The organism is Streptococcus sp. 27098_8_82 (assembly GCF_041431615.1).
Lineage (GTDB): Bacteria > Bacillota > Bacilli > Lactobacillales > Streptococcaceae > Streptococcus > Streptococcus sanguinis_K.
In genome coordinates this window covers 401,824-632,509 of the sequence record NZ_JAPVYB010000001.1, presented here as the reverse complement: position 1 = coordinate 632,509, position 230,686 = coordinate 401,824, and the positions used below count along the sequence as shown (strand labels likewise).

Annotated in this window: 216 protein-coding genes, 4 tRNA genes, 6 pseudogenes and 2 CRISPR repeat arrays (2 of these 228 running past the window's edge); of the genes and pseudogenes, 38 read left to right on the top strand and 188 right to left on the bottom strand. The window is 42.2% G+C overall.

Going from position 1 to position 230,686, the window contains the following annotated elements; all coding sequences use genetic code 11:
- The 3 genes and pseudogenes from O3627_RS03115 to xerS form a co-directional block, all read left to right on the top strand.
- Positions 1–523 carry the 3' portion of an alpha/beta hydrolase gene (locus O3627_RS03115; RefSeq protein WP_002904481.1) on the top strand. The gene continues 278 nt to the left of window position 1, outside the view, so the window shows 523 of its 801 coding nt (coding positions 279–801); its start codon lies off the left edge, out of view; the stop codon is at positions 521–523.
- 50 nt (positions 524–573) lie between these two features.
- Positions 574–947: pseudogene (locus O3627_RS03110) on the top strand (MepB family protein).
- 185 nt (positions 948–1,132) lie between these two features.
- A complete protein-coding gene (gene xerS / locus O3627_RS03105) occupies positions 1,133–2,203 on the top strand; it encodes a tyrosine recombinase XerS (protein ID WP_371621282.1) in 1,071 nt (356 codons plus the stop codon).
- Between the two features lie 86 nt (positions 2,204–2,289).
- Here the strand turns inward: xerS and O3627_RS03100 are convergent, their stop codons facing one another.
- The 28 genes and pseudogenes from O3627_RS03100 to O3627_RS02965 form a co-directional block, all read right to left on the bottom strand.
- Positions 2,290–2,928 carry a hypothetical protein gene (locus tag O3627_RS03100; RefSeq protein WP_002921210.1) on the bottom strand — a complete coding sequence of 213 codons (639 nt, stop codon included), beginning with the start codon at positions 2,926–2,928 and terminating at the stop codon, positions 2,290–2,292.
- Between the two features lie 165 nt (positions 2,929–3,093).
- Complete coding sequence (locus O3627_RS03095; protein ID WP_002921209.1) at positions 3,094–4,083, bottom strand: lipoate--protein ligase; 990 nt, start codon at positions 4,081–4,083, stop codon at positions 3,094–3,096.
- A gap of 66 nt (positions 4,084–4,149) precedes the next feature.
- A complete protein-coding gene (gene lpdA / locus O3627_RS03090) occupies positions 4,150–5,856 on the bottom strand; it encodes a dihydrolipoyl dehydrogenase (RefSeq protein WP_371621281.1) in 1,707 nt (568 codons plus the stop codon).
- A 78-nt stretch (positions 5,857–5,934) separates the two neighbouring features.
- The gene (locus tag O3627_RS03085) at positions 5,935–6,978 is read right to left on the bottom strand and encodes a dihydrolipoamide acetyltransferase (protein ID WP_002906569.1); all 1,044 of its coding nucleotides are present in this window, start codon (positions 6,976–6,978) and stop codon (positions 5,935–5,937) included.
- Positions 6,979–7,548: 570 nt separating this feature from the next.
- Positions 7,549–8,541: an alpha-ketoacid dehydrogenase subunit beta gene (locus tag O3627_RS03080; protein ID WP_371621280.1), complete on the bottom strand. Its 993-nt coding sequence runs from the start codon at positions 8,539–8,541 to the stop codon at positions 7,549–7,551.
- 18 nt (positions 8,542–8,559) lie between these two features.
- Positions 8,560–9,528, bottom strand: coding sequence for a thiamine pyrophosphate-dependent dehydrogenase E1 component subunit alpha (locus O3627_RS03075; RefSeq protein ID WP_002906568.1), 969 nt, complete (start codon positions 9,526–9,528; stop codon positions 8,560–8,562).
- A gap of 222 nt (positions 9,529–9,750) precedes the next feature.
- Positions 9,751–10,917, bottom strand: a complete 1,167-nt coding sequence (locus tag O3627_RS03070; protein ID WP_343091747.1) for an ATP-grasp domain-containing protein — start codon at positions 10,915–10,917, stop codon at positions 9,751–9,753.
- A 12-nt stretch (positions 10,918–10,929) separates the two neighbouring features.
- Positions 10,930–11,670 carry an esterase family protein gene (locus tag O3627_RS03065; protein ID WP_009660368.1) on the bottom strand — a complete coding sequence of 247 codons (741 nt, stop codon included), beginning with the start codon at positions 11,668–11,670 and terminating at the stop codon, positions 10,930–10,932.
- A 32-nt stretch (positions 11,671–11,702) separates the two neighbouring features.
- Positions 11,703–12,527: an alpha/beta hydrolase gene (locus O3627_RS03060; protein WP_343091749.1), complete on the bottom strand. Its 825-nt coding sequence runs from the start codon at positions 12,525–12,527 to the stop codon at positions 11,703–11,705.
- 164 nt (positions 12,528–12,691) lie between these two features.
- Positions 12,692–13,042 carry a DUF1801 domain-containing protein gene (locus O3627_RS03055; RefSeq protein ID WP_002906562.1) on the bottom strand — a complete coding sequence of 117 codons (351 nt, stop codon included), beginning with the start codon at positions 13,040–13,042 and terminating at the stop codon, positions 12,692–12,694.
- Positions 13,043–13,151: 109 nt separating this feature from the next.
- Positions 13,152–14,486 (bottom strand): methylenetetrahydrofolate--tRNA-(uracil(54)-C(5))-methyltransferase (FADH(2)-oxidizing) TrmFO, encoded by a 1,335-nt coding sequence (trmFO, locus tag O3627_RS03050; RefSeq protein WP_125382235.1) that lies wholly within the window; start codon positions 14,484–14,486, stop codon positions 13,152–13,154.
- A gap of 93 nt (positions 14,487–14,579) precedes the next feature.
- Positions 14,580–15,074: a phosphoribosylanthranilate isomerase gene (locus O3627_RS03045; protein ID WP_125382236.1), complete on the bottom strand. Its 495-nt coding sequence runs from the start codon at positions 15,072–15,074 to the stop codon at positions 14,580–14,582.
- 58 nt (positions 15,075–15,132) lie between these two features.
- Positions 15,133–17,226, bottom strand: a complete 2,094-nt coding sequence (topA, locus tag O3627_RS03040) for a type I DNA topoisomerase (RefSeq protein WP_125382238.1) — start codon at positions 17,224–17,226, stop codon at positions 15,133–15,135.
- A gap of 84 nt (positions 17,227–17,310) precedes the next feature.
- The gene (gene dprA / locus O3627_RS03035) at positions 17,311–18,153 is read right to left on the bottom strand and encodes a DNA-processing protein DprA (RefSeq protein WP_371621279.1); all 843 of its coding nucleotides are present in this window, start codon (positions 18,151–18,153) and stop codon (positions 17,311–17,313) included.
- A 131-nt stretch (positions 18,154–18,284) separates the two neighbouring features.
- Complete coding sequence (locus O3627_RS03030; protein ID WP_002906554.1) at positions 18,285–18,848, bottom strand: sugar O-acetyltransferase; 564 nt, start codon at positions 18,846–18,848, stop codon at positions 18,285–18,287.
- A pseudogene (locus tag O3627_RS03025) lies at positions 18,824–19,665 on the bottom strand (PRD domain-containing protein). The gene O3627_RS03030 and the pseudogene O3627_RS03025 overlap by 25 nt, the downstream one beginning before the upstream one ends.
- Positions 19,666–19,682: 17 nt before the next feature.
- On the bottom strand, positions 19,683–20,447 hold the full coding sequence (locus O3627_RS03020) for a ribonuclease HII (protein WP_371621278.1): 765 nt from the start codon (positions 20,445–20,447) through the stop codon (positions 19,683–19,685).
- Positions 20,434–21,285, bottom strand: coding sequence for a ribosome biogenesis GTPase YlqF (ylqF, locus tag O3627_RS03015; protein ID WP_002904508.1), 852 nt, complete (start codon positions 21,283–21,285; stop codon positions 20,434–20,436). The genes O3627_RS03020 and ylqF overlap by 14 nt, the downstream gene beginning before the upstream one ends.
- Before the next feature lie 142 nt (positions 21,286–21,427).
- Positions 21,428–21,766, bottom strand: a complete 339-nt coding sequence (locus O3627_RS03010; RefSeq protein WP_002895476.1) for an ATP cone domain-containing protein — start codon at positions 21,764–21,766, stop codon at positions 21,428–21,430.
- A gap of 245 nt (positions 21,767–22,011) precedes the next feature.
- Positions 22,012–22,611, bottom strand: coding sequence for a hypothetical protein (locus tag O3627_RS03005; RefSeq protein WP_343091750.1), 600 nt, complete (start codon positions 22,609–22,611; stop codon positions 22,012–22,014).
- A gap of 59 nt (positions 22,612–22,670) precedes the next feature.
- Positions 22,671–23,606, bottom strand: a complete 936-nt coding sequence (gene dapA, locus O3627_RS03000; protein ID WP_002897548.1) for a 4-hydroxy-tetrahydrodipicolinate synthase — start codon at positions 23,604–23,606, stop codon at positions 22,671–22,673.
- A gap of 82 nt (positions 23,607–23,688) precedes the next feature.
- Positions 23,689–24,765, bottom strand: a complete 1,077-nt coding sequence (locus O3627_RS02995; RefSeq protein ID WP_125382241.1) for an aspartate-semialdehyde dehydrogenase — start codon at positions 24,763–24,765, stop codon at positions 23,689–23,691.
- Between the two features lie 189 nt (positions 24,766–24,954).
- A complete protein-coding gene (locus O3627_RS02990) occupies positions 24,955–25,080 on the bottom strand; it encodes a hypothetical protein (RefSeq protein WP_260468519.1) in 126 nt (41 codons plus the stop codon).
- Positions 25,081–25,263: 183 nt separating this feature from the next.
- Positions 25,264–25,788 carry a GNAT family N-acetyltransferase gene (locus O3627_RS02985; RefSeq protein WP_125382243.1) on the bottom strand — a complete coding sequence of 175 codons (525 nt, stop codon included), beginning with the start codon at positions 25,786–25,788 and terminating at the stop codon, positions 25,264–25,266.
- Positions 25,785–26,438: pseudogene (locus O3627_RS02980) on the bottom strand (DNA alkylation repair protein). Before O3627_RS02980 ends, O3627_RS02985 begins: the two are co-directional and overlap by 4 nt.
- 3 nt (positions 26,439–26,441) lie before the next feature.
- Positions 26,442–27,053, bottom strand: a complete 612-nt coding sequence (locus tag O3627_RS02975) for a DUF5052 family protein (RefSeq protein WP_125382244.1) — start codon at positions 27,051–27,053, stop codon at positions 26,442–26,444.
- Entirely contained in the window at positions 27,050–27,583 is a 534-nt protein-coding gene (locus O3627_RS02970) for a GNAT family N-acetyltransferase (RefSeq protein ID WP_221761563.1), read from the bottom strand. The genes O3627_RS02975 and O3627_RS02970 overlap by 4 nt, the downstream gene beginning before the upstream one ends.
- Positions 27,584–27,659: 76 nt before the next feature.
- Positions 27,660–29,330, bottom strand: coding sequence for a formate--tetrahydrofolate ligase (locus O3627_RS02965; RefSeq protein WP_125382248.1), 1,671 nt, complete (start codon positions 29,328–29,330; stop codon positions 27,660–27,662).
- A gap of 213 nt (positions 29,331–29,543) precedes the next feature.
- On the opposite strand from O3627_RS02965, the gene O3627_RS02960 reads away from it, so the two are divergent.
- From O3627_RS02960 to O3627_RS02940, 5 genes are all read left to right on the top strand, one after another.
- Positions 29,544–30,227 carry a phosphopantothenate--cysteine ligase gene (locus tag O3627_RS02960; protein WP_125382249.1) on the top strand — a complete coding sequence of 228 codons (684 nt, stop codon included), beginning with the start codon at positions 29,544–29,546 and terminating at the stop codon, positions 30,225–30,227.
- Between the two features lie 11 nt (positions 30,228–30,238).
- Positions 30,239–30,790 carry a phosphopantothenoylcysteine decarboxylase gene (gene coaC, locus O3627_RS02955; RefSeq protein ID WP_125382251.1) on the top strand — a complete coding sequence of 184 codons (552 nt, stop codon included), beginning with the start codon at positions 30,239–30,241 and terminating at the stop codon, positions 30,788–30,790.
- Positions 30,774–31,337 (top strand): ECF transporter S component, encoded by a 564-nt coding sequence (locus O3627_RS02950; protein ID WP_125382252.1) that lies wholly within the window; start codon positions 30,774–30,776, stop codon positions 31,335–31,337. Before coaC ends, O3627_RS02950 begins: the two co-directional genes overlap by 17 nt.
- Positions 31,338–31,575: 238 nt before the next feature.
- The gene (locus O3627_RS02945; RefSeq protein ID WP_125382254.1) at positions 31,576–33,294 is read left to right on the top strand and encodes a phospho-sugar mutase; all 1,719 of its coding nucleotides are present in this window, start codon (positions 31,576–31,578) and stop codon (positions 33,292–33,294) included.
- Positions 33,295–33,418: 124 nt separating this feature from the next.
- Entirely contained in the window at positions 33,419–33,766 is a 348-nt protein-coding gene (locus O3627_RS02940; protein WP_002906528.1) for a thiol reductase thioredoxin, read from the top strand.
- A gap of 42 nt (positions 33,767–33,808) precedes the next feature.
- Here O3627_RS02940 and mutY read toward each other — a convergent pair whose 3' ends face one another.
- The 5 genes from mutY to O3627_RS02915 form a co-directional block, all read right to left on the bottom strand.
- Positions 33,809–34,969, bottom strand: coding sequence for an A/G-specific adenine glycosylase (mutY, locus tag O3627_RS02935; RefSeq protein ID WP_125382256.1), 1,161 nt, complete (start codon positions 34,967–34,969; stop codon positions 33,809–33,811).
- Between the two features lie 65 nt (positions 34,970–35,034).
- Positions 35,035–36,012 carry a phosphate acetyltransferase gene (gene pta / locus O3627_RS02930; protein ID WP_002909705.1) on the bottom strand — a complete coding sequence of 326 codons (978 nt, stop codon included), beginning with the start codon at positions 36,010–36,012 and terminating at the stop codon, positions 35,035–35,037.
- 23 nt (positions 36,013–36,035) lie between these two features.
- Complete coding sequence (locus O3627_RS02925; protein ID WP_125382257.1) at positions 36,036–36,923, bottom strand: RluA family pseudouridine synthase; 888 nt, start codon at positions 36,921–36,923, stop codon at positions 36,036–36,038.
- Entirely contained in the window at positions 36,920–37,747 is an 828-nt protein-coding gene (locus O3627_RS02920; RefSeq protein ID WP_004191240.1) for an NAD kinase, read from the bottom strand. Before O3627_RS02920 ends, O3627_RS02925 begins: the two co-directional genes overlap by 4 nt.
- A complete protein-coding gene (locus tag O3627_RS02915) occupies positions 37,722–38,393 on the bottom strand; it encodes a GTP pyrophosphokinase family protein (protein ID WP_371621277.1) in 672 nt (223 codons plus the stop codon). The genes O3627_RS02920 and O3627_RS02915 overlap by 26 nt, the downstream gene beginning before the upstream one ends.
- 95 nt (positions 38,394–38,488) lie before the next feature.
- On the opposite strand from O3627_RS02915, the gene O3627_RS02910 reads away from it, so the two are divergent.
- From O3627_RS02910 to O3627_RS02880, 7 genes are all read left to right on the top strand, one after another.
- Positions 38,489–39,052: a CYTH domain-containing protein gene (locus tag O3627_RS02910; RefSeq protein ID WP_371621276.1), complete on the top strand. Its 564-nt coding sequence runs from the start codon at positions 38,489–38,491 to the stop codon at positions 39,050–39,052.
- 136 nt (positions 39,053–39,188) lie between these two features.
- A complete protein-coding gene (locus O3627_RS02905) occupies positions 39,189–40,145 on the top strand; it encodes a ribose-phosphate diphosphokinase (RefSeq protein ID WP_002897526.1) in 957 nt (318 codons plus the stop codon).
- A gap of 10 nt (positions 40,146–40,155) precedes the next feature.
- Positions 40,156–41,268: a cysteine desulfurase family protein gene (locus O3627_RS02900; protein WP_371621275.1), complete on the top strand. Its 1,113-nt coding sequence runs from the start codon at positions 40,156–40,158 to the stop codon at positions 41,266–41,268.
- Between the two features lies 1 nt (position 41,269).
- Positions 41,270–41,617: a DUF1831 domain-containing protein gene (locus tag O3627_RS02895; protein WP_002902952.1), complete on the top strand. Its 348-nt coding sequence runs from the start codon at positions 41,270–41,272 to the stop codon at positions 41,615–41,617.
- Between the two features lie 116 nt (positions 41,618–41,733).
- Positions 41,734–41,955 carry a DUF4649 family protein gene (locus tag O3627_RS02890; RefSeq protein ID WP_049541261.1) on the top strand — a complete coding sequence of 74 codons (222 nt, stop codon included), beginning with the start codon at positions 41,734–41,736 and terminating at the stop codon, positions 41,953–41,955.
- 124 nt (positions 41,956–42,079) lie between these two features.
- A complete protein-coding gene (locus O3627_RS02885; RefSeq protein ID WP_125382264.1) occupies positions 42,080–42,727 on the top strand; it encodes a redox-sensing transcriptional repressor Rex in 648 nt (215 codons plus the stop codon).
- 24 nt (positions 42,728–42,751) lie between these two features.
- Positions 42,752–43,444 (top strand): gamma-glutamyl-gamma-aminobutyrate hydrolase family protein, encoded by a 693-nt coding sequence (locus O3627_RS02880; protein ID WP_125382266.1) that lies wholly within the window; start codon positions 42,752–42,754, stop codon positions 43,442–43,444.
- Between the two features lie 68 nt (positions 43,445–43,512).
- Here the strand turns inward: O3627_RS02880 and radC are convergent, their stop codons facing one another.
- The 3 genes from radC to gyrA all read right to left on the bottom strand — a co-directional run bounded on the left by radC (position 43,513) and on the right by gyrA (position 47,546).
- On the bottom strand, positions 43,513–44,196 hold the full coding sequence (radC, locus tag O3627_RS02875; RefSeq protein WP_343091751.1) for a DNA repair protein RadC: 684 nt from the start codon (positions 44,194–44,196) through the stop codon (positions 43,513–43,515).
- 120 nt (positions 44,197–44,316) lie between these two features.
- Positions 44,317–45,072, bottom strand: coding sequence for a class A sortase (locus O3627_RS02870; protein ID WP_002912535.1), 756 nt, complete (start codon positions 45,070–45,072; stop codon positions 44,317–44,319).
- A 14-nt stretch (positions 45,073–45,086) separates the two neighbouring features.
- A complete protein-coding gene (gene gyrA / locus O3627_RS02865) occupies positions 45,087–47,546 on the bottom strand; it encodes a DNA gyrase subunit A (RefSeq protein WP_032911143.1) in 2,460 nt (819 codons plus the stop codon).
- A 194-nt stretch (positions 47,547–47,740) separates the two neighbouring features.
- On the opposite strand from gyrA, the gene O3627_RS02860 reads away from it, so the two are divergent.
- Entirely contained in the window at positions 47,741–48,727 is a 987-nt protein-coding gene (locus O3627_RS02860; RefSeq protein WP_002895436.1) for an L-lactate dehydrogenase, read from the top strand.
- Between the two features lie 46 nt (positions 48,728–48,773).
- Here the strand turns inward: O3627_RS02860 and O3627_RS02855 are convergent, their stop codons facing one another.
- The 16 genes and pseudogenes from O3627_RS02855 to parE all read right to left on the bottom strand — a co-directional run bounded on the left by O3627_RS02855 (position 48,774) and on the right by parE (position 63,810).
- Positions 48,774–49,190: an NUDIX hydrolase gene (locus O3627_RS02855; RefSeq protein WP_343091753.1), complete on the bottom strand. Its 417-nt coding sequence runs from the start codon at positions 49,188–49,190 to the stop codon at positions 48,774–48,776.
- 57 nt (positions 49,191–49,247) lie between these two features.
- Positions 49,248–49,319 (bottom strand) — tRNA-Arg (locus tag O3627_RS02850).
- Positions 49,320–49,406: 87 nt separating this feature from the next.
- A complete protein-coding gene (gene rpsA / locus O3627_RS02845; RefSeq protein WP_002897515.1) occupies positions 49,407–50,609 on the bottom strand; it encodes a 30S ribosomal protein S1 in 1,203 nt (400 codons plus the stop codon).
- A gap of 163 nt (positions 50,610–50,772) precedes the next feature.
- A tRNA-Gln gene (locus O3627_RS02840) sits at positions 50,773–50,844 on the bottom strand.
- Positions 50,845–50,857: 13 nt separating this feature from the next.
- A tRNA-Tyr gene (locus O3627_RS02835) sits at positions 50,858–50,938 on the bottom strand.
- Between the two features lie 49 nt (positions 50,939–50,987).
- The gene (locus tag O3627_RS02830) at positions 50,988–51,218 is read right to left on the bottom strand and encodes a DUF2969 domain-containing protein (RefSeq protein WP_002895433.1); all 231 of its coding nucleotides are present in this window, start codon (positions 51,216–51,218) and stop codon (positions 50,988–50,990) included.
- A gap of 107 nt (positions 51,219–51,325) precedes the next feature.
- Positions 51,326–52,351: pseudogene (locus O3627_RS02825) on the bottom strand (branched-chain amino acid aminotransferase); the annotation flags it as partial.
- Between the two features lie 168 nt (positions 52,352–52,519).
- Positions 52,520–54,970: a DNA topoisomerase IV subunit A gene (parC, locus tag O3627_RS02820; protein WP_343091754.1), complete on the bottom strand. Its 2,451-nt coding sequence runs from the start codon at positions 54,968–54,970 to the stop codon at positions 52,520–52,522.
- A 267-nt stretch (positions 54,971–55,237) separates the two neighbouring features.
- Positions 55,238–57,241: an AAA family ATPase gene (locus O3627_RS02815; protein WP_125382272.1), complete on the bottom strand. Its 2,004-nt coding sequence runs from the start codon at positions 57,239–57,241 to the stop codon at positions 55,238–55,240.
- Between the two features lie 58 nt (positions 57,242–57,299).
- Positions 57,300–58,112: an aminoglycoside 6-adenylyltransferase gene (locus tag O3627_RS02810; protein WP_125382273.1), complete on the bottom strand. Its 813-nt coding sequence runs from the start codon at positions 58,110–58,112 to the stop codon at positions 57,300–57,302.
- Positions 58,113–58,128: 16 nt separating this feature from the next.
- A complete protein-coding gene (locus tag O3627_RS02805; RefSeq protein WP_125382275.1) occupies positions 58,129–58,665 on the bottom strand; it encodes a GNAT family N-acetyltransferase in 537 nt (178 codons plus the stop codon).
- 29 nt (positions 58,666–58,694) lie between these two features.
- Positions 58,695–59,300 carry a protein adenylyltransferase Fic gene (gene fic / locus O3627_RS02800; protein WP_125382277.1) on the bottom strand — a complete coding sequence of 202 codons (606 nt, stop codon included), beginning with the start codon at positions 59,298–59,300 and terminating at the stop codon, positions 58,695–58,697.
- A 13-nt stretch (positions 59,301–59,313) separates the two neighbouring features.
- A complete protein-coding gene (locus tag O3627_RS02795; RefSeq protein ID WP_125331022.1) occupies positions 59,314–59,688 on the bottom strand; it encodes a GNAT family N-acetyltransferase in 375 nt (124 codons plus the stop codon).
- Between the two features lie 26 nt (positions 59,689–59,714).
- Positions 59,715–60,461 carry a DUF6261 family protein gene (locus O3627_RS02790; RefSeq protein ID WP_125382278.1) on the bottom strand — a complete coding sequence of 249 codons (747 nt, stop codon included), beginning with the start codon at positions 60,459–60,461 and terminating at the stop codon, positions 59,715–59,717.
- Positions 60,462–60,737: 276 nt separating this feature from the next.
- Positions 60,738–61,844 carry a hypothetical protein gene (locus O3627_RS02785; RefSeq protein ID WP_125382280.1) on the bottom strand — a complete coding sequence of 369 codons (1,107 nt, stop codon included), beginning with the start codon at positions 61,842–61,844 and terminating at the stop codon, positions 60,738–60,740.
- 16 nt (positions 61,845–61,860) lie between these two features.
- Positions 61,861–63,810 (bottom strand): DNA topoisomerase IV subunit B, encoded by a 1,950-nt coding sequence (parE, locus tag O3627_RS02780; protein WP_125382282.1) that lies wholly within the window; start codon positions 63,808–63,810, stop codon positions 61,861–61,863.
- 190 nt (positions 63,811–64,000) lie between these two features.
- On the opposite strand from parE, the gene plsY reads away from it, so the two are divergent.
- Entirely contained in the window at positions 64,001–64,651 is a 651-nt protein-coding gene (gene plsY / locus O3627_RS02775) for a glycerol-3-phosphate 1-O-acyltransferase PlsY (RefSeq protein WP_002918952.1), read from the top strand.
- 39 nt (positions 64,652–64,690) lie between these two features.
- On the opposite strand, the gene nt5e is transcribed toward plsY, so the two are convergent.
- The 13 genes and pseudogenes from nt5e to O3627_RS02710 all read right to left on the bottom strand — a co-directional run bounded on the left by nt5e (position 64,691) and on the right by O3627_RS02710 (position 77,975).
- Positions 64,691–66,850, bottom strand: a complete 2,160-nt coding sequence (nt5e, locus tag O3627_RS02770) for a cell surface ecto-5'-nucleotidase Nt5e (protein ID WP_125337504.1) — start codon at positions 66,848–66,850, stop codon at positions 64,691–64,693.
- Between the two features lie 163 nt (positions 66,851–67,013).
- Complete coding sequence (locus tag O3627_RS02765) at positions 67,014–68,282, bottom strand: dihydroorotase (protein ID WP_032905790.1); 1,269 nt, start codon at positions 68,280–68,282, stop codon at positions 67,014–67,016.
- A 12-nt stretch (positions 68,283–68,294) separates the two neighbouring features.
- Positions 68,295–68,759, bottom strand: coding sequence for an 8-oxo-dGTP diphosphatase (locus O3627_RS02760; RefSeq protein WP_002900284.1), 465 nt, complete (start codon positions 68,757–68,759; stop codon positions 68,295–68,297).
- An 8-nt stretch (positions 68,760–68,767) separates the two neighbouring features.
- Complete coding sequence (locus O3627_RS02755) at positions 68,768–69,421, bottom strand: uracil-DNA glycosylase (protein WP_002900283.1); 654 nt, start codon at positions 69,419–69,421, stop codon at positions 68,768–68,770.
- Positions 69,422–69,431: 10 nt separating this feature from the next.
- Positions 69,432–70,049 (bottom strand): hypothetical protein, encoded by a 618-nt coding sequence (locus tag O3627_RS02750; RefSeq protein ID WP_260468523.1) that lies wholly within the window; start codon positions 70,047–70,049, stop codon positions 69,432–69,434.
- Between the two features lie 66 nt (positions 70,050–70,115).
- Positions 70,116–70,868 (bottom strand): DUF4336 domain-containing protein, encoded by a 753-nt coding sequence (locus O3627_RS02745; RefSeq protein WP_125382285.1) that lies wholly within the window; start codon positions 70,866–70,868, stop codon positions 70,116–70,118.
- Positions 70,865–72,403, bottom strand: a complete 1,539-nt coding sequence (locus O3627_RS02740) for a glycosyltransferase family 39 protein (RefSeq protein ID WP_125382287.1) — start codon at positions 72,401–72,403, stop codon at positions 70,865–70,867. Before O3627_RS02740 ends, O3627_RS02745 begins: the two co-directional genes overlap by 4 nt.
- A 111-nt stretch (positions 72,404–72,514) precedes the next feature.
- The gene (gene pyrE, locus O3627_RS02735) at positions 72,515–73,144 is read right to left on the bottom strand and encodes an orotate phosphoribosyltransferase (protein ID WP_125337505.1); all 630 of its coding nucleotides are present in this window, start codon (positions 73,142–73,144) and stop codon (positions 72,515–72,517) included.
- 79 nt (positions 73,145–73,223) lie between these two features.
- A complete protein-coding gene (gene pyrF, locus O3627_RS02730; protein ID WP_125382289.1) occupies positions 73,224–73,916 on the bottom strand; it encodes an orotidine-5'-phosphate decarboxylase in 693 nt (230 codons plus the stop codon).
- A 247-nt stretch (positions 73,917–74,163) separates the two neighbouring features.
- Entirely contained in the window at positions 74,164–75,102 is a 939-nt protein-coding gene (locus tag O3627_RS02725; protein WP_125382290.1) for a dihydroorotate dehydrogenase, read from the bottom strand.
- 11 nt (positions 75,103–75,113) lie between these two features.
- Entirely contained in the window at positions 75,114–76,025 is a 912-nt protein-coding gene (locus tag O3627_RS02720; protein WP_185756110.1) for a dihydroorotate dehydrogenase electron transfer subunit, read from the bottom strand.
- A 103-nt stretch (positions 76,026–76,128) separates the two neighbouring features.
- Positions 76,129–77,099 (bottom strand): annotated as a pseudogene (locus O3627_RS02715) (hypothetical protein).
- 30 nt (positions 77,100–77,129) lie between these two features.
- Complete coding sequence (locus O3627_RS02710) at positions 77,130–77,975, bottom strand: hypothetical protein (RefSeq protein WP_343091761.1); 846 nt, start codon at positions 77,973–77,975, stop codon at positions 77,130–77,132.
- A gap of 246 nt (positions 77,976–78,221) precedes the next feature.
- Here O3627_RS02710 and O3627_RS02705 point away from each other — a divergent pair, with 246 nt between their 5' ends.
- Positions 78,222–79,130 (top strand): LysR family transcriptional regulator, encoded by a 909-nt coding sequence (locus tag O3627_RS02705; RefSeq protein ID WP_002897493.1) that lies wholly within the window; start codon positions 78,222–78,224, stop codon positions 79,128–79,130.
- Positions 79,131–79,209: 79 nt separating this feature from the next.
- On the opposite strand, the gene csm6 is transcribed toward O3627_RS02705, so the two are convergent.
- The 16 genes from csm6 to rpiA form a co-directional block, all read right to left on the bottom strand.
- Positions 79,210–80,490, bottom strand: a complete 1,281-nt coding sequence (csm6, locus tag O3627_RS02700) for a type III-A CRISPR-associated CARF protein Csm6 (RefSeq protein WP_111675767.1) — start codon at positions 80,488–80,490, stop codon at positions 79,210–79,212.
- Positions 80,487–81,656, bottom strand: coding sequence for a type III-A CRISPR-associated protein Csm6 (locus O3627_RS02695; protein ID WP_111675766.1), 1,170 nt, complete (start codon positions 81,654–81,656; stop codon positions 80,487–80,489). The genes csm6 and O3627_RS02695 overlap by 4 nt, the downstream gene beginning before the upstream one ends.
- Entirely contained in the window at positions 81,653–82,732 is a 1,080-nt protein-coding gene (gene csm5, locus O3627_RS02690) for a type III-A CRISPR-associated RAMP protein Csm5 (protein WP_343091762.1), read from the bottom strand. The genes O3627_RS02695 and csm5 overlap by 4 nt, the downstream gene beginning before the upstream one ends.
- Before the next feature lies 1 nt (position 82,733).
- A complete protein-coding gene (gene csm4 / locus O3627_RS02685; RefSeq protein WP_343091763.1) occupies positions 82,734–83,633 on the bottom strand; it encodes a type III-A CRISPR-associated RAMP protein Csm4 in 900 nt (299 codons plus the stop codon).
- Position 83,634: 1 nt separating this feature from the next.
- The gene (gene csm3, locus O3627_RS02680; RefSeq protein WP_343091764.1) at positions 83,635–84,297 is read right to left on the bottom strand and encodes a type III-A CRISPR-associated RAMP protein Csm3; all 663 of its coding nucleotides are present in this window, start codon (positions 84,295–84,297) and stop codon (positions 83,635–83,637) included.
- Positions 84,297–84,686, bottom strand: a complete 390-nt coding sequence (gene csm2, locus O3627_RS02675; protein ID WP_343091765.1) for a type III-A CRISPR-associated protein Csm2 — start codon at positions 84,684–84,686, stop codon at positions 84,297–84,299. Before csm2 ends, csm3 begins: the two co-directional genes overlap by 1 nt.
- A gap of 3 nt (positions 84,687–84,689) precedes the next feature.
- Positions 84,690–86,894 (bottom strand): type III-A CRISPR-associated protein Cas10/Csm1, encoded by a 2,205-nt coding sequence (gene cas10, locus O3627_RS02670; RefSeq protein WP_343091766.1) that lies wholly within the window; start codon positions 86,892–86,894, stop codon positions 84,690–84,692.
- On the bottom strand, positions 86,875–87,609 hold the full coding sequence (gene cas6, locus O3627_RS02665) for a CRISPR-associated endoribonuclease Cas6 (protein WP_002917162.1): 735 nt from the start codon (positions 87,607–87,609) through the stop codon (positions 86,875–86,877). Before cas6 ends, cas10 begins: the two co-directional genes overlap by 20 nt.
- Positions 87,610–89,268: 1,659 nt before the next feature.
- Positions 89,269–91,891: a CRISPR direct-repeat array (repeat unit 37 nt; unit sequence GTTTCCGTCCCCTCTCGAGGAGACTGGGGTTTCTAAC).
- A 103-nt stretch (positions 91,892–91,994) separates the two neighbouring features.
- Positions 91,995–92,327 carry a CRISPR-associated endonuclease Cas2 gene (gene cas2 / locus O3627_RS02660; RefSeq protein WP_125382306.1) on the bottom strand — a complete coding sequence of 111 codons (333 nt, stop codon included), beginning with the start codon at positions 92,325–92,327 and terminating at the stop codon, positions 91,995–91,997.
- A complete protein-coding gene (gene cas1 / locus O3627_RS02655; RefSeq protein WP_268685826.1) occupies positions 92,324–93,325 on the bottom strand; it encodes a CRISPR-associated endonuclease Cas1 in 1,002 nt (333 codons plus the stop codon). The genes cas2 (O3627_RS02660) and cas1 (O3627_RS02655) overlap by 4 nt, the downstream gene beginning before the upstream one ends.
- Positions 93,326–93,437: 112 nt before the next feature.
- Positions 93,438–94,175: an NAD-dependent protein deacylase gene (locus tag O3627_RS02650; RefSeq protein WP_125382309.1), complete on the bottom strand. Its 738-nt coding sequence runs from the start codon at positions 94,173–94,175 to the stop codon at positions 93,438–93,440.
- An 11-nt stretch (positions 94,176–94,186) separates the two neighbouring features.
- Entirely contained in the window at positions 94,187–94,948 is a 762-nt protein-coding gene (locus O3627_RS02645; RefSeq protein ID WP_002917157.1) for a hypothetical protein, read from the bottom strand.
- Positions 94,945–95,658: a purine-nucleoside phosphorylase gene (deoD, locus tag O3627_RS02640; RefSeq protein WP_032908957.1), complete on the bottom strand. Its 714-nt coding sequence runs from the start codon at positions 95,656–95,658 to the stop codon at positions 94,945–94,947. The genes O3627_RS02645 and deoD overlap by 4 nt, the downstream gene beginning before the upstream one ends.
- A gap of 332 nt (positions 95,659–95,990) precedes the next feature.
- A complete protein-coding gene (locus O3627_RS02635; RefSeq protein ID WP_371621274.1) occupies positions 95,991–96,803 on the bottom strand; it encodes a purine-nucleoside phosphorylase in 813 nt (270 codons plus the stop codon).
- 29 nt (positions 96,804–96,832) lie between these two features.
- Positions 96,833–98,044 carry a phosphopentomutase gene (locus O3627_RS02630; RefSeq protein ID WP_371621273.1) on the bottom strand — a complete coding sequence of 404 codons (1,212 nt, stop codon included), beginning with the start codon at positions 98,042–98,044 and terminating at the stop codon, positions 96,833–96,835.
- 13 nt (positions 98,045–98,057) lie between these two features.
- Entirely contained in the window at positions 98,058–98,735 is a 678-nt protein-coding gene (rpiA, locus tag O3627_RS02625) for a ribose-5-phosphate isomerase RpiA (protein ID WP_371621272.1), read from the bottom strand.
- A gap of 176 nt (positions 98,736–98,911) precedes the next feature.
- Here rpiA and mnmE point away from each other — a divergent pair, with 176 nt between their 5' ends.
- Positions 98,912–100,285 carry a tRNA uridine-5-carboxymethylaminomethyl(34) synthesis GTPase MnmE gene (gene mnmE, locus O3627_RS02620; protein ID WP_371621271.1) on the top strand — a complete coding sequence of 458 codons (1,374 nt, stop codon included), beginning with the start codon at positions 98,912–98,914 and terminating at the stop codon, positions 100,283–100,285.
- A 33-nt stretch (positions 100,286–100,318) separates the two neighbouring features.
- A CRISPR array of direct repeats spans positions 100,319–101,940; the repeat unit is 36 nt; unit sequence GTTTTGGAACCATTCGAAACAACACAGCTCTAAAAC.
- Between the two features lie 89 nt (positions 101,941–102,029).
- Here mnmE and csn2 read toward each other — a convergent pair.
- The 11 genes from csn2 to O3627_RS02565 form a co-directional block, all read right to left on the bottom strand.
- The gene (gene csn2, locus O3627_RS02615) at positions 102,030–102,692 is read right to left on the bottom strand and encodes a type II-A CRISPR-associated protein Csn2 (protein WP_002915088.1); all 663 of its coding nucleotides are present in this window, start codon (positions 102,690–102,692) and stop codon (positions 102,030–102,032) included.
- On the bottom strand, positions 102,682–103,026 hold the full coding sequence (gene cas2, locus O3627_RS02610) for a CRISPR-associated endonuclease Cas2 (protein ID WP_002915087.1): 345 nt from the start codon (positions 103,024–103,026) through the stop codon (positions 102,682–102,684). Before cas2 (O3627_RS02610) ends, csn2 begins: the two co-directional genes overlap by 11 nt.
- Positions 103,023–103,889 (bottom strand): type II CRISPR-associated endonuclease Cas1, encoded by an 867-nt coding sequence (gene cas1 / locus O3627_RS02605; protein ID WP_002915085.1) that lies wholly within the window; start codon positions 103,887–103,889, stop codon positions 103,023–103,025. The genes cas2 (O3627_RS02610) and cas1 (O3627_RS02605) overlap by 4 nt, the downstream gene beginning before the upstream one ends.
- Complete coding sequence (cas9, locus tag O3627_RS02600; protein ID WP_371621270.1) at positions 103,889–108,064, bottom strand: type II CRISPR RNA-guided endonuclease Cas9; 4,176 nt, start codon at positions 108,062–108,064, stop codon at positions 103,889–103,891. Before cas9 ends, cas1 (O3627_RS02605) begins: the two co-directional genes overlap by 1 nt.
- A gap of 309 nt (positions 108,065–108,373) precedes the next feature.
- Positions 108,374–108,445: transfer RNA gene (locus O3627_RS02595), tRNA-Arg, on the bottom strand.
- A 40-nt stretch (positions 108,446–108,485) separates the two neighbouring features.
- The gene (rplS, locus tag O3627_RS02590) at positions 108,486–108,833 is read right to left on the bottom strand and encodes a 50S ribosomal protein L19 (protein ID WP_009660455.1); all 348 of its coding nucleotides are present in this window, start codon (positions 108,831–108,833) and stop codon (positions 108,486–108,488) included.
- 118 nt (positions 108,834–108,951) lie between these two features.
- Positions 108,952–109,278, bottom strand: coding sequence for a fluoride efflux transporter CrcB (gene crcB, locus O3627_RS02585; protein ID WP_371621269.1), 327 nt, complete (start codon positions 109,276–109,278; stop codon positions 108,952–108,954).
- Positions 109,275–109,649, bottom strand: a complete 375-nt coding sequence (gene crcB, locus O3627_RS02580) for a fluoride efflux transporter CrcB (RefSeq protein ID WP_371621268.1) — start codon at positions 109,647–109,649, stop codon at positions 109,275–109,277. Before crcB (O3627_RS02580) ends, crcB (O3627_RS02585) begins: the two co-directional genes overlap by 4 nt.
- Positions 109,649–109,912 carry a chorismate mutase gene (locus O3627_RS02575; protein ID WP_002913526.1) on the bottom strand — a complete coding sequence of 88 codons (264 nt, stop codon included), beginning with the start codon at positions 109,910–109,912 and terminating at the stop codon, positions 109,649–109,651. Before O3627_RS02575 ends, crcB (O3627_RS02580) begins: the two co-directional genes overlap by 1 nt.
- A gap of 295 nt (positions 109,913–110,207) precedes the next feature.
- Positions 110,208–111,590: a Fe-S cluster assembly protein SufB gene (gene sufB / locus O3627_RS02570; protein ID WP_371621267.1), complete on the bottom strand. Its 1,383-nt coding sequence runs from the start codon at positions 111,588–111,590 to the stop codon at positions 110,208–110,210.
- Positions 111,591–111,714: 124 nt separating this feature from the next.
- The gene (locus O3627_RS02565) at positions 111,715–112,155 is read right to left on the bottom strand and encodes a flavodoxin (protein ID WP_049541108.1); all 441 of its coding nucleotides are present in this window, start codon (positions 112,153–112,155) and stop codon (positions 111,715–111,717) included.
- Positions 112,156–112,260: 105 nt separating this feature from the next.
- On the opposite strand from O3627_RS02565, the gene O3627_RS02560 reads away from it, so the two are divergent.
- Both O3627_RS02560 and O3627_RS02555 read left to right on the top strand, forming a co-directional pair.
- Positions 112,261–113,196, top strand: a complete 936-nt coding sequence (locus tag O3627_RS02560; RefSeq protein WP_371621266.1) for a bifunctional oligoribonuclease/PAP phosphatase NrnA — start codon at positions 112,261–112,263, stop codon at positions 113,194–113,196.
- 107 nt (positions 113,197–113,303) lie between these two features.
- Complete coding sequence (locus O3627_RS02555; protein WP_002895374.1) at positions 113,304–113,546, top strand: type B 50S ribosomal protein L31; 243 nt, start codon at positions 113,304–113,306, stop codon at positions 113,544–113,546.
- Positions 113,547–113,762: 216 nt separating this feature from the next.
- Here O3627_RS02555 and O3627_RS02550 read toward each other — a convergent pair whose 3' ends face one another.
- The 11 genes from O3627_RS02550 to uvrC form a co-directional block, all read right to left on the bottom strand.
- Positions 113,763–115,700 (bottom strand): CAP domain-containing protein, encoded by a 1,938-nt coding sequence (locus O3627_RS02550; protein ID WP_371621265.1) that lies wholly within the window; start codon positions 115,698–115,700, stop codon positions 113,763–113,765.
- A gap of 704 nt (positions 115,701–116,404) precedes the next feature.
- Complete coding sequence (locus O3627_RS02545; RefSeq protein WP_002895366.1) at positions 116,405–116,695, bottom strand: cupin domain-containing protein; 291 nt, start codon at positions 116,693–116,695, stop codon at positions 116,405–116,407.
- 29 nt (positions 116,696–116,724) lie between these two features.
- Positions 116,725–117,465, bottom strand: a complete 741-nt coding sequence (ldcB, locus tag O3627_RS02540) for an LD-carboxypeptidase LdcB/DacB (protein WP_125382312.1) — start codon at positions 117,463–117,465, stop codon at positions 116,725–116,727.
- Between the two features lie 344 nt (positions 117,466–117,809).
- The gene (locus O3627_RS02535; RefSeq protein WP_125382314.1) at positions 117,810–118,124 is read right to left on the bottom strand and encodes a rhodanese-like domain-containing protein; all 315 of its coding nucleotides are present in this window, start codon (positions 118,122–118,124) and stop codon (positions 117,810–117,812) included.
- Positions 118,117–119,079: a zinc-binding alcohol dehydrogenase family protein gene (locus O3627_RS02530; protein WP_125382315.1), complete on the bottom strand. Its 963-nt coding sequence runs from the start codon at positions 119,077–119,079 to the stop codon at positions 118,117–118,119. The genes O3627_RS02535 and O3627_RS02530 overlap by 8 nt, the downstream gene beginning before the upstream one ends.
- 248 nt (positions 119,080–119,327) lie before the next feature.
- On the bottom strand, positions 119,328–119,816 hold the full coding sequence (locus O3627_RS02525) for a prolyl-tRNA synthetase associated domain-containing protein (protein ID WP_125382317.1): 489 nt from the start codon (positions 119,814–119,816) through the stop codon (positions 119,328–119,330).
- Positions 119,817–119,828: 12 nt separating this feature from the next.
- A complete protein-coding gene (locus O3627_RS02520; RefSeq protein WP_125382318.1) occupies positions 119,829–120,413 on the bottom strand; it encodes a uracil-DNA glycosylase family protein in 585 nt (194 codons plus the stop codon).
- A gap of 50 nt (positions 120,414–120,463) precedes the next feature.
- Complete coding sequence (gene pepV / locus O3627_RS02515; RefSeq protein WP_125382320.1) at positions 120,464–121,870, bottom strand: dipeptidase PepV; 1,407 nt, start codon at positions 121,868–121,870, stop codon at positions 120,464–120,466.
- 69 nt (positions 121,871–121,939) lie between these two features.
- On the bottom strand, positions 121,940–122,545 hold the full coding sequence (locus tag O3627_RS02510; protein ID WP_125382322.1) for a nitroreductase family protein: 606 nt from the start codon (positions 122,543–122,545) through the stop codon (positions 121,940–121,942).
- Between the two features lie 259 nt (positions 122,546–122,804).
- Positions 122,805–123,350 carry a hypothetical protein gene (locus tag O3627_RS02505; protein ID WP_072074056.1) on the bottom strand — a complete coding sequence of 182 codons (546 nt, stop codon included), beginning with the start codon at positions 123,348–123,350 and terminating at the stop codon, positions 122,805–122,807.
- A gap of 153 nt (positions 123,351–123,503) precedes the next feature.
- Complete coding sequence (gene uvrC / locus O3627_RS02500; RefSeq protein ID WP_343091772.1) at positions 123,504–125,333, bottom strand: excinuclease ABC subunit UvrC; 1,830 nt, start codon at positions 125,331–125,333, stop codon at positions 123,504–123,506.
- Between the two features lie 364 nt (positions 125,334–125,697).
- On the opposite strand from uvrC, the gene O3627_RS02495 reads away from it, so the two are divergent.
- From O3627_RS02495 to O3627_RS02485, 3 genes are all read left to right on the top strand, one after another.
- Positions 125,698–126,954 (top strand): extracellular solute-binding protein, encoded by a 1,257-nt coding sequence (locus tag O3627_RS02495; RefSeq protein ID WP_343091773.1) that lies wholly within the window; start codon positions 125,698–125,700, stop codon positions 126,952–126,954.
- Positions 126,955–127,035: 81 nt separating this feature from the next.
- Positions 127,036–128,394, top strand: a complete 1,359-nt coding sequence (locus O3627_RS02490; protein ID WP_002904606.1) for a carbohydrate ABC transporter permease — start codon at positions 127,036–127,038, stop codon at positions 128,392–128,394.
- Positions 128,394–129,230, top strand: coding sequence for a sugar ABC transporter permease (locus tag O3627_RS02485; protein WP_002904608.1), 837 nt, complete (start codon positions 128,394–128,396; stop codon positions 129,228–129,230). Before O3627_RS02490 ends, O3627_RS02485 begins: the two co-directional genes overlap by 1 nt.
- Positions 129,231–129,394: 164 nt before the next feature.
- On the opposite strand, the gene O3627_RS02480 is transcribed toward O3627_RS02485, so the two are convergent.
- The 3 genes from O3627_RS02480 to rimM all read right to left on the bottom strand — a co-directional run bounded on the left by O3627_RS02480 (position 129,395) and on the right by rimM (position 133,377).
- Complete coding sequence (locus O3627_RS02480) at positions 129,395–131,956, bottom strand: CAP domain-containing protein (protein ID WP_343091774.1); 2,562 nt, start codon at positions 131,954–131,956, stop codon at positions 129,395–129,397.
- A 190-nt stretch (positions 131,957–132,146) separates the two neighbouring features.
- Entirely contained in the window at positions 132,147–132,869 is a 723-nt protein-coding gene (gene trmD, locus O3627_RS02475; RefSeq protein WP_111675728.1) for a tRNA (guanosine(37)-N1)-methyltransferase TrmD, read from the bottom strand.
- Positions 132,859–133,377, bottom strand: a complete 519-nt coding sequence (gene rimM / locus O3627_RS02470) for a ribosome maturation factor RimM (protein WP_175859836.1) — start codon at positions 133,375–133,377, stop codon at positions 132,859–132,861. The genes trmD and rimM overlap by 11 nt, the downstream gene beginning before the upstream one ends.
- A 198-nt stretch (positions 133,378–133,575) precedes the next feature.
- On the opposite strand from rimM, the gene O3627_RS02465 reads away from it, so the two are divergent.
- Positions 133,576–134,034 carry a hypothetical protein gene (locus tag O3627_RS02465; RefSeq protein ID WP_002906422.1) on the top strand — a complete coding sequence of 153 codons (459 nt, stop codon included), beginning with the start codon at positions 133,576–133,578 and terminating at the stop codon, positions 134,032–134,034.
- Between the two features lie 106 nt (positions 134,035–134,140).
- Here O3627_RS02465 and O3627_RS02460 read toward each other — a convergent pair whose 3' ends face one another.
- Positions 134,141–134,929, bottom strand: coding sequence for an alpha/beta hydrolase (locus O3627_RS02460; RefSeq protein WP_343091775.1), 789 nt, complete (start codon positions 134,927–134,929; stop codon positions 134,141–134,143).
- A gap of 247 nt (positions 134,930–135,176) precedes the next feature.
- Between O3627_RS02460 and O3627_RS02455 the strand changes: the two genes are divergently transcribed.
- On the top strand, positions 135,177–135,488 hold the full coding sequence (locus O3627_RS02455) for a VOC family protein (RefSeq protein ID WP_343091776.1): 312 nt from the start codon (positions 135,177–135,179) through the stop codon (positions 135,486–135,488).
- Here O3627_RS02455 and O3627_RS02450 read toward each other — a convergent pair.
- The 16 genes from O3627_RS02450 to lepA form a co-directional block, all read right to left on the bottom strand.
- On the bottom strand, positions 135,410–135,931 hold the full coding sequence (locus O3627_RS02450; RefSeq protein ID WP_343091777.1) for a GNAT family N-acetyltransferase: 522 nt from the start codon (positions 135,929–135,931) through the stop codon (positions 135,410–135,412). The genes O3627_RS02455 and O3627_RS02450 overlap by 79 nt on opposite strands.
- Before the next feature lie 172 nt (positions 135,932–136,103).
- Positions 136,104–136,775: a TrkA family potassium uptake protein gene (locus O3627_RS02445; RefSeq protein ID WP_032913402.1), complete on the bottom strand. Its 672-nt coding sequence runs from the start codon at positions 136,773–136,775 to the stop codon at positions 136,104–136,106.
- Positions 136,776–136,785: 10 nt separating this feature from the next.
- On the bottom strand, positions 136,786–138,135 hold the full coding sequence (locus O3627_RS02440; protein WP_343091778.1) for a potassium transporter TrkG: 1,350 nt from the start codon (positions 138,133–138,135) through the stop codon (positions 136,786–136,788).
- Positions 138,132–138,683, bottom strand: coding sequence for a putative immunity protein (locus O3627_RS02435; RefSeq protein ID WP_002895316.1), 552 nt, complete (start codon positions 138,681–138,683; stop codon positions 138,132–138,134). Before O3627_RS02435 ends, O3627_RS02440 begins: the two co-directional genes overlap by 4 nt.
- A gap of 253 nt (positions 138,684–138,936) precedes the next feature.
- Positions 138,937–139,176: an RNA-binding protein KphA gene (gene kphA, locus O3627_RS02430; protein ID WP_002895313.1), complete on the bottom strand. Its 240-nt coding sequence runs from the start codon at positions 139,174–139,176 to the stop codon at positions 138,937–138,939.
- Positions 139,177–139,195: 19 nt separating this feature from the next.
- On the bottom strand, positions 139,196–139,468 hold the full coding sequence (gene rpsP, locus O3627_RS02425) for a 30S ribosomal protein S16 (RefSeq protein ID WP_002895310.1): 273 nt from the start codon (positions 139,466–139,468) through the stop codon (positions 139,196–139,198).
- A gap of 230 nt (positions 139,469–139,698) precedes the next feature.
- Positions 139,699–140,388, bottom strand: a complete 690-nt coding sequence (locus O3627_RS02420) for a YjjG family noncanonical pyrimidine nucleotidase (protein ID WP_125382337.1) — start codon at positions 140,386–140,388, stop codon at positions 139,699–139,701.
- 41 nt (positions 140,389–140,429) lie between these two features.
- On the bottom strand, positions 140,430–142,535 hold the full coding sequence (locus O3627_RS02415; RefSeq protein ID WP_343091779.1) for an AAA family ATPase: 2,106 nt from the start codon (positions 142,533–142,535) through the stop codon (positions 140,430–140,432).
- Position 142,536: 1 nt separating this feature from the next.
- Positions 142,537–143,619: a hypothetical protein gene (locus O3627_RS02410; RefSeq protein ID WP_125382340.1), complete on the bottom strand. Its 1,083-nt coding sequence runs from the start codon at positions 143,617–143,619 to the stop codon at positions 142,537–142,539.
- 239 nt (positions 143,620–143,858) lie between these two features.
- Positions 143,859–144,785, bottom strand: a complete 927-nt coding sequence (locus O3627_RS02405; RefSeq protein WP_343091780.1) for a DNA repair protein RadC — start codon at positions 144,783–144,785, stop codon at positions 143,859–143,861.
- A 53-nt stretch (positions 144,786–144,838) separates the two neighbouring features.
- Complete coding sequence (locus O3627_RS02400) at positions 144,839–145,672, bottom strand: GyrI-like domain-containing protein (RefSeq protein WP_371621264.1); 834 nt, start codon at positions 145,670–145,672, stop codon at positions 144,839–144,841.
- Positions 145,673–145,760: 88 nt separating this feature from the next.
- Positions 145,761–146,255: a YkgJ family cysteine cluster protein gene (locus O3627_RS02395; protein WP_002904626.1), complete on the bottom strand. Its 495-nt coding sequence runs from the start codon at positions 146,253–146,255 to the stop codon at positions 145,761–145,763.
- Positions 146,256–146,422: 167 nt separating this feature from the next.
- Entirely contained in the window at positions 146,423–147,067 is a 645-nt protein-coding gene (locus tag O3627_RS02390) for a hypothetical protein (protein WP_371621263.1), read from the bottom strand.
- A 104-nt stretch (positions 147,068–147,171) separates the two neighbouring features.
- Entirely contained in the window at positions 147,172–147,963 is a 792-nt protein-coding gene (gene pnuC / locus O3627_RS02385; RefSeq protein WP_002895303.1) for a nicotinamide riboside transporter PnuC, read from the bottom strand.
- Between the two features lie 443 nt (positions 147,964–148,406).
- Positions 148,407–148,901: a DUF3592 domain-containing protein gene (locus O3627_RS02380; protein ID WP_371621262.1), complete on the bottom strand. Its 495-nt coding sequence runs from the start codon at positions 148,899–148,901 to the stop codon at positions 148,407–148,409.
- A gap of 103 nt (positions 148,902–149,004) precedes the next feature.
- Entirely contained in the window at positions 149,005–150,828 is a 1,824-nt protein-coding gene (lepA, locus tag O3627_RS02375) for a translation elongation factor 4 (protein WP_371621261.1), read from the bottom strand.
- Between the two features lie 122 nt (positions 150,829–150,950).
- Between lepA and O3627_RS02370 the strand changes: the two genes are divergently transcribed.
- Positions 150,951–151,766, top strand: coding sequence for a Cof-type HAD-IIB family hydrolase (locus tag O3627_RS02370; RefSeq protein WP_371621260.1), 816 nt, complete (start codon positions 150,951–150,953; stop codon positions 151,764–151,766).
- Positions 151,767–151,849: 83 nt separating this feature from the next.
- Here O3627_RS02370 and O3627_RS02365 read toward each other — a convergent pair whose 3' ends face one another.
- The 7 genes from O3627_RS02365 to O3627_RS02335 all read right to left on the bottom strand — a co-directional run bounded on the left by O3627_RS02365 (position 151,850) and on the right by O3627_RS02335 (position 158,307).
- Positions 151,850–152,425, bottom strand: coding sequence for an NADPH-dependent F420 reductase (locus O3627_RS02365; protein WP_371621259.1), 576 nt, complete (start codon positions 152,423–152,425; stop codon positions 151,850–151,852).
- Between the two features lie 367 nt (positions 152,426–152,792).
- Complete coding sequence (locus O3627_RS02360) at positions 152,793–153,158, bottom strand: TIGR02328 family protein (RefSeq protein ID WP_371621258.1); 366 nt, start codon at positions 153,156–153,158, stop codon at positions 152,793–152,795.
- A gap of 51 nt (positions 153,159–153,209) precedes the next feature.
- On the bottom strand, positions 153,210–154,304 hold the full coding sequence (gene hemH, locus O3627_RS02355) for a ferrochelatase (RefSeq protein ID WP_371621286.1): 1,095 nt from the start codon (positions 154,302–154,304) through the stop codon (positions 153,210–153,212).
- 195 nt (positions 154,305–154,499) lie between these two features.
- On the bottom strand, positions 154,500–155,783 hold the full coding sequence (locus tag O3627_RS02350; protein ID WP_371621257.1) for a glycosyltransferase: 1,284 nt from the start codon (positions 155,781–155,783) through the stop codon (positions 154,500–154,502).
- Entirely contained in the window at positions 155,752–156,399 is a 648-nt protein-coding gene (locus O3627_RS02345) for a hypothetical protein (RefSeq protein WP_371621256.1), read from the bottom strand. The genes O3627_RS02350 and O3627_RS02345 overlap by 32 nt, the downstream gene beginning before the upstream one ends.
- Complete coding sequence (locus tag O3627_RS02340; protein WP_185756113.1) at positions 156,392–157,534, bottom strand: glycosyltransferase; 1,143 nt, start codon at positions 157,532–157,534, stop codon at positions 156,392–156,394. Before O3627_RS02340 ends, O3627_RS02345 begins: the two co-directional genes overlap by 8 nt.
- Before the next feature lie 2 nt (positions 157,535–157,536).
- A complete protein-coding gene (locus tag O3627_RS02335; protein ID WP_125382349.1) occupies positions 157,537–158,307 on the bottom strand; it encodes an SDR family oxidoreductase in 771 nt (256 codons plus the stop codon).
- A 138-nt stretch (positions 158,308–158,445) separates the two neighbouring features.
- Here O3627_RS02335 and pepT point away from each other — a divergent pair, with 138 nt between their 5' ends.
- Positions 158,446–159,669: a peptidase T gene (gene pepT / locus O3627_RS02330; protein WP_125382350.1), complete on the top strand. Its 1,224-nt coding sequence runs from the start codon at positions 158,446–158,448 to the stop codon at positions 159,667–159,669.
- A 97-nt stretch (positions 159,670–159,766) separates the two neighbouring features.
- Here the strand turns inward: pepT and O3627_RS02325 are convergent.
- From O3627_RS02325 to O3627_RS02270, 12 genes and pseudogenes are all read right to left on the bottom strand, one after another.
- Positions 159,767–160,529: pseudogene (locus tag O3627_RS02325) on the bottom strand (hypothetical protein).
- Between the two features lie 201 nt (positions 160,530–160,730).
- Complete coding sequence (locus O3627_RS02320) at positions 160,731–164,276, bottom strand: pneumococcal-type histidine triad protein (protein ID WP_125382352.1); 3,546 nt, start codon at positions 164,274–164,276, stop codon at positions 160,731–160,733.
- A 9-nt stretch (positions 164,277–164,285) separates the two neighbouring features.
- Positions 164,286–165,224, bottom strand: a complete 939-nt coding sequence (locus O3627_RS02315; protein WP_371621255.1) for a metal ABC transporter solute-binding protein, Zn/Mn family — start codon at positions 165,222–165,224, stop codon at positions 164,286–164,288.
- Positions 165,225–165,507: 283 nt separating this feature from the next.
- Entirely contained in the window at positions 165,508–168,687 is a 3,180-nt protein-coding gene (gene carB, locus O3627_RS02310) for a carbamoyl-phosphate synthase large subunit (RefSeq protein WP_002917115.1), read from the bottom strand.
- A gap of 23 nt (positions 168,688–168,710) precedes the next feature.
- Positions 168,711–169,787 (bottom strand): carbamoyl phosphate synthase small subunit, encoded by a 1,077-nt coding sequence (locus tag O3627_RS02305; RefSeq protein ID WP_032908782.1) that lies wholly within the window; start codon positions 169,785–169,787, stop codon positions 168,711–168,713.
- Between the two features lie 114 nt (positions 169,788–169,901).
- Entirely contained in the window at positions 169,902–170,819 is a 918-nt protein-coding gene (locus tag O3627_RS02300; protein ID WP_048772785.1) for an aspartate carbamoyltransferase catalytic subunit, read from the bottom strand.
- Between the two features lie 107 nt (positions 170,820–170,926).
- Positions 170,927–172,210 (bottom strand): uracil-xanthine permease family protein, encoded by a 1,284-nt coding sequence (locus O3627_RS02295; RefSeq protein WP_049547679.1) that lies wholly within the window; start codon positions 172,208–172,210, stop codon positions 170,927–170,929.
- 8 nt (positions 172,211–172,218) lie between these two features.
- Entirely contained in the window at positions 172,219–172,737 is a 519-nt protein-coding gene (gene pyrR / locus O3627_RS02290; RefSeq protein ID WP_125356853.1) for a bifunctional pyr operon transcriptional regulator/uracil phosphoribosyltransferase PyrR, read from the bottom strand.
- 234 nt (positions 172,738–172,971) lie between these two features.
- Complete coding sequence (locus O3627_RS02285) at positions 172,972–174,591, bottom strand: leucine-rich repeat domain-containing protein (protein ID WP_185775415.1); 1,620 nt, start codon at positions 174,589–174,591, stop codon at positions 172,972–172,974.
- Entirely contained in the window at positions 174,576–175,481 is a 906-nt protein-coding gene (locus O3627_RS02280; protein ID WP_185775414.1) for a pneumococcal-type histidine triad protein, read from the bottom strand. Before O3627_RS02280 ends, O3627_RS02285 begins: the two co-directional genes overlap by 16 nt.
- Positions 175,482–175,616: 135 nt before the next feature.
- On the bottom strand, positions 175,617–176,249 hold the full coding sequence (locus O3627_RS02275; protein ID WP_125331385.1) for a Pr6Pr family membrane protein: 633 nt from the start codon (positions 176,247–176,249) through the stop codon (positions 175,617–175,619).
- Between the two features lie 7 nt (positions 176,250–176,256).
- Positions 176,257–176,595, bottom strand: a complete 339-nt coding sequence (locus O3627_RS02270) for a zinc ribbon domain-containing protein YjdM (protein ID WP_125356852.1) — start codon at positions 176,593–176,595, stop codon at positions 176,257–176,259.
- A 275-nt stretch (positions 176,596–176,870) separates the two neighbouring features.
- Between O3627_RS02270 and O3627_RS02265 the strand changes: the two genes are divergently transcribed.
- Positions 176,871–177,395 carry a hypothetical protein gene (locus tag O3627_RS02265; protein ID WP_125356851.1) on the top strand — a complete coding sequence of 175 codons (525 nt, stop codon included), beginning with the start codon at positions 176,871–176,873 and terminating at the stop codon, positions 177,393–177,395.
- A 20-nt stretch (positions 177,396–177,415) separates the two neighbouring features.
- A complete protein-coding gene (locus O3627_RS02260; protein WP_185756114.1) occupies positions 177,416–177,949 on the top strand; it encodes a transcription repressor NadR in 534 nt (177 codons plus the stop codon).
- A 120-nt stretch (positions 177,950–178,069) separates the two neighbouring features.
- Here the strand turns inward: O3627_RS02260 and O3627_RS02255 are convergent, their stop codons facing one another.
- From O3627_RS02255 to O3627_RS02205, 11 genes are all read right to left on the bottom strand, one after another.
- Positions 178,070–178,366 carry a hypothetical protein gene (locus tag O3627_RS02255; RefSeq protein WP_125382356.1) on the bottom strand — a complete coding sequence of 99 codons (297 nt, stop codon included), beginning with the start codon at positions 178,364–178,366 and terminating at the stop codon, positions 178,070–178,072.
- A 44-nt stretch (positions 178,367–178,410) separates the two neighbouring features.
- Positions 178,411–178,878 carry an 8-oxo-dGTP diphosphatase gene (locus O3627_RS02250; RefSeq protein ID WP_125382358.1) on the bottom strand — a complete coding sequence of 156 codons (468 nt, stop codon included), beginning with the start codon at positions 178,876–178,878 and terminating at the stop codon, positions 178,411–178,413.
- Positions 178,879–178,900: 22 nt separating this feature from the next.
- On the bottom strand, positions 178,901–179,302 hold the full coding sequence (locus O3627_RS02245; protein ID WP_125356975.1) for a hypothetical protein: 402 nt from the start codon (positions 179,300–179,302) through the stop codon (positions 178,901–178,903).
- 96 nt (positions 179,303–179,398) lie between these two features.
- Positions 179,399–179,842 (bottom strand): hypothetical protein, encoded by a 444-nt coding sequence (locus O3627_RS02240; RefSeq protein WP_002895260.1) that lies wholly within the window; start codon positions 179,840–179,842, stop codon positions 179,399–179,401.
- Positions 179,820–180,356 carry a hypothetical protein gene (locus tag O3627_RS02235; RefSeq protein ID WP_125356850.1) on the bottom strand — a complete coding sequence of 179 codons (537 nt, stop codon included), beginning with the start codon at positions 180,354–180,356 and terminating at the stop codon, positions 179,820–179,822. The genes O3627_RS02240 and O3627_RS02235 overlap by 23 nt, the downstream gene beginning before the upstream one ends.
- Positions 180,346–180,891, bottom strand: a complete 546-nt coding sequence (locus tag O3627_RS02230) for a DUF1697 domain-containing protein (RefSeq protein ID WP_125356849.1) — start codon at positions 180,889–180,891, stop codon at positions 180,346–180,348. The genes O3627_RS02235 and O3627_RS02230 overlap by 11 nt, the downstream gene beginning before the upstream one ends.
- Positions 180,892–180,926: 35 nt before the next feature.
- Positions 180,927–181,424 (bottom strand): GNAT family N-acetyltransferase, encoded by a 498-nt coding sequence (locus O3627_RS02225; RefSeq protein ID WP_125382363.1) that lies wholly within the window; start codon positions 181,422–181,424, stop codon positions 180,927–180,929.
- A 31-nt stretch (positions 181,425–181,455) separates the two neighbouring features.
- A complete protein-coding gene (locus O3627_RS02220; RefSeq protein ID WP_125382364.1) occupies positions 181,456–182,232 on the bottom strand; it encodes a hypothetical protein in 777 nt (258 codons plus the stop codon).
- A 106-nt stretch (positions 182,233–182,338) separates the two neighbouring features.
- On the bottom strand, positions 182,339–184,327 hold the full coding sequence (gene uvrB / locus O3627_RS02215) for an excinuclease ABC subunit UvrB (RefSeq protein WP_125382366.1): 1,989 nt from the start codon (positions 184,325–184,327) through the stop codon (positions 182,339–182,341).
- Between the two features lie 161 nt (positions 184,328–184,488).
- Positions 184,489–185,436: a CPBP family intramembrane glutamic endopeptidase gene (locus O3627_RS02210; protein ID WP_125382367.1), complete on the bottom strand. Its 948-nt coding sequence runs from the start codon at positions 185,434–185,436 to the stop codon at positions 184,489–184,491.
- 76 nt (positions 185,437–185,512) lie between these two features.
- Positions 185,513–186,448, bottom strand: a complete 936-nt coding sequence (locus tag O3627_RS02205; protein ID WP_125382369.1) for a CPBP family intramembrane glutamic endopeptidase — start codon at positions 186,446–186,448, stop codon at positions 185,513–185,515.
- Between the two features lie 195 nt (positions 186,449–186,643).
- On the opposite strand from O3627_RS02205, the gene O3627_RS02200 reads away from it, so the two are divergent.
- Positions 186,644–188,812: an ABC transporter substrate-binding protein/permease gene (locus O3627_RS02200; protein ID WP_125382370.1), complete on the top strand. Its 2,169-nt coding sequence runs from the start codon at positions 186,644–186,646 to the stop codon at positions 188,810–188,812.
- Positions 188,812–189,552, top strand: coding sequence for an amino acid ABC transporter ATP-binding protein (locus tag O3627_RS02195; protein WP_002895249.1), 741 nt, complete (start codon positions 188,812–188,814; stop codon positions 189,550–189,552). The genes O3627_RS02200 and O3627_RS02195 overlap by 1 nt, the downstream gene beginning before the upstream one ends.
- 57 nt (positions 189,553–189,609) lie before the next feature.
- Here O3627_RS02195 and O3627_RS02190 read toward each other — a convergent pair whose 3' ends face one another.
- From O3627_RS02190 to O3627_RS02165, 6 genes are all read right to left on the bottom strand, one after another.
- Positions 189,610–191,388, bottom strand: coding sequence for a serine hydrolase (locus O3627_RS02190; protein WP_125382372.1), 1,779 nt, complete (start codon positions 191,386–191,388; stop codon positions 189,610–189,612).
- A 64-nt stretch (positions 191,389–191,452) separates the two neighbouring features.
- A complete protein-coding gene (locus tag O3627_RS02185; protein WP_125382373.1) occupies positions 191,453–193,249 on the bottom strand; it encodes a serine hydrolase in 1,797 nt (598 codons plus the stop codon).
- 45 nt (positions 193,250–193,294) lie between these two features.
- The gene (locus tag O3627_RS02180) at positions 193,295–195,076 is read right to left on the bottom strand and encodes a serine hydrolase domain-containing protein (RefSeq protein ID WP_343091788.1); all 1,782 of its coding nucleotides are present in this window, start codon (positions 195,074–195,076) and stop codon (positions 193,295–193,297) included.
- Positions 195,077–195,178: 102 nt separating this feature from the next.
- The gene (locus O3627_RS02175; protein WP_343091789.1) at positions 195,179–195,991 is read right to left on the bottom strand and encodes a CPBP family intramembrane glutamic endopeptidase; all 813 of its coding nucleotides are present in this window, start codon (positions 195,989–195,991) and stop codon (positions 195,179–195,181) included.
- Positions 195,992–196,216: 225 nt separating this feature from the next.
- Positions 196,217–197,998, bottom strand: coding sequence for a serine hydrolase domain-containing protein (locus tag O3627_RS02170; RefSeq protein WP_343091790.1), 1,782 nt, complete (start codon positions 197,996–197,998; stop codon positions 196,217–196,219).
- A 113-nt stretch (positions 197,999–198,111) separates the two neighbouring features.
- Positions 198,112–198,303, bottom strand: a complete 192-nt coding sequence (locus O3627_RS02165; protein ID WP_002895243.1) for a hypothetical protein — start codon at positions 198,301–198,303, stop codon at positions 198,112–198,114.
- A gap of 618 nt (positions 198,304–198,921) precedes the next feature.
- On the opposite strand from O3627_RS02165, the gene O3627_RS02160 reads away from it, so the two are divergent.
- Positions 198,922–200,448: an ATP-binding cassette domain-containing protein gene (locus tag O3627_RS02160; RefSeq protein WP_125382378.1), complete on the top strand. Its 1,527-nt coding sequence runs from the start codon at positions 198,922–198,924 to the stop codon at positions 200,446–200,448.
- Positions 200,449–200,523: 75 nt separating this feature from the next.
- On the opposite strand, the gene O3627_RS02155 is transcribed toward O3627_RS02160, so the two are convergent.
- The 11 genes from O3627_RS02155 to O3627_RS02105 form a co-directional block, all read right to left on the bottom strand.
- The gene (locus tag O3627_RS02155; protein WP_343091791.1) at positions 200,524–202,260 is read right to left on the bottom strand and encodes an ABC transporter ATP-binding protein; all 1,737 of its coding nucleotides are present in this window, start codon (positions 202,258–202,260) and stop codon (positions 200,524–200,526) included.
- Positions 202,250–203,992 carry an ABC transporter ATP-binding protein gene (locus O3627_RS02150; protein WP_125382381.1) on the bottom strand — a complete coding sequence of 581 codons (1,743 nt, stop codon included), beginning with the start codon at positions 203,990–203,992 and terminating at the stop codon, positions 202,250–202,252. Before O3627_RS02150 ends, O3627_RS02155 begins: the two co-directional genes overlap by 11 nt.
- Positions 203,993–204,088: 96 nt before the next feature.
- Positions 204,089–205,276 (bottom strand): MFS transporter, encoded by a 1,188-nt coding sequence (locus tag O3627_RS02145; RefSeq protein WP_125382383.1) that lies wholly within the window; start codon positions 205,274–205,276, stop codon positions 204,089–204,091.
- Positions 205,277–205,432: 156 nt separating this feature from the next.
- Positions 205,433–206,779 (bottom strand): asparagine--tRNA ligase, encoded by a 1,347-nt coding sequence (asnS, locus tag O3627_RS02140; RefSeq protein WP_125382385.1) that lies wholly within the window; start codon positions 206,777–206,779, stop codon positions 205,433–205,435.
- Positions 206,780–206,801: 22 nt separating this feature from the next.
- Positions 206,802–207,167 carry a VOC family protein gene (locus O3627_RS02135; RefSeq protein ID WP_125382386.1) on the bottom strand — a complete coding sequence of 122 codons (366 nt, stop codon included), beginning with the start codon at positions 207,165–207,167 and terminating at the stop codon, positions 206,802–206,804.
- A 179-nt stretch (positions 207,168–207,346) separates the two neighbouring features.
- On the bottom strand, positions 207,347–207,697 hold the full coding sequence (locus O3627_RS02130; RefSeq protein ID WP_125382388.1) for a hypothetical protein: 351 nt from the start codon (positions 207,695–207,697) through the stop codon (positions 207,347–207,349).
- A 9-nt stretch (positions 207,698–207,706) separates the two neighbouring features.
- The gene (locus O3627_RS02125; protein ID WP_125382390.1) at positions 207,707–208,300 is read right to left on the bottom strand and encodes a hypothetical protein; all 594 of its coding nucleotides are present in this window, start codon (positions 208,298–208,300) and stop codon (positions 207,707–207,709) included.
- Positions 208,301–208,314: 14 nt separating this feature from the next.
- The gene (locus O3627_RS02120; protein WP_002900142.1) at positions 208,315–208,734 is read right to left on the bottom strand and encodes a hypothetical protein; all 420 of its coding nucleotides are present in this window, start codon (positions 208,732–208,734) and stop codon (positions 208,315–208,317) included.
- Between the two features lie 232 nt (positions 208,735–208,966).
- Positions 208,967–209,440 carry a hypothetical protein gene (locus O3627_RS02115; protein ID WP_125382391.1) on the bottom strand — a complete coding sequence of 158 codons (474 nt, stop codon included), beginning with the start codon at positions 209,438–209,440 and terminating at the stop codon, positions 208,967–208,969.
- Positions 209,441–209,705: 265 nt separating this feature from the next.
- The gene (locus O3627_RS02110; RefSeq protein ID WP_125382393.1) at positions 209,706–210,887 is read right to left on the bottom strand and encodes a pyridoxal phosphate-dependent aminotransferase; all 1,182 of its coding nucleotides are present in this window, start codon (positions 210,885–210,887) and stop codon (positions 209,706–209,708) included.
- Entirely contained in the window at positions 210,884–211,372 is a 489-nt protein-coding gene (locus tag O3627_RS02105; protein WP_125382394.1) for a DUF5590 domain-containing protein, read from the bottom strand. The genes O3627_RS02110 and O3627_RS02105 overlap by 4 nt, the downstream gene beginning before the upstream one ends.
- Positions 211,373–211,486: 114 nt before the next feature.
- On the opposite strand from O3627_RS02105, the gene O3627_RS02100 reads away from it, so the two are divergent.
- A complete protein-coding gene (locus tag O3627_RS02100; RefSeq protein ID WP_002918846.1) occupies positions 211,487–211,933 on the top strand; it encodes a MarR family winged helix-turn-helix transcriptional regulator in 447 nt (148 codons plus the stop codon).
- A gap of 85 nt (positions 211,934–212,018) precedes the next feature.
- A complete protein-coding gene (locus O3627_RS02095) occupies positions 212,019–212,567 on the top strand; it encodes an NADPH-dependent FMN reductase (RefSeq protein WP_002895223.1) in 549 nt (182 codons plus the stop codon).
- A gap of 274 nt (positions 212,568–212,841) precedes the next feature.
- On the opposite strand, the gene O3627_RS02090 is transcribed toward O3627_RS02095, so the two are convergent.
- The 4 genes from O3627_RS02090 to O3627_RS02075 all read right to left on the bottom strand — a co-directional run bounded on the left by O3627_RS02090 (position 212,842) and on the right by O3627_RS02075 (position 215,531).
- Positions 212,842–213,372, bottom strand: coding sequence for a hypothetical protein (locus O3627_RS02090; RefSeq protein WP_002906344.1), 531 nt, complete (start codon positions 213,370–213,372; stop codon positions 212,842–212,844).
- A gap of 12 nt (positions 213,373–213,384) precedes the next feature.
- The gene (locus O3627_RS02085) at positions 213,385–214,059 is read right to left on the bottom strand and encodes a hypothetical protein (protein WP_125382395.1); all 675 of its coding nucleotides are present in this window, start codon (positions 214,057–214,059) and stop codon (positions 213,385–213,387) included.
- Between the two features lie 142 nt (positions 214,060–214,201).
- The gene (yaaA, locus tag O3627_RS02080) at positions 214,202–214,930 is read right to left on the bottom strand and encodes a peroxide stress protein YaaA (protein ID WP_125382397.1); all 729 of its coding nucleotides are present in this window, start codon (positions 214,928–214,930) and stop codon (positions 214,202–214,204) included.
- A 16-nt stretch (positions 214,931–214,946) separates the two neighbouring features.
- Positions 214,947–215,531, bottom strand: a complete 585-nt coding sequence (locus tag O3627_RS02075) for a VanZ family protein (RefSeq protein ID WP_125382399.1) — start codon at positions 215,529–215,531, stop codon at positions 214,947–214,949.
- A 129-nt stretch (positions 215,532–215,660) separates the two neighbouring features.
- Here O3627_RS02075 and O3627_RS02070 point away from each other — a divergent pair, with 129 nt between their 5' ends.
- Both O3627_RS02070 and O3627_RS02065 read left to right on the top strand, forming a co-directional pair.
- Positions 215,661–216,122, top strand: a complete 462-nt coding sequence (locus O3627_RS02070) for a DUF1836 domain-containing protein (protein ID WP_125382401.1) — start codon at positions 215,661–215,663, stop codon at positions 216,120–216,122.
- A complete protein-coding gene (locus tag O3627_RS02065; RefSeq protein ID WP_371621254.1) occupies positions 216,106–216,753 on the top strand; it encodes a hemolysin III family protein in 648 nt (215 codons plus the stop codon). Before O3627_RS02070 ends, O3627_RS02065 begins: the two co-directional genes overlap by 17 nt.
- 64 nt (positions 216,754–216,817) lie before the next feature.
- On the opposite strand, the gene O3627_RS02060 is transcribed toward O3627_RS02065, so the two are convergent.
- Complete coding sequence (locus O3627_RS02060) at positions 216,818–217,384, bottom strand: ECF transporter S component (RefSeq protein WP_125382403.1); 567 nt, start codon at positions 217,382–217,384, stop codon at positions 216,818–216,820.
- Positions 217,365–218,231: a pyridoxamine kinase gene (locus O3627_RS02055; RefSeq protein ID WP_002906338.1), complete on the bottom strand. Its 867-nt coding sequence runs from the start codon at positions 218,229–218,231 to the stop codon at positions 217,365–217,367. The genes O3627_RS02060 and O3627_RS02055 overlap by 20 nt, the downstream gene beginning before the upstream one ends.
- A 39-nt stretch (positions 218,232–218,270) precedes the next feature.
- Here O3627_RS02055 and O3627_RS02050 point away from each other — a divergent pair, with 39 nt between their 5' ends.
- Positions 218,271–219,590, top strand: coding sequence for a PLP-dependent aminotransferase family protein (locus O3627_RS02050; RefSeq protein ID WP_002906337.1), 1,320 nt, complete (start codon positions 218,271–218,273; stop codon positions 219,588–219,590).
- A 49-nt stretch (positions 219,591–219,639) separates the two neighbouring features.
- Here O3627_RS02050 and O3627_RS02045 read toward each other — a convergent pair whose 3' ends face one another.
- The 12 genes from O3627_RS02045 to O3627_RS01990 all read right to left on the bottom strand — a co-directional run.
- The gene (locus O3627_RS02045) at positions 219,640–221,379 is read right to left on the bottom strand and encodes an ABC transporter ATP-binding protein (RefSeq protein WP_125382404.1); all 1,740 of its coding nucleotides are present in this window, start codon (positions 221,377–221,379) and stop codon (positions 219,640–219,642) included.
- A 1-nt stretch (position 221,380) separates the two neighbouring features.
- Positions 221,381–223,123 carry an ABC transporter ATP-binding protein gene (locus O3627_RS02040; RefSeq protein ID WP_125382406.1) on the bottom strand — a complete coding sequence of 581 codons (1,743 nt, stop codon included), beginning with the start codon at positions 223,121–223,123 and terminating at the stop codon, positions 221,381–221,383.
- Positions 223,124–223,210: 87 nt separating this feature from the next.
- The gene (locus O3627_RS02035; protein ID WP_002906334.1) at positions 223,211–223,882 is read right to left on the bottom strand and encodes an MmcQ/YjbR family DNA-binding protein; all 672 of its coding nucleotides are present in this window, start codon (positions 223,880–223,882) and stop codon (positions 223,211–223,213) included.
- Between the two features lie 32 nt (positions 223,883–223,914).
- Complete coding sequence (locus O3627_RS02030) at positions 223,915–224,547, bottom strand: copper homeostasis protein CutC (RefSeq protein ID WP_032915881.1); 633 nt, start codon at positions 224,545–224,547, stop codon at positions 223,915–223,917.
- A gap of 64 nt (positions 224,548–224,611) precedes the next feature.
- Positions 224,612–225,472 (bottom strand): GNAT family N-acetyltransferase, encoded by an 861-nt coding sequence (locus tag O3627_RS02025; RefSeq protein ID WP_343091798.1) that lies wholly within the window; start codon positions 225,470–225,472, stop codon positions 224,612–224,614.
- Between the two features lie 90 nt (positions 225,473–225,562).
- Entirely contained in the window at positions 225,563–226,162 is a 600-nt protein-coding gene (locus O3627_RS02020; RefSeq protein WP_002920904.1) for a hypothetical protein, read from the bottom strand.
- A 203-nt stretch (positions 226,163–226,365) separates the two neighbouring features.
- Entirely contained in the window at positions 226,366–227,412 is a 1,047-nt protein-coding gene (gene rfbB, locus O3627_RS02015; protein ID WP_002906330.1) for a dTDP-glucose 4,6-dehydratase, read from the bottom strand.
- Positions 227,413–227,652: 240 nt separating this feature from the next.
- Positions 227,653–228,246, bottom strand: coding sequence for a dTDP-4-dehydrorhamnose 3,5-epimerase family protein (locus tag O3627_RS02010; RefSeq protein WP_125382411.1), 594 nt, complete (start codon positions 228,244–228,246; stop codon positions 227,653–227,655).
- A gap of 4 nt (positions 228,247–228,250) precedes the next feature.
- The gene (rfbA, locus tag O3627_RS02005; protein WP_002897349.1) at positions 228,251–229,120 is read right to left on the bottom strand and encodes a glucose-1-phosphate thymidylyltransferase RfbA; all 870 of its coding nucleotides are present in this window, start codon (positions 229,118–229,120) and stop codon (positions 228,251–228,253) included.
- Between the two features lie 134 nt (positions 229,121–229,254).
- Positions 229,255–230,079, bottom strand: a complete 825-nt coding sequence (gene tmpA, locus O3627_RS02000; protein WP_125382413.1) for a ZIP family manganese transporter TmpA — start codon at positions 230,077–230,079, stop codon at positions 229,255–229,257.
- 22 nt (positions 230,080–230,101) lie between these two features.
- On the bottom strand, positions 230,102–230,572 hold the full coding sequence (locus tag O3627_RS01995; protein WP_125382414.1) for an 8-oxo-dGTP diphosphatase: 471 nt from the start codon (positions 230,570–230,572) through the stop codon (positions 230,102–230,104).
- 1 nt (position 230,573) lies between these two features.
- Positions 230,574–230,686 carry the end of an FAD-binding oxidoreductase gene (locus O3627_RS01990; RefSeq protein WP_125382416.1) on the bottom strand. The gene runs 982 nt beyond the window's last position, so the window shows 113 of its 1,095 coding nt (coding positions 983–1,095); its start codon lies beyond the right edge, outside the window — the gene reads right to left on this strand; the stop codon is at positions 230,574–230,576.

Below are 230,686 nucleotides of genomic sequence, written 5' to 3'. Positions count from 1 at the left end.
AAATCCCATTTTTGTGGTTGGCTTTCAAAATAATCGCGATGGTTATGAAAACATCAAGCAGCAGGCGGCCATGTTTGATGCTGCCTTAACTGTTTTGCGAGAGAAGTACTCTTTTGACAGCTTTAAGGCGCTGGGGCATTCTAACGGTGGTCTAGTTTATACAATATTCTTGCAGCAATATCTGGCAAACCACTCTGGGTTAGAGATGGAAAAGCTTCTGACTATCGGCAGTCCTTATAATCTAAACAAGAAAAATCTCGATCATCGAGTCCCGATGTTAGATGACTTTATAGCCAATCAAAGAAAACTGCCTAAGAAGCTGCAGCATTTGTCGATTTTGGGAATCTTTTTCCGAGATGGCGACGGAATTGTCCATAAAAGCAGTGTAGAGGCTGGGAGCTTGATTTACAAAGGAAAGATTGCTTCACACAGAGAGGTAATCATTACAGGCAAGGATGCACACCATTCTTCCTTGCCACAAAATGAACAGGTAGTTGATTTGATTAGGGAGTTTTTATTCTAGCAATTTTTACATAATTTTATTTCAGTAAAAAAATAGAAAGACATTAAAAAATGAAAATGACAGACATTCTTCATAGGTATATGGTGACTTTGATCTGATAAATGAAAAACGGAATGAAGACAATGAAGACTATGAAATCATTTTGATTAAGCCAAAGGATAATCAAGAATACAAAAGATGCCGTTTGGCAAAGAAAACACCTAAAAAAGAAGGCTACTTTACAGTCTTTTGGAAAAAAGACCAAGACAACAAGAATATTCCTTATACTGATAAAGACTTGGGTGACGAACTGGTTATTGTCGTGATCGACGGCTGTCATTAAAGGATTGTAAAGGAAAGATGGCTATGCGGTTTTATCCGTCCTGGTGCAGCAATTTAAATAAAACAGCTGGATTATTTTCAAAAAATCGAATTAGAAGAATAAGTTTTAGGAAAAACAAGACAGAGTTTAGTTTCTCAATTCTGTCTTGTTTTTATTATCTGTTATCTGTTTTGTAGTAAAGTTAGATTACTTACCTCCCTCTATCATCTTTCCGAAAAACTATAATTTTCTTGAAAAATATATCTAGATATGCTATACTACTGTTATAGAAAAAACGGAGAAATGTGATGAGACGTGAACTGTTGTTAGAAAGAATTGATAAACTTAAGGCTACCATGCCCTGGTACATTTTGGAATATTACCAGTCTAAGCTGGCAGTACCTTATAGTTTTACAACCTTATACGAATATCTCAAAGAATATGATCGCTTTTTTAACTGGGTGCTGGAATCTGGCATCACAGACGCTTCGCATATTGCTGAGATTCCTCTCTCGGTCTTGGAAAACATGACCAAGAAAGACATGGAAGCCTTTATTCTTTATCTGCGCGAGCGGCCGCTTCTCAATGCTAATACGACCCAAAACGGTGTTTCCCAGACAACCATCAATCGAACTCTTTCGGCTTTGTCAAGCCTCTACAAATATTTGACTGAGGAAGTTGAAAACGAGCAGGGTGAGCCCTACTTCTATCGAAATGTGATGAAAAAGGTTGCTACTAAGAAGAAAAAGGAAACTCTGGCTGCTCGTGCAGAGAATATTAAGCAGAAGCTCTTTTTAGGGGATGAGACGGAAGGATTTCTCCAGTATATTGATAGGGAGTACCCTAAGAAGCTCTCTAATCGCGCCCTGTCCTCTTTTAACAAGAACAAGGAACGAGATTTAGCCATCATTGCCTTGCTGCTAGCCTCTGGTGTTCGTCTGTCTGAAGCTGTTAATCTAGACCTGAAAGACATTAATCTCAAAATGATGGTCATTGAAGTAACAAGAAAAGGCGGAAAAAGGGACTCTGTCAATGTTGCTGCCTTTGCCATGTCCTATTTAGAAGAGTATTTAAGTATTCGGAGCAAGCGATACAAGGCCGAAAAGACTGATACAGCCTTCTTTTTGACTGAATACCGCGGCAATCCTAATCGAATCGATGCTTCCAGTGTCGAAAAAATGGTGGCCAAGTATTCCGAGGACTTCAAAGTGCGAGTGACTCCTCACAAACTCCGCCATACGCTTGCTACACGCTTATATGATGCAACCAAATCTCAAGTTCTCGTAAGTCATCAGCTAGGGCATGCTAGCACTCAGGTAACGGACCTCTACACCCATATTGTCAATGATGAGCAAAAGAATGCTTTGGATAAATTATAATATTACATAATTTAAAATATGTAACAACAGAGACAGCAATAACAACAAAAGAGCGAAAATCTAGTTTAGATGCTTCGCTCTTTCTTTTATAAAAATTCAATCCAATAGTTCCGATGAGGTTCAATAATAAGCGGTCTGCCCCAGAAGTGCTTGAGATGCTCCAGATTTGCTGCTGTGACAGGTCGATTCTTGGAGTTGTACTTTTCAGCGCTTTCTCTAGTTAGGAAACATTTGACTGCTTCGTAGGAGCCTTCTGCTGTCTCTCTATTCAGCCCTTCGAAGCTAACTTCATCGCCTGGCTGAGGATTATCCGTGAAGAGTTTTCCGATAAAATAGACCGTTTTACTCTTCATCAGATCGTAAGCCTTGATATTCTCTATTCGATTATTAGCTGCTGCAAACATGATACAAAAGCTGTCTACAAGATCCTTCAAGGGCATCAGGTCTTCCTTGGGAACGAAAACATCTACCATGTAGAGCCCGCCAATGACTAGGTTTTGGAAAGAAGGTTGCTGAATAACATTATCCAACGCCATGCCAAGCGGTAATTTCACAGCTTGATAGCCTGATTTTTCAAATTCTTCTTTCTTTTTCTCATAATCTTCTGGAGATATGCTAACATAAAAATTGTCTGGATTAGGAGATGGTTTTTTCTTCAGAAAAGCTACAACTGTGCGGTCCAACTGCTCAAACAGACCAAGGCTTTCTACTGGGACTTTCTGCATCAAGGCACCCCTTTCTCTAATTCCCTATCATTTTATCATATCTGGTAGATAAAGCCTAGAGAAAACTAGCTGGTTAAGGAAACGTAAGAATGTTGTTGATTTGAAATATACTGTTTACATGAAAAACCAAACTCTTCGAGAGCTTGGTTTTCTTTATGTCATATTTTAACCGACGATAGCTTCGGCAATTTCTTCTCTGCTGATTCCAGCAAAGTAGCGGCTAATATCAATCCTTTCAAGAGCTTTCAGAACATCTTCACGTTCGTATTTAACACCGCGCAGCACATCCTCTACTGCTGCTACGTCTTCAATACCAAAGAAGTCTCCATAGATTTTAATATCCTGAATCTTAGATTCAACAACATTGGCAAAGATTTCTACCTTACCGCTGGTAAACTTGGTGCCACGGCGCACATTGTATTCAGGTGATTTACCGTAGTTCCAGTCCCAAGTTCCAAACTTGCTATCTCTGATTTGCTTGATTTCTTCCAGTTCTTTCTCAGAGAAGACATACTCTGTCATTTCTGGATATTCTTTCTTCATATAGTCCAGAAGCAGGTCGCGGAATTCTTCGACAGTAATCTTTTCAGGCAATTCATTGACAATATTTGTCACGCGTGCACGGACAGATTTAACTCCTTTTGATTCGAACTTGTCTTTAGAAACTTTAAGCGCATTGGCCAAGACAGACAAATCAACATCAAAGAGCAGGCAACCATGGTGCATGATACGGCCGTTAATATAAGCCTGCGCATTGCCACAGAACTTCTTACCGTCAATTTCCAGGTCGTTACGGCCGGTGAATTCAGCCTTTACCCCAAGCTCTGCCAAGGTGTTGATAACCGGCGTAGAAAAACTCTTGAAGTCAAAGGCACGATCTTCACTTTCCTTGGAGATAATGGTGTAGTTGAGGTTGTTCAGATCATGATAAACAGCTCCGCCGCCGCTGATACGACGCACGACCTCAATGCCATGCTCACGAACGTAGTCACGGTTGATTTCTTCAATGGTATTTTGGTGACGCCCTACGATGATAGAAGGTTTGTTAATCCAGAGCAGGAAAATTTCATCCTCATCTAAGAGGTGTTTGAAAGCATATTCTTCCAGAGCAATATTAAAAGCTGTATCATTTGAGTAGTTAACAATGTATTTCATAAGCTACCTCTTTATACGATAGAGACTGGAACAATGATTTATGCCCAGTCTAATCTATCTTTTTAATTATTTTTTCTTAGGTGAGTGAACTGCCAAGCCCAGTACATCTGCAAAAGCTTCGTACATGACTTCTGAGAAGGTTGGGTGACCGTGAATAGTCTTAAGCATTTCTTCTACAGTGATTTCCATTTCGATGATGGTGGATGCTTCGTTAATCAATTCTGCCGCCGCAGGACCGATGATATGAACACCGAGCACTTCACCGTACTTCTTGTCAGCAATGACTTTAACGAAACCTTGAGCTGCATCTGAAGCAATGGCGCGGCCGTTAGCAGCGAAGTTGAACTTACCAATCGCTACATCATATTTCTCACGAGCTTGCTCTTCTGTCAAACCAACTGCTGCTACTTCTGGCAGTGTGTAGATAGCTGCAGGCGTCAGATTGAGTTTAGCAACATGGTGATTACCTTTCAGAGCATTTTCAGCAGCAACTTCACCCATACGGAAGGCTGCATGAGCCAGCATCTTAGTACCATTGATATCACCTGGTGCGTAAATACCTGGAACAGAAGTTTCCATGTACTCATTAACCTTGATACGGCCACGATCCAGTTCGAACTCAACCTCGCCAATACCTTCTAGGTCTGGCACACGTCCGATAGATAGCAGAGCCTTATCTGCAACAATATCTTCTTTTCCTTCTACCTTGATACGAAGTTTTCCATTTTCTTCGATGATTTCTTCTAACTTAGTTTCAGTCAGGATTGTCATGCCCTTGCGCTCCAAGATGAGGCGAAGGTTTTTAGAAACTTCCGCATCCATAGCGGGTACGATGCGGTCCATCATTTCGATAACAGTGACTTTTGAGCCAAATGTCATGAAGGCTTGTCCAAGCTCAATACCGACAACACCACCACCGATAATTACCAGATTTTCTGGCACTTCGTTCATTTCCAGAATATCATCGCTGGTCATAACTAGAGATGATTCCATTCCTGGGACATTGATCTTGCTGACTTTTGAACCACCAGCAAGGATAATCTTCTTCGTTTCTAGCAGCTCGCTGCCGTTTACAAGAACATTCTTGTCTTTAGTAATGGTACCAATTCCCTTATGAACATCTACGCCATAGCTGCGAAGAAGGCCAGCAACACCGCCAACAAGCGTATTAACAACCTTGTTTTTGGTTTCCAAAACCTTGTCCATGTCCACTGAGAAGCTTGGATTTTCGATAATGATACCGCGGTTAGCAGCGTGGCCAAGGCTTTCAATGATTTCAGCATTGTGCAGGTAAGTCTTAGTAGGGATACAGCCACGGTTCAGGCAGGTTCCGCCGAGCTCAGACTTCTCAACCAAGGCAATCTTGCCACCCAGCTGGGCTGCTTTGATAGCCGCTACATAACCTGCAGGTCCGCCACCGATAACAACGATATCGTAAGCATCATCACTCTTATCATCATCTGTACTTACTGCCGCTGTTGTAGGAGCTGGTGCTTCCGCAGGAGCAGAGCCGCCAGCGGTTGGGATGTTTTCTCCTTCTTCTCCCAAGTAACCGATGACTTCCGTTATTGGAACAGTTTCTCCGTCACCTTTGAGAATAGCAATCAGATAGCCATCTTCTTCGGCTTCCAATTCCATGCTGACCTTGTCAGTCATGATTTCCAGAAGGATTTCCCCTTCTTTGACAAATTCGCCGACTTTCTTATTCCATTGGACAATTTGCCCTTCGGTCATATCCACGCCGGCTTTTGGCATAATTACTTCTAAAGCCATTTTTCTTTCCTTTTCTAATTTAATTTTTCACTTGCTGAGTCTTTCGTTTCTTTACTTTTTAAACTAGCAAAGAAAATCTTATACCAACATTGAAATTGGGTCTTCAATCAAAGCCTTCAAGTCCTTCATAAACTTAGCTCCAGCCATTCCGTCAACTACACGGTGGTCAATGGTCAAGCCAAGACTCATAATTGGACGGATAACAATTTCGCCATTAACAACGACAGGTTTTTCCACTGTTGAGCTCACACCTAAGATAGCAGAGTTAGGCTGGTTGATGATGGGCCCAAAGGACTGAACGCCAAACATACCCAAGTTACTGATTGTGAAAGTTGAGTTTTGCAGCTCGCTTGGAGCTAACTTGCCTTCCAAAGTACGTCCGATAACATCTTTAAAGGCTACCACAAGCTCTGATAAAGTCATTTTCTCTGCATTGTAGACAACTGGTGTCATCAGGCCGTTATCCATACCGACTGCCATTGAAAGGTTGACATAGTTGTGAGTGATAATGGTCTTGCCATCCTCTGTCAAGGTCGAATTGAGATAAGGATGTTTCATCAAAGTCTTCACAACAGCCAGCGAAAGCAGGTCTGTGACAGTTACTTTCTTGCCAGTGGCTTCCATGATTGGATCCAGCACTTTTTTACGCAAGGCCAGCATTTCTGTCATATCAACATCATAGTTGAGGGTGAAAGTTGGCGCAGTTAGGTAAGATTCTACCATCCGCTGAGCAATGACCTTCCGCATTGGTGTCATTGGAATACGCTCAATTTCACCGTAAGGAGTGACATTATCAGGCACTTCTTCTACTTTTTCAATTTGAGCAGGAGATTTGATTGTATCGCTCTCAACATTCTCAGGCAAGAAAGCAAGAACATCTTTCTTCATAATCTTGCCACGATGGCCAGTTCCTTGAATCTCTTGCCAAGCAATATTGTGTTCTTGGGCAATTCGTTTTGCCAGTGGTGAAATACGCACCACGTTTGTATCTTTATAAGTTTCCACGTCTTCTTTGTGGACACGACCGTTTGCGCCTGAGCCAGAAACATCATAGAGGTTGATTCCCAAATCATCCGCTAACTTTCTAGCTGCAGGAGTCGCTCTTAGCTTATCATCAGCCATGACCTCTCCAATTCTAATTATGATACTAAGGGCGTAAAAAGCGACTGAAAAATAGGAAATCGACGCAGGCTTCGATGAAGCCAAGGAGATTTATCTTTTTTCCGAGCTTTTAGCCCGAGTTCGAATATAAGATATTAAGGACGCAGAGGACAATGAAAAAATAGGAGATTGATGCTGTGTTCGATGAACACAAGGAAATCTATCTTTTTTTCGCAGTCCTCCGTCCGAATTCAATTACATGATACTAAGGCGTTAAAAATCATAGCGAAAATAGAAAACTTAACGAAGAAATTTTCGTTTCTAGAAAAGTTTATCTTTTTCACACAGACTTTAGCCCATGTTCAACTCTACAAGGAACTTGGATACAAACGTATCTCAAGTTACTAGGGTTGCCGCTATCGGCAATCAACCTTGTAGGCTTACTAATTCGCTCATCAGATAAAATCGATCCGAATAACGATTGTCTGCAATTAGTAAAATTTTAGCTACTTTGACCCTCTACACAAGATTAGATTACATAAAATAATTTATGTAATCTAATTCATGAGAAAGCCTTTTCTTTATTATACCTTATTCTTTATGATATGTCTTCCGAATAGCGTCTTTGATGCTTTCAACGGTCGGAATCATCGCATTTTCCAAGTTTTGTGCATAAGGCATTGGCACATCTTTACCTGCACAACGGCGGATTGGCGCATCTAGATAGTCAAATGCTTCTGACTCAGAAATAATCGCTGAAATTTCACCAATGAAACCGCTAGTTTTGTGGGCATCATTAACCAAAACGACCTTCCCAGTCTTCTTAACAGAGTTGATGATAATATCCTTATCAAGTGGCACCAATGTACGTGGGTCAACCACTTCTACAGAGATACCTTCTTCTGCTAATTCTTCAGCCGCCTGCATGACACGGCGAAGCATTTTTCCGTAGGTAACAACTGTTACATCGGTACCTTCTTTTTTGATTTCGCCAACACCGAGTGGGATCACATACTCAGGATCTAGTGGCACTTCGCCTTTTTGGTTAAATTCAGACTTATATTCCAGGATAATGACTGGGTTGTTGTCTCGGATAGAAGCCTTAAGGAGCCCCTTCATATCAGCAGGAGTTCCTGGAGCGACTACCTTAAGTCCTGGAATGTGGGTAAACCAAGATTCCAAAGACTGCGAGTGCTGAGCTGCAGAACCAACTCCATTACCTGCCGCACAACGGACAGTCATTGGCACCCGCCCTTTTCCGCCAAACATATAGCGCGTTTTAGCGGCTTGGTTTACAATAGCATCCATGGCAATTACAGAGAAGTCCATAAAGGTCATGTCTACGATTGGACGCAGCCCTGTCATAGCTGCTCCAGCTGCTGCTCCAGAAATAGCTGCTTCCGAAATCGGACAGTCACGTACACGCTCTGGACCGAACTCTTCCAGCATACCAACAGATGTTCCGAAATCTCCACCAAAGACTCCGACATCTTCTCCCATCAAGAGTACATTTTCATCGCGACGCATTTCCTCAGACATAGCGAGGATAATGGTGTCACGAAAAGACATAGTTTTAGTTTCCATTTTCTTTTTCTCCTCTCTTTAGTCTGCGTAAATATCTTCAAAAGCAGATTCAAGCGGTGGGAATGGACTTTCTTCTGCAAACTTCACAGATGCTTCTACTGCTTCTTTGACTCCAGCTTGGATAGCTTCCAGCTCTTCCTCGCTTGCAATCTTGTTTTCCAGCAAGTATTTACGAAGATTTTCGATTGGATCTTTTTTCTTCCATTCTTCTACTTCTTCACGAGTACGGTATTTACCTGGGTCAGAAGAAGAGTGTCCCAACCAACGATAAGTGACGCTCTCAATCAAGACAGGTCCTTTACCGCTGCGAACATGCTCTACAGCTTTTTGGAAGCCTTCATAAACATCCAGAACATTATTTCCATCTTCGATGAACATACCTGGAATGCCATAAGCTGCGCTGCGCTCGTGGATGTGCTCTACATTGGTCATTTTCTTGATGTCGGCAGAAATACCATAGCCGTTATTGATGCAATAGAAAATTACTGGTAGATTCCAGATAGAAGCCATGTTGACTGCTTCGTGGAAGACACCTTCGTTGGTAGCCCCGTCACCAAAAAAGCAGACAACAATCTTACCTGTCTTCTGCATTTGCTGGGTCAGAGCTGCTCCGACAGCAATTCCCATGCCACCACCTACGATACCATTAGCACCAAGATTTCCAGCATCTAGGTCCGCAATGTGCATAGAGCCGCCTTTTCCTTTACAGGTTCCAGTGTATTTACCAAGGATTTCAGCCATCATTTCGTTGAGGTTGATTCCTTTGGCGATAGCTTGACCGTGTCCCCGGTGATTAGAAGTCAGCAAATCATCCTCATTTAAGGCCAGCATAGCACCGACATTGGCTGCTTCCTCACCTACCGAGAAGTGAGTCATCCCAGGAACCTTTCCTTTTTTTACAAGTTGAGCAATTTTTAAGTCCATGCGACGGATTTCTTCCATCTTACGGAACATCTCTAACAAAAGATCTTTATCTAAAGTTGCCATTTTTTTGCCTTTCTAAGCATAATTCTTCTATTTAATTCTATCTAAAGCTGTAAGCACTGTCAAAACTTTTGCTCACTTACATTTCACAAAGAAAAACCAGTCAATCCATTGGATAAACTGGTTTTCGATACCAAAATAGAAATTTCACAAACTTTTTGTGCTAGAGTAGTTTTTACTATTTTGAAACTGTTATACGAAAATAATAGCAGAGCATGCTTTTGATTAGTCCGCCTGTTTAGCAAAATCTGCAATCATCTGCTCCATCTGCTCACGGCTTGGTGTTGTTAGCATATAGAGGTAGTCACCTTGCAGCTCTGCAAAAGCGGCTGGCATGTCTTTTTTAACCTTGAAATTATCTCTGTATTTCTCCAGCAAGTCAGCCTCAGGGTAAGCATAGTTTGTCGATGCACGGCGCGAGGTTGCCAAACAATACAGCGGCTCCATGTGGGCAGCTGGGGAAGGCTCTCCTGCTACAATCGCTGCATAGCCTCTGTAAAGATCGATTGAGTGGGCGAAATTATAGACATCAATGGTAAAGCCACCTGCTGGACGGTTATTGTACTCAATGGCTACATAATCATCACCCTCGCGGAAGAACTCAATATGGAAAAAGCGTTCTTTCATGCCGAAAATTTTAACAATCGCTTCTCCATAAGCACGCAGTTTTGGATCCATATCCTTGAGAACGTAATAGGAATTGTCCATCTTATAGATCATCAAATCCAGTGGTGTATGGGCATAGTCAAAGGTGGTTGAAAAGACGATCTGACCGTCCTTATCTACCAAACCATCAAAGGTACAAATCTCGCCAGACTGGACAAACTTTTCAAAGAAATAAGCTGTCTGGTGATCCCATTCTTGCTTGAATCGTTCGACATCTTCTGCTGTTTCTAGCTTAAAGGTCGCAGCTGCTCCCACTCCGTTATCAGGCTTGGCAATCAAAGGCAGACCGAGTTTCTTGACAGCCAAATCTGCCCCAGCTTCTGTGTTGACAATCTGACCTGGAACGACTGGAACACCTGCTTTTTTAAAGAGTTTTTTCATCTCTGATTTGAACTTGGTCTTTTTCAAGTCTTTTGGTTTTGCTCCAAAGACATTAAATTGCTCGCGCAACTCTGCGTCCAGTTCTAGCCAGTATTCATTATGAGACTCAATCCGATCGATAGGTCCATGCTTGTAGAAGAGAAAGGCAACAGCTCTTTTCACTTCGTCAAGATTTTCAAGATTTTCTACTCTGAAGTATTCAGTCAATGAATCCTTCAAAGGCTGGTCTAGCTGGTCATAAGGCTCCTGACCGATTCCCAGAACAGTGATTCCTTTGTTAACCAGCTCCACTGTAAACTGCTGAAAATTTTGCGGATAGTAGGGAGAAATAACGATATAATTCATAGGAAACCTCCTTTAAAGATTGAGTTCATTAAGGAAATAAGGCATTTGCTTACGCCACCAAATCCAGTCATGGGAAACATCATGGCCCCATTCAGCAAACCAAGCTGGAATATTCTTATGCTCAAAAGCTTCTTTCAGCGTGTAGAAGGAAGGAAGGCCATCCTGCTCCCAGTCGCCCAAGCCAGTACAAACGATAATATCAGCCTGTCGATAGCGGTCAATAAACCAGCCATCATTTTGGTTCCAGATATAGTCAGCTGGTGAGTTTTGATAAATGACTTCGTCATTCAAATTGTCACCGACAAAGAAACGTGCATCATAGACACCACTGAGGGCAATCACTTTATTGAAAACATCCGGATGCTGCAGGAAGAAATTAAGGGCATGATAAGCACCCATAGAGCAGCCTGTCGTCATCATAGGGTCAAACCAACCTGTCTTATGCTTGACGAAAGGAATCGCCTCTTCAATGACATAACGCTCATAGGCACGATGCATTTCTGCTCGGTCGTGTGGGTGCTTCCAGTCCGCCAACCAACTCTCGCTATCAACGCTGCTGAGAGTGAAAAACTGGACTTTACCAGCCTCAATAAAACCTGCACAGGCTTCAATCATGCCAAAATCAGCATACTCATTATGGCTGCCGCCTGATGATGCGAAGACTATAATCGGGAGTCCAGCATGTCCATAGCGATTGACATACATTTCACGGCCTAGATTGCCGCTCCAATGACTTAAAAATTCTACATGCATAGTTTCTACCTCTTTCTCACTGTTTGACTAGATTACCATTTCTCGCTGATAAAACGGAAACAGTCTGGCAAGTGCTCTGCCCAAGCGATTTCATTATGAATAGCTCCAGACTGGATCTTAATCTGAATATTGGACAAATCGACTCCAGATACAAGTAACTGTCGGAAATAGCTGAGCGATGAATCAATATAGGCCTGCTTGATGTTACCAGCCATCAATGTCTTATCTGTATCATCAGCCTCTTCCGTCCCAACATAAATGAAAACTCGCTGGTCAGTTTGAAGCGTCTTTCTCTCAATATAACGGTCAAAGGCTTCCTGATGCAGCCAATTTGCTGATGAAAAGATGCCCAGACAACCAATCTGATCTTGGTATTCAACACCGATAAACTGGCTAATATTTCCCCCAAGAGAGGAACCAATCATAGCTGTATGCAGCCGATCCGACTTGGTCCGATAATGCTGGTCAATGAAAGGCTTGACGACTTCCATGACAAACTCCGCATACTCCGTTCCCTTGCCGCCAAACTGAATACCGGGAATATTGGACTCTTGGAACTTCCAAGCTGAATACTCATTCATCCGCCGTTGGCCATCGTTATCAATAGCCACGACAATCATTTTTTCAATATCAGGATTACGCTTGATTGTCGGAATCACCTTCCACGAATGGCCGCTGAAAGACTCCTTGCTATAGAGAACGTTTTGGCCGTCGTGAAAATAAACGACTGGATACGTCTTATTTGTGTCCTGGCTATAGTTTTTTGGAAGTAAGACGCGGACACGGCGTTTTTGCTTGGTATAAGGAACGACTAACTCATGTGTTTTCATTTCAAGATAAAAATAGGATTTATTCATTTTCAGAAAACTTTCTATTTTCAAAATTTTTATTTATTATATCACAAATTAAGCAAAAAAGTTAGGGATTTCCTAACTTTTTAATGATTTTTATTAGATAATGATAGAAAATAGATTATTTATCCAAATAAGGCTGTAAATCCTGCAAGGCGCGCTCAGCAATTTTATTCTGCTGCTTTTTGAGCCAATCGCAAGTAATCCGTCAAATGCTTGTTTTCTATATCTTCAAGCGTATGTAATTTCAAATGGCGACGGCCTTTACCCTTGCCTTCCAGCAAACCGTATGGGTCTGCCATCTCGGCGCCACGACCAAATTCCACAGTTACATGCTGCTTATAAACAAAAATGCCACAAAACGGTTCGGGGGCGGCAAACAAAATACCGCCATATTTCACTTCTTCGACTACCGTATCTGACAGTTGCCGTATTTTCGTGCGCACACTATTGGCGATTTCATACAAGGCAGGATTATTAATTAGCCAATCATCCAGCAGATTTTTTACTTTTTGGTTCATGGTCTCCTCCTAATTTGAGATTGTAGGTTGGTCATTGATGTCCGATTTCCAAATTTTTTATTTATTAAAGCACAAAATCAAGAAAAATTCAAGAAAATCCTAACTTTTTTTAAATTTCTTGATAAAATTGTAAGTCTTTTAATGCTCGCTCGGCGATTTTTTCGTAACGTTCTTTTTTATCACGAATGCGCGGACCTTCCAATTCTTTGATAATCCCAAAATTGACATTCATGGGTTGGAAATGCTTGCTGTCAGCATGGGTAACATAATGTGGTAGGCTGCCGATAGCTGTTGTTTCTGGAAAAACAAGTGCTTCTTCTCCCTTGAAGAGTCGAGCGGCATTGATACCAGCAACCAGACCAGAAGCTGCAGACTCAACATAGCCTTCGACGCCAGTCATTTGACCTGCAAAGAAAAGATTTGGCTGTTTCTTAGAGCGGAAAGTCTGTTCCAGCAGATTTGGAGAGTCCGTATAGGAGTTTCGATGCATGACGCCATAACGTACAAATTCTGCATTTTCAAGGCCGGGAATCATCTGAAAGACTCGCTTTTGCTCGCCCCACTTGAGATGAGTTTGGAAGCCGACAATGTTGTAAAGACTACCTGCTGCATTGTCCTGACGAAGCTGCACCACAGCGTATGGCGTCTTATATTCACCATCTCGAGGTCCTTGGTAGTCATCTGGATATTCTAAACCAACCGGCTTCATCGGTCCATAAAGCATGGTTTTAATGCCTCGCTTGGCCATAACTTCAATAGGCATGCAGCCTTCAAAGTATTTTTCTTTTTCAAAGGAATTAAGCGGTGCTTCTTCGGCATTGACCAAAGCATCATGGAAATCCATAAATTCTTGCTTGGTCATGGGTGCATTGAGATAGGCTGCTTCTCCCTTATCATAGCGGGATTTGAGATAGACCTTGGTCATATCAATAGTATTGACATCAACAATCGGCGCTGCTGCGTCGTAGAAATAAAAACCGTCACCTCCATTGAGCGCGTGGATTTTTTCTGCTAAAGCATCACTGGTCAAGGGTCCCGTAGCAATGACTGTGATGGCATCCTCTGGAATTTCTGTGATTTCTTCGCGAATGACCTCAATCAATGGATGGTTAGTCACTAGCTCCGTCACCAGCTGCGAAAAGCCTTCTCTATCAACAGCTAGAGCACCACCAGCGGGCACTCGAGTCGCTTCTGCTGACTTTAAAATAACCGAGTCCAACCGTCGCATTTCTTCCTTGAGCAGACCGACTGCATTGGTCAGCGCATCTCCTCGCAAAGAGTTAGAGCAAACCAGTTCTGCAAAGTCCACAGTTTTGTGTTGAGGAGTTGATTTAACACCCCGCATTTCATAGAGTTTGACTGGGATGCCACGCTTGGCAATCTGGTAAGCTGCTTCACTGCCAGCCAAACCAGCACCGATAACATTGATATAGGATGATGACATGATACTCTCCCTTGGATATTTCTAGATTTTCACTCTGACCATTATAACAAAAAGATAGTAAAAAAGACAGACAGGAGAATTCCCGTCTGTCCGTCATTTTGTCATTTTTTCCAAATAAGCAATCTTAGCAAAATCCTTATGATTGTTATTATCATTTCGGTAAGAATCTTGTGAAGAAGCACGGTAGATAGCCAAAAACTGCTCCGCAGTCGGCAGTAGAAATTCAACACCTTCAACTTCTTTTCGAGTTAGCTTCTCTAACGGCACACCTGAAAATGCCTCTAAGGTTTCCATGACCCCAAATTCAATAGATAAGCTTTCTTTTTGAAATTCATGCTCGTGCAGATCGACCAAACGATAGCCCAAACGTTCCATCATTGGCTCAATCTTATCCATATCATAAATACGCTCTTCATCTGGTGCTTCCCAGCCACGCTCATCACCATGAACATGAATATCAATATCCCGCGCCTGCCAGTCCTGACCAGTAACCTGATCCAGCCCCAAGGAGCCCATTAGCAATGGAACAATTCCCATCTTATTAAGTTGAGACGCGATTTTTAGAAATTCTGCAAATTTATCTGTCATAAAACTGCACCTCTTCTTTAGAAAAATATTTTACGTAATATAAATTATGTAAAATTATCTACTTCACTTTTTCTTCTTCGTAATCGCCATTGCTGCAGACCACTTGCTTGCCGCCACCGCGTACTTTCTTTTCAATCAGGTAATGGTCACATTTTGGACAGTTACGTCCAACCGGCTTGTCCCAAGATGTGAAATCACAGTCTGGATAACGATCACATCCATAAAAAATGCGATTTCGCTTAGTCTTACGCTCGATAACTTGACCTTTTTGGCACTGTGGGCAGGTCACGCCAATTTCCTTGACAATAGCCTGAGTGTGACGACAGTCTGGGAAATTGCTGCAGGCATAGAACTTGCCAAATCTACCCAATTTGATGACCATGGGACTGCCACAGACCTCACAGTCAAAACCAGCCGGTTCATCCTTGATTTGGATTTTCTCCATTTCGGTCTCGGCTTTAGCCACTTCTTTCTCGAAAGGTCGATAAAACTCGTCAATGATCTTTTGCCACTGTTCTTTTCCGACTTCTACATCATCCAGTTTTGCTTCCATTTCGGCTGTAAATTTCACATTTACGATGCCTGGGAAGAATTCGACAATCAATGAATTGACAATCTCACCTAATTCCGTCGGCTCAAAGCGCTTGGAAACCAGCTTAACGTAATAACGTTTCTGAATAGTCTCAATGGTCGGAGCATAGGTAGATGGTCGACCAACACCATTTTCTTCTAAAGTCTTGATGAGAGTCGCTTCAGAATAACGTGCAGGTGGCTGGGTAAAGTGCTGTTCTGGATTGGTATTAACACGTTTGACGGTATCACTCTTTTCCATGTCCGGCAGCATTTTATTCTTGTCAGAGTCGTTGTAAATAGCCAGATAGCCATCAAACTTGACCTGACTGCCATTGGCAGCAAATTGGACACCATTTTGCCCCAGCTTGACATTCATAGTATCAAAGACTGCTGCTGTCATTTGGCTGGCTACAAAGCGGTTCCAAATCAGCGTATAGAGCTTAAGTTGATCCTTATCCAGATACTTTGCGATGCTCTCTGGAGTATTGAAAATGCTGGAAGGTCGAATGGCCTCATGAGCATCTTGAGCGCCAGAAGCGTTCTTAGCCTTGCTGCCATGTTTGGAATATTTAGCACCAAATTTATCCGTGATAAAGCTTGCTGCTTCATTCTGCGCTACTGGACTGATACGAGTTGAGTCGGTACGCATATACGTAATCAGACCTTGTACGCCAGAACCGATGTTAATCCCTTCATAGAGCTGCTGAGCCACCATCATGGTCTTACGAGTCCGGAAATTAATCTTATTAGCAGCATCCTGCTGCATAGAGGAAGTCGTGTAGGGCAGCGGAGCATTGCGTCGACGCTCTTTCTTTTCGACACTGTCGACTGTAAAGTCATCACCCTTGAGGTGAGACAGGGCTTCTTTGACCTCATCGTTGTTAGTCAGCTTCATCTTTTTGCCATTCATACCATAGAAGCTGGCCTGGAACTGACGGGTTCCTTTCTTGAAGGTTCCGTTAATTGTCCAGTATTCTTCTGGTTTGAAGGCATTAATTTCATTTTCCCGGTCGATAATCAGCTTGAGAGCGACAGACTGCACCCGACCAGCTGACAGACCTTTCTTGACTTTCTTCCAGAGAATAGGAGAAATGGAATAACCAACCAAGCGGTCCAGAACTCGGCGAGCCTGCTGGGCATCGACCAGATCCATATCAATCTGGCGCGGCTCTTTAAAAGCATTCTTGACTGCATCTTTGGTGATTTCATTAAAGACGACGCGGTTTTTCTCTTTCTCATCCAGATTCAGAATGTGAGCCAGATGCCAAGAAATAGCTTCTCCTTCGCGGTCCGGGTCACTTGCCAGAAAGACTTGCTTAGCTTTCTTCGCTTCTTTTTTCAAGTCATTAATCAAGGGACCCTTACCACGAATATTGATGTATTGCGGCTCATAGTTGTTCTCAAAATCAATAGACATAGTAGACTTTTTCAGGTCACGAATATGCCCGACACTGGCTAGAACCTTATAATTTCGTCCCAGATATTTTTCTATTGTTTTTGCCTTAGCAGGCGACTCTACGATGACAAGATTTTTCTTGGTCGTAGACTTTTTCTTTGCTTTTGTTACCAATTTAGACACCTTCTATAAGAAATAAATCTCATAGAGTTTAAACTATTTTTTGATAGATGTCAACTGCTAACTTTTCTTATAGGAAAACTTGTTTTAAAAATCAAACTCAGAAAGAACGTCAGAGCCTGATGTAATGCACTTTGCCCCCTCTTGAATCAAATGATGGCAACCGTCAGATTTTCCATCTAAAATTGACCCCGGGATAGCAAAGACATCCCGCCCTTCTTCCATTGCTCGCTCACAGGTAATCAGGCTGCCTGAGCGCATCTTAGCTTCTGCCACGATGACGCCTCGACAGAGACCAGCGATGATACGATTCCGCTCTGGAAAATGAAATTTCAAGGGCTGTTCACCTGGACCATACTCTGTCAGCAATAAATGATTTTTGCCAATGTAAGCTTGTAATTTTTTGTTGGCCTTGGGATAAAAAACATCTAATCCAGTACCAATGACAGCAATCGTCTGACCTCCGTTTTGCAGGGCAGCCATATGGGCCGCCGTATCTACTCCACGAGCTAGGCCGCTGACGATAACCAATTCATTATTTAGCTCTTTGATAATCTTTTTTACTGAGGCATTTCCTTGCTTGCTGCTGTCTCTACTGCCAACGACCGCAGCTTTGGGCAATTCTAGTAGATTTAGATTTCCCTGATAAAATAACAAAGTCGGGGCATCGTAAATTTCACATAAATCCCAAGGATAAATATCATCCAAGATAGAAAAGGACGGAAAAAGTTCAAATTCTTCCTTCAAAGCTGGTAAATCAAGCCTCTTGTATTTCTCTATAAAGAGTGCAGGATTGCGGCACTCAGATACGACAGCCTTATCTCGCAGAGAAAGCTTGCCATCTTTACTCTCGGCGTATCTCAAAACATTTAAAACCTGATGATTAGTCAAACCAGCTTTTTTCATTTTATAAATCTCAAAATTATTCATTTTTTCACCTCACTTTCTTATTCGTAAAAAAGTTCAAAAAAAGAACTGCAATACAGTTCCTTCTTTACGATTCTATTAAATTTGATGTTGTCAATAGCTGGTTTCTATGCCTATCGCCTTTAACACATCTTTTATTCTTTATGAACAGGGATTTCCTTAATAATCTTAGCAGGATTGCCAGCCAAGACTACATTATCACCAAAAGACTTGGTCACAACCGCTCCTGCTCCGACTACCACATTATCTCCTAGTGTCACGCCTGGCAGAATTGTCACACCTCCGCCAGCCCAAAAGTTATTACCAATAGTGATTGGGGCTCCGTACTCAATTCCGGAATTTCTTTCCACTGGATCAAGCGGATGAAGAGGTGTCAGAAACTGGCAATTTGGACCGAGCATAGCATTGTCTCCGATGCGAATAGGGCAAACGTCCAGCATAGTTAGGTTCCAGTTAGAACAAAAATTTTCTCCTAAATGAATGTTAATTCCGTAGTCGCAAACCAAATCTGGCTTCATAGCAAGATTCTCCCCTGTACTGCCAAACCATTCTTTGATAATAGCACTTCTCTTGTCGCTGTCTTGCTCTTTGTTAAAACGATATTGAAATTCTTTGGATCGGGCTCTAATTTTTCTTAAATCTTCGTCTTGTGGTCGGTAAATCTCTCCAGCAATCATTTTTTCGTATTCGCTTTGCATGTCATCCTCCTTTTCATGCGTGACAAATGGATGGTCAGGTAAAGTTGTTCATCCTCTGATATTTGGTAATTTCTGGTTTGCTTTAAAAATTCAGCAATCTTCCTAGTGGTTTCATAGGCCAAGGGATACTTACATTTAAGTAAGTCAAACATCTCATTGTCCTCTAGGTCACGGTGGCCTCTATCAGTCAGGACTCGCTCACAGAAAAATTTTAGATGGGTCATGAAGCGCTCGAGGTAGATGTCTTCCTCGTCTAAAGAAATTTCCAAACTGTACTTGACAATGGTCATGATTTCCTCCATCATCATAGTCAAATCACGCGCAGCACCGTCGCCATTTTCCAGCTCTGCATTGACCAAGGTCAGCGCCATAATGCTGCTTCATCATCTGGAAGTTCCTTGCTGACATATGCGCTCAAAAGCTGTTTTGCAAACTGACCAACCTCAAACTCGATAGGAAAAAAGCGTTTAATATCCCATATGAGGAAATTCTTGAGATAAATACCATCTTCCAAGCGCAGCAAGACTCCGTGGATATGATCTGCCATCGCCAGAAAAGCACTGTCTTTGAGCTTCTTCTGCAGTTTCTCCTTTGCGAAAGAAATAATCTTATCTGACATTTCCATGACCTCTGCTGGCAACTCCATCAGAAGCTGTCGTCTATTTTCTGACAAGACATACTTTTTCTCAATCAGCTCATCTGGAATCTCCTGGCCAACTTTTCGACCAAAGGCCAGTCCTCGTCCCATGAGAATAACTTCTTCTTGGTTTTCTTCAGAAATCACCACATTATTGTTTAAGATTTTACTGATAAGCATGCCTCACCTCTTCGTGCCTATTCATACATGGATTTTATTGGTTCAAATGTCTTGCGATGAATAGGAGTTACGCCGTTTCGTTCCAATCCTTGCAAATGACTTTTAGTCCCATAACCGGCATTTTGCGCAAAATCATAGCCAGGAAATTCCTTGTCGTAGTCTGTCATCAGCTTATCCCGAGTAACCTTCGCTACAATACTGGCCGCTGCAATAGACAGAGAGTTAGCATCACCTTTGATGATGGACTCTTGCGGAATCTCAACATCCAGTTTCATGGCATCAATCAGCAGATAATCCGGCTTGAGACTCAATTTAGACAAAGCCTCTTTCATAGCAAGCTTGGTCGCTTCGTAGATATTGACTTGATCAATAATCTCATTGTCCATCAGGCCAATACCGACCGCCAAAGCTTTATCTAGAACTGCCTGATAGATTTCTTGATGTTTTTTCTTGGGAATTTTTTTACTATCGTTGAGCCCTTTAATTTTACATCCTGGAGGTAAGATAACAGCTGCAGCGACAACTGGTCCAGCTAGAGGACCGCGGCCGACTTCATCAATTCCAGCTATTGCTTGGTAGCCGGCTTTATAAAGCTCTTTTTCATACCGTAACATCTGCTCCAGACGCAGTTCCTCGTCTAACTCTGCTTGAATAGCTCTTTTACGCTTTTCAATCGCCTTTTGAACTCCACTGCGCGAATCATTAGCTGCTTCTGCCAGAAAAGGATCAGCCAAATCAGTCACTAACTCTAAACGTTGCTGGATTTCTTTAATCGTTGCCATCTAGTTCACCAACCATATCCAAGCAATAACGGCCTAGCTTGCCATCACGGACTTCTTTGACAAAAAGGCTGTAAAAACGGTCATAGTCGTCGCGGAAGCCAAGTTTTTGGGTCATATCCATAATCATGTCAGGCGATTCCTGGCTTAGATCCAGCTGCTTGAAGCGTGCTGTCAGCTCCTCAGGATAATGCTCCTTAAAATAATTGAGACCAAAAATCGTCACCTCATCCATAGGCAGCAGATTATCCTTAATAGCACCAGTCAGAGCAAGCTTGAGAGCAACCGTCTCATCTTCAAACTTAGGCCAGAGAATCCCTGGTGTATCCAAGATTTCCAAGTCTTTATTTGATTTGAGCCATTGTTGACCCTTGGTCACACCTGGCTTATTCCCTACAACAGCGATTTTCTTACCAGCCAAGCGATTCATGAGGGTCGATTTGCCAGCATTGGGAATACCGATTATCATGGTACGCAAGGTTTCGATGCGAATTCCTCTTTCTTTCTGTCGCGCCAATTTGTCAGCCATAAGCTTTTTAGCTGCGTCTGTCACTTTTTTTACAGCAGATTGCTCTTTGGAATTAATAGATAAGGTCGGAATCCCCTGGCTTTCAAAATAGTTCTGCCATTCCTTGATACGAACAGGATCTGCCAAATCTGCCTTGTTTAAAATCAAAAGCTTGGGCTTATCCCCCACAATCTTAGTCAGCATAGGATTTTGACTGGATAAAGGAAGTCTCGCATCAACCAATATCGTCACAAAATCAACAAACTTAATATTTTCCTGTACCTGTCTCCGTGCCTTGGACATATGCCCCGGAAACCATTGAATCGTTGCCATAATTTATCCTTTCAACGAATATATTGATAAAATTTTATTTCTTTAACTATTTTAACATATTTCTGGGATTTAAGCGGATGAATCCTAAAGTGATACTCTCTACCTCAAGAGCAAAAAAAAAGCCCTAACGGGCTTTCTGATTTTATCTCACTTGCTCAAAATGCAGATGCACAGCTATATGATCTCCATAGCCGTTTCGCTCTAAATCGCGCTGCAAGCGATAAGAAATATAATGCTCTGCAATAGTAATATAACCTGCACCCAAGAGGCGGCTTTCAACCATGGACTGAATCATGCTAATCGTCGCACGCTCAACCTTAGCTTCTTCCAAATCCAGAACCACTTTCTTTGTAACCTGCGCTAAATTCTGACGCAAATCATCTGTCAACACATAGACAGTCTGAGCTGCCTTTAAAACTGCTTGATAGATTTTATCTGGGTCAAATTCTACAACCTCACCGCTCCGTTTAATAACTTGCATAAAAAACTCCTTTTATATTATATATTTCTAATCTAATGTAAGTCTCTAACATGACTGCTGCCAATCCAATTATCTATAAGCCTGCTCAAAAGGAAATCTCAAAGCCAGACCATACCTTGATATTATATAATTTTTTCCAATATTTTTCAAAGGAAGCTCTCTTTTTTATATGCTCTTCAAAAACTATCAGATTCTGAATTCACTTTTCAGTTTAAGTCAATACAACTAAAATAACAAGCCAAACACTATGTATCGGATTTCTCTAATGTTATGTCCTGTCTTTTATAACGATAGTGCATTTTCCAGTGATTTTCAGACAATTCTTCTAAACTCAATGTTTTGTTAATAGCCTTAAAGGACAATTTTTCTTCTTCAACTCTCTTTAAGAGCTCAACTAATAACTCTCCTCCAGCGTTCAGAGAAATTAAACTATCATCTTCACTATCATATTGAAGTAGAATTTTCTTTGTTGGTTTGTGAATGATGTTATAAAGATTGAAAACTTTATCAATTTCAAAATTTTTCTCTTTGTCAGCCACCATTGACAAACTGTGCAGCTCCAACTGACCGATTTTAAAAGCTCCAAAGAGACTGAAAACTATCCCTAACGCAGCAAGTGTTTCCCAGATGAAAGAGAAAAGTTTCAAATCCCAGTCCGTTATCAGTATTAGAAGTAAATAAATAATTCCTAAAACAGATCCAAGTAAAATCAATCCTGAACCATAGCAACCTGCCTTATCACCAGTTCGGATAACTGGCTTATCATAAACTTTTTTTCCCTCAAGTTTTTCCAGTCTATGCTTAGCCTTATACTCCTCAATTCGTTCACTATGTTTTTCTGACACAAATTTCAATTCTTTCTTTATTATTTTTATTATGTCAATCCTAAAACTGCTTCTATAAATCAATAATCCGGTCTCAGGACGCCTTTAACCGTCTCTTTGGTTGCTTGGTAGTCGCCATCAACCACGACCTTGATAATGCGTTTGGCATCTTCTTCAGGTGCAGGCACAAGTGGTAAGCGGGTTGGCCCAGCTGCAAATCCTAAGTAATTAAGGACTGCTTTGACTGGGGCAGGGCTTGGGTATGAGAAAAGGGCATTGACTTTAGGAATGAATTTCCGTTGGATAGCTGCTGCTTTTTTGATGTCATTGTGTTCAATAGCGTCCAACATTTCAAACATTTCATCACCGTTTGTGTGAGAAGCAACTGAAATAACTCCATCAGCCCCCAGATTCATAGCATGAAAGGCATCGCCATCCTCACCAGTGTAAATCAGAAACTCCTCTGGACGATGTTCGATCAGATAGGCCATATTCGCCAGACTGGTACATTCTTTAACACCGATAATGTTTGGATGTTCTGCCAACCTCAGCATGGTATCAGGCGTCATCTCAACCACTACCCGGCCAGGTATATTGTAGATAATGATTGGCAGGTTTGAAGCATCCGCAATGGCTTTAAAATGCTGATACATGCCTTCCTGAGAAGGTTTGTTATAATAGGGTACGATGGCCAAACCAGCTGCAAAACCACCAAATTCATCTACTTCTTTGACGAATTCGATAGAGTCGCGCGTTTCATTGGTACCGACACCGGCTATCAAAGGAACGCGCCCCTTGACAACCTTTTGAACTGCCGCAAATAGCTCCAACTCTTCATCGTGTGTCAGGGTTGGACTTTCAGCAGTCGTTCCAGCCAGCAAAATCCCATCCGTATGATGCGCCAAAAGGTGCTCAATCAAGTCTGGAATAGCTTCAAAATTGATGGAACCATCTTCATGAAAAGGAGTAATAAAAGCTGTGATGATTTTACAGTTTTTCAGATCCGCATACGCCATAAACTTACCTCTCTTTATTATACGAAAAGAGGGTTGAAAGAACGATTATTCAACCCTGTACTGTCAAGTTTCCTTGGTCACTTTATTTTAATTCAAAAACTACTTCTGCTGTCGGACGAACTAAACCACGCTCATGCAGTGTCTCTGCGATTTGAACAGAATTCCAAGCTGCCCCCTTAAGAAGATTGTCTGAAACAACCCACATATGAATTCCTTTTTCTGCATCTAGATCCTTACGAATTCGGCCAACAAAGGTTTCTTTCTTACCAACCGCATTGATTGCTTGCGGATAAATCTGATGAGCTACATCATCCTCCAGAACAGCACCAGGAAAGGCTGCGATTGCTGCTTTTACCTGATCAATAGGTGCTACTTCCTTAGTCTCGATGTAAACAGACTCCGAGTGGGCAGACAAAATTGGAAGACGGACACAAGTCGCAGAAACAGCAATAGAATCATCTTCCATGATTTTCTTAGTTTCCTTGGTCATCTTCATCTCTTCATAAGTGTAGTCGTTATCTGTAAAGACATCAATCTGAGGTAAGGCATTAAAGGCAATAGGATAATGCTTCTTATCACCACTACATGGCAGGATATTGGCTTCTGCGTCCTTAGGATTTACACCATCATTGAGAACAGAGCGCAATTGAGCTTGGGTTTCAAGAATGGCTCCCATACCTGCACCAGAAACAGCTTGATAGGTAGACACGATGATACGCTCCAACCCCCATTGCTGACGAATAGGCTCTAAAGCCACCATCATCTGAATTGTCGAGCAGTTAGGGCAAGCGATAATTCCCTTGTGCTGATCTAAGGCATGGGCGTTGACTTCTGGAACAACCAGAGGAACATCAGGATTTTGACGGAAATAAGAGGTGTTATCGACCACTACTGCTCCAGCTTTGACTGCGTAAGGAGCGAATTTTGCTGAGGTAGAACCACCAGCTGAAAAGAGAGCAATATCTACACCTTCAAAAGCCGTCTCAGTCGTCTCTTCGATGGTAATGTCTTGTCCTTTGAACTGGAGAACTTTACCAGCTGAACGAGCAGACGCCAGATAGCGTATTTTATCAATTGGAAGGCTAGATTCTTCCAGCATTTTAATCATTTGAGATCCAACGGCACCAGTGGCACCTACTACAGCAACTGTATATCCCATGCGATAACCTCTCTAAATTTTCAAAAAATTTTTATTGTTAGTATTATACTATTTTTAAGGAAAAATGCAAATATTTCTGAAGAATATAAGTGCGATATTTTGATAAAACACACTAACACTCATGCCTCTCTATGAGAACTTTCAAGGTTTACAGTTTTTGTTCTCACGAACAAAACTGTATCCACTGCTCTATGACTCAATTTCCTCCTGCGGACTCGTTTCGTCAAGAGCAATAGCACTCACGACGTCGACCGTCTCAGTATCAATGTCTCTAAGCTCGGCTGCGACTAATGGTCTTGCCACTCTAAGAGACATAGAAAAATCCCCAATCCGTAGACTGGGGATAAGGGCACTTTCGTGTGATCAGCAGGTTCACACAACTGATCAAAGTCCGCTCCTGCGTTATGACCTCCCATGCTTCAATTTGCAGAAAAACTGCATATCGACTCATCGCACGAAACATAGTTTACCTTATCTTTTTCCGTTTTGTCAAGGTATTTAATCTAAAATATAAACAAAAACTTGTCTATCCTTCCAATCCTGCCCTTCTTTTTGGAATTGTTTTCGTACTCCTTCAAGATAGAAATCAGCTTGCTCCAGCAATTTTTGTGAAGGGATATTCTGTAGATCAACATGTGCTTCTAAACGATGAAATCCTAGTTCGCGACTGACTTTCTTGAGTTCTTCTAACATAGCTCTGGCGTAGCCCTGACGCCAAAATTGATTATGTATCGTATAACCTATTTCCGCCCATTGGAAATTGTCTCTAGCTAGCACAAATAAATTAACCATACCAACATGTTTTCCGCTTTTTGCGTCATAAATTCCCCAAATATACTGTTGGTCTTTCTCTCGAAAATCACGGTGCTTAGCCACCAAGTCCGAAAACCAACTTTCTGTACAAATTGTCATATCTAAAAGCCCATCATCAAATAGCGATTGGGAAGGTAGTCTATTGGAAAATCCTTCCAGCCAAACCGAGAAATCCTTCTCTTCCAGATATTTTAAATAAATATGTTTCATAAATACTTACTTCCCTCTCGAATACTAAGCGCAGCCATTTCTGCCTGATGCTGCTCGATAAAATCTCTGACCCAGTCTGGATTGGTTTTTGAATAATCTCTCAGCGCCCAGCCAATGGCCTTGTTAATAAAGAATTCTGTTTTGACCAGATTATTCACTAAAATCTTCTCCAAGAGCTTTGTGTCTGTTTTCTCTTTTCGCAACAGCTGATGATCAATAGCCAAGCGCCGTAACCAAATGTCCTCATCACAACTCCAAGCTACAATAATCTCTTTGGTTTCTGGAAATCGAGCAATGATTGATCCGACCAAGCGGTCTAGAAAGTCAATCGTATCCCACCAGGATTTTGTTTGGGCCAGCTTTTTCAAACGTGGCAAGTCAGATGGAGTCAATAGTTTCTTGCGACTTTCCAGATAATCTAGCGCAGCATACTGTAATTCTCGATAAGAATTACTCCAAGCTTCATTTATAAAATCCCAGTCAATAATGGAGTCAGTCTGCCGTTTGAAAAAAGCCTTTGTGAGCTTCCGTCTGGCCGGAGTCTTGACTCATAGAAACTCAAATTTATTTTTCATATAGGCTTTCATAGTCACCGCATCATCTGGGTTAGCTACAGCTTTTAACTCTTTTTCTAATTCCTCTACATCCATAGTTTATTCCAGCAATTCACGGTCATAAATAGTGTAGTCGCAGCGGTAAATCACGAGACGTTTGCCGTCAATCAGTAATTCAGAGGTTTTAGGAGCATCGGATTTATCTAGAGAGACTCGGTCACCAGCATAGGCAGCCAACGGAGTGCCGTTTTGAGAGCGAATCAGAACAACCTTTTTCTTTCCGGTAAAGTCGTTTTTAAAAGCTGAAATCATGCGATTTAAAACAGGGAGAGAATGGCTATTCTCCTCAACATCTGCTGTTTTTTGATACTGGGCAAACACATCTTTCAAGCCTTTTTCTTCTGCAATCAAGGAAGAGCCCACATGGTCAATCTCATACTTACCCAAGGTGATTTTGAGCACAGAAGAATCTTCCTTGGAATTTCCTTCCGCATCAACTGAGTCAAACTCCTCGTTACGCGAGATGGATAGTGACTTGCCCGACATCTGGTCAATAAGCTGAGAATTTTCATCATAGGTGCGAACTGTCATCTCTAAACCAATCCATTCCTCCTTGGCATTTTTAAACCAATTTTCAACGGCCTGACAGCCGCTCAAAGTCAAAAGGGCAATGCTTAGAAGAGTTATTAATAGGTGTTTCTTTTTCATCATTTACACTCCATTTCTTTTAAAAGTTTAATTGGTCCAGCTTGCTTGTCTAAGGATTTTTGTAGCCAAACAATGTCATGCCAACGCTCGAATTTATAGCCAATTTTAGGGAAATGCGCCACCTGCTGGTAGCCCCTTTTTCGATGTAAAGCCAGGCTAGCTTCATTTGGCAGAGAAATACAGGCTAGAAAATGCATATATCCCATCTGATCTAACAAGTCTTCAAGTTCATCATAAAGCTTACTGCCAACTCCTTTTCCTCTAGCATCTTGACTGACATAGACGGACAATTCCACCGCCCAATCATAGGCGGCACGCGCATAATAAGTCGAAGCATAGGCATAACCTAAAATTAAACCGTCTTCTTCTGCTACCAGATAAGGATATTTTTCCAACGTTTTTTCAATCCTATTTGCAAAATCCTCAATGGTTGGAACTTCATATTCAAAAGTGATGGCTGTATTTTCTACATAAGGCGCATAAATAGCAAGCAAGGTTGCAGCGTCTGATGGTCTTGCTAATCTAATGTTCATATTGACTCCATATTCTATTCTCATTATTTTCACCATTATACCAAAAAAGACCCGTAAAGAGCCTTTTAAACCATGATCAAAATAGACCAATCGCTGTGCCGTCTGCCGCCACATCCATATTGAGTGCCGCAGGACGTTTCGGCAATCCTGGCATGGTCATGACATCTCCTGTCAAAGCCACGATAAAGCCCGCTCCAAGTTTTGGTACCAGTTCACGAATGGTAATTTCAAAATTTTCTGGCGCCCCCAGAGCTGCAGGATTGTCAGAGAAGCTATACTGTGTTTTGGCCATACAGATTGGTAGCTTGTCCCAGCCGTTTTTGACAATTTCGCGAATCTGAGTCTGCGCTTTTTTCTCAAAGTTCACCTTCGAACCACGATAGATTTCTCTGACAATCTTCTCGATTTTTTCCTCAATAGATAAATCATTGTCATAGAGGCGAGTGTAATGAGCAGGTTCTTCATTAATGGTTTTGACTACAGTCTCAGCCAGAGACACACCACCTTGAGCGCCATCAGCCCATACACTGGCTAGCTCAACTGGTACCTTAATTTCTGCACAAAGCTCCTTAAGAGCAGCAATTTCAGCTTCCGTGTCAGATACAAATTCATTGATGGCTACTACTGCTGGAATACCGAACTTACGGATATTTTCAACGTGACGTTTGAGATTGGCAAAGCCAGCTCGTACCGCCTCAACATTTTCTCCAGTAAGTGCATCCTTAGCCACACCACCATTCATCTTGAGGGCGCGCAAGGTTGCGACAATCACTACTGCATCTGGAGAAGTTGGTAAGTTCGGAGTTTTAATATTCAAGAATTTTTCCGCTCCAAGGTCCGCACCAAACCCTGCTTCAGTCACCGTATAATCAGCCAAGCGCAGCGCAGTGCTAGTCGCTAAAACAGAGTTACAGCCATGAGCAATATTGGCAAACGGTCCACCATGAACAAAGGCTGGTGTCCCGTAAATAGTCTGAACTAGATTTGGCTTAATCGCATCTTTCAAGACCAAAGCCAAGGCTCCTTCTACCTCAAGGTCACGAACATAGACTGGTGAGCGGTCATAGCGATAACCGATGACAATGTTAGCCAAGCGCTTTTTCAAATCTTCAATATCCGTAGCTAAGCAAAGAATCGCCATGATTTCAGATGCAACCGTAATGTCAAAACCATCTTCGCGCGGAATACCATTGACAGGACTTCCTAAGCCAACGGTCACATGGCGAAGAGCCCGGTCATTTAGGTCAACAACCCGCTTCCAGATAATACGACGCTGATCGATTCCCAGTGCATTTCCCTGATGAAGATGATTATCGATAAGAGCTGACAGGGCATTATTGGCTGTCGTGATGGCATGCATATCACCAGTAAAATGCAAGTTAATGTCTTCCATCGGTAGAACCTGCGCGTGACCGCCACCAGCAGCTCCTCCTTTAATCCCCATTACCGGCCCCAGAGATGGTTCACGAATGGCAATCATAGTCTTCTTGCCAATTTTGTTGAGCGCGTCAGCTAGTCCAATGGTAATGGTAGACTTACCTTCTCCGGCAGGTGTGGGATTGATTGCTGTTACCAAAATCAGTTTGCCAACAGGATTTTTTTCAACCTCACGAATCTTATCAAAGCTGAGCTTGGCCTTATACTTACCATATAGTTCCAAGTCATCATAGTCGATGCCGACTTTTTTCACCACATCAACAATAGGCTGCAATTCAACACTTTGAGCAATTTCAATATCTGTTTTCATCAAGAACTCCTCTATCAATTAATATAAAGATTATAACAAAAAAGAGCAAAATCTACATGATTAAGCTCTAAATAGATTTTAATGTTCGGGAAAAACAAAAAACTTGGAAATTTTTGTCCTCTAAACTATAAGATTTTAGAGTCACTTTTCCGCTGTGACACTCTGCAATTCGAATTATTTTACTAAATTTCTTTTTTCTTGTAAAATAGTGCTATGAACATATTGATTACTTCTGGCGGGACCAGCGAGAAAATCGACCGTGTCCGCTCTATTACAAATCATTCGACGGGCAGGCTAGGGAAAATTATATCTGAAAAATTCCTAGACAAAGGCGATCAGGTGACTCTGGTGACGACTCCCAAGGCTGTCCGCCCGGCAGCTCATCCCAATCTTACCATTGTCCAGATTGAAAATGTTGCAGAACTGCTTGAAAGCTTGAAGCCGCTCGTTCACACACATGATGTACTGATTCATGCAATGGCTGTTTCTGACTATACTCCCGTCTACATGACTGGTTTGGAAGCTGTAGCGGCTAGCCCTGACATGACTGAATTTCTGAATAAAACTAACTCAGAAACCAAGATTTCTTCTCAGGCTGATGTTCAAGTTCTTTTTCTCAAAAAGACACCTAAAATCATCAGTTTAGTAAAAAAATGGAATCCAGCCATTCGCTTGATTGGATTCAAACTCTTGGTCAATGTTACTAAGGAAGAGTTACTCAAGACCGCACGAGCCAGTCTTATAAAAAATCAGGCAGAAATCATTGTCGCCAATGATTTGGCAGAGATTTCTAACCAAGAGCATAGAGCCTATCTTGTCGGAAAAGAGACTGTAACTCAAGCTCAATCCAAAGAAGAAATTGCTCAGCTCCTCTACTTGCATATTCACAGTCTATAAGGAGGGAAAAGATGACACAGATTACCTTGGCTGTCAGTGGAAGTATCTCGGCCTATAAGGCTGCTGACATCACTAGCCGTCTAAAGAAAGAGAACTTTGAAGTAGCTGTCCTCATGACAAATGCAGCAACAGAATTTATCACACCGCTGACCCTGCAAGTCTTGTCGCAAAGACAAGTTGCAATCGATATTATGCAAGAACCTGACCCTAGCAAGGTCAATCACATTGATATCGCTAAAAAGTCTGACCTCTTTTTGCTGGCCCCCGCTACAGCCAATACCATCGCTAAACTAGCCAACGGCTTAGCTGACAATATGGTGACAGCTACTGCCCTGGCTCTGCCGACTCATACTAAGAAAGTTTTGGCTCCGGCTATGAACACCAAGATGTATGAAAATCCACTAACTCAGGAGAATCTAGAACGTCTTCAACGTTTCGGTTGGAAGATTATTCAGCCACGTGAAGCAGTGCTAGCCTGTGGCGACCAGGGGACAGGTGCTCTAGCTGAAGTTGATACAATTATTGATACAGTAAAGGAACTTATTTATGAAAAAACAGTCTAAAATTGCTCAAATTGCTATTTTCTTTGCCATCATGTTGGTACTGCACCTGCTCAGCTCAGTCATTTTCAACTTACTTCCAGTACCGATTAAACCTACGATTATTCACATCCCAGTGATTATCGCCAGTATCCTCTATGGCCCTAAAGTCGGAGCTGTTCTAGGCGGCCTCATGGGGTGTATCAGCGTTATTACCAATACCTTGGTGCTGCTGCCAACCAGCTATCTCTTTAGCCCTTTTGTACCAAATGGAAGCTTTTCTTCGCTTCTTGTTGCCATAGTACCTCGCATTCTCATCGGTATTACTCCTTATTTTGTATATAAAGCAATGAAAAATAAGGCTGGCTTGATTGTAGCAGGTTCCGTCGGTTCTGCTACCAATACCATCTTCGTCTTGGGCGGTATCTTCTTTCTCTTTGCAAATGTTTATCAAGGGGATATTAAAGCACTTCTAGCTGTGATTCTATCAGCGAATTCCATTGCCGAGTTAATCATTTCTGCGATTTTGACAGCAACTATCATTCCTGCGCTTGAGAAAGCCAAAAAATGATGGTGATTTAGTTTTCTGGACCAAGCCTTGCTTTGGTCTTTTTTTAATCCCACAATTCCGCTATACCATTCTGAAATCCTTGAAACAATACCTTGAAAAGTATTTCATCGTTTTCTAGGTAACCTCTTTCAAAATTAATGAAAATATGCTACAATGAAAGCGATTAAGAAAATTTAAGAGCAGGATTTTTTACTAAAATTTCCATCTCTTCATTTCAAAAATAAAGGAGACTCCACCTATGACTTATCAAGATAACTTCAAAAAATGGCTTGATTATGCTGAACTTCCTGACTATCTTCGCCAAGACTTGAACAGTATGGACGAAAAGACTAAGGAAGATGCCTTTTACACCAATCTTGAGTTTGGTACTGCTGGTATGCGTGGTTTAATTGGCGCTGGTACCAACCGTATTAATATTTATGTTGTCCGTCAGGCAACCGAAGGTTTAGCTCGCTTGATTGAAGAAAAAGGTGATGAGTTCAAAAAACGCGGTGTTGCAATTGCTTACGACTCCCGTCATTTCTCACCAGAATTTGCCTTTGAATCTGCTGCTGTTTTAGCTAAACACGGCATCAAGTCCTATGTCTTTGAAAGTCTGCGCCCAACTCCAGAACTTTCATTCGCAGTGCGCCATCTGGGAACTTTCGCTGGTATCATGATTACAGCCAGCCACAACCCTGCTCCATTTAATGGCTACAAGGTATATGGTGAAGACGGCGGACAAATGCCTCCGCATGATGCAGATGCATTGACTGACTACATCCGTGCGATTGAAAATCCTTTCGCTATCGAAGTAGCTGATGTTGAAGCCGAAAAAGCCTCTGGCTTGATTGAAGTGATTGGCGATGCTATTGATGCTGAATACCTCAAGGAAGTTAAAGATGTCAATATCAACCAAAAACTGATTGATGAATACGGTAAGGACATGAAGATTGTCTATACTCCTCTGCATGGTACTGGTGAAATGTTGGCTCGTCGCGCTTTGGCTCAAGCAGGATTTGATTCTGTTGAAGTTGTCGAAGCTCAGGCTGTAGCTGATCCAGACTTCTCTACTGTTAAGTCTCCAAACCCTGAAAGCCAAGCAGCCTTTGCCTTGGCTGAGGAATTAGGCCGTAAAGTTGGTGCAGATGTCTTGGTTGCAACTGACCCAGATGCTGACCGTGTCGGTGTTGAAGTTCTGCAAAAAGACGGCAGCTACCTCAACCTTTCTGGTAACCAAATCGGAGCCATCATGGCTAAGTACATCTTGGAAGCTCATAAGAGTGCTGGAACTCTGCCAGCAAACGCAGCTCTCTGCAAGTCTATCGTTTCTACTGACTTGGTGACTAAGATTGCTGAAAGTTATGGCGCAACCATGTTCAATGTCTTGACTGGTTTCAAATTTATCGCTGAAAAGATTCAAGAATTCGAAGAAAAGCACAACCACACCTACATGATGGGATTTGAAGAAAGCTTCGGCTATCTGATTAAGCCATTTGTACGTGATAAAGACGCTATCCAAGCTGTTTTGGTTGTAGCTGAGCTAGCTGCCTACTACCGTTCACGCGGCTTGACTCTGGCTGATGGTATTGAAGAAATCTACAAAGAGTACGGTTACTTTGCTGAAAAGACTATCTCTGTGACCTTGTCTGGTGTTGATGGAGCTGAGCAAATCAAGGCTATCATGGCTAAGTTCCGTGACAATGCTCCGAAAGAATTCAACGCTACTGCTATTTCTGTTACAGAAGACTTTAAGGCGCAGACTTCTACCGCTGTTGATGGTACTGTTACAGCTCTGACGACTCCTCCAAGCGATGTGCTAAAATACACCTTGGCTGATGCTTCTTGGATTGCTGTTCGCCCATCCGGAACAGAACCAAAAATCAAGTTCTACATTGCCGTTGTCGGTGACAGCAATGAAGACGCTCAAGCAAAAATTGCTGCTATTGAAGCAGAGATTAATGCTTTTATCAAGTAAAATAACACTATCAACCAATCAACCAGAGAATGAATTTCACATTCTCTGGTTTTTCGTTTCCAAATCAAGCATTTTTCTGTTTTTTATGGCATACTAGTTTTATCAAAAGAAATGAGGATTATTTATGGAACAATTTGCTCAAAATATTAAAGACCTTGAAGTCACAACTGTTGACCGCGCTCGTCAAGCGATTGCTGACAAAGAGACAGCAACTTTCTTCGTTGGTCGCAAAACTTGCCCTTACTGCCGTAAATTCGCTGCTACTCTTGCTGGCGTTGTCGCTGATACCAAGGCGCATATTTTCTTTATCAATAGCGAAGAAGCTAGCGAATTAGAGAAATTGCAAGCCTTCCGCTCTGAATACAGCATTCCGACGGTTCCTGGTTTTGTTCATGTTCAAGACGGCCAAGTCTCTGTTCGTTGTGATTCTTCTATGACTGCAGATGAAATTAAAGCTTTTGCAAACTTGTAAAATTGATTCAAAAAAATCTGAGACCAATTAGTCTCAGATTTTTTATTTATTTCTAGCTTCCTGAAAAGCCTCCCACATCTTCTGCTGGGGTTTGGCAAAGGGGTAATTGCCAAAATCTTCTGGATGAAGCCACAAGACCTCTCCATCAGCTGCGTGTTGGCTATCTTTGACTCGTCCATAAGCTAGCTGAATATGCCACTTACGATGACTGAAAACATGCTGTACTTTTGAAAAGGACTGCTGCTGCCAATCAACAATCAGATCATAATCCTGCTCAAAACTTTCTTGAGGAGACAAGTCCAGACTTGACTGATTTTCTGCCACCTCAAAGAGGGACATCTGATTTTCAGTTTGAAATTCCTCAATTTCAATCAAGGGAAAATGCCAAAAACCTGATAACAAGCCAGCAGCCTCATTCTTTTCAAGCAAGAACTGTCCCTGTTCGTTTTCGATAATCAAGCCTTGCAGATAGACTGGAACTGGCTTCTTTTTAGGTGCTTTGATTGGATATTTATCCATAGTTCCGTGCAAATAAGCTGCGCTGAACTCTTTTACAGGACTGTCTTCTGGATGAGGATTAACAGGAGCTTCGATATCTGACCCCAGATCCATCAGTGCTTGATTGAAATCTCCGGGTCTATCTGGATCAATCAGAATCTCCATCATAGCCTGAAATACCTTACGATTGCTAGGTTGGCCAATATCTAAACCAACTTCAAACAAGCGACTCAGCACCCGCATGACATTGCCGTCTACCGCAGGCTCAGCTAGGCCAAAGGCAATACTAGCAATGGCACCAGCTGTATAAGGTCCAATCCCTTTAAGACTAGCAATTCCTTCATAGCTATCAGGAAATTTTCCAGCGAAATCCGTCATTATCTGCTGGGCTGCTTTTTGCATATTTCGCACCCGCGAATAATATCCCAGTCCTTCCCAAGCCTTGAGCAGTCTATCTTCTGGTGCCTGCGCTAAGTCAGCTACAGTCGGAAACCAGTCAAGAAAACGCTCATAATAAGGAATCACCGTATCTACCCGAGTCTGCTGCAGCATAATCTCAGAAACCCAGATATGATAAGGATTATTTGTTCTGCGCCAAGGCAGATCACGTTTGTTTTCATCATACCAAGTTAATAATTTCTCTCTAAAAGAGGCAATTTTATCTGCCTCCCACATCTCAATTCCGTATACTTTCAAATCTAACATAAATCTAGTATAGCATAAGGCAAGAAAAATTGAAGAGCTTATGCCCTCCAATCATTTCCTATCGTTTAATAATGACCTACTGCCTGACTAGCTGTAATCAAAGTCAGCTTATAAACATCATCCGCATTACAGCCTCGAGAAAGGTCATTAACTGGGTGGTTAAGTCCCTGCAGGATAGGTCCTACCGCTGAAAAGCCACCTAAACGCTCTGCCATTTTGTAACTGATATTCCCAGCTTCGATACTTGGGAAGACAAAGACAGTTGCTTGACCGGCCACAGGGCTGCCAGGTGCTTTCAGTTCTGCTGTTGCAGGGACGAAAGCTGCATCAAACTGCAATTCACCATCGATAACCAAGTCTGGACGCATTTCCCGAGCCAGCTTAGTCGCTTCCACTACCTTATCAACCTTTTCACCGAATCCAGAGCCCTTGGTCGAATAGCTGAGCATGGCAACTTTTGGATCGATACCGAAAATTTGTGCTGTTAAAGCTGAGTTAACAGCAATCTCCGCCAAAATATTGGCGTCTGGATCGATATTAATGGCACAGTCACTGAAAATGTAGCGTTCATCATCACGCACCATGAGAAAGGCCCCTGAAGTACGAGACACCCAAGGCAGGGTCTTGATGATTTGAAGAGCCGGCCGAACAGTCGCTGCCGTAGAATGGATTGCTCCTGAAACCATCCCTTGAACCTTACCAAGGTAAACCAACATAACCCCAAAGTAGTTGACATCTTCCTTAAGCAACTGACGTGCTTCATCTGCAGTGATTTTTCCTTTACGACGCTCAACGAATGCTTCTACCAATTCCTCAAAGCAGGAACAGTTTGAAGGATCAATAACCTGATATCCTTCTTTTACTCCCTCAATTTCCAGATAAATACGGATTTTATCAGGATTCCCCAAAAGAACTGGAGTAATATCGGTTTCTTTCACCAAACGTTTAGTTGCTTGCAAAATCCGTGGTTCCTCACCCTCTGGCAAGACAATCTTTACTTCCTTATCCTTCAAGGCTTCACGAATTGAATCAAAAATTTTCATGTTTCTTAAAACTCCTTTATCTCTTATTCTTTTAATTTCTCAATAACTTGTTTAAAATCTTCTGGCAAAGGACTGGCACGCTCAACTTCCTGACCACTAAAAGGATTATAAAATTTCAAAGAATGACAATGTAAAGCCTGACGCTCTATTCCGCACTCCAAACTCCCTCCATAAAGGTCGTCACCCAAAAGCGGAAAGCCAATATGTGAAAAGTGAACGCGGATTTGATGAGTCCGCCCAGTATGAAGATGAATATCCACCAGATAGACATCTCCAAATCGCTCTATGACCCTGTAGCTGGTATGGGCGTACTTGCCATCCTCTGTCACGCGTCTCGTAATGATACTCTCAGGGTTGCGTCCAATCGGAGCAATAATCTCACCTTGCTCTTCTAAGTCACCAGTCCCCCGAACTAGAGCGTAATAGCGCTTTTCTATCAGCTTCTTCTGCAGCTGTTTGTCCAATCTGGCATGAGCATAGCCATGCTTGGCAAAGAGCATGAGCCCACTTGTATCCTTATCCAGACGCGTCACGATATGCACCTGCTGATTTTCATAGCCCTGACGAGTATAGTAAGCCTTAACGAAATTAGCCATAGTGTTGGAATGATTAACACTGGGAATGCTAGCCACCCCTGCCGGCTTATCCAAAACCAAGAAATGCTCATCCTCGTAAACGACATACAAGTCCTTATCAACAGCTTTCAGACTCTCAAATCCCTTTTCAGACGGGATGTCAATCGACACTTTATCGCCAATATCCAAGAGATAAATAGCGTTCTGAGGTTGATGGTTGACAAGAATGTTTCCGCCGGAAAATTTTATCTTAGCCAAGAGGCCTTTGGAAATTTCGTGTCGCTTCAAAAAAGTCTTTACCTTGACATGCTCATCAGTAATAAACTCAAACCTCATTCCTGGCACTCTCCAATAAAGGAGTCTCTGACACGATTCCAAAAGCTGGTATGGCTTGGCGAAGCCACAAAATGTATCTTATGATTGTCAATCTGATACTCAATGCGGACAATGTTTTTAAAAGAGAAAGTCTGATTATCAACTGCGATAGTATGATAGTCACTGCGGGTCGGCACTAACTCAATCTTATCCTTTTTAGGAACAATGACCGACGAGCCCAACGTCCGATAAACCCGATTGTTGAGACTAGCAATTTCTGTCACCTGCAAGGCTTCGATAGTCGGATGCAATACCGCTCCACCTAGAGATTTGTTATAGGCTGTACTGCCTGTCGGAGTAGAAACGGAAATTCCATCTCCTCGGAAACGCTCGAAATGAACCCGATTGATAATGACATCAGCTACCATAGTTCGATCCGAACGCTTGATTGTTGCTTCGTTCAAAGCACGAATGATGCGTGTATCACCATTCTCAAAAGTAATTTTGACATTTAAAATTGGATAAGAAACCTGAGCACCAGTGTCTAATTTGAGATTTTCTACCAACTTATCTAGTTCAAAATCACGGTAGTCCGTATAGAAGCCGAGATGCCCTGTATGTACACCAACAAAGCGGACCCGATCCAACTGTTCTTCATACATATGAAAAGCAGATAGCAGCATGCCGTCACCACCCACCGAAATCACGATGTCGGGATTCTTAGGAGTTAAAATAAAGCCATTCTGTTTCAGCTTCTGCTTTAAATCTTGATAAACTTGTTCGCTCTGTCTTTTCCGATTGCGGATAATCGCTATTTTTTTATCTGTATTCTTCATCTGTATCATCACTATTTCCCACACCGTCATTTAACTTGCGGTGAAGAGGATCAAAGAGAGCCTGCGCCTCCTGGATAGCATCACGGATTTCTCCCATCTCCTCATCCAGCTGATAGGCAAGATTAGCTGTCGTTTCCAAGCGGCATTTGATTTCTTCGGGAAATTCTCCTTTATACTTGTAATTCAAAGAATGCTCAATCGTAGCCCAAAAATTCATCGAAAGGGTGCGAATCTGAATCTCAGCCAGAATAAGCCTATGACCATTAATTGTATCGACCGGATACTCTATAATCACATGATAGCTCCGATAGCCACTGGCTTTCTTGTTTTTGATGTAATCCCGCTCCTGCACAATGCGCATATCAGTCCGATTTCGTAAGACTTCTAAAACTTCATCCACATCATCGACAAACTGGACCATGACCCGTAAGCCAGCAATATCCTGCATCTCCTGCTCAATATTCTCCTCGCGAATACCTCGCAGAATCATCTTTTCTTTAATGCTCTCAATCGGCTTGACACGTTCGGTCACAAACTCAATCGGGGAATGACGCTGCTGCTTGCGGTATTGCTTTCGCACCCCACGAAGCTTAATTTTCAGCTCTCCAACCGCTTGAATATAGGGGTCTAAAAACTCTTCCCATTCTATTGTCATACACTTACCTTGTCATATCATTTTTTTTTGTATAAAATAAACACAACTGTTATTATAACATAAATCGCTTTCAAAAAAAAGAAAAGGATATGAAAATGAATCACTTAGAAATTGAATTCAAAACCATGCTGACAAAAGAAGAGCACGACCGTCTGCTCCAGTTTTTTGCTGATATTTCGCCTATTAGCCAAACCAACCACTACATCGATTCAGATCAGCAAAGTATTCGACACGCCCATATGGCTTTTCGAGTACGAACTTTTAACCATCGCGAAGCTGAGCTGACGCTCAAGATTCCTCAAGAAGTCGGAGCCTTGGAACTTAATCAGAACCTGACACCAGAAGAAACTGAAAATATTTTGCAGAACAATGAATTTCCTACGGGAGAGATTTTAGAAACACTGCTTCAAAAAGAAATTCCTATCCAAGACTTGAAGATTCTTGGCTCTCTAGAGACTATCCGCTATGAAAAAGAAGACGAAATTGGCCTCCTTGCTCTGGATGAGAGTCACTACTTGGACAAAAAAGACTTCGAACTCGAAGTCGAAGTTGAAGATTTCGAAAAAGGAAAAGAAAATTTCCTCAACTTCCTAAAACAGCACTGCATCGACTACAAACCTAGTAAGAGCAAGATAGCAAGATTTTCTGAAAACTTGTAAATCAACGACCACAAAATAGCTGAAATAATCTAATTTTTTTGGTAAAATAAAAGGTAGCAATCTAAAGACTATTGAAATATAAATTTCATGGAGCATTAGATTATAGAAATGACACAAAAAGAGGACGGTCCAACTCATGTCAGATAAAAAAAATATGAAGCTTTTTTCCCTCAACTCCAATCATTCCATAGCTGAAAAAATCGCTGAGGCTGCTGGGGTTCCTTTGGGAAAACTTTCCTCCCGCCAATTCTCGGACGGCGAGATTCAGATTAACATTGAAGAAAGTGTCCGTGGCTATGATATATACATCATTCAGTCTACTAGTTTCCCTGTCAATAATCACTTGATGGAACTCTTGATTATGGTGGATGCCTGCAAGCGTGCAAGTGCCAACACGATTAATGTTGTGATGCCTTATTTTGGTTATGCCCGTCAGGATCGGACTGCTGCCCCTCGCGAGCCAATCACAGCTAAACTGGTTGCCAACATGCTTGTCGGAGCTGGAGTAGATCGTGTGATTTCTCTGGATCTTCATGCCGTGCAGGTCCAAGGATTCTTTGATATCCCAGTTGATAACCTCTTCACTATCCCACTCTTTGCCAAACACTACTGCAACATGGGGCTTACTGGCGATGATGTCGTTGTCGTCAGCCCTAAAAACTCTGGTGTAAAACGCGCCCGCAATCTGGCTGAATATCTGGATGCTCCTATCGCTATCATTGATTATGGCGAAGATGAGGCGGGTCGCTCTGAGGGATATATCATTGGAGATGTCGAGGGCAAGAAAGCTATTCTGATTGACGACATTTTAAATACCGGTCGGACTTTCTCTGAAGCAGCTAAAATTGTCTGTCGCGAAGGCGCAGTCGAAATCTATGCTGTATCCAGTCATGGTCTCTTTGCGGATAAAGCTGCGGAATTGCTAGATAATTCTCCTATCAGGGAAATTCTTGTAACTGACTCTGTTGATACCAAAGAAAAAACACCTAAGAATCTCCACTACATTACAGCAAGTGAACTGATTGGTGATGCCATTGTCCGCATCCAAGAAAGAAAACCAGTCAGCCCACTCTTTGCCTATCAAAAGAAATAAGGTAACCGGAGTGATTTATTTAGATAATGCCGCTACAACTGCTTTGTCGCCCGCTGCAATCCAAGCAATGACCAAGACGATGACTGTCTTCGGGAATCCTTCCAGTACGCATAGTCATGGCCGAGAAGCTAGTAAACTCCTTAGACAGGCGCGTGAGGATATTGCTCAATCTCTGCATACTCAAAGCAATAAGATTATTTTTACTTCAGGCGGCACTGAAAGCAATAATACTGCTATCAAAGGCTATGCCCTTCGTCACCAGAACCGAGGAAAGCATATTGTGACCACTGCTATTGAACACCATGCTGTCTTAGAAGTGGTGGAGTACCTAGTAGATAAATTCTTCTTCGAAGCTACTTTTGTTCAGCCGGTGGATGGTCAGATTCGGGCGGAGGATATTAAGAAGGCTCTTAGGCCTGATACTATTCTTGTGTCCGTCATGGCGGTTAATAACGAGACAGGTGCCATGCTCCCCATTAAGGAAATTGGTGAATTACTGCAAGAACATCCTGCTGTTTTTCACGTTGATGCTGTCCAAGCAATTGGTAAACTTCCCATCTACCCTGAAGAGCTAGGGATTGACTTTCTATCTGCTTCAGCGCATAAATTTCATGGTCCCAAAGGCGTTGGATTCCTTTATGCCAAGAAGATGGATTTTGACAATTTCATGCACGGTGGCGACCAGGAAGAAAAACACCGGGCCGGAACTGAAAATCTAATCTCTATCACAGGTATGGCGGCGGCTCTGTCAGATAGCACGGAACATCTTGAGGAAAATCTAGCGCATGCGCAAGACTTAAAAGACAGCTTACTTGCTGACTTATCGGACATTGAACATTACTTAAATGAAAGTCAGCCAAGCTTGCCATATGTCATCAATTTGGGATTTCCCAATCAAAAGAATGACCTGCTTCTGCTTCAAATGGATTTAAATGGATTTTCCATTTCAACAGGCTCAGCCTGCACAGCCGGAGCTATACAACCCAGTCATGTCTTGCAGGCTATGTATGGCAAGGATTCCAACCGCTTGCATGAGTCTATTCGAATCAGTACTTCGGACCAAACGACCCTGCAAGAGATTCAATCATTTACAAAGAAATTAAAAGAAATTTTAGGAGGATAAGATGGCCTTTCAAACATCTGTTAGCTTAGCAAACTGTGAATATACCTATTCACTTCACCCAAATGTCAAGAAATTCACCTTACGCGACAATACATTCGCTGAAAGCAAGGTTGGCAACTATGAACTCTCTCGTCTGTTGGAATCTGTTCCCAACAGCGGAAATGGTTTTTTGCTTAAAATCATCGTCAATAAAGATTTGAATGGCTTCAAAATCAATATCACTGACAAATCAGGCCTGCGCTTGGTCAATATTTTCAAATCAGAAGATCATCACATTATCCAGCAAAAATTTTATTTCTTGATGGATAGCTTGGTTGAAAGAAATATTTTTGAAAAGACACCACAATAAGCAAGATTCTCGCAATTTTGCTTTTTTGGTTTTGACACTTCAAAATTTAAACGAGCTTGACTTCTACTTAGAACACTTGAAGAAAAGATCAACCGAACCCAAAGAAAGGATTAACAATGGTTGAACTGACCTATTTGGACTCATATAAGGTGAAACGGACACTTACCTATGAAGACTTCGACGAATTTCTTCTCGCCTTCTCTGGCTGCGTCACAGTTCCTGACTCTCTCAAAGTACTTTCCATCACTTATAATGGACACCAGCTGCCATTTACAGGGTTAATCGGCGACTTGTACCGCCAGATGTACCAGTTAGACTTAACTCCCTATCAGGACTAATCTCTTCGCAACTGCAACATAACTTAAACGTTAACTCTTTTCTTTTTTAGTGCATTAAACATCCTTAATTAGTTGATTTTTTCACAAACTTCCTATAAAATAGAATTAGAAAGGTTGTGATTTTGTGAAAACTGAAAAAAATACTACAATTCCTCGAGCAACAGCTAAGAGACTGTCGCTCTACTATCGTATTTTTAAACGGTTTAATGCTGAGAAGATTGAGAAAGCCAACTCCAAGCAAATCGCTGAAGCTATTGGCATTGACTCTGCCACCGTCAGACGAGATTTTTCTTATTTCGGTGAACTTGGCCGCAGAGGATTTGGCTATGACGTCAAGAAATTGATGAACTTTTTTGCTGACCTCTTGAACGACAATGCTATCACCAATGTCATGATTGTTGGTGTCGGTAACATGGGGCGGGCTCTGCTGCACTATCGTTTTCATGAGCGCAATAAAATGAAGGTTGTAATGGCTTTCGACACAGATGACCATCCAGAAGTTGGCAGCACAACCAGCGATGGGATTCCTATCTATGGAATTTCCCAAATCAAAGAAAAAATACAGTCAGGAAATGTGCAAACTGCCATCCTAACTGTACCTAGCGTAAAAGCCCAAGAAGTTGCATCTATCTTAGTTCAAGCAGGTGTGAAAGGTATTCTCTGCTTCTCGCCAGTAAATCTATCCCTACCTAAGGACGTGGTCGTTCAGTACGTTGACCTGACTAGCGAACTGCAGACTCTGCTCTACTTCATGAGAAAAAATGAACATTAATTTGAAAGGGGTATTGAACACTCAATGAGTAAACCAATTATTGGAATAACCGGAAATGAAAGAGAAATCCCAGACGATCACTTCATCTATATGAGCTATACGGCGACAGGATTCGTTGAGGGAGTTAAAGAAGTTGGCGGAATTCCAATGATTTTGCCAATCGGTGATGAAGAAATGGCTAAACAGTATGTTTCCATTGTTGACAAATTAATTATCACAGGTGGTCAGAATGTATGCCCTCAATTCTATGGTGAAGAGAAAACCATTGACAGCGATGATTATCTACTCAAACGGGACATTTTTGAATTAGCTTTAATTAAGGAAGCTCGCCGTCAAAATAAACCAATTTTCACCGTCTGCCGCGGAACCCAACTTTATAATGTAGCTCTAGGCGGTACTCTTCATCAAGATATTGAAGATCATTGGCAAGATAGCTCTGCTGAGTACACAACTCAAAGCATGGTGACCAAGAATGGCTCTATTCTGCATGAAATCTATGGCCCTGCATCTGAAATCAACTCCTTCCACCACCAAAGTATCAAGGATTTAGCGACCGGCCTAGAAGTCATTGCCTATGATCCTCGAGATAAGATTATTGAAGCCATCACTTCTACTGATGGTAGTCCTTTCCTTGGCGTCCAATGGCACCCAGAGTTCTTATTTGGCTCCAGAGAAGGAGACTTAGCTCTGTTTGATTATGTTGTCAATATTCTTTAAAAACCTCTACTCCTAGATAAACTTCTTTTCAACATGAATAGAAGTTTTTTATATTCAAGTAAATCAAATTATATCATATCTGTCTCCTCTCGGTAGCTATAGTAACTGACCTTAGAGACAATCAAATGATCCAAAAGGACCAAGCCCATCATCTCACACGCTTCTTTCATATGCTGGGTCACCTCATCGTCGTTTCTGCTGGGAATGACTGAGCCTGATGGATGATTGTGCACCAGTATGATAGATGTCGCCAGATGCTTAAGAGCGTAGTGGAGAATTTCTCTCGGCTCAGCAATGCTTCTGCTGACTGTCCCCATAAAAATAGTCTGCTGATGCAGAATTTGATTTTGACTATTAAGATAAATAGCAACCAAGCACTCCTGCCTCATATCTCCCAATTCCTGCTGCATCTTCTGGGCTAATTTTTGACTGCCCATAATCTGCTCTTTCTGCAGAACCTCTGCTCGGTTAATCCGACGTCCTAATTCGATAATGGCCTGCAGCTCCACAGCCTTAATCGGACCGATTCCAGAAATAGTCTGCAATTCCTGCAAAGTTAAATACTTAAGATCGTTCAAACTGGAAATCGATGATAAAATTCTTTGAGAAACTTGAAAAACAGTTTCTTTTTTGTTGCCTGTCCTGAGGAAAATTGATAGAAGCTCTTGGTTACTGAGTTTTTCAGCCCCTTCTCTCATCAAACGCTCCCGCGGCATCATGCTAATATCATCTTGAAATGAAATGCTATACATAGAAACCTCCTTACCTTATAATTCGGAAAAAGAGTCAAAATCAGCAAGAATTGATATAAAAAAACTCCAAAAATTAGAGTTCTTCCTAACCTTTGGAGTGAATTTTTTTAGTTTTCGTCTTTAAATCTGCATTTGGTTATAAGACTTACTGAAAGATTCAATAACTTCCTTAGGAGCCTTGTCATACTCGACAGAGCCTTCTAACGTTCCCTTGACAATAGTCCGGTTGGTTGCCGCGGCATCCTCACAAGTAACTAAAGTAATCTCTGTAACGCCTTCAGTATCCTCAATCAGATCCGTTCGATCTGGAGTTACCGTTTCAACACTGGTGATTACATAAGTATAGACTTGCTCTTTATCGGTGATATAGATTTTCATACCAGCCTTAGCACGATCCAGTGGGGAAAAGAGCATGTTACTAGCCCCTGTGATGCCAAAGACGTGGTGGCTAGCCAAGGCGTAATTTCCCTGTCCCATCTGCTGAGTCTCTTTCATCGTACCAGCACCATAATACAATCCAGCATTATCCAGCCCTTTGAAGATCGGCAAATTCATGGATACTTCTGGAATTGAGATACCTCCGATAACAGGCAGCTTCTGGGCTTTCCACTGAGCATTGATAACTGCTTCTGTAGAAAGCGACTCTACCTTATTAAAATCAAAGCTAGTCTCAGCATTTTTATTTTTATTAATAGAGTCTTTGGAAACCTTGCTGACCTGATATTGGTTGGTATGCCAAACCATAATCATGTTTCGGATTTGCGCATTAAAGATTAAGCCTAGGGCCACAAAAATTAATAATGTCGCAACAATATTGATAAAAATATTTCTTTTACTTTTTTGTTTTCTTTTTCGACTTCTTTTTCCTTGTACCATATAGAGGTCCTCTTTTACGATTCGTTTTCTTCCTCTGCTACATCTTCTTTATCGTCTGCTTCGACGCTTGTAAAGGTGACAATTTGTGCATTTTGGTCCAGACGCATGACCTTAACACCCATAGTTGAGCGGCCTGTCTGAGAAATATTAGCCACACTGGTCCGAATGATGACGCCTGTATTAGTGATAATCATCAAATCTTCCTCTCCAGTAACAGTCATCAGACCAGCGAGAGGTCCATTCTTATCAGTGATATTGGCTGTTTTAATCCCTTTACCACCACGGCCCTTGGTTGGATACTCACTAGCAAGAGTTCGCTTACCATAGCCTTTTTCGGTGATGACAAGCACTTCGTCTCCCTCAGCAATCACACCAGCTCCAACGACCTGGTCACCATCTCGAAGATTAACTCCGCGAACACCAGTCGCTATACGGCTCATGCTCCGGACAGCTGTCTCATTGAAGCGGACAGAATAACCAAACTTAGTACCAATGATAACATCTGCAGCGCCGTCCGTCAGAAAGACATTGATTAACTCGTCTTCATCTTTCAAATTCAAAGCCTTAAGACCGTTCTGACGAATATTAGCAAATTCTGTCACACTGGTCCGTTTGACCACCCCATGACGGGTAGTAAAGAAGAGATAGGAATCATCACTTCGGTCTTGCTGAACATTTATGATAGTCTGAATAGTCTCTCCTTCATCAAGCTTCAAGAGATTGACTACTGGCAAGCCCTTGGCTGTCCGACCGTACTCAGGAATTTCATATCCTTTGAGACGATAAACTCGACCTTTATTTGTAAAGAAGAGCAGTCTATCATGGGTGCTTGTTGAAACCAGCTCTTTGACGAAGTCATCATCTTTGACACCAGTTCCTTGAACACCGCGGCCCCCGCGTTTCTGAGCAGTGAATTCAGCCTGATTCAGACGTTTGATATAACCTTTATTAGACAGGGTAATCAAAACATCCGCTTCCTCAATCAAATCTTCATCTTCAAGAGAAAGAACTTCTCCCACCATCAGCTCAGTACGGCGGTCATCCGCAAATTTACGCTTGACCTCATCTAACTCTTCCTTGATAATAGCGATAACGCGCTCTGGCTTAGCCAAAATATCAGCCAGGTCTGCAATCAAGGCAATCAGCTCATCGTATTCTGACTGGATCTTATCACGTTCCAAACCAGTCAGACGGCGCAGACGCATATCGAGGATAGCCTGACTCTGGCGCTCAGACAGCTCAAACTTAGCCATCAATTCAGCCTGTGCTTCTGCGTCTGTCTCGCTATTACGGATAATGCGAATCACTTCATCAATATGATCCAATGCAATCAGCAAACCAGCCAAGATATGAGCTCGAGCTTCTGCCTTTTCTTTATCGAAGACAGTCCGTCGAGTCACCACTTCTTTTTGGTGCTCAATGTAGGCCAACAAAATCTCACGCAGAGACAGAATCTTCGGCACACCATTTTGAATAGCCAGCATATTGAAGCTGAAATTGGTCTGCATCTGAGTCAGCTTGAAAAGGTTATTTAGAATGACATGAGCAGAGGCATCACGACGTACCTCAATGACAAAACGGACCCCTTCACGGTTGGACTCATCACGAACAGCTGTGATACCGTCAATACGTTTTTCCTGCACCAGACGAACAATATGCTCATGGACCTTGGTCTTATTAACCATGTATGGAAACTCGGTTACGACAATTCGCTCTCGGCCATTTTTCATCTCTTCGATTTCAGTGCGAGAGCGAAGAACAATCGAACCCTTCCCTGTTTCATAAGCCCGGTGAATACCAGACTTACCCATAACAAGTGCACCTGTAGGAAAATCTGGTCCAGGAAGGACTTCCATGATATCGCGAGTTGTTGCATCCGGATTGTCCATGACAAGCTTAACTGCATCAATAGACTCACCAAGATTATGAGGTGGGATATTGGTCGCCATCCCAACTGCAATCCCTGTCGCACCATTTACAAGTAAGTTAGGGAAGCGAGCAGGAAGAACTACAGGCTCTCTCTCGCTGGCATCATAGTTGTCAATATAATCAACAGTGTTTTTATTAATATCACGAAGCATCTCAAGAGCAATCTTGCTCATACGTGCTTCTGTATAACGTTGAGCAGCAGCCCCGTCTCCGTCCATAGAACCGAAGTTTCCATGGCCATCTACAAGCATATAGCGATAGCTCCACCATTGAGCCATCCTCACCATCGCTTCATAAATAGAAGAGTCACCATGCGGGTGATACTTACCCATGACATCCCCTGTGATACGAGCTGATTTCTTGTGAGGCTTCTCAGGTGTCACGCCCAGCTCATTCATACCATAGAGAATCCGACGGTGAACTGGCTTTAGACCATCACGAACATCTGGAAGTGCCCGAGCCACGATAACGCTCATCGCGTAATCAATGAAACTAGTCTTCATTTCACTAGTCAGATTAACATTTACTAAGTTTCTGTCTTGCATTAAAAAATGCCTTTCTTTCATATTAAACTACCCTTTATTATACCACATTTTCTTTAATTTTTCAGTATTTTGAACCGTTTGTAAAAACGTTTACATCGCTAGATATACAAGTTGACCGTGACAAAATATGTCAAAAGTGGTAGAATGAATGTGTACGGGAAAACTTCCCTAAAAAAATAAGGAGATGTTTAGAAATGACTGCTACTAAACAACATAAAAAAGTCATCCTTGTCGGTGACGGTGCTGTAGGTTCATCTTACGCATTTGCTCTTGTAAACCAAGGTATTGCTCAAGAACTTGGTATCATTGAAATCCCTCAATTATTTGAAAAGGCTGTCGGTGATGCTGAAGACCTTAGCCACGCCCTCGCTTTCACTTCACCTAAAAAAATCTATGCAGCTACTTATGCAGACTGTGCGGATGCCGACCTCGTTGTTATCACTGCAGGTGCACCTCAAAAACCAGGTGAAACTCGTCTTGACCTTGTTGGTAAAAACTTGGCTATCAACAAATCTATCGTTACTCAAGTCGTAGAATCAGGCTTCAACGGTATCTTCCTCGTTGCTGCTAACCCAGTTGACGTTTTGACTTACTCAACTTGGAAATTTTCTGGTTTCCCTAAAGAGCGTGTTATTGGTTCAGGTACTTCACTTGATTCAGCTCGCTTCCGTCAAGCTCTTGCTGAAAAGATTGGTATCGATGCTCGTTCTGTCCATGCCTACATCATGGGTGAGCACGGTGACTCTGAGTTTGCGGTTTGGTCACATGCTAACGTTGCAGGTGTGAAATTGGAGCAATGGTTGCAAGCTAACCGCGACTTGAACGAACAAGACTTGGTTGATCTTTTCATCTCCGTTCGTGACGCAGCATACTCAATTATCAACAAAAAAGGAGCAACTTACTACGGAATCGCGGTTGCTTTGGCTCGTATCACAAAAGCTATCCTTGACGATGAAAATGCTGTATTGCCATTATCAGTCTTCCAAGAAGGACAATACGGTGTTGAAAATGTCTTCATTGGTCAACCAGCTATCGTTGGTGCTCACGGTATTGTACGTCCAGTAAACATCCCACTTAACGATGCTGAGACTCAAAAAATGCAAGCTTCTGCTAAAGAATTGCAAGCAATTATTGATGAAGCATGGAAGAATCCTGAATTCCAAGAAGCATCTAAAAACTAATTATAAAAAAACATCTCCTGATAAAAGGGGATGTTTTTTAGTTGTTTTATATAGATTTGTCAGCAAAAATATCAGTCAAATAAGGTACGATGAGATTTCCCTCTAGGTCTTTCAAAGAAGTAACCCAGACAAAGTCTGAATGCTCTTCTGGATCTAATATAATATCACGCTGCTCCGTAATCCTACCCGTATAAACCAAGCGTGTGAAAACAGTATCTTTTTCAGAACCAAACTGACTATCTTCGTGGGTAATCCTATCAATCCGAATCTTTTGATTAACCACCTCCATAGCCTCACGTAGAGCCGCCTCTCTAGGCAGTTCATTCTCTTCTACACTACCACCGGGAATATCCCAATAAGATGGATAGACATTAGGGAGGCCACGCTTTATTTTAGAGCGCTTGATAAGTAAATACTTCCCGTCTTTCTCAATTAAGGTATGGGCGATTAATTTTACTGTCATTGCATGTGTTCCTCCAAGAAAGAAAAAAAAGACTCCGAAGAGTCCAATTTTAAGTCATCCACCCTGAGAGAATCGAACTCCCATCTCAAGAACCGGAATCTTACGTGATATCCATTACACTAAGGGTGGCAACTAATTCATTATAACTGATTTTCTCTGAAAATACAAGTGAAAATCAGAAAAAGAAGTTGAGGAAACTCAACTTCTTTTATCTAATTACAATTCAATATCGCCAAACAAATCAGCCATTGAGAATCCAGTTTGAGTTTCTGGAAGTTCAAAGTCACGTTTTTCTTGACGTTTTGGACGACGAGGACGTGATTGACGTTTCTCATCTTTTTGTCCTTCTTCTTGAGCTGGACGCTCTTCAAGAGCCTTGATAGAAAGTGATACACGCTCATCAGCAGCATTCACTTCAAGAACCTTAACAGTTACTTCTTGACCAACTTTAAGGGCATCTTTAGGGCTTTCAACACGTTTGTGTGAAATTTGTGAGATGTGAACCAGTCCATCAATACCTGGCAATACTTCAACGAAAGCACCAAAATCAGTCAAACGTTTTACAGTTCCTTCGATCACATCACCTGCAGCAAGTTTTTGCTCAACGCCATCCCATGGTCCAGGTGTTGTTGCTTTAAGAGAGAGGGATACGCGTCCTTCTTCTTCGTTCAAGTCAAGAACTTTCACTTCAATTTCATCACCAACTGATACAACAGACTTAGGTGATACGTTGCGTTCATGTGACAATTCAGTCAAGTGAACCAATCCATCAACTCCGCCAAGATCAATGAAAGCACCGAAGCTAGTGATGCGAGCAACTTTACCAGTTACAATATCACCAACATTCAATTTACCAAAGACTTCAGCACGTGCTGCTGCAGCTTCAGCTTCTACAACTTCACGACGTGAAAGGATGAAGCGATTTTCTTTTGGATCTACTTCTTTGATCTTAGCATCAAACTCTTGACCTACAAAACGCTCAGTGTTACGAACGAAACGAGTATCAAGCATTGAAGCAGGGATAAATCCACGAAGTCCTTCAAACTCAACTGAAAGTCCACCTTTAACAGCACGAGTGCCCTTAACAGTGACAACTTCTTCTTCACGACCAACCAATTTGTCCCAAGCTTTGCGAGCTTCCAAACGTTTTTTAGATACCAGGTAAGTTACGGTGTCTGTATCTTTACCTACTACTTGACGAAGAACAAGCAATTCAAGTGTTTCACCTGGTTTTACAAGGTCGTTGATATCAGCGTCGCGGTCATTTGTCAACTCACGAAGAGTCAATACACCTTCAACACCAGTTCCAGCGATTGCAACATTAGCTTGGTTAGCGTCAACAGTCAATACTTCAGCAGTAACGACGTCACCTGGCTCAACTTGGCTAACACTGTTTAGCAAATCTTCAAATTCATTCATCTAAAAAAATCCTCCAACAATCAAGCTTTCGCTTGACATACTACTTATTTATTTTCCTAAGCACCCGCAAATGACATTGATCTATCGTTAACGATTTCCATCCTATAAAGAAATAAAACACCTAAAGATATTTTATTATTTTATCAGATCTATTACCTAAGAACTGGGGTAGCTGGATTCGAACCAACGCATGAGGGAGTCAAAGTCCCTTGCCTTACCGCTTGGCTATACCCCATTAATATAAAGAATGGAGAGAGAGGGATTCGAACCCCCGAACCCGAAGGAGCGGATTTACAGTCCGCCGCGTTTAGCCTCTTCGCTATCTCTCCGACAATCAACGCTATCTATTATAACATTGATACAATGAAAATGCAAGCCCTATTTGCTTAAATTATAGGTTTCAATCAAAGTTTCCACAGCTCTTTCAAGTTTTTTATAAAAACTTTCAGCATTTCCATTTTTGATAATTGCAAACTGGCCATCTAGTTCGGCAATCTCCCCGATAACCTTCTTGCCAATAGCAAGACTATAACCGTCAAATTGGTCTGCTCCGACCTTCACTTTGCTGTCTGTGATTTGAATTTCAATTTTTTTATCTTTTTTACTCATAACTTACCTCTTTCAAATTTCTATTGTACACGAAAAAGGCTGACTTCGCAAGCTATCTTAGGCTAGAATTGCAGAAAAAAACTGCCCAATCAAGGACAGTTTTTAGATTATACTTTAACAATCCAACCTTCTGGTGCTTCAACATCGCCGAATTGGATACCAGTCAATTCGTCATATAGCTTGCGAGTAACTGGACCAACTTCAGTCTCGCTATAAAAGACATGGAAATCATCTCCATGCTGGATACCACCGATAGGAGAGATGACTGCAGCTGTTCCACAAGCGCCAGCTTCAGTAAATTTACCCAAGTCTGCCAGAGGAACGTCCCCTTCAATCGGTTTGAGCCCTAGTCTATGCTCTGCCAGATAAAGCAAAGAATACTTGGTGATGGATGGCAAGATAGACGGACTGAGCGGTGTTACAAACTCATTATCCTTGGTGATACCAAAGAAATTGGCAGAACCCACTTCTTCAATCTTGGTATGGGTTGCCGGATCCAGATAAATCACATCTGAAAAATGCTTATCCTTAGCAATCTTTCCTGGTAATAAGCTAGCAGCATAATTGCCTCCCACTTTTGCTGCACCTGTTCCGTGCGGTGCAGCGCGATCATAGTCATCTGACACAATGAAGTTAGTCGGAGTCAGACCGCCTTTGAAGTAATTGCCAACCGGCATTACAAAGATAGTGAAAATGTATTCTTCGGCTGGTTTCACGCCGATAATATCGCCGACTCCAATCAAGAGCGGACGAATATAAAGAGTTCCGCCCGTTCCATAAGGTGGCACATATTCTTCATTAGCTTGGACAACCTGCTTAACTGCATCCACAAACATTTCTGTAGGAACTTGCGGCATGAGCAAGCGATCAGCTGTCCGCTGTAAACGCTCCGCATTTTTATCCGGACGGAAAAGCTGAATACTGCCATCCTTAGTTCGATAAGCCTTCAGACCTTCAAAAGCTTGCTGTCCGTAGTGAAGGCTGGGAGACGACTCAGAGATATGGAGCGTAGCGTCCTCCGTTAACGTTCCTTCTTCCCACTGGCCGTTGCGATAGTATGCTATGTAGCGATAAGGCAGTTTCATATATGAGAATCCTAGATTTTCCCAGTCAAGATTTACAGTCATGGTCTTTCTCCTCTTCTTCCAAACTTCATTTTTAGATACTCCCTATTTTACACCTTTTTGAGATATTTTCAAGTATTATTTTCAATTTTCAGAAAATTTTGTTATCCAGACTTTTTCCTGTTATCAAACTCATAGAAATTTAAAAAAACCAGCTCCTGCGAACTGGTTTGATGATTATTTGATGTAAGCTGAGAAGACTTCTTCGTCTGAAATAGTATCAGAAATGAAGCTGCCGTTGCTAGTTCTCTCAGACAAGCTGAGGTCGGCCAGATTGATTTCATAGGCCGTTCCTTTATTAGAAAGCACCTGCAAAATCTGCTCCTCGCCGGCTTCTGCTTCTGTTGTGAAGAGGTCAAAGTCCACTGCTTCGCCATAGACTGGTCCAGCTGCAAAGACACGATGTGGCTTGGTCTTAAGCTCTCTCAGAACTTGAAGACCGCGATTTGCCCGACTGGTAACAGGAATATCTGCGATTGCCATACGCTTGAGCGAACCACGCTGAGTCAAGAGGTAAAGTGAGTCTGTATTGGCGATAAAGGCTGCTGCTAGGACGTCGTCTTTCTTGAGATTGATGGCTTTAACCCCAGCTGCCTTAGCTCCGATGACAGGAACTTCCTCGATATTAAAGCGAAGGGCATAGCCGTTCTTGGTTACGAGCATAACATCATCCAGCTTAATCGGCGCCAGAGCAATGACCTGGTCGTCTTCATTTTTTAGTTTAGCAAACTTAAGCGACTTAGACTTGTAGGTCCGCCAAGGACTGAACTCCTTGCGCTCTACACGCTTGATTTGGCCCATCTTGGTCGCTGCAAAGTAAGCGCCTTCCTCAAAACTGTCCAGCAATTCTGTATAGATAACCTCTTCCTTGGTATCAAAATTACTGATGGTCTGACTTAGGTGTTCTCCGATTTCTTTCCAGCGGATGTCTGACAGCTCATGAACAGGCCGGTAAATGACATTTCCAAGACTCGTAAAGATCAGCAAATGCTGAGTTGTCTTGGCTGGGCTGACGAAAATCAGTCTGTCATCGTCACGCTTGCCCATCTCTTCTACGGTCGAAGCTGAGAAGGAACGCGGACTGGTCCGCTTGATATAACCAGAACGAGTCACGCTTACATAGGTCTCTTCCTCAACAATCAGACTAGCTGTATCAATCTCAATAGCATTTGCCGTATCCTGCAGCTCACTGAGACGCGGATTACCGAACTTCTTCTTGACGTCGCGGAGCTCACGTTTCATAAGATTATACATGGTGCGCTCATCACCGATAATGGCTGCCAGCATGGCAATCTTCTCGCGCAGCTCTGCTTCTTCCTCTTCCAGAACCACTACGTCTGTATTGGTCAAACGGTAGAGTTGGAGAGTGACGATAGCCTCAGCCTGCTCCTCAGTGAAATCATAGCTGACCTTAAGATTTTCCTTGGCGTCTGCTTTGTTTTCTGAAGCACGAATCAGAGCAATCACCTCGTCTAAGATGGAAAGCACCCGAATCAGTCCTTCCACGATATGAAGCCGTTTCTCAGCCTTGGCCTTGTCAAAACGGCTGCGAGCTAGAATGATCTCCTTGCGGTGGGCAATATAACTGGTCAAGATTGGTACAATCCCCACCAAACGAGGCGTGAAGTTGTCGATTGCCACCATGTTGAAATTGTAATTGACTTGCAGATCAGTGTACTTAAAGAGGTAGTTGAGAATCAGCTCGGTATTAGCATCTTTCTTAAGCTCGATGGCAATGCGAAGACCGTCCCGGTCGGATTCGTCCCGCACCTCAGCAATGCCGGCCACCTTGTTATTGACCCGCACATCGTCAATCTTTTTCACCAAGACTGCTTTATTAATCTCGTAAGGAATCTCAGTGATGACGATTTGCTCTTTTCCGCCCTTTAGCTTTTCAATCTCAGTTCTGGAGCGCACTACAACTCGACCTTTACCAGTCTCGTAAGCTTTCTTGAGCTCATCTCGACCTTGGACAATAGCTCCTGTTGGAAAGTCTGGACCAGGCAGAAACTCCATGAGTTTGTCCACCTTGGCAGACGGGTGGTCAATCATATAGATGACCGCGTCAATGACTTCAGCTAGATTATGAGGTGGAATATCAGTCGCATAACCAGCGGAAATCCCAGTTGCTCCATTGACCAAGAGGTTAGGAAAGGCTGCTGGCAGAACAGTCGGCTCCTTCTCGGTATCGTCAAAGTTCCAAGCAAAAGGAACGGTATCTTTTTCGATATCCTGTAAAAGATAACCAGCCATCTCAGACAGGCGCGCCTCGGTATAACGCATAGCTGCCGGTGGATCACCATCCATAGAACCGTTGTTACCGTGCATCTCAACGAGAATCTCACGGTTTTTCCAATCCTGAGACATGCGGACCATGGCATCGTAAATGGAGCTGTCACCGTGAGGGTGGAAATTCCCCATGATGTTCCCGACAGACTTGGCAGACTTGCGGTAGCCCTTGTCAAAGGTGTTGCCGTCCTTATTCATTGAATAAAGAATACGGCGCTGAACAGGCTTCAAGCCATCGCGAATGTCCGGCAAGGCCCGCTCTTGAATGATGTATTTGGAGTAGCGACCAAAGCGCTCTCCCATGATGTCCTCAAGGGACATGTTTTGAATGTTGGACATAAGATACAAAGGGACGTTTCGGCTTGCCGAAAATTTCTGTAGAAAAATAGGAAATCAATGCAGGGTTCGATGAACCCCAAGCGATTTATCTTTTTTCCTAAGTCTTAGTCCCGTGTTCAGTTACTACAAGTAACCAAACTATCCTTTCTGTAGTTTAATGTGTTATAAATTTGTTTCTTCAGTGAGTAATAAGGAATTTTCACACAGTATTTAGGGCGTATTCAACTCCTTTCTTTAGAAAAAATAGGTGCTTAATGATTTTATTTGCTATTTTATTGAATTTAACCAGAATTCAATACTTGAACCAACTCCATCTTTCAACATTTCTTTTCTTGTTTTACATGCTTCTATACACTCCGACAAGTATTCTATTTTGTGTTGGTTCTTATTGTACTCATCAGTTCGTTCCAGAATTTTTTGTAATTTTTCATCATCTGTATATTGTTTGCTATTTTTTATACCTTCAATGTTATTCTTTTGTGTATTTAGTTTTTTTTCACACTTCTTTTTATAATCACTACACTTATCGATTTTATTTTCATTTTCATCTTTAAGTTGTTTAAAATCAATCATTCTTTCTATATGGACAGGGTCCAATCTATATAGAAATCCTAATAATAATTGAGCAGTTCTTATCTTTTCTTCATCAGAAAACATTTCACTAAAATTAGATGATGATCGTCTGACTCTATCACTTGCGTGGCTATCTGAATTTAGAATTAAACGATACATGTAAGCTTTGAAGAACTCTCTTTCAGTTTCATCTTGAATTTTTGAAAGCAATCCTTGATTAGTAGATATTTCACTGGGGCCTAGATTATAATTGAAAGTTGAATATGCCTCCAAAACTCGTCTCATAGTGTTCCCAATGTATAGGCTGATCTCAGGCACTAAACCAAGAGCATATTTATAAATACTATTAATTTGCTGCTTATAGAAGTTATATTCTGACTTTCTTTTAACAAGACCCTCATAGGTAAGTTCAAGGCATGAGATATTTTTTGGATTTTTTGGATTTTTTTGAGAATAACATTTCAAATCATCAAATATCTTATAAAAATGATAATAGATTTCCTCATCATGTGTGCAGATAATAAATTTAGTTTCACTATACATACTAGAGAGAGATTCGATTTTATTTCTGAAAAAAGTATATAGCCCAACCTTATTTGAATAGTCTATGCTAGAAATAGGATCATCTATAACAACTAATAATGATTCTAGGTCTCTATACTTTATTAGATTTTCTAATTCTAAGAATGAAAACACCAAGTTAATTATATTTTTTTCTGCAGTTGATAACTTTGTAAAAGGAACAGGTCCATATACATCATCCCGAGAGAAGATTTTCCCCTTTTTATCAATCTGCAAACGTTTAGTGTCAAAAAATATTTTAGAAAATTCTTGATTTAAACGTTTAGAATAGTCTTCAGTTATTTGTTCAAGAAGCTCCTTTTTTAGGTTCTCTAAAAATAACAAGATATCCTCAAATTGTGTTATAAAACCATCTAAGGTATTAGAGTTTTCGCTGTTCGTTAATTTATCATTAAGAGAATTCTGCAATTCTTCGGAAAGCTGAAAATTGTTAGATACTTCATCGATAAAATCAGATTGTAACTTGAATTTTTCTGATATTATTATATTTTTAATACCATTCTCCAGCTTATTATGAACAGCCAATTTTTCATCACTCTCTTCTGTAGTGAAAGATTTTAAAAATTTCGATATCTTTCTCAATATTTCTATTGGTGAATCATACAGATTTAGCTTGTTTTTTCCTTTATTAAAACTCCCAATATTCAAACCAAAGAACTGTGGCAACTCTCTTACAAGCATATTATCAGGTGATTTTCTGGAACCTCCACGCCGTAAAAGAAATTCTACACTTGTTTTGAGACCGTCCTCTAACCTATTTATTTCCCTATCTATAATATTTACATTCTCAGCAATATAATCGTCAGAGATAAAAATTGCGTCATCTCCAATACTTGTAAATCTGTCCTCAGAATCAATTCTTATAGTACATACAATATCGTCATTAGTTATTTGATATGATTGATTGTTAGAATCTTGAAAGATTGATTCAACTTCCTCAACATCCCCTTTTTCATCAATTTCATTTGAAATTGTTGTTTTCCCCATGCCATTTCTAGCAAAAATAAGTTGGGGTTTGAAATACTTTTTGCTACTCTTTTCGAATTCTTCAAACTCTATCTCTATTTTTTTACTAGGCAAAAAATTTTTTTTAATGATTATTTTTTTATATTCCATAGCTACAATTCCAATCTATAAATTTATAATAAAAAGATACTAATCCCTTCTCATAGTTCTATCTTAATTTATCCTCAGCATACTCCATCATCTTCTCTGCTGTTTCGTTGTCATAGTGGAAGCCGGTTTTGAGAGAGAAAGCTTGTGCTTCTTTGTGGAAAAAGCGCATGGTAGCTAAGAGAGATTTGGTGATTTTTTTCTGGTCGGAAAAGTCAAGCAAGGCTGTAAATTCTTTCTCTTTCTCAGCAGGCAAATACTGAAAGAGGTACTTGTAGTTCTTGCCAACATCGACCGTTCCCTTATCTGCTGCCACTTGCCAAGCTAAAAGCTTGAGCAATTCTTGCTGGCAGATTCCATACAGATGATCCGTCGCATAGACAAGGTGATTTCGATGAATGCCCTTGACTACATAAGCTGATACCCACCAGAATTCATTGCAGGATTTGTCAAAGTCAGTCGCACTGGCTGCTACCGTCCAATAGCGCTTGGGTGTCGGTGCATAAGGAGCAAACAATCCCTGCGGGTCATCCAGCACCGTGAAATCTGCTTCGCTATCCACCCACTCTTTGATGTGCACCTTAGGACAAAGGGTCAAATCTATCCGATTGCCATCTTCAAAGAGCATGAGATAGAGGCGGCGATGGTCTACTAGGACATGCTGCTCAATTATGCGCTTGCCAAACTGGTCCAACCAAGCAAGGTCAGCCACCAGACCATCCAAATCCTCTACAATGTAGACCACATCATAGTCTTGGAACTCGTCCTTGGGAGCCTTTGGGTTTGTCCGCGAGCCGGACATAGCAACAGCCTCGACCTGTAGCGCTTTTGCGGTTTGCAAAATCACATCAAACATCTCGGTTTCAGTTCTCATAGGAATACCTACCTTATTAGTGAAGACTTTTGATTTTATAGAGGACATGTCTATAAAGCGGACTGTCAGCTGGAACTTTTTCATTATCAAATTCTTTGACAAATTCCATGCCTAGCTTTTGCATGACTTTTTGCGAAGGGAGATTGAGTAAGGATGTAAAAGAGTAAACTTCTGATAAGCCAGCTTGCTGAAAAGCAAAGTCTAGACAGGCTTGGGCAGCCTCTGTCGTATAACCACGATTCCAAAACTCTTTTCGCAGACGCCAGCCGATTTCTACAGCTTCTTTTCCAGCGAAAATCTGTAAATCCGAATGGTGCAGACCTACCAAGCCGATAAACTCCTGACTGGACTTTTCTTCAACAGCCCAAAGACTGTAGCCACAAGCCTTAACTTCATCTTGAATGCCCTGATAAAGACGCAAGGACTCTGCTTGACTATATGGCTTTGGGAAATACTGCATGACCTCTGGATCCTGATTCAGAGCAATCAAAGCTTGCAAATCAGATTCCTGCAAGTCCCGTAAAATGAGACGGTCAGTTTCAAGAATTCTCATCTAATCACTCCTCTGCAATCTTTCTTATCTCACAACTCCTCAGCTTTATATAGGCTATAGCCTTCATAATAGTAACTATGGTCTACACCTTTCATGTAGAGGTCACGGTTATCAACATCATTAGTGAGGGCTTGCTTAAGGACGTGCTTGATTTCTGTGTCTCGAATAGGGCTGCGCTCCATAGCTAGGAGGTAATCTTCCTTGTCCACTTGAGACCAGTCCACGACTTGCCCCAGCTCAGCCTTGAGTAGGTGGTCCAGCCAAAGCCTCATGCTTCTGCCATTTCCCTCACGGAAAGGGTGGGCAATATTGAGCTCCACATACTTTTCGACAATCTGATCAAAGGTCTGCTGAGGCATGCGATCAACATTTTCCAAGGAAGCTGACAGATACATGACAGGAGCAAAGCGAAAATTCCCTTTGGAGAGATTGACTGTCCGAATCTGGCCAGCGAAGTCATAAATTTCTTCAAACAAGAACCCGTGAATAAAGGCCAAAGTGGCATAGGTGCCAGCTGCTTTATCGTCCAGAAGCTGCTCTTCAAAAAGCTCTTTAGCTCGGGTCTTGCTGATTTTTTCTTCCATCTTTGCTAGTTCAAGCGAATCTGTCAGACCCAGTTTATTGTCAAGCGTCATTGGCTGTCTCCTTTCATTCAGATTTTCTAAATCCTGTACCAACAGGCTTAAAACCTATTGCCCGATAAAATCCATCTGCTTCAGATATTAAATCAATCCGTGTCAAAGGATATTTTTTGCGGATCTCCTCAATCAGCTGCTGTCCCAGTCCTTTTCTGCGGTAGGACTTATCAATGATCATTTCAGCTAAAAAGGTCGTTAGTACTTCATCCGTCAGATAACGGGCAAAGCCAAGGATTTTCTGGTCCTCTTCAAGCACCAAGTAATGAGACAGATTTGTTGAAAATAGAGATGTCACTTTTTCCTCTGTAAAAGAAAGCCATTTTTCACTTTGATAAAGGCTATAAATAGCTTGACAATCTTTTCTGCTTGCAGGTCTGATAATCATCTTCTATTCCTCCAAATCTGTTAGACTTAATTAACGCTCCCCACTTCTTCTTTCACCTTCTTAGCTAGTTTGCGTTTTTTGTAGCGGCTGCGGATAGTGTTGAGGTGGTCGCGGAGATTGACCACGTGAGTTCTTTCAGGATAAGCGTAGGCAATGATTGCAGTGAAATCCACTAGAAAATCATAGATTTCTTGCAGCTTGAGGCGGACGTTCTTATTCTGGCTCGGTGTCTTACCCTTAAGCTCAGTCAGGCGCTCCTTGTAGACCTTTTCAAAGGCCTTCTGAGCGGCAGCAAGACTGTCGACATGGGCTTCCAGATGAAGCTTAGCCAGTGCTGTCTGATAGGCCGGCTTTTTCAGCTCTTGGAGTAGGTGGTTAATACCCTCGGTCTCCTTTTCCAAGCTAGTTGCGGCTAGACCAGTGTAGTTTTTCAGGAGCTGAGACAGGGTCTCGTAAGCTTCCTTGGTCGCTGCATCCTTGACCCGTGCAAAGGCCCGAACCAAAGACTGGAGTGTGCCCAAAGCATCATCGCGCTCGCGGTCAGCCTGATCCAAACTAGCCACCAGCTTGCTGGACTTGGTCTGATGAAGCCCGCCCTGCAGCTGTTCCAGAAGTTTGTCCATCTCATCCAGCTTGGTCGTGTAAATGCCATCCACCTTATTTTCCTTGATAAATGCCGCAACCTCGCTCCAACTCTCGGACATGAGCTGGAAAAATTCGTTGTTTTCTAAAGTCTGAACATCTACACTAGTAATTCCATAAAATTTTTTCATTTTTATAATCTCCTAAATTTTTTATTTATTTTAACTTTAATTCCCTTTTTACCTTTTCTGATTTTCAGAAAAGGTTTTTTGCTTTAAAACTGCTCGCCAGAAAAACAAACGTTCGTCTTTTACTCAAAAAATACTCGCCAGATTTTCTGCCAAACAGAATTTGCCAAAAAATGCCTTATCAGAAAATCTGACGGTCTCACTTTAACTCCAGTGAGCTTGACAGAAAATTTGGTGAGGTGTTTGTTGTATGTTATGGCACATTCATCAAAGTGCTTACTATATTTTTGCATTAGCAAAGGTTCTAGCAGCATAATATTTATCATAAATTAACTCACTATTAAAAGTATTGATTAGATCTTTATTATAATCAATATCATCATTTAAAGCATGATTCAATTTAAATAAGAATAAATAAAAATCACCATAAAAAGTCCCCCTTTCCTGTTTATACACGGGAACTCGAATATCTATAGAATATTCTTGTTTATCTTCTATTCTTTTCTTACCACATTTAACAGCTACATTATATTTCAATTCACAACTTCTATCAACTAAAACGGTAAACTTAACATCATTAGAACCATGAGTTAATCGTTGGAAGCAAGTAACAGATTTTTGTTTGGTGTCTTCCAGCAAATTAATCAATGGAACTTCGCCCATTCCAAGACCAGCAAAACCTCGCGGGCTATTGTGAAATCTCTTTTCATTTCTATCGTAAACTACAGTTAACATTAGATCAGGTATTTCTTTTCCAGTATTATCAAAAATTGAAACTTCTAGAAATTGTAATTTGCTATTTTGTTCAAACTCAGAAACAAATTCATCGAATGGAAATATAATTAAACTCTTAATATCTCCAGACTTTAAAATCAGAGGATTTTGTAGAACTTTCTTTGTTTCATAAATTTCCTTAAAAGTATCTTTCTCAAGCCTAGTAAACTTAACAATATACTGGTCTACCATTGACTCTTTAGTTCCATTGTTATATGCTAGCAACACAAATTTCTGATTTCTTTCGTAAAAACCACCATCGTATTGAATATCTTGAAAATCATTATTGTTTTTCCTGATATTATATAATTCAATTTCTGTTACTGATTGAGTAGTACTTCTTTTATTTTCTACAGTTAGAGTGTTTAATATAAAATTTGAATATAATTGCTGTCCAGAAGTTGCTGGTTCAGGAAGTCCATTTCTGTTATTTATGTTTAAAATACTATTTCCAACTATATATATCTTTTTTGCATTGTCAAATCCATTTTTTAAACTATGCACTATAAATGGTCCCAAAATCGTAGTCATTATCAGAGCTAATACTACCCACCACCACTCTTGTGATATTGGTAAATTATTTTGCTGAACATTTTGTATTGCTATAAACATACTTTGCTATATCCCCCTAAAACACCATCTCCCCACTCTCCTCAAGCGTAAACTTGACATTATCCTCAATCCACTTACGGCGTGGTGCTGGTTTATCTCCCATAAGGACTGAGACACGACGTTCAGCACGCGCTAAATCGTCAATAGTCACTCGGATAAGCGTTCTGGTCTCTGGATCCATGGTTGTTTCCCAAAGCTGGTCAGCATTCATTTCACCAAGTCCTTTGTAACGTTGGAGAAGAGCACCTCGACCAAATTTTTGGCGAAGTTCCTCAAGCTCACCATCAGTCCAAGCATATTCGACAACTTCCTTTTTGCCTTTACCTTTAGACATCTTGTAGAGAGGCGGTAGGGCGATATAGACGCGGCCAGCCTCGACCAACGGGCGCATATAGCGATAGAAAAAGGTCAGCAGCAAGGTCTGGATATGGGCACCGTCGGTGTCCGCATCGGTCATAATGATGATCTTGTCATAGTTGGCATCCTCAAGGGTAAAGTCTGTCCCAACACCCGCTCCAATCGTGTAAATCATGGTATTGATTTCTTCATTTTTGAGAATATCTGCCATTTTGGCTTTCTCAGTATTTAGGACCTTACCGCGCAGAGGAAGGATGGCTTGGAACTTACGGTCACGGCCTTGCTTGGCAGAGCCGCCGGCAGAATCTCCCTCGACCAGATAGAGTTCGTTCTTGGCTGGATTCTTGGACTGGGCCGGAGTCAGCTTACCAGACAGCAAGCCCTTGTCTTTCTTATTCTTCTTGCCATTCCGACTTTCGTCACGCGCCTTACGGGCTGCTTCCCTAGCATCTCTGGCCTTGATGGCCTTGCGGATAAGGTTAGATGCCAGCTCACCATTTTCCAAGAGGAAGAAGGTCAGCTTGTCAGAGACGATGGAGTCCACGGCAGGACGAGCCAAAGGACTGCCCAGCTTATCCTTTGTCTGGCCTTCAAACTGCAGGTGCGCTTCAGGGACCAGGATGGACAGGACAGCAGCCAGACCCTCGCGGTAGTCCGAACCTTCCAGATTCTTGTCCTTTTCCTTGAGCAGACCCGTCTTTCTGGCATAGTCGTTCATAGCCTTGGTAATAGCGGTCTTGAGACCCGTCTCATGGGTACCACCGTCTTTGGTGCGGACATTATTGACAAAGGACAGGATATTATCGGCGTAACCGTCGTTGTACTGGAGGGCAACCTGAACTTGGAAGCCGCTCTCCTCACCCTCGAAATAGAGGACAGGAGTCAGGGTTTCCTTGTCTTCATTGAGATAGCTGACAAAGTCTTCAACTCCGTTCTCATAATGGAACTCTACTTCTTCGCCAGTCCGCGCATCGGTCAGCGACAGGCGGACATTCTTGAGCAGGAAGGCTGATTCCTTAAGCCGCTCAGCAATAGTGTTGTACTTGAAGTCTGTCGTTGAAAAAATCGTATCGTCCGGCATGAAGGTCACTTTGGTTCCAGACTTAGACTTAGGTGCAGTGCCGATTTTCTTGAGCGTAGTAACTGGTTTTCCGCCATTTTCAAAGCGCTGCTTGTAAACAGTCCCATCCCGCGTGATTTCCACTTCCAGCCAGCTGGACAGGGCATTGACAACAGAGGAACCTACACCATGGAGACCGCCCGAGGTCTTATAGCCACCTTGGCCGAACTTACCGCCGGCGTGGAGAACGGTGAAGATGACCTCAACCGTGGGAATGCCCATAGCGTGCTTGCCGACTGGCATCCCGCGTCCGTGGTCTGCGACAGTCAGACTGCCGTCTTTGTTTATCGTCACATCAATTCGGTCACCAAAGCCTGACAGGGCCTCATCAACAGCATTGTCCACAATCTCCCAAACCAGATGGTGAAGTCCCGCTCCATCAGTTGATCCGATATACATCCCTGGACGTTTGCGGACCGCATCCAACCCTTCTAATACCTGAATGGCATCGTCATTATAATTGTTAATATTAATTTCCTTTTTTGCCACAAGAACCTCCTAATGATTCATCTTTTCTATCTTACAAGTTTTTGGCAAATATTGCAAAGATTTTTTTGAAAAAACTGCTGATGAGGACTAATTTTACACGAAGAACAATCCAATATCCGAGTAGACATTTCCTGCTATAAATTCTATCCTTTTCTATTGTAAGAAAGCGAAATAATGGTATAATAAAATCATGATGAACACGATAATTGGATTAATACTAGCATACTTACTGGGCTCTATTCCGACTGGACTTTGGATTGGGCAAATTTTCTTTAAGAAGAACCTGCGGGAATACGGCAGCGGCAATACCGGAACGACCAATACTTTCCGCATTTTGGGAAAGACCGCGGGGACGGCTACTTTTGCGATCGACTTTCTCAAAGGAACTGCAGCGACCCTGCTGCCTTTCTTTTTGCATATTGAGGGAGTTTCGCCGCTTGTCTTTGGCCTCTTGGCTGTGATTGGCCATACCTTTCCCATCTTTGCTGGCTTTAAGGGTGGCAAGGCAGTGGCAACCAGTGCAGGGGTTGTTCTGGGCTTCTCACCAGCCTTCTTTGTCTATCTGATTGTCATCTTTACCAGCATCCTCTATCTAGGAAGTATGATTTCTCTGGCAAGCGTGCTCTCAGCAGTCATCGCTATCCTGTCGGCTCTGCTCTTTCCTCTAGTCGGCTTTATACTGCCCGCTTATGACCTCTTCTTTACTCTGATTATCATTGCGCTGGCTTTGATTATTATCCTCCGGCACAAGGACAATATTCAACGTATCAAGCAGAAAAAAGAAAACTTAATCCCTTGGGGCTTGAATATCACACATCAAAATCCTGAGGCTAAAAAATAAAGCGGAAGTGAACAACTTCCGTTTTATTGTGTCTTCTAACTAGTCTTCTTTGTGACTTTTCTTGATTCCTGCCAATCCAAAGAATCCTAAAACAATACCAACTAGGCTCAGGGCAACTGTTGATTCGCTGCCTGTCTGTGGCAGTTCTTTAGCTGCAGGATCCTTAGTGAAGGTCTTGGCAACATGAACAGGTACTTGCTTGGTTTGTTTTGGAGTATTAACCAGCGGTGCTGCCTGTTTTCCAGGATCAGCTGCTTTAGCACCAGCTGGGTAGGAAGCCGCATTAGCCGGATCCGTTCCTTGCTTGATTTCTTCAATATCTGAATAGCCATCACCGTCTGTATCCTTAGTGGATGAAATAGAGATAGCGCGGGAGTTTGGATTGATAACCGCATAGACTGTCAAATCAGCTTTTGCCAGATAGTCTGCAAAGGCCACATCCATAGATGGTCCTTCCTCACGAGGGCCGCCCAGCATGGTATAGCCGTCACCACCAGCAGCTAAGAAGTCATTGGTCGTCAGATAGTAGGTCTTATTAGGATCGAGAGGCTCATAAACACCAGTTTCTTTATTCTTAATCTCGATGTGAAGGACACGCTGATTAGCCGGCAGAGTGGTGTCGTAGTAGACTTTAGCTCCTGAGATTTGCAGGTAACCACCGCTTGGTTCTAGCAAGGGTTGGCCGTTCTCATCCAGCACAGGTTTACCATCTTTCTCCTGGAGAATAGAGCCTAGAGATTTGGCAAACATATCTGCAATATTTTGACCAGTAACCTTGATTTGAGAAATAGTATTCCCAAAAGGCAATACGGCGATAACATCTCCCTTGGTGATTGGCTTGTCTTTGGCAATAGTTTCGCGCAGACCGCCTCCGTTAGTAACAGCTAAGTCTGTTTTATTGGCAAAGCCAGTTTGACCATAATCGTAGAGAGCATCCGCTACGACATTACCCAGATTGGTTTCCCGAACACGGACATTTTCACGGTCACCATTAAGCTCTACTGGGCTGTTTGCCACGATAACCTTGGCATTATCAGCGTCGTACCTGGCTTTAATCTTGCTGACCATGTCTGCTACAACTGGGTCTGGAGCGACTTTTTTAGCTGTTTCAGCAGGAATTTGCTGAGGATTTCCCAGAAGCTGATTGGCCTTGAAAGTCACTTTACCGATATTGTGTAGGTAGCTACCGGTCTGGTTGTAGGTGACATTATCGCCATAAGTCGTAGACTCTACTGTGTGGGAGTGGCCGTCAATAACGGTTACGCGCTTGCCTTTGAGCTTAGGATTTTTAGAAAGAGCTTCAGCCAAGGTTGAACCGCGCCACTCAGTCGGAGTTGTCGTGTCAACACCCAAGTGAGCTAGAACAACGTAGTTTTTGTAGTTCTTTCCTTCTGCTGCTGCGCGTGCTTCAATTTCGTCAATAACTCGATTAACCTCTGTGATTGGATCAGTGAAGGTAACACCTTGGATGTTTTTAGGGTGAGTTTTTGTAGCAGTTTCAGGTGTTGTCACACCGATTACCACAAACTCATCTCCCTCAACCGCTGGATCCTTGTCTACAATAGTAGATGCTTGGAAAACTCGAGCATTATTAGCGTAGGTATTGGAACTTAGGAGTGGGAATTTAAGAATTTCCTTGTATTTCTTTGCCTCATCTAGACCAAAGTCAAACTCATGGTTTCCGACTGCCATAGCATCGTAGCCTATTTCATTGAGGATTTTCGCTCGTTCTTCACCTTTTGAGCTATTGGAAATTGGCAGCCCCTGGAAGGCATCACCCGCATCCACAACTAGCACTTTAGGATTTTTAGCGCGCTCTTCCTTGATAACAGTAGCCAGCTTAGCATCACCGATAACGCCTTTTTCCTCTACAATGCGGCCATGCACATCGTTAGTATGGAGAATCGTAGCCTCTGGTAGATTTTCAGACTGGGCTGGTGCTGCAGCGGCTTCTGTCGCAGCTGGACCAGCCGGAGCAGCTGTATTCTGACTATCTGCTGCTGGCTTTTCTTCTGCTGAAGCTGCTGGAGCAGTTGGTTGCACTTCAGAAGCTGTCTCAGCAGCTGGCTGATTGGTCAACTCAGCCTTTGCTGGCTCTGGACTAGCCTGAGCCTCTTCTGCAGAGACTTGATGGGCCAAAAAAGCAGGTGCCAAAAGCACCGTTGATAGAACAGGTAAGATGAAAAATTTCTTCTTCATATAACGAACACTCCTCTTTAGTATTTTGTTATATTATACATCTTTTTTGCTTAAAAAGGAACTAAACCACTACTATTTTAACAAACATTCGGTTTTTCAGAAAATTACTAGAAAATTTTCTGTGTTAAAAAAGACCCTGAAATTCATCAGAGTCTAATCTGCATTATCCTTTAAAGACAACTTCCCCATCACAGATAGTAAACTTCACTTGGCCTTTAAGCTTTTCACCAACAAAAGGTGAATTGGCTGCCTTGGAGGCAAAGTGGTCAGTCACAAGTCTATCTGCTTCTGGATCAAATATTGTCAAATCAGCAGGACCATCCTGAGCGATGAATCCAGCATCAAAACCATACAACTGAGCTGGATTAAATGTCATTTTCTCCAAAAGCTCCATCAAGCTCAGATGACCAGCCTCTACCAAGTAGGTCAGTCCCAGAGAAAGCGAAGTCTCAAGCCCAGTCATACCAGAAGGCGCCTGAGTGATATCGGCTACATTTTTCTCGTCAGCATGATGTGGAGCATGGTCCGTCGCAATGACAGAAATGATACCTGATTTGAGCCCCTCAATAACCGCCAGACGGTCCGATTCTAAGCGCAGAGGCGGATTCATCTTAGCATTACTACCCTTGGTCAATAGCAAAGCTTCTGTCTTAGAGAAGTGCTGAGGTGCTGCTTCAGCAGTGACTTGAGCGCCTAGCTTCTGAGCGAATTCCACAACCTTTACACTCTCAGCCTTGGACAAATGCTGGATATGCACATGAGCCTTTGCATCATAAGCAATCATGACATCGCGAGCAACCATGCTGTACTCTGCCACACCTGTCGCGCCGCAGATATGAAAATGCTCTTTAGCAATATGCTCGTTAAAACCGAGTATGCCGTTGAGATTGGGATCTTCCTCGTGCAAGCTGATAAAGGTGTCATTTTTACGTGCTTCTACGAGCGCCTGGCGGACAATGCCAGCGTTGGTCAGTGGAATACCGTCATCAGAAAAACCTACTGCACCAGCTGCCAAGAGACCTTGAAAATCTGTCAGATGCTGTCCATCAAAATTCTCTGTAATTGTTGCAACCGACTTGATATGGATATTTTCCCGACTAGCCGACTCCAGTACTTCTTTCAGAGTTTCAACTGTAGAAATGGTCGGATTGGTATTGGCCATCATTACAACGGTCGTAAAACCACCTGCTGCTGCTGCCAAGGCCCCCGTGTGAATATCTTCCTTATGAGTCTGGCCCGGCTCCCGAAAATGAACGTGTATATCCACCAAACCTGGAGCCACAACCAAACCACTCGTGTCAATAACTTTTGCTCCTTCTGCCTGCAAATCTTGACCGATTTTGACAATTTTCTTCCCCTCGACCAAGAGGTCAGTAATTTGGTCAAAACCAGTCTTAGGATCCATAACTCGTCCGTTTTTGATTAATAGCATCATCTTATCTCCTTATTCGTAAAAGTCCACCTGCGTATCCAATAGCTTATCTCCGTCATAAACAAACTTTGCAGAAAAGAAAGGCTTGTCTTCTAAAAGCCACTCAACAAAAGTATGATCGCCTTCCCAGGTTGGTTTAGATAAAACCTGGTCATAGGGCACCCATTCCAAAGTCCCTTCGTTGCATTCAATCAGTTCACCCTCAAACTCAGTCACCTTAAAAACATAGGTGTACCAGTCCAAGTCGGGAGTAAACTCCGGAAAAGTAATAACGCCTTTGAGAACAGGTTTAGCCTTTAGTCCTGTTTCCTCTAGAATCTCGCGTGCAGCGCATTCCTGCGGGGTTTCTCCTCGCTCTAGCTTGCCACCGACACCAATCCACTTCCCAGCATGAACATCATTGGGCTTTTTGTTGCGGTGCAGCATGAGAAACTCCCGGCCATTATCGATATAACAAATCGTTGCTAACTGAACCATACTACCTCCTAAGCTAACCAATCAATAGGTTCCAAGCCCTTAGCCACTAAGAAATCATTGGTACGTGAAAAAGGTTTGCTGCCAAAGAAACCACGGTAAGCTGACAGCGGACTTGGGTGAGCTGACTCGATAATCAAATGTTGGGAATTACTAATCAAGGCTTTTTTCTTACGGGCGTAAGAACCCCATAGGATAAAGACAACTGGATCGCTCTTCTCATTAACTACCTTGATAATAGCATCTGTAAAAGGCTCCCAGATTAAGCCGGCATGCGCATTAGCCTGGCCAGCAGGCACTGTCAGACCAGCATTGAGCAAGAGAACCCCTTGCTTAGCCCATGAAGTCAAATCATGCGACTCCTTCACTCCGATATCGTCTGCCAGTTCTTTAAGAATATTCTGCAAAGAAGGCGGAGCTGGAATGTCATCAGGTACCGAAAAACTCAAGCCCTGTGCCTGTCTAGGTCCGTGGTAGGGGTCCTGCCCCAAAATAACCACCTTAACATCTGCTAAATCTGTCGTCTGAATCGCATTAAATACCTTTTCTCTAGGTGGGTAAATGGTCCCTGAAGCATACACTTCGTCTAAAAAATGATTGATTTTTGCAAAATAACCTTCCGGCAGCTGCTCCTTAATCAAAGCGTGCCAAGCTGAATGCTGCATACATGTCTCCTTACGTCTCAATTTCACGAACTTGTTCATCTAGCTCTATGGCCGGATAATGGTCGGCTAGATAAGAACTAAAGCGACTCCAATTTTTCTCTTTGTACCTAAATGGCATAAACTGTTCCCTATAGTCTTGATTTCTAACAACAAGGAAGAATTTCGGCGGCAAAAGGGACTTGCTTTTCTTGCTCTTGTATCGACTATATTTCTGATATTTATTCAAGAAAATCTGCCAAATTTGAGAATCAATCTTCCTAAAACAGAAATAGTTATGATAAGTAATGAGGCAATTCTTATAAATCAAAATCTTTAATTCTTTATCATGAAAGTCAGCCTCTTCTTCTATTGTTTCAAAATCAGGAGTTGGAGATAATTCCTCCGTCATTAGTTTAAGATATTTTCTATGCCTGCTAATATGCTCAGTTAACTCAAGAAATCGAACAAAAGTGAAACCAGAAATAATAATTCCACCAGCAACCCCTATATAAGAACTTTTTCTCTCACTCTTACTCGCTTCTTCCCGTACATATCCACTTCCATTATGAATCAAATAGGAAAAAGCAAAAACGGTCAGCAAAATCAGAAGCGTAAGAAAAACGATTTTGTATATAAAATTAAAAAACAAACTTCTCTTTATCATAAATTTTTAGAGATAACCTCCTTGGAACAAGGCAATAAGTATTTTCTTTTCCTATTTTATCCACCTAAGCGCTCTTCTGAGTTCTGCTGTACCATTTTCAAAAAAACAAGAACCGTGGGCTAGGATGATTTTTTCAGGTTGCCAAGCCAACATCTGCTCTAGACATTCTTTGGCTTCTTTTTGATGACCGATAAAGGTCATGCGGTAGTCAATAGGTGTCTGGCCATCCGGAGCTGCAACTCGAACTAATTTATAAGCCTTGCCGCGAATCTGATTTGGAAAATGCTCTGTTTCAAAATTCTCAATCAAATCTGTCAAAATCAAGGTTTGACTGTCCCTATGAAAAAAGACAACTTCCTCAATATAAGAACTTCCCTTGAAAACCAACTGATCTATCTGACCTGTCCAAGCTTCAGGAGCCTCATCCGTCAGCTTTTCATCAAAAGAGACTGGGATTTTCTGCTTGGCCGCTCTCTCTTCAACACCTGGGCTAGACCAAGCAATTGCCTCCGGATAACGCTTCTTCCAGTCAGCAATATAAGCATAGTGAATCTTATTAGGTGAAACGAGATGTGCGACTGGTCCCAAAGCATCCAACTGGTCAAACAAGGCTTGATTTGGCTGGATTGGTGAATGGCACCAGAGCTGACCATTTGATAACTTGATAACAGTCATGCGGGTAGAAAAGGGCAGATTTGTCAGCACCGCATCCATCTCAATCAAATCACCATCAACAATCCAGATATTCTCGGCGATGGGCTTCAAGCTATAAAGCGGTTCATAGATAGGAACAGGTCTTTTCATTCTAAAGACTCCTTCTTTCTAGTCCAAAAGATAAATTTTCCTAGAGTTTGTGGATACTGTGATAAGCCCACGGCGGATAGAATTAGAATCTGTGGCAAAAACTGAATCAGATAACGCGTCTTCCCTCCCTCGAAAATCTGCAGAAAGAGCAGGCCACCAAAAACAGCTAGGGTTAGAAAATTCAGCTCATCACTGGAGCGATATTTCCAAAGAGCAAAGACAAGTCCTGCCGCCATGACAATCCAGACCACCTGCTTGGACAGCGAGAAATAGACAAATTCTGACTTGTCAGTATTCAAGAAGAAGTCACGGACAAACTGAGTTAAAGGATTATCCTTCGTATCTTGGTAAAAAGGCGATATATAAGGCGTCTTTTCATTTTCAACACTGCGGTAGAGCCAGCCCAAATCTCCTTCTGCTACAGTCAAAGACTGCTTGTGGAAGAGATGATGAGCTAAAGTCAAAGGATTATATTCACTTAAGCGCCGCTTGATTTCCTTGATAACATTTTCCTTTGCAAACATGCCATTGTTATAATCATACTGCTTATCGGGCTCAATATACTGCAAGAGCCCTTCTTTCATGTCTTCCTGATTGTGGCCATTAAAGGTCAGACCTAGATTGATAAAGAGCAGGGGACCTTTTGCCAATCCCTCTCCCTCCATAATCGGCACTTCCTTCTGATGCTTGGACCAGTAATGCAGCGGGGCATAGCTAATCGCAAAACTGCAAGCAAAAACGACTAGTGTCAGAAAGAACTTCTTCCAATTCTTTTTGAAAAAGAGAACTCCAAAGACAGCTATCAGCAGAATCATTACTGTTGGTCTAAAGAAGAAAGCCAGACTAGTCATCAGTCCAAGCAAGATACTGCGCCAAACCAGCTGTCGGCTGGACTCCTCTCCCTTCAGCAATCCCAGAACTAGGAAAATCTGCAGACTAATGAAAGGCAGGGGCGGAATATCGGTATACATTGAAAAGAAATAAGGAGAAAAGCCCAGTAAAAGCACATAAAGACTAAAGACAGCATCTGCAGCCTTTTGGGAAAAATACTTTTGGCAGCCCTTGTAGAGAATCAAGGCCGTTACGTTAGTATAAACAATATTCAAGGCCTGCATGACCCATAGACCAGATTCCCCAAATACATTAAAGAAAAAACGCTCGTAGAGAAAGAGTGAGACATTGTTAGGGTTGCGGGTCAGATAGCTGGAAATGGAGCTTTCTTTCAGAGTTTTGAAAGCCCCTGTAAAAACTACTGCTGCATCCCGCCTAATCAAAAGCTCTGCTGAAAAGAGCATTATCAGCTGAAAAATAAAGGCAGTTAGCATAACAAGAAGTTTATGCTTCATCAGCCAATGATAAGCTTTTCCTAGCAAATTCCGATAGCGATAGGCCAGATAAGCCAAGCCAGCAAAGGCAATCGTAGCTATACTATTCAGCTCTGAAATATGCCAGATGGCAATCAGAAACCAGTGAACAGCCGTAATCAGCATAACTTTCTGTAATATCGAAAAGGATAGATGATAAATCTTAGACATAGCTCTATTATACCAAATGCCGAGACTTTAAGCTATTTTAAAAGGCAAGACAAGGACGTTTTACTGAAAAATGACCTGAATAAGAGTCAGATCATTTTACTTCTATTCGGTCTAGGCCTGCCAATTTTCTTGGTCATGCTTAAATCGTTTCAACAAGGCTAATCCTTCAGCATTGATATAGCCTTCTTGCTCAGCTAAGTGAATCAACTCTGTATAGTTTGATAAAGTCACCAATTTCACACCCGCATCATTAAAGTTCTTTTCTGCTTTTGGTAGCTCATAGGTAAAGATAGCTGCTGCGCCAATCACATCCGCACCTTCACGTTTAGCGGCAGCGATAGCATCCAAGACCGAACCGCCAGTCGAGATTAAGTCTTCAATGACAACCATCTTCTGCCCAGGTGCTACGCGACCTTCGATTTGATTGCCCGCTCCGTGATCTTTGGGTTTGCTGCGAATATAGGCAAATGGCAGGTTCATCTTATCAGCGATAATAGCTCCGTGAGGAATGCCCGCTGTCGCAGTTCCAGCAATGACTTCTACATCAGGAAATTCCGCCCGAATCTTTTCGACAAAACCATTCTCAATCAAGGTCCGAGTCTCTGGATAAGCCAGGGTCACACGGTTGTCCGTATATATAGGTGACTTGATGCCCGAGGCCCATGTAAAAGGCTCTTCTGGCTTCAAATACACAGCTTTGATTTTCAATAAATCACGCGCAATCTCTTTTGCTAAAGTCATTTTTTGCTCCTTATAAATTTGAATGTTTATGATGCTGTCAATTTCGTATAACGATTTAAATCGTATCTCTTGTTCTTACTTAGCTATTCCACTGCTTCTTGATCTCATGGTAAGCATCCCAAGGATTTTCAGCTTGGATAATCGGACGGCCGACTACAATATAATCACTGCCGATTTGATGGGCTTCCTGTGGAGTCATGACCCGCTTTTGGTCACCGATTTCTGATCCAGCTGGACGAATACCCGGCGTCACACAGAGAAAGTCATTTGCAGTAGCCGCCTTAATCAGTTCAACTTCTTGAGCCGAACAAACGACGCCATCCAAGCCAGCTTCTTTAGCCTTCCGAGCGTAATTGACAACTGACTCTTGAACCGTAGTCTGGATATTTTGGCAATTACGCATATCTTCCTCACTGGTCGAGGTCAGCTGAGTCACCGCAACCAACTTAGCCTTATCTCCCAAGACCTTCTTGGCTTCGCTCATCATCTCTACACCGCCTGCTGCATGGACCGTCACCATGTCGATACCAAAAGTTCCTAAGACAGACATGGCTGAGCGCACCGTATTGGGAATGTCGTGCAGTTTCAGATCCAAGAAAATGCTGTGTCCAAGACCTTTCAGATAATGAACGATTTCTGGACCGATGGCATAGAAGAATTCCATGCCGATTTTGACATAGAGTTTTTCATCTTCCGGAAAATGCTCCAAGAAATCTTTGACATCGTCAAAAGATGGAAAGTCGAGGGCGATAATAGGCCGTTCTTCACGCATGAGGGGAAAATCTCCTTTTAAATTATTATCTTCAAAAAAGTCCATTAGGCATTTATATCTCAAAACCAACCTTCGCATTAGGCTCAGAGCCATAGAAAAACCTTGCCCGAGAGCAAGGTTACACGAAAATGTGGCAGTATCTGCCATTCAAACGTATGTACCTTAGTAGCCTCTCTGGACTTCTTTAAAGGTTATATTTAATTCATTCTATAATTTCACAGCAGTATTGTCAAGTAAAAATGTAACTTTAAAGCAAATTCTCTCGAACTTCTTTACGTAAGCTTTCAAGACTTTCGATGCCGTATTTATCCATAAGCTCAGGCAGATCTTCAATGATGGTCGGACAGGCATAAGGATCCGTGAAATTGGCAGTTCCCACTCCAATAGCTGAAGCGCCCGCTATAAAGATTTCCAGAGCAGCCTCCGCCGAATCAACTCCCCCCATACCAATAATGGGAAGTTTGCTTGTCTGCGCCACTTGACGGATCAGCTTGAGCGCTACCGGAAAGACAGCCGGGCCTGACATACCGCCTGTGCCATTAGCAATAATAGGCTTGCACGTCGTCAAGTCAAATCGCATACCTACCAAGGTGTTAATCATGGTAAAACCAGCAGCACCAGCGTCTTCAACAGCCTTAGCTACCTGAGTGATATCAGCCACACTCGGAGTTAATTTGACATAGACAGGTACTGCAGAAGCATCTACTGCTGCCTTGGTTGCTTCGTAGGCTAATTCTGGAACTTGGCCAATCAAAAGGCCAGCATTTCCATGGTCAACATTAGGGCAGGAGATATTGAGCTCAATAGCCTTGACATTGGGGGCTTGGGAAATTTTCCCAGCCACTGTGGCATATTCTTGATTGGAAAATCCCGCTACATTAGCGATGATTGGAAGGTCGGGATAATGTTTTTCCAACCAGGGCAGTTTTTCAGCTAGAACAACCTCAACACCTGGATTTTGCAAACCAATAGCATTAAGCATACCAGCTGGCGTTTCTGCCACCCGCGGTGTAGGATTACCAAAGCGGGGCTCCAAAGTCGTGGCCTTTATCATGATAGAACCCAGCAAGCCCAAGTCATAATACTTGGCATATTCTTGACCGAAGCCAAAGCAGCCAGAGGCTGGAATAATAGGATTTTTCAGGTCCAAGCCTGGCAAGGAAACTCTTAAACGTTGATCACTCATTCTTACCCCTCCTAAACAATAATCGTGCCCGTCTCAAAGACCGGACCGTCTTCACAAACACGCTTATTGACCGACTCATCCTGACCAGCCACATGAACGACGCAGGCATAGCAGGCACCCATACCACAAGCCATACGAGACTCCATGGAGAGATAAGCATGCGGATGGTCCTGAAACTTTTTGTCCACATACTGGAGCATGGCTGGCGCTCCACAGGAATAGACAGCCGCATAGTCTTGGGACAACTCATCCACAACGGCTGATACATAGCCTTGGCGGCCATAAGAGCCGTTATCCGTCGTGACAATGACCTCGGCGTATTTTTTCATTTCTTCCTCTAAAATAACAGCGGATTTATCAGCGAATCCTAGTACAGCTGTCACTTGAACTCCCTTGGCATGCAATTCTTTAGCAACCTCAAGCAGGGGAGGGACACCAATCCCACCACCGATAATCAAAGCGTGGTCACCTGTCCTTACAGGACTCAAATCAAAGCCATTGCCCTGGGGCCCCATAACATCAAGAAAAGACCCAACTGGAAGTTGAGAAAAAATAGCTGTCCCGCCGCCTTCTATCCGATAAATGATGCGACAAGTCAGATTGCCTCGATCAATCTCTGCGATTGAGATAGGCCGGCGCAAAAGCTTGCTGTCATCTGGTACCCGAATATGTAAAAACTGCCCAGCCTGCATCTGGCTGACCATTTGCCCCTTTAGGAGCATAGAAAAAATATTAGGCGCAATTTCTACTTGCTCCAATAGCTCCATCTGCTCCAGCATAATCTTTCCAAATCTCTTTTTGCAACTGTCACTAACCATGACAACCTCACTTTCTAAAAGAAAAAACCTCGCCGCAGCAAGGTTTCGCAAAAAACAAGGCAGCCAACTGCCTCTTATACCGTTTTTCTCACCTTGCAGCCTCACTGGACTTGATTAAAGGTTAAATTGTAAACATTATATCGTTAGCGATGAGGAATGTCAAGGCATAAAAATATCAGAATTTTCATGTCACTAATGAATCGAAGCATTACCAGCTCTTGTCAAATTCACTTCTTACATCTGCAAGACAAAAGCTGCCATCCTCCTGCCTCTTGAAAATCAAAGACACCCTATCCGATTTTCGTTCAGCAGGTGGACGATGAATATTAAAATAATTCACCTGCAACGATAACGGGCTATAATCTGTATCGCTTCCAGAAAAATTAATATCTGAAGGCAGTCCAAATCGCCCAACAACTTCTTGATATGTCATTCCACCTTTTCCATATTGACTATCACCTACTGTCAATGTATCCGTATCTTCTGGCTTCCACTTAAAAACAAACTCATTTTTGGTAGCTGGTAGGTTATGAATGTCATCCAAGTAAACTGCCGTTTTGGTTATTAAATAGTACTTTTTTCCATTGGAATCGGGGTCATAAAAACCCAAACTGATTTCCTGAGGATGTCCTGATGAGCCATATCTAGGAACATCTACAATTCTTGTCTTATAAGTTAGTGTCAATCCATTTTCGGTAAAACTCACATTTGAACCCTTACCGTATTTCATAATAACCTCTTCCAAAGTCGGATTATTTTTCCACTCCCCAACCTTTCCTATTTTGAGTTCTACAAAATTGTCTAACGTCCAATTAAAAGAAAACTTTTTTTCATCTTCCTCAACAATTTTCTTTTTCAGTTCCTTTTGATCTTGATTTATTTCTGACTCATCATCTTGTTGAGTAGTAGAGCTTTCTCTACTAACCGACGATACTGTCTTGTTATATTTGTACTTAAGGTTGGCTCTAGGAATCTTTTGAGAATAATAATAGAAGCCAAAGAACAAAGCAAATGACAAGGTCAAACAAAGAAGAATAAAGGCCGAATTAATCCTTTTTTCTCCTCCTGTATGGCCATCATGCTAAGTTCTTCTCTTTTTATCTTTTGTTGTTTATAAAGTTCTTTTTTTATGGCTCTAAATGAATTAGCATCATGTTTTTTCTTGCTACTCCTTCTCAAGATTATCTCCTCTGTCTTTTTTATTTTAGTTTACTGGTTTTGTTTAGAAACCAAACGCCATGTTCCATCTTCTTGCTTATAGAATTCTAGATTGACAGACTTCAATTGTTCCGGATTTGTCAAAGAATGAGGATTATGATAAGTAACTCGCATTTGAAGTTGATTGTCCTCTCCCAAAATCGTCTGATACAGCGGCAAACCAACATTTGAAACAATCTCATCATACACCGTACCTTTGTCAGTACCTTCTCTAGCACCAATAACAAGACTATCTATATATTCTTGTGTCCATAAAAAGTTTCTATTAGGATTTTGATCCACCTTAATTTCATCACTTGCAAGGTTAGAATGGTACTTGGAAATGAGCTTATAGACACCATCAAATTCAGCAAAGGTTAAAGAAACATAACCAAGAGCACCATCCTTCTCTTTCCAAAAAAGACGAATATGCTTTTGAATTTCATTATTTGATGAAAAATCAATCCACGAACCAGCTTCAACAGGTCTTCCAAATTCTCTTAAAACATCTTCCAAGGCCGCTCCGCCTTTAGCTTTGTCCATGGGTAGAGAAACTGCCTTGTCAACCGTCCAAAGAAAGGAACCACTTTTTTCTGGAGGAACTGTAAGACTTTCAGCGAATTTTTTTACTTCAGTCTCCTTATCCTCTAATTCTTTTGATGGTGAAATAATCTTACTTGACTGGCTCACTGGTTGCTTAGATTTAGCTTTTTCCGGTATGGAAAGCATTAAAAATACTGCTCCAACGATAGAAAAGCCAATAATGGCTAATAGAACGAATGGTAAGAACTTAGACTTAGAAGTCTCCTTCTCTAACTCAAAAGCAATATCTTCAAAAGAATCCTCTTTTCTCTTCATAACTACTCCTTTTACAGTCTAAAAATCATCATATCACGAATAACTTGAAATTGCAAAACCTGTTTCATTATAAAAGACTTGATAAAATCTCTCTATAATTCCGATAAGAATAAACTTTAAAAATGTCACTATATCCAATAGAATTTCTTTTACCATCTGTCCATTTTAATAAATTCAATTATAAAAACATGCTAGCTTTCATTGATTTATCGGGAAAAAATCCCCAGTTTGTGATAAAATAGTCCTATGAGAATTCAACAGTTACACTATATTATCAAAATCGTCGAGACTGGCAGTATGAACGAAGCTGCAAAGCAGCTTTTCATTACCCAGCCTAGCTTATCCAATGCTGTACGGGATTTGGAAAATGAAATGGGTATCGAGATTTTTATTCGCAATCCCAAAGGAATTACCTTGACCAAGGACGGCATGGAGTTTCTTTCCTATGCCCGGCAGGTAGTTGAGCAGACTCAGCTTCTAGAGGAGCGATACAAAAACCCTGTCGCCCACCGTGAGCTTTTTAGCGTGTCTGCCCAGCACTATGCCTTTGTGGTCAATGCCTTTGTCTCCCTGCTTAAAAAAAGCGATATGGAGAAATACGAGCTCTTTCTGCGGGAAACTCGGACTTGGGAAATTATTGATGACGTAAAAAACTTCCGCAGTGAAATCGGCGTCCTCTTTCTCAATAGCTACAACCGCGATGTCCTATCCAAGATGCTGGATGACAATCACTTGATTGCCACTCATCTCTTCACAGCGCAGCCCCATATCTTTGTCAGCAAGTCCAATCCGCTGGCCAAGAAAAAGCTGGTTCAATTATCTGATTTAGAAAACTTCCCCTACCTCAGCTACGACCAAGGGACTCACAACTCTTTCTACTTTTCTGAGGAAATTCTCTCTCAGGAACACCATAAAAAATCAATCGTCGTCAGTGACCGTGCGACCCTCTTTAACCTTTTGATTGGTCTGGATGGTTATACGATTGCAACCGGTATTCTCAACAGCAACCTCAACGGAGATAATATCGTGTCAATCCCACTGGACATTGATGATCCGATTGAGCTGGTCTACATCCAGCACGAAAAAGCCAGCCTATCCAAAATGGGAGAACGCTTCATTGAGTATCTGATTGAGGAAGTGAAGTTTGATAAATAATAATAGATTAAACCCGTATCGGGATAACCGATGCGGGTTTTTTTACAGTTTAAAGAACCATAATTGATTACAAGCTGGCTTATTTTAACTGATCAAGTAAAAATTCATTTTTCTTATCAAAATAACTAAACCATTCTACATCAAAGGAGTAATTATACTGAAGCATTGCTTGCAAAGCTCTGATTAATTTCAGCATCCTTTTATTATTTACAGTCTGACTATCAATCTCCATCAAACCGTGAGCAAGGTTATTTCGCTCTCCATTGAAACTTTTTACAACCTTGATACTGTCCATCAAATCCTCATCTTCTTTATAAAACTCTAAAATATTATAAAATGACAGCAGATTTAAAACAGAATTGTATTGAAAAATTCTCTCTTCTTTTTCAATACTTCTCTCCTTCTTTAGAATAGAATCAATATAAGTAATAATTTCATCAGAGTCTGAGTGTTCTGGATTTAATCTAGGTAAATTGTCAGTTCTGATAATGAGGTTAGGATGCTCTTTACGAAGAAGCTCTTCTAAAAGAAATTCGGCAAGAGATTTTGATTTTATCAAAACATCAGCAATATGTCCTCGACGATTTAAAATATCAATCATTAAAAAGTAGTTGATCGCTTTAGCCTCTTGAGCACTAAAATCTTGATTTGAAATATCTGCTAGCAGTGATTGTTTTCTAAACACATTAACAAAATTTTCCAGAATAGCACATACTTTCTTTTGCTTTGTTTTAGACAGAATTTTGTTATCTTTTTTCGTCAGAATTGCAAGCGCTGCTGCATAATCATACTGCTTGATAAGTTGTCTCAGGTAGCGTTTCACCAAAGACTGATTAAACTTTTCAGATTTATCTTCTAAGCTACGATTCTCAAAGCTACTACTATTATCTATATTTGTATCAATTAATTCTTCAATGTCAGGCCCGGAAGCTGGATCAAAACGTCGATTAGCTGATTTATCTGGAGTCGCAACTTGCACAGCTCTAGTATTATAATCATAGATTCGATTAGCAGCAAACATCGCAGAAATTATTTGAGGAGTCGCAGAAGAAAGATTTAAGATTAGTTCATCTTCATCATTTTTATAACGCTTAATAATCTGAGTGATTTCTTCATACATCTTATCAAAAATATAGACTTCATCGTTTTTTAAAATAGTCGAATCGACAACAATGATTGGCGAATAGCCTTCAATAGACTGAAGAGCCGTTTCTATCCATTCCTTCTTAGCTAACATCTCCTCGCTATAAATTAAAACAATTTTTTCTGGACGATATATTCGAGTTAGATGCAGCAAAGCTCCATCGTGATTCTTCATAATGGGATCTGTCGTCCCAACTGCAGATATTAAAATTTTCATTTTGCATTCAAACTTTCTAACAATCTATCATTTGTGTTTTCATAGAAATCTAATAAACTTTTATCAAAAGAATAGTAGGTTAAGATTAATTTCTTCAAAGCTTTCAGTGCTCTGCTTAATTTCTTAACATCTTCCGGACTTAAGGAATCCAAAGTATGCGCTATTGCATTTCTAGAGGAAGTCAACTCTCTAATCGGTTTCATTTCCTTCAATATTTCCCACTCTTGATTGTTCTTTAAAATTGTTATATAGTCACCAAAAAGTATATAATTCCTATCAAAATAATTTTCAATATTCCTCAATTCTTGAGGATAATTTTTATTAATATAGTCTTCAGCAATAAATTCTAAAAGCGATCTCATTCGGATAAAACTTTCACCAACATTGCTTCTTTTTTTCTGAATATCAATAATCAGATAAGCATTTAAAACTCGCTTAGTAGTTTCGTCCAGCTTCCGCTTTTTTAGTCTCTGGGGAATATCCTGTCTATCCAGAGCATCCACGAGATTCTTTAATTCTTCTTTAACTTTTCTTAGATTATCATCAGAAATCAAGCTATTCAAAACATCTAAGGCAGCTCTGTAATCATATTTTTCAATCAAATTTTTAGCGGTTCGTTTTAAAAGTGCTTGTCTGAACTTCTCTGATTTATCTTCTATCGTCCTATCCTCAAAATTAGGACTATTATCCTCGTTTGTCTCAATTAATTCATCAATATCTTCTTCATTATCATGTTCTAACCTCTCGTTAGAAGAACCAGTCGGACTAGGAACTTGAACAGCTTTTACATTAATATCATTCAATCTATTAATAATAAATAGAGCAGACTTAATCTGAGGCGTCCCGCTAGATAAATTTAAAATAAATTCATCAGTATTATTAAAGAATGCTGGATTTAGAAACCTCTCAATTTGTTCATACATCTTATCAAAAATAAAAACTTCGGAATTCTTAATGATTGTTGGGTATTGCTCTATTTCAGGACTATAAGATTCTTCAATAGAGTGAAGAGCTGCTACTATCCTATCATGTCGTAGAACAGTTCTTTCTGAATAAATGATAATGATTTTGTCTGGTCTGTATTTCCTAGCTATATGAAGAAGAGCACCATCGCGAAAACCTCGAATAGGATCTGTATCACCCACCGAAGAGATCAAAATTCTCATTTAGAAACCTCCTGAATAATAAAATTCACTTTTCCCATTTCGTAAAACTTATCTGTGTTTCTAACAATAGTTCTAGTATCACCATTGACACAGAACTTTAGATTGGGAGCTTTGGTTAATTTCAATACGCCCTTACGAACCATTTTAGTTTTCATTCTACTATATCGTTTTTGTAGAATTCCGTCAGCCTGCTTAAATACTGTTTTTGTCCAAGCACCACTTCCAGATCCTAAATAAAGAGGATACTGAACATTTTTTTGATAATATTTTTCGTCAAACTCCTCCAAGAAAAAAGCTTTATAGTTATTATAAAATTTAAACGATAAATTACCAAGCTGTTCAATCATCTTCGCCGCTCTATCAGATGTAGTAGTAATAACAAATTCAGCAATCGTAAGAGGGGGAAGAGATTCTCGATATAAAGGAATTGGTTTAGCATTTTTTGTGATAGCAGAATAATCCCATTTCTGTGCTAGTATCAAATCTTGACTTTGAAATTCTCTGTTCTTGATTTTCAACGAGAGACTGTCACTAATCCTGATTTCATTAAAGATGTCATCAAAATTTTCATTCTTCTTTGCTCCCCAAGGAACTACTCTTTTATTTTCTCGTTTTTTTTCTGAAACAAAATTTGTCTTTTCCCACTGAGGATGCGTATTGAGCAAAACAGTTCGAATAGCGCCTTTTAACGAACTACCTGGAATATAAGGCTTTCCAAATCCATCTCGGATGTATTTAGAAACTTCATTTATAGTTCCCTTGGTAGATTTATCTTTTTCAAAACCTGTCTCTTGGATTTTATAACCACCGAAATTTCGCTCCCTGATTCTATTTCCCTCTACAAATGAAATTAATCGATTATTTCTAGATGCTTTACCATGCTCCATCAGAAAAGACTCAAACTTATCTGATAACCCTTTCTCAACCATAGATGAGTAAAACTTTCCCATATCAGGAAAATAGTAAGCTCCATTTTCATAAATAAACTCGCGACTAGTATACTTCTCTCCGCTTCCAATATGTAATGGCGCCATAGTACGAAGAGTCAGCTTAAATGTTCTGTATTCATGTTTCATACTAGACCTCCAATTTATAAAAAAGCGGTTTGGCAAAATTCCAGACCGGATGGGAGAAATTGACCGGCCTTATATCAGCAATCTGCCCTCGAAATGATTTTGAAAAAGTTGAGCCAGCTTTAAATTTATAGAAATCTTGCTTCCTAAAATTACTTTGATAGCTGTTGCTAAAGGCAAAGCCACTTGATTTAGCCAACAAGTACTGTCCATTGCAAATAGCTTCTTCTAAATCATCATCATTTGGCAGTGCTGTTGTTAGTGTCATAACATTTGATACAGCTTCAAAAGCTAAGTGTTTAGACAGTTTCTCTGGTACATCCTTTATTTCAAGATCAAACCTTCCATAGCCAGAACTTCTTTTCCCGCCCAGTCCAGAAAATTGCAGTGCAGTCATAAGTTCATCAAAAAGCTGACTTTGTTTAGCAATAAGGTATAGAGAAACATTCTCTTGATAAGTAATTGTTCTAACCTGAAATAAATGTCCATCCATAAAAGGCTGATTTTTGGTAACGATATTCAGTTTTCCAAATTCCTTGTTATCTAATACTTTTCCATTCAAAAAAGCTTCAAAATCATCTAAACGGATGTAACTTAATTTTTTTGTTTTTTTCGCTTGTTTTCTCTGCTCAACAAGGTCATTCATTTGGGGTAATTTATCCATTTTAGGATAGCCGATTGGTTTTGGTAAAAATGGCATATCAACAAAAGGAAATGCATCTGATAGCACAAAATCATCCTGTCGGACTAAAGATAGAAAATCCTCTTCTTTGCCCATCTTAATAGCTTCAATAAACAGCGCAGAAAATAAACGATCAGCTGTAAAAGTAAAAGCAGTACTATCTAATTTACCAGTACCGAAATGAGCAGTCTGAAAGCTCAAGAGATACATTTTATAGGCCATGTTAGACCTCCGTTTTCAATAACTCATTCAAGTTGCTAGTATCATAAGTTCCGAAGACTGTCTCAAGTTGCAAATCTTCGAAAGAAACTTTTCCATACCCACGGCTTCCAGAACCTCCAAGATAGTCCAACTCTAAAAGTTTTAGTCCATCAATAATAACTTTTAAATCTTCTTCTGCCTGTTCGGCTGACTCATCTGTAATTTCATAAATCAGTTCAAAATTAAAGACACTTTCTCGAATAGCTCTTTCAATTTGACGCGGGTTTGCCTCAGCTGTAATGCGGTCAATAGTATTCTCAAACTTAACCTCAGTATATCCTCTAGCACCCTTTTTATCTAATTCGTCAGCATTTATCAAAAATGCGTCTCGAAAAATTAATCTGCCAATTTTAAATTCTTTTTTGCTATGATTACCAAAGAGTCGACTTAGAACTTCTCCATCATCTTTAGGTGAAGAAGCGAGTTTCTCATTGTAAACCTTAGCTAACAGACTTCTCATTTTTCCTTTAATGCTAGATCCAGGGATAATTGGATAATTAGTAATCGGGTCTTTAATGACAGGAGAATCAGTTGCACCAATAGCTGCAAAAGCATTGCTAGCGCCGATATGTAAACCAGTCTCTAAGTGAATATTAGCTGAAATTTTTACTTTTGCGTATGTCATTAATCTTTACCTCCATAAAACTTGAAATAAGCAACTAAGGCCTCCATATAGCGACAAAAACGTTGCAAGGTCTCCTTATTTTTCATTTGCTGTACCTCTTGTAAAGCTCTTAGAATATCAGCTTCTTCTACTAAATTTTTGACTGAAAACTCTCTTCCAGCCTGATAAACAAACTGCACTCTTAAATAAGCTACCTTATCTTTTAAGCGAGAATAGTCTTTACTGTTGCTCTCATCATAAAGGTTACTTGTTAAGTTCAAGAGATTGCGAATCTTGCTTGTGGTCAGAAGAAAAGCATCAGGATTTCTCTTATCTCTCTCATTACGCTTTAAATTCTTAATAGCCTCTTCTGCCTTATCAACATAATTTTCATCCGTTAAAATTACCATTTCCTAATCCTTTCTAGTTTCATAAAGATAGAGTAAGAGAGCTGCCTCAGCCTCTTTTCGTTCTTTTGCTCCAGCATTGTACCAGCTGAAAAAGAGATTTTTAAACTCTCTAAAAGCTTCTTTGTCTTTGGAACTGTTCTCAAGACGTGCTAAATAATAAGCCAAACGAGCTACATTGATTTTCGTATAGTCTCTCAAAAGTTCAATCAAACGGTAAATAAATACCTTTCCTCGCTCATCTTGACTCTTAAAGAAGGAGCGAATGTTAATCAGCTTACCTTGATAGATTTCAGTGATAAAATCATCAAATTTAAATGTGAATTTCTCCTCAAATAAACTAAGACTATCTTTGTCATTTTCTTTTGCAGCCTCTTCCAAGTCTCCAGTATAAGACGCCATAAGACTGATAGGGGTTTTATCAGCAAACAAGCCAATACCAGCAGAAAGTGTCAACTTCCCATCAGACCATTTTAAGAAGGCTTGCCTCAATTCCACTGTAAAATCAATCACATCTTTCCAAGCACCAATAGCAAAGACATCATCCCCACCAGCATAGATAATCGTCATCTTTTTCCCATCCGCAAACTGCTGAATATAGAACTTAAAAAACAGACTCATATTACGAGAGAAAATCGCTGATCTTGAAAAACTACTGTAGATTCCATCTTTTTGATGAGAAAAACCTGCCATAAAGGCTGCACCTAAATTATCCACATCCAAACGAACAACAGCCAAACGACGAATTCCCAAACCAGTATCTTTGTCCTGAGCCATATCAGCATACTCATGAATCTCTGCATAGCGATAGTCACCCGCAAAAATATGAGTTCCTGACTGATCAAGTGACCACTTATTCTTGACATAGAAGCGGTCTGTTTGCAAGGCTTGATCACCTTCAGCTGTTACCAGTACAGCATCGGGACCGATTGGCAAACCAGCTGCTCCACCTCTGCAAACTCGGAAGGTATCATCTGAAATCCTTTTTGAGAATTTTCTCAGTTCATCACAAATATGGCAGAGAGAATGCTCTTCATCCTCATAAACTTGTTTTCTAAGCTTCTCTACAGAATGGCAGATTTCACACTCTCTTTCAGAATTATTTCCACCTTTGTTTAAGAATTTTAAGGTCTCTGCATCATATCGTGAAAGCTTCTTATCAGAAATCATCCGGCTAGTCTTTTGATAGATAGCTCGATATGCAGCAAGCGAATCTATTGATGTAGACTGGACTTGTCTAGTAATCTCCCCTGCCGCAAATGCTGTCCATCCAAAAGCGACATAGAGTCCTGTCTGGAAGTTCTCTAGTAAGAACTGATTAAAAGAAGCTTCAAACTCCTTTAAAAGAGCGGTTGTTTTCTCCGTATTTGCCAAGATGAAGTAAGCATGACCTCCTCCGACGTAGAGTAGATTTGTTCTTGAAAGCTCTAGTTTTTCCAGCAAGCTATCAACGATATGTTCACTCATCAAATCAAGGTACAAACTTCGGGCTTTCAGCTGTTTAGCTGCTCCGCCACTTGAGATATTATAGATAAAATCCTGAATACCGGATACATCAAAACTCGCAAGTAGAAAGACCTTTTCTTGGCTAAAGGCATCCAGCCAGTCATCTCCATGCTCCTCTAGATAATCCCAGATAGCAGCTGCAAATCCTGCCGTTAAGAGACTATGCTGAGATACATTAATATCTGCAAAATCTTCCAGACCTGGACTTACAGGTACAAATGAACAGAGAGCTTCCAGTACGTGAAGGAGATCCGGTATACTTTCTACGCTGAAAGAATGCTCTTTCAGAATAGCTGCCAATTTATCAAGAATCCTCTTATAGTCCTGCTGAGTAATTGGAAGACCTCCTAAATCAGCTGACTCTGGTAGCCTTTGTTCATCCTCTAACAAAGTCAAAGGCTTATAAAGGTAACTCCTTTTCTCTTTGAAAACATTAAAAATATCAGCAAGTGGCTTAAAATGATCCGATAAAACTTCAGGAGCATCTAGATCTAAGCCACTAGCCATTTGATTGGCTAAGAGAATGATTTTTTCACTGCGTTCTTTCTGTTGACTGTCTATGTCCGACCAGTGCGGAGCGTTTTGCTCAAGCCAGTTCTTAACCAGTTCCTCACTATAGTCTTCCTTGTTTTCAGCTCTTGCTATAAGGCTGCCAAAGTTATAAAACAAGGCCTGGTAAATCAAATCAAGTTTTTCTTTCTTCAATTCTCATCCCTCCCATTCCTAAGCTGCATTTAGCTCCGACTCCAGAATATTCCCCGAATCTCAGAAGCATCTGGGCATAGGCCTTTAAGGTAGATGCTCCCTGGATCCGAATAGTTACCCTGCCCTCAAAGGCGGGGTATTTTCGTCCATGAATCGGGAAATAATGACTCTTCAGACGATAACTAGTGATTTGGCTATGCTCTGCTAAAAACTCCAGCGTTTCCTCCTCTATCTCTGCTTTGCCTTCTACCAGCCGGCTGTACTTCTGCATGAGGCTCTGAAAGATTAGACGTGTATCTGGAAAAAGGACAAACTGTCCCTGACGTTTAAAGGTCGTCGGAGTATAGAAGTTCAGGCTTATCAAGTGCGAAGCCTCATCTCCCTGAAAAATCTCCAGCAAGGACTGGGAAGAAAGGGACTGGATCTCGATATTCTTCACCAGAATCTCCTCAGAATAAGTCTCTAATTTTATCGTTTCAAGACTCAATAGCTGGGGCAATATCTGCTGCTCCGCTTCTTCCGAAAGTAAGTTTACCGTCCAAATAGACTCCTCCCGCTCCGAACGAAGATTCATCGAATAGGGATTGGTCTCTTGCTGATGGAGGAAGGAGGCAAAGTCATCCGACAGCTTCTCCATGAGAAAGCCCTGCAGTTTACAGACTAAGTCATCATCCTTCAAAGATGCCTTTGAAAGATGCAATCGTATTTTCTTCACATTTCCATTCCTTTCTATAATAAGAAAAAGCGCCTAAAAACGGTGAAAGTATTTTTCACCGAATCTAGGGCGCCCTTTTTTATTTATTATCAGTACTGTTTTTACGATTGTTATTATATCAAATTTTGAAAGCGTCGTCAAGGTTTTTTGTAATTTTTTTATAGTTTAATCTGATTTGAAAAATATCTCTTAGCCTTCCCAGTTTGCAGGCCCCTCTCGAGGTGACTGGGGTTTCTAACTTGATGCAATCAGTAAAAAGGTCACAGCTCGTTTGACTGTTTCCGCCCCCTCCCGAGGTGACTGGGGGGCTTACAAACCAATATCGATATTACAGACCGCTTTGTTATCTTTGTTTCCGTCCCCTTTCGAGGTAACTGGGGGTTTTTACTAAACTAAATTGGAAACTATTATTTTCGAACGCAGAGAGTTTCCGTATCCTCTCGAGCTGACTGGGGGTTCTTACATGTATGACCGTCAACATGTAGCAGGTCTTGCTAAAGGGTTTCCGTACCCTCTCGAGGTAAATGGGGGTTATTACTTACCGAACTCCAAATTATTGGTATGCAGTGCGTGAGTTTCCGTACCCTCGCGGGGTGACTGGAGGTTATTACCTATATAGAAAGAGAGGAATATAATATGAAAATCAGTTTCCGTACCCTCCCGAGGTGACTGGGGTTTGTTACCAGATGGAACAGATACTACCAATAATGGCTTGATTGGTTTTCCGTACCTTCCTGAGGTGAATGGGGGTTCTTACGCAATAAAGAGGTATTTCAAATTGCATCAAGCTTGTTTCCCTCCCCTCGCGAGGTAACTGGGGTTTCTTACCGTCTACACAATCGAGCGCTGGCTTGTCAACAAGGTTTCCGTCCCCTCGCGAGGTGAATGGGGGTTATTACTAAAGGTACGGTTGCTAAAAGCATGGCAGAGCCTAGGTTTCCGTACCCTCTCGAGAACGCTAAGGCGCTTACGATGGTTTTGACTGGACAGAAAACGGTATTCCAGTGTTTCCGTCCCCTTGCGGGGTGAATGGGGATTGTTACTGGTTTGGACAATGTTAGATGACAGCTACCATAGACGTTTCCGCCCCCTCCCGAGGTGAATGCGGGTTATTACAGGAACTGGATACAACAGCAATGGGCAAATTGGAAAGAGTTTCCGCCCCTTTTCAAGGTGGTTGGGGGTTTCTTACCCGTAGTACCATTTGAAAACAAAATACCAACACATACGTTCCCGTACCCTCCCGAGGTGGATGTGGTGTCTTACGAAACAAGGAGACAGCTTCTACGACAAGGTAGATGTAACGTTTCCGTCCCCTCCCGAGGTGACTGGGGGGCTTACTATGTGTTGAAAACCTTAAAGAATAAAGGTTTCTAGTTTCCGTCCCCTCTCGAGGTCACTGGGGTTTTTTACGGAGTCTAAGGCTTTAACAGATTACGGTATCACTCTGTTTCCGTCCCCTCTCGAGGTCACTGGGGTTTCTTACGAAATAAAATGGCAGTATTTATTTCAGTGTTGCTGTTTCCGTCCCCTCTCGAGGTGACTGGGGTATCTTACGAGTGTATTTTGTTGTGTAAACAACTGCCCGCAGAAGTTTCCGTCCCCTCGCGAGGTGAATTGTGCAGGAAATTATGTCATTGGTACAGAACAAATTGAAATGTTCCCGTCCCCTTCCGATGTGACTGGGGTGTCTTACCCACATATCTAATAACATTCATGTCCGGATTGAGCTGAGTTTCCGCACCCTCTCGAGCTGACTGGGGGTTCTTACAAGTGGTGCTGAAGTTAATGACCAATACGTAGATAAGTTTCCGTAATCTCTCAAGATGAATGGAGGCTTATAAGACCACACTTGGCACTTGGACGACTACGACAAGGTCTCCGTACCCTCGCGAGGTGATTGGGGGTTCTAACACAACATGGCAGTATGTTATGCAACCATGAAGAACAGGTTTCCGTACCCTTTCGAGGTGACCGAGGGTTGGTTCTTACTTTGAATGATAATGACGTTCGACAAAATTTTATTACGTTTCCGTACCCTCTCGAGACGACGGGGGTTTCTTACTGATAAGACAATCGCAGTCATCAACGAAATGAAAGGCCTGTTTCCGTCCCCTCGCGAGCTGACTGGGGTTTCTTACAAGTCACTGTGGGACGAATACAACAAGCGCATCGAGCGTTTCCGTACCCTTTCGAGGTAACTGGGGGGGCTTACTATCTTGATTACAAAAAGTAGTACAAATCCACTCCTTGAGTTTCCGTACCCTACCGAGGTGAATGGGGGTCTTACTATCCAAGTGTTGAATGAAATTAAAAGGGTTTATCAGTTTCCGTCCCCTCCCGAGGTGAATGGGGTGTCTTACTCGTGGTCATCAAGTGGCTTGGCTGGAGGATGATGAGTTTCCGTACCCTACCGAGGTGAATGAGGGTTCTTACGCCGGTAGCGTATTCGAAAACTTGTCTGAGGAAGAGGTTCCGTCCCCTCTCGAGGAGACTGGGGTTTCTAAATAAGGGGGTGAGATTATAGGTGCATTACTATCAATGTTTCCGTCCCCTCTCGAGGAGACTGGGGTTTCTAAATGTAGTCAACTTTGTAGGAATGGCAGCAGTGCTTAATTTGTTTCCGTCCCCTCTCGAGGTGAATGGGGGGCTTACCCCAGAATGAGATTATTAAAGAGATTACAGTATTTAAGTTTCCGTCCCCTCCCGAGGTAACTGGGGTGTCTTACCTTTTCGCTATTTCACCAAGAGCGCGACGAATTTCTCTGTTTCCGTCCCCTCCCGAGGTGACTGGTGGTTCTTACAGAATTAGTAAATATCCAGAATACAATACATTTTGAGTTTCCGTACCCTTGCGAGGTGAATGGGGGTTATTACCTGAATAATGTACAACTTATCGGTCGAACTACGGCGGTTTTCGTTCCCTCGCGAGGCGAATGGGAATTGTTACTAAATTTAAGGAGGGCATTAATATGTCAAAAGTTAAGTTTCCGCCCCCTCTCGAGGTGACTGGGGTTTCTTACGTTGATATCGAGGAAGCCTTGCCACTGGAATTGACACAGTTTCCGTACCCTCCCGAGGTGAATGGGGGGCTTACAATAACGAGTGCTTCCAGATGTTCTTCCCGTCCATAGCGTTTTCGTCCCCTCTTGAGGTGATTGGGGGGGCTTACATCAACAAATGCTATTAAATATACTAAAGAATTTGAGTTTCCGTCCCCTCTCGAGGCGGCTGGGGGTTATTACGGTGTGCTGAAATCAGATGAAGAGTTTTTCAAACTCTCGTTTCCGTCCCCTCTCGAGGTGATTGGGGTTTCTAACCGGGTTGGTCTTCTTCTAGAGGTGAAGCCAGACCTGTTTCCGTCCCCTCTCGAGGTGATTGGGGTTTCTAACGGACTACAAGTTTACTAAACGTGTAGAGGAAGTTCCGTTTCCGTCCCCTCTCGAGGTGATTGGGGTTTCTAACCCACGCTACAGTCAGAATCCTAATGATACCAAAGGGTTTCCGTCCCCTCTCGAGGTGATTGGGGTTTCTAACAAAAAGAGCGTTTCATTTATGAAACATATATGTCAAGTTTCCGTCCCCTCTCGAGGTGATTGGGGTTTCTAACGCAACTGAAGACAACTCTGGCGTAGACTTCTCTAAGTTTCCGTCCCCTCTCGAGGAGACTGGGGTTTCTAACAAAATTGCCGAGCTCGATACAGAACAAGTTGGTAATGTTTCCGTCCCCTCTCGAGGAGACTGGGGTTTCTAACCGTAAATGATGGTATTGACGACTCTACTGCAAATCAGTTTCCGTCCCCTCTCGAGGAGACTGGGGTTTCTAACTATCCGAAGAACAAATCAAAGAGTTTGACAATACTGTACGAGTTTCCGTCCCCTCTCGAGGAGACTGGGGTTTCTAACTGAAGAAGTAATCCAGAAGCTAAAAGTAAAATTCAGTTTGGTTTCCGTCCCCTCTCGAGGAGACTGGGGTTTCTAACGAATGGTACTGCCATCTATGCTTATGGGAAAGACTTCGAGTTTCCGTCCCCTCTCGAGGAGACTGGGGTTTCTAACGGTTGGAGATAACAAGCGAAAGTGATTTATATGACGTTTCCGTCCCCTCTCGAGGAGACTGGGGTTTCTAACAAATGATGTATCAGCAACAACAATTAATATGGTATCTGGTTTCCGTCCCCTCTCGAGGAGACTGGGGTTTCTAACTAGCTATCTTGCTCATCTTCCTAGCGCCTTTTCTATACGGTTTCCGTCCCCTCTCGAGGAGACTGGGGTTTCTAACCCCATATCTTGTATAGGGTCTTCGCGTCAAACTACTAAATATAGTTTGACATCCCAGTTGAAACTTATCCTTATTATACCATGAAGCCAGCAAATTTTAAAGATTAAAAGAATAATATCTCTTCCAGCAACTCAGCGCCAGCATAGGGATTAAAGACTACAGTTTCTTCTTTATGCCCGACATATACGATGATATTGTCTCCTTCATCGGCTTGATAAAAGTCTCTTATATCTTTTATCAAAAGCTCAAAATTCAGCTTTTCTATATCGACCTCGAAGCAAGAACGCTGAACCCTTCTACCATAGCCTTCTAAAAGCTTGGCTAGTTTTAAACGCCTTTTATCACTTACGATATCATAAATAACCAGACAAAACTTTGTTTTCTTCCTGGCAAATTCCTTGCTGACACTATCAAGATTATAAAAAGTCACCTTCACTCTCCCGTATAACTGCTGATATAGTCGTCAGCATTCCTTGACTTAAAACATCGAATCAAAGACTTGACTTGCTGATCTGCCATGTACAAAAAAGTATAGCGGTTCTTATCCAATTCGACATAATGATGGATTTCTAAGATGCGCTCCCTCATAGCTCGAGAAAATACTTCAATGCCTTCCGAAGTCAAATGCATTTCCTCCCCCATCTTCTCAAAATGCTCCCCCCTAATATCACCATGCTTAATCAGACTCATCACAGTATCATCTACGATGACTGGCCGCCACTCTTCCATTAGGTCGCTGGCTAGTACTGCATGATGGTTATGTGGCTGATGGGTAACTCCAAAGCCTGCACTAAGACCATTTTTCCGAATCAAGCCAATAAAACAGGAATACAAAATCGAATACCCAAAATTTAACAGCGCATTAAAACGATCTAAGGACGGCCTCCTATTGCGACTATAAAACTGAAAATCTTCTTCGACCAGTAGATTTAGATAGTAGAAATAAGATTTTGCAATCCTGCCTTCAATCCCCATAATTTCTGATATGCTTTTGGCAGATTCAAGGCTCTCACAAGCAGATTTAAAACGTTTAAAGTCCTCTTCGTCAAATAGCCCTTGCTCATCGTATGCTTTTAGCAGATTTAATTGATTCATGATTTTTGCTGAAGCTATTCTCTGAGACATCTTCAGACAGAAACTTTTATCAAAAGAAGCTTGGGCCTGCTCTCTCTGCTTTTCATAGTCTGCTTCCTTTAAAGAATCCATCGAAAATAAAAACTCACCCTTGCTAGAAAAATAGAAGACTGGAATCCCATGGCGAGATAAAGATTTCAGTAATTGTGTTGATAACTGAGAATTGCCAAATATAAGAATGTTATCAATTAGACTTAATGAAATAGCCTTGAGCATTGTGCGTTCTTGGTTCTTTATCATTAACTTATGAGCACTAATTGATAAGCTGTATGAAGAGTTCTGAATATACAAATCGGTCATATTAAAACACTTTCTTTTTATTTAATATTTTAATATATCTATTTTAAGTTGTCAATAAAAACCCTTGCAAAATCTACAAGAGTATTTTCTTTCTTATTTTTAGAAATAGATTCTAGCCATCTCTTCTTAATTCCCCCAAGACTTCCCCTATTTTACCCTCAATAACTAAGTCAGCATGACTATCCTGAGGGATGCTGGTCTTGTTGATGACGACCAAATGCTTACCTGCAAAATACTGGATGAGGCTGGCTGCTGGATAGACGACTAAGGATGTGCCACCGATTATCAGTAGGTCAGATTGATGGATAGCTTGGGCCGCCTGACGGAAAACTTCCATATCTAGCGGTTCTTCATAGAGGGTCACATCTGGCTTGACAATACCGCCACAGTCAAGGCAGCGAGGAATGGTACCCTGCAGAGCCAGAAAGTCGTCTAAATCATAGAACCGTTGACAATTCAGACAGTAATTTCTATCTGCACTGCCATGAAGCTTGAGAATCTTTTTCGAACCGGCCATTTCATGCAAACTATCAATATTCTGAGTTACCACAGCCTTGAGCTTGCCTGCCTTCTCCAAGTCTGCCAAGTAGGCATGAGCAGCATTGGGCTTAGCCTCTGGATAGAGTAGGTACTTCTTGTAAAAGTCAAAAAACTCCTGCGGATAGCGCTCAAACATAGTGTGAGAAACCAGCTGCTCCGCTGTAAAATGCCGTCCCAGCTTGACACTGTATACCCCATCTGAACTGCGGAAGTCTGGAATATTGGACTCCGTCGAAACACCCGCCCCACCGAAAAAGACGATATTCTGACTTTGGTCTATCAATTCTTGCAGCCTTGCAATCTTATCCATCCTGCTACTCCTTATAAGAGACTTTCTATGACCGCATTCGCTCGGTCGAAGTAAAAAGGTTCCCTCTGATAAACAATGCCTGTCTCTTGCGCCAAATCAACCAGAAGCTCCATAAAGTGCTGAGATGAGAAACCTGTTGTTCTGTGCAATTCTTCCTCATCAAAAGGCTTGATAAGATGAGCTAGGGGATTGCGGACTGACTTTTCTAACTCTCTTAGCTGTCGTGCTGATTCTTTGACGGATTCGGGCAAATGCAACTGCAAAATCAGCTCCGTCAAACTAGAAGAATTGACTGTGCTTTCCGCATGAAAATTTTGCAGGTCAGGATTATCAGAATTTCGCATCTTTTCAAACTTCCAACGGTCATAACTGGCCCCTCGAGAGTTATGAATATAGCTGTCAATATCTGGTATTTGCATGCGAATCAGCCGCATAAAAATCCGATAAATAGCCGGACTTACAGCTCGGATAAAGTCAATCAGCTGCTCATTTCTCAGCTTGGCTTCAAGGTCATAAAGGTAATTGACCAGCTGCTCATCCGCTTCATTTTCATGGCAAAAAAGCTGAAAATCAGCTAGGTCAGACCCAGTGATTTCCAACTTTAGATTCATCATAGATTGGATGTTGAGCTCTCTTCGCTCCGCTAAAGCCTCAAGAAGAAGGACCAAGTCAGACTGGACACCGCTTCCTGCTCGCTCAGCTAGTTTATGGGCATAAGCATAGTCATAGCGGGAAATAGCAAAGAGAATGGCTTCTTTGACATCTACTTTCATGCTTCTGCAATCAAGGTTTCCAAACCAACCTTCATCATATCGGTGAAAGTATTTTGGCGTTCTTCAGCTGTCGTATCCTCTTCTGGATTGACCAAGCTGTCAGAAATAGTCATGATAGCAAGAGCATCCACATGGTATTGAGCAGCCAAGTAGTAAAGAGCCGCAGCTTCCATTTCCACTGCCTTAACGCCCCACTTACCAAGCTCGATGTTCTTTTCAAAGTAGTTTGAATAAAAGACATCAGACGACAAAACATTTCCAACATGGGTTGTCATACCAAGACCTTTGGCGATATGGTAAGCCTTATCTAACAAATCAAAGCTAGCGATTTGCGGAAAATCATACTGTGGCCAGTCATTACGGATAATGTTGGAGTTAGTTGCAGCTGCCTGCGCCAAAACCAATTCACGAACATGGACATCAGCATTCAGCGAGCCCGCTGTTCCGACACGGATTAGCTTTTTCACACCGTAGTCAACAATCAGCTCACGCGCGTAGATAGAGATTGAGGGCATTCCCATCCCCGTTCCCATAACAGAAACACGCTCGCCTTTGTAAGTACCCGTGTAACCGAACATATTGCGGACTTCATTGAAGCAAACAGCATCCTCAAGGAAATTTTCCGCAATAAACTTAGCCCGAAGCGGATCCCCCGGAAGAAGAATTTTATCAGCAATCTCGCCTTGTTTAGCAGCAATATGAATAGACATAATTAAGATACCAAACCCGTCAAAAGCAAAGGGAAAATAGGAGATGGGCGCAGTGAGCGATGCTCGCAAGACCATCTATCTTTTTCCCACCGCTTTTAGGGTGGGTTCAATTCCTTTCTTTCTTAATTTTAATATTTCATAGAAAGACTAGCCCGAGTTCAATTCAAACTCAGATGCCCTTCCTTTCTGTGTTTATTTGAAAGATAGTTTTTCGCTCGTGTTCAAATCTGAACACACTCTAGCTTTCTTTAGTTTAATGATTTTATCGGCTAGATAGAAAGGCTGTTCCGGGTTTAATTACCAACCCAGACACTACGCCTTTCAACATTTTTTTACAATTCAGCAAGCGTTTCTTTAAGCAGTCGTTTGAAATCACCCTTGACACGTTCTGTTACTTCCACCACTTCCTCATGATTAAGCTCTTCTTGGAAACCAGCAGCAAAGTTTGTAATGCATGAAATTCCAAGGACTTTCAAACCAGAATGTGCTGCTACAATCACTTCAGGAACAGTAGACATGCCTACTGCATCCGCCCCAAGCGTCTTATAAGCACGGATTTCTGCTGGCGTTTCATAAGTTGGTCCAGTTACACCGATATAGACACCCTCATCAAGCTTGATACCAAGCTTATCAGCAACTTTATGAGCGACGGCACGGTATTCTGGAGTGTAAGATTTAGACATATCAGGGAAACGTGGACCAAATTCATCCAAGTTTTCACCAATCAAAGGATTTTGACCAGTCATATTGATGTGGTCAGTGATCGCCATAAGTGTACCAGGACCATAGCCGATACCACCAGCTGCATTTGTCACAATAACACCTGTCGCACCAAGAGCCTTCATCACACGCACTGGGAAAGTAACGATTTCTAAAGGATTTCCTTCATAGAAATGGAAACGGCCTTGCAGTGCCAAGACTTTCCGTCCTGCCAAGTCTCCATAAACTAATTTCCCAGCGTGACCAACAACAGTTGAGCGGCCCCAGTTTGGAATATCCGCATAGTCAAGACTAACGGCATTTTCGATTTCAGAAGCCAATTCTCCCAAACCAGATCCCAAAATCAGACCAAATTCAGGTTCTGTCATACCTTTTTCTTTTAAGAAGTCTGCTGTTTCTTTGATTTTTTCTGATAAGCTTGTCATAAAATATTTCCTTCACTCTCTTATAATGCTTATACCAATTTGTCCAAGAAGCTTTCGCCAATCATCGCCTTGTCCACTCCGAAGTTTTCAGCAACGGTAGCTGAGATATCCGCAAAGTGTCCGACAGGAATATGACCATGACTGCTCAGCGATTTTCCGAAGACCAAGAGCGGAATGTACTCACGAGTGTGGTCGGTTCCGGCATAGGTCGGGTCATTACCATGGTCAGCAGTAATCATGAGCAAATCATCTTCACGCATATTTTCAATGATTTCTGGGATGCGAGCATCAAACTCTTCCAAGCAGTCACGGTAGCCATGTGGATCACGGCGGTGACCATAAAGAGCATCAAAGTCTACTAGGTTAGTAAATGAGAAACCTTCTTTGAAGTTTTCGTCTTTGAGGGCTTTGACCAAAGTATCTACACCATGATTGTTAGACTTATTATGTCCCATGTCATGATTGATTCCAGCGCCGTTGAAGATGTCGTTAATCTTACCAACAGAATAAGTATCAATTCCGGCTTCATTGAGCTTATCAAGTACAGTTGGCTCAAACGGAGAAACTGCATAGTCGTGACGGTTGGCTGTACGAGTGAAGTTGCCTGGCTCACCTACATAAGGACGAGCGATAATACGTCCTAGAAGCGCAGGGCGTTCTAAGGTAATAGAGCGGGCGAATTCACAGATACGATAGAGCTCTTCCAAAGGAATCGCTTCTTCGTGTGCCGCGATTTGTAATACTGGGTCAGCAGAGGTGTAGATAATCAGCTCGCCTGTTTCCATCTGACGAGGGCCAAAGTCATCAATAACTGCTGTACCAGAGTATGGCTTGTTAGCCTCACGAATGACCTTACGACCAGAAAATTCTTCAATCTGAGTCAGGATTTCTTCCGGGAAGCCATTCCAGAAAGTATCAAAAGGCTCAGTAATATTGAGACCCATGATTTCCCAGTGGCCTGTCATCGTGTCTTTTCCAAGCGATACTTCCTCCAGCTTGGTATAGTAGCCGCTAGGATTTTCTTCTTGAGGAACTGTCTTCAAAGGAGCAGGACGCTCAATATTTCCCAGACCAATCTTAGCCATGTTTGGTACATTCAGTCCTACCGTTTTGGAAATATGTCCCAGAGTATCTGAAGCACCATCTGGTACCCCTGCATTGACAAAGTTATTGGCATCTGGTGCAGCACCGATACCAACTGAGTCCATGACTACCAAGTGAATACGATTAAATTTTGGCATAAAATACCTCTTTCTATTTATTGGCCTCTAAAACTTGAAGACCTGATTTTCCAGCAACAATGACCTTGTCTACCATTTGATTAAACAGTCCATGCTCCACTACTCCCACAACATGATCAAGTTCTTGTGCAAACTCAACTGGATTTTCAATCACACCTAAATCTAAGTCAATAATGAAATTCTGCATGTCCGTAACAAAACGCTGACCATCCTTCTGACGAAAGGATGGATTATAGCCCGCACACTCAAAGCGACGAAAGAGCTGCTCAGCACCGTACTGAACAACTTCTACTGGTAGCTTGAAGGCACCTAACTTCTCGACCATCTTGCTCTCATCGACTACCCAGATATAGTGCTTTGTAGGCACCGCTACGACTTTCTCCATGAGAAGTGCGCCGCCACCGCCCTTGATACCGTTAAAAGCTGAATCAACCTCGTCAGCACCATCAACTGTCACATCAACCAAGTCAACTTCATCAATGGATTTGAGCGGAATACCTAAACCTTCCGACTGTTTGCTAGTGACACTGGAAGTCGTAACAGCTGTTATCTGCAATCCTTCTTCCTTAATCCGCCGACCAATTTCTTCGACAAAATAATAAGCGGTTGAACCCGTCCCGAGACCAACAATCATCCCGCTTTGGACAAATTCAGCAGCCTTGATTCCTGCCAGTTTCTTTAGATTTTCCATAGCACCTCCTCGAATCACACTACTTTTATTATATCATGATTCTCACTAACATGAAAGTGTTTTCTTTACCAGGCTTAAATTTCATTTATTCCACTTGGTAATCGAAAGCCTTGCTCCTCCTTGATTTTTGCGTTACAATTAGATTAATTGATTTTAAACACAAGGAAAGATACAGTATGATTACCAGAGAATTTGATACAATCGCTGCGATTTCTACGCCTCTTGGCGAAGGAGCCATCGGTATCGTTAGACTAAGCGGAACTGACAGCTTTACTATTGCCCAAAAAATCTTCAAAGGGAAAAATCTAAGCAAAGTGGAAAGCCACACGCTCAACTACGGCCATATCGTCGACCCACAAAATCAAGAAATTCTGGACGAGGTCATGCTTGGTGCCATGCGCTCTCCCAAGACCTTCACACGCGAGGATATCATCGAGATTAACACTCACGGCGGAATTGCGGTCACGAATGAAATCCTGCAGCTTGCTATCCGAGAGGGTGCTAGAATGGCTGAGCCTGGTGAGTTTACCAAGCGGGCCTTTCTCAATGGGCGCGTTGATTTGACTCAGGCTGAGGCTGTCATGGACATCATCCGCGCCAAGACCGATAAAGCTATGAACAATGCTGTCAAGCAGCTGGATGGCTCCCTCTCCAATCTTATCAACAATACCCGTCAGGAAATCCTCAACACACTGGCTCAGGTCGAGGTCAATATTGACTATCCCGAGTACGACGATGTGGAAGAAATGACAACCCAGCTTATGCGAGAAAAAACGACTGAGTTCGAGGTACTCCTGAGCAATCTCCTCAAGACTGCACGACGAGGAAAGATTTTACGCGAAGGCATTTCCACTGCTATCATCGGCCGACCTAATGTTGGCAAGTCCAGCCTGCTCAACAATCTCCTGCGCGAGGACAAGGCTATTGTGACCGATATTGAGGGGACGACTCGAGATGTGATCGAGGAGTATGTTAATATCAAGGGTGTCCCCCTCAAACTCATCGATACTGCAGGCATTCGGGAAACTGACGACCTTGTTGAGCAAATTGGAGTTGAGCGCTCTAAAAAAGCCCTGCAGGAAGCTGACTTGGTTCTCTTGGTTCTCAATGCCAGCGAGCCTCTGACAGACCAAGACAGACAATTGCTTGAAATCAGCCAAGATAGCAATCGCATCGTCCTGCTTAACAAGACTGACCTTGAGGAAAAGATTGAGCTGGACCAGCTACCAACTGATGTCATTAAGATTTCCGTCCTCCACAATCAAAATATCGATAAAATTGAAGAACGCATCAATCAGCTCTTCTTTGAAAATGCTGGTATCGTAGAGCAAGACGCTACCTACCTGTCCAACGCCCGCCACATTTCCTTGATTGAAAAAGCCCTAGAAAGCCTGCAAGCCGTCAACCAAGGCTTGGAAATGGGTATGCCTGTAGATCTTCTCCAAGTCGATATGACCCGCACCTGGGAAATCCTCGGCGAAATCACTGGTGACGCCGCACCAGACGAACTCATCACCCAACTCTTCAGCCAATTTTGCTTGGGGAAATAGAGAACAAAAGGACTGTTCTATTCAGTCCTTTTTATGATAAATAAAAACGAAACAACACAGCTCTAAAACTCCTGCTGGAATAGTTCCTTGTCGTGGTCTGTTTTGGAACCATTCGAAACAACACAGCTCTAAAACTTATAGTAATAAATCTTGTCCTTATGCCAGGTTTTGGAACCATTCGAAACAACACAGCTCTAAAACCGTGATTATGTTCGACGTCTATGGCAGGCGTTTTGGAACCATTCGAAACAACACAGCTCTAAAACCCATAGGCAGGGTATTTTGCAAAGTCCTTGGTTTTGGAACCATTCGAAACAACACAGCTCTAAAACCCTTTCTAGCTAGTTGCTGATATTTGGCAGGTTTTGGAACCATTCGAAACAACACAGCTCTAAAACAATCGAACTTGGGGATTTGCCAAAAAAGTTGTTTTGGAACCATTCGAAACAACACAGCTCTAAAACTTGATGATAGAACTGTTGCGCTTCTTCTTTGTTTTGGAACCATTCGAAACAACACAGCTCTAAAACAAGTATTTAGGAATTCCGTTTGTTGATGATGTTTTGGAACCATTCGAAACAACACAGCTCTAAAACAGTGAGAGATGCATAAATGGATCCTACTTTAGTTTTGGAACCATTCGAAACAACACAGCTCTAAAACTTTCTAATTAATTACTGATATTAGGCAGCAGTTTTGGAACCATTCGAAACAACACAGCTCTAAAACGCACGAACCACCAACACAGTTGGGAAATAAGTTTTGGAACCATTCGAAACAACACAGCTCTAAAACAGAGATGGTGCTGGCCATGCCTATGATTACGTTTTGGAACCATTCGAAACAACACAGCTCTAAAACTTGGCGAGAATTTGACGGCAAGACTTCGGGTGTTTTGGAACCATTCGAAACAACACAGCTCTAAAACGGTGAGTTGAGGTTAGAATTCTTGAAATATGTTTTGGAACCATTCGAAACAACACAGCTCTAAAACGAGGGGACGAGGGCTTTTGAAGTTGATTCAGTTTTGGAACCATTCGAAACAACACAGCTCTAAAACTCTACTTTAACTTTGCCGCTTGGAAATCGTGTTTTGGAACCATTCGAAACAACACAGCTCTAAAACAAAGTTACAATTTAATATACGACCTCTCAGGTTTTGGAACCATTCGAAACAACACAGCTCTAAAACGAGTTAATTTGGACTTCGTCTGGAATATCAGTTTTGGAACCATTCGAAACAACACAGCTCTAAAACTGATACCACCGGCAGAACCCGCAAGACCAGGTTTTGGAACCATTCGAAACAACACAGCTCTAAAACATGTCCTCCGGACAGAAAGACAAGACATATGTTTTGGAACCATTCGAAACAACACAGCTCTAAAACCTTTCGTCAATAAGTTTCATCGGATCTCCTGTTTTGGAACCATTCGAAACAACACAGCTCTAAAACAGAAGGTCGTATGAACCAACTTACAACGTTAGTTTTGGAACCATTCGAAACAACACAGCTCTAAAACATAAGAAACGAGGAACTCCTCCAGAGAAAGGTTTTGGAACCATTCGAAACAACACAGCTCTAAAACTTTCTTCTACTACATATTCTAACGCTTTATGTTTTGGAACCATTCGAAACAACACAGCTCTAAAACCTCGTAGAAAAATTTTTCTTGCGAAATTTCGTAATCACGCCATTCATCTCAGCTAGACTTCAGTTCGTTTAATTCCATTGTTACTCTTATTATACCATATTTTCAGGGTTCAAGAAATAGTCTTGATCAAGCACATACTGCGGAAAATCATAGACTTTTCGAGGTTCGACAAATAAAACCCTTAGTTGATTTAGTTGGATATACTCTATCAGATTTACTAACTCATCCTCTGATAGATAGGCGGTCGCATTGATGAAAACAAGGAGTTTCTTTTTAGAAAGATATTTAAAAACCTGGACAATTTCTAGCATCTTTTCAAAAAGTGTATCACTTAGAGTTTCGACTTTGACACCAAGTGCATCGATTAACTCTAGAATGGTGATTTCATCATACTCTAGGTCTAACTCGTTTTCCAAACACTCAAATGCCAGCAATTCTGTAATCGTAGCTACCAGCTTTTCAATCATGGACTTGACTTCGGGCTTGTCATTGAGTTGATTTTCTAAATCAGCATGTATCAGCTTGAGCATGGCAGGTGAGTTGAGATTGTATCCTAAGACATCCGTTATCACTAGTAATTCAGTCTCTTTCAGAGATTTTAGATTTCTATCAAACAACTTCAACTCCCCATCATCAGTATATTGGTAGAACTGCTTGACTATAGTTGAAAAGGTAAACTGGTCTTCAAGCACTAAAAAGGTTGCATTTTCAATAGCTAATGGGTCATCCAATAGCGGGAAATTAATCTTCATATCCAGGCTCCTCTCCTAGAAAGACCAAGCGTGTATCCGAGTTTGCTACGCTGGTATTTCGCTCACCATTTAAGTAAATCATGCGAGAAAATTGCTTTTCCGTGACAGTTAAGAGAGTAATGTTTCCCTTTTTAGGATTATGCGTCTTAAGGCGTTCAATCATAGCACTGTTGGCAGAGTTGTTGAGCAAGAGCTTGCTATAGATGGAGAATTGGTGCATGATAAATCCTTCATCTATGAGGAACTTTCGAAATTTCCGATAAGCCTTGCGTTCCTCTGCAGTATCAACAGGCATATCAAACATTAAAATCATACGCATATATCGATAACTCATATCCTAAACTCAGGAACTCCTTTCTCTGGTTGATTGAGAGCTTGGATGACTTTCTTAGTATAGTCACTGACGATATTGGTCAGATACATATCCTTACCATTATAGTGAAAGGTATCCGAGAAAATAGTGAAAAGTTCTCGCTTGATTTTGACAAAAGAACTTTTTCGATTTTCATAGACAATCCTGTCAATAATCGGACGAAAAGGCTCCATAATATCGCTAGCCAGGTTGAATTGATTGAACTGGTTGGCATGTTTCAAGCCAAATTGGGTCATGCAGCCAGACAAAACAATCTCACGCGCAAACATACTCAAAATCAAAGTGTAGCCGTAGTCCAAGGCAGCATTGACATCATTATCCTGCTCACGACTAAAATCATTCCCAAACAAGGTATTAAAATAAATTCGAGCTGCATGCCCCTCACGGTTACTAGGATCAAATAAATTCAACCCATAATAGAGATCGATGACGGACTGAGATTTTTCTAGAAAACCACAACTCCCAAGATAAAAAGCCTGATTGAGAATTTTTTGTGCGATAATGGTGGTCCAAACTTGTGCTTTAACCTCCTCACTCCAAGTGATTTGCCGAGAGAGTTGCAAACTGGAATCGTGCCGACCATAGTAAGGCATTAAGTATGCAGTTGGCAAGCGTTTATCATCACAAAAGATGACTAGAATATTTTCATCAACCAAGCGTTTAATCAGCATAGTGGAGAGAACGATATCTGTTGTCTCCAAAAGTAAGATATCTACCTCGGACAGGTGAATCAATTCTGTCCGAGAGGCATCTTTAAAAATCAAGTGGTTGTTCTTGTAGGAGAGTTTAGAGTGCGTATTGACAATAACCGTTCTCCATCCCATTAGTCTTCTCCTAGTTTGCTCAAGTCAATCCGAGTTTCGTAAAGACCAGTGATGGATTGGTGGATGAGGGTGGCCTTGAGAAGCGATGACGGTGCATAGTCTCTGTATCGTGGAATTTTTACTCCTAAAAACTCAAAATCAGAGGCACTTCCTTGTGAGGTCAACTCGAATAATCCGGCATTTTTACTATTTTCTGGACCAATGAAACTGAAACATAACTTTTCGATATCAACTGTTTCCCAATCAGTAAATGCTTGTCTGATTCTTTCTCCATTTTTTAATGCGCCTACATACTTATCGTTAAAATTAAGTACACACTCTAAAAGTTTAGCAAAATCATTTCGATGTTTCTCAACATACTCTAAGTGCTCTGGTTCAAGTTTTTTATTAATATTCTTAGCATGATACAAAAGTGTAGTATATTTGCCAGGAAGTACTAATTCATTTCCTTTATGAATTTCTCCTCGTTTATTGTTTGTCGATAGAATACTTGCCAGTCTTCTTCTTGTACCATCAGGAAACTCAAACAAACTATATTTAGGTAAAGTAATAGTTGATAGAATCTCTATGTATCTTTTTTTAAGAAGATAGTTTTCTTTGTTATTTTCAAAGTTTATTTTATCTAAAATAGAGATACCTTGAAACTCAAGAATTGTCTTTTGTTGTTTTTTCGCTCCTTTTTCAACAATAGCTTTAACTAAGACCGCGTACGAGTTAGAAATACCAGCGTAACCACCGTATTTCCGTGGATCAAGCCCTTGTTTAATTGGAACAAGATTTTCTTTACTATCTTCTGACGGTTTAGGAGATGGATTAGAATTGAACAAGCCTTTAGGTTTACCTCTATCTAGACCGTGTGTCTGAATTTCTGTTTTCTTAACAATATTCACCTGTGGATAGGAAAGTACTTTTTTGATTGTTGCGAAATCTTTTTCTTTATCCCAAGCTATTTCTCCTGTATCTTTCGAATACTCGATATTTTCTCTTTTTCTGATAGTTCCATCTGCGTAAAGCACCTCTTCTTTGAAGAAATTCAGCAAGTTTGAGTAGAAGAAATATTTTTCAGTTGCTTTTTCGACTTCTTTAGGATCTTTGGATCTGGAGATGTATCTCTTAAGATCGTATTTTTGATAGTCACCATAGACGAATTCAGGCTCTAGTTTAGGATATTTCTTAAGGATAGCTTTAGCAACTACTGCATTTAAATAGGCATCATGTGCGTGATGGTAGTCATTAATTTCCCGCACCTTGTATAACCTAAATTCTTTACGGAAGTTGGAAACCAGGTTGGATTTCAAAGTGATGATTTTGACAGTACGGATTTTCTGGTTCTTTTCATTCACTTCGGTATTGAAACGGGCATCCAAAATCTGCGCAACATGTTTTGTGATTTGCCGTGTTTCAACTAGTTGGCGTCTGATAAAGCCAACTTTATCTCGCTCATCTAGTCCACCTCGTTCAGCTTTGGTTAAATGATTAAATTTACGTTCTGAAATTAACTTAGAATCCAATAATTGTTGCCAAAAGGCTTTTCTTTTTTGAACAACCTCTATACTTGGAACATTATCAGATTTACCACGATTATCCTTTGAACTAGTCAAGACACGGTTATCAAGAGAATCATCCTTTATAAAGGCCTGAGGGATGATGTGGTCAATGTCATAGTTGCTTAGTTGGTTGATATCAATAGTTTTTCCAGTGTACATATCCTTTCCATTTTGAAGATAGTAAAGGAAGAGACGATCATTTTGCAATTGAATATTATCTGTAGGATTTTCTTTTAAAATATTTGAATCAAGTCCAGGTGCTAGATTTTTTAGTGCATTTTCAATGCGTTTATATCTTTGTTGGGAATTCTTTTTCCCTCTGGCAGTAGTTTGATTTTCACGCGCCATTTCAATCACGATGGACTCAGGGGCATGGCCCATAATTTTGACAAGTTCATCAACAATCTTGATACTTTGTAAAATTCCTTTTTTAATAGCAGGACTACCTGGGAGTTCTTGGACAACTTGCTTCACATCATCTGTCTTGCCAACTACTTGTGCTTTTTGGATAATTTCTTTGAAGGAAAGTCCGTCATCGTTGATTAACTGCATAAAGTTACGATTATTATTACCGTCATCAATCAGGTAGTCTAGAATCGTATTCCCTGTTTGTTTATCACTGATGCCGTTAATCAGCTTAGCAGAGAGTTTTCCCCAACCAGTATAATGTCGACGACTCAAGGTCTTCAATACTTTCTCATCAAAGATGGCGCCATATTGAGCCAGACGCTGCTTAATCATCTCGCGATCTTCAAATATAGTTAGAGTATGGACTATATTTTCAAGGATTTCTTCATTATCAGCATTATCCATAAACTCTTTATCCTTGATAATTTTGAGTAAATCATGATAAGTAGAAAGACTTGCGTTAAATTGTTTTTCAATTCCTTTTAGTTCGATTCCATCGTAGCCATCAACATTATGTAGATAATGGATGATGTCTTTTTCAGTTACTTTTCTTTTTTCTTTGAATAATTGATTGACAATTTGCTTCTTCTGCCCACTATCAAGAAATTGATAATCTCTCAATCCTTCTGCAATAAATTTTACTTTTGTTAATTCATTATAGACAGCAAATGTTTCGTATAACAGGCTGTGCTTAGGCAAAACTTTTTCTTCTGGGAGATACAAGTCATAGTTAGTCATCTTATTGATGAAGTCTTCTGCAGAGCTTGCTTTATCTACAACTTCTTCAAAATTCCAAGGTCGGATTGCTTGGTCAGAGTTTCGAGTTAACCAAGCAAAATCACGATTGTCAAGAGCCAACGGGCCAACGTAGTAAGGAATACGGAAGGTTAATATTTTTTTAATCTTTTCTTTGTTTTCCTTCAGAAATGGATAATGTTCTCCTTGTCGACGGAGAATGGCATTCATTTCTTGAAGATGAATTTGATGAGGAATAGAACCATTATCAAAGGTGCGCTGTTTTCTCAAAAAATCTTCACGTTCAATTTTATCAAGGAAATAATCTGCTCCTTCGAATTTAGAGAGAAGATTTTTGATATATTTGTAAAATGCTTCTTGAGTGGTCTTGCCATCGATATACCCAGCATACCCATCTTTAGATTGGTCAGAAAAAACTTCAGCATATTTTTCTGGAAGATTGTTTTTGATGAATTGTTTTAAAGCTGCTAAGTCTTCTTGGTGGTTTTCATAGCGCTCAATCATAGATGCTGACAGTGGAGACTTGGTTGAAGGATCTGTAACAGTTAAGATTCCTGAGAGAAGAATGGCGTCATAGAGTTTTTTAGCAACTAGGAAAAGGTCTGCAAAGTCATCTCCAATTTGTCCGAGCAAGTTTTCAAAATCCTCGTCATAGGTATCCTTAGAGAATTGTAGTGGGGCTTTTTCTTCTAAGTTAAAATGTTTTTTAAAATCAGCTTGATTCCCTACAATCAACTTGAGAAATTCTGAAAAGAGACCAGTGGATTTTTCATCAGGAAATAGTTTTAGAACGCGTTCTCTCTTTGCAGATTTACTAATTTTATCAGTAAAAATTGCTTCGACTTGTGCGTTTTGTCCACTAAGTGAACTTCCTTCAAAGGTGTTGTCGTAAATGCTTATAAATTCATTAAAGATTTTTTGGATATCATTGTTTTTAATATCGAACGATTCTTCATATAAAAAATGTCCACGGTATTTAATCATATGAGCTAATGCCAGATAGATTAAGCGCAAGTCAGTTTTTTCTTTTGAGTCTGCCAGGTGTTTTCTCAAATGATAGATAGTCGGGAATTTCTTATGATATTCTTTTTCTTCTTCCAAGGTAGCAAAAATAGGGTATTTACTTCCTCTCTTATCCTCAGGAACTAAAAAAGAGTCATCTAGACGATGGAAGAAGCTTTCATCTATTTCATTCATTGAATCTGTAAAAATTTCTTGAAGATAAAGGATACGGTTACGTCGGCGAGTATAGCGCCGACGAGCTGTTCGTTTCAGACGTCTACTCTCTGCAGTATTTCCATCGTCAAATAATAACGTGCCTAATAAATTTTTCTTAATATGACTTCTATCTGTATCTCCAAAAACTCTCATTTTCTTAGCAGGAACTTTATAATCATCATTTACTACAGCCCATCCAACGCTATTTGTTCCTATATCAAGTCCTATTGAATATGGTTTCTTCATAAAAAATCCCCTTTTATAAATTTGTTTTTTATGTCAATATTTTAACACAAAAACGTTTACATTTAAAGAAAAATATTATATAATTACTTTGTTGGAACTATTCAAAACAACACAGCAAGTTAAAATAAGGCAGTGGTTCTTAAGCCCAGTCCGTATTCAACTTGAAAAAGTGCGCACCGATTCGGTGCTTTTTTATTTTCTATACTAACCGTATTGTACTCCTATTTCCTAAAAAAACAATTTATTTTATAGATTTTTTATTTAAACATAGAAAAAAACTACGTTTGACAACGTAGTTTTTCATATCCATGTCCCCTGCCGGAATCGAACCAGCAACTACTCCTTAGGAGGGAGTTGTTATATCCATTGAACTAAGGGGACTTAGAGAAAAACTCTGCCCAACGACAGAGTCTTTCTAAAATTAACGGCGAATTTCTTTAATACGCGCTGCCTTACCTTGCAATGCACGAAGGTAGTACAATTTAGCACGACGGACTTTACCGTAACGAACGACTTCAATCTTGTCAACACGTGGAGTGTGGATTGGGAAAGTACGTTCAACACCGATACCGTTAGAGATTTTACGAACGGTGTAAGTTTCTGAGATACCAGCACCTTTACGAGCGATAACCACACCTTCAAAGATCTGGATACGTTCGCGAGTTCCTTCGACAACTTTCGCGTGAACGCGGACAGTGTCACCAGGACGGAATGCAGGGATGTCAGTACGAAGTTGACCTTCAGTCAAGCTTTGGATTAATGGATTCATTTTTTCTACTCCTATCTTACTAATCTTAAGGTTCATGACCGCAGCGGATTAGTCGTTTTTTGTGCTTCCATTAGGCACAAACTATATTATATCAAAATTTCTAAAAATGTAAAGATGTTTAAATGAAAATTCCCAAAAGAATCGCTAAAATTCCTAGAATATAAGTCAAACCCAAGTAGAGAACAAATTTCTTTCGCTCCGAAAAGAGATCTGCCAGCTCAGCATTCAAAGTGGAAAAGGTCGTCAAACCACCACAGAAGCCTGTTGCCAAAATCACATAAAGCTGCTTGTCTTCTATATGATTATAAAAATATCCAATGAGAAAAGCACCTAGCAAGTTTGCAAATAAAGTCCCAATCGGCAGAGATGCTCTGCTATTAACCTTGGAGAAAACATAACGAACGAGAGCACCAGCGCCGCAGCAGATTAACATCGCCCACATCATGACTTCACCTGCTTCCCAGCCCACAGGGCGATTGCAAGGCCACCACCTACACTTAAAACTAGATAGATAAGAAGCTCCGTATAACGCCCTGAATCTGCTAGTTTGATACTGTCTAGCAGAAGACCAGAAAAAGTCGTCAAACCTCCGCAAAAACCGGTCGAAAGCGCTAGAATTAGGCGCTGAGACTTAACTTTACTGCTAAGACACCCCTTGATGATATAGACCAGCAAAAAAGTTCCCAAATAATTGACCAGTAAGGTAGCCAGCGGAAATGAATCATCAAAAACTGATATGAGCGCTACTTGGTAACGTAGCCAACCGCCTGCCATTGCAGATAAAGCCACAGCTATCGAGTTCCGTACTTCTTTCATTAGATATTTTTATTCTGAAATTCACGCGAACGTTTTAAAATGTCAGAAAAGGTCGCAACAACAGTTTCCTTGTAGTCCTTGTTTTCAACCTTATCCGCCACTCTGGCAAAAATCACATCTTCTCTCTTGCTATCCAAGACAGCTGTGCCTGTTAATTTTTTTAAAGCCACAACTTGGCCAACCAGATTCATGCGTTGCTCCAACAGGGCAACGATTGCATCATCAACTTGATCAATTTCCTGTCTGATTTCTTCTAACGTCATCTGCTTCCTCCTTGTATTCTATCTATCATATCAAAATATAGTAAAATTTTCTAGTTCAATTCTAAATAAAAAGTTCCAATGGACCATGATTAAAGTGAACTCGTAAGGGCGAGTCTTTATCTGCAACCTAAAACAGCTCCTATCTATAGATTAAAAAGGTTCCCCGAACCTTATTAAAGAGCACTCGCTTAACCGAGTGCTTATCCGCAACCTAAAACAGTCTCCCGGACATTATTAAAGGGAACTCGCAAAAGCGAATTTTTATCCGCAGATTAAAAAGGTCCACTGGACCTTTTTAACCAACTGAGCCTTCCATACTCATGTTGATGAGTTGGTTGAGTTCGACGGCGTATTCCATTGGAAGTTCTTTGGTAATAGGTTCCATAAATCCATTGATAATCATAGCTGTTGCTTCTTCTTCACTGATGCCTCGGCTCATCAGGTAGTAGAGTTGGTCCTCAGACACTTTGGAAACCTTGGCTTCATGCTCTAGCGCGACATTGGAATTATGGATTTCATTAAAAGGAATGGTGTCAGAACTGGACTCACCATCCATGAGAATGGTATCGCACTCGATATGAGATTTGGAGCCTGCACTATTCTTACCAAAGCGGACCTGACCACGATAGTCTGTCTTTCCACCATCCTTGGCCACTGATTTAGAAATCAGGGTACTGGAGGTCTTGGGTGCATTATGAAAGACCTTGCAGCCCGCATCTAAGTGCTGGCCATAGTTGGCAAAGGACATAGAGAGAACAGAAGTCCTTGCGTTGCGGCCGTTGAGAATACTGCAGGGATATTTCATATTGACCTTGCTGCCTAAGTTCCCATCAATCCACTCTAAGGTGCCGCCTTCATCAACAATCCCCCGCTCCGTTACGAGGTTATAGACATTGTCCGACCAATTTTGAATGGTCGTATATCGGAAAAAGGCATCCTTTTTGACAATGATTTCGACATTTGCCGCATGAAGACTATTGCTTGTGTAAGTCGGTGCTGTACAGCCCTCGATGTACTGGATAGAACCGCCCTCCTCGATAATCATCAAGGAGCGCTCAAACTGGCCGGCATTTTCGCCATTGATTCGAAAATAGGTCTGAACAGGAACTTGGCACTGGACGTTCTTGGGCACATAGATAAAGGTTCCGCCAGACCAAACTGCGCTATTAAGCGCAGAAAATTTATGCTCAGCGTTTGAAATCACAGTACCAAAATACTGCTTGACCAAGTCGGGATATTCCTGAACAGCCGTATCCGTGTCAGTGAAGATAATCCCCAGCTTGGCAAACTCTTCCTTCATATTGTGGTAAACCACTTCAGATTCATACTGAGCCACAGCTCCAGATAGAAAGCTCTTCTCGGCTTCTGGAATTCCCAAGCGGTCAAAGGTTTTCTTAATCTCTTCTGGGACTTCATCCCAACTGCGAGCCCGATCTCCGCTTAGCTTCTGATAGTAGATAACATCATCAAAGCGAATCCCTGACAAATCAGGGCCAAAGTCGGGCATAGGCAGCTTATGAAAGAGTTCCAAGGATCGCAGACGATAGTCCAGCATCCACTGGGGCTCATTCTTGATTTCTGAAATTTCTCGAACCACTTCTTCTGTCAGGCCTTTACCAGTCGAAAAGAGCGGCTTGACATCGTCATGAAAGCCAAAGGCATAGTCGCGTTCTTTCATAGGGACTCCTCCTTTATCTGATGGATAGCGCTTACTTACATTATACTCCTAATCATGAGAATTGTCAGAAAATAACACTTTCGCACAAAAAAAACGGCCGCAGCCGTTTCCTCTATTTATCACTTTAAACTTTATTAACCAAGCCTTCTGCAAAAGCTTCTAAGCGCGCAATATCATCATCTTCTGCAGATAGGTCTACTTTAACGCTTTCTGCACCCTTCACCGCTCCTGTAGCAGCAAAGACAGAATCAAAGTCATCGACAGCCTTGCAGAATTCGTCATAGAAAGTATCGCCCGACCCGACCACTCCGTAGACCTTGTCAGACAAATCCAAACCAGACAAGTCTTCGTAGAAGTCCATCATCTCATCAGGCAGCTCACCATCACCATAGGTATAGGTCGCCACAATCGCAATATCTGCTTCCAAGAAATCTTCTGCATCGACAGTGGTGCACTCGTCCACTTCAACTTCTACATCCAGGTCTCTTAGCTTATCCGCCACAATATCAGCAATTTCCTCGGTGTTTCCAGTCATGCTGGCAAATACAATTTTCGCTAAGGTCATAGTTTCCTCCAAATTCTAATCTGCTCTCATTATATCATATCTTTTTTATTTTAAAAATAAAAACTCTTATGCTACAATGGGTAAAGAAAGTTGACGAGGTTATTTATGACTCTTTATCATGATATTTTAAGTAAGATCAAAGAATACGATACTATTATCATCCACCGCCATATGCGGCCAGATCCTGATGCTCTTGGCAGTCAGGTCGGACTACAAAAGCTGCTTCAGTACCATTTCCCAGAAAAAACAATCAAAGCGACAGGCTACGATGAGCCTAATCTCATGTGGTTGGCGCAAATGAACCAAGTTGCAGACGAAGAATACCAAGAGGCCCTAGTCATCGTCTGTGACACTGCTAATACAGCCCGCATTGACGACCAACGCTACACGACAGGCGACTTCCTCATCAAAATCGATCATCATCCTGATGATGAGGTTTACGGAGATATTTCTCTAGTTGATACAAGCTCTAGCAGTGCCAGTGAGATGATTGCTCTCTTTGCCTTTGAAAATAACTTAGACTTGAGCAAGGAAGCTGCAGAACTCCTCTATGCTGGTATCATTGGCGACACCGGCCGCTTCCTTTATCCTTCTACGAGCGCCCGCACATTCGAAGTAGCTGCCAAGCTTCGCCAGTACGATTTCGACTTATCAACCTTGTCTCGCAAAATGGACTCTATCAGCCGACAAGTAGCTAAACTGCAGGGCTATGTCTATGAGCAGTTGGAAATAGATAAAAATGGGACTGCGCGGGTCATTCTGCCTCAGGAAGTTTTACAAGCCTATCAACTGACCGATGCTGATACAGCAGCCATCGTCGGGGCACCTGGACGAATTGAAGATGTCGGTCTGTGGGCTATCTTTGTTGAGCAGCCAGATGGTCACTACCGTGTCCGCATGCGCAGCAAGGTTATTCCTATCAACGGTATTGCTAAAAATCATCATGGCGGAGGACATCCACTAGCCAGCGGAGCCAATGCATTTTCTAAAGAAGAAATAGAGCAAATCTACACCGAGATGAAAGAATTGGCAAAAAAGTAAGAAATTAGTCTAAAAGTCTTGTCAAATCAATCAGAATTTGATAAACTATCAAAGTAACTAATCTATGGCTCGCAAAGAGACCATGGCAGAAAGGAAATTTTTGTAAAATGAGAAAAGATATTCATCCAGAATACCGCCCAGTTGTCTTCATGGACACTTCTACCGGCTACCAGTTCCTTAGTGGTTCAACTAAGCGTTCAAACGAAACAGTTGAATTCGAAGGGGAAACTTACCCATTGATCCGTGTAGAAATTTCATCAGACTCACACCCATTCTACACTGGACGTCAAAAGTTCACTCAAGCAGATGGACGTGTGGATCGTTTCAACAAAAAATACGGTCTCAAATAATCATAAGCACCAATCGGTGCTTTTTTTGTACTCAAAAATTTCTTTTCGCCTTTTTTGAACTTTAAAATCTGTGCACAACCGCCACTTTTGCTTCCTAGTTAATTCAACAAAAAAACTCCAAAAGTCAGACGATTAAAATCTAACTTTTGGAGTGTGGTTTATATGCAACCAAAGATTAAGAACACAGATGTTTAAGAATAAAATTCCTTATTCTTATTATTTATAGCTGTAAGCCCAGTAGTAAACACCGTTTCCGTCTACAACTGTCGCTACTGCACCTTCAGTTACGTTAGGATCAAGAAGCAATTCTCTCAGACCGCTGTTAGCCCATTTCTTAACGACAACAGATGGATCTTCATCACGACGTCCAACAAAGCCTGAGCTATCGTATTGACGTGAGATTTCATTTACTTTTGGAAGTGCTTGATTTTGATAAATGTCTTCTGACCAAGTCAACTCTTTCAAGCCTTGAGCTTTACGCTCTTCATTGATTTTAGCGAAAGCTTCTTTAGCTTTTGAAACATAGTCATAGTTTGTATCGTTTGTTGCTTCAACACGGTAAACAAACTTAACATAACCAAATTCTACATCACTGTATTTCTTGTCCTCAACACCACTCTTAAGGTTTGCAATCAAGACATAATCCTTAGCATATGGGTCTTCTTTGGTTTTCTCAAAGATTTCTGGATCTTCGATTTCCCACTCAACCTTAGCATCCCATCCTGCGTTATCAAGGAACTTAGGATTCATCTTTTCGATAACGTAGTTTTTGAACTCTTCAACGTTCTTGAATGGCAGCGGTTGACCTGCTTTAGCAGTTGTCACTAGGTTAGTTGAGTACAATTTCACGCTAGAGTCTTTATCACTGTACATGTATTCATCATCTGCAGTGTTTTCGTGAAGTTTAGGATCAAGAGCTGGATCGTTTGGATCAGTCATACCTTGCAGTTTCCATTTGTCACCAAACCATTTCCAATATGGAGAGTATCCATTAGCTTCTGAGTCAGATGGTATACGGTAATAATGGGTAGAACCATCAAAGTAATAGTTAGGATCTGACTCAAGAGCCTTGTCACCTGGTTTTCCAGTTGGGTAGATAATTTTTGGAGCTCGTCCATTCGGTGCCCATGTCAAATGTTCAAGACCTTCTGCTGGTTTTTCAACATATGGCGGGATTTGATCTTCACTTGGTTTATCAGTTGTTACCAAACCAGGAGTCTCTGGTACAGCAGGTCTTGTTGGAGTTTCTGGTTTTGGTTCCGCTGGTTGCTCTGGTTTCGGAGCAAATGGATTGAGGTCGCCTTCTGCACCGTTAATTGGAGGATTTTCTGGCAAATCAACACTTGGTACCTCTGGTTTTGGTTCTGCTGGTGTAGTAGGCTCATCTGGTTTATCAGTAGGAGCTGGAGTTGGTTGTTCTGGTTCCGCTGGAGTCGGAGTTGGAACTTCTGGTTTTGGTTCTTCCGGCTGGCTTGGAGTTGTTGGATTAGTTGAGTTATCAGCAGAATCCTTAACAAATACCCACTTACCATTTTGATAGTAGTAATAGTCGCCATTATCCAATACATAGTAATGATAACCATTTTCATAACGATAATGTGGATCGTTTTCCAGGTTGTTATTGGATGTGCTGTTATTGTTAGTATTTGTCAGTGGCTTCCACTCACCATCACGATAGATACGGTAAGAACCATCTGTCATACGGTAGTAATGGTTACCATTCCAGTAAATATAGTTCTCATCATTTGCCAGATTGTTGTAGTTATTCCAACCATTATATCCGTAGTTGTTGCTATAGTTATAATTCCAGTTGTTATAGCCTGGATAATAGTTATTATAACCATAGTCATAATTATAGCCATTGTAACCGTAGTTATAGTTGTTATAGCCATAATTGTAGTTGTTATAGCCATAATTATAGTTATTGTAACCATAGTTGTAATTGTTGTAACGGTAGTTGCGGTTGTTACGGTAATTATAGTTGTTATAACCATAGTTATAATTGTTGTAACCACCATTCCAGTAATTATAGCCTGGTTGATAGTAGTTATAGCCATAATCTTGAGCCTGAGCATTATTCGCAAGTGCAATTGCTGGAATAATAGCCGCAGCCGCTACAACAGATCTTGATAAGAGTCTGAAACGATTGTTCATATTAATTAAACCTCCAAAGTGACCAACATCACTTTATTTTTTTGTGGGGGGGAATTTATTTTTTGTGCACAACTTCATAAAAAAGAATTTCACGAAAATACTGCCAGCTGACAGTTGACTACTCCATCATTATCAAACGCAAAAAAACGAATCACTAGTTAGTGAATCCACCTGATTAAAGGTTGCACATAAATGTTTTTATAACATTTGATTTAGAAAGAAAGAAGTCAATATGCTTGAAAATACTTTTTTATGCATATCTCACCCTCAAGACGAATTATAGCACAAGAAATTTTTGAATGCAAGCATTTTAGTTAACAAGGTGTAAATTATTTTTATGGGTAATTTTTTATAGTTCGTCTTTTTGTTTATCTTTCTGTTTTTTAGCTTTAAAAATCTATAAAATGTTCTTTTTAACGAACCAAAATAATAGAAAAATGTTTATAATTTGGTTTACATAGTGTAAATTATTTTTGTTATTTATTTATAAAAGCTTCTCACCCTCTCATTTCGATTTTTTATTTAAGTTTATTTTAAGCTTATCTTAAGCCTTTTTTAAGCTTATCTTAAGTTTGTTTTAAGAATCAAAGAATCTGTTTATGAATCCCTTCCTTATGGGTTTTTATTTACAGAAATGAATAGTTCTTAAAAAGTAGTAAAAAATACTAGAAGCATTTATTCCAGCTTCTAGTATTTTGAATTTATTAATATTTGAGTTGTTTGATAACCAAGAGGTGGCTATCTTCCTCTCCGACCAAGCTGTGTGGCTCATTGGGCTCCATCGTCAAAAAGGAACCTGCCACTAGCCGCACAGTTTGTTCTCCAGCAGAAAAGCTTACATCTCCCGACAAACAAACAACTGTTACTAGTGCATCAGCACTGTGCTCTGGTACTTCTTTTCCTTTAGCAAGATGCAGATGATGGATGATTCTGCCTTCTTCTTGCACAGGTGTTTCTGCAAAATCATTATTGGGATTGGTAACAAAAAATTTCATTTTCTTCCTCCTTCTAATGGATGATGTGACTACTGATCTTCATAGCCTCCACCAGTAATGCTGAAATATTCTTCTAAAGATTTGCCTGATTGAGCAATTTCCTTGGCTTCTTGACCAATATAGCGCAGATGCCAGCTTTCAGGCATATAGCCAGTTGAACCTTCCTTGCCCTCTAGATAGCGAACGATAAAACCGTATTTATAGGCATTATCTAGAAGCCATTGACTTGCTCCAGCTTCTTGTACGAGGTTGCCATTCTTGTCAATCAAGTCAAATGCCAAACCAGTCTGGTGCTCGCTGTAGCCTGGCCGAGCCGAATAGCGGTCTGCAGCTGCCTTACCATCCTGATTGACATAGTTTTGATAGAGTTCTGTCTGAGTATCATAGCTACGGAAACCACTGTATTGGTCGCTAATGGCATAGCCTTGTGCCTGCATGTCTGCAATCAGTTTGAGCAATTCTGCTTTAGCAGTCGCATTCTCACCTGGGTTATAGGAAGCTGACAAAGGATAGTGTTTGTTGACAAGAAGAATCTCATCATATTTCCCTTTGACACTGTAGTAGCTGCCGTTATAAGAAACATTTTCGTCAATATTTTTGACTTCTCCTGCCTTGTTTTCTGCTACTTGACTAGAAACCGATTTTTCCTGAGACACAGAAGAATCAGGTTGATTGCCGCCAGTACTGCTGTTATTACTCTTGCTGTTCGTGGAACAAGCTGAAAGGCTGAAAACAGCTACGCTTAGAAGTAATAATTTCTTGTATTTCATAATGATTATAATCACCTTCCAATTGAAAAAAATTAAGACTGATCTGAATTCGCATTACCCACTCAACGACTTTTAGCCAACATGAATTACCAAGTGTTTTGGCCTGAAAAGTCAGAAATTTGAGACTAGTTTGCTTGCTTAATCCCAAATCGTTCTAACCAACTGCGTTTAAACAAATTCTTCTTGCTTTAGTTGGGAAGAACTTTGTTTTTTTTAGAAATATCTAAGCCAATCTTCTTTTGACATAGATATTCTCCTATCCTTAATTTATTATACTACTATAGTATACAAAAAAAGGGCCGGAAATTCAATCTATTCCGGCATCTGCTCTTCTTAATCGCTTGTCATATCGTCAATTTACCAGGAAAAGCTTCTACTCCTCCTTCAACATTGGTTACTTGGTAACCCTTAGCTTCCAAAAATTCGCAGGCGCGCGCTGAACGGCCTCCCTTTTGGCAGATGATATGGTAGGAGATTTGTTTATCTAATTTTCTATAATTTTCAGGCAAGGTGCTGAGAGGCAGATTCTGAACCCCAGAGATATGTCCAGCAGTAAATTCATCCACCTCGCGAACGTCAATCAACTGCAGTTCTTCTGCCTGTAATTTGTCATATAAATCTTTCGCACTAATTTTTTGCATCATTTTTCTCCTATTCATTCATAATCACGATTTTTCCAAAACCTGCCGTCCCTTCGATAAATGCATGAGCTTTGGGCACTTGCTCTAGGGAAAAGACACGCCTTGGTGTAACATTGACCTGGTAGCGGTCAATGTAATCAAATAATTCATCCATCAGGTCTTGGCTCACATGAGTTGAGTGAAAACTTGTCAGAAAACTGTTATTTTTAATTTCCTCAATTGGATTGAAACCATTCAGCTCCCACTGGCCACCCAAGAGTCCAGTCACACAGATAATCCCGCCCTCTGCGATATGGTCAAAAGAATCCTTGACAGTTGCCGGACCGACTAACTCCAGAATTTTATCAAACTTCTCCTCTGTTTCCAGTCGGCCATCCTGGTCTATAATGATATCGTCGTAGGCTTGGTGCTTGAGTAGAAACTGTTTGGAACCGCTATTGACCGAGCCCACGATATGTGTGTCTGGAAACTGTGCCTTGACCAGACGAGCAAAGGCCAAACCAACACCGCTAGTGGCAGCCCGAACCAAAATCTTGTCATTGGGCTCAATGCGCAGATTTTTCATAGAACCTAGGGCAGTATAATAGGTCTCTGGCACTGCAGCCAGCTCTGTCCAGGTCAAATTAGTCTCGACTGTATAAATTTGGTCGTTAGGCAGGAGGACATACTCAGCATAAGAACCATCAAAAGCTCGCCCCATTTCTCCCATGATGGAAACCACTTTCTGGTCAATCTCTAAATCAGACCGAGTCGTCTTGGCCACTTGGCCAACACACTCAATACCTAAAATCCGAGGAAAGGCGACACTAGGCGATAAACCCTCACGAGTAAAAATCTCCGAGCGGTTAATCCCAAACCCTCTGACCTTGACCAAGGTCCAGCCTTCTTGAAGTTCTGGAATCGGTCTTTCTTCCAGCAGAAGCTTTTCTGGCCCACCCGATTCGTAAATGACTATAGCCTTCATCGTTTCCATAGAATCACCTCGCTTTCTACAAAGTTTAGCATTCTAAGCTTAGACTTATCAAAAAGTCAGTCAGCTACTTCTGAAAATCAAACTGAACTTTTACAAAATCCATCAGCCGGCTGTTTGAGAATCTCCTGAGGGAAGCACGTTGCTGGATATGTCCTTCATCCAAGATCAAGATAGAGGGACAAGACGCTAGGTTTGACAATCTGAGAGAGCAGCTGGATAGTACTACTCTATCTCAGCAAAATAGTTAGTTAAAGCTCCAGCACTTGGTAAGAGTAGCCCAAATCTTGCAAAAATTTTAACAAATCCTGTGTAGAGATAAAGATGGTCTTTTCATTGGTATTAGGATGGAAAGTCATGATATCCTCTGATACAATGCCCTTATCAAAATAAACTTGAATATCCTTTTCCTCATTGTTGAGCAGACCAAAAGGGGATACCGTTCCTGGAGGCAGCTGCATTTTTTCAAAGAGAGAAGCCGCTGAAGCCATACGAATACGGTTAGCTGAAACCAGCTCTTTAAACAAATCCATGTCCAGACTCTTCTTGTCATCCATAATTAGAAGATAATACTGAGTTTTCTTCTTATTGGTCAAGAACATGGACTTGGTTCGAACGCCTTCCATACCTTCAATATAACCATCTGCCTGCTCTGTCGTAAATGCAGGTGGGTGCTCTACCACATCAAAGGTAATCCCCAACTCTTGCAACTTATTAGCTACTTGTTGATAAGCATCCATAGTTTTTTTCCTTTATTGATGAATAATCTTTTGTACCAATGCTTGTAAGTCTGGCACAACCTGCTCTGCAAACCAAGGGTTTTTAGCCATCCAGATTTGGTTGCGGGGCGATGGGTGTACCAATGGGAAAAAATCAGGTAGATAGTCTTGATAATGCTGAACTATCTCGGTCAGCTTGATATTTCCTTTTTGATGCAGATAGTATTTCTGTGCATACTGACCAATCAAAATGGTCAGCTCGATATCTGGCAAAAGCTCTAAAATCGGCTGATGCCATTTGTCCGCAAAGTCCTTACGAGGCGGTAAATCACCAGATTTCCCATGTCCTGGAAAATAAAAATCCATGGGCAAAACTGCAAAGTAGCCAGAATGATAAAAAGTCTCTTCATCAACACCCAGCCATTCCCTCAGTCGGTCACCACTCTTATCTTTCCAGTAAAGCCCTGCCTCTTGAGTTTTCAGCCCCGGGGCTTGACCAACAATGTTAATCCGAGCATTCCGAGGTGCCGCAAAAAGCGGCTTGATCCCTTGCTCCGTAAATTCCTTATTTTCTGGATCAGCCATGATGGCCTTTGTAATATCTTCTAAAGTATGCATAGCAGCTCCTTGCAAAGAAACTCATTTGGCAAGACCAAACGAGTTCTTCTTTATTTGATTAATTCGTAGATAGCTTCCGCGTAAATGGCCGCAGCACGAAAAAGGTCTTCTACATCAGTAAATTCGTTGGCTTGGTGCATGGTGTTGACATAGTCTGGGAACATAGCACCAAAAGCCACACCTCGCTTCAAAAGACGGCCAAAGGTTCCACCACCGATGACTTGTTCATGCCCTTTAAGACCTGTTTGTTTTTCGTAAACACTCAAAAGAGTCGCTACCAACTCATCATCTGCTGGGACATAGTGCGGAGTGTGCCCATGATCAGACAGACTTACTGACACAACACCAGCAACTTTTTCAAGACCAGACTGAATCTTTTTCGGATCAGTACCTTGAGGGTAACGGATGTTCAGAGCAATAGTATTGTCAGCCTTGGCGCTGTCAAAATGGAAGACACCAGCATTCACGCTGAGAGCACCCATTTTAGCATCTGTATAAGCAATTCCTAATTTCTCACCAGCAAAGTCCTCGTGCAGAACTTGAGCTGCCACTTGCAGATAAGCCTTGGCATCATCAGCAAAGTCAAATTGGTTGAGGAAGAGAGCTAAATAGGTTGCTCCGTTGATACCCTCCTCCGGCGTAGAACCGTGAGCAGACTTCCCAATGACTGTCACTTCAAGAGCGTCGCCATTTTCTTTCAGACTAGCTGAAACCTTATGAACAGCAGCAAACTCCTGTAATTTGACATCCAAATCCGCTGCATCAACCGGTGCTGTAAAAATGGCTGTCGCTGATTCTGGCACCATATTCTCACGAAGTCCGCCAGTGAAGCACTTGAGTTTAAAGCTGCCATCATTACTGTTTCCAAAGTGGAGGTATTCTGTGATATTTCCTTTTTCACCGTTAATGATTGGGAATTCAGCATCTGGCGAAAAACCAAAGTCTGGCTCAGGCAGACCAACATGCTTGAAATAATAATCCATGTCTTGCCAACCGGATTCCTCGTCTGTCCCCACCACAAAGCGCACGCGCTTAGATACTGGCAATCCCAAGTCTTTGATGATTTTCAAACCATAGTAACAAGCCATAGTTGGACCTTTATCATCAGATGAACCACGCGCATAAAGCTTACCATCAATAATTTCAGGTTTGTAAGGATCTGTATTCCAGCCACTTCCAGCAGGAACCACATCCATGTGGGCAAAAATCCCAAGTTCTTCCTCGCCCTCACCAAAAGTAAAGTGACCAGCATAATTGTCAACGTTCTTGGTTTCATAGCCATCGCGTTCAGCAATTTCTAAAAACTTATGCAGAGCTTGAACAGGACCAGGTCCAAAAGGATGTTCCTTATCTGCCTTGGAATCATCCCGTTCTGAGTTGATTTCCAAAAGACTGAACAGGTCAGCTAAGAGATCTTCTCTGTGTTTTTCAACTTCCGCTTTAAAATCAATTGTCATTATTTCACCCCAACTTCCAATTCGATTTAAATCATTTCAACTATGAATTAAATCATAAACATAACTATATCAACGTTTCTCGATGATTTCATCAACTGGCAAACGATAGCTAGGTTCTAGTTTTTCATTAGTATAACCAACCGTAATCAAGAGTTCTGGACGGAAACGCTCATCAATTTCCAAAACCTCATTAACCTTAGATTTATCGAAACCTAAGATGATGTTAGAGCAGATACCTTGGTCAGTCAGAGCCAGAACAAGATTCATGGCCACCAGACCAGCATTGAGAGATAAATAATCGCTCTTTTGCTGTTCACTATAGCGAGCAAACTCAGCTGGCAGATTTTGCATGTAAAATTGGAGCTGCTCATCAGAGAAATTCTTAACTCCAGCAACACGCGCAATCTTACGAGCCCGCTTGGTCAAATCAGTATCCGTAAAGAGGGCAATAGTCACTGGAGCTTCCTTAATCTGGTCCACATTACCACCGAAAGCTGTCTCAGCTAGAGCCTGATTACGCTCCCGCACCACAACGAACTTCCATGGCTGACTATTGTGGGCACTGGGTGCCAACGTTGCAATTTCAATGGCTGTACGAACATCCTTTGGATCCACAGGTTTGTCATTGAAATGCTTGGTCGCATGACGCTTTTTATTGAGTTCTAGAAATTTCATAAGTCGCATCCTTTTCTAAATATACTAGCTTCATTTTATCATATTTTGTAAGAGTTTGCAGTTTTTTTCCTTTCATAAATTTCACTAAATCATTATTAGAAATGCTTAAATTATGCCTATTTTTATTTATAATTGAGTATAAACAATATTTTATTTAAAAATTTTTTGATTCAATCTTATCTTTTAAGTCACTTAAATTTCCATCTATTTTACATTTTGCTACAAAAAAAGCAGGTGGTTCTTACCTGCTTTGTTAATATTATTGTCCAGATTTAAGCTGACCAAGAGCTTTATAAGCCCCTTCAATAGCCTTCTTCATAGCATCACGTCCTGTTTTCAATTGCTGAGCAAATAGAGCACGATTTTGTTCTGGAATTTCTGTATCATCTGAACCAGCACTTGAGAGCGTTTCATTAAAAGTTTCTCTTGAAGTTTCCATAGATTGAATAGCTGGTTCTACTTGTTGATTGTATGCTTCTTTCCCAGCCTCAGGTACTTTGTTCCCAATTTCATCAATGTACTTTTTATAATTATCAATCAACTTACTAAAGAGAGCTTTCATGTCACCAATTGTTTTAGCATTGTCGATTTCTTCATCTGTCAAGAGAACAATTTCTGGGATTTCTACATCTGAACTAGCTGTTTTTGATGAAGTTTCAGAGCTACTTGATTTACTCTTTGAAGTAGATGTTTTTTCTACAGAACTTGAAGCTTTTTCAGAAGAATCTGATGTTGTTTTTCCAGAACATGCTGCTAAAGTTATAACCGATAAAAGCGCTACACTAGCTGTAATAATTTTTCTCATTACTGTCTCCTATTAATAAAGAATAGACATATTATAATACAAAATTATTTTATTGTCAAACATTATAGGCATTATAATAGTCCATCCATTTCTGTTAATTTTTTCCTAATTATTAAAGAAATCCTGCATACACAGTCCTCATATGAGATTTGTCTATTCTAAATCCACCTGTGGCTCTGCTACTTCTGACAAAGATGTTTTCTGCTGGTCTACTGGATTTAACTTCTCCCGCACCGCTTCTGCCACTGCTCGTGGTACGCCGACTTCGACGATTTGGTCAACACTGGCTTCTTTAATCTTGGTTAGAGATTTAAAGTGTTTCATGAGATTTTGCTTGCGTTTTGGTCCCAAGCCTTCAATGCCATCTAGTTGTGATGAGAAGGAATTCTTCGAACGGAGCTGACGGTGGAAGGTAATAGCGAAGCGGTGAACTTCATCTTGGATACGCTGGAGTAGGAAAAATTCCTGCGAATTTCGGGATAATTCTACAACCTGCAGAGGGTCACCAAAAAGCAATTCATGGGTCTGGTGCTTGTCATTTTTTTGCAGTCCAGCGATGGGAATATCCAATCCCAACTGCTCCTGAATCACTTCTTTAGCAATATTGACTTGGCCCTGTCCACCGTCAATGACAATCAGATCAGGCGGAGTCAGTCCATCCCGAATCACCCGACTATAGCGCCGCTTGATGACCTCTCGCATACTTGCGTAGTCATCAGGTCCTACCACAGTCTTAATCTTATACTTGCGATAGTCCTTCTTGCTTGGTTTACCATTGACAAAGACCACCATAGCTGATACAGGACTGGTCCCCATGATGTTGGAGTTATCAAAAGACTCAATACGAACAGGTGTCGGAATGTTAAGGAGCTGCCCTAGATTCTCAATAGCCCCTTGAGTCTTTTCAATAGATTTCTCCAAAAGGTCAAATTTCTGTTGAAGACTGACTCGGGCGTTTTTGATAGCGAGATTGACCAACTGCTTCTTCTCGCCTCGCTGGGGCTTAAGCACCTTGGTATCCACCATGGCTCGGACAGCTTCTTCGTCAATATCAGCTGGAATCAAAATTTCATTGGGCTTGAGGTGGGACTTTTCCTGGTAGAACTGGCCGATATAGGTCAGAAAATCTTCGTCCGGATCATTATAATAGGGAAAAAGGTTAACATCACGTTCGATTAGCTTACCCTGGCGGACAAAAAAAACCTGTACGCACATCCATCCCTTGTCCACATAGTAGCCAAAGACATCCCGATTCTGCAAATCCTTGGCCATGACTCGCTGTTTGGTTCGCAGGGTACCAATGGACTGAATCAAGTCGCGGTACTCTGCAGCCTTTTCAAACTCCATAGCTTGCGCTGCGCCAGCCATTTTCCCCCGTAAATCCTCAATAATCTGGTCATCCTGACCCTTGAGAAAGGCCGCCACCTCCTGGGCTAGCTCCTTGAAATACTGACTGTCTACCTGACAAATAGTGTGGGCCTTGCACTGCCCCAGATGGTAGTAAAAGCAGACCTTTTCAGGCGGATTTGTACACTTGCGGAAAGGAAAGAGTCGATCCAAAAGACGCTTAATTTCATTGGCCGCACCGACATCCGGATAAGGCCCGAAATAAAGCCCGCCGTCCTTTTTGACTTGGCGCGTGATAATCAGGCGCGGATAGGTTTCGTTGGTAATCTTAATAAAAGGATAGGACTTATCGTCCTTGAGCATGATATTGTACTTGGGCTGGTTTTCCTTAATTAGATTAATCTCGAGAAGCAAAGCCTCAATGTTGGACTCGGTGACAATAAATTCAAAATCCTCAATCTCAGAAACCAGAGCTTCCGTCTTGGTATCATGGCTGCCACGGAAATAAGAACGAACCCGATTGCGAAGATTCTTGGCTTTGCCGACATAGATAATGGTACCGTTTTTGTCTTTGTGAATGTAACAGCCAGGACTGGTCGGCAACAGTTCCAGCTTTGATTGGATTAGCTTGTTCATAGGTCTATTATAGCAGAAAAGGGAAGCATTCAACAGATAGACACTAGATTATTAGAAAATCATAAGTTTGATTCCTTCCATAGGTAATGATGAACTATAACCTGTTTTTAAATCTTCTTTCAAATACCAAAAATCTATTTCAAAAGAAACATGATTCTCTTCATAATAAAGCATTTTCTAAGTAAAAATCAAGCAAGCGATTGCACAGCCATTTTAATAGGCTTTGATTAAATAAACAGAAATAAAATAGAAAAATTTTAGAAAAATTAATATATTTTTAAAAAAATTTCAAAAAAAGACTTGACAAAAATTGCAAACGGTTGCATAATAGAACTGTAAATAAAAATTCCGGGAGGAAATAGGAATGAAAACATGGAAAAAAGTAGTATTGGGCAGTGTCAGCTTGCTGGCTGCAGGAACACTGTTAGCAGCTTGTAGCTCGAATAGTAGCAAGGAGAGCTCTTCTTCTAAAGCCGATAGCAAGACCTTGAAACTTTGGGTGCCAACTGGTTCTAAAGATTCTTACTCTGATACAGTTAGCAAGTTCGAGAAAGAATCAGGCTACAAGGTTGACGTAGTCGAAATGGAAGATCCAAACGCTCAGGAAAATCTGACAAAAGATGCTAGTACTGCTGCCGATGTTTTCTCTCTGCCACACGACCAACTTGGTAAATTAGTTGAAGCTGGAGCTATTCAAGAAGTTCCTTCTAAAATGGCAGAAGAAGTCAAGAAAAACGATACTGAACAAGCAGCAATTGGTGCTCAATACAAAGGCAAAACTTATGCTTTCCCATACGGTATCGAATCACAAGTAACCTACTATAACAAATCAAAACTTTCCGCTGATGATGTTAAGTCTTATGAAACCATCACTTCTAAAGCTAAATTTGGTGGAAACTTGAAAGAGGCTAATGGATACATCACTGCTCCACTCTTCCTTTCTGTTGGCGACACTCTCTTTGGTAAAGATGGTGAGCAAGTAGACGGAACAAACTGGGGTAACGAAGCCGGTGTGAACGTTCTGAAGTTCATCGCAACTCAAAAGAATAACAGCGGTTTTGTAAACGTAGATGCTTCTAACCTTCTTGCTAAATTTGAAGATGGTTCAGTTGACGCTTTCCAATCAGGTCCATGGGACTACGCAGCTGCTGAAAAAGCTGTCGGCAAAGACAACCTTGGTATCTCTGTTTACCCAACTGTTAACATCGGTGGACAAGACGTTCAACAAAAAGCCTTCCTCGGTGTAAAACTTTACGCAGTTAACCAAACACCTTCAAACGGCGACACTGACCGTATCGCAGCAAGCTACAAACTGGCTCAAGTGCTTACTAGCAAAGAAAGCCAAGAAAACCAATTCAAGTTTGAAGGACGTCACATCATCCCAGCTAACAAAGAAGTACAAGAGTCTGAAGATGTGAAGAAAGATGCCTTGGCACAAGCTGTTATCACAATGGGATCTTCTGATACCTACACAACAGTTATGCCTAAACTTAGCCAAATGTCTGTCTTCTGGACTGAAAGTGCTGCAATCCTCAGCGATGCTTACAACGGTAAATTTGGTGAAGATCAATACCTCGCAAAATTACAACAGTTTGATAAAGATTTAGCAGCAGCTAAATAATACTCAAGCAAATTTAAATAAGCATTGAAGTGAGGGGGGCAGCCTCCTCACTTCTTTCTTTGTAAATATAAGGAGAATACTATGACTCAGTCATCCTATGACAATGCATCCATGGTTCAGGTCTTTAAAGAGGGAACCTGGGATGTCAAACTCTCTTTTCTGGTAATGGGACTGAGCAACCTTGTAAACAAACAATTTATCAAGGGGCTGCTCTTCCTCTTCTCAGAAATTGCTTTCCTGATTGCTTTTGCAGTCCAAATCATACCAGCTATTGGCGGCATGATTACATTGGGGACTCAAGAGCAGGGAGAGGCTATCAAAAAAGTTAACGGCTTGGAAATCACAGTTCAAGTAGCCGGTGACAACTCTATGCTGATGCTGATTTTTGGACTTGCTTCTCTCATCTTCTGTGCAGTCTTCGCCTACATCTACTGGTGTAATCTGAAAAGTGCTCGTCACTTGATGGCCCTCAAGCAGTCTGGTCAGAAGATTCCTAACTTCGTTGAGGACTTTAAGACGTTGGCTGACGGCCGCTTTCACATGGGCTTAATGAGCATTCCTCTTATCGGAGTACTGCTTTTTACCATCCTACCTCTGATCTACATGATCTGCTTGGCCTTTACTAACTTTGACCATAAGCATCCAGCTCCTAAGTCACTCTTTGACTGGGTTGGCTTCTCCAGCTTCGGTGATGTCTTCTCAGGTCGTATGGCTAGCACCTTCTTCCCACTTTTAGGCTGGACCTTGATTTGGGCGGTTGCTGCGACAGCTACTACTTTCTTCTTCGGAATCGTTTTAGCTCTCTTGCTCAATACAAAAGGCCTCAAGTACAAGAAAGTTTGGCGCACACTCTTCGTTATCACTATTGCTGTGCCACAATTCGTATCCCTGCTCTTGATGCGTAATTTCCTGAATGACAATGGACCTTTGAACGGATTATTGCAAAGCCTCCATCTCATTCAGCATCCAATTCCATTCTTGAGTGACCCTGTTTGGGCTAAGTTCTCAATCATCCTTGTCAATATGTGGATTGGTATTCCATTTACCATGCTGGTAGCGACTGGAATTATCATGAACCTCCCTAGCGAGCAAATCGAGGCTGCTGAGATTGATGGAGCTAGCAAGCTTCAAATCTTCAAGAGCATTACTTTCCCTCAAATTCTCTTGATTATGGCGCCATCACTCATCCAGCAGTTTATCGGAAACATTAACAACTTCAACGTTATCTACTTCCTGACAGGCGGTGGACCTACTAACTCTTCCTACTATCAGGCAGGATCAACTGACCTCTTGGTTACCTGGCTCTATAAACTGACTGTTTCTGCCAAGGACTATAATCTAGCATCTGTTATCGGTATCCTGATCTTTGCAATCTCTGCAGCCTTCAGTCTCTTAGCTTATACTAGATCCGCATCATTCAAGGAAGGAACTGCTAAATAATGAAAAATAGAAAAAAACTCAGTTTATTAGGGATTTATGTCTTACTGGCTGTTTTAGCACTCATCTGGCTAACGCCGATTATCTGGATTTTTCTGACCAGCTTCCGTGGTGAAGGTTCTAATGCGGTCCCTTACTTCTTCCCTAAGACCTATACTCTTGACAACTATATCAGACTGTTTAATAACAACACATATCCTTTTCTTCAGTGGTTTATGAATACCCTGATTGTTGCCACAGCGACCTGTATCCTGTCTACTTTGATTACCGTGGGTATGGCTTACTCACTCAGCCGTATCAAATTCAAGCATAAAAACCGTTTCCTCAAGCTGGCTCTGGTACTTAACATGTTCCCAGGCTTCATGTCTATGATTGCGGTTTACTATATCTTGAAAGCACTCAATTTGACACAAACCCTGACTTCACTGATTCTGGTTTATTCAGCTGGAGCAGCTCTAGGCTTCTATATAGCTAAAGGTTTCTTTGATACCATCCCATATTCTTTGGACGAATCCGCTATGATCGACGGAGCGACCCGCTTCCAAATCTTCCGGACTATTACATTGCCGCTTTCAAAACCGATTATCGTTTATACAGCGCTTATGGCTTTCATGGGACCTTGGGTTGACTTCATCTTTGCCTCTGTCATCCTAGGCGATGTCAAGGAAAAATACACAGTTGCTTTAGGACTTTTCCAAATGCTTAATAAGGACGCCATCAATAAATGGTTCTTACCTTTCACATCTGGAGCAATTATCATCGCTATCCCAATCACTCTTCTCTTCATCTTCATGCAGAAATACTATGTAGAAGGTGTAACAGGCGGAGCAGTCAAATAGAATCTAATATGGATATTGAAAACTTCCGACAGTTAATATCGGAAGTTTTTATCTTTCTTAGAAAATGTGGAACTTAACTTCTCATCGCTTTTATATGAGATTGCTTATTAGGCTTGAACAAAAAAATGAGTCTGGAAATTATTCCAGACTCATTTTGAATTTCTTTAATTATAATCTTCGTCTCTGCGACGGCGCTTGTTGGTTCCCAAAAAGGCAGCTGCACCAAGTGCCATACCAAAAATTGCTAGGCGTTCTGCTTCTGAACCAGTATTTGGCAGAATAGCAGGAACTGTTGGAGCCTTATCAGCTGTCGTAGCCACACTAGCTAGCTGAGCTGCAGGATTTACAACAAAATCAGTGAATGCACCACCACCTGCCGCTTGAATAGCGCCTGTAGTTGCTCCTTTGACTTCACGAGTGTTTGCATGAACTTCTGCAGTCTTAGCATCTGAATCTTTCTTAGATTCATCCTCTGTACCTGGACCAGCTGCTCCACCTTTTACAGCTGTTAGAGTCTGTTTATCTTCACCTGAGCGATAGTTGCTATTCAGAGCATTTCCATACAGTAGAGATGCTTGATTAAAGATATTCAAGAGAGTTTCATAATTCGCTTGAAGACTGTTGTAGGATTCCTCAAGAACAGCTAAAGTTGCAGTCTCTTGATTTAAGATTGCTTGTTTAGCTTCATAATCAAGCTGCGCTTCTGCCAACTCCCGCTCTGCTTCTGCAAGTAACTGAGGAGCATTTTGAAGGTCAATGACTTTCTTTTTAGCTGCTGCTAATGTTTTTTGAGCAGCTAACAAATCCTCTTGAGCAGTTGTCAAACTAGCTTTCGCAGCTTCTTGAGCTGACTGAAGTTCTGCCAACTTATCCTTAGCTGCTGCTAGAACTGCCTGAGCATTGCTCAAGTTAGTTTGGTAAGGAGCCAAGCTTGCTGCAATCTTAGCTGTTGCTCTGTCAAGAGCTTCTTGCTTGAGAGCAACATTCTGCTTAGTCAAAGCTAGATTATTTTCAGCAGTTGCTACCTTCTGACGAGCTGCTTCAACTGCTGCAATTTGAGCTGCCGCTGTCTTTTGAGCATCAGCTAATTGAGCATTTAGGATATTGATAGCTGATTCCTGACCTACTTTTTGAGCCTTGAGTTCAGCCAATTGATTCTTAAGTGCTGTAACATTAGCGTTAGAACCTGCAGAACGACCACCACCAGCACGCAACAACTGCTCCATAGCTGCAACAGTCAATAGAGTACCGTTATTAACACGTTGGTCAAAGTTGCTAATGTGATGGAAACCAACCTCGGATGTACCATGAGGTGTGCCCCATTGGTTTGGATGTTTATCATAAGCTGCTGAGATAGCATTGGCTTTATTGTCCATCATCTGAACATAGTGGCCAATCTGAGCAAATACACCCGCTCCAACTCTCATATAGATAGCATTAGCATCAATCTGAGTTTCATCAGTAGGCAGTCCATATTGCGCCGCAATCTCTTGATACTTTTCTTTTTCTTTGTGCCAGAAATTGACAGCCCCTTGCGGGTCAAAACTAATCGCCACATTCTCATTACCAATCAGCTTACCCATATGCCAGTTATTGCGCTCAAAGTAGATAGTCTGAATCTGGCTAGCCACATTCGCATATGGATCAACCAACAACTCTTGTAAGCCGGCATTACGACGGTAAGCATTAATAGCCTTGACCAACTCTAAAGCTTGCAGGTTATTTTCCAGATTAGCTGGACTAGTTGGGTCAGAATTAACTGAGATACCAAATTCATTTTGTCCGCGTTGGTAAACAGCAAGTGCATTGTTAGCAGCATCGCGAATTTCTTGATTAGCCGCATTGTTACGAACATTTTCTAAAAATTGGGAATAAGTCGTATTGCGAAGGTCAACAGGAGCTGTTGCTGCTGCTTTCTCTGCAGCAGGAATCTGTCCTTCAAGAGAGCTGATAGCTTGATTGGTTTGGCTCAAAGATGCCTTTGCTTGATTGATTTTATTCTGGATTTCAGCCTGCACTTGTGGAGCAGAAGACGCTGCTTGTTCCGCCTTTGTCAACTCAGTCTTTGCATTGTCTAAAGCGTTCTGTGCTTGACTTTGCTGACTCTTAGCAGTTGCTACAGCTTGCTCCTCTGAGTTAAGTGGTGTTTTAGCTTGTTTCAATTCAGTCTCGGCAATGTCTACCAGAGATTGGCTCGCCTTAATAGTATTCGCTTGATCTTTAACGGCTTGGTCTGCCTTGGCAGCTTTAGCCGCTGCTTCTCGAACAGCAGTGTCTTTTGCGCCAAACTCTTGCTCTGCTGTTTTTGCTTCCGTCTCCGCCTTAGCAACATTTTCTTCTGTTGCTTCTGCCTGCACTTCTTTAGCAGTCTCAACAGCGGCTTCAGCCACTTTCACGCTAGTTTTTGCATCTTCAGCTTCTGTTTTCGCAGTATCTACTATCGATCTTTGCTCATCAAGTTTAGCTTTGGCTGCTTCAGCATTTTCTTGGGCAACAGCTACATCTGCTGCTGTCACTGGTTTCTCAGTTACTTCAGTCGCTTTTGGAGCTGTTACAGTTGATTCAACCAACTCATCCGCGTGCACTTGATGGGTCAGTCCACCAGAAATAATAGTTGTAGCCGCGATACCAGTCGCTACAACAGACTTGCCTATTTTCTTTTCCATAATCAATCTCCTTTTTATAATCTCACATACTATAATTAACCTGGGTATAGCAGCCCACATAGTAATATACTATCACAAAACGCTAGTATTAACTAGTAGCAAACGTATCCTTTTAATAGTTTTTTTATTACATTTTAGTTACAAAAATGTTTTGTTAGAAAAATAAGCTGGTTTTTCCAACAAAAATGAGCATTTCTGTATCAAATAAAGCAAAAACTCCTAGATACTTTCTAAGAGTTAACCTTGCTTGTCAGTCCGAGTGAGGTTGTCGAATTTCCTCTAACATCGCTTCTTCTTCGGCCGTCATTTCATAATGTTTTAGCAAGTCAGGTCGTCTTAGGTAGGTCTTTTTCAGACTTTCATAGAGACGCCACTTGCGGATATTTTCATGATGGCCGCTCATAAGGACTTCAGGAACGACCATGCCCCGATAGTCATAGGGCCGAGTGTACTGAGGATACTCCAAGAGCCCAGACGAAAAACTGTCATCTGTATGACTGGCTTCCTTGCCAATAACCTCTGGAATCAGGCGAACGGTAGCATCAATCATGGTCATGGCCGCCAATTCTCCTCCAGTAAGGACATAGTCCCCAAGCGAGATCTCATCTGTCACTAAAGTCTTGATCCGCTCATCATAGCCTTCATAATGGCCACAGATGAAAATGAGTTCCTCTTCTTTAGCCAGCTCCTCAGCATAGGCTTGGTCAAAAGTCCGGCCAGCAGGGTCCAGCAAAATCACGCGCGGCTGCTTCTTTTCAATGGCATCATAGGCATCAAAAATAGGCTGGGCCCTTAGCAGCATACCCTGACCTCCGCCGTATGGCTCGTCATCTACATGCCGCGATTTTTCAGCCTTCTCTCGGAAATTGTGGTAGTTGATTTCTAAGAGGCCTTTTTCCCGTGCTTTACCAACGATAGAGTGCTCCAAGGGCGCAAACATCTCTGGAAAGAGAGTCAAAATATCAATTTTCATCGTCCAGTCCTTCCGGTATCTCTACATCAACCCGACCTTGCTCAATGTCAATCCCCAGTACCACTGGCGGAATGTATGGTAAAAGCAAATCACGCTTGCCTTTACGTTTGACAACCCAAACATCATTGGCTCCTGGTTGCAGAATTTCCTTAATCCTACCAAGAAGAATATCATTTTCATAGACTTCAAGGCCGATGATTTCATGGTAGTAAAATTCCCCGTCTTCCAAGTCCGTCAAATCTTCCTCTCGGACTTTCAGAGTGAAATCACGAAATTTCTCAATGTCATTGATATGGTACATCCCCTTAAACTTAATAATATCAAAGTTCTTGACCTTACGATGGCTGGCAATCTCCACATCCATGACAAACTGATCCTTCTTGTCAAACAGGGCAAGGGTGTTGCCTTTTTTAAAACGCTCTTCTGCAAAATCTGTCACAGACAAAACCCGCATCTCTCCTTGCAGACCTTGAGTATTGACGATTTTTCCAACATTAAAATAATTCATCTCGACTCCAACATATTATACTCTGCCTAGTATTTTATCATGATATAGGGGAATGTACAAGGGAGATAAGAGGGATTTCCCTTGCCTATATTTATTTGATTAAAATTGCTGTTTAATGTATAATTATACATATAGAGCCACAACACTATAAACACTCAAGTGTGTTTACGCAAAACTAGAAAGAAGTTGGTGACGACTATGGGAAAAAAGTTAAGTAAACTCCTGCTCTCTACTGCTATTCTAGCCACAACAGCCGCCAGTCTGACTGCTTTGACACAGGTCAAAAAAGGCCAAGCAATGGAAAATGAAACGAGGGAAACTAGAAATCTCTCAGCCCTTGATGAAAAAATTGCTCAAATTGACAATCGAACCATCAAGGCTTTTCTAGAATACTATGCTAGTCAGAACATGACCTCCGCATCGTCTCTTCCAATGATAGATGATCTCGAGTCCAATACTCGCATCATAGTTATTGATACTGATGATGCGGATAAAAGTTTGCCACCAGCCATCGGAACATCTGTGGACGGATCCGAAGGGCCTGTAGGTGGAACTGTTGATGCTGATGGCAAATACATTGAGTTTGATACCAGTGACCATAGCAAATCCGCAACCGTTCAGGAAATTCGAGATGCTATTGCTGAGATTCTAGGATAGACTCTCATAAATACGTACAAAATAGCTGAGATTAAAATCTCAGCTATTTTGCATGTATCATCACTCCCACATTCAATATACTATTTAAAGCTTGCATACATCTTGCTCATCCCATTTCTAAAAGAAGCTCAACTATCTTTTCTGACTGACTCCAATGTAAATAATGATGGCTGCCTCCTAAAATAATCTGAGTATTTTGTGAAGCAAATTCGGAATCTTTATATTCTTGTTCTCGATAGGCCTGACTCAGGATAAAAATCGGAAATTGAAAAGAAATATCTAGGTTCTGAAAATCGCTTTTTGCGATACTGCAATAATGTTGAAATCCTTCTTGTACAGATTTTAATCTATCAGAACTCCTTTCTGCCTTAGCCCATAAGATTTTAAAATCAGCTACTGAAAAACTCTCTTGTCCTATTTTTTTCAGATATTCATATCCTCCACCGAGCGTCTGAACTTTCTCCTGTAAGGATAAAAATTCGGGATAAGGATTCTGAGCTAATTCTCCATATAGAACAGAATAAGTGGTTGGTTCAATCAAGATTAGTCCCTGACAAAGCGGCTCTGACTCAACAACTTTAACTGCTACAATACCACTAATACTGTGCGCGCAAACAGCATACTGGATGACTTTAAACTGCGATAAAACCTCCAAAATAGATTGAACCAAATCGTCCAAAACAAAATTTTCTTGATTTTCGAGTGGGCTTTGGCCAGTATTAGGGTAATCTATTGTTAAATAGCCCCAATTTTTAGGTAACTTCCGAATAACTGGCAAAAAATTTTCATAGGTCGGCAGACTCCCTGCGCCGCTTAAAAATACAGCAATCTTTTCTGCAGGTTGATAAGATACAAATAGCTGTCCTACTTTCGTTTTGATTATTTTTTCTTTCATAATGTTTCCAATCAATTCTTACAAATATCATCTGGGCACACACTACTATCTGAGAGCTAGCTATTTTACTAGCAGAATAAGGACACTCCAATACCAAAAATTATAAACCAAAAATTTTTCATATTCAACCAAGATTCGTGTTAGAAGAGGCAGTTGCTTGCACTGTGAATGAAGGCTAATCTCAAGGCTTGTTTTTCCTAAAAATCTATGCTAAGGTAAAGGCAGAATACGAAAAGGAGGGGCTACTATGATAAGAAGCGGCCATCTGATTTACAAGGTAAAAGGCTTACGGCAGGCGGTCAAGGGATGGGAAGAAAAGGGTTTTGTCGTCGAATACGGCAGAAGGAAAAAACCCAACAATGCCTTAATATACTTTAGTCAAGGCCCCTATATTGAGCTACTGGAAAATACGGGCATTCCTGTAATAGCCAAAATCATAGCTAAACTATTTGGCAGACCTAAAAATCTGGAGCGCTTTTTCTACTGGGATGAGTGCGAGGAAGGCTGGCAAGGACTTTGTATCGAAAAAGATTCTTCGTCAAAAGAATCCCCTCGATAAAGAATTTCAAAGCTAAGATCCTCATATTCCAGAAATGCATTCGACGAGTGGAAACCCTTGCTTTTATAAAATTCCCAGCGAGCCTGACGCTGTTCAAGATTATCACACGGCTCATCTAGGCGCTCGATTTCTAAAAGCATGGTTCGCTGATAGAAATTGACCAGCTTTTCGATGATTTCACCGCCATAGCCATGGCTGCGCAAGTGGGGCATAATAGCAAAGAAACTAACATAAAAGGCTTGCGCGTTGGAGATGGCAAAGGCAAAACCAACAAATTCCTTTTCATGATAAAAGGCGAAAAAATTAGCATCCTCCTGTTCCTCATATCGTAAAAATTCACTGAGCGGTATCCTTTCCTCTTCTGGGAAACCTTCATTATTCAAGGCTTCTACCTTATCCAAATCTGGAAAATCTGCTGTAATGATCTGGCTGGTTAAGCTCATAAAATCACTCCTTTTCTAGTGATAGTATAATAAATTTTGCAACTGGTTTCAAAAAAGAGCCCTGAAAGAGCTCCTATGTATCCATTTTTTCTTCATATATTTTTCTTCATATAATAGAAAGGTGCCGAATGCCTAGATAGAATCGGTTGGCCCCCACCGAAGAGGAATTATCCTAGCTGCTACTCACTATTTCACGTAAATTATCCAAATGCTGGTTATCAGTCACAGCCATAATGCTGACGCCTTCTGGCCAAACAAAGTCTGGAGTAAACTTGCTTTCCAAAGGCTGATTTTTTGTCAGACGGTATCCGATAATATTAAGATGATAAAGCCTGCGAGCATCTACTTCACGGACCGTTTTCCCGACCCAGCTAGCAGGCAGTTCAAACTCAGCCACTACTACATCGTCATCCAGCTGGAAGACCTCAATCGAATGGTTCAAGAGAATAGTCTTAGCCAATGAAATACCAGCCTCCACTTCAGGCAGAATAACCAGATCAGCTCCCACCTTTTCCAGCACCTGCTGAGTTACTTCATCTTTGACCTTGGCAATGACATTTTTAACGCCCAATGCCTTGCAGTGCATGACCGCTAGGACGCTGGATTCCAGACTTTCTCCCGTCGCTACGATGACCGTATCACAGGACCCAACGTCTGCCGCCTCTAAAAGCTCCATATCAGTAATGTCCCCGATCACACCAACGGCAATCATGTCTTCATACTGATTGATTGTCTCTTCGTGATTATCAATCGCAATGATTTCTACATCTTGAGAAATCAAAGCCTCAATGATACTCTGTCCAAAAATCCCCAAGCCGAGGATTCCAACTGTTTGATTTGCCATTTCTTTTCTCCTATCCAATCATAATGTCCGCCTTGCTGTAATGCAAGGTTGCAGCCTTCTTCGGTTGATAATGGTTGAAACTGACCATAAGAGTCAGCGGCCCCACCCGTCCAATAAACATTAGCAACATAATCACAATCATACCAGCTGTATTGAGGCTGGTAGTGATATTGGCCGTGACACCAACTGTAGCCAATGCCGACACAGTCTCAAATATCAGGTAAATAAAACGATGACTGCTATCGGTCACTAGCCCAAGAGCCAAAAGACCAAGCAGAAATGTCAGCTGAAAAATCACTGTCACACCAAAAGCCTTCTGCACTAGCTGAGGAGACAGCGTTCTCCGTCCCATATTGGTATGAGGCAAGCCCAGGATTTCCTTTCGAGCAAAAAGCAAAAGAACTAGGAAGGTCGTAATTTTCAGACCGCCCGCTGTACCACCCGGAGCCCCTCCCAGAAACATCTGGAGCAGATAGATAAACAGGGTTACTGGACGAGCAGCTGTATAATCAATGGAAGCAAAGCCAGCTGTCCTCATACTGACTGTCTGAAAAAAGCTGACCAGTAGCTTATCGCCAAAGGAAAGATTGCCAATCGTTCCAGGATTATTGTACTCCGTCCAGAGACTCGTGACCGTCCCAAAAACGAGGAGACCAGCAGTCAGCAGCAAGACTACCTTAGTATGAAAGTGCAGCCCCTTCTGTTTTCCTCCCAATTTAGTCGCCAAGTCAAACCAGACCATAAAGCCCAGTCCTCCAGTAATGATGAGGAGAGCCAAGGTGATATTGACCAAAACATCTGTCTGCAAGCCTAGTAGGCTATCATTGCCAAAATTATCAAAGCCCGCATTACAAAATGCAGAAACGGCTAAAAAGATAGAATTAAAAATCCCTTTTCTCAGACCAAACTTGGGAATGAAGCGAATCATGAGAAGGAGCGCACCCAGTCCTTCGATACTAAAAGTCGTGATAAAAATCGAACGGACAAATTGACCTAAGGTACGATTGTGACCATAACTAAAACTATCCCGCAGAATACGGCGATCCTTGAGGCTGAGCTTTTTCCGACTTTCCATGGTGAAAAAACCGATAAAGGTCAGGATGCCCAAGCCACCAATCTGAATCAGTAACATGCAAAGGAGCTGCCCCCAGACATTGTATGTATCCACAACCGATCGAGTAAAAAGCCCTGTCACACAGACCATCGAGACAGCTGTAAAAAGATGATCCAGATAGCCCGCTTGGGAACTTTCCGTCTGCACCCAAGGCAGACTGAGTAGCAAGGAGCCACAGAATATCACCAGAAGAAAAGACAAGATAATCTTTTGCGCTGGTGACAAGCGTGAAAATAAATGCTTCATAAAGTTTCCTTTCCTGATCTAATAAAAGCAGAGGCTAGCTCTATCTGCCCTTCTCTTTCCTTGACAGCCCGCTGCAAATCATCTGGACTCTGCAAGTTTCTGACTTTGATGGCATAATCCGCTGCGACGATAGCATGGCCCCGCATGTGGCCTGTTGCGACTGCTTGGGCAAAGACACGCGCAGCATATTTACCGATTTGTGATTGGGCTTGCTGCGACAGTTTGTTAGCCAAGAAACCAGCCTGCCTTAGTTCATAGGCAGATGCCCTACCATCAAGTCGAGCCTGAAAAATCGCTCTTACCTGAGTCAAAATCTTCTGCTTTTCAGACTCATCTTCCGCGTCTATCAGAGCTATAAAGCTTGACGCTATTTTCATAGCCCATCGAGCCAGTTTCCCTTGAGGAAGTTCCTCCAAAACAAGCTCCAATTCCAATCTCTTCTCACCATCATCCAGGATTTTCAGCTTGTATGGGCTCGGTAAAATCACTTGGCTATTCTCATAACACTTGCGCTCATGAGCGTTCCAAGCATAATCTTCTGGCTTCATATGCCCTCCAGTTTCAAATTTTTCTAAACTCGCCCCTGCATTTCGTTCTTCTCTTAAATGAAGTGTCTAGTTCTCGCATACGCTCGAACTGCATCAATGCCCCTAAATTCAACTGCGCTTGACGGCTTGTTTTATCTAAGGAACTTGTACCCACGCTTTGCTGGGCATCAATTTCTCTAAGCTCACTTGAGTGCTGTGCACTCAGTTCGCTAAGAGAAATAGAAAAAAACGGGACATACTGGTCCCGTTCTTCTTATTTCTCATCAATGACGATGCGAACTTTTTTGTACTCGGTTGGGACAGAGTAAACAATCGTCCTTATAGCGGATATAGTACGACCTTTACGACCGATTACACGTCCAACATCACTCTGATCAAGATCCAGGTGATATTCTAAAAATTCAGGTGTATCCTCAATCTTGATAGTTAAGGCATCAGGCTGTGAAATCAAAGGTTTCACTATCGCAATAATTAGATTTTCAATCGTGTCCATATGTCAACCTACGCTTCTATTATTTAGAGTATTTTGAATCGTGGAATTTCTTCAATACGCCTTCTTTTGAAAGGATATTGCGTACAGTATCAGAAGGTTGTGCACCATTACCCAACCACTCAAGGATACGGTCTTCCTTCAAAGTCACTTGGTTTTCAGCTACAAGTGGGTTGTAAGTACCAACGGTTTCGATGAAACGTCCGTCACGAGGTGAACGTGAGTCTGCAACATTGATACGGTAGAAAGGTTTTTTCTTAGAACCCATACGAGTCAAACGGATTTTTACTGCCATTATTAAGGTCTCTTTTCTTTATTTTTTCTTTTGGTGAAATAGCAAAGCTATTAAGCACATGTTCTATTATAGCAGATTAAAAACAGCTGTCAAGTTTTTTTCTTGACAGAGTTAAAATTTCTTTAGATTAGTCTTTTTTACTTAAAAGCACAATGCGTTTTTACTAGCTTGCTTGATAAAAATATATTTAAGAGAAAACAAGACAAGGATTTTTTTCATTTGCAGTCTCCTTATGGAACCAATAGTCTGATAATGTCGTCATAAGAATAAGCGGTATAGGTCGGCTGAAAAAGACTTTTATTTTCTAGCTGTTTGGGATTGTACCAGATAGAGTCCAGTCCGGCATTATTAGCGCCAGCAATATCAGCTGTCAAGGAGTCTCCAATCATCAAAGTCTGAGAAAGATCAAAATCTGGTATCTGCTCTGCTATTTTTTCATAGAACAAAGCTTCGGGCTTCTGAGTCCCCATCTTTTCCGAGATAAAAATATGATTAAAATAAGGAGAAATGTCGGAATTGGCCATGCGGCCAGTCTGAATAGCCGTGATGCCATTGGTCGCTCCGTAAATCTCATAATCAGCTTCTGTCAGACTGTCCAAAAGCTCGCTTGCACCAGCGTAAGTTTGTCCTTGCTGAGCAATATGCTGCTGATAAAGGAAGGCTAACTCGGCGCCATCCTTCTCAATGCCAAAATGGGCAAAAAGGCGAGAAAAGCGAGTATTGACCAGCTCTGGCTTGGTAATTTTACCCTGCTCCAGTTCCCGCCAAAGCCCCTTGTTCATGGGAATATAATAGTCTTTGTAGGTCTGGATCTCCGTCACGCCCTGCTCCTCCAAAAAATGAGTCAAGGCGATGTCTTCTGCCGTATCAAAATCCAGCAACGTATGGTCAAGGTCGAAAAGTAGAAATTTGTATGACAAGGTAGGGAATTTCCTTTCTTAGTATCTCTCTATTAAATAACTTATTGATTTATTCTTTTTGATTCTAAGTTTGCTAACTCCAATTTTAGTTGTTCAATTCTATTATCAATTGTACTTTCTTGAAATTTTCTTTCATACATTTCATATAATTTATTTCTTAGTAACGGCTCTGAAATCATATCAATCTCTGATAGTAGGTTTTCCTTAGTTAAATAGGATACAAGACTGTCTGAGTTATGAAGAGGATCAAGTTCTTTTAAAATAGTATTAATTTTAGAAATTGCAAATTCACCATAGATATCCTTTATAAACATATCATCATGCATTATTTCCTGTATATTCTTAGCAAATGTATTCCTCATTAATTTTACTTTTACATCCTCTTCATCTTTTACTAAACAAATAACATTTCCATTCTTGATATCCGATAACATAAAAGGAGAATGTGTTGTAAAAATGAATTGGATTTTTGAATTAACGATTTGTTTAAATTCACTGATTAAAAAGTATATTAGGCGTCTAGACCATTCTAAATGAAGGCCTTCTTCAATTTCATCTACAAGAATTATATAATTACCTTCAAATGATCTAGTTTTTATCAAAGCAACCAAATCAAGTAGATTCTTCTCACCTTTTGAAGTAACCTCCCTAACTTGAAACCAAATTGCTTCCCCACGTTCATTTATTAAATCTATTTTCCTTTTATCTGGGAGGTCAATGGTAGTTCTTAATTCATCTATAAAGTCCTTAACTGATTGATCTTCAAAATCTATTTTTACAATACAGCTTTGAGCATCAATTGATTTGAGATTATCATTAAGCTGATAAAACTCTCTTAAAAATCGAGCAGTAAAATTAATATATTCAATAATATCATTGCTAGGTTCTACACCCAAATCTTTACATTTATCATAAGGTAGGTCTTCTCCAACAAATTTTCCGTCATCTTCCCTCACAAAATCTTTGTCTAAAAGTTGAGTAAAAAAAATAGTTATATCTTCAAAAAGAATTTCCCAATTAGCTACTATATCATCTGCATTAGATACTTTATTATAATTTGGAAAATATAAATCTCGAATATACATATATGTATCAACGAGAACATTTAGAATCTGCAACTCATTGAAAGATAAAGCTAACCCTTTTTCTAAAAATTCTTCAAAAGAAACTCTACCAAAAAATTCCTTAAATATAAATCCAAATCTGTTAAATACTACAAAATGTTTAAATTCTAAGATGAGTCTACTGAATTTTTTTTGAATTTTTTCATCTTCTAGTGCTACATCTATGTTGTTATAATCTTTTTGTTTAGTAGAGTAATCAAACTCTAGCAATTCTTTCTTAATATCTCCTAAAGAAAAGAAAGCCTCAAAATAAATATTATACTCGCTATCAATTATATGAGAACTACCGTCTTCAAATACAAATTCAGAAATAAACTCTTTAAAATTATATTCAGGCATCCAATCCAAGGGAAGTACTTTTCTAAAACAATAATCAGTTAAATCATCTAAAGTCTCTTCGAAAGTATTTATTCTGATTTCCCATTTATAATTGGAACTGTTTGAAATAAATCTTTCATCAACAAGTAGTTTATAAGCATCAAACTTGGATTTTGCATCTTTCAGTGAGAACTGTTTACTATTACCATATCGTCGTTTAAGTTTAATTGAATCATTATAATCTTCGTTACCTCTTAATACTTTTGAAGATTGGAAATAATATATATTGCCTATCTGACCATCCTCTACTGTATCCAATTTATAAATGCCTGTGTATTTAAGTTTGTTTATTTGCTCTATATGGCTATTGATTTCAATACTTTCTATATCAAAATTAAACATCTCCAATAAAACATTGCTATCCCAAAAAATTAAACAGTAAGAAGAATCAAAAGCATGATATTTTCTCTCCTCTTTGGTACAACCAATCAAATCTAAAATAGTTGTCTTACCAACACCATTATTCCCAACTATTGCGGTTATATTACTTATACTGTCTCCATAAAAATTTGGAACTGAATCCTCAACCTTGTTAACTTTTAAATGTTGATTTTTCCACTCTATTGTATAGTTAGAATTGAAAATAATTGGTTCATTCCATGAAATATTGTTGTATTTTTTAACTATCAATCCTATTAACTCCATATTATTCACCTATTAATCCGATATTTCTACTAATATCTGCAACCATCTTAGATAGGGGACGCTTACCATACTCTTTAGAGTCAGTATATACACCAGTAAGAAATCGTTTAATTTCACTTTCTGTAAGTTCCTTCATTCCATTCTCTTGAAATAATGATTTAATTCTTTCTGTATAAGGTTTCGAATAATATTCTTTTTTCCACAACAATTCTTCAATTACATCAGAATGAACTTGGTATAACTCTATTATACCAATATTATCGAGGTCTTTCTTAAGTAAATCAAACTTTTCTGATTTTTGCCTCTCAATAAAAATTCTAGGTTGATGAATAGATTTCAAATCATAATTAAACCTAAAAAGTTCATCCACCTCAATACTTGAATCATAAGGGGAAATACTAATCTCACTAGTCAATTTATTGTAATTACAAGAGGCGCAACTAGGTACCAAATTATAAAAGCAAACTGCTAATAGTGGATAGTCTATTTTTGACCAAAAATGATCTAATTGACACGAATTCAGCAATTCAATATGTTGCTCATTTATTTCATGGCCCTTTGGGCATTTTCTTTCTAAATATATTTCATCAATATTGTACTCAAAACTATTTGCATTATTATCTCGACATGCTTCACACTTGTAAACTTTCATTGTAGAATTGATAAAATTCCTATTACAGTAGGGACAAACAATAAATCTAGAAGCCTTTACTCTAGAAAACCTAAGCTCCTTTGTAATAAGATTATAAGAAGATTTTAAACATGATTCAAATTTTTGGAAGTAACCAAGTCCTTTATATCCGGGATGAAAAATCCGATCTTTTCTATCCATTTTTCTAGCATTCAAAAACCATTTAAATATTTTATATAAATCTTCGTATTCAAGTTGCATCAATTCTAAAAGCACATCATCACCTGTGCTCCAATTAATCCCTTCAATGACTAAATACTCCCGAATCCACTTTGAAATGTCCTTTTTAAAAGTTTCTTCACCTCTATATTTCTGTGGAAAATTCATTTGTTCGTATATAGATTCACACCACTCTCTCACGTAAACTGGATCCAACTTTTCAATCTGTATCATTTAATTTCCTCCGATTCTATTATAACACAAACAACAACTAATCCACCTGAGACTGGATAAAATCATTACAACTACATGTTATATACATACCTAGACATAAAAAACCAGCCGCTCAAAAATAAACGGCTGGTTTCTAATCTATTTCTCTACTGGAATCCAGACTTTCATTTGATAGTTTGGTGGCTCTTGTTTTGATTCTGCTGCATTACCAAACAGCATTTTCGTTTTTCCCACTTCTTCTACTCTTCTTTATAGTGAATACACAAATCTCTAAATTTATTATCTAGCGCTGCAATATCAAACAAGACTTTTGACAGTTTCTGATAATCTTCCTTGATACAAAATAGATGAGCTTGGCCGAACAACTTTGCTAAATTTTCTTTTAGTTCAGATCTGACCGTATCGTGGTCTTTTAAGAAGTTGCTCATGTATAGATTTCTGATAGAAGCTAATTTGAAACTAAAGTATTGATGAAGATGCTTTTGTTCTTCATTCAAGCCATAGTCCGCTACCGACTTAGCATATCTTGCTATCACATTCTCCTCGCCATGTTCATATTGTTGCTTCATCAGCATAGATGTTTTCTGGTAAATCTCTTTGGAAGTAGGAAATTTGATTTTTTTGAAGTTTCCCCACATAGAGAAAGAACCTCTTTTATAGTCGATATTTTTAGCTTCCCAGGCTTTCGAAAATTCTGAGAAACTCATTTTCATACAAGCAAAGCCTGCTGGATCATGGAAATAGATAAACTCATCATCTAGATCATAAACCGAAACAAAATGGTCCACCCCATACAAATGAATATGATTGGGATTATAAGTGAGATAACCCATGTCCAAGGGGCCAAGAACAACAGATCCGGTAAGTAATAACTTACTTAAGATTTCTCTGATAGAGAGAAGATCCACCGCATTTGAATCCTTTATATAGTATTCATCATATGTAAAACCCAGAATGTCTAAAGAATGACTGATAGAACTATCTGGCATCCCATTATCAAAGAAGACTAAGGGGTGTTTTTCATCTTCCTTTACAATACTAGCGCCATTTCCCATCACCATAATGGCTTCCAAAAACTCAGGGCGAACATCATAACCATACGAATACAGCGCCATCGCAAGTGAATATGTATAACAAAGAGAAACGTCCCCAAAATACATCAGCATAGCATCATCCTCCTCTGTAATTGACACCCAAAAAATGACTTACAATCACCATTCTATCTTACCACCGGTATCCAGAGTTCCATTTGATAGTCTGGGGAGGACATATCACCCTCGGTGTAGACTTCAAAATCTGGTGCTCCTGAGTGGCGATAACCAGTTTCTGGGAAAAAGACTTCCAAAACATATTTCCAAGCATGGTGGATGCTGGCTGGTATAGCCCCCTTGACTGGTACGATGGCATATTCAGCTTCTGCGATTTCTTTGATTGACAGACCAAATTCTTCTGCTTTGGCTTTATCCGCCACATCATAAGCTGCCATATAGTTGATGATTTCGCCTTCTTTGACATCCGAGCAGACGCCAAAAGATTGGCCACTGCCCAGACTTTCCAGGCTTTCAAAGCTGTGATTGGCATAGAGCTGCTCCCAGGCAGACGGGCACTGGCTATTGTCAATAGCTTCCAATAGGACGCCTGCCACGGTAAATGCAGGTTTCTTTTGAATCTTGATATCCATGTTCTTTCCTCCTGTAATCTTTAAGGATAATTGAAGTCTAGGAAAGACGCGATAAGGTTTTCCATTTCGAACTTCTGAGGGAGTCGCACCATGGAATTTCTTGAAGGCTGCGCTGAAAGCATCCGAAGACTCATAGCCGTATTTCATCGCTATGTCAATGACTTTCTCAGAGCTTTCCCGCAAGTCTATCACAGCTTCTGACAGCCTGCGATTGCGCAAGTATTCTGCTAAAGTCATATCTGCTAGAATAGAAAAGAGCCTGCTAAAGAGAGCATAAGAATAGCCCGATAGCTGCTGAAATTGCTGCAAGTCCACTTCTGCGTCCAACTTACTTTCCAGATATTCCATGGTTCGATTGAATTGATGCATCATATTCTTTTCTTCCTACCTCCTATCTATAGTCTAGCAGATCTAAGATACTTCTGCCCTAGAATTTTTGTACAAGATTTAGAGGGGGATTCTACAACCTATCCCGTAGCTTCTCCACAAAGAGATAAGCTGCTGGGCAGGTCAGGGTATTTTTGATTGTCAGATGATTAATCTGATGAATCTTCTTGCGGTCTGTATGAGGGAACTCTCGACAAGCCTTTGGACGAACATCGTAGATCGAGCAGAGATTGTCTCCACCTAAAAAAGGACAAGGCATGGCCTTGAAGACCTTGTCACCGTCTTCGTCTACCTGCAGAAATTCCTCTTCAAAAGCCGGCAGCTTCATCTTGAAATACTTGGCAATGCGGACAATATCAGCTTCCTTAAAGTCTGGTCCCAGCGTCTTGCAGCAATTGGCACAGGCTGTACAGTCAATCTCCTCAAAAACCTCATCATGGATTTGCTGGGCAATCTTATCTAGGTTTTTTGGTGGCTTTTTCTTGAGACTGGCTAAAAATTTTCGATGCTCTTTCTGCTTCTGCAAAGCTAGCTGATGGTACTTTTCAAGGTCGATTTCTTGGGTCATATATTTTTCTTTCTGTATTCAAATTGCTTTTATTATATCATAAAATGAGCCCTCTTAAATCTTATCAAACTCAAAGAATATTAGATATCCCATCTAACAAAAAAATCTGAGAACGAGTCCCAGATTTGCTTTTTATGAACTTAGAGAGTAATCATCAAATGCTGTCGCTAAATGCTTTTCCCACCGTCCTTGCTGACGCTCCAAGTATCTTCGATATAGGGGATAAATTCATACAGAGTGTCTTCATCGCCTTCAAAGGACATCATATAGACCTTATCGCCTTGTTTGAAGACCCAAACCGTTAGGTTTTGAGTGGATTTTAAAACAACATTAATCTGAAAGGCTTCATTTCCAGCTACGGTACTCTTTGCTCCCCAAAAATCATCAACTTCCTTATTATCCTTCCAGTGGTAGGCAATACGTTGGGCAATGGTTTCAGCGTTGAATTCTTCACCTTCTCCAATGTTAGCTTTTTCTTTTGTATAAGCGTTCATCGTGACAATGTTATAGCCACTTCCATCCGTATATTGGACACTATCGCCACCATCTACGTCTGTAAACTTAATCCAATTATCAGGAATACTAATATAGCCATAATCATCAGAGCCGACGCGCATAGTACCTGTTGTCTTTGACGAATCTTTTTCTTTACGACTGCTACTGCTTGTATCGCTGTCATCTCTCAGGGAAACCCGACTAGAAGAATCAGATGGTTTCCGACTGCTATAGCTCTTGATAAGGCTACAGGAAGACAGAGAAAGGCCGGCTAAGATTATCAGGGAGAGCAGAAAGTACTTCTTTTTCATGGTCATTCCTTCCTAAATCTAATAAATTTTACTAATACTAGTTTACCATATTTTTAGGACGGAAGGAAAGAGAGACATTGTCGCATCCGATTTCTTTTCCGTTTATAGGACTATGCTTTTTTAGCAGCCTTATTCCACTGGTACCATCCGACCAAGCTGTTGATTAAATAGATCAGATATTTCCCTTGAATTTGAAGGCTTTCACCCCACCAGAGGTAGATAGAAAAAATATTGGTCGCTGCCCAGAAAATCCACTGTTCGCGATAAACAGCCGTCATCAAGATTTGTCCTACACCATTTGTCGCATCTGTGATTGAATCTCTATAAGGACGATTGGCACCCACAGACTGATAAATCAAGCCAAAGACCAACCACCAAAGCACACTAAGCGATAGATATTTTGTCCATCCTTTGGCATCTAGCTTACGAGCAACAAACTCTTGCTTTTCTTTTTTAAACTGACCTTGGTAAATCCACACCAAGAGTCCAATTGGCTGCATGATGGTAAAGTAAAGAGTCGTCAGGACCTCGCCATAGAAGCCTTTCTGCAAGGCCAAAATCAAGTAAATCACAGAATTAATCAAACCAAAGAGATAATTGCTAGCCCGTCCTTCAGAAACGAAGATTACACAGATAATCCCAGTCAGACTGCAAATCATCCCCGTCCAATCCACTATGCGATGTTCATATATCAGCTCCAGCCAGAGCGGAAAACTCCCTAGAATCAAGAGATAAACCCATTGACCTAGACTGCGATGAGCAAACAAATCGTCCCAGATAAGCTTCAAGGTACCAGAAAAGCCGAGCTTCTTCATACTAGTCACCATGCGTTTATAGCCACCAGACATTTCAGAAAGCGTCAGCTTCATGTTTGCGATTTTCTTTTGGATATAAGTATTCATTCTTTCTCCTTTTGTTTTTTAAGAGCCGTGTCAAATTGACTTACGGATGCAACGCTCTATTATTTTCGAACACGCACAAGATTTGTCTTATGCAGTATTCATATTTTATCATATTCCTATTTCAGAAAATGTCAAGTAAAATCAAAAAAAGATTTCTTAACGTTCGGATTTCAAGAAAAGACCTACAGATTTTTGTAAGTCTTTTTGCTTGGATTTGGTAGTAGTCGAACGTTTTTTTCTGATTTATCACTATTTTTTTGTGAAGCATAATAAATGCATCATTAAAATTTGACGATTTATGATTGCGATAATCTTCATTAGACTTATAAGTAACAAGAGATAAAGCTATCAAGACCATTAGGAAGGTTAGAAGTAATTTTTGAGACTAGGACATCTCATAGCTGAAAATGCAGAATAATGAGCAAACTAGCCTCAAATAAGTATCAACTCAAATAGGAAATTCCTAGAACTATTGCGATAAGAACAAAACTAACAATGGAAAAGATTAATATTAGCAACTTAAAAATTTTATCAAGACCTACATAACGTTCTACGAAGGCTTTTTCAGGCTTCTCTGGATTATAATAAACCATCATGGCTGAACCTTTTGGGAATATTTCTCTCAACTGTAAATTCTGTCCATCGCTAAGAATATATTTCCTGTCAAAGACATCTTTTTGCTCTTTCTTCTTAGATGTTTCTATATAATATGCATATTCAAATTTTTTTCTGTATGTTTCCCCATTCACGAGATATTCTACAATAGGCAAAGGGATAGCCATTTCATTACAGCTATCATAATCAACCACTAGACCTGAAATTTTAGAAGTACATTTTTTCTGAATACTCTTCTCCCGTCGATAGAATAGGTATAAAACTAAATTTGTAAGGCCAATAAAGAAACATATGGCTATTATCAAAATAATCGGTTTATCCAAGATTTGATTCACACTCCTATTTCCTAGCTTGGATGAGTAACATCAACTGAAATTTTCTTAGCTTTTATAATTCAGGGTTTAGGCGAATAAAGTCCACCGGACTTTATTCCTCATCCATACTCAGGACACTGAGGAAGGCTTCTTGTGGGACTTCGACAGAGCCGATAGCTTTCATCCGTTTTTTACCGGCTTTTTGTTTTTCAAGGAGTTTCCGCTTCCGAGAAACATCACCACCGTAACACTTGGCTAAGACATTCTTACGCAAGGCCTTGATGTCTGTCCGAGCCACGATTTTCTGTCCGATAGCGGCTTGAATAGGTACTTCAAACTGCTGACGAGGAATGATTTTCTTGAGCTTGTCTACAATCAGCTTACCACGCTCATAAGCAAATTCCTTGTGAACAATGAAGCTAAGAGCATCAACCTTGTCACCATTGAGGAGAATATCCATCTTCACCAGCTTGGACGAGCGATACTCAGAAATTTCGTAGTCAAAGCTAGCATAGCCACGAGTAGAGGACTTGAGCTTGTCAAAGAAGTCAAAGACGATTTCAGCAAGCGGGATCTGATAGATGACATTGACCCGATTATCATCGATGTAGTCCATAGTCACAAAGTCACCGCGCTTGCGCTGAGCCAACTCCATTACCGCTCCGACAAATTCCTGGGGCACCATAATCTGCGCCTTAACATAAGGCTCCTCAATGGAATCAATCTTGGTCGGGTCTGGAAACTCGCTCGGATTGGACACATTAAGCGAGGCACCATCCGTCATATTGACCTTATAGATAACGGACGGAGCCGTCATGATCAAATCAATATTAAACTCACGCTCCAAGCGCTCCTGAATAACATCCATATGCAGCAAGCCTAAGAAACCACAGCGGAAACCAAATCCTAACGCCTGTGATGTTTCCGGTTCAAACTGCAGACTGGCGTCGTTTAGCTGGAGCTTTTCAAGCGCCTCACGCAGGTCATTGTATTTATTAGACTCAATCGGATAGAGACCAGCGAAGACCATAGGATTCATCTGCTTGTAGCCGTGCAGAGGTTCTGCGGCTGGATTATCCGCCAAGGTCACTGTATCCCCGACCCGAGTATCCTGTACCGTCTTGATAGAGGCTGCGATATAACCAACATCCCCTGTCGCTAAGAAATCACGTCCAATAGCCTTGGGCGTAAAGATGCCGACCTCAGTCACGTCAAAGGTCTTGCCATTGCTCATGAGCTGAATGGTATCTCCCGGCTTGACCACGCCGTCCATAACCCGCACTTGTAGGATTACCCCTCGATAGGCATCATAGACCGAGTCAAAAATCAAGGCCTTGAGTGGTGCTTCAACATTTCCAGTCGGAGCTGGAACTTTTTCCACAATCTGCTCTAAAATTTCCTCAATTCCGATGCCAGCCTTGGCAGAAGCCAATACGGCTTCGCTAGCATCCAACCCAATCACATCTTCAATTTCTGCCCGCACCCGCTCTGGATCCGCAGCTGGCAGGTCAATTTTATTAATAACTGGCAGGATTTCCAAGTCATTGTCCAGCGCTAGATAGACATTAGCCAAGGTCTGAGCTTCAATCCCCTGAGCTGCATCCACGACCAAAATAGCCCCTTCACAGGCCGCTAGCGACCGTGATACCTCATAGGTAAAGTCCACGTGTCCCGGCGTGTCAATCAAGTGGAAGATATAGGTTTCACCGTCCTTGGCAGTATAATTGAGCTCGATAGCATTGAGCTTAATGGTGATACCGCGCTCCCGCTCCAAGTCCATGCTGTCCAAGAGTTGGGCCTGCATTTCCCGGCTGGAAACCGTCTCAGTCGCCTCCAAAATCCGGTCAGCCAAGGTTGATTTCCCGTGGTCGATATGGGCAATGATGGAGAAATTGCGGATCTTCTCCTGACGTTTTTTCAAATCTTCTAAATTCATTTTTCTCATCCTTTTAGGGTATTCTATTTATTATAACACAAGACCAGTGATTTTTCCTATAGACTCGGACTTTCTCTATAAATTATGCTATACTAGTCAGAGAATAATTTTGGAGACACTTTATGATTAAAATTCTTGCACTTGATATGGACGGCACCTTGCTCAACAGCAAAAAAGAAATTCCCCAGGCTCACATCGAAGCTCTGCATCGAGCTATTGAAAAAGGAGTAAAATTGGTTCTCTGCACAGGCCGTCCCTTGGTCGGCGTCAAGCCTTATTACAACAAGCTGGGCCTTGCACAAGAAAACGAATATGTCATCGTGGACAATGGCTGCGCTACACATCAGACCAGCGAATGGAGTTTGGTGGACTGGCAAGAGCTTAGCGGTCAGGATATTCGCTATCTCTACAGCCTGTCTGAAAATAGCCCTGTCCAGCTGACTCTCTTTGATAAGGAGCATTATTTCGTCGTCGGAGAAAAAGCCAGTTCCTATGTCGTGAATGATGCTAGCCTAGTATTCACCACTCCAACCGAGATTAGTCTGGAAGAGGCTTGCAGCGGTAAACACAGAATGTTTCAAGCTATGTTTTTAGGCAGCCAAGAGCAGGTAGATGCTTTTGAAGCTGACTTTGGCCAAGAAATCTGCCAGCGTTTCAGCGGTGTTCGCTCCCAGCCGGTCATTTACGAGGCCATGCCATCTGGTGTAACCAAAGCCTTTGCCCTAGAGCGATTGGCTAAACAATTGGACGTCAATCCTCAGGAAATCATGGCAATCGGAGATGCTAACAACGACATCGAAATGCTGGAATATGCTGGCCTCGGTGTAGCCATGGGCAATGCTTCAGACCATGTCAAAAGCCTAGCCGATGCCGTCACAGATAGCTGCGAGGAAAATGGGGTCGCTACAGCTATTGAGAAGTTTATTTTGAACTCATAAAAGTATAAATCCCCAGAAGTGAAACTTCTGAGGATTTTGTTTTCAATCTAAGAATTAGCCCACTTTGAGGCTAATTTTTTTCTTTATTTAATAACAGCAAAACCAGCGGTCCAGTTGATTTTCTCACGTACAGCAAGTGTTATTTGCAAGAAACCCATTGCCTCTAACTCACGGGCACGTTTGAGCTCTCCCGCATCAATCGTATCTAAACCACCTTCTTGGATATATCCAGCAAGAATTTTCTTTGCTTCTTGGTCATCCGATGCCAATTGAACAGTTGTTTTTTCTTTACCAGCGACTTGTTTCGAAGCAATTGTCGCCGCAAAATTTGTGTTAAAAGCTTTGACCACTCGAGCTTCAGGAATTAACTTAGCAATTTCTTCTGCTGCCGAACTCCCAGCTGGTGTAAGCAATTCATCCATATTCTCAAAGTTTACAGGGTTAGAAATATCTACTAAGATTTTTCCAGCGAGCTCTGCTTTATTAGCTTCAAGAATGCTTGCAATTGCAACGTATGGAACAGCCAATACAACAATATCACCCGCACGTTTTGTAAGACCTTCTTTCCCTACAAAATCAACTTCATGTCCACCTGAAGTGAATACACTTGCGATTGCTTGTCCCATATTTCCTTGTCCAAAAATTGTAATGTTTGCCATAATATATTCCTCCTTTTAATTTACAAAATTTTGTTGTAATGTTATTTATTACATCTAAAATTATAACACATCAGATTGTAATGTCAATGATTACAACTCGGAAAACTTAAAAAAATTTCGAGTTCCTAAAATCACTAGTATTTTTTCCAAAATAACATACAAAAAAGCTAGTCATAATATCTAGACTAACTATGTTTAGGGAGCAAACATAGTTTAGAGTTTAGCAGCCCTTGAATTGCTTCCCATTTTTCGAGAATGAAACAGTCACTTACCAAGACATTCGGCAGTTTTGAAAACATGGACTTGAAACAAAAAAGGAAGAGTGCTGTAGCTTCCTTTTTTGTGCTATAGTCTTGGTACTTGGAAATCAGAAAATTTCTATTCCTTTCTCTTTCAAATTTTCCAAGCATTCTTGCAGATAGGTTGCGTCATGCTCCGGATAAATAGGATGTTCTAGCTCCTCAGCTGGCAACTGCTGGTAAGGAGGGCAAGTCTTGCCACGGTAGTCTTTATCCAGCCAAACGGGATCCGGCTGATAGCCCCTTTGTTGCATTTCCTCCATAATCAAGAGGTGATAAGCATAGAGGCAATAAGGACTGTGCTCAAAAACATAGTTGACCGTCGCATGCGGCTTGCCCCAACCTCGTCCACGCAAGGCTGCACACTCTCGATGCTGACCTAAAAGCTGCTGGCGCGGAAGTTTTTCAATTAAATCTTGGTGCCAAAGTCTCACGATTTTCTCCTTCTAGAATAATCTTATAAAATCATCAACGAATATGAACAATCAACTCTTGGGCAGTTTTCCTGCTTTCTCCAGCATTTTCTTGACAAAATACGGCATCTTAACATTCTCGCGCCCCTTTTTCTCAATCAGCTTCTTGACGAAATCTGGCATTTTCAGCTCTGCATCCTCTGCAAGAATCTGGCAGCTCTCCTCCGACGGCTGCAATTCATCGAAGGTTTCTTCTTCTGGAAAGCATTCTTTGAAGGGTTCATGCTCATGGCGGCGGATAGTTTGAATCAGGGCGTCAATTAAACGGTCGTCTGCATTGGGCATAGGCGGTCTATGATAAGCAACACCCAGTTCATCGCAAAGTTCCTTACACTCCACGTCATTGTCAAAAAGGACCTCTATATGCTCACTGATAAAGCTAATCGGCACAAAAATATAATGCTGCGGAAGTGTTTCTTGCTGGCGCATATAGTCCAGCACGTCAGGTTTGATCCAAGGGAGTCCGATGTCACTCTCACTTTGCCAAACATTGAGATAATCCTCTTCTGTCAGACCTAACCTTTCAGCAATCAAACGGGCATTGTCATAGATCTGATCAATGTAAGGATCTCCGAAATCCAAGGCCAGAATAGGCACACTGTGGGCTGAGAAGAAAATCTTGAAGGTCTCTTCTCTAACCTCTTCTGTAAGAATCTTTCTCAGCTCCTCTGCCCAATAACCAAGAATAGCTTCTTCCTGATACCATTCCTTAATGATATTAAAGCGGATGGAATCACTCTGGATAAACTTCTCATAGCCCATGACAGAATAGTAAGAAAAATGAGGCTCTAGAATCAAACAGATACAATCCTCAATACCATCCTCTTCCATCTGCTCAATCACATCTGGAATAAAAGGACATGAGAATTTATTGGCAAAATAAACCGCATACTCGCCAGCCAAACGCTGACTAACCTTTTCAACCTCTTCTAGACTGATACGCTGCAGAGGCGTTCCACCGATGAGGACATAGTTATCATAGAGGGTCTGAATTTCATGGTCTTGCGGCCTGACACCGCGGCGAATATTGGTAAAAAATTCAGCCACTCCCTCAAAGCTAATCTCCTCTGGCGAGCCAAAAGTCATCATTAGAATTGCTTTCTTCATCATCTTTCCTCTTCAGTCACACCGAGAAAGCCAAGCTGGCTTTCCAATGACTTTCTTGTAATCACTTTCATTTTAACATCTTAAAAAAGACTTGAATAGACCAAAAAACCTATTCCTTGAAAAGAATAGGGAAATTTAATAATTCAGACACTTTAATATTGGAAGTATGCTTTAATAGTTTGTTGAGTTTTCCAGTTATAAATCAACCTTGAGCAGCTGCCCAAGCTCTTGATAGAGAATTTCTGTAGGCTGATATTCTTTGCTTTGCTGGGCAAGAGTTTTCAACTGAGACCAGTCCGGGCGATTCGTCAATTCCTTAAAAAGGCGCTGCACTTCTGCATCGGTCTTTCTGCGAGCAACTAGCCCCACCTGAGCTAGCTCAGCACGAACGGCATTGTCAAACTGGTCATAATCCTGCGGCAAAATGAGACTGGGAATCTCATGCTCAATACAGGCCATCATGATACCCGTCCCCGCATGGTGAATGGCAAAATCTATCTTATCCAGAATATCTGTATAAGGCAGATAGTCAAAGAGCAGCAGGTTTTCCGCCAGTTTGCGAGGAACATTTCCCAAGCCACTAGCTTCTCCCAAGGTGACGTAAAAGAGGTAATCTGGGTAGAGTTGGCTCAGTTTTTTCGCCCGCTCCACCATGCGCTCCTTCTCCCATTTCAAATGCGTACCGCAAGTCACTAAAACCCGCTTCTTATCGGTCTCAAAATAAGACTCATGTGCTTCAGGCAGACGATCAAAGGACAGGCATTTGTAGCCAACCCAGCGAAGATGCTTAGGAAAATCATCTCGAAACTCCAGCTCTTTCATGCCCAAAGCCAAGATAGAGTAAGGCGAATAAATAGCTTCTGTGCCGTCTTCCCTATAAAGTTTAAAATCTTGATAGTCTCCCAAACTCTTCCGAACTAAAGCAAAAGCCATTTTCTTTCCACAGCGAATAACTTGCCTGCCCAAGGCATCTCTGAACTTGTATAAGGCACCCTGATGAGGTTTCCATCCTCCCAAATAGGTCGGCGTTGTCGTCCGGCACTCAATCGCAACCGGACTCGGAATTGTGGTTATCCAGGGGATGTCAAAGCGATCAGAAATCAGACCTGCTGGTGAAGCAACAAAATCTGCTATGACCAAATCCGGTTTACCACCCTCTTGCCAAATTCGATTTAATTCGTCTATAACCTCTGGAATTAGTCTAGAATTGGCCCGAAACTGCTGATAGGCAATCAAAAGATTGCTTTGCTGCGGAGTATTGGCGATGTCTTCCATCACGGTCGGTCTTTCTGGAAAGAGGGCCAGACAGTCAAAACCAATTTCCTCTACTAGCTCTTTCTTTTGGCAGCCAGTGATAACCCGAATCTGAAAACGTGGATCCGCTAGCAGAGGCTTAACTAAGGTCAAAGTAGGCAGTAGGTGGCCACTAAATGGCACACTAATCACATCAATCTTTATCACTTTTTCTAATCCATTCATAAACTAATCCTTTCACATCTTCCCTGTATTCATAATCAAAATGATTGCTATCCACCATCACATCAGCTGGATGGCCATCTAAAAATCTGCTGTAAATATCCTTCCTGCCCTTGATGACCAGCAAGTCAATATCCTTGCTATTTAGGAGTCTCCGTGAAACAGGCCCTAGCGCAATCACCCTCAGTCTAATCGGCAGATTTTCCTCACCCAAGCCCTTCAGCCACTGGGTTAGCATATTGAGCCCAGAGCTTTTGCAGATAATGACAGCATCCTCAGCATCCAGTAAAGGAGATATATGACGTTGCAAAGCCTCCTGAAAGCGAGAATTGTAGAGAGTATGCCCATAGTAACGGATATTGGAAATGGAAGCTGTCAGCAAGGAAATTTGGGTTTGTCGCTCATGCTCAAATCTCTGGTTAAACGGAAAATTGCTAGCCACCACTGAGAAATCTGGTGGACAAATTTGTTCAAGAAACTCAAGTTGTCCTGCAGTCAGACTAGCGCTCTCCAAATGACTGCTGCCACTGAGAAAAAGCAAAACTTTGCTTGATTTTAACATGGTTTGGTCTGGCGACAGAGCATCCAACTTATCCAAATACTGCTTCATCTTACTCATAGCGGATTTTCCCATCCGTCACTCGAATCTTCCTTCCCCGCCAGTTAATCACCCGCGGACTGAGCAAGACATAGAGGAAAAGCCAAGGCAAGACTAGGTCGTTCAGCACCTCGTAGAACACTTCATCAGGATACGGCCGAGCAGTTAGGATAAGGCGACGATATGCCAGCATCCAAACCGCTTTGATCAAGAGCAAAAGCAAAGCCAGAAGTACAAAAGGCCAGCCAAGAAAGAAACTAATGAGCAAGGCAGGAAAGGACAGAAAACTAGGAAGAACAATTAAAATAATAACCTTCCAGTCCAAGTGCTCCTTCAGATAGATAGAGCTAAAAAGCAGCCAACGCTTCATTTGCAGCAGATATTGCTTGGCATCCTTGATAGTAGTCCGGACATTACAGGTCACCCGCGTCTGGATAATCTCCACTCCCTTGCTGCGCAGAAAATCCGCTACAGCCAAATCATCACATAGGTAGTCTTTTATAGCACTGAAGAGCTGCTGCTCTCTAGCTAGTTCAAGTGGCAGGATGTAGAACATTCCATTAATCGAGTGATTGGCTTTGACTTCTGCCATGGTAAAATAAGTAATGAAAGAATTTCCATTGACAAAAGCCGCTACTAGCTTGGACCAGAAATTACTTCTCTCTTGATTATAGGGAATGCCTGTCAAAATAACATTCTCACCTAGATAGTCTGTCAATTCTCCCATTTTTGAAAAATCAATGACACTGTCGTCATCGAGAACAATCAGATATGGCCGGGTCAGCCCATCTATAATCTTCTCAATCTTATAACTCTTAGGATTAATCCCCTGAGGGACATCCCCCATGAGAAAAACGCGAATACGCTGGGCATAGGAAGGGTTTTGACAAATCTTATCAGCCACTCGCTGCGCCTCTGGGTCAGACTGATCAATCAGCCAGTAAAACTCAACTGCTTCTGTCTGCTGGAGATTGGCTAGTAAGTCATTTTCCAAACGAGGATCACCAGATAGGATGGGCTGGACCACCGTATAAAGCTTCTCTTGAAAGTCTGATGAAGAGCTCTGCCCTTTTTTCAAATAAGCCAAAGACAAGAGCCAACGCAAGATAAAGAGAAACAGATAAGCAGCAGTCAGCAGGAGAAAAATAAGTTTCATAATCAAAGCCCCTTTCGTAGATATGCGCCAATCAAACGGATAATCCATCTTTGCGGAAGTAGCTTCATGAGCCAAGCCAGTAGTCGATATCTCTTGCCCACTATAGCATAGGAACGGCCTTGCTGAAGGAGTCTGATGATCCGCCGTGCCGCTATCACTGGGCTCATTTGCAACTGACTTCCACCCAAAGCATCCTGCAGCTCTGGAGGAAAGATAGAAGTCCGAACCGGTCCCAGTATATAAAGACAAACTGTCATTTCAGAGCCTTTGAGGCGCAGCTCTTCTTGCAAGGCTAGACAGTAGGTCTGCAAAGCGGCCTTACTGGCGCTGTAAGCCGCCAGATAAGGATGGGGACAAAGCGCTGCCAGAGAGGAAAGTTGGACAAGTCTTATCTTGCGATTGCGCTCCACGATTTGCCTCATCAGTCGAATCGGCGCTTGGTAATTGACCTGCCAGAGGGCATTTTCATCTGCTTCCGAAAGAGATAGCGCTGGACCAAAGTTCGCCAGACCGCAGCAATTAATCAGTAGATCTGCCTCTAGCTGCTGAGCAAAATCGTCTACCGCAGCTGCATCCAGCAAATCCAAAACTCTACAGGAAAGCTTAGCTCTAACTCCAGACAAGTCCTCTTGCAACTGAGTGAGGTTCGCTTCATCTCTGCCAACCAAGACAAGCTGGTCTGTCCTTTGAGCCAGTTCTTTAGCTAGCTGACGACCTATACCTCCCGAAGCCCCCAAAATCACAGCTTTGCTGATTGTTTTTTCCAATTGCATAGATATAGTTTACCAGATTTTGACAAGATATAAAACTAATTGCTAGATTTTACCTTTGCCCTCAAGAAACGAAAAACATTTCTCACTCTCCCCTGAATATGCTAAAATAGATTTAAATGAAATGAAAAAGGAGCATTTATGAAATATCCTAATCTTTTAGAGCGTTTCCTGACCTATGTCAAGGTCAACACGCGCTCAGACGAGACATCTACTACTACACCCAGCACTCAGAGTCAGGTGGACTTTGCCAAAAATGTCCTCATCCCTGAAATGAAGCGGGTCGGTTTGGAAAATGTTTATTACCTACCCAATGGTTTTGCAATTGGAACTCTGCCAGCCAACGACCCTAGATTTACCCGCAAGATTGGCTTTATTTCCCACATGGATACGGCGGACTTCAACGCAGAAAACATCCAGCCACAGATCATCGAGAATTATGACGGCGGTGTGATCCCGCTGGGGCAATCCGGCTTTAACCTAGATCCTGAGGACTTCGCCAGTCTCCATAAATACAAGGGCCAAACCTTAATTACGACTGACGGAACCACACTTTTGGGAGCAGACGACAAGTCAGGTATTGCTGAAATCATGACTGCTATCGAATACCTCTCTACTCATCCAGAAATCAAGCATGGAGAAATTCGAGTTGGCTTTGGACCAGATGAGGAAATCGGTATCGGGGCTGATAAGTTTGACGCTGAGGACTTTGATGTGGACTTTGCCTACACAGTAGATGGCGGACCTCTAGGTGAGCTCCAGTACGAAACCTTTAGCGCTGCTGGAGCAGAGCTGACCTTTCAAGGTCGCAATGTCCATCCGGGAACTGCTAAAGACCAGATGGTCAATGCTCTCCAGCTGGCTATTGACTTCCACAACCAGCTGCCAGAAGCGGACCGACCAGAGAAGACTGAAGGCTACCAAGGCTTCTACCACCTGATGAACCTGACCGGTACTGTCGAAGAAGCACATGCTAGTTACATTGTCCGCGACTTTGAGACAGAGGCTTTTGAAAATCGCAAGGCTGCTATGCAGGCTATTGCTGACAAGATGAACCAAGAGCTGGGCAGCGAGCGTGTTATCTTGACCCTCAAAGACCAGTATTACAACATGAAGCAGGTCATTGAAAAAGACATGACCCCTATCCATATCGCCAAGGCGGTTATGGAAAGTCTGGACATCCAGCCTATTATCGAGCCTATCCGTGGCGGAACTGATGGCTCTAAAATTTCCTTTATGGGCATCCCGACACCTAACCTCTTTGCCGGCGGCGAAAACATGCACGGCCGCTTCGAATATGTCAGCCTAGAAACCATGGAACGCGCTGTCGATACCATCATCGGCATTGTTTCCTATCAAGATTAAAAACGAAACCACAGAAATTACGAGGAATTTCTGTGGTTTTTTTGTGATTTGTAGAGAAAAGCTACCTCACCATTATAATTTGCAGAGAATAATACATTCAGCGAATGAAAACAGCATACCAGTCTTTAACTGAGTAACCGAATTGTTTCCGATATTGTTCAGAATAATTAAAAAGATAATAGCCTCTCAGAAGGTCAATGGAAAAGACATATACAGCAAATAAAAGAATCGCAGGCACAAAAGGTGTGACAATAGCATTGATTGCCCCCCTAGTATCACTTCCTGTCGAACGATCAAATAACACTAAAAACGCAGTAATTCCCGTTCCCCTATAAAAATGAGGCCATCAGAGACTTTCTCTGTAAACAAAGCTGATAAAGGAACAAATGTTTCCCTTTTTCTACCGATTCTCTTATTTTTCTAGGAACGGTTCTCATGAGATAATAGCAGACAATTACAAACAGAAATCCCGATAGAATTCCTAGAAGATTTCTTCGTGAAGCTATTGATAAAGTTAAACAAATTTCCATTATGAATATTAACAAAAGCATATAACAAAAAGTTATATATTTTAAAATCATTGGATTGTTTCTATACTTTATAGAAGAAATAATATAAATGATGTAAAACATAAGGAACATAAGAATTAAAGGTACATTGAACCAACTGAAATTTTGCGTAGTATATATAGTATCACCGCTTAATAGTACAGGAACTACTAAAGATAAAACATATAGCAAGATTGAAAACAATGCAAATCCTATGAAGCGTTTATAACTCCCTTTGGTCTTTACTTTATTTATAATATCTTCATTAACGAAAGATTGACTTTCTTCAAATGTATAATTGAATAATCTCATTTTAATATTCCTCTCCAAGCAACGGTCAAATCATTCCAATAATAAGCATACCTTGCCAATCCTTATTATTTTCTCTGTTTATTTTAACACAATATCAATCAAATAAGTATAGGGTTGTGAAAATCAAAAACGAATGATGGTCTTAGACTTGACTTGGTCTTCATCATTCGTTTGATTGTTGTTTTACATTAAAATGTAAGCTTAGCTAATCTGAACAGTTTTCTGTTGCCCGTCTGCTCCTGTAAAGCTGATGCTTCTGGTTGCTGGATTATAGCTGAAAGTCTCTGGGCTGACACCGTAGAACTGAGAAAGTTCCTGCAATTTCTGGTTGAATGCTTCCTCTGTCATGCCAAAACTCGCTGCTAAGCTTGATTGACCAATTGGGTTTGTTGCTGTCAAAGCTTCTGCTGGTTTGTCAGATTGGTTTTGAGCTGCTTCTCTAGTGGTAGATTCGGAAGGTAGATTGCCATTTTGCGCAGTTTCTGGAGCACTGCTGCTTGATACCTGACCAGAAGCACGCTGTTCAGCCAGTGCTTTCAAGAAACCTTTTTGTACCGCATAGGCATCTGCTGCTTGACGCTCGTCTTCTGACAAGTCCTTCTTGTAAATATAGTGCTCGTGATCCAGATGGGCTACACGATAGCCTTGCTCATCGGCTCCGACCATATCCTGCAGATTAAAGTGATAGTCATCATCGTTGCTATGCTGAGAATCGGACTCGCTTGTTCCCTTAGGATTGACAAGTGACTTCTGGAAGGCCAGGATTTCCTTAAGCAGCTCTTTCTTGTCTGTAGCTCTCTGTCCAAGCTTATCAAAAAGCTGGTCCAGCTGCTGGTATTGCAGCTCACTTCCTTGATTCTTTTCCAAATACTGATGGATAGACATGAGAAGATTATAAAGCTGTTGATAAGCTTCCTGATTTTCCGTATTAGATGGCTCTTCCTTTTGTCCAGCAATGGTCCGGCTCATCTGGTCCAAAAGCTTCTGACTTGCTGTCAGCAGAGCTTGCTTATCTGAGCTGCTGATCTTTAGTTCCTTGCCTAGTTCCAAGATTCTAGCTGCATAGTCTGCTCGGCTGTTCTGGTCCTTTACTTCTCCTAGCAATTCCTGCGCTTTTCCAAGGAAGACAATTGCTTGGGCACTCTTCTCGCTATCATCTGAGGTGCCAAAATCATCATAAATCCCCTTCAAAAAGTCATAAATCATGGCTTTGTAGGTTGGCTGATCGGGCTCTCCCTGATCCAGCTCTGTCTTTTCAGAGGACGGAGAAGGTCGGCCGCCAGCAAGGGCTGCTGCAATCTCTTTTTTAGTTTGATAGAGAGCAGGAAAAAGCTGCTGGAGATTGGTCGCTTCTATAAAGGCTTGGGACTTATAGAGAGTCAAGGTCAGCCCAGCTGCTTTTCTGCGCAGCTCAGGGCTCAAGCGACCATCCTCCAATGCTTGGTAGAAATAATGAATATACTCAACCGCTGTGACGCCTGTCCTATCATGATAATCTTCTAAAGCGGATAATACTTGTCCTATCTCTGCCATTTCAGCTTGATTCTGCCCAGCATAAGCATTTTGCAGACGCTGCAGCAAGTCAGCTTTCTTCAGCCCATAGCTATCCGTGTCAAGTCGGTTCATTCTCTCCAAAAGTCCTTGATAGCTCTTGTCCAGCTCGGTCTCTTGGATTGGGTTGACCGTCTGATCCACATGGATAAACTGCTTATCAAAGTTATCCAGACTGCTCAGATAACCAGCTGTTGAGTTGCTTGGCAGCTTCTTCATGGTTTCTACAAACTGCCCCAAAGCAAGCTCAATCCGCCGCTGCATAAGAGGATCATCGGCATAGAGACGCTGACTGTCTGCTTTTAGGCTTTCTACTTTTTGCAAAACAGCAGCCTCATCATAATCGCCCTGCTCATACTTAGATTGAATCTGAGGCAGACGATTTTTCAAGGCTTCTGCTGCGCCCTTGGACTGGATTTTGATATAGTGGTTATGGTCGCCATGAGGAATAACAAACTGACCATCTTCCACCTGCAGACTGTAAGGCGAAAGACCTGAGCGCAAGGCTGTTGTGTAGAGTTCATTCATGAAGTCCAGCTCTGCATTACCCGTTACCAGAGGAATACGAACATGCTCCTTGCGAACAGCATAGGGGTGGATATGAGTCGGATCGTAGGCTTGGTCAGGGTTATTAAAGACAAAGAAACCGTTTGAGATGCGAACCGCCTCCTTGGGAACGCCATAGGTCTGGGAGATATAAGCAATCTTTTCCTCATCGCTGGCATCGCGTGAATAGCGTTCAGCGTCATTGACTGCTGCTGACGGTTTTACTGGTTGCTGCTTGGCCAAGACCTTCTCAGCTGCTTGAATCTGTTCAGCAGTCAAGTCTTTCTTGTAAAAGTAATGAGCATGGTCTCCGTGCGATACCATGTAGCCTTGGTCGTCCTTGCCAATAACAGCCTCCGCATGAAAACCATGGTCGTGCTCAGGCTGTGACGGTAGCTGAGGCTTCAAAGCTTGCAGTGGATCGCCCAGCGGCTCGTAAGTATAGCCAATAGGAATCAAGCGGGCAATCTTCGCTTCCAAGTCTGACAGCTTGTCATAAGGAATGAAATGATGGTGGTCTCCGTGGGGTATAACGACTCCATTTTCTGTCCGACGACTGATTTTCAGCGGGTCAAACACCACGCCGTCTCCTTCATGATAGCGCTGAGACTGAGGCAGGGCATAGAGTTGCTGCAGCAGACTTGATATGGATGGCTGAGATGGTTGAGACGGCTGAAGCGGATTGGATGGACTCGGCTGAGTAACCGCTAAGCCAGGACTTGGCTGCTCAATCTTTGAATGATTTGGCAGCTGTGGAGACGGATTTGAGACGGCTCCACCCTGATTGATAGCACTATTTTGATTCCATGTGTTGGAAGAAGCAATCGTCCTGCCGTAGTCAGGCGGATTCACCCTTCCGCCAGCCTGCCTGCTATTCCAGTAGCTCTGAGCCGCAGCCAATTCTGCTGGTGACAGGTCGCTCTTAGGAATGTAGTGAAAATGCCCGCCATGCGGCACGATAAATGCATCGCCAGTATCCTCGATGACGTCAGAGGGACTGAACGTATAACCATCATCCGTCCTATATCCCCCTTGGCCTTGGTAAGAAACTCCTGCAAGATCTGCGGCTGTCTTTCCCGCAGCTAAGGACTTGCTGGGCTGGCTGAAATCGCGAGTCTTGCTTGATTTTGTTGTGGAAGATTTGCCACTATCGCCTTCTTGCTTGCTCTTATGCAGCTTCTTCTGCCGAGCAATCTCATCCACCGAGCGGACATTGCTGGTATGCTTGGCATCCTTGAGGTAGAGATAATACTTCCCCTCCACCTTGATGATATAACCATCCTTGACCTCATTGACAATATCTGCTTCCTGCAGCGTGTAGTTAGGATCTCGGATAATCAGCTCTTCGCTGATAATGGCATCAAAAGGCACCTTCCCGTCAAAGTAATGATAATGGTCTCCATGGGAAGTGACATAGCCCTGATCTGTGATTTTCACGACAATCTGCTCTGCTTCGATACCTTCTTCATCATTGATTTGATCAGATGTCAAATTTTTATCCGTCTTGTCGCCTGAAGTCTTGTCCTCAATATAGGCTACTTTGTTATCTTTGGTCTGAGGTCGGGGCTGAGCTTGCCATTGGATAAGCCCATAAGTTCCGACGCCGAGAGCTAATACAGCTGCTGAAACAAGGAAATATTTCTTTTTCATGGTTGTCTTTTATCCTTTCAAATCTTTAGCTAAAACAGCTAGATTCTTTTCTAAATTTTCTAAATAAGATAGTTGGTTGGCTGGGTCTGCTTCCAGAGGATTCAGCTCCTTGATTTGTACACCTGTCTCCTTGACCAAGGTTTGAGCCACTTTGGAAGAAGCATTGCTTTCCACAAAAATGGTCTTCACCTGATGCTCCTTGACAAAGTCTTCTATCTCTGTCAGCTGACGCGGACTAGGCTCCTGCTCCGGTGAAATACCAGCAATGCCCAACTGGGTCAGCCCGAAGCGTTTGGCTAGATAAGAAAATGCTGTATGCTGGGTGACAAAGGTCTTGTTGGGCACTTTATCGAAAATCTCCTGATAGCGTTCTGTCAGCTCCTGGGCCTCTTCTTGAAATTTTCGGGCGTTGGCCTGATAAGTATCCCGATGGTCGCTATCCAGCTCTGACAGCCTGTCGGCGATAATCTGGGCTTCCTCTGCGGCCTTCTGAGGATCCAACCAGGTATGGGGGTCATAGAGCGTCTTCTCATCCACTCCCTCTCCCGCTTGGACATCTTCCAAGCCTGCAACCCGATCCAGCTCCATTCCCTGGGAAGCCTCAAGGACTTGAACCTTGGAATTCTTGAGACTAGGATTCAGCTCGCTAGCCCAGGACTCCAAGGTACGTGAGTGATAGACAAAGACATCTGCATCATAGATGGCTGCCACATCATTGGCTGAAGGCTCAAAATCATGAATACCACTACTAGACTGAATCATGCGCACGTCATTCAGATCGCCTGATATAGCCTTAACCATCGAGTAAATAGGATAAAAGCTGGTTACAATCTTCAAGCCTTGCGACGAACTGGATGGACTGGATTCTTTTTGAGACTGACAAGCCCATAGACACAAGGCCAGGGCCAGCAGGCTAAGGCAAGCTGAGAATTTTAAAGCGCGTTTCATAATATCTCCTTAACTTATTATTAACCGGTTTATTAACTGGTTAATATAATACACTTTGTCAACTTCTTTGTCAAGCTTTTTAAGAAAATAAAGCAAAAAGGAAGTGGAATTCTTTCCCACTTCCTCTTTGCTTTTAATTTAATATATTTTGAAAAGTTATTTATTATGACTATTCAAGAATAGAATAAGATTGGACAGATGCATTTTTCAAGCTTAACTGTATGAAATTACTTTTCCGACGTACAGACAGTCAAATGACAATCTGGAATTGAAAACTCCATCTCTATATCGCCTCTGTAGTGAAACTGCGGCTTTCCAGCACTTTCAGCATGGCATCGGCCGTGTCCAAGGCTGTGAAGAGTGGTACTCCGTGCTCAATAGCTGAGCTACGGATAATTTGTCCATGCTTATCCGCTGTCCGCTTGGTTCCGACCGTGTTGATAATAGCCTGAACCTTGCCCTTGCGGATATAGGCTGGAATGTCTTTGTCATCATCACTGCCGATTTTTTCCACCAGACGGACGTGTAGACCATGATTTTCAAAATAGGAGGCTGTTCCCTTTGTTGCCCAGATACCATAGCCAATATTGGCAAAACGCTGAGCCAGCTGCAGGGCTTCTTCCTTGCTGTCGTCTGCAATAGTAAAGACGACATTACCAAAGTTTGGCAGATGGAGATAGGAAGCCTCAAAAGCCTTGTAGAGTGCTTTTTCGAGCGTGCGATCGCTGCCCATGACTTCACCAGTAGACTTCATTTCAGGTCCCAAGAGACTGTCGACCTTCGCTAGCTTGGTAAAGGAGAAGACCGGCGCCTTGATATGAACCATGGAACTTTCTGGATGGAGACCGTCTTCATAGCCCAGCTCTGCCAAACTTTCTCCAAGAATCAAACGAGTCGCTACTTGTGCCATCGGAATATCGGTCACCTTGGACAAGAAAGGAACAGTCCGGCTGGCCCGTGGATTGACCTCAATGACATAGACCTGCTCATCTTTGATAACGAACTGAATATTCATCATGCCGATACAGTTCAGTCCCAGAGCCAAACGCTTGGTATAGTCTGCAATGGTATCCTTGACTTTCTTCGATAGGGTTTGCGGCGGATAGGCTGCCATGGAATCCCCCGAGTGAACCCCTGCCCGCTCGATATGCTCCATAATCCCTGGAATCAAGACCTGACGGCCATCAGAAATGGCATCTACTTCGCACTCATCACCGACAATGTAAGAATCCACCAAAACCGGATGGTCTGGACTAGCCTTAACCGCTGTCCGCATATAAGAGCGTAGATCCGCTTCGTTTTCTACGATTTCCATAGCACGACCACCCAAAACATAGGAAGGCCGCACCAGAACGGGGAAGCCGATCTTACGAGCAGCCTCTACCGCTTCCTCTTCATTAGTGGCCGTCTGACCTGGCGGCTGCGGAATATCCAGCTCCTTCAGAGCTTGCTCAAAGAGATCCCGATCCTCAGCCCGATCCAAGTCCGCTACTTGGGTACCTAAAATCTTAACACCAGCCTTGGACAGTGGCTCTGCAAGATTAATGGCTGTCTGCCCACCAAACTGAACGATAACCCCTTTAGGCTGCTCCAGCTCAATGACATTCATGACATCTTCAAAGGTCAGCGGCTCAAAGTAGAGCTTGTCAGAGACAGAAAAGTCAGTCGATACAGTCTCCGGATTGCTATTCATGATAATCGCTTCGTAGCCAGCTGCCTGAATAGCCTTTACAGAATGAACGGTCGCATAGTCAAACTCGACTCCCTGCCCGATTCGGATAGGACCAGAACCCAGCACCAGAACTGATTCCTTGCTGGATTTGATAGATTCATTTTCAAAACCATAGGTAGAGTAGAAATAAGGCGTCGCAGACTCGAACTCAGCAGCACAAGTATCTACCATCTTGTAAACCGGCACAATCTTCTGCTCCTGCCGGATGCGACGTACCTGCTCAGCTGTTGTGTCCCATAAGGCAGCAATCTTAGTATCCGCAAAGCCATTTTGTTTGGCTTTCTTAAGGACATAGCTATCTCCGATATGACTGGCCAGTTCCTGCTCGATTTCGTAAATATGGAGCAGCTTATCTAGGAAAAAGACATCAATCTTGGTCAGCTCAGCAATTTCATCTGGACTGTAACCACGACGAATAGCCTCTGAGATATAGAAAAGTCGGTCATCTTGCGCTTTGACAATCTTCCTCATCAGCTCATCATCGCTTACTTGACTGAGAGCAGGCAGCTCGTTGTGGTCCACACCAACTTCCAAAGAACGGCAGGCCTTGAGCAGACTCTCCTCAATATTGCGGCCGATAGCCATGACTTCCCCCGTCGCCTTCATCTGGGTTCCCAGACGGCGCTCACCCTGCTCAAACTTATCAAATGGAAAGCGTGGAATCTTAGCGACCACATAGTCCAGAGCCGGCTCAAACATAGCATAGGTAGAGCCTGTCACCGGATTAATGATTTCATCCAATGTAAGTCCGACTGCGATTTTCGCCGCCAGCTTGGCAATCGGATAGCCGGTCGCCTTAGAGGCAAGGGCTGATGAGCGGGAAACCCGTGGATTGACCTCGATAACATAGTATTTGAAACTATGCGGGTCCAGAGCCAGCTGCACATTACAGCCCCCCTCAATCTTCAACGCACGGATAATCTTGAGGCTGGCGTCCCGCAGCATCTGGTATTCATAGTCTGAGATGGTCTGACTAGGTGCAAAAACGATAGAATCACCTGTGTGGATTCCGACTGGATCAAAGTTTTCCATATTACATACGACCAGCGCATTGTCTGCACCATCCCGCATGACTTCGTATTCGATTTCCTTAAAGCCCGCTATAGAGCGCTCAATCAGACACTGAGTAACCGGAGAGAGTTTGAGGCCGTTTTCTGCAATTTCCTGCAGCTCTTCTTCATTGCTACAGATACCGCCACCAGTTCCTCCCAGTGTAAATGCCGGACGGACAATGACTGGATAGCCGATGCCAGCCGCAAATTCCAGTGCTTCATCAACTGTATTGACAATTTCTGACTCAGGGATGGGCTGGCCTAGCTCTTCCATCAGCTGCTTGAAGAGGTCTCGGTCTTCCGCTTGGTCAATAGCTGATAACTTAGTCCCCAAGAGTTCCACTCCCAGCTCTTCTAAAAGCCCTGACTTGGATAGTTCCATGGCCATATTGAGTCCGGTCTGGCCACCCAGAGTAGGCAGCAGAGCATCTGGCCGCTCCTTACGCAATATCCGCGCAACAAACTCCAGCGTGATAGGCTCGATATAAACTCGGTCCGCAATTTCCTTGTCCGTCATGATGGTTGCTGGGTTAGAATTAACCAAGACAACACTGTAGCCCTCTTCTTTCAAGGACAGGCAAGCCTGGGTCCCAGCATAGTCAAACTCCGCAGCCTGACCGATAACAATAGGACCAGAACCGATGACCATAATTTTCTGAATATCTTTACGTTTTGGCATAGTGCACCTCTCAATCTTGCTTCCTAGTATGCCTGATGGGCATCCATCATTTCCATAAACTCATCAAAGAGATAGTCTGCATCATGCGGTCCCGGCGCAGCATCTGGGTGGAACTGCACAGAAAAGGCAGGATAATCCCGATGTCGCACACCTTCGACGGACTTATCATTGATTTCTTCATGTGTCACAATCAGGCATTCTGGCAAATCCTCACGGCTGACGGCATAGCCGTGATTTTGACTGGTAAAGTCAACTCGTCCGGTCGCAATCTCGCGTACCGCATGGTTGAAACCACGGTGGCCAAACTTCATCTTATGCGTCTTAGCACCGTTAGCCATGGAGAAGAGCTGATGTCCCATACAGATCCCGAAAATTGGAATTTCGCCCTGAACACCACGAATCATGTCCAGAGCCTCCGGCACATCTTCTGGATTGCCCGGTCCATTGGACAGCATGACGCCGTCAGGATTGAGCTGGAGAATTTCCTCAGCGCTAGTATCATAAGGCACCACTGTCACGCTGCAGTTGCGCTTGGATAACTCCCGAAGGATAGAATGCTTCAAACCAAAGTCCACCAATACCACGCTGCGACCCGTTCCCGGAGCTGGATAAGACTGCTTGGTAGACACCTGCTTGATGTTATCAGTCGACAGAACTGTCGCCTGCAGCTGGTCTTGCAAATGCTCAATACTATCATCCGCATTAGCAATGGTTGCCCGCATGGTTCCATGTTGGCGGATAATCTTGGTTAGCGCCCTTGTATCAATTCCCGAAATGCCTGGTATCTTCTTAATTTTGAGGAACTCATCCAAAGATAATTGCTGGCGCCAATTGCTGGCACGACGTGCATACTCATAGACCACCACTCCCTTGCAGGTCGGTAAAATGGACTCATAGTCGTCCCGATTGACACCATAATTTCCAACCAAGGGATAGGTAAAGGTCAGAATCTGGCCGTTATAAGACTGATCCGTAATCGATTCCTGATAGCCCGTCATGCCTGTGTTAAAGACGATTTCGCCTGTCACAAAAAGATCCGCTCCAAAAGCTTCTCCTTCGAAAATCATGCCATTTTCTAATATTAAAAGTCTCTTTGCCATTGTTCCCTCCTGTCCAAGATGCAGACCGCCCACGACCATCCACATAAGATATATAATAATAGGGAGTGGGATTGCTTCACATAGCTTCACCCACTCCCGGCCTACTGTCCGAGATTATTGACGACCTTTCAGAACTGCTTCGATAATAGCCATTCTGACAAAGACGCCGTTGGTCATTTGTTCAACGATACGCGATTTTGGTGCTTCGACCAGATGATCTGCAATTTCTACATCACGGTTAACTGGAGCCGGATGCATCAGAATCGCTGTATCTTTCATGCGGTCATACCGCTCTTGAGTCAGCCCATGCAGTCTGTGGTAATTTTCTTTAGAAAAGATGGACTCGTAGTCATGACGCTCATGCTGCACGCGCAGGAACATCATGACATCTACTTGATCAATCACCTCATCAATAGTGACAAACTTACCATAGTCCGCAAACTCTTGGCTCCGCCATTCTTCCGGACCTGCAAAGTAGAGCTCTGCACCCAAGCGCTTGAGAATCTGCATGTTTGACTTAGCCACGCGCGAATGATCCAAGTCACCAGCAATCGCAACCTTGAGTCCTTCAAAGCGACCAAACTCTTGATAAATAGTCATCAAATCCAGCAAGCTTTGGCTAGGATGCTGACCAGAACCGTCTCCACCGTTAACGATGGAAGTCGTAATGGTCGGACTTTCCACTAGCTCTTTGTAATAATCTACTTCTGGGTGGCGAATGACACAGACATCAACGCCTAGGGCAGACATTGTCAGGATAGTGTCATACAAGGTTTCTCCTTTGTTGACCGAGCTGGTCTTGACATCAAAGTCCAGAAGATCGCAACCTAACTTCAACTCTGCTACTTCAAAGGCCTTGTGGGTCCGTGTAGATGACTCAAAGAAGAGGTTAGACACGATATGCTGCTCATCATAATGAACTTTAGCGCCATTTTTAAATTCGATTCCGCGTTTAATCAAGGCCATAACTTCTTCATTTGACAGAGTTTCCATAGAAACAAGGTTCTTAAGAGCGATTTGATTGGATGACATGATGTAATTCTCCTTTATGAAAGAATGAGGGCTTCCAGAGTGCTGCAAGTAAAGTCGCTCTGAGAGCAAGCTATTTTTGAACGAAAGTTAATGATTTAGCACCTAGCTCAATCCTTGGGCTCAGGCAGGACAAGATAGAGTACAATTCCCAGAATAGTTGACAAGGCAACTCCTGAGATTTGCAGACCCGACAGCTGCAAGGTCAGACCACCGATACCAGATACCAAGATGACACTGGCAATCAAGAGATTCTTTTTATTGTCAAAGTTGGTCTGTGCTTCAATCAGAATCTTGAGACCGCTCGAAGCAATTACCCCAAAGAGGGCGATGGAAATACCACCCAGCACAGGACTCGGGATGGATTGGAGCAGGGCTGAGACCTTGCCCACAAAGCTCATGACAATGGCCAGCACTGCAGCACCTGCAATGACATAGACGCTATAGATTTTATTGAGCGCCATGACTCCGATATTCTCTCCATAGCTAGTCACTGGTGGTGCTCCGAAAAGCCCTGCAATAATCTGAGCCAGACCATCACCAGTCAAAGTCTTGTCTAGACCCGGATCCTTGAAGAAGTCCTTACCTGTCAAGCTATTCAGCACCATAACATGCCCGAAGTGTTCTGTCATGGTTACAAAGGCGATAGGCGCCATGGTTAAAATCGCACTAGGATAAAATTTCACATCATAGTCCAAGAAAGGCAGACTCATTGGCGGAAGGTGGAACCAAGAAGCTTCTCCTACCTTGGCAAAAGAAACAATTTCCTGCCCAGTCACAGCCCCTAAAATCAAGCTAAAAATGTAGCCGACTATCAAGCCTAGCAAGACTGGGATGATTCCCACAATCTTCTTACCATAGATATTAAAGAGAATGACTGCCAAGAGAGTGACCATACCAATAATGAAATAGGTCAAATCATAAACCTTTTCGCCATTTGCTACAGTCTTATTCATCACATCGCTAACAGCTGTTCCAGCCAAGCTCAGACCAATAACCATGATGATAGGCCCTACCACTACTGGCGGCAGCACCTTGTCAATCCAAGCATTTCCAGCAAACTTGACAATCAGTGCCACGATAAAGTAGACCAAACCACCGGTGATGGCTCCCTGTGCAACCGCTCCGATACCATCTGTCTTCATCAGCATCTGCATGGCCGCGATATAAGCAAAGCTGGATCCCATGTAGGCTGGAATTTTGTACTTGGTAACAGTCAGATGGGCCAGTGTTCCAAGACCGCTTGAAAAAAGGGCCACCGCTGGGTCAATTCCCACCAGAATCGGTACCAAGACTGTCGCCCCAAACATGGCGAACAAGTGCTGAAAGGACAGTCCTAAAAGCAGACCTGGCTTTGGCATATCATGCACATCATACTTAACATCTTGACTCATTTAGCTAATTACTCCCCCATAATCAACACGCGATCTTGACCGTCAGTTTCGGTCATCTCAACGATAATCTCCTCAGTTTGGCTAGTCGGAATGTTCTTGCCGACATAGTCTGCCCGTATAGGCAGCTCACGGTGACCACGGTCTACCAAGACAGCCAGACCAACCCTAGACGGCCGTCCGTGACTGACCAGATTGTCAATAGCTGCTCGAATAGTCCGTCCTGTGTAGAGGACATCGTCGATTAGGATTACTTGACGGTCGGTAATATCTACTGGAATCACTGTCGTATCTTCCTCAACTTTGATATCATCTCGAAAAGGCTTGGTATCTACTTCTGCGACTGGAATATCGATATTCTCCAACTGAGCCAGTCGCTTCTGAATGCGGTGTGCCAAGTGAACCCCGCGGGTCTTAATGCCAGCCAAGACTATTTGGTTCAAGTCCTTGTTGCGCTCGATGATTTCATAGGTAATCCGCGTAATCGCACGATTCATGGTGATATCATCGACAACTTCTTTTGTTTTCATTCTTTCCTCCTCAAACAACAGAAAAAGTCTCCTTATTACAAGGAGACTTCAGAAAAATCTAGTCAGGTAGGCTGAAACAAGACGCACTTGCTTACACTCCACCCATCTTTTTACTTGCTCCTTGTCTATCTCTCTGGATAGAATTAAAGGATTATTTGATTTTTTATACTATATCACAAATTCAAAACTATTTCAAGAAAAAAATTGTATTTTTTCTGTTTGACTGGATAAGGGTTAGTGATTAGCTTCTTTCTCTTCTTTTTCCTTATCTTTTGAATCCTTTTGATTTTCTTTATCTTCTGCTTGAGATGGCTCGTCTGTTAATTCAGGATTTTCAGTAGTTGGCACTTCTTCTGATGAAGGCTTAGAAGAGTTTTCTAGATTCTCAGCTTGACTGTTTAACTCTGCTTCAGGAGATCCAGCTGGATGCTCGCTATCATTAGAATCTCCTTGGCCGCTTGCTTCAGCTGAGGCTGGCTTATCGGATGATGGTTTCCCTTGGACATCTGCCTTATTAGGCTCACTTTCCTTAGGCGATTCCTTATTTTCTTCTTTTGGATCAGCCGGCTTATTATTGTCAATGCTGCCACCCTGAACATCTGGGAAATGCTGCGCCAAGGCTTTCGGAATTTTATTTTCATTCAATTCAAGCTCTGCTTTAGGGATGTGATTGTCGCTGACATTGATATAAGTCACTGTCTTATTTGGTTCCTGCAGCGCTAAGGTTGTGATTTTATTCTTGTTGACAGCCAGATTGTCTAAAGCCCTAAACTGATTAATCCCTTCCAAGTTTTTCAGCTCATTCTCACCCAAGTTTAAATTCTTCAAGGAAGACTGAGCGGCTGGAATATCCAAAGATGTAATCTTGTTTTGACTTGCGGACAAAGTTACTAAATTCTTAGCAGCTTCAACTCCTGCCAGCGAAGTCAGACGATTGCCATTTAAGCTTAGAGTTGTCAGATTTGGATTAGACTTCAGGAAGTTCAAGCTCTCAACATTGGAATTGTCAGCTGTTAATTCTTCCAGATGGGAAGCCTTAAGCGAATTGAGATTTAAGTTTGGATTGTTGGATAAGAAAAGCCTTGTTAAATCTTCTTTTTGGCTCAGAGCAGAAATATCGTGCAGCTGATTGTGCTCTAAACTTACCGCTTTTAATTTTGAAAGCTTGGTCAAAGCAGAAATATCAGAGATATTGTTGTAGTCAAGGTTCAATGACTCCAGATTTTTCAGCTTAGCTAAAGGTGTAATATCGGTAAGGTCATTACCCGCTGCTGCCACTGTTTTGAGGTTTGGGTAATCCTTCAAGAAAGATAAATCAGTGATGCCATTCTGGGAAATATCCAAGCCTTCCAAGGTCGGAATCTCTTTTAAGAAATCATAGTTGGTAACGCCCGTCTTTGTCATCCACAGCTGTTTTAAATGTTTAAATTGCAGCACTGGTCTGATGTTCTTTATCGGAGTAAAGCCAATTCCCAAAACTTCAATATTTGGCATCAGTTCCAAGCCTTTTCTTTCCAGCGGATCTTTGCGCTGCCCGATATTTAGGTACTTCACAGTTGCCAGCCAGGCTTTCATCTTTTCCGTATCCGTCTCATCTGATGGAAATGGGGTGTCAGCTGTAGCATGTAAAATATCCTCAATGATTTCATCATCAAATCCTAGAGATTTCAAGGTTGCCATACCAACTTCGTCATGAGCGTGAGGATTTCCATGAGGGTCAAAAGGCTTAGTCGTATCAATCTCACTGATCAAAGTCGAATGGCTGTGGTCGCCATGCGGATAGATAAATACCTTTCCTTTATCTGTATCGCTCACTTGAATCAAGCTTTCATCGATTCCTAATTGCTGAGCCAAATAGGCCTTTTTCTTGGCAACTTCTTCTTCCTTGTCTGATGGACTTGGAGTAGGTTCAGGTGCAGGAGCTGGTGCTGGTGAAGGCCATAGTAGGCATCTTCAGCAGCTTTTTTATGTTCTGCGGGAATCAATGACTCCCAAGGTGAAGCAATCAGCTGCTCATAGGGGATGAAATGAGTATGACCATTATGATCTGCCAGCAATCCTGTAGCAAGTTTGCCTGTTACCCCTGTGCCTCTAAATAAGAATCCATCACTTGTAGGGTAATCAATTCCAGCAAACTGGCGTTTATTTGTCCCTTGCTGCTGGGGGACAGATGGTCTAAGCGTTGGCTGATAAATATGTCCCGTAGGATTGCTAAAAGATGTTGGACGATAGGTCGGTGCTTGTGCAAGATTCCCCACAGACTGTTTCAAAATATAATGGAAATGATCCCCGTGACGCACAACATAGCCGTATTGGTCTTCTGAGACAATGTCTCTAGGATTAAAAACATAGCCATCATCAGCAGTGCTCATTTGATTTGCCAGCTGAGGGGAGCCTGCAGGCACTTGCCCATCTTTTGGTATCAGATAGGCCCATTTACTATTCTTTAGATCAGAATAAAAAATAAAGTGTGTATGGCCATCATGCTCTAAAATCAAACCTTCACTAGTTCTAGCTTTAATTTGAGACTCGCTTTTGAAGAGGAAACCATCATCCGTCGGCTTATCAACACCAGGAACCTGTCCTTTTTTGGTCGCCTTACTTTTCTTCTTCACTTCTTGCTTGGTCTTCACCTTCTCTTGACTGCTTTCCTGTTGAGATGTCTGAGACTGACAAGCAGCCAAGCAAAGATTACAAGCTAGAATGATCCCTGCTAGTCCTAACAGTTTCTGATTGTGTTTCATTCTTTCCTCCTTTTTGTTTAACCAGCCAATCATTAATCAGTTAACTATATCACACAAATCTGATATTGGCAAGAAAAAATCGAAGCAAAATAAAAAAACAGATAAAATCTGTTTTTCATCTACAAGTACATGTCTCTAAGAAGTCTTCTTCTTTGAGAAAGAGATGGATTTTATCCCGTAAAAGACAAAACCAAAAACCAGATAGGCCGCAAAGATAATCAGACACATCTGGATGACATAAGGCCAGCCTTTCTTAAAGACATTGAGGAAAAAGTAAGGAAATGGATTGTCCTTGGATCTTGGAATATCTATTTTCAAGAAAAAGCCATTAAAGAGAGCAAAGGCCATGTAGACCAAGGGCACACTCGTCCAAGAAATCGGATCAAACCAGCGGTACTGGCGCGATTTGTCAAAGATTACTGTATCCAGAAGAAACGCCAAGGGGACTATATAATGGCAAAGGAAATTCTCTAGACGGTAAAAATCTGTCGCAATGGGAGCCAGCAAGAGGTGGTAAACGACGCAAGTAATCATGATGGACATGGTCACCCCACCCTTGATTCTCAAGATTTTTGGCGCCTTCCAAGCATCGCCAGGTCTCATCATCAGATAGACCAGATAGCCCGTAAAGAGCAGGACCAAGAGATTGGACAGAACCGTATAGTACATGAGCATGCCCACGCCATACTTAGTGATTTCCAGATACACACCCAAAAAGGCCAGGATAAAAAGAATAATTCGATAAATTAAGATAAAACGACGATTCATAAAGACCTCAAATTTTCTTAACAAACTCTGACTTGAGCTTCATCGCACCGAAGCCGTCAATCTTACAGTCGATATTATGGTCGCCTTCTACGATGCGGATATTTTTCACGCGTGTTCCTTGCTTGAGATCCTTAGGTGCTCCTTTGACCTTCAGGTCCTTAATCAAGGTAACTGTGTCGCCATCAGTCAGCTTATTGCCATTAGCATCGATCGCTACTGGTCCTTCTTCTGCTTCTTGAACCTCAGCTGGATTCCATTCATAGGCGCACTCTGGGCAGACCAAGAACGTTCCATCTTCGTAGACATACTCTGAATTACATTTGGGGCAGTTTGGTAAGTTGTTCATTTTTTCTCCATTTCTAGTCAAGGCTACTAAATTCCCATACCAGCCTTCTATATATGATTAAGCTCTTCCTTCATTTTTCAAATCCAGCAGAATCCTAATCGATGTGAAGGTCAACTAAATCCCTAAAAATCTAGTTTACTCCTATTTCCACACCTTTCTAGTATAAGCTATTTTGAGCATTTTGACAAATCTCTTTTAGGATTTCCTACAGGTCTTGACCTTTCTGCAAAAACAGTGTACTATACTAGTGTATATACAGATAAAAAGGAGTCACTATGAAACCAAGATCTAAAAATCAGTTTATGACACTAACCGCTTTTTTGACTGCACTAGCCATTGTTATCCCACTAGTTATGCCGATTAAAATTGTCATTCCGCCCGCCTCCTTCACCTTAGCCAGCCATGTCGCTATTTTTTTGGCCATGTTTATTTCCCCTCTCATGACGGTGATTGTCGTGATTGGTTCAGCTATTGGGTTTGGAATGTCCGGACTTCCTTTTATCATCACTCTTAGAGCCCTGTCCCACTTGCTCTTTGCTAGCATCGGCGCTCTTTATCTGCAAAAGCACCCGGACACACTGGAAAGCCAGAAGAAGACTTGGATATTTAATTTCCTACTAGCCTTGATTCATGCCTTTGGCGAAGTGGCCGTCTGCATCCTCTTTTACACAACGTCTGCCTATCCTGCTAATGCTTTCTATATCTTATTTGGTCTGGTTGGACTTGGTACGATCATCCATAGTATGGTCGACTTTGTCATTGCTAAGTTCATCTATCAAGCGCTGAAAAAGATTCGCTAGAGCTTGAAGATTCCTGACTTTTGGTTTACAATGAAGCTATGACCAAGCAAAGACGAGAAGAACTATTAAACCTTTTGAAAACATCATCTGCTGCCCTCAATGGCCAGTCACTGGCTGAACATTTCCATGTGACCAGGCAGATTATCGTGCAAGATATTGCCCTCTTGCGGGCTGATGGTGCTCCCATCCTCTCAACCAACCGTGGCTATCTTTATAAAGACCGCCAAGAAAGCGCAGCTGTTCATCAGCTCTTCAAGGTTCAGCATGGGGCTGAGGATATGGAGGCTGAGCTGCTGGCTATCGTGGATAATGGCGGCCGCGTACAGACTATTTTGGTTGAGCATCCAGTTTACGGAGAAATTCAGACTTATCTGAAGCTGACCTGCCGCCGAGATGTCCAGCATTTTCTCCAACAGGTTGCATCCTGTGCCTTTCGCCCCTTATCTGAGCTGACAGATGGAGTCCACTATCACCTGGTACAAGCCGACTCCCAGCAGGATTTGGACTATGTGGAATCTGCCTTGAGAGACCTAGGATTTTTACAGGATAAATAACAAGCAAGAAAAAGACTGATTAGGCCCCAACCTATTCAGTCTTTTTAGTACATACTCTTGCGCCAACCGGCTTTCAAATGATAGATAGTCGCTATAAAAATCACTGATAAAACAATCAAACTATTCTTTAAAAGAAATTAAAAAAATTAATATTCCAGAAAATACAATACTAATAATTGACAAGACCAAGACCCTATTCTCGCTTAAATCTGTGTACAAAGAATAAAGAAAAATGAGCAAATTAAGCAAAATCACTGATCTATAAAACCTAGATTGGCTCTGCTTCCATCCTTTTAAAGTATGAAAAGCAAATGGAAATCTCAAACCGAATCCAGCATTTCTAGAAGGAAAAAAATGGTTTAAGCCCAAAAGAAAAAATGCAACAATAGCAATCCATAATGAAATCATGACAGTCATCCACCTTTCTATCTTTGCACTTCAGACACAAAAGGAAACATTTTTTAATACATACTCTTGCGCCAGCCGCCTTTGATGCGCTCGTGATAGTAATATTCTGACAGTTCCTCATCTTCCATCATACGCAGAAGTTCTAACATATCGTAGGCCAAGTCCAGCTGAGGCAGGGTTTCCTTGTCTACCCAAGAAATCTCGCCCTCTTCTGTCGAATGAATCTGACCAGAAAATTCGGTCGCTTTGTAACAAAAAACGATGTAGCGAACTCCTTCATCCGTATGCCAGTTCTTAACCCCAACCAATTTCGGATGAGAAATAGTCAACCCCGTTTCCTCTAAAATCTCACGGACAACCGCATCATGTAAAGACTCACCCTTTTCAATGTGACCACCCGGAAAAGCATATCCAGACCAACGATAGCGCTCTGGAGAGCGATACTGCATTAGGACTTTACCTCGCGACACATCTTCAACAAGGCAGATGTTTGTTAGAATTGTTTCTTGGGAACGTGACATGGACTCTCTCGCTTTCTATTTGTTAATATTCATCTCGATATTTTACTTCGGACTTCATTATAAAAGGATTAACTAAATCGTGGTATTCACGATAACCATGAAGCAAAGATCCTCTAACGATGATAGCTTCGCTGTCTACTATTTTAAAATCTACTGTAATTGGAATGCGTGAATCTTCTATAAAAGAAAAAGCTAAAAGTGAAACACCCCAGATACAAAAAACTACAAAAGCACTAAGAAGCTCTAGAATAAGATGACGCTTTTGATCTATCCTTGATTTATAAAATCGAGCCCATAAATGCAACAACAAGGTTAAACCAAGACAAAGCAACCAGATATTCCACAAAGTTGGAATAAATGCTAAACCAAATGTTAATAAAATAAGATGAAAAATGACAAAGGATAACAAGGCAAGATAAGCCATTCTAAACACATTTAAATATTTCAAAATAATTTTTCCTCTTCTCGAGATTATGACTAGATCTAAAACAGACTATGGATTTGCTCACTTTCTAAGTTATTAAAACATATCTTCGTTATATTTCACTTCTGACTTCATGATAAAGGGATTGATCAATTCATGATGTTCATAGGTACTATGGACCACAAAACCTCTGACAATGATGATTTCATTATCTTGTATATGATAGTCTATATTGATGGGCATTGCTGGATCCGAGATGATTGACAAAGCAAAGAATGCCGAAAACCAAAGATAAAGTGCCACTAGTGCACTGAATAATTGAAAAATTAGGTGGTACCATTGAAAATCTCTTGTCCTAAAAAAGACTATCCAAGGATGGATAAAGAAGGTCAAACAAAGAATAAAAAACCAGCTATTCCACAAAACTGGAGTAAAGGATAGACCAAAAGCTAACAAAATCAAATGAAGAATAACAAAGGTTAGCAAGGCCAGATAGAGTGTTTTAAATGAAAATAACTTAGATAGATTTTCTTTGGTCATGTTTTTTCCTCTTTTTTTCATTATATTTTAAAATCAACATCGTTAACGCTGGAATGAAGAAAAAGATTAAATAGGTGGCAATTGGAAACCAAACATAGCGAGGATTCAAGTTCCACAATGGTGGCAGAAATCCCTCTCCGTCTTCTAATTCTATTCCTATAAAATAATGCAAAAGAAAAAGTAGACCATTAAGATAAAGAAAAACTTCTGAAAAACCTTTCAACGTGTCGAAGCCTTCTTCTCTTAGACTTCCAAACCAGGAATAATATGGAAGAGCAATCAAGAAAACCAAATTTATATACAAAGGGCTAACATATTTAAACTCTCGAAGCGGACCCGGAATTGACTTATTCCCAAATGTTAAAAATCCCACTCCAATCGCAACCATTATAAAGAATATATAACCTAAAAGAGCTTCTACTAGCCAATGTTTTTCCAACCAAAGAATAAACTTGTTCTCCTGAACTTTTACTTTTCTTTTATTTTTCTTTTTCTTTTTGGTTTTACTTTTCATTCACCAACTCCACAATCTTCTGGAAAGTCTTGCCGTTCCGGATAGTCAGTTGCTTGTAAAAACTGGACTTGAGCAGTTTCTTATGGTAGTTGGACTTGAGATAATCCGCTTGGTCAGCATTGCTATAAAAGAAAGCCGTCTGCCCGAAATGCAGCTGCTCCTTGTCATTCGCCCAACTGCCTGCTAGGTCTTGAACGCTTTCCCTGTCTACCTCTGGCAGATAAAAGAGAACATCGCGCCGAAAGGCTGTTTCATCCTGCCACCAAGCAGGAAGATTGGCTATTTCTTTTTCAAGCATGGCAGAGCTGACAAGGACAAAAGGCAGAGAAAAATCATAAGACTGACTGAAATAAGCCGACAAAATCTCTCGAATCCTCTCCTCCCGCTCCTCGCTGTCAAAGAAAAGATTGCCACTATTGATGTAGGAAACTGGATTTTCAAAACCCAACCCAGCCAAATCTTTCTTCAAATCAGCCATAACGACCTTGTTTTTCCCACCGACATTGATGCCGCGGAGTAAAAGTGCATAACGCATGTGTGCTCCTTACAAATATATCTATTATTTCTAAACTAACTGTTAGAGTTTCTAATGTAAATCATCCGTTTTTCTTTCACGGCTTTTCCTAAGTCAATGACCTTTTCCTGACCGTCAAAAATAAAACCCATTTTTTCATAAAAAGCGATGGCACGTTTGTTGTCTTCTAACACCCACAATACAATCTCTTGATAACCATCCAAGGCAGCAAAAGTAGCCTGTATTAACTGCTGTCCTACACCTTCGCCATAATAATCTTTTAAGACATACAAGGCGAAAATTTCACCCGCTCTTGTATCTGAGTCTCGAAAATCACCGTAGCTAACAAAGCCAACTACTTTAGCATCATCCAAAGCAATCAAGGTATTTTCAGGATACTTTTGACTATAAAATCGGCACTTATCCAAAGTCATCTGCTCTTGAAATTCCGCAGGCAAAATCTCATCATAAGCTTCACGCCATGTCTGCCAATGAACTCTGGATTTCCCTTCTATCTCCTCAGCTGTATCCATTGTTTTGATAGTTATGACCATTTGTTTTTCTCCTTGAATAAAACTATCTAGATCATTCCGCCTGAAAACCATTACTATCTAATTTCCCATTTTCTCCCCAAACAACTACATAAACATTTTTGGGTAAGCTAGTAAAATCAATATAGTCACTTAAACTCGCACCTTCAGGAACATCTCCTTCTAGAAAGAGATACAGATTCAATTGAGCTCCATACTTTTCTGATAATCGGATCATATCCTTTCTCAATTTCTTTATGTCCTCTGCTGATGCTTCATACTTCTCTGTCTTGGGATTATACTTTAGTTCCTTTTTAATTTGAACCAAATCACGATAAAACCCTTTTTGGTCGTCAGTTACATCGTAATCTAAATCTGTACTCAGCTTCTTAAATTTCACCGGCTTTAGAACAGACTCTTTGTCAAAATATAAGGTATTCAACATTGGATGGGAATTTGTATCTAAGACAGAAGAAAAGGTAAGATCTGTTAATATGGAAGATGGCTCATCATCACTATTAGCGTAATAGGAATAAGTTCTTTCTTCTAACTCATCTGTTAAAATTTTGTCCGCCTCTTCAGTCAATTGAACTTTTACTTCATATTGATAAGTAACATGACTAACCCAAGTTGGAATCTCTATTTTTTTAACCTTCAATCCTAAATTATCTTCAAAAGCTGTGTTCACAACATATTCAATATGCTGCTTTTCCTCTTTTGTAACAAGTTTTGTCGGCATAAATGCCCAAATAAATTGAACTATAGGTAACATGCCTATGACAAAAATTGAAATAAAGAAAATAAATATTAGTTTAATTAAATCCTTTTTCACTTCAATTCCCCCACTTAAACTTCTCTAACTTTTTTTCACATAGTGACTCATTGACTAGAGAAGCAATTAAGAGCTTAGCTTGCAACTTTGGTGCTAACTATATTTTCTAATCCATCGCCTTTATTTCCAGAATCATATCGCGAATCTGTGCGGCCAGTTCGAAGTCGAGAAGTCCTGCAGCTTCTTGCATCTGACCTTCTAGTTTCTTAATCATGTCCTTGCGTTCTTGCTTGTTGAGACTTTCGATTTCAACGGTTTCTTCCTTGTCTGGCAGGGCAGCCTTGGTCACGCTGATCAGATCTCGGATTTCTTTCTTGATGGTCTGCGGTACAATGCCATGCTCTTCGTTATATGCCATCTGGATTGCCCGACGACGGGCAGTTTCATCGATAGCACGCTGCATGGACTGGGTCATGGTATCGGCATACATAATCACATGCCCCTCGCTGTTGCGGGCTGCCCGGCCAATAGTCTGGATAAGGCCACGCTCGTTGCGAAGGAAACCTTCCTTGTCCGCATCAAGGATTGCCACCAGACTAACCTCGGGAACGTCGATTCCCTCGCGCAGCAGGTTAATCCCAACCAGAACGTCAAAGACACCCAAGCGCAAATCACGGATAATCTCAGTCCGTTCCAAGGTCTTGATGTCCGAGTGCATGTACTTGACCTTGACACCCATTTCCTTGAAGTAGTCGGTCAAGTCTTCAGCCATCTTCTTGGTCAGGGTTGTGATAAAGGTACGTTCGTTCTTTTCAACACGGGCATTGATTTCACCCAAGAGGTCATCAATCTGTCCCATGGTTGGACGGACTTCCACCTCTGGATCCAGAAGCCCTGTCGGCCGGATAATCTGCTCAATAACAGTATCCGTCTGTTCATTTTCATAGTCACCTGGCGTAGCCGATACATAGACAATCTGGTGAACATGGCTCTCAAACTCTTCCCGGCGCAGCGGGCGGTTATCCAAGGCAGATGGCAGGCGGAAACCATAATTAACCAGCATCTCCTTACGAGAGCGGTCGCCATTGTACATGCCCCGAATCTGTCCCATGGTCATGTGACTCTCATCAATCATAATCAAGAAATCATCAGGGAAAAAGTCCAGAAGGGTATAAGGCGGCTCTCCTTCGCTTCGACCATCCATGTGACGAGAATAGTTTTCAACTCCATTCGTATAGCCCATCTCGCGCAGCATTTCGATATCATACTCCGTACGCTGTTTCAAGCGCTGAGCTTCCAGAAGTTTGCCTTCCTTCTCAAAGATAGCCAGCTGCTCCTCCAGCTCCGCCTGAATCTTAGCAATGGCTACTTCCATGTGGTCTTCATTGGTCACGAAGTGAGTGGCTGGGAAGATGGCCAAATGGTCCACGTCACCCAAGACTCGACCTGTCAAGGCTTCGACTTCACGAATCCGGTCAATCTCGTCTCCGAAAAATTCCACTCGAAAGGCATGTTCATCCCGAGAAGCTGGGAAAATCTCCACCACATCGCCTCGAACACGGAATTTCCCCCGCTGAAAGTCAATGTCATTGCGCTCAAACTGGATATCTACCAAATCATTGAGCAACTTGTCACGGGAAATCTCTAGTCCAGGACGCAGGCTAACCACGCTATCAGAGTATTCCTTAGGCGAACCTAGACCATAGATACAAGAGACCGAAGCCACGACAATCACGTCATTGCGCTCCAAGAGAGCAGATGTCGCTGAGTGACGGAGCTTGTCAATCTCGTCATTGACCGAGCTATCCTTTTCAATATATGTATCGCTGGAAGGCACATAGGCCTCAGGCTGGTAGTAATCATAGTAGGAAACGAAGTATTCCACTGCGTTATTGGGGAAGAACTCCTTGAACTCACCATACAGCTGGCCGGCCAGCGTTTTATTATGGGCGATAACCAGAGTCGGCTTGTTGACCTGAGCGATAACCTGACTCATGGTATAGGTCTTACCAGTACCAGTCGCCCCCATGAGAATCTGGGCTTTCTCGCCCCCCTCAATATTATCCACTAATTGCTCGATAGCCTGGGGCTGATCTCCTGAAGGCTCGTACTTGGAAACTAATTCAAATTTATTATCTGTTATTCTGTTAATCATCTTTTATTCCTCAAATTGTGCTTCTATCATTTTACCATATTTGCCCTATTTTCTCTGGATTTGGGTACAACTAAGAAGCCCGCAATTCTATCATCATCTGTCTCTTGTCACTCATCTCGTTAACTGACATAAAAAAGGCCCAGCTCAACTGGGCGAAATGCTTATTTCTTAAAGACCAGCTCCTGAGGCAGGCGATTTTCTTTTTTAAGTGACCAGTAGAGATAGGCAATGCAGCCAATCAGGACGATACTGGCAAAAATAGATCCTTCAGCACCAAAAGCTCCACCGGACAGCAAATCCACAGAAGATTGTGGGCTATAGTTCAAGATTGAGGTAGATGCTCCTTGGCCACTGACCTGAATACCATAGATATTTCCTTGCACAAAATTCCAAGCGCCGTGCATACCAGCCAGCACCCACATATTGTCATACTTGAGCATAAGGAAACAAGCAAAGATACCGTCTAGTATGATATTGACAATAGAAAGAACGGTCACACCAGGGTTAAAGAGGTGCAGTGCCCCGAATAGAGCACTAGAAATCAAGATACCAATGAAGATATTTGACTTAGCACTAACTGCTGGAAAAAGCCAACCACGCGTCACTAGCTCTTCTGTCCCACCTTGGAGAATCCAGAAAGGAATAATAGCTAGGACAAAAATCAAAGACTGCAAGTTAAGCTGACCTAATTTCAGACTGCCTGTCCCCGTTACCAAGAGCAAGACAACAACCAGTGAAAACTGAACGGCTCCAATAAGGAAGCCTTTGAGGAGATTTTTGAACCAGTCTTGTTTATAGAATCCCAAACTAGAAAAAGGACGCTTCTCACGATACCGAACCCAGAGGAAAACTGCTAGGGCGATAAAGAAGAAACCAGCTAGCTGAAAAAAGACCGTATAGTGACTAATGGCTGCCATTGCTTCTGTCCGATTAATCGTCGGATCTGCAAAGCCAAACAAGAGTCCAACAATGATACCAATTGGCAACATTCCGACAAAACTTAAAATTCCTCCTCCATAAACAAAACCAATAGCAATCAAGATAGCCAACCAAATCGGCGGAATATAACGCGATTGCTTGATAGCATCCAACATACGAGATTTAAACATATAATTATTCCTTTCCTCATTTTAATTTATTATAGCATATTATTTTAGGATGAGCAAAAGAGAACCGTTCGCACAGTTATTGTGTCTTCCCTACTAACCCTGTCAAACTGCCATCTTTTTTCATATTGAAAAGCAAGTAAAAAACGGCCAGCAAGAGAATGAGCGAGCTGAAAATAGAAGCTTCAGCGCCGAAAGCTCCACCAGTCAGCCAGCTCCATTCCGACTTAGGGATAAAGTTCAGGACTGCCGCGTCAACGCCAGTACCACTAACGCTGAAACCATAGATATTTCCTTGGGTAAAGTTCCAAGCAGTATGAAGTCCTATAATCCCCCAGACATTGTCCGTCCGGAGCAGATAGAGACTTGCAAAGAGCCCGAATAAGGCAATGTTAAGAATGGAAAGAATACCAATATCTGGATTGCCTAGGTGCAAGAGGGCAAAGAGCAGGCTTGAAGTCAGCAAACCGATGGGGAGGTTGGTCTTTTTGACAGCAACTGGCAGCAGCCAAGCCCTTGTCACTAGCTCTTCTGCTCCGCCCTGAACCATCCAGAGCGGAAGCAAGATCAGGATATAGAGGAAAGGTTCCAGTGTCAGCTGTCCCCATTCAAAAGAGCCAGCTCCGCTCAACAGCATAAGCAGAGCGACTAGACTAAAGAGGAGAAAACCTACTGCCAATCCTTTGACTAGCTCTACTAAACTTCCTTTTTTGACAAAGCCCAGAGTCGCGAGCGGACGTCCTTCAGCCCAGCGTACCCAGAGAAATAGAGCCAGTATCATAAATACAAAGCCGAATAAGAGAAAAGGCAGGGCAAAATTGAAAAAGATTTCAAAGAATCCACCTTGCCCCAAGAAACCTAGCATAAGACTAAGCACAGCCGAAATCGGCTCCAAAGCCCAATAAGCTAACTGCTGACCCCCTTGCACGAAAACAACTGCCAGTAAAAGAGACAAAATATAAGGCGGAACAAAGCGAGCTTGATTGACTCCGTCCAAGATACGTGATTTTTTCATAAGAACCTCATTCTAATCTTGCTTTCATTCATTTCCAGTATAGCAGACTTTGCTCTAAGAACAAAGAAAAGCTGCGGTTCAACTTACAGAATATAGAGAGTTTTTATGTCAGAAAACCTAACATAAACACAGGAGAAATTTGCCTAATCAGTGTTTTTTTGCTATAATGCTAGAATGCTAAAAAGGAGGAAGAAAATGAAGAAAAAATTTTTAGCAATCTTGCTAACATTATTTCCATTTTTTGCGTTAGGGGCGACAGCCCAGGCAGATACGGTCAAAATCGTATCCGATACTGCTTACGCACCATTTGAATTTAAAGATTCTGATCAGACTTACAAGGGGATTGACGTTGATATCATCAACAAGGTCGCAGAAATCAAAGGCTGGGACATTGACATGAGCTTCCCAGGCTTCGATGCAGCTGTCAATGCCGTCCAAGCTGGCCAGGCGGATGCCATCATGGCTGGTATGACCAAGACAAGCGAGCGTGAAAAAGTCTTTACCATGTCTGATACTTACTACGACACTAAGGTCGTTATCGCGACGACCAAGGCAAACACCATCAGCAAATATGAACAGCTGAAAGGAAAGAAAGTCGGTGTCAAAACCGGAACGGCTGCCCAGCGCTTCCTTGAGAAAAACAAGGATAAGTACGGCTACACTCTCAAAACCTTTGACACGGGTGACTTGATGTATAATAGCCTTTCTGCTGGTGATGTTGATGCAGTGATGGACGATCAGCCTGTCATTGAGTACGCCATCAATCAAGGCCAAAACCTGAAAATTTCTATGAAGGGCGAGGCTGTTGGTAGCTTTGCTTTCGGTGTCAAAAAAGGCAGCAAACATGAGCACTTAGTTACTGAGTTTAACGAAGCTTTAGCGCAGATGAAGGAAGACGGCAGTCTGGATGAAATCATTAATAAATGGACTTCTTCTAAGGGCAGCTCTGACTCAGCTGTTCCAGAGACTTCTACTCCTGCCGGTCAAAAAGCTACTTCGACAAAAGACAAATACATCATTGCCAGCGACTCATCTTTTGCTCCTTTTGTCTTCCAAGATGACAGCAACCAATACACTGGGATTGACATGGAGCTGATTAAGGCTATTGCCAAAGACCAAGGCTTTACTGTGGAAGTAACCAATCCTGGCTTTGATGCAGCTATCAATAGCGTTCAGACTGGTCAGGCTGACGGAATCATCGCCGGCATGTCTGTCACAGATGCCCGCAAGAAAACTTTTGACTATTCCGATCCTTACTACACAGCCAACTCTATCTTGGCAGTCAAGGACAGCAGCAATATCAAGTCCTACGAGGAACTCAAGGGCAAAACCGTCGGTGTCAAAACTGGTACCGCTTCTCAGACTTTCCTTGAGGAAAACAAGAGCAAGTACGGCTACTCTATCAAGACTTTCTCAGATGCAGCTTCTATGTATGACAGTCTCAATACTGGCTCTGTCGCAGCTGTGATGGATGATGAGCCCGTTGTCAAATACGCCATCAAACAAGGCAAGAAACTTAAAACACCTATTGAAGGTACACCAAGCGGTAAAGTCGCTTTCGCAGTCAAAAAAGGCAGCAATCCCGAGCTGATTGAGATGTTTAACAATGGGCTGGCCAACCTCAAAGAAAGTGGCAAATACCAAGAGATTTTAGACAAGTATCTGGCTAGTGAGGAAAAGGAATCAACTGTAGATGAGTCCACTATTTGGGGCTTGCTGCAAAATAATTACCAAGAACTTCTTAAAGGTCTGGGAGTGACGATTGCCTTGGCTCTGATTTCATTTGCGATTGCTATGGTCATCGGGATTATCTTTGGTATGTTCAGCGTCAGCCCTTATAAACCGCTGCGCTGGATTGCAGAAATCTTTGTCGATGTCATTCGTGGTATTCCACTGATGATTGTGGCAGCCTTTATCTTCTGGGGTATTCCTAACCTAATCGAATCCATGACTGGTCAACAAAGCCCAATCAACGCTTTCGTTGCAGGCACCATCGCCCTCTCTCTCAATGCCGGCGCCTATATCGCTGAAATTGTCCGCGGGGGTATCCAGGCCGTTCCCGTTGGACAGATGGAAGCCAGCCGCAGCTTGGGGATTTCCTACTCCAAGACCATGCGGAAGATTATCCTGCCACAGGCAACCAAGATTATGCTGCCAAACTTTGTCAATCAGTTTGTCATCGCACTCAAGGATACAACGATTGTCTCAGCTATTGGACTGGCCGAGCTCTTCAAAACGGGTAAGGACATCATCGCCCGCAACTATCAGAGTTTCCGGATGTATGCTATCCTAGCCGTGCTCTATCTCATCATTATCACGCTCTTGACCCGCTTGGCAAAACGCTTAGAAAAGAGGATTAAGTAATGGCAAAATTAAAAATCGATGTGAACGATCTTCATAAATACTACGGGGAAAACGAAGTCCTAAAGGGGATTACTGCTAAATTCTACGAGGGAGATGTGGTCTGCATCATCGGTCCTTCTGGATCTGGTAAGTCAACCTTCCTGCGCAGTCTCAACCTGCTAGAGGAAGTGACCAGCGGGACTATCACGGTTGACGGCTTTGATCTGACGGACAAAAAAACTGATGTGGATCTGGTCCGTGAAAATATCGGTATGGTCTTCCAGCACTTCAACCTCTTCCCACACATGACTGTTCTGGAAAATATCACCTTTGCTCCTGTTGAGCACAAACGCTTGACCCAAGACGAAGCAAATAAGCTGGGTATGGAGCTTTTGGAAAAGGTCGGCTTAGCTGATAAGGCAGATGCTAGTCCAGACAGCCTGTCCGGCGGTCAAAAGCAGCGGGTAGCTATTGCTCGCGGTCTGGCTATGAATCCAGATATCATGCTCTTTGACGAGCCTACTTCTGCCCTTGACCCTGAAATGGTCGGCGACGTTCTAAACGTTATGAAGGATCTGGCCCAGCAAGGTATGACCATGCTGATTGTGACCCATGAGATGGGCTTTGCCCGTCAGGTAGCCAACCGCGTTATCTTTACCGCTGATGGTGAATTCCTAGAAGACGGCAAGCCTGACCAAATCTTTGACAATCCGCAGCATCCACGTCTTAAAGACTTCTTGGACAAGGTACTGAATGTATAAAACCAAACGAAGAGCCAGCTTATATGCCGGCTCTTTTCTTGTTTCAAAATTTTTAAACTACATCACCCACCATTGGTAAAGTGACCAATAGAGAATATTGGCGACAATAGCCAACGCAGATAGGCTAGTCAGAATCGTCAGGAAGAGGCGGCCTTTCCCGAGACCTTTTCGAGCCTTGCTAAAGAGCGGATAAACCGCACATCCTGCTAAGAACAATCCCAAACCAGCAAAGACCATATAACGCCACTGAGCGATGATACTGAGATCCGTAGTGCTTGAACTAAGCAGGAGCAAGAGTAAATTTCCAGCTGAGACCACTACTCCTGCAGCTGTCAAGATGTGCCACCATTTCCAAGCTCGATTTTGCTTGCTTTTCACCTTGCCAAAGACCAGTCGATAAAGGACTAGCACAAGCCGAACAAGTAGATTACCCAAAGCATAAACGACACTAAGACAAGCCAGAGCGTTCAACCCAAACTTAGTCCAGATTTCCCAGTCAGGGACTTTCTCAAAATCACTGACCATAGTAGCGATTCGCGTTTTGCCATTTCCACTTTTATAAATAGTCCAAAACGAACGATCCATTCGCTCCGAAGACGGCTTCTTCATATGAAGCAAATTACCTGGAAAGAGCTGATACAAAGAAAGCGGACCTTGGTTAAAATTCCGAAGGATTTGATAGTAGCCAGGTTCGAACTTTTTCTGAGTCTCTGCACTGGCTGTCGGACGTTTTCCGAAAATCAATTCTGGCATGCCATCATTATAAATTTCTTCCACGCCTTGATTGGTCATGATCACCTGGCCGATACCATCCTTCAGATCCAGCAGGAGATAGCTGGAAAAACCATTTGTATTTCCTCCGTGCCCTAGCACTGTAACGCCAAATTTACTGGCCCAGAAGCCATGAGCATTACGAACGATGTCTGTATTAGGATAGGTTGCTGTCGTTGAATAAAGAGTCGTCCAAGTCTCCGACCGAGTAAAGAGACTTTTACGACTTAGCAGGGCCTGAGCAAATTTTTGAAAATCACTCAATGTTCCTGTTGCCCGACCAATAGGATACAGTCCGACTTCATAAAGTGCATCGCCTAACAGGCTGCCATCTGTCGCATATCCTTTTACTTCCTTGCGCTTGGCTTGGACATAAGCATTGTCAGACAAGTCTTGAGCTATAGCCGTTCTCTCCATGTCCAGAGGCTGGAAGATATGCTCATGAACATAATCAACAAAGAATTGCCCAGAAATTCGCTCCACAATATAGGCTGCTAACCCCGTACTGTAGTTGGAATAAGCTGTCGTTGTTCCCGGCTCAAAGGACTGAGCGGGCTGATATTGGAGCAGCAAATCCTCTAAACTCTTGCCCCCTTGCATATAGAGAGGGGCTTCATCAAAACCTGACTGATGGTTCATCAAATCTAGCATAGTAATGGGCTTGTTATAGCGGAGATTTCTAAGAAAGCCTTCTGGCAGATAGGTGCGAATATCTTCTTCTAAGTCAATCTTACCTTGCTCCCAGAGCTGCATAACAGAGACCCAGACAGTCAGCTTAGTCACGGAGCCCCATTCAAAAACGCTGTCATCATCGGCTTTGATTCCCTTTTCCTTATCCATATAGCCGAAGTTTCCTTGATAGATAGTGCCGTCTTTGTCAAAGACAGCTGTCGCCATGCCGGCTGTTGTCTTTTCGTGCTCTTTGACATAGTCTTGAATCTTCTGGCCAATTTTGTCTCGGTCTGTACCAGACGGCAACTTCTGCTCTTCAGCTAGCGCAGTGACTGGGCGAAAAAGCCCCAATGTCAAAATAGTTAGCAGTGTGAAAATAAATATTTTTTTCATGAGAGACTCCTTTGCAGAATTATGCAAGCAAAGCCCGCCTTCCCAAAGGAAGACAGGCAACTTATCACATCACCCACCACTGGTAAAGAGACCAGTAAAGGATGTTAGCTACTATGGCGAGTGCAGATAGACTAGTCAGAACTGTCAGGAAGAGGCGACCTTTTCCGAGGCCTTTTCGCACTTTGCTAAAGAGCGGATAAACCGCACAGCCTGCTAAGAATAGGCCCAGACCTGCAAAGACCATATAGCGCCACTGAGCAATCTCGCTAAAATCTCCTGAAGCTTGCGCCACGAACATTAGAAAGAGATTAATCGGAAAAACCAAAACCCCAACAGCTGTTAGAATGTTCCAGACTTTCCACACGTGGTCTGGCTGTTCTTGTTTTTTACGGAAGATGAGTCGATAGGCTCCTAGAATCAGACTAATGAGGAGTAGACCGAGGGCATAGATGATACCAAGTCCACCAGAGCCAAGAACAATAAAGTCTTTATAGAAATCAAAGTCAGAGATTTTCTCATAGTCTGCGACACCTAATGCAATATGGGGCTTGCCTTTGCTCTGATAAATGGTCCAGAAGTTATTTAACAATCGTTGATCTTCAGATGGTTTTTGCCAATTATTTGCAAAGCCTGAAACTATTTTAAAGATAGCCAGCGGTCCTTGATTAAAGTTGCGTAGAGTGCGGTAATAGCCTGGACTGAACTGCTCTTGGGTTTCCTTGCTGGCCGTTTTACGTGGCCCAAAGACGAGCTCTGGCATTTGGAAATTATAATTTTGCTCTGTACTCTGATTAGTCATGACGACATAGCCGATACCATGCTCCAAGTCCAATATCATCCGTGAGCTAAAGCCAAGTGTATTACCACCGTGTCCTAGCACTGTAGTGCCATATTCGTTAGCCCAAAAGCCATGAGCGTTACGGGCAGTATCTGTTCCAGGATAGGTCAGGCTTGGGCTGTAGAAGGTACTCCAAGTCTCTGGACGCTCAAAGAGCGTCTTGCGAGCCAGCAGGGCTTGGGCGAACTTCTGTAAGTCTTTCAAGGTACCGGTAGCCGCACCGATAGGATAGAGGCCAACGATGTAACTATCCTTGCTCAGAACTTTTCCTTGGATGTCATATCCTTTGGCTGCTTGACGTTTTTTCTGGACGTAGGAATTGTCTGATAAATCTGGTAAAATAGCTGTCTTGTCCATGCCCAGCGGTTGGAAAATATGCTCATGGGCATAATCAACAAACTTCTGACCGGAGATCCGCTCGACAATCAATGCAGCCAAGCCAGTACCGTAATTTGAATAAGCTGTGACTGTACCGGGTTCAAAGGACTGGATAGGTTGTTGTTCTTTAAGGATTTCTTCGATACTTTTATCGCTTCGCATGTACAAGGTAGCTTCGTCAAATCCAGACTGATGGTTCATCAAATCTAGCATAGTAATGGGCTTGTCATAGCGGAGATTTCTAAGAAAGCCTTTTGGCAGATAGGTGCGAATATCTTCTTCTAGGTTAATCTTACCTTGCTCCCAGAGCTGCATGACAGAGACCCAGACGGTCAGCTTAGTCACGGAGCACCATTCAAAAACGCTGTCATCATCGGCTTTGATTCCCTTTTCCTTATCCATATAGCCAAAGTTTCCTTGATAGATAGTGCCATCCTTGTCAAAGACAGCTGTTGCCATGCCGGCTGTTGTCTTTTCATGTTCCTTGACAAAACTTTCGATTTTTTGACCGATTTGGCTGCGCTCTGTACCAGACGGCAACTTCTGCTCTTCAGCTAGCGCATTGGCTGGGCGAAAAAGTCCCAATGTTAAAATAGTTAGAAGTGTGAAAATAAATGTTTTTTCATGCGATTCTCCTTTGCAGATTTATGTAGACAAAGCCCGCCTTCCCAAAGGAAGACAGGCAACTTATCACATCGCCCACCACTGGTAAAGCGACCAGTAGAGAATATTGGCTACGATAGCGAGGGCGGATAAGCTGGTCAGAACTGTCAGGAAGAGGCGACCTTTTCCGAGCCCCTTTCGAGTCTTTCTAAAGAGCGGATAAACCGCACATCCTGCTAAGAATAGGCCCAGTCCTGCAAAGACCATATAGCGCCAAGATTGAACAATTGAGTAGTCCTGATTCATGGCAGCCAGTAAAAGCAGAATGAGATTGCCAGCAAACAGCAGCATTCCTAGAGAGGCCAGGCAATTCCAGACCTTCCAAGAGCGAGGAGCCGAGCTTTTTGCTTTACGCAGGATGAGACGGAAACTGCCAATCAGAAAACTAATCAAGACATTTCCCAGAGCAAACACGAGTGCCAGAGCTCCGAGAAATAAGACTAGATAATGTCTAAAGAGAACTGAATCGGAAATCCTTTCTGCATTAAGGACACCGAATTCGAGGCGGTCAGCACCTTGACTTCTGTCTATGGTCCAGAAAGTGCTCAGCAGATCTGGCTGATCTGATACTTTGTTGATCTTTTGGATGGCCCCAGGGATCATGAGCATGAAGGACAGTGGCCCCCTATTATAGCTTCTCAGATAGTGGTAAGAGCCAGGCTTGAATTGCTTTTTAGTAGCTTCGCTGACAGTCTGCATCTTGCCAAATATCAGTTCCGGCATTTGAACATTGTAAACTTGTTCATACAGTTGATTGGTTAAGATGACTTGGCCGATGCCATTTTTCAGATCCAAGTAAAGATAGCTAGAAAAGCCATCAGCATTACCACTGTGTCCCAGCAAGGTAACACCGTAGTGACTGGCCCAAAAGCCATGAGCATTACGAACAATATCCGTACCAGGGTGGGTAGAGGTTGTTGAGTAAAGCTCGGTCCAAGTTTCTGGACGATGAAAGAGCGTCTTACGTTCCAGCAAGGCTTGGGCGAATTTCTGCAGGTCTCCTAGAGTCCCCACAGCCCCTCCGACTGGGTACATCCAGAGCTTAAATGGTGTATCTCCCAAGAGCTTACCTTGGTCATCATAGCCCTTGTCCTCCTTGCGCTTCTCCTGTACATAGGCATTGTCCGATAAGTCAGGCAAGATAGCAGTCCGATCCATGTCCAGCGGCTCAAAAACATGCTCATGGACATAGTCTGCATACTTCTGCCCAGATATCCGCTCCACGATATAAGATGCCAAAGCCGTGCTGAAGTTAGAGTATGATGTCGTCGTACCCGGCTCAAAGGACTGAATAGGCTGGTAATCACGGAACTGCTCTTCCAAGTCGCTCTTGTCTCCCTTTTTATAGAGTGGCATTTCATCAAAGCCAGCCTGATGGTTCATCAGATCCAGCATGGTGATAGGCTTATCATAGCGAAGATTGCGGAGAAAACCTTCTGGCAGATAAGTTTTGATGTCTGCTTCCAGGTCGATTTTGCCCTCTTCCCAGAGCTGCATGACCGATACCCAGACCGTCAGTTTAGTGATTGAAGCCCATTCAAAAACACTGTCATCGTCAACTTTGACTTTGTTTTCCTTATCCACATAGCCAAAATTTCCCTTGTAGATGGTTCCGTTTTTATCAAAGACTGCTGTTGCCATGCCGGCCGTTGTCTTTTCATGTTCCTTGACAAAACTTTCGATTTTTTGACCGATTTTGTCGCGGTCCGTACCAGACGGCAGCTTCTGCGAGTCAGCTAAAGCAGCGCTCGGCCGGAAAATTCCTAGAGTTATAATCGTTAAAAGTGTCAGAATAAATGTTTTTTTCATAGCATTTCCTTTCTGTTCAACTCAAAGATTCACATGAGCTAAGTTCAGATAATTTGTACAGTCTCCTTTTAATTTTAGAATCAGCTTATTCATATTTTTTAGTCATGCGTTTTTCTCTTCTTTATCCGCCCGATACCAGAGATAAATACTGTAAAGGGTCAGAATACCCAAGCCGCCAAGGTAAATGAGGGAGTTAACCTGAGAGAAATCAAACTTATCAGCTAGGTTGATGCCGACAAAGGTTTCTATCAGAATATCTAGTAGGGCATGGAAAACCATACAGGCAAGGACAGATTTCGTCTTCTTATGCAGTGCAGCAAACCAGATGGACTGGACTATAGTTACAATGATATAGACTAGAAAGGGATTCTGACTTCGATCATAAAAGCGGTCATAAAACCAGAGAGGAATATGCCAGCAAGCCCAAGCTAGTCCAGTTATCGAGGAGGCGATAAGCATAGAGAACTTCTTTTCCAAAGCCGGCTGCAGAAAGCCTCGCCAGCCAGGCTCTTCCATGCCACCAGCCAAGGTCATAAGGTAGATAAAGGATCCAATAAATGAAAGCAGAGCTCCGTCTACCAGCTTGCCTCCGGAAGCTAATGCAAAAGTCACTGCCAGACTTCCACTGAAGAGTAGGAGATAGAGCCAAGTTCCTTTCTTGCTTGAGAAGATAAAGGAACAAATGGCTTTGAAGCCTTTTATTTTCAGCACTATTAGGCTTGCTATCACCGGTCCGAACATACTGAGACTCGTTAGGAGGCCTTCCAGAGCCAGATAGAGTATAGGTGGATTTTCTGGCCAGAGATTTTTGAGAATGATCGCTAGCAACATAAATCCCCAAGTCCATCCGAAGTTCCAGGCTAGGAAAGGCCAGACTAGTTTTGGTTGTGGTTTGCTTCTTGTTTCATTGGTCATCTGATTTTCTCCTTTAAATGAAATGGTTTGGTTTTATCTGCTTGCTTTTTGTAGTCTGATAAAGTCCTTGATTTTTTTGCCTCATTTAGCCGCGCTCTGTATAAAAGACAGCTATTGTACTTCAGCTCCTGTTGAAAAATCACTAACCTTAAAATTGTAAAAAGAATTAATCAAACGATTTACCTCATGAGCTAGTCCATTCCCAAAAAGAAAGCGGGAAAATAATCACAATGCCCACCACTGATAGAGCGACCAGTAGAGGATATTAACCACGATTGCCAACGCAGATAGACTAGTCATGACCGTCAGGTAGAGTCGGCTCTTGCTCAGTCCTTTTCTTGCTTTGGTCAGAAGTGGGAAGACTGCACAGCCAGCCAGAATCAATCCCAGACCGGCAAAGACAATGTAGCGCCAGCTAGCTAAAAAGGTCAGATCGCTGGTAGCAAATGTGTTGAAGAGGAGGAGGAAATTTATAGCCACACCTACTCCAGCTAAAGAAGTTAGGTAAGTCCAGATACGAAGAGGTTTTGGTGTTTTAGATTGGCCTTTTTTGAAGACCAAGCGGAAGAGATCCAGTCCGCCCCGTGCCAAAAAGAGAATAATACTGAAAACAATTCCGACTGCCGCTGAAATAAGCAGAGCCCAGTCTGTAAAGAACTCGCTATCCTTGACTCTGAAGTTATCGCCATAGGAAGCTGTTACCTTAGTCTCGTCTCCACTACCGCTGACTACAGAAAAATTCTGGGTCAAAAGCGGATTGTCCTTAGATTTCTCGACAAACTGAGTGTAAAGCAAGGTTCTGGAGATAGACATAGGGCCACTGGCAAAGTAGCGAGCAGATCGGTAATTACCAGACTGGAATTTGTCAAAGGTGGCTGAGCCCGTCTTTTTCTTAGGTCCAAAAACCAAGGCTGGCATTTCATAGTTATAAACCAACTCATGATCTTGATTCGTCATAATGGTCATACCTATACCATTTTTCAAGTCCAGCAGAATATAAGATGAGTAGCCAGTTGAGTTTCCTCCATGGCCAACAAGCGTCGTGCCGTACTCCCGTGTCCAAAAACCGTGCATATTGAGCGACATATCCGTTCCCGGATAATTCGATGTTGCTGTGTAAAGGGTTGTCCAAGTCTCAGCGTTCTTGAAGAGCTTTTCTTTCTTCAAAAGCGCTTGGGCAAACTTCTGGAAGTCAGCCAGAGTAGAGACGGCATTCCCTGCCGGGTAAAGTCCTAAATGAAAATAGCTAGTTCCCATAGATGTCCCGTCCGCCCGATAAGAGATCTGCTCCATCCGCTTCTGGTAAATCTTTGGATTTTCCTTAAAGTCGGCTGATAGAGCAGTGTCTTTCATCCCTAGTGGTTGAAAGATATGCTCATGGACATAGGCCGAGAAGTCCTGACCGGAGATTCTCTCAACGATATAGGCTGCCAGACTAGCTGAAAAGTTCGAGTAGGCTGTCATGGTGCCTGGTTCGTAAGACTGTTCTGGCTGATTAACTGCCAGAATCTCCTCAATAGACAAGCCCTTATCTTCCTTGTAGGCGTGGGTAGACTCGCCAAAGCCGGCCTGATGGTTCATGAGGTCTGTCATAGTGACTGGCTTGTCGTAGCGCAAAGTCTTCATAAATCCCTCTGGCAGATAGGTGCGAATGTCTTCGTCAAGGTCAATCTTGCCCTCTTCCCAGAGCTGCATGACGGAGACCCAGATAGCTAGTTTCCCTACTGACCCCCATTCAAAGACGCTGTTGTCATCGGCTTTAATGCCTTTTTCCTTGTTCATATATCCAAAACTGCCTTGGTAAATAGTCCCGTCCTTGTCAAAAACGGTTGTTGCCATACCGGCTGTTGTCTTTTCATGTTCCTTGACAAAGTCTTGGATTTTCTGACCAATTTGGCTGCGCTCCGTGCCAGACGGTAACTTCTGCTCCTCAGCCAAGGCTGTAATTGGTCGGAAGAGTCCTAGAGTTATAATCGTTAAAAGTGTTAGAATAAATGATTTTTTCATGATATTTCCTTTCTATTTAGCTTCAACAATCGCATAGGCGATACTTCTGTATACCATTCGGATAAAAATTCTTAGCATATCTTTCTCCTTTCTTAAGCAATGATTTGCATCATCTAATCAAAAGTCACTGCTTCTACAGCCACCCTTGTCGCATCATCTTTCTTGACATGGTCCTGAATCTTTTGGCTAATCTCAATGGCCGCCGTGTTAGACTTCAAAGATTGCTCCATCGTCTTAGCTTGAGGCGTTTTTACTAGCCCTAAGCTTAGGACTGTCAAAAGCCAGAGAAATAACGTTTTTGGCATGATTTCTTACTCCTTATATACAATTTAAAATGACGACTGAAATCTATCCCATTCCAGCTCTTCTTATCTTTTACAAATTTTAGGCCTATTTGTATAATCATTTTATATATATAAATTTTATATACAAGACGATTATATATAATTTTCTAGTATATGTCAAATTTTTATATAATTAAAAAATTATATATCAAAATCAGCTTAAAAGCCTTGAAATCCATATTCTTAGAGAGTTTATAAAAATTTGCTCCAAAAATCTTTTAAAAATTTTTATTTATTTGAAAGCGCTTGACGAATTTACTTTCTTCTGTTAGACTTAAAGCAGAACTATTTCGGAGGTACACGGAGACATGAAAAATTAAGTCTATTTTTTAAAGGAAACTTTATTTAGTAGATTTTGTCATGTTTCTGCATATCCGCGGGATGTTCATTTTTTTGTACTTTCTAGCTTTTATTTGCTTATCTTTAGATTAATCCTGTCGCTCCTATGACAGTGTAAGCTGGAAGCCTATGAACGAATAATCCTACTTAGACACTCCTGTGTCTGCTTTGTGCAATTAAAAACAGCTCTGCTAAATAAAGCAGGGCTGTATTTTGTGTTATAAAACGAAGGAGACATCTATGCTTCAAATAAAAAATCTAACAATCACCCACCTAAAAGACCTGAAAGAGTTAGTCAAAGATTTGTCACTGACTGTCAATCAAGGAGACAAGGTCGCTATTATCGGTGAGGAGGGCAATGGCAAGTCCACCCTGCTCAAGCTCTTGCTAGACGAGCGACTGGTCAGCTCCTATGTCAGCTACAGCGGACAGATTGATAAGTCCTATACTACTGCTGTCTACCTGCCCCAGCAGTTGCCTTCAGAAGATGCCCAACTGACGCTCAATGATTATTTCTTTGCAGATTTTGAGACCGAGCTGGACTATGCTAAGCTCTACCGCTATGCTGGGGAGCTCAACTTTGACTGCCAGCGTTTTGCCAGTCAGCAGCAACTCTCTAGCCTATCTGGAGGAGAAAAACTTAAAGTTCAGCTCATCAAGAAACTAGCCAGTGATTGGGACATTCTCTTTCTTGATGAGCCCTCTAATGACCTCGATCTTGAAACTCTGACTTGGCTGGAAAGTTTTATCATCCACAGCCAGAGAACGGTCCTTTTCGTCTCTCACGACGAGCACTTTCTCGCTCAAGCTGCGACCAAGATTGTTCATCTGGAGCGAATCAAAAAGAAGCAGGAGGCTAGAACCAGCGTCAAGAGTCTGGGCTATGAAAATTACCGCCATCAGCGTCAGGAATCCTTTGAAAAACAGGGACAACTAGCACGAAAAGAGCGAGAAGAACACGCCAAGACCATGGAAAAACACCGACGGGTTAAGCAGAGTGTGGAGCATACTTTACGAAACACCCATGATGCTACTGCAGGTCGACTGGTGGCTAAAAAAATGAAAAATGTTCTCTCACAGGGCAAACGATTTGAAAAGTCAGGTGCTGAAATGACCGAAATCCCGACACAGGAAGATGTCATCAGCCTTTACTTCTCAGACATAGAAGCTCTGCCATTGACCAAAAGAATCCTCAAATTAGAAGGAATGAAACTGGAAACAAACGAACGACAACTGGCGAAGAACCTGACTCTGGAAGTCTGCGGCCAGGAAAAAATCGGGCTGATTGGTGCTAATGGTGTAGGCAAGTCTACTCTGCTTAAGGAAATATGGAAGATCCTGCGTGAGCGGACAGACATGCGAGTAGGCTACATGCCCCAGCATTATGGTGACTTGCTGGCTGATGAGAGCAGCCCCTTGGACTTTCTAGCTCCCTCCGGCGACAAATCCCATGAGGAAAAAATCCTGACGCATCTAGCCAGTCTCCAGTTCACGCGCGACGAGGCCCGTCACCCGATTGGGCAGCTTTCCGGCGGTCAAAAAGCCAAGCTACTACTGCTCAAACTAGTCCTAGACCGTCCCAATGTCCTCCTTCTGGACGAGCCAACTCGCAACTTCTCTCCCACCTCTCAGCCCCAGATTCGCCAGCTTTTGGCGACCTATCCTGGCGCCATCATAGCTGTCTCCCACGACCGAATCTTTCTCAAAGAAGTCTGCCAGAAGATTTATAAACTGACGGAGACAGGGTTTGAAGAAGTTGAATTATAAGCAAAAAGAGTTGGAAATTCCAACTCTTTTAATTCTGTTTAGCATCAATCTGTGAACTTTAATAAAGCTCCCCTTCTACTCCTGCGCCGTCTGCATTTGGTAATACACACCTCTGGCTGCCATGAGTTCCTGATGATTGCCGTGTTCGACGATATCACCATCTACCATGACGAGGATGATGTCAGCATTTTGAATAGTGGACAGGCGGTGGGCGATGATAAAGCTAGTCCGTCCCACCATGAGCTTGCTGAAAGCCTCCTGAATCAAGACTTCTGTCCGGGTATCGATGGAGGAAGTCGCCTCATCCAAGATTAGGATTTTAGGAATGGAAAGGAAGATGCGCGCGATAGTTAATAGCTGACGCTGACCTTGAGAAAGGGAGTCCCCAGCATCCGCCAGGTAGGTATCATACCCCTGAGGCAGCTGCTGGATAAAGAAATGCGCATTGGCCGCCTTGGCAGCTGCAATGACCTCTTCTCGGTTGGCGTCTGGCCGGCCAAAAGCTATGTTGTCGTGAATGGTCGCCGTCTTAAGCCAAGTCTCCTGTAGTACCATACCGAACTGCTGACGATATGAGGCTCTAGTATAATGACTGATGGGAATACCGTCTAACGAAATAAGCCCCCTATCAACATTGTAAAAACGCATGAGGAGATTGATCAAGGTAGACTTGCCAGCACCAGTTGGCCCGACAATTGCGACCTTGCTAGCTGCTGGAATCCTTATATTCAAATCCTGAATCAGCTCTTTTCCAGGCTCATAGCCAAAAGCCACATGCTCAAAGCTAATCTGTCCTTTGACATCTTTCGACTGGAGGATTTCCTGACCAGACTCTGCTATTTCTTCTTGGTCCAAAACGCTGTAAATCCTCTCCGCACAAGCTAAAGCGCTCTGCAATTCCGACATGACTGACGATATATCATTGAAAGGCTTGGTGTACTGGTTGACGTAGTTGAGAAAAGTTACCAGCTGCCCAACCGTAAAGCCTGTTCCCTGAATGATTCGGACAGCCCCAAAGCCTACAATCAAAGCATAGATCAGGGCATTGATAAAACGAGTCGAAGGATTAACCGTCGAAGAATAGAAAATAGCCGCCTGAGAATAGTCTGAATAAGTTTGATTACTTCGAGTAAAAGCTGTATCAAACTGCTCCTGAGCATTAAATGCCTGGATTAGACTTTCCTGGGTCAGACTTTCCTCAATCAGCTGGGTCTGCGCTCCCCTCGCCTGCGTCTGCCGTTGGAAAAAGCTAAAACTCTTTTTGGCTATAAAGCGCGCTAAGAAAAGAGAAAGGGGCGTCAAAAGCAGAACCAAAAGCAGGAGGAAAAAGTCCAATCTGGCCATGCTAATGATAGTGACTAAGATGGTCAGCAAACCCACAAAAAACTGATTAAAAACCATAAGCAAGCCATTGCTAAGCTGCTCCAAGTCCGTCGTCACCCGACTAACCAAGTCTCCGGTTCCCTGTCGATCCAGATAAGCCAAAAGCAGATAATGAACTTTCTTGATAACACCCTGTCGGAGTTGCTGGCTATAGCGATAAACCAGCTGATTATAGAGCAAGGGATTGAGCCACTGAATCAGCGTATTGGCTAAGATGACCAACAACATCTGGCCCAAAATCGGCATCAAATGTTGATCCGCTTGAGGCAGAAGAACGCTATCAACCGCATTCCCGATTAAAACTGGGAGAAGAACAGTCAGAGCCACTTGAGCCACCGTTCCCAGACTAGCTAGGAGAAAGAGCCAGCGCGCCTGCAGCAAGTCTCGAGTTAAACGCCTCAAGCTGCTAGGTGATGTCTTATGCTTCATGCTTGCCCTCCTCTCCTTGACTATGCTGTGAGTTATGGATTTCTCGGTAAATGGCAGAGCTGACCAGGAGTTCATCATGGCGGCCAAGGGCCACCTGTTCTCCCTTATCTAGGACTAAAATTTGATCCGCTGAGCGCAAGCTATTGGTTCGCTGAGAGATCAAGACCAGACTGGTCTCTGTCAATTCATTCTTAATAGCCTGCAAGAGTCTAGCCTCTGTCAGATAGTCCAGAGCAGAGGTTGCATCATCTAAAACCAAGAAAGGCGCCCTCCGCAAGACAGCTCTGGCAATGGTTAAACGCTGACGCTGACCGCCAGAAAAATTCCGGCCAAAGGCCTCTACAGTCGCATCCAAGCCCCCGTCCTTCTGAGAGACAAAGTCCGCCGCCTGAGCAATCTCTAAAGCCTGCCACAAGTCTGCGTCTGTTGGCTTAGCTGACAATCCTAAAGTCAGATTGGATCGGACGGTTCCTTGGAAAAGCTCCGCCTTCTGAGGCACCAGACTAATCCAAGACCGCCATTCTCTGAGATTTTTAGGACTGCGTCCTTGGGAAAAGATGGTCAACTGACCAGCAGCCACAGGATAAAGATGAGCCAGCAGCTGAACCAGAGTAGACTTACCTGAACCTGTCCCACCAATAACCCCCAAAGTCTGACCACTTTTCAAATCAAAAGTCAGACCAGTCAAGGCTGGACTAGCTGCATTTGGATAAGAAAAACTAACCTGCTGGACCTTAATAGCTTGATTCGGCAGAGCTGTTTCCTGCACTAATTCCTGCAAGACATCTTCTTCCGCTTGCTCGAAGACCTGACTGATACGACCTGCACTGATATAGCTTTGATTGAGTGAGTTGACCAGCATCGCCAGCTTGAGCAATTCCACCAAAATCTGCAATAAATAATTGACCAAGGCCACTAGCATCCCTTGGGTCAGTAAACCCTTGCCAATAAAGGTATTCCCCTGCCAAATCACAGCAATTAGGGTACCATTCACCGTAAGAAAGGTCAGAGGACTAATCAGACTAGCCAAAGCCCCCGTCCTGATTTGCCAGGTTTTATAGAGCTCGTTGCGATTGCGAAAGGTCTGAACCTCACGCTGGGTCTGACCGAAAGCTCTTATAACCCGCATGCCCTGCAGCTGCTCACGCGTCAGATTGACTAGCTGGTCAGTCAGCTGACGAATCTTGGCATAGAGAGGATTCATAAGACGAGACATGAAAACGATAATAGCCGTTAAAATTGCTACCATGAGCAAGAACCACAAGGTAATGACCGGACTGATAGTAAAGGCCATAATAATAGATCCAAAAACGATGATGGGCGCCCGCAGAAAGAGACGAAGAAATTGATTGATGCCCGTCTGAATCTGATAGGTGTCGCTCGTCAGCCGAGTCACCAAGCTAGAAGTTGTCAACTCATCCCGACTAGCCTTGGGCAAACGCAGGATTTTTTGATAGAGGTCACTTGTCATCTGACGAGTAAAGCCCACTGCCGCCTTTGACGAATAATACTGGGCCACAACTGCTACCACCACGCCCAGAGCAGCCAAGCCCATCAAAAGAAAAACCATCCAGTAGAGATGGGAGCTGTCGTGTCTAGGAATGGTCTCGTCCACAATCCCCGCAATCAAAATCGGAACCAGCAGTTCAAAACTGGCTTCCAAAAGCTTGAACAAGGGCCCCAGCAAAGACTCCCTGATATAGCCCTTGAAATATTTCAATAAATCTTTCATACAACCTACTTCTCCATTAAACTGTATTTATTTTACCATAATTTTCAAAGGCTAAAAAATATTCTCCTTCTGACCAGCAGAAAGAGAACATTGATATTAGACATCTTGTAAGTTCTGACTTATTTTCTTTAATCCTAAAGGCAAAAATGGAGTTACAGCAAATAAGAAGCTACCCAAAGCTATAAAAGTCCAGTCAAAGCCAAAGTAATCAATCAACCAGCCTGTCACAGGGAAAATGACAATCATACTCAGGCTGAACATCATAGAGTAGACACTGAGCATGGTCGCCCGCACTTCACTTGGCAGCTGCTTTTGCAAATCGTTGTCAAAAATCGGCTGAAAGAGTGCATACAAGGCGTTGCTGATTAGATAAATCAAAATATAGATGATTGGCGTTCCAAAATAGGACAGCAGGTAGCTTGCTCCAGTAAGAAGAACCACTGAAGGAAAGAGTTTTAGGGCAGAATACTTCTTTCCAATCACACTCGCCAGATAGACTGCTAAGATATTCAAAGCACTGCCAATCAGCATGACTACCGAAATCTGCCAATCTTTTAAGTCAGGCAATTGATTCTGATAATAAAAATAAAACATACACATCAAGGTGCAGATGATTTGAGACAAAATCATCCAGATAAAAAGACTGGGATTCCTATGCAACTCCTCTTTGACAGCCCAGATAATCTTTTTCATGGTCAGACGTTCTGCTTTCTCTGCTTTAACACTTGGCTCCTTCAACATCCAGGTCAAGAAAAGAACGATGATAGAGGTGCCAATCATGATATAGTAGGTCAGATGCAATTGTCCATGGACAAAAAATCCAGCCCAGACCGTTCCCAAAGACCGGGTCGCTTCAGCCACTCCAGACATAAAACTGGAGATGGATAAGTAACGTTCCTTGAGTCCGGCCTCCACAGAAGAATCATAAACCATGGCCGCACTTGTCCCCGAATCAAAATTATAGGACCAAGCACTAATCACCATAGCCAGTGCATAAACCCAAAAGTTCCCCTGCCCCGCCAACATGAGAACAGAAGACACAATCCCAGCTATCCGGCTCAGATAAAGATTGGTCTTGTAGGAAAAGCGATCCGCCAACATCCCAGAAGGAATTTCACAGATGACACTAGTCGCATGAAAAATACTTTCCAAAAGCCCAATCTGCCAAAGGGACATGCCGTTTTGACTTAGAAATAAAATCCAAAAACTAGTAATGCCTAGAAAGGCAAAAAATTCAACTCCAGCCATCAGGCCGATATTTTTCCGATAACTTCTTTTAAACATACTTTCTCCTTTAACAAGTGTTTTCTAATTTCTATCCTTTGTCACTTGTTAATCCGCTGTTTACATGATCTCCACCTCTTCTTTCTCTAAAATTCTATATTTTGGATTATTCATAGTTCGATGTTGAAAAAACGCCCCATGGGCGTTTGATTCGTTTTATGGTTTAATACGATGCAGCATACGTGGGAATGGGATAGCTTCACGGATATGCTTGGTCCCTGCCACAAAGGTTACCATACGCTCGATACCGATACCGAAGCCACCGTGCGGAACTGTTCCATACTTACGAAGATCAAGGTAGAATTCATATTCTGTCGTATCCATACCAAGGTCATTCATCTTAGCAACGAGAGCATCGTAATCTTCTTCACGCATAGAACCACCAATGATTTCACCGTAGCCTTCTGGAGCTAGCAAGTCTGCACAAAGGACACGGTCTGGATTTCCAGGAACTGGCTTCATATAGAAAGCCTTGATGGCTGCTGGGTAGTTCACGACAAAGGTTGGTACACCAAAGTGGTTTGAAATCCATGTTTCATGCGGTGAACCAAAGTCATCTCCATGTTCAAGATGCTCATAATCTGCATCCTCATCATTTTCATGAGCTTGCAAGAGATCAATCGCTTCATCATAGCTGACACGCTTGAAAGGCTCCGCAATATAGCGTTTCAAAAGTTCGGTATCACGTTCCAAGGTTTCCAAAGCTTGAGGAGCACGATCAAGAACACCTTGAATCAAAGCTTTAACGTAAGCTTCTTGCAAGTCAAGTGACTCATCATGCGTCAAGTATGAATACTCTGCATCCATCATCCAGAACTCAGTCAAATGACGACGGGTTTTTGATTTTTCGGCACGGAATACAGGACCGAAGTCAAAGACACGACCAAGAGCCATGGCACCTGCTTCCAGATAAAGCTGACCTGACTGACTCAAGTATGCTGGAGTTCCAAAGTAGTCTGTTTCAAAGAGCTCAGTTGAGTCTTCTGCTGCATTTCCTGACAAGATTGGGCTGTCAAACTTCATAAAGCCATTCTTATCAAAGAATTCATAGGTAGCATAGATAATGGCATTGCGGATTTGCATCATTGCCACTTGCTTACGAGAACGCAGCCACAAGTGACGGTTATCCATGAGGAAATCCGTTCCATGTTCTTTTGGCGTGATTGGATAGTCATTTGACTCGCCAATGATTTCGATATCTGTAATGTCCAGCTCGTAGCCAAATTTTGAGCGCTCGTCTTCCTTGACAATCCCTGTCACATAGACAGAAGTTTCTTGGCTAAGCTTTTTAATCGTATCAAACTTCGCCAATCCTTCTTCTTCGCCAAATTTCTCAATGAAGTTAGGCTTGAAGGCCACCCCTTGGAAAAAGGCAGAACCATCGCGCAGCTGCAAGAAAGCAATCTTACCCTTACCTGACTTGTTGGCAACCCAAGCACCAATGGTCACTTCTTGACCAACATAATTTTTCACATCAATAATTGTTACGATTTTCTTTGACACGTTTTTTCTCTTTTCTATTTTTTTAATCTTTATGACAGACTGCCTCGACATTATTACCATCCGGATCCAAGACAAAGGCTGCATAATATGATGAAAGGTTCCCCCGATAATTTGGCGCACCGTTGTCTTTTCCCCCTGCCTTTAAACCAGCCTCATAACAAGCTTGAACCTGCTCATGGTTTTCTGCCAAAAAAGCAAAGTGAATCGGAGACTGCTCTCCCTCCCCCAACCAAAAATCTCCACCAGGATGTGGACTGTTGGGAGCAACAAAACTGAGTAGAGAACTACTTCTAAAAGCCAATTTGTAGCCTAGAGGAGAAAGAAAACTTGTATAAAAGTCTTTTGAAATTTGTAGATTCCTGACCTTTATCTCAAAATGATCAATCATATCTGCCTCCTAGATTGGTTGCTAAATGTCACTTTATTTCAAGACAAATCTTTTGGACATCTGTTCTATATTTTACCATAAAGCGATTGCAATAGCTATCCTTGAAGAGTCTAAATCTCAGAAAAATTAAAAAACCAGCCTCCTAAAGGCTGGTGGATAACTCTCTCTGAATAAGAGGACTAATTTTTCGTTCCATATAGCAGTCGATCAACCATGTCATCATCATAGTTGAGGACCTTTTTCAAAGCCATCTTAAAACGCTGATCGCTGAGAATCTGACCTCCTGGACTCTGGTCAATTGTCGCATAATTCCCCTCCCCATCCTGAGTAAAGGCTACAGTCAGCTCTTGGTCAGGATCTTCACAAACATCTCTCCGCGGATCTTTTGAACTGGTAGACGGTCGAAAGTCCATTCTTTGCAAACGAAACGACAGTTCTTTATGAAAAGCCGCAATGTCCTTCTGACGATTAGCCACCGGCTCATGTTTGTCCAGCCAAGTCAAAAGATCTTCTCTTGTAATATATATCATCTTCCCCTCCTAAACCAAATCAAAGTTCGCCCTGTAAATGACCGTATCATAGCTTGGGCTAGCTGCTGACAGAGCTGCTTGAATGATATGGAGCACCCGCTGCTGTTGACCTTCGAAAGCCAAAGGCAGGAGCATATTAGAGACATTTTTGACAATCACTCCCTTAGTGAATTCCCCATCTTCATAAGAAAAATCCTGCTGATGAAAAATGGTCTTAGTCTTAAATTCAATCACCTGTCCTTGCAAGATTAGCTTATAAGTCTTCTTCCAATTAGTTCTGCCACCAAAGCGATAAAGGACCAGATAAATCCCCAAATCATAATCTGCGACCCAATCACCCGTCTCAAAGACTAGCTCATCATCAATCCCAGCCTTCTTTAAAAGCTCAATCCCTTCTTCAGAAATCATCTCATGCACGAACTTCCAGCTTCCTTCTTGGGGAAGAGACGCTGTTCCCTCCGTCTCCTTCTGAGGGCCACTACTGACTGCTTTATGAGGAACTCTTTTAGGGGTAAATTCCTCCTCCCAAGTCATCTCTTCTTCTATATCACTGACAGCCCGCCTAGTCGGTAAAAAATCCAGACACTTTTCTAATAATCCCATATCCTATCTCCTCTTTATCTGTACTCCACGTGGTTTACTTCCCTTATCTTTGTATCATAATAAGGGTTAATCTGCGACAGGGCATGTTGAATTACTGTTACGATCTTGTCCTCTCGTCCTTTTAAAACCTTGGGAATCACAAGCTGGGAGATTGTCTCTGTTGATAGACCTTTTACACTTTGATCTTCCTCATTGCGAACTGGATATCTATCGGCCCGCTCTTCTTCTAGGCGAAATTCAAGCAAGTGGCCACCGAGTATCATGGCTAAGACTTGATATTTCCCTTCACCGATACGAAATTGCTTAACGCAGAGAAAAATTCCTCTCTTCTCATCCTCTAGTAAAAATGGCAAAGCCAGTTCTTTTTCTTCAATAGAAAAATCCTCGAGAAGTTTCTTCTCTCTTTCCCCTATTTCCTTTCTGATAAAACCCATTTTATCTCCTTTTGTACAAAATAATCTTCATCCCTATTATTACTTAAGTAAAAAGACCATGAGGAACACACTGCAAGTCAATAGAATGCAGGGCTAGACCAAATGGACTTCTTTTATTATACACCGAAACACCATCGTCTTCAACTAAATACTCCTCAAATTTTTAAGTCGTGTGGTGATTTCTATCAGAAAGTTACTTCAACTAACTTAATCTAGCATTTATAGCTGCTATTTAATCAATTGGCGGATTATCCTTTACCTCTTCTTCCGTCTTCCAGTAGGTCATACTGCTCTTCTCAGTATCTACCTCCATCTTTTTATTAAGTCTAATATGAACCTTATAATAGGCGCGTTTAATTAAAAACTTTTGGCTTTTCTCAGCAGAACCCCAAGTTCTACAAACCATCAAAAAGCGTGCAGAGCCCTGTCCGGATATCTCCTCCTTAGTGTAAGAACCGGGAGAAGTTGGGCGTTCTAAGATTCTCATATTTAATCTCAGTTCTGGCTGATAATTGCTCAAATACCAGTCTATTCGGGCCGAGTCATTCTCATAATATTGGATACGATAGCGATGACCTTTGGCTTGCAGACTATAGCCATTGGATTCGGAAATAGTGGTCCAACCCACCTCTGAATTAAAGAAAACATAAGCTCCTAGCAAGACTAGAACTCCTAGTAAGAATAAGAAAATCAAACGACCTTTCATATTATTCTCCTTCCAATCCTGTTTGCAAGACCTAGCAGCTATATTATAACTGCTCCCAGCTTTTATTTTGTAGCCCAAAATCCTCTCAATTCGACCAAAAAATATGAAAGCGATTTTATGAATTCTATATTATTTTACCATTTTGTCAAACTATTTGCCAGTGCAGTTTAGGGGAACTGAAAAGGACGAACTCTGAGTCCGTCCTTATCTATTGTTTATAAATTTTTGTAGGTTATCTTTAGCAAGCAATGCCGGATTGTGAGCTCTATTTACTCTCCATAAATTGCTGCAGTCGCTGAACGGCTTCTTTGAGTGTTTCCAGATCTGTCGCATAGCTAAGACGGACATTTTCTGGAGCACCAAAGCCTGCTCCGGTCACCAAAGCCACGCCAACTTCTTCTAAAATTGCTGTCGTAAACTCGGTCACATCTGTATAACATTTCATTTCCATGGCTTTCTTGACATTTGGAAAGAGATAGAAGGCCCCTTGTGGCTTGACCATTTCAAATCCTGGCACCTTAGCCAAGAGAGGATAGATGGTATTCAGACGCTCTTCAAAGGCTTTACGCATAGTCTCGACCGTTTCCTGACTGCCAGTCAGAGCTTCGATAGCTGCATATTGAGCCGCTGCTGTTGGGTTAGAAGTCGTCTGACCTGCAATCTTACTCATAGCTGCTATAATCTCTGGCTCACCAACTGCATAGCCAATCCGCCAGCCTGTCATGGAGTAGCTCTTAGAGACACCATTGATGACCACTGTCTGCTTGCGAATCTCCTCTGATAGACTAGAAATTGGCGTAAATTTATTGCCGTTATAAACCAGACGTCCATAAATATCATCTGCCAAAATCAGAATATCATGCTCCACAGCCCAGTTCCCAATCGCCCTTAACTCATCCGCTGTATAAATCATACCCGTCGGATTGGATGGCGAGTTCAAAACCAAGACCTTGGTCTTATCAGTACGAGCAGTTTCTAACTGTTCCACCGTTACCTTGAAATTATTTTCCTCAGTGGCTTGGACAAAAACAGGAATCCCCTCAGCCATCTTAATCTGGTCGCCGTAGCTGACCCAATAAGGCGTCGGAATGATAGCTTCATCCCCTGGGTCGAGCACACTCATAAAGAAGGTATAGAGGGAGAACTTAGCTCCGGTTGCGACCGTCACTTGATTCGGCTGGATTGTGTAGCCGTAATAGTTGGCAAAATACTCTACCACTGCTTCTTTTAGCTCTGGCAAACCGCTAGTCACTGTATAAAAGCTAGCACGCCCATCCTCAATGGCAGCCACAGCCGCATCTCGGATATTCTTAGGCGTCGGAAAATCAGGCTCTCCCAGAGTCAGAGACAGAATATCCCGCCCCTGTGCTTTCAAAGCCTTAGCACGCGCTGCTGTTGCTAAAGTCACACTTTCTTCCATCTTTAAGACACGATTTGATAATTTCATAGTCCCTCCTTGCTGACCAACTGTCCGCTTTCAAAACCAATCAGGTAGTAGGTGCCTCCCGACTTGACTTCCCAGATGGGCTGATCCTGAAAATAGCCCATGATCACCTTGTCAATAGTTCCTGCTCCATTTTCCTTGGCAATGCTCTTCGCCTCAGCCTGACTGACGCCTTGGTCCAGTCGATAGACCCGAATCTCATTGGAATCTTTTGCAATCAATACAGCTTTTTCGACACCCTTACTTGTCTTGCCAAGCAGACTGTAGTAAGATTCCTGCCCATTGTAGAAGGCAAATGAGTCCACTTCTTCAAGATCTGCGTATTCCTTGGCCAAGCGGCTGCTTGCTTCCTTAGCCGACTGTCTCGGCTGCATAGATACTTGCAAAACTGCAAAAAATGAAAAGACAAGAACACTGAGAACGATAAAAATACCGATAAGGTACTGCCAAATTGGAAAACTGGCTTTATTTCTATTTTTATATTTCACTCCGTCATTATACTACAAATACTCCTATTTTTCTATCTTTTTTTGATGAGAATATTCTCAAAATTCTAAAGCAATATCCTTGCATATGATACTATTTATTGGTAAAATATTGTTATGAAGATTACAGACGATTTAAACAAAGAAGCTCTGCTTGATTTGAAAACCATGATTGTCTTTCACAAGGCAGCAAGAACCATACGTGCCATTGAAGCCCAGATTTTTAAAAAGCATGATTTGACTCCTACTCAGTTTTCCGTCTTAGAAACCTTGTACAGCAAAGGGGAACTGCGTATTCAGGACCTGATTGACCGCATATTGGCAACTTCTGGCAACATGACTGTTGTCATCAAAAATATGGAACGCGACGGCTGGATTGTCCGCACCTGCGACCCAAATGACCGCCGGGCTTTTTTGATTGGTTTGACAGAACAAGGCAGAGCTAAAATTGAAGCCGCCCTGCCTGATCATATTAAAAATATTCAGCAAGCTCTTTCCATTCTCGAAGAAGACGATAAGCAAGACTTGATTCGAATTTTAAAAAATTTCAAAAAAATGAGCTAAATAATTGCTAACTAGTGATTAATGTTGTAACATATATTGTAACAAGAGAAATTTCTCTTTATTTTATAAAAAAGGAGACAATGCAATGTCTAAAGTATTATTCATCGTCGGCTCACTTCGTCAAGGTTCTTTCAACCACCAATTGGCTGAGCAAGCTGAAAAAGCTTTGGCTGGCAAGGCAGAAGTTTCATATCTTGATTACAAAGATGTACCATTCTTCAACCAAGACATCGAAAGTCCTGCTCCAGCTGCTGTTGCTAAGGTTCGTGAAGAAATTTTGGCCGCTGATGCCATCTGGATTTTCTCACCTGTCTACAACTGGGCTATCCCAGGAGTAGTGAAAAACCTTTTGGACTGGGCTTCACGCGCTCTGGATCTGTCAGACCCAACTGGCCCATCTGCTCTGAATGCTAAGGTTGTTACTGTTTCATCTGTCGCAAACGGCACATCACCAGATGAAGTATTCAAGCACTACCGCAGCCTGTTACCTTTCATCCGTATGAATGTGGTAGAACCATTCACAGGTGTTGGTATCAACCCAGAAGCATGGGGAACTGGTCAACTGACTGTCGCAGAAGACAAACTTGCTGAACTCTCAGCACAGGCTGATGCTCTTTTAGCAGCCCTTAACTAAAAAGAGAAGATTATAAAAAGAAAAGAAAACTTATAAGACACTAACCCCCCGCAAATAATTGCGAGGGGTTTTAGAATGTATTATTGATAAGAGCAAGTAGACAGCCTTAATCATACAAAGTCTGATACATTTTTTTCATAAAGCCATCAATCTCACTTTGAACAATTTTCAACAAGCGGTCTTCTTCGGATTTAATGTTCTAAGACTGCTATTTTATCATCCTGTTTGTTAGTATGTTTTTAGGTCTCAGCATTTTTTCTCCTAACCAAGATTATTACTTATCCACCACTTGAGCCTCAAAGCGTGCTGGTTTGTCGTCCACATTGGTAATGGTAATCGTGTAGGGGATTTCTTCTGTCACCCCAAATACTTCCTTTATTTCCCCTTGAACCACTATTCCATCACTCTCTAAATAGATACTTTTACTCTTATCATTCGGTAAGTCTTTACGCTCTGTTCCATCTTTAGAAATAATAATCTCAGTTATTGACTGCTTCTCAACATTATAAACCGTATTACTTCCTTTCATCCCCCAGCCTTTTCGGCCCGATAATTTTAATTTAGCATCATCTTTTTTATCTAAAATCAATTCCGAATTATATTCAAGCTGATCCGTATTTGGAGACACCCTTAATTCAACACTTTGACCTGGTTGCAAAGTGTATTTGCCGTAGTTTAAAATTGCCTGAACGTACCAGACAACAAACAGACTATACAGCAGGCCAATAATAATTCTTGAACGCCAGCTTTTAAAGCGGCGCAAAAGGAATAATAGAGAGGCAATAAAAATTACTGAAGTTATCATTCTTTATTTTCCTTATAGATTCCGTATCGTTTCAAGATTCCATCCATTCTGCAATATTTCGTTCTCTTTCCTTTTTCTACGCTGACCCGACCACCTGATACATAGCAACAATACTATCATACGAAGAATCAAATAGACCAAACGAAAGATTCTCATCTTACTAAGAGCAGACAAAAACTCCTCCCTTGCATGTCCCACTTCCTGACCTAACTGATCAACCGTTTTGCCAGTTTCCTCTTTAATAGCAGCTGCATTCTTTGAAATCAAATAATAATTTTGGTCTAAACTAGTGGTATAGGCTTTGGATATTGGTTCATCTAAGAAAAAATATACTCTGTCAGCATACTTATCTTCAGACAAAGTATAGTATATTTCAGCTTCACTCTCCCATTTTTTAGGAAAACTACTTATTCTAATCTTTTCATAATCTAGATGCATAATTCCATTTAATACGTCACTAGTCCATTCTTCCGCATAGTGGTATAGATTCGCCTTTCTATCCACTATTGGCCAAACCATAACATACCGACTATGCATGAATTCCTTGGTCAAGGCCGAGTTGCTAGCTAAACTAGTCGCACCAATCTCATATACTGACCAAACAAGCACAATAAGCATTAAGAAAGCTTGAGTTGGTTTGTTTTTAAAATAGTTCTTCATTTTTAACAATTTATTCTTTGATTGCATGCCTGACGCCCAGCTTCCATCCCAGCAATCACTGTAGTTTAGCTAAACTCTACCTGCTGATTTTGCCTGTCGCTTGTATCTACTCCAACCAATTCACTGATAGCATTCTGAGCGGAAATAGTATCAGACTTGATTTTTCTTTTCACACTTCCTTGACATAAACCAACTCTTGGTCACTGGATAGATCAGGTCGGTAGGTAAAGCCTGCAAAGCTTAATTTCTTCATCTGTTCGATTTCTGTCACTTGGTTAGTTATTAGAGCTGTTAAAAAGTCGCCACGTGCTTTTTTAGAAATGGTCGAATGAACTTTCAGCTTGCCGCCTCGGTCTTCCAGAAACTTGAAGCCTATCATGCGCTGGCGGGTTTCCGTGGAAAAGACTGTTTCAAACTCGCTGGACAGGAGGGAGAAAATCACCTCATCATCTACCAGAGCTTGGTCATAAGCTTCTTTCCAAAATGCCTTGAGACTCTTCCCATCTAACTTGAGTGGCATCATAAAGTCCAAGCGATGAGGCGCTATGGGCTCCAGGGCTGGGATAACACCATAAAGCGCTGATGTGATGGCAAGGTGCTTCTCGATATACTGACTTTCCTCCTTGGTATAGTCCTGTCTCTTGATATGACGGTACATGAGTCCATCAAAAAGATAAAGGGCTGGAGCATGTTGCGCAGTTCCTTCTCGCAAAGCCTGAATGGCTTGCCACTCTACCTCCGCTCTTTCTGGGGAGATTTTATAAAATGATGCCAAGTCAGTTACTGACATGGTTGCCAACTCATCCAACACAGCCTGAGTTTGTGCTGAAAGTGGATTAGGAGTTGCTGATGGCGCAGTTAGATTCAACTCTTTGGCAGTTGGGATAAGAATTTTCATAGTTTCCTTCTTTCATTTAGTGAATATGACGGACAACCCATTTACCCAAGGCTGTCTCTAGTAGATAGGTGCCGATAATGAAGCCTAGCAGATTAGTCAGGATATCACCCAAGTCAAAAATGCCAAGATGAAAGAGATACTGGCTCCCCTCAACCAGACTGATAGCCAAGGTAAAATAAGCTAAATGTTTCCATGACAGCTTGCAGAGAAAGCCCAGCGGAATGAACATAATGATATTCATGGTGGGTACCAGCTTATCTCCATAAATCCAATTATAGGTAAAAGACTGCAGGTCCAGACTGAAGCCCTGCCTGCCGATATTTTTCAAAAAGAGGGCATAGAATAGAATGAGAAAATAGAGGGTGTAACTGGCTAGCACCAGCCAACGAGGAATGTGCCGACTATAGAGGCCGCGAATAAAAAGCGAGCTAATAGCTGTCAGAGTCAGGATGATAGAAGCTGGTATCAGCAGGTTCCACTCTGGCTGATTCTTGTAAAAGACGACGGCTACGTAGGCATAAAAAAAGCGCATATAGAGCCAAGACCAAAAAATCAGACTGCCTAGGAAGGCTGCCACATCAAAGATTGTTTGTTTTTTCATCTAAAACCTCCCTTTCTTCTTTTTAAAATTATATCAAATTTCAAAGGGACATTCTATTTTTTGCTTGACTTTGATTTACAGAGATGTTATCATCTAGTTATAAAGACTAGATAAGAAAGTGATAAAGATTTGAACACTCATCAAGTTTTTCCCAAGTGGGACGAATTACCAGAACTGGAGCTATATTTGGACCAGGTTCTGCTCTATGTAAACAATGTCTGTGGCTCTTCCTTTTCAGCTGCTGACAAGGGATTGACCGCTTCTATGATTAACAACTATGTCAAGCATGGCTATATTGCTAAGCCGGTCAAGAAAAAATACCAACGCCGCCAAGTAGCTCGCTTGATTGCCATTACGACCTTAAAAACGGTCTTTTCTATCCAGGAAATCTCTGCTACTTTAAATATGCTACATAAATCAGCAGATTCGCGAGAGCTCTATGATGACTTCGTTGACTACATGAATGACAATAAACTAGAGGTGGCACCCATCATTTCCACTGCCTGCCAGACGGTCAAACTCTATCAAAAGACCTTATCCCTAATCCAAGTACCAAATGAGGAGGAAGAAAACCTTGAACTACGCGCTTAAACTCAGTAAAAAACTATCCTTTGGAGAGGAAATTGCCAACGCTGTTACACATGCGGTAGGGGCTGTTCTGATGCTGATTCTGCTGCCTATTTCGGCCATTTATAGCTATGAAGGGCACGGATTGGTGGCTGCTGTCGGAACTTCTATCTTTGTCATCAGCCTCTTTCTCATGTTCCTCTCCTCGACAGTCTATCACTCCATGTCCTATGGCTCGACCCACAAGTATATCTTGCGCATTATCGACCACTCCATGATTTATATCGCCATCGCTGGCAGCTACACGCCAGTCGTGCTGTCGCTGATGAATAACTGGTTTGGCTATCTCATCATTGCTATCCAGTGGGGCACCACCATCTTTGGCATTCTCTATAAGATTTTCGCTAAGAAGGTCAATGAAAAATTCAGCTTGGCTCTCTATCTGATTATGGGCTGGCTGGTGGTCTTTATCATTCCGCAGATTGTCGGTCAAACCGGACCAGTCTTCTGGGGACTCATGCTGGCTGGTGGCCTCTGCTATACTGTAGGAGCTGGCTTCTATGCTCAAAAGAAGCCCTACTTCCATATGATTTGGCACCTTTTCATCCTAGCTGCTTCTGCCTTGCAGTATCTGGCTATCGTATACTTTATGTAAGAGAAAAACACAAAAACCGTCTGATAATTCTCAGACGGTTTCTTTGTTTATGCTGATTATTGATTCATCCCTGCTTTTCCAGAGGACTTCTTTGCTTGTGCGCTTTTCTGATTTGCTTAAAGATTGGATATAAGATTGGGACGGCGATGACTGTGGCTAGACTAGAGCCAAATGTACCAGTAATCTCAGCTACTGCCAGTAAAAAGGCTGCTGGTAAACTACTCCCGCCAAACAGTGTTCCTGTCAGAGTGTATTTGAAAATATTGAGCACAATTTTCACCAAAGCTGCTGCTACTGCTGTCACAAGAATATTTCTTAGTTTATCCTTTCTCTGAAAAAGTTCTTCATACAGAAAATGAATCACCACGGCCACCGCAAGTGCTTCTAACAAGATAATTGGGATTTCCGCTGCATAACCATTTAGCAAGTCAAATATTCCCAATCCAATAGCAGCCGCTAAAAAACCGAGCTTACTGCCAAAAATCAGACAGCCCACTACCACCAGTGCATTTCCAAAGTGAATAAACTGAGCTCCCACAGGAATTTTAAAAAACTGAATGCTCAAAAAAATCAAAGCAGCAAATAAACTAATCATAGTTAAGGTTTGCAAATCAATTGTTTGTTTCTTCATCTTTTTCCTCCATTAAGGCTTGAAAACCAGCAAAAAGCTCTCCTAGGTAGGGCTGGTAAAAAACGCCCTTCTTTGGATCTATTTGCTCTTTAAAGCTAAGTGCCAAGCTCTTTTCAATAAACTTCAAAATCACAGGCAGGGCTTGATTGATGTCAATCCCCTGAACAAAAGCCGCAGCTACAAGTGTCGTCAGTATATCACCCGTTCCAAAAAATTGCTGGGGCAGAGCTGGACCGGAAAAGAGGTTAAACTCCTCTGTTGTCGCATCAAAATAGGCCACACCAATCTGCTTTTCTTTCATGGGCAAGCCAGTTAGCAAGACCTTGCTCGGTCCTAACTCAGCCAAACGCTTGCAGTAGTCCTCCCATCGATCTTCTGATAAACTCTCTTCGTAGGGTTCCTCTAACAACAAACAGGCTTCCGTCAAATTGGGCAGAACCAAATCGGCATGTTGGCAGAGGCGACGCATATGGTCTAGATGAGCATCTGAAAATCCCTGATAAAATGTTCCCTTATCCCCCATGATAGGATCCACGATAAGGGGCAAACTTTTTTCCTTCTTAAAGCGCAGCAAATTTTCCACCTGAATATCAGACTTCAAATATCCTGTTATCAGAGCTGAAAAGTCGAACTCCAAGCTCTGCCATTGTTTCAAAAAAGCAAGCATCCCATGCGTGTAATCATCCATATAGATGTCTGAAAAACCGCCTGTATGAGATGACAAAATCATGGTTGGCAAGAGGGCCACCTCTAGCTGGCAAATTGCAAAAAGTGGCAGGGCAGCTGTTGCGGCAACCTTACCTAAGCCAGAAATATCTGTGGCTAGAATGACTGTTCTTGTTTTCATGACTCCTCCTACTCGCTCTCTATTGTAAAATATCTGAAAATGAGTTACAATATGAAAAAATCAAATCTGTATGGGGACAGTTTTATGGTTAAAGCAAAATACCAACGCATCGTTGATAAGATTACTAAGGATATTAAAGAGGGAAAATTGGCTACTGGTCAGAAAATTCCTTCTGTCCGAAAGCTTGCAGAGCGTTACCACTGCAGTAAGGATACCGCGCAGAAGGCTCTAATTGAGCTCAAATATCAGAAGTACATCTATGCCGTTCCCAAAAGCGGCTACTATGTACTGGAGAATGCTCAGGAAGAAAAGCAGGATTTGGAGTTGCCTGTGAGGGATGACCGCCACCATGCTTATGAAGATTTCCGACTCTGTGTAAATGAAACTCTGATAGGCCGGGAAAATTATCTCTTCAACTACTACCCTCAGCAGGAAGGACTGGCAGATCTGCGTCACTCTGTGCAAAGACTAATGCTGGACTCTGCTGTCTATGCTTCTAGGGATCAGCTGGTACTGACTTCCGGCACCCAGCAGGCTCTCTATATCCTTTCACAGATTGAATTTCCCAATCAAAAAGAGCATATCTTGGTGGAGCAGCCAACCTACCATCGGATTAATGATCTTCTGCTAGCGCAAAAGCTTCCTTATGAAACCATTGAAAGGACTCCGCAAGGAATCAATCTGCAAGAACTTGAGAAGATTTTTCAAAGCGGAAAGATTAAGTTTTTCTACACTATTCCTCGTTTTCACTATCCCTTGGGTCACTCTTACAGTCGGCAGGAAAAGGAAGAGATTCTTCGGCTGGCACAGCTCTATGATGTCTATATTGTAGAAGATGACTACCTATCAGACTTTGATAGCCGGCGGGAGCTAACCTTTCATTATCTAGACAATAGCCAGCGCGTCATCTACATCAAGTCCTTTTCTACCAGCCTTTTCCCAGCCCTGAGGATTACCGCCCTGCTCCTTCCACCCCAGATTCAAAAGACCTTCATCACTTACAAAAGCGCAGTGGACTATGATAGCAACCTCATCATGCAGAAGGCCCTATCACTCTATATCGACAGTCTCATGTTTGAAAAAAATAGGCTGGCGCTGCTGCAGCTTCAAGAAGAGGAAACAAGAAAAGCCCAGATACTACTGGAACAAGCTCAGCTGCCACTATCCAGCTATCTGACCAAGGATGGCATTCTGTTAGACCTGAGGTCACTTTCTTCCGTTAGCGCTCTCAAACACAGCAACCTGCCGCTTGACTTCTTTGAACAGAGCTACCTTACTAGCTGCCCTTACCAGTATGCTAAACTGCCTTATGATAACTTAGAAGAAAATGTAGAGAAATTAAAAGACTATTTAAAATAGGTGTAGAATTCCAAATGAATTCTACACCTTTCATTTATAATCAAGCATTTCAAGACTCCATCATCCCAGCCTGTAGTTGGTACATTTTCTTATAGGTGCCATCTTGGGCTAACAATTCTTCGTGACGACCGGATTCGATAATGCGACCCTTATCTAAAACATAGATGCAGTCGGCATCTTGAATAGTAGACAATCGGTGGGCTATGGCAATGGTTGTCCGACCCCGCCGCATTTTTCTCAGTGAGGCTTGAATCAGCTCCTCTGTTTCCGAATCAATATTGGCTGTCGCCTCATCCAAAATCAAGATTTTAGGTTTGGTGGCGATGGTTCTAGCAAAGGCTAGAAGCTGCCGTTGACCGCTGGAAAAAGTCGCTCCCCGCTCAGTCACAGGGGCATCATAGCCTTGGGGTAGTTGACTGATAAAGCCATGAGCATCTACAAACTTAGCCGCTTCTATAATTTCTTCTCGCGTCAGCTGCTCTTGGTAAAGCTTGATATTGGAAGCAACTGTACCGTGATAAAGGAAGGGATCCTGCAAAACAAGGCCAATCTTTCGCCGCAACTCCGCCTGGCTATAGTCTTTAATATCACGGCCATCAATCAAAATCTGCCCCCGCTCAAACTCATAAAAACGCAGAAAGAGATTGATAATCGAAGACTTGCCAGAGCCAGTCGAACCCACAAAGGCAATCGTCTGCCCTTTTTTGACAGAAAAGGAGATATCCCGCAAAACATCTCGCTTTCCATCATAAGAAAAGGAAACATGCTTGAATTCGATGCTGCCATCTTGGATTTGCAAGTCTTGGTTAGCCTGCTCAGGCTCATAATCTGTGCGATCCATGATTTCAAAAACCCGCTCCGCAGCAACCATAGATGTCTGCAGAACAGAGTAATTCTGCATAACATCAATCAAAGGATTAAAAAGCTGATTAACACACTGGATAAAGGCATACATAATACCTGCCGTAATTCCCGCCACTTGCCAAGTCAAGCCAAAGTAAGTCAGAATCACTCCATAAGCCAAGATTTTCAGCAGAGACATGGCCGGCCTCAGAAAGAGACTGTTGATATTGAGATAGCGATTGGTAAAGCCTAAATGCTGACCGTTGATTTCTTCAAATTCCCGCATCAAGCGCTTCTCTTGCCCAAAAGCCTGAATAATCCGCATCCCTTCAATACTCTCAGATAGCTTGACATTTAAATCGCTGAGCTTATTCCGGACCTGCTTCAGCTGACGATTGGATAGATGCTGATAGAGCAAGATAGAGGCTGCCATCAAAGGCAAAAAGAGAGCGATCATCAGGGTCAATTGCCAGTTGAGGGCAAACATAGCGCTCAAAGTAACAACTAAAATCAGCAAGGAACTCAAAAAATTAGAAAAAATCTCACTGAACATATCTGCTACTGCCTGAGTATCATTAGTCAGGCGGGAAACGATAGCACCAGCTGGCGTTCGATCAAAATAAGCCATTTGCAGACGCTGGATATTGGCAAAGCTTTCCTGTCGCAAGTCCCGAACCACGCTTTGAGCCACACGCGCAAAGAAATACTTTCCCAAGAAGGTAAAAAGTACCCGCAAGAGGAAAAGGCCATAGTAAAGAGCCAGCAAAGGCAGGCCAGCCCAGGCTTGATTGCGGCCAATAAACTGATCAATAAAATAGCGAGCCAGAAGCGGCAATGCCGTTGTAACCAGAGTCGTCAGCAGGATGAAGGTCAAAGCCATGCTGCTCACTATCCTGTAGCGCCACATATAGCCTAGGAGGCGATGAAAAGTCGCTTTCTTTTTCATGTTAATCTTTCTCCTTCAAGCTTTCTGCTAGCTGCTGATTATGGTATGTCTGGGCATACCAGCCCTTTTGCTCCAGCAACTCTTGGTGGGTGCCTCTTTCCTTGATACGACCATTTTCCATGACCAAAATCAAGTCTGCATGCACCAAGGCCGACAGCCGATGAGCTGTGATGATGGTTGTCTTGCCAGCACGCTCAGACTTTAGATTTTCTAAAATCAGGTGCTCCGTCTTAGCATCAACAGCTGACAGAGAGTCATCCAAAATCAGAATATCAGGATTAGTTATAATAGCCCGACTCATCGCCAAGCGCTGCTTCTGCCCACCAGACAGAGACAAGCCACGCTCACCGACAATCGTATCCAACCCCTCTGGCATAGCCTGAATATCCTCATACACACCGCATAGTTGAGCGGCAGCTAGAACCTGACTATCTGTCAGCTGGGGATTCGCAAAGCGGATATTGTCTCGAATGGACAGAGCAAAGAGCATCTGTTCCTGTGGTACATAGCCGATGAGACGACGCAAGTCTTTGAGGCGGTAGTCTCGGATATCATGGCCATTCAGATAGATAGCCCCCTCCTGAATATCCTGCTCCCGCAGCAACAAGCGCAGAAGAGTGGTCTTCCCAGAGCCCGTCTGACCGACAATTCCCAGTGTCTGTCCCTGCTCAATGGAAAAATGAATATCCGATAAACTAGTCTCCTCTGCATAAGCAAACTTCTGAATGTCATAATCTAATCGACCATTTTCCGCATGAGAAAGGGGTTGTTCAGCTTCCTTGACATCTGACTCCTGAGCCAACAGTTTCTCAATCCGCTCATAAGAAACAGCCCCTCGCTGGCCGATGTTAAAAAGATAGCCTGTAGCCTGCAACGGCCAAACCAGCATATCCAGATAGGTGATAAAGGTAACCAACTCTCCTATGGTGAATTGCCCTTGGGAGATGAAAATTCCACCGAAAATCAAGGTCAAAACATAAGAAAGACCGATAAAAAGCAAAACCAAGGGGTCAAAAAGAGAATCGTACTTGGCAGCCAAAACGTTTTTTTCGTAGACCTCTTGATTTGTTTGGGCAAAAGACTGAGTCTCCGCCTCCTGATAGCCAAAGGACTTGGTCACTCGAATCCCTGAAACACTCTCCTGAACCTTATTGTTCAAATCCGAAAATGCCTCTTGAGCAGCCTTAAAACTTTCATGATTTTTTCGGCCAATCAAGCCCGTGCCCCATGACAAGAAGGGCATTGGCACAATGGCAATCAAGGTTAGCCGCCAGTCCAAAACGAAAAACATAGTCAGAAGGGTCACCAGGGCTGTAATAGAAGCATCCACAGCTGACATGACTCCGCCACCAGCCAGACTGACAACTGCATTGATATCGTTGGTCGCATGGGCCATCAAGTCCCCTGTTCGGTATTTCTGATAAAAAGAGGGAGACATGTGAGTAAAGTGCTCGAACAATCGAGAGCGCAAAATCCGTCCCAGACTATTGGACGTTCCTAAGATATAAAGGCGCCAGACATATCGCAGGCCATACATGATAAAAGCTGAAGCAATCAGCAACAGCAAATTAAGGAGCAGCTCTTGAGAAGTCAGATGTTTGCTAGCAATTCGGTCAATAACCTGACCGATGACTCTGGGCGGTATCAGATTGAAGACACTGACCAAGGACAAGGCTAAGATACCGATGATATAGCGCTGTTTTTCCAACTTAAAAAACCAGGCTAATTTTCTAATGAGGTTCATAATTTCTCCTATTCTTACTAGTCTTTTTATTATACTGTTTTTTGAGGAAAAATGAAACACAGCGGATTGGAGCGCTGTGCTTCGATTCTATTTTTTACTTGTCAGCTGGTAACTTACAGCCAGCAAATCAAAGATTTCCTGATCGCTCAAGGTATCATCCAAGGGCAGACTGAGCCAGTATTTCTTATTCATGTGAAAGGCCGGGTAAATACCCTTTGTCTGAATCAGTTCTGCTACATGATCATTCTTAACATTCAGCACCTCAATAGCGCCGCTTCGCTCTGCTTCAAACTTAGACCAGTCTGTGGTCAAAAAAGCTCCGTACCATTTTTTACTGTCCTGGTGACGGAAAACCCCAGCATTGGTCGAGCTATTTCTGGACGACTTCTCCCAGAGGTACTCTATTTGCCCCTGATACACCTCAGCTGCATGATCTCGCAGTCGCTTACTCTGCTCATAGAGAAAGCCAACCTCGTCAAAACAGTGCTGACGGATAGCCAGAAGAGCTGCCTGACAAGCTTCACGAACCTGACCGACAAACTCCCCCGTCACCTGCTCCATCTTGACCTGCAGATAAGCGTCATCAGTGTCACAGTCAAAAACCTGATAGTCTAGGTTCCTACCTCTAATAATTACTTCCAAGCGAAAGTCACCCTTCATAATCTCCTGCGAAAAATGGTAAGCTTCATCAGACTCCTTAAAACCGTAAGTCTGAAGCTTATCTGGATTAGCCTTGTATTTTTCAAATAATTCCAACATTTTATTAGGAGCCGCTAGAGCCCTTCTCCTCCTTAAAATACAATTTTAGTTCCATGCAGCTGGTCAACTGCCAGACTGTCTATTATTTGCTGACGATTTCCCAGATGAATGCCACCACCCGGCATTATATCAATCCGATCAGCAGCATGCTCGATTAATTCATCTAGCCAAGCAAAATGCTCCTCAATCGGCTCATTAGCAGGTCCTCCGTGGGTCAAAATTCGCTGGACACCGTTCTCAATCAGCCAGTCCATTTCGCCAAACTGGTATTCAGCTGGGATTGAATCAAAAGCCATGTGGAAGACTACTTCCAGTCCCTTGCAAGCCTCTAGCAGGCGCTGCATCTTCGAAACATCTATTTCGTTCTTCTCCGTCAAGACACCAAAAACGACTCCCTGACTGCCGGCTTCCTTGGCTTTTTGGATATCTGCCAGCATAATCTCAATTTCAAGATCCGAGTAAACAAAATCTCCGCCCCGAGGCCGAATCATTGTCATCACAGTCGCACCGTAAGGCTTGGCTAAGTCAACTGCTGCTTGAATTACGCCGTAGCTGGGCGTCGTACCACCGACAGCCAGATTATCACAGAGCTCAATCCGTTGAGCTCCCGCCTTCATAGCCTTTTCTAACAAGGTTACATTTTCCGCACAAAATTCATAAAGCATCATCTCACCTCTGACTTAATATATTGACTCCCTCTATCTATTATAACACAAGAGCTTCGCGATATCAGCTCTTATCAAATTTTCTAGCTTCTCTTTTACACCAGTCAAGCCAATGGATCTGATAGTCTTCCTTGGACAAAATGCGGTTCTGTAAGTCAGCTATAGAGAATATGCCTCTTTCTTGACAAGACTGAATACAGTATTGATAAAAGTCCCAATTAAGCTCGTCCCTATCATAATAGATGGGAATATGGGAGAGGCCAGCCTGATATGCCTTAAAGGCTCTGCTATGTCCATCAGTAAAGAAAACTTTTCCATCCATGCGCTTGACAGGTAAAGCTTCAAGTTCTTGTTGGTCAAAATCAATGCTAATCCTGTCCAGCTTTTCCCTTGAAAGGTAGAACTGACTGGGCTGGATCTGCGCTATGGGCAGGGTCAAATCAAGTGTATAGGACCTGCCTCTCTCCCTAGCATGAGTTTGATAGAAACCAAGCGACTCAAACAAACTGCGAGAGGGGAGATTGAAATCATAAATCTCTTGAACTGTTAGTTTCTGATAGCCTAGATTGCGTGCGCGCTGTATCAAAGCAGAAAGAACTTTCTTGCCAATGCCTTTCCCACGGTAGTCCGCTTTTCCAATAACAATCGGCAAATCATCTTGCCAAAAGGTCACATCCCCAATAGCCAGCCAACACTCCTGCTCCCATACTTCAATAAAATACACTTCACCTCGCGAAGCCAAATACTCATACATCCTTTGAACTCGCTCCGGCGAATAGGGCTCTCTTTTGCCATCAATCATATAAATCATGTCTGGATCTTGGTACCAGTCCAAGGCCAACTCAAACTGGCCATCATAGGCCCGCAAACGCAGATTGTCATCAATAACAATCAGCTCCTCTTGCTGGATATTAGGAATAGGCATCTTTTCTCCCTCACAATGCTATTGCTCAAATAATAGTATAAAAACTCCATTTGATTCGGAAGACTTCTTCCTCAAATGAAGTTTTCTTTTTTAGATTCCATAACCCATGCTGAACTGGATTTTAGCAGCTCCGTTCTGGAAGCTGATTTTGTTAATGCTGAATTGACTCTGCGGCAGAGCTAGAAGGAAACTATCTCCCTCCGTTGTGATAGATGAATTAGAGGCCTGCATTTGTTGCTTCAGCATGCCTGTCACCCAAGATTTAGGGATAGGAAGAGAGCCTAGCTTGGCACTATCGATTGTGATGTGCAAGACATTATCTCTCACCGTCACATCCACCTCTAGGTCCAGCTTACTGTCAATGAAGAGCAGCTTGACTGGATACTGGATGCGCAGCTTATTGCCTTCAATACTGTAAACACTGTTCAGCAGCTCCTGATTCTCAGAGTCAGTCAGAGAAGACTTGAGCACCTGATTAAGCTGGACGCTATTGAGAGAAACTTCTGTGCTGACTCCCTGAGCCGTCACATTGGCATTGCTCAAAGCTGGCTCAATAATACTCATCCAGGAAGCACTGCCTTGAACATTTTTTAATTGTTCACTTTGATTAACAGATGCAGGGACCAGAAACAGCACTGCTGCAAGCAACAGCACCAAAGCAATTCCCACTACTCTTTTTACCATTTTCATGTTTGTATTCCTTTAATTTGAGAAAATCCCTCTAGCTAAAAACACAGAAAGGATTTATCTTATTTTACACTATTTTTGCATAATTTTCTGTAACAAACATATTAAAAAGCTAACAATCCTGTGAGAAAAGGCTGGGATAGATAATCCCAGCCTCTCAATCACATAGCGCTAGTTTTACAAGGCTCATCATAGATAGCCTATTCTTATTTAATCACTTCCTGAGTCTTAGCATAGTTGGCTTCGACTGCTTCTTTTTCAGATTTCCACCAGTCTTGGTTGTCCGTGTACCACTTGATCGTCTCTTTGAGACCCGCTTCAAAGTTGGTGAACTCTGGCTTCCATCCTAGCTCATCGCGGAGCTTGCTGGCATCAATGGCATAGCGGAGGTCGTGGCCGGCACGATCTGTCACATGGTCATAAGCATCTGCTGGCTGTCCCATTTCCTTGAGAATCAGCTCCAGCACTTCCTTGTTGTTCTTCTCACCATCAGCACCAATCAAGTAAGTTTCACCGATTTGACCCTTGGTCAAAATTGTCCAAACACCTGATGAATGGTCATTAGTATGAATCCAGTCACGAACGTTTTTACCTTCGCCATAAAGTTTTGGCTTGATACCGCTCAAGATATTGGTGATCTGGCGCGGAATGAACTTCTCAATGTGCTGGTAAGGACCATAGTTGTTTGAACAGTTAGAAATCGTCGCTTTCACGCCAAATGAACGCACCCAAGCTTTAACGATCAAGTCTGAAGCTGCCTTGGTTGATGAGTAAGGTGAGCTTGGATTGTACTTGGTTTCAGCAGTAAATTTCTCACCTGGTCCTTCGCCATGACCTGGCAAATCTTCACGCAGAGGCAGGTCCCCATAGACTTCGTCAGTCGATACATGGTGGAAACGAATGTCGTATTTACGAGCTGCTTCCAAGAGTGTGTAAGTTCCGATAAAGTTGGTGTGGATAAACGGACTCGGGTCATTGAGTGAGTTGTCATTGTGGCTTTCTGCCGCATAGTGAACGATAGCATCAGCTTCGGAAGCCAGCTTATCTACCAAAGCTGCATCAGCAATATCTCCAACAACCAACTCAACGCGGTCGCCTAAAATTTCTTCAATATTAGCCCGATTACCCGCGTAGGTCAGCTTGTCCAGCACTGTCACATGAACATCTGGAAAGTTATTGTAAACATAGTGGACAAAGTTAGAACCGATAAAACCAGCTCCACCTGTCACGATAATTTTTTTGTATTCAGTCATTTTTATTCCTTAACTTTTTTATAATTGCCTTAAGTGGTAGGGACGCAAGCAAACCTCCGGTTTCATTGCTTATTTTTGAGCCTAATGTCTCAAAAATCCCCTGTCATGTAACAAACTAAATAATTTGTTACATGACTTACACCACAGCGGCAATCATTTCTTCCACTCGCTTTGCTCGGATAGGAGCTGAGCTTAATTATATATTTCAGTATCAATTAATGAATCAGAAAAGAATTCTTCTTACAAATCTTCTTTTCTTAGCGGTTTTACATCCTTGAGTAATGGATGGTTCTTGTCTGCTTCTGATACTTCTGCTTCTTCTAGGTTTTCCCACTGGATGCCTAAAGCTGGGTCTGCATAGTTGACAAAGGCATACTTAGGTTTGAGTTCCAAAGCCCAATAGTCATTCACCAGATAGCTATAGGAAACCGTGTCAGAAAGGACTTGGAAACCGTTAGCGACGCCACGCGGCACAAAAATCCCTTTGCTGGCATCGATTACTGTCTGGTAGGTATTGCCAAAGGTCTCGCCCTCACGCAGGTCTACCCAAGAACCCAGCACCTTGCCGTCATCAGCAACTGAGATGTACTTGTCCCAGGGCTCTGCATGAAGACCACGCAGGACATTTTTACGAGAAAAGCTGACATTATTTTGCAGTTTTCCTTCTGCAAAGAAGCTTTCAGGAAAGCCTAGCGGCAGCATTTTTTCCTTTTGGAAATTCTCCTTAAACCAGCCTCGATTGTCCCCACGAACAGGGATATCAAACTCCAGCATTCCAGGAATTCCAGGAACCTCACGCGCTGCTAATTCCTTATCAAAAAATTGTTCCGTCATCTTCTTATTCTTCTCCAATCAAGCGCAAGAGATAGTGGCCATACTCATTCTTTTTCAATGGCTGCGCCAATTCATGCACTTGCTCTTTAGTGATATAGCCCATACGATAGGCAATTTCTTCTAGATTTGCCACCTGAACGTTCTGCATCCGCTGAACTGTTTCGATATATTGAGCGGCTTCTAAGAGACTTTCGTGAGTTCCTGTATCCAACCAAGCAAAACCACGTCCCATAAGCTCTACAGACAAATCGCCACGATCCAAGTAAGCCTTGTTAACGTCAGTGATTTCCAGTTCTCCGCGAGGACTTGGCTTAATATTCTTGGCAATCTCTACAACATCGTTATCGTAGAAATAGAGTCCTGTCACTGCATAGTTAGAACGTGGCTGTTCTGGTTTTTCTTCAATGGAAATAGCATTCATATTTTCATCAAATTCTACTACACCAAAGCGTTCTGGATCCTTGACATGGTAGCCAAAAACAGTTGCTCCTTTTTCCTTAGCCGCAGCATTTTGGAGCATTTTACTCAGACCTGGTCCATGGTAAATATTATCCCCAAGAATCAGCGCCACGCGGTCATCTCCAATGAAATCGGCCCCAATGATAAAGGCTTGTGCCAGCCCGTCTGGACTTGGCTGCTCTGCATAAGAGAGCTTGATACCAAACTCAGAGCCATCACCCAGCAGATCCTCAAAACGAGGCAGATCCGTCGGAGTGGAGATAATCAAGATGTCCTTGATACCAGCCAGCATAAGAGTTGACAGTGGATAATAAATCATGGGCTTGTCATAAACCGGCATGAGCTGTTTTGACGCAGCGCGGGTCAATGGGTACAAACGTGTACCAGAACCACCTGCAAGAATAATACCTTTCATATGAGTTTCCTCTCTTAATGTATTCTCCTTATTCTACCATTTTTGAAAGCGGATGTCATCCTTTTCACTACCCTTAAATAAAAGAAAAAGAGCGGATATTCCGCTTTCTTCCGCTCTTTGATTCCAAGTTGGCATCACCCCAAAGCCACATCCAAAACCATCATGAGAACAAAGCCCACCATGAGACCTAAAGTCGCCACATCAGTATTGCCATTTGTCTGCGAATCCGGTATCAGTTCCTCTACCACCACGAAAATCATAGCTCCTGCTGCAAAGGAAAGGGCATAGGGCAGAATAGCCGTCATGGCCATCACAGCAACTGCTCCTAGAACAGCTCCGATTGGCTCTACAATCGCGGACATAGAACCCCAGTAAAAGGCTTTAAGTCGAGACTTGCCGTCTGTCCGAATCGGAATGGACAAAGCCGCTCCTTCTGGGACGTTTTGCAGTCCAATTCCCAAAGCTAGACCAATCGCGCCGACAAAGGCTTCTGGACTAGGATTGGCGGCCAAAGCACCAAAGGCTACTCCGACTGCCAAACCTTCTGGAAAATTGTGAATGGTAATGGCTAAGAAAAGCAGAGCCGTCTTGGACAGCTTCTTTCGGCTATGCTCAGGAACACTCTCTGCCTCCGAAATGTCTTTGCTCAAGTGCAAGTGAGGTACCACTGCATCAATCAACCGCAGGAAAAAACCTCCCACTAGAAAGCCAATCGCTGCCGGCAGCCAGGACAGCTTGCCATAAGAACTTTGGGCATACTCAATCGACGGTGCCAGAAGCGACCAAAAGGAAGCCGCAATCATGACGCCTGCCGCAAAGCCCATCATAATATCCAGCAACTTGCGACTGACCTGTTTAAAGAAAAATACAACAGCCGAGCCTACAATAGTACACCCCCATGTAAAAAGCCCAGCCAAGAGTGCCTGCATAACCACAGGCTGCGATCGTAACCAGTCCATAACTTCTCCTTATTCTCTAAAATCAATCATACAAAATCGTCTTAGTTTCCCCGATACAGTGTTTTTCCTCATTCCAGTAATGAATCCGCTCAAAAGATCCTTTCCGCCAGTAGAGGGGCAGACGTTCACGTATGTCGTCCTGCATATCTATTTGGTCAAGTTCAGAAATCTTCCACCATTTTGGTTCCCCTTCATGATCGTTTCCCCTGACTTGCCCCTCAAAGGCAGTACAAAGAAAATCGTAATACACATACCGTTCTTCTTTACTCGGATTAGTGAAGCCTGAAATTCCCTTCAATTCCATGTTTAGAGCAGTTAGCCCCGTTTCTTCTTTTAATTCGCGCCTTGCAGCTTCAAAAAAAGATTCTGGAAACTCCACTTTCCCGCCCGGTTGTATCCACCCTTTAAAATTATCATGCTGGCGATTAAGCAGTAGGATTTCTTCATCTTTTTTTACACAAATATTGACCCAATTCAAAATGGTTTCTGTCATATCAAACCTTCTTCACATACCGTTCGATAGGATAGTCAGCTGGATTCAGCAGCCCCGCTTCTCCTAGAGCCATCTGGGCCAATTGGCGTCCGATAAGCGGGCCAGTTGTCAGAC

Excerpts from the sequence above, each read along its gene's own strand:
- xerS (WP_371621282.1), top strand. The coding sequence starts at position 1,133 with ATGAGACGTGAACTGTTGTTAGAAAGAATTGATAAACTTAAGGCTACC.
- O3627_RS03100 (WP_002921210.1), bottom strand. The coding sequence starts at position 2,928 with ATGCAGAAAGTCCCAGTAGAAAGCCTTGGTCTGTTTGAGCAGTTGGAC.
- O3627_RS03095 (WP_002921209.1), bottom strand. The coding sequence starts at position 4,083 with ATGAAATACATTGTTAACTACTCAAATGATACAGCTTTTAATATTGCT.
- lpdA (WP_371621281.1), bottom strand. The coding sequence starts at position 5,856 with ATGGCTTTAGAAGTAATTATGCCAAAAGCCGGCGTGGATATGACCGAA.
- O3627_RS03085 (WP_002906569.1), bottom strand. The coding sequence starts at position 6,978 with ATGGCTGATGATAAGCTAAGAGCGACTCCTGCAGCTAGAAAGTTAGCG.
- O3627_RS03080 (WP_371621280.1), bottom strand. The coding sequence starts at position 8,541 with ATGGAAACTAAAACTATGTCTTTTCGTGACACCATTATCCTCGCTATG.
- O3627_RS03075 (WP_002906568.1), bottom strand. The coding sequence starts at position 9,528 with ATGGCAACTTTAGATAAAGATCTTTTGTTAGAGATGTTCCGTAAGATG.
- O3627_RS03070 (WP_343091747.1), bottom strand. The coding sequence starts at position 10,917 with ATGAATTATATCGTTATTTCTCCCTACTATCCGCAAAATTTTCAGCAG.
- O3627_RS03065 (WP_009660368.1), bottom strand. The coding sequence starts at position 11,670 with ATGCATGTAGAATTTTTAAGTCATTGGAGCGGCAATCTAGGCCGTGAA.
- O3627_RS03060 (WP_343091749.1), bottom strand. The coding sequence starts at position 12,527 with ATGAATAAATCCTATTTTTATCTTGAAATGAAAACACATGAGTTAGTC.
- O3627_RS03055 (WP_002906562.1), bottom strand. The coding sequence starts at position 13,042 with ATGAACCAAAAAGTAAAAAATCTGCTGGATGATTGGCTAATTAATAAT.
- trmFO (WP_125382235.1), bottom strand. The coding sequence starts at position 14,486 with ATGTCATCATCCTATATCAATGTTATCGGTGCTGGTTTGGCTGGCAGT.
- O3627_RS03045 (WP_125382236.1), bottom strand. The coding sequence starts at position 15,074 with ATGACAGATAAATTTGCAGAATTTCTAAAAATCGCGTCTCAACTTAAT.
- dprA (WP_371621279.1), bottom strand. The coding sequence starts at position 18,153 with ATGAATAATTTTGAGATTTATAAAATGAAAAAAGCTGGTTTGACTAAT.
- O3627_RS03030 (WP_002906554.1), bottom strand. The coding sequence starts at position 18,848 with ATGCAAAGCGAATACGAAAAAATGATTGCTGGAGAGATTTACCGACCA.
- O3627_RS03020 (WP_371621278.1), bottom strand. The coding sequence starts at position 20,447 with ATGGCAACGATTAAAGAAATCCAGCAACGTTTAGAGTTAGTGACTGAT.
- ylqF (WP_002904508.1), bottom strand. The coding sequence starts at position 21,285 with ATGGCAACGATTCAATGGTTTCCGGGGCATATGTCCAAGGCACGGAGA.
- O3627_RS03010 (WP_002895476.1), bottom strand. The coding sequence starts at position 21,766 with ATGCAAGTTATTAAACGGAGCGGTGAGGTTGTAGAATTTGACCCAGAT.
- dapA (WP_002897548.1), bottom strand. The coding sequence starts at position 23,606 with ATGGCGTATGCGGATCTGAAAAACTGTAAAATCATCACAGCTTTTATT.
- O3627_RS02995 (WP_125382241.1), bottom strand. The coding sequence starts at position 24,765 with ATGGGATATACAGTTGCTGTAGTAGGTGCCACTGGTGCCGTTGGATCT.
- O3627_RS02990 (WP_260468519.1), bottom strand. The coding sequence starts at position 25,080 with ATGTCTCTTAGAGTGGCAAGACCATTAGTCGCAGCCGAGCTTAGAGAC.
- O3627_RS02985 (WP_125382243.1), bottom strand. The coding sequence starts at position 25,788 with ATGAAACATATTTATTTAAAATATCTGGAAGAGAAGGATTTCTCGGTT.
- O3627_RS02975 (WP_125382244.1), bottom strand. The coding sequence starts at position 27,053 with ATGATGAAAAAGAAACACCTATTAATAACTCTTCTAAGCATTGCCCTT.
- O3627_RS02970 (WP_221761563.1), bottom strand. The coding sequence starts at position 27,583 with ATGAACATTAGATTAGCAAGACCATCAGACGCTGCAACCTTGCTTGCT.
- O3627_RS02965 (WP_125382248.1), bottom strand. The coding sequence starts at position 29,330 with ATGAAAACAGATATTGAAATTGCTCAAAGTGTTGAATTGCAGCCTATT.
- O3627_RS02960 (WP_125382249.1), top strand. The coding sequence starts at position 29,544 with ATGAACATATTGATTACTTCTGGCGGGACCAGCGAGAAAATCGACCGT.
- coaC (WP_125382251.1), top strand. The coding sequence starts at position 30,239 with ATGACACAGATTACCTTGGCTGTCAGTGGAAGTATCTCGGCCTATAAG.
- O3627_RS02950 (WP_125382252.1), top strand. The coding sequence starts at position 30,774 with ATGAAAAAACAGTCTAAAATTGCTCAAATTGCTATTTTCTTTGCCATC.
- O3627_RS02945 (WP_125382254.1), top strand. The coding sequence starts at position 31,576 with ATGACTTATCAAGATAACTTCAAAAAATGGCTTGATTATGCTGAACTT.
- O3627_RS02940 (WP_002906528.1), top strand. The coding sequence starts at position 33,419 with ATGGAACAATTTGCTCAAAATATTAAAGACCTTGAAGTCACAACTGTT.
- mutY (WP_125382256.1), bottom strand. The coding sequence starts at position 34,969 with ATGTTAGATTTGAAAGTATACGGAATTGAGATGTGGGAGGCAGATAAA.
- pta (WP_002909705.1), bottom strand. The coding sequence starts at position 36,012 with ATGAAAATTTTTGATTCAATTCGTGAAGCCTTGAAGGATAAGGAAGTA.
- O3627_RS02925 (WP_125382257.1), bottom strand. The coding sequence starts at position 36,923 with ATGAGGTTTGAGTTTATTACTGATGAGCATGTCAAGGTAAAGACTTTT.
- O3627_RS02920 (WP_004191240.1), bottom strand. The coding sequence starts at position 37,747 with ATGATACAGATGAAGAATACAGATAAAAAAATAGCGATTATCCGCAAT.
- O3627_RS02915 (WP_371621277.1), bottom strand. The coding sequence starts at position 38,393 with ATGACAATAGAATGGGAAGAGTTTTTAGACCCCTATATTCAAGCGGTT.
- O3627_RS02910 (WP_371621276.1), top strand. The coding sequence starts at position 38,489 with ATGAATCACTTAGAAATTGAATTCAAAACCATGCTGACAAAAGAAGAG.
- O3627_RS02905 (WP_002897526.1), top strand. The coding sequence starts at position 39,189 with ATGTCAGATAAAAAAAATATGAAGCTTTTTTCCCTCAACTCCAATCAT.
- O3627_RS02895 (WP_002902952.1), top strand. The coding sequence starts at position 41,270 with ATGGCCTTTCAAACATCTGTTAGCTTAGCAAACTGTGAATATACCTAT.
- O3627_RS02890 (WP_049541261.1), top strand. The coding sequence starts at position 41,734 with ATGGTTGAACTGACCTATTTGGACTCATATAAGGTGAAACGGACACTT.
- O3627_RS02880 (WP_125382266.1), top strand. The coding sequence starts at position 42,752 with ATGAGTAAACCAATTATTGGAATAACCGGAAATGAAAGAGAAATCCCA.
- radC (WP_343091751.1), bottom strand. The coding sequence starts at position 44,196 with ATGTATAGCATTTCATTTCAAGATGATATTAGCATGATGCCGCGGGAG.
- O3627_RS02870 (WP_002912535.1), bottom strand. The coding sequence starts at position 45,072 with ATGGTACAAGGAAAAAGAAGTCGAAAAAGAAAACAAAAAAGTAAAAGA.
- gyrA (WP_032911143.1), bottom strand. The coding sequence starts at position 47,546 with ATGCAAGACAGAAACTTAGTAAATGTTAATCTGACTAGTGAAATGAAG.
- O3627_RS02860 (WP_002895436.1), top strand. The coding sequence starts at position 47,741 with ATGACTGCTACTAAACAACATAAAAAAGTCATCCTTGTCGGTGACGGT.
- O3627_RS02855 (WP_343091753.1), bottom strand. The coding sequence starts at position 49,190 with ATGACAGTAAAATTAATCGCCCATACCTTAATTGAGAAAGACGGGAAG.
- rpsA (WP_002897515.1), bottom strand. The coding sequence starts at position 50,609 with ATGAATGAATTTGAAGATTTGCTAAACAGTGTTAGCCAAGTTGAGCCA.
- O3627_RS02830 (WP_002895433.1), bottom strand. The coding sequence starts at position 51,218 with ATGAGTAAAAAAGATAAAAAAATTGAAATTCAAATCACAGACAGCAAA.
- parC (WP_343091754.1), bottom strand. The coding sequence starts at position 54,970 with ATGTCCAACATTCAAAACATGTCCCTTGAGGACATCATGGGAGAGCGC.
- O3627_RS02815 (WP_125382272.1), bottom strand. The coding sequence starts at position 57,241 with ATGGAATATAAAAAAATAATCATTAAAAAAAATTTTTTGCCTAGTAAA.
- O3627_RS02810 (WP_125382273.1), bottom strand. The coding sequence starts at position 58,112 with ATGAGAACTGAAACCGAGATGTTTGATGTGATTTTGCAAACCGCAAAA.
- O3627_RS02805 (WP_125382275.1), bottom strand. The coding sequence starts at position 58,665 with ATGAGAATTCTTGAAACTGACCGTCTCATTTTACGGGACTTGCAGGAA.
- fic (WP_125382277.1), bottom strand. The coding sequence starts at position 59,300 with ATGACGCTTGACAATAAACTGGGTCTGACAGATTCGCTTGAACTAGCA.
- O3627_RS02795 (WP_125331022.1), bottom strand. The coding sequence starts at position 59,688 with ATGATTATCAGACCTGCAAGCAGAAAAGATTGTCAAGCTATTTATAGC.
- O3627_RS02790 (WP_125382278.1), bottom strand. The coding sequence starts at position 60,461 with ATGAAAAAATTTTATGGAATTACTAGTGTAGATGTTCAGACTTTAGAA.
- O3627_RS02785 (WP_125382280.1), bottom strand. The coding sequence starts at position 61,844 with ATGTTTATAGCAATACAAAATGTTCAGCAAAATAATTTACCAATATCA.
- plsY (WP_002918952.1), top strand. The coding sequence starts at position 64,001 with ATGATGAACACGATAATTGGATTAATACTAGCATACTTACTGGGCTCT.
- nt5e (WP_125337504.1), bottom strand. The coding sequence starts at position 66,850 with ATGAAGAAGAAATTTTTCATCTTACCTGTTCTATCAACGGTGCTTTTG.
- O3627_RS02765 (WP_032905790.1), bottom strand. The coding sequence starts at position 68,282 with ATGCTATTAATCAAAAACGGACGAGTTATGGATCCTAAGACTGGTTTT.
- O3627_RS02760 (WP_002900284.1), bottom strand. The coding sequence starts at position 68,759 with ATGGTTCAGTTAGCAACGATTTGTTATATCGATAATGGCCGGGAGTTT.
- O3627_RS02755 (WP_002900283.1), bottom strand. The coding sequence starts at position 69,421 with ATGCAGCATTCAGCTTGGCACGCTTTGATTAAGGAGCAGCTGCCGGAA.
- O3627_RS02745 (WP_125382285.1), bottom strand. The coding sequence starts at position 70,868 with ATGAAAAGACCTGTTCCTATCTATGAACCGCTTTATAGCTTGAAGCCC.
- O3627_RS02740 (WP_125382287.1), bottom strand. The coding sequence starts at position 72,403 with ATGTCTAAGATTTATCATCTATCCTTTTCGATATTACAGAAAGTTATG.
- pyrE (WP_125337505.1), bottom strand. The coding sequence starts at position 73,144 with ATGACTTTAGCAAAAGAGATTGCGCGTGATTTATTGAAAATCAAAGCT.
- pyrF (WP_125382289.1), bottom strand. The coding sequence starts at position 73,916 with ATGCGTGAAGAACGGCCTATTATCGCCCTCGACTTTCCATCTTTTGAC.
- O3627_RS02725 (WP_125382290.1), bottom strand. The coding sequence starts at position 75,102 with ATGAGTGATCAACGTTTAAGAGTTTCCTTGCCAGGCTTGGACCTGAAA.
- O3627_RS02710 (WP_343091761.1), bottom strand. The coding sequence starts at position 77,975 with ATGAAGAGAAAAGAGGATTCTTTTGAAGATATTGCTTTTGAGTTAGAG.
- O3627_RS02705 (WP_002897493.1), top strand. The coding sequence starts at position 78,222 with ATGAGAATTCAACAGTTACACTATATTATCAAAATCGTCGAGACTGGC.
- csm6 (WP_111675767.1), bottom strand. The coding sequence starts at position 80,490 with ATGAAAATTTTAATATCTGCAGTTGGGACGACAGATCCCATTATGAAG.
- O3627_RS02695 (WP_111675766.1), bottom strand. The coding sequence starts at position 81,656 with ATGAGAATTTTGATCTCTTCGGTGGGTGATACAGATCCTATTCGAGGT.
- csm5 (WP_343091762.1), bottom strand. The coding sequence starts at position 82,732 with ATGAAACATGAATACAGAACATTTAAGCTGACTCTTCGTACTATGGCG.
- csm4 (WP_343091763.1), bottom strand. The coding sequence starts at position 83,633 with ATGGCCTATAAAATGTATCTCTTGAGCTTTCAGACTGCTCATTTCGGT.
- csm3 (WP_343091764.1), bottom strand. The coding sequence starts at position 84,297 with ATGACATACGCAAAAGTAAAAATTTCAGCTAATATTCACTTAGAGACT.
- csm2 (WP_343091765.1), bottom strand. The coding sequence starts at position 84,686 with ATGGTAATTTTAACGGATGAAAATTATGTTGATAAGGCAGAAGAGGCT.
- cas1 (WP_268685826.1), bottom strand. The coding sequence starts at position 93,325 with ATGACCGATTTGTATATTCAGAACTCTTCATACAGCTTATCAATTAGT.
- O3627_RS02650 (WP_125382309.1), bottom strand. The coding sequence starts at position 94,175 with ATGGATAAGATTGCAAGGCTGCAAGAATTGATAGACCAAAGTCAGAAT.
- O3627_RS02645 (WP_002917157.1), bottom strand. The coding sequence starts at position 94,948 with ATGAAAGTAGATGTCAAAGAAGCCATTCTCTTTGCTATTTCCCGCTAT.
- deoD (WP_032908957.1), bottom strand. The coding sequence starts at position 95,658 with ATGTCTATTCATATTGCTGCTAAACAAGGCGAGATTGCTGATAAAATT.
- O3627_RS02635 (WP_371621274.1), bottom strand. The coding sequence starts at position 96,803 with ATGACAAGCTTATCAGAAAAAATCAAAGAAACAGCAGACTTCTTAAAA.
- O3627_RS02630 (WP_371621273.1), bottom strand. The coding sequence starts at position 98,044 with ATGCCAAAATTTAATCGTATTCACTTGGTAGTCATGGACTCAGTTGGT.
- rpiA (WP_371621272.1), bottom strand. The coding sequence starts at position 98,735 with ATGGAAAATCTAAAGAAACTGGCAGGAATCAAGGCTGCTGAATTTGTC.
- mnmE (WP_371621271.1), top strand. The coding sequence starts at position 98,912 with ATGATTACCAGAGAATTTGATACAATCGCTGCGATTTCTACGCCTCTT.
- csn2 (WP_002915088.1), bottom strand. The coding sequence starts at position 102,692 with ATGAAGATTAATTTCCCGCTATTGGATGACCCATTAGCTATTGAAAAT.
- cas2 (WP_002915087.1), bottom strand. The coding sequence starts at position 103,026 with ATGAGTTATCGATATATGCGTATGATTTTAATGTTTGATATGCCTGTT.
- cas1 (WP_002915085.1), bottom strand. The coding sequence starts at position 103,889 with ATGGGATGGAGAACGGTTATTGTCAATACGCACTCTAAACTCTCCTAC.
- cas9 (WP_371621270.1), bottom strand. The coding sequence starts at position 108,064 with ATGAAGAAACCATATTCAATAGGACTTGATATAGGAACAAATAGCGTT.
- rplS (WP_009660455.1), bottom strand. The coding sequence starts at position 108,833 with ATGAATCCATTAATCCAAAGCTTGACTGAAGGTCAACTTCGTACTGAC.
- crcB (WP_371621269.1), bottom strand. The coding sequence starts at position 109,278 with ATGATGTGGGCGATGTTAATCTGCTGCGGCGCTGGTGCTCTCGTTCGT.
- crcB (WP_371621268.1), bottom strand. The coding sequence starts at position 109,649 with ATGAAAGAAGTACGGAACTCGATAGCTGTGGCTTTATCTGCAATGGCA.
- O3627_RS02575 (WP_002913526.1), bottom strand. The coding sequence starts at position 109,912 with ATGACGTTAGAAGAAATCAGACAGGAAATTGATCAAGTTGATGATGCA.
- sufB (WP_371621267.1), bottom strand. The coding sequence starts at position 111,590 with ATGAAAGAACGCGACTATGCCTTTGGCTTTCATGACGATGTCAAGCCG.
- O3627_RS02565 (WP_049541108.1), bottom strand. The coding sequence starts at position 112,155 with ATGACCTTAGCGAAAATTGTATTTGCCAGCATGACTGGAAACACCGAG.
- O3627_RS02560 (WP_371621266.1), top strand. The coding sequence starts at position 112,261 with ATGACTCTTTATCATGATATTTTAAGTAAGATCAAAGAATACGATACT.
- O3627_RS02555 (WP_002895374.1), top strand. The coding sequence starts at position 113,304 with ATGAGAAAAGATATTCATCCAGAATACCGCCCAGTTGTCTTCATGGAC.
- O3627_RS02550 (WP_371621265.1), bottom strand. The coding sequence starts at position 115,700 with ATGAACAATCGTTTCAGACTCTTATCAAGATCTGTTGTAGCGGCTGCG.
- O3627_RS02545 (WP_002895366.1), bottom strand. The coding sequence starts at position 116,695 with ATGAAATTTTTTGTTACCAATCCCAATAATGATTTTGCAGAAACACCT.
- ldcB (WP_125382312.1), bottom strand. The coding sequence starts at position 117,465 with ATGAAATACAAGAAATTATTACTTCTAAGCGTAGCTGTTTTCAGCCTT.
- O3627_RS02535 (WP_125382314.1), bottom strand. The coding sequence starts at position 118,124 with ATGAATAGGAGAAAAATGATGCAAAAAATTAGTGCGAAAGATTTATAT.
- O3627_RS02530 (WP_125382315.1), bottom strand. The coding sequence starts at position 119,079 with ATGGAAACGATGAAGGCTATAGTCATTTACGAATCGGGTGGGCCAGAA.
- O3627_RS02525 (WP_125382317.1), bottom strand. The coding sequence starts at position 119,816 with ATGGATGCTTATCAACAAGTAGCTAATAAGTTGCAAGAGTTGGGGATT.
- O3627_RS02520 (WP_125382318.1), bottom strand. The coding sequence starts at position 120,413 with ATGCATACTTTAGAAGATATTACAAAGGCCATCATGGCTGATCCAGAA.
- pepV (WP_125382320.1), bottom strand. The coding sequence starts at position 121,870 with ATGACAATTGATTTTAAAGCGGAAGTTGAAAAACACAGAGAAGATCTC.
- O3627_RS02510 (WP_125382322.1), bottom strand. The coding sequence starts at position 122,545 with ATGAAATTTCTAGAACTCAATAAAAAGCGTCATGCGACCAAGCATTTC.
- O3627_RS02505 (WP_072074056.1), bottom strand. The coding sequence starts at position 123,350 with ATGAGAAAAATTATTACAGCTAGTGTAGCGCTTTTATCGGTTATAACT.
- uvrC (WP_343091772.1), bottom strand. The coding sequence starts at position 125,333 with ATGAACAAGCTAATCCAATCAAAGCTGGAACTGTTGCCGACCAGTCCT.
- O3627_RS02495 (WP_343091773.1), top strand. The coding sequence starts at position 125,698 with ATGAAAACATGGAAAAAAGTAGTATTGGGCAGTGTCAGCTTGCTGGCT.
- O3627_RS02490 (WP_002904606.1), top strand. The coding sequence starts at position 127,036 with ATGACTCAGTCATCCTATGACAATGCATCCATGGTTCAGGTCTTTAAA.
- O3627_RS02485 (WP_002904608.1), top strand. The coding sequence starts at position 128,394 with ATGAAAAATAGAAAAAAACTCAGTTTATTAGGGATTTATGTCTTACTG.
- O3627_RS02480 (WP_343091774.1), bottom strand. The coding sequence starts at position 131,956 with ATGTGGGCTGCTATACCCAGGTTAATTATAGTATGTGAGATTATAAAA.
- trmD (WP_111675728.1), bottom strand. The coding sequence starts at position 132,869 with ATGAAAATTGATATTTTGACTCTCTTTCCAGAGATGTTTGCGCCCTTG.
- rimM (WP_175859836.1), bottom strand. The coding sequence starts at position 133,377 with ATGAATTATTTTAATGTTGGAAAAATCGTCAATACTCAAGGTCTGCAA.
- O3627_RS02465 (WP_002906422.1), top strand. The coding sequence starts at position 133,576 with ATGGGAAAAAAGTTAAGTAAACTCCTGCTCTCTACTGCTATTCTAGCC.
- O3627_RS02460 (WP_343091775.1), bottom strand. The coding sequence starts at position 134,929 with ATGAAAGAAAAAATAATCAAAACGAAAGTAGGACAGCTATTTGTATCT.
- O3627_RS02455 (WP_343091776.1), top strand. The coding sequence starts at position 135,177 with ATGATAAGAAGCGGCCATCTGATTTACAAGGTAAAAGGCTTACGGCAG.
- O3627_RS02450 (WP_343091777.1), bottom strand. The coding sequence starts at position 135,931 with ATGAGCTTAACCAGCCAGATCATTACAGCAGATTTTCCAGATTTGGAT.
- O3627_RS02445 (WP_032913402.1), bottom strand. The coding sequence starts at position 136,775 with ATGGCAAATCAAACAGTTGGAATCCTCGGCTTGGGGATTTTTGGACAG.
- O3627_RS02440 (WP_343091778.1), bottom strand. The coding sequence starts at position 138,135 with ATGAAGCATTTATTTTCACGCTTGTCACCAGCGCAAAAGATTATCTTG.
- O3627_RS02435 (WP_002895316.1), bottom strand. The coding sequence starts at position 138,683 with ATGAAGCCAGAAGATTATGCTTGGAACGCTCATGAGCGCAAGTGTTAT.
- kphA (WP_002895313.1), bottom strand. The coding sequence starts at position 139,176 with ATGGACACGATTGAAAATCTAATTATTGCGATAGTGAAACCTTTGATT.
- rpsP (WP_002895310.1), bottom strand. The coding sequence starts at position 139,468 with ATGGCAGTAAAAATCCGTTTGACTCGTATGGGTTCTAAGAAAAAACCT.
- O3627_RS02415 (WP_343091779.1), bottom strand. The coding sequence starts at position 142,535 with ATGGAGTTAATAGGATTGATAGTTAAAAAATACAACAATATTTCATGG.
- O3627_RS02410 (WP_125382340.1), bottom strand. The coding sequence starts at position 143,619 with ATGATACAGATTGAAAAGTTGGATCCAGTTTACGTGAGAGAGTGGTGT.
- O3627_RS02405 (WP_343091780.1), bottom strand. The coding sequence starts at position 144,785 with ATGCTGATGTATTTTGGGGACGTTTCTCTTTGTTATACATATTCACTT.
- O3627_RS02400 (WP_371621264.1), bottom strand. The coding sequence starts at position 145,672 with ATGATGCATCAATTCAATCGAACCATGGAATATCTGGAAAGTAAGTTG.
- O3627_RS02395 (WP_002904626.1), bottom strand. The coding sequence starts at position 146,255 with ATGACCCAAGAAATCGACCTTGAAAAGTACCATCAGCTAGCTTTGCAG.
- O3627_RS02390 (WP_371621263.1), bottom strand. The coding sequence starts at position 147,067 with ATGACCATGAAAAAGAAGTACTTTCTGCTCTCCCTGATAATCTTAGCC.
- pnuC (WP_002895303.1), bottom strand. The coding sequence starts at position 147,963 with ATGAATACTTATATCCAAAAGAAAATCGCAAACATGAAGCTGACGCTT.
- lepA (WP_371621261.1), bottom strand. The coding sequence starts at position 150,828 with ATGAATTTAGAAGATTTGAAAAAACGTCAGGAGAAGATCCGCAATTTC.
- O3627_RS02370 (WP_371621260.1), top strand. The coding sequence starts at position 150,951 with ATGATTAAAATTCTTGCACTTGATATGGACGGCACCTTGCTCAACAGC.
- O3627_RS02365 (WP_371621259.1), bottom strand. The coding sequence starts at position 152,425 with ATGGCAAACATTACAATTTTTGGACAAGGAAATATGGGACAAGCAATC.
- hemH (WP_371621286.1), bottom strand. The coding sequence starts at position 154,304 with ATGAAGAAAGCAATTCTAATGATGACTTTTGGCTCGCCAGAGGAGATT.
- O3627_RS02350 (WP_371621257.1), bottom strand. The coding sequence starts at position 155,783 with ATGAATGGATTAGAAAAAGTGATAAAGATTGATGTGATTAGTGTGCCA.
- O3627_RS02345 (WP_371621256.1), bottom strand. The coding sequence starts at position 156,399 with ATGAGTAAGATGAAGCAGTATTTGGATAAGTTGGATGCTCTGTCGCCA.
- O3627_RS02340 (WP_185756113.1), bottom strand. The coding sequence starts at position 157,534 with ATGAAACTTATTTTTCTCCTGCTGACTGCTGCTTATCTGTTTCTCTTT.
- O3627_RS02335 (WP_125382349.1), bottom strand. The coding sequence starts at position 158,307 with ATGCAATTGGAAAAAACAATCAGCAAAGCTGTGATTTTGGGGGCTTCG.
- pepT (WP_125382350.1), top strand. The coding sequence starts at position 158,446 with ATGAAATATCCTAATCTTTTAGAGCGTTTCCTGACCTATGTCAAGGTC.
- O3627_RS02320 (WP_125382352.1), bottom strand. The coding sequence starts at position 164,276 with ATGAAAAAGAAATATTTCCTTGTTTCAGCAGCTGTATTAGCTCTCGGC.
- O3627_RS02315 (WP_371621255.1), bottom strand. The coding sequence starts at position 165,224 with ATGAAACGCGCTTTAAAATTCTCAGCTTGCCTTAGCCTGCTGGCCCTG.
- carB (WP_002917115.1), bottom strand. The coding sequence starts at position 168,687 with ATGCCAAAACGTAAAGATATTCAGAAAATTATGGTCATCGGTTCTGGT.
- O3627_RS02305 (WP_032908782.1), bottom strand. The coding sequence starts at position 169,787 with ATGGCAAAGAGACTTTTAATATTAGAAAATGGCATGATTTTCGAAGGA.
- O3627_RS02300 (WP_048772785.1), bottom strand. The coding sequence starts at position 170,819 with ATGTCATCCAATCAAATCGCTCTTAAGAACCTTGTTTCTATGGAAACT.
- O3627_RS02295 (WP_049547679.1), bottom strand. The coding sequence starts at position 172,210 with ATGAGTCAAGATGTTAAGTATGATGTGCATGATATGCCAAAGCCAGGT.
- pyrR (WP_125356853.1), bottom strand. The coding sequence starts at position 172,737 with ATGAAAACAAAAGAAGTTGTCGATGATATCACCATGAATCGTGCGATT.
- O3627_RS02280 (WP_185775414.1), bottom strand. The coding sequence starts at position 175,481 with ATGAAACACAATCAGAAACTGTTAGGACTAGCAGGGATCATTCTAGCT.
- O3627_RS02275 (WP_125331385.1), bottom strand. The coding sequence starts at position 176,249 with ATGAATCGTCGTTTTATCTTAATTTATCGAATTATTCTTTTTATCCTG.
- O3627_RS02270 (WP_125356852.1), bottom strand. The coding sequence starts at position 176,595 with ATGAACAACTTACCAAACTGCCCCAAATGTAATTCAGAGTATGTCTAC.
- O3627_RS02265 (WP_125356851.1), top strand. The coding sequence starts at position 176,871 with ATGAAACCAAGATCTAAAAATCAGTTTATGACACTAACCGCTTTTTTG.
- O3627_RS02255 (WP_125382356.1), bottom strand. The coding sequence starts at position 178,366 with ATGACTGTCATGATTTCATTATGGATTGCTATTGTTGCATTTTTTCTT.
- O3627_RS02250 (WP_125382358.1), bottom strand. The coding sequence starts at position 178,878 with ATGTCACGTTCCCAAGAAACAATTCTAACAAACATCTGCCTTGTTGAA.
- O3627_RS02245 (WP_125356975.1), bottom strand. The coding sequence starts at position 179,302 with ATGGCTTATCTTGCCTTGTTATCCTTTGTCATTTTTCATCTTATTTTA.
- O3627_RS02240 (WP_002895260.1), bottom strand. The coding sequence starts at position 179,842 with ATGACCAAAGAAAATCTATCTAAGTTATTTTCATTTAAAACACTCTAT.
- O3627_RS02235 (WP_125356850.1), bottom strand. The coding sequence starts at position 180,356 with ATGAAAAGTAAAACCAAAAAGAAAAAGAAAAATAAAAGAAAAGTAAAA.
- O3627_RS02230 (WP_125356849.1), bottom strand. The coding sequence starts at position 180,891 with ATGCGTTATGCACTTTTACTCCGCGGCATCAATGTCGGTGGGAAAAAC.
- O3627_RS02225 (WP_125382363.1), bottom strand. The coding sequence starts at position 181,424 with ATGGTCATAACTATCAAAACAATGGATACAGCTGAGGAGATAGAAGGG.
- uvrB (WP_125382366.1), bottom strand. The coding sequence starts at position 184,327 with ATGATTAACAGAATAACAGATAATAAATTTGAATTAGTTTCCAAGTAC.
- O3627_RS02210 (WP_125382367.1), bottom strand. The coding sequence starts at position 185,436 with ATGTTTAAATCTCGTATGTTGGATGCTATCAAGCAATCGCGTTATATT.
- O3627_RS02205 (WP_125382369.1), bottom strand. The coding sequence starts at position 186,448 with ATGAAAAAATCACGTATCTTGGACGGAGTCAATCAAGCTCGCTTTGTT.
- O3627_RS02200 (WP_125382370.1), top strand. The coding sequence starts at position 186,644 with ATGAAGAAAAAATTTTTAGCAATCTTGCTAACATTATTTCCATTTTTT.
- O3627_RS02195 (WP_002895249.1), top strand. The coding sequence starts at position 188,812 with ATGGCAAAATTAAAAATCGATGTGAACGATCTTCATAAATACTACGGG.
- O3627_RS02190 (WP_125382372.1), bottom strand. The coding sequence starts at position 191,388 with ATGAAAAAAATATTTATTTTCACACTGCTAACTATTTTGACATTGGGG.
- O3627_RS02180 (WP_343091788.1), bottom strand. The coding sequence starts at position 195,076 with ATGAAAAAAACATTTATTCTGACACTTTTAACGATTATAACTCTAGGA.
- O3627_RS02175 (WP_343091789.1), bottom strand. The coding sequence starts at position 195,991 with ATGACCAATGAAACAAGAAGCAAACCACAACCAAAACTAGTCTGGCCT.
- O3627_RS02170 (WP_343091790.1), bottom strand. The coding sequence starts at position 197,998 with ATGAAAAAATCATTTATTCTAACACTTTTAACGATTATAACTCTAGGA.
- O3627_RS02165 (WP_002895243.1), bottom strand. The coding sequence starts at position 198,303 with ATGCCAAAAACGTTATTTCTCTGGCTTTTGACAGTCCTAAGCTTAGGG.
- O3627_RS02160 (WP_125382378.1), top strand. The coding sequence starts at position 198,922 with ATGCTTCAAATAAAAAATCTAACAATCACCCACCTAAAAGACCTGAAA.
- O3627_RS02155 (WP_343091791.1), bottom strand. The coding sequence starts at position 202,260 with ATGAAGCATAAGACATCACCTAGCAGCTTGAGGCGTTTAACTCGAGAC.
- O3627_RS02150 (WP_125382381.1), bottom strand. The coding sequence starts at position 203,992 with ATGAAAGATTTATTGAAATATTTCAAGGGCTATATCAGGGAGTCTTTG.
- O3627_RS02145 (WP_125382383.1), bottom strand. The coding sequence starts at position 205,276 with ATGTTTAAAAGAAGTTATCGGAAAAATATCGGCCTGATGGCTGGAGTT.
- O3627_RS02135 (WP_125382386.1), bottom strand. The coding sequence starts at position 207,167 with ATGATTGATCATTTTGAGATAAAGGTCAGGAATCTACAAATTTCAAAA.
- O3627_RS02130 (WP_125382388.1), bottom strand. The coding sequence starts at position 207,697 with ATGATATATATTACAAGAGAAGATCTTTTGACTTGGCTGGACAAACAT.
- O3627_RS02125 (WP_125382390.1), bottom strand. The coding sequence starts at position 208,300 with ATGGGATTATTAGAAAAGTGTCTGGATTTTTTACCGACTAGGCGGGCT.
- O3627_RS02120 (WP_002900142.1), bottom strand. The coding sequence starts at position 208,734 with ATGGGTTTTATCAGAAAGGAAATAGGGGAAAGAGAGAAGAAACTTCTC.
- O3627_RS02115 (WP_125382391.1), bottom strand. The coding sequence starts at position 209,440 with ATGAAAGGTCGTTTGATTTTCTTATTCTTACTAGGAGTTCTAGTCTTG.
- O3627_RS02110 (WP_125382393.1), bottom strand. The coding sequence starts at position 210,887 with ATGAAATTATCAAATCGTGTCTTAAAGATGGAAGAAAGTGTGACTTTA.
- O3627_RS02100 (WP_002918846.1), top strand. The coding sequence starts at position 211,487 with ATGAAGATTACAGACGATTTAAACAAAGAAGCTCTGCTTGATTTGAAA.
- O3627_RS02095 (WP_002895223.1), top strand. The coding sequence starts at position 212,019 with ATGTCTAAAGTATTATTCATCGTCGGCTCACTTCGTCAAGGTTCTTTC.
- O3627_RS02090 (WP_002906344.1), bottom strand. The coding sequence starts at position 213,372 with ATGATAACTTCAGTAATTTTTATTGCCTCTCTATTATTCCTTTTGCGC.
- O3627_RS02085 (WP_125382395.1), bottom strand. The coding sequence starts at position 214,059 with ATGCAATCAAAGAATAAATTGTTAAAAATGAAGAACTATTTTAAAAAC.
- yaaA (WP_125382397.1), bottom strand. The coding sequence starts at position 214,930 with ATGAAAATTCTTATCCCAACTGCCAAAGAGTTGAATCTAACTGCGCCA.
- O3627_RS02075 (WP_125382399.1), bottom strand. The coding sequence starts at position 215,531 with ATGAAAAAACAAACAATCTTTGATGTGGCAGCCTTCCTAGGCAGTCTG.
- O3627_RS02060 (WP_125382403.1), bottom strand. The coding sequence starts at position 217,384 with ATGAAGAAACAAACAATTGATTTGCAAACCTTAACTATGATTAGTTTA.
- O3627_RS02055 (WP_002906338.1), bottom strand. The coding sequence starts at position 218,231 with ATGAAAACAAGAACAGTCATTCTAGCCACAGATATTTCTGGCTTAGGT.
- O3627_RS02050 (WP_002906337.1), top strand. The coding sequence starts at position 218,271 with ATGAGTTACAATATGAAAAAATCAAATCTGTATGGGGACAGTTTTATG.
- O3627_RS02045 (WP_125382404.1), bottom strand. The coding sequence starts at position 221,379 with ATGAAAAAGAAAGCGACTTTTCATCGCCTCCTAGGCTATATGTGGCGC.
- O3627_RS02040 (WP_125382406.1), bottom strand. The coding sequence starts at position 223,123 with ATGAACCTCATTAGAAAATTAGCCTGGTTTTTTAAGTTGGAAAAACAG.
- O3627_RS02035 (WP_002906334.1), bottom strand. The coding sequence starts at position 223,882 with ATGTTGGAATTATTTGAAAAATACAAGGCTAATCCAGATAAGCTTCAG.
- O3627_RS02030 (WP_032915881.1), bottom strand. The coding sequence starts at position 224,547 with ATGCTTTATGAATTTTGTGCGGAAAATGTAACCTTGTTAGAAAAGGCT.
- O3627_RS02025 (WP_343091798.1), bottom strand. The coding sequence starts at position 225,472 with ATGCCTATTCCTAATATCCAGCAAGAGGAGCTGATTGTTATTGATGAC.
- O3627_RS02020 (WP_002920904.1), bottom strand. The coding sequence starts at position 226,162 with ATGAAAATGGTAAAAAGAGTAGTGGGAATTGCTTTGGTGCTGTTGCTT.
- rfbB (WP_002906330.1), bottom strand. The coding sequence starts at position 227,412 with ATGACTGAATACAAAAAAATTATCGTGACAGGTGGAGCTGGTTTTATC.
- O3627_RS02010 (WP_125382411.1), bottom strand. The coding sequence starts at position 228,246 with ATGACGGAACAATTTTTTGATAAGGAATTAGCAGCGCGTGAGGTTCCT.
- rfbA (WP_002897349.1), bottom strand. The coding sequence starts at position 229,120 with ATGAAAGGTATTATTCTTGCAGGTGGTTCTGGTACACGTTTGTACCCA.
- tmpA (WP_125382413.1), bottom strand. The coding sequence starts at position 230,079 with ATGGACTGGTTACGATCGCAGCCTGTGGTTATGCAGGCACTCTTGGCT.
- O3627_RS01995 (WP_125382414.1), bottom strand. The coding sequence starts at position 230,572 with ATGACAGAAACCATTTTGAATTGGGTCAATATTTGTGTAAAAAAAGAT.